Origin of the sequence: Blastopirellula retiformator, assembly GCF_007859755.1 — a bacterium.
GTDB lineage: Bacteria > Planctomycetota > Planctomycetia > Pirellulales > Pirellulaceae > Blastopirellula > Blastopirellula retiformator.
Window position 1 is genome coordinate 230,686 of sequence record NZ_SJPF01000006.1, and the last position, 197,908, is coordinate 428,593.

The window sequence follows — 197,908 nt, forward strand, 5'->3', positions numbered from 1 at the left end:
CTTTCGACTGCATCGTCGGCGTGCAGAGGATTTCGTTCTCGCTGATGCGGACGGTAATGTTACCGTCGTTGGCGGCGGCGAATCCTTTGTTGTAGATCCGGCGGCCGATTTCACAAATGTCTTGCTTGATACGGTGAACGTTGGTCATCGCTTCTCTGCTCGCTTGGTGATGGAGACAGGTTCGCTAGTCGATTGCGGGGCGACTAGCCCGTTATTGGTCACGTAAATGGACGGTGTCGAGGATCGCCGCGTTGTAGGCGTCGACCGGCTTAAACTCGGGATAAAACGGCTGGGCCGCTTCTCCCCCTTCGCTGAGCGCGATCTGCTCGCCGACGCCCGTCGAAGATGGGTCAAAAACCACCAGGAACTCATCATCGAGCGGATCCTTCTCGCCGCGCAAATGCGAAAGCAGAAGCGGAACGGCCAGTTTGAGCTGGGCGCCCTGCAAGCTGGGGTGGACGCGGGAGAGCGTCACCTTGCCGACGATTTCTGCGATACGCATGAGTTCTAAAATCCCAAGCGGTTACTTAACTGCCTGTTGAAAAATGCCCTCGTGGCATTTTCCAACCTCGCCAGGCTCAGAGCATAGCTCTTCGCGGCTCCCAAAATAACGACTTACGTCGCTATTTTGGGATCGCATCCCTGCGATCCAGCAGCCCGTTGAGAAAATCAATGGACTGCTAAGGCTTCAGGGCCGCCGGTGCGGCGACGGTCTGATGCCGATGAATCGTTTCTAAAAACAGGGCGATCTGGTCGCGAGCAATCTTACCCGGATCCACCGCGATCACGTTGGCCGCCGTTTGCGGCAGCACGCGATCCAAAGCGTCGATTGAATCAACCGACGCCGCCCGCATCGTTGCATCGCGATTCGCCGCACAACAAGCCGCCTCGGGCGACTCGGTCAGCAGAATCACAATCTTGTCTTGTTTCACCGCCAAGGCGGCTTGCTTGACCGTTGACGTCAAATCGATAAAGACGCCCACAGGCCCTCGCTCGCGCCACGACATCACGCCGCTGGCGTTAAAAGCCAACACTTCGACCGGCTTCTTGGCCCGCTTGGCCGCTTCGCTGTCGCGAAGCAGTCGCACGCCCTTCTCTCGCAGCTGATCGCGAGCCGCCGGAGTCACGATCGCTTTGGGGGAAACGACCAGCGACTTGGCGCCGCCGATCTTTCCTTCCAGCGTCTCTACCGTGACCACTTTGTCGGCCAGCGCCACTTCGCTGCCGTCGCTCGAAATCTCGACGCTCGGAGCAAGCTGCACGCTGGTCGCTGCCGGACTCTTCTCGAGCGCACGTACCTGCTGGACGACCAGCCGCACAATGCGATCAACTTGTTCCGGGCTCAGTTGCATGTTGGTCTCTAAACGTCTCGTCTATTCGTCTGCGATTCCGATCACCGTCCAGCGAACCGGCGTCTTCGGGAAACCCAACAGCTCGCGGGTCGCCTGACCGTCGCTGGTGATCATGACGGTTTCGCCTGGCCCGGCGCCGACCGCATCAACCGCCAACAGCGGATACCCATCGGGCGTTTCGCCATCGGCCATTTGCGGTTGCACGACAAGTAGCTTCCAGCCTTGCATCGAAGGATGCTTGACTGTGCTGGTCGCCGTGCCGACTACCTTCGCCAGATTCATCGTTGTTAGCTCTTGCCCGGGTGACCGAGGATGCACAAATCGTCAATCAGCGAGCAACGGCGTTCACGCGTAAACGTGAGCGGCGTCGTCACCCCTTCGCCGGTCGGCGTGGCGATCGAGAACGAGACGTAACCCTCGCCTCCCAAGCCCAGCGACGCCATGCAGGGTCCATTTTTGACGAACAGCGTCGTATCCATCGCCCGGCCCATGCGGGTCATGTTGCGAACGTCGTTGGAGTGAATGATCGCCGTGTGCCGGAAGCCATGTTCATAGTATTTCGCCTTGTCGATCGCTTCTTCCACATCGTGGCAGCGAACGAACGGGACGAACGGCATCATCTGCTCGACCGGCACGAACGGGTTGTGCTCGTCCGTTTCGCCGTAGACCAGCTCGACGCCGGGGTTGATGCTTTTGCCGGCCGCTTTAGCCAAGACGGCGGCGTCCTTACCGATAAAGTCTTTGGCGGCGACCATCTTCTTCTTGCCGTTCACTTCGACTTCCGAGATCGCCACCTTGGTCAGGCGATCAATTTCAGCGGAGTTCAAACGGACGGCGCCGGCTCGATCCATCGCCTTCATCAGGTCGTCGAAGACCGAGTTGACGACGAAGACTTCTTTCTCGGCGATGCAGAGCAGATTGTTGTCGTAGGCGGCGCCTTGAATAATGCAGCGAGCGGCGCGATCGAGGTCGGCGGTTTCGTCCACGACGACCGGCGGATTGCCCGGCCCGGCGACGACCGCCTTTTTGCCGCTATTGAGCGCCGCCTTGGCGACCGCAGGACCGCCGGTGACGCAGATCATCGCCACGTCGCGGTGATGGAAGATGATATCGGCCGATTCCAGGGTCGGCTCGGCGATCACGCAGATCAGGTTATCGATGCCGAGAGCGCGGAAGATCGCTTCGTTGTAGCGACGCACTCCTTCGACCGCGACCTTCTTGCCGCCGGGATGCGGGTTGACGACCAGCGTGTTGCCGCCGGCGATCATGTTGATCGCGTTGCCGGTGATCGTCGGCAGCGAGTGGGTCACCGGCGTGATGGCGCCAATCACGCCAAACGGTGCATGCTCGATAATCGCCAGGCCATGATCGCCGCTGTAGACTTTGCTTTCGAGGAACTCGACGCCGGGAGTCATCTTGCCGAGCGTTTCGAGCTTCTCGATCTTGTGCGGCAAGCGACCGATCTGCGTTTCGTTCATCTCCATCGTGCCGAGTTCGACCTTCTGGTCCATCGCAATCTGGCGGATGATGTCGATGACTTGCTTGCGATCGGCGATCGTCCGTTCCGACAGACGCTCGAACGCTTCGCGAGCGGCGCTGACCGCTTCGTTGGCACATTCAAAAATGCCGCGGCGTCCGGTGAAGCCGCTGGTAGCGGCCGGCGCCTGACCGACTTCGGCCAGCACCTGCGCGACGACGTTGCGGATCAAGGATTCGTCGATTTGCATGGCGAAAACTTTCGTTATCGTGGTGCGCGGCCAAGCCGCGCGGGGTGTCGCTGTGTGGGGGAAAACTACTCGTCCGAGTCGGCCTCGGGTTCGGCCTCCGGCTCCGATTCAGGCTCCGGCTGTGGCGGAGGTTCCGGCTTGGGCGCCGGTTTGGCCGCCGCTTTCGGCTTCGGCTTTTTCGCTTCGACCGGCGGCGTTTCTTCCGCCGGCATCTCTTCTCGCGAATAGACGCAGGCCGCATCGATGTGAGCCTGGTCGACAATGCCAACCACCACGCAATCGATCGGCAGGCTCTTCGTCTCCGGCGTCAGCCGGGCGCTGGAGCCTTGCGTGATCAGCACGAAGTCGCCGACCCCCGATCCGAGCATGTCGACCGCAATGAAGGTTCGTCCGGTCGTAACCAGCTTTTTGCGTTCGCTTGGCTCTAAGCGGTACGGTTCGACGACCAGCAACTTATTGCCGACCATCGAGTCCACTTTTTGCGTGGCGATGACCGAGCCGGTCACTTTCGCGATGAACATCGATCAGCTCTCCAACAGTTGCTTGGTTTGCCGGGCCACGATCAACTCTTCGTTGGTCGGGATAACCCAGATCTGCGTTTTGCTGTCATCGGCGTGAATGGCCGACTCGCCTTTGGCCGCGTCGTTTTTCGCCGCGTCCAGTTCGATTCCAAGTTCGCTCAGGTTCGCACAAACGTCAGCCCGCACTTGCTTGCCGTTCTCCCCGATTCCGCCGGTGAACACGATCGCGTCGACTCCGCCCAGCTCGACCAGCATGCCGCCCAAATAGCGGCGGATCTCGCTGATATAGACGTCGATCGCCAACTTGGCGTCGGCGCTGCCTTCGGCGGCCGCGTTCTCTAGGTCCCGCATGTCGCCGCTGATCCCGCCGCTGATCCCAAGCAGACCGCCATGGCCGCCAAGATAAGCGAGCAGTTCTTCCAGCGACTTGCCGGTCTTGTCCATCAGCATCGGTAGGAAGTAGGCGTCAAAGTCGCCGACCCGATTGTTTTGCGGCAGCCCCGTTTGCGGGCTCATGCCCATCGTCGTTGCGGCGCTTTGCTTGTTGCGGATCGCACACAAGCTGCTGCTGCCGCCGAGATGGCATGAGATCACGCGGAGGTCGTCGCGTCCCAATAGCTCGGCCGAGCGAACGCCGATGTAACGGTGGCTCGCTCCATGAAAACCCCAGCGTTTGATTTGGTACTGGTCCGACCACTCTTTCGGAATCGCGTAATAGCGAAGCCGATCGGGAATGGTTTGATGAAAACCGGTTTCAAACGCCGCTACCAATGGAATCTCGGGAAGCTTCTCTCCCAACAAACGCATTGCGTTGATGTAAGGAGGATTGTGCGCAGGGGCGACGGGGCTCATCTCCGCCATCGCTTCCAGCACGTCCCGCGTCACTCGTTGTACGCCCGACACGCGTCCGCCGTGGACCGCCTTGAATCCGATCGCGGCGACTTCGTCCGCCGATTTCAGACAACCATGCTCGGCATCGGTCAGCTGCGACAGGCATTGCTGCACCGCCACTGCGTGGTCCGGGACATGCGCGGTTCGATCTTCCTTCCAGTCGCCGATCTCGACCGAGCACGAGCTTTCGCTGCCGCCGATGCGGTCGATACCGCCGCGGGCCAGCTGGGTCTCGCTCTCCATGTCGTATAGGCGGTACTTGAAGCTGGTCGAACCGAGGTTGGCTACCAAAATCTTCATGGCGTAAAGGCTCCTTCCTGTGCGTACCGGGTAAAAAAACGAGCGTCGTACCTTGTTGCGACTTAGCTGAAGTAAGCGTCGACCAGACCGTCAGCCGGACGCGGAATCACGTGGCTGCCGACCAACTCGCCAACTTGCTGAGCCGCCGAGGCGCCCGCTTCGACCGCCGCGCGAACGCTACCGACGTCGCCGGTGACGACCGCGGTGATATAGGCGCCGCCGATGTTGACGCGCTTCGTAATCGTGACATTGGCGGCCTTCGCCATCGCGTCGGTCGCTTCGACCAGGCCGACCAATCCCTTGGTTTCAATCAGACCAATTGCAGTTTGCATCGTTTTCAATTCCTGTGGGGAATGTTCGTGAGTGGGTGGGGAGAGACTAGCCAGCCGAACCGCCGTAGGTCACCGAGGGGGGCAACACGACCGTCAGATCGTCATGCGGACGCGGAATCACCTGCACGGCGACCACTTCGCCCACGCGACCAGCCGCCGCAACGCCAGCGTCAGTGGCGGCTTTGACCGCAGCGACGTCGCCCGTCACAAAGACCGAAACCAAACCGCTGCCAATTTTGTCCCAGCCGACGAACTTCACGTTCGCAGCTTTCATCATCGCGTCGGTCGCCTCAACGAGGGTGATAAAACCCTTCGTTTCGATCATGCCCAACGCTTCCATTGCCTTCGCCATGGGGTGTCTCTCCCGATACAAAAAACAGGAAACGAAATTTCAACTCGCCGCGTCTGCTGTCGCTTGGCGGCGTCACATTCAACTTGTTCTAAAAAAAGGTCCGCGACCGACCAAGCTTCGTCATGGTGCAGTCTCAATTTGGCCGGTGCGGACGTAATTCGCTTTGCCGGATCAAAGCCTTGCGCTTAGTGCTTTTTGCACCCGCACGGCTCTTGCTTCACCAGCTTGATTTCAGTCGCTGCGTCCAAGTTGCAGGCGTTCCCCTCATCGGTATCGAGGTGAACTTCCAGCTTGCTGACGTCATCGGCCCGCACTAGCAGGTCTTCAAACGTCGTCGTGCAGCCGTTGGAGACGATCCGCAGGTTGACGCGATCGCCATTGGCGACGCCATAAGCCTGCGCATCGCGGTTGTTCATGTGGACGTGGCGTTCGGCCCGGATGACTCCTTCCCGCAGTTCGACCACGCCTTTCGGACCAACCAACACGCAACCAGGCGTACCGGCGATCTTGCCGCTGGCGCGGACCGGCACGTCGATCCCCAGCGAGATCGCGTCGGTAAAGGCCAATTCGACTTGGCTATAGTCGCGGGTCGGCCCCAAGATGCGAACCTTCTCCAACATGCGGCGACGCGGACCGACGACCATCACGGTCTCTTCGGCGGCGTAAAAGCCGTCCTGGTACAGGTCCTTCATCGGGGTCAGCGTGTGGCCGGGGCCAAACAGCGTTTCAACGTCGGCGTCGGTCAGATGAACGTGCCGCGCCGAGATGCTGACGACCAACTTGGACGGCTCACCCGCAGCCGGAGCGGCGGCGGCCGGCACTGCGTTGCCAGCGACAATCTGGCGAACGATTCGTTCGATCGTCGTGCGATCGAGAGTCGGAGCTTGCGTCATGGGAGGGCGCTTTAAAATCGACGGGGGTTACGGTGGGTTTAGCGTACGGCCTCGGGCGGCGTCGAGCTGTCGGCGACGATCGTATCGATCCCCGCCGTCTGCAAAACTTCGAGCCAATCCGGCGTGATTTGGTCATCGACCACCAGGCGGTCGATCTCATCCAGCGGACATTGGTGAGCCAGGCTCTGCCGTCCAAACTTCGTACTATCGGCGACGATGATCACTTCGCCGGCGGCGCGGACCATCGCTTGTTCGGTTTCGACCAACAACAGGTTGCTGTTGTAAAGTCCTTGCTCGGTGATGCCGGCCGTGCTGAGGACCGCCCGCCGAGCGTTTAGTTTGGCGATCATCTCGGTGGCGTACGGTCCGACCGAAACGCCGGTTCGGTTGTGGACGTAGCCGCCGACAAAAATCAAATCGGTCGTGCTGCTGGCCATAAACAGGTTGGCGACCGGCAGCGAGTTGGTGACCACTTGCAGCGTTCGTCCGACCAGCAGCTGAGCCAGCTCGTAGGTCGTGCTTCCGCCGTCTAAAAGGACCGTGTCGCCATCTTCGATCAACGTGCTCGCCGCGCGGGCGATCTGCCGCTTTTTCTCCCACTGCATTTCTTGCCGGAGCTCAAAATGCGGGAGATTGGGGGCCGGGCCGGTGTAAAAGACGCCGCCATGCGTCCGCTTGGCCGAACCGAGGTCCTCTAACGAATCTAGGTCACGCCGGACCGTCGATTCCGAGACTTCCAGCTCGCTGGCCAAATCTGGTAGCGAGGCGAAGCCGCGCGACCGGACCAGCTCTAACAGTCGTGCTCTCCGCACTTCCGCTTGCATCGTCTGGAGGTCCTCAAGGGTAGCAGTTTATCGTCTTTCTTTACTCGACCTAGATTATGCATTCTCTTCTGACGAAAAACAATCAGTACGTGAAAGAATTCTCTCAAACACAGAAACTTAGCGTTCACGAAACGCTCATATTGGCGCAATCCCAAGTGCTAGCAACACTTACAGAATTAAAAATGGGAACTTCAGTCAAAGAATAACGCCGACATGACCGCTGGGAACGCCAGAATGGCCAAGATCCGCCAAATCCGCCTGGCGGTTTTCTTTCACGGGTTATGCCGAATTAGCCGGCGGCGACGGCCGATAGAGCCTGTTGTTGGTTCGCCGCCAGCAACTCTTCCACGAGCGCAAAAAGGTTCTCGCGCCAAAGTAAACGCCGAAGCAGATCGCCGCGCCAACGCGTTGCGACAATGCCCGCGCCGCCAGGTAATTCATTCCGCCATTCAGCGCGCCAGCGATAGCTGGGAAGATGACGTCGACGAAGTAGCCAGCTAGATAGATGGCGAGTACGACGAATCGAAGTATCGCGGCCAACAAGATCGCCAATAGCGTCCAAGACGCGAATGCCGCACCACTTGGTCGATAGGCGGGTCGCATGATAAACCTGACAACGATCTTGCGGCGATGAGGATTTTCGACAGACTCGCCGACAGTCTCCCCGGATTCCCCGAGATTTGCACTTCCCATGTCTTTGCCAGTCGACTTGACGAAGCGATTGTCAGCACGGCCTAAGCCAACACGCGATGGCAAACATTCTGTCATTACCTTTGCAGACCGCCCCAGCATCGAAGATTGGCTCCGCCTCCATAGCGAGAGCTTCCTTGGTGGACGTGCCCCATGGCCTGAGACGAGGTTCCGCCGCGAACTACTCGATCGCCTCTGGTTCTCGCCCGAGCACATGTGGTGGGCGATCTCCAACGACGGCGACCGACCGATCGGGACGATCACGCTGGAAGTTGACGGCGACGCGGGGCAGATCCACTGGCTGATGGTTGATCCGGCGGCGCGTCGATCGGGCGTCGCCTCGGCGCTGCTGCAGGCGCTCGAAAATGCGGCTTGGGACGCTGGCGTACGACAGCTTTCGGCCGAAACGCTCTCGACCTGGGCCCCGGCGGTCGCTTTTTATCGTCGGCATGGCTATCAAGCCCCGCCGATTGCCGATCGGGCGAAGTCGCGTTAGAGTACGTTTTTCCTGACACTTGTTTGATTCCAGCTGAGAGCCCTATGTCCGAACGTAAGCACATCGCTCACAACGTTTTCTTTACCCTCAAAGACCAGTCGGTCGAAGCGAAGGAAAAGCTGGTCGCCGAGTGCCACAAATACCTGACCGGGCACCCAGGCTGCTTGTACTACTCGGCCGGTTTGCTAACGCCGGAACTCGATCGCCCGGTCAACGACCGCGACTTTGACGTCGCGCTGCACGTGATTTTCGATTCGCTCGAATCGCAAAACGCCTACCAGACGGCGGAACGCCATCTGGAGTTCATCGCCAACAACAAGGAGACCTGGGAAAAGGTTCGCGTCTTCGACTCGACTGTCGGCAACGGTTAGTCGCCGTGCCGCGCACGATCGAAGAACTGAAAGCCCGAAAGCCGGCCCGTCGCGGTAGCGAAGTGCCGGCCGACGTCTTGAGGGCGATGAACGCCGGGCAGATCGAATCGCGCAACCTAGTCGAATGGCTGATCATCGACCAGGCGAAGCTGCTCAAAGCGATCTTGCCGCAAATCGGCCTGACCGACGCGGCCGCACAAAAGTCGCTGCTTAAAGAGGCGCGGGCGCTCAGCGAATCTGGCATCATGCAGCGCTGTAGCGGCATCGGCGCCGCGTTTCATCAGACGCTCGGGGGCGCAAGAGAATCGGATGCGATCTTCGCAGCCATGACGCAGCACGCCAGCGACACGGTGCGCATCTGGGCCGCATTCGCCGACACGGCCAATCCCAAGCTCACCTTCCCGCAGCGACTGAAACGGGTACGCAAGTTCGCGATTGATCCGAACGCCGGGGTGCGCGAAATCGCCTGGATGGCGGTACGCGCGCCAGCGTCTGACGCGCTGATCGACGAGGTCCATCGCCTGCAACCGTGGGCCGAGAACAAGGATCCGTTCGTTCGCCGGTTTGCGATCGAAGCGACACGTCCCTGCGGCGTCTGGTGCGCGCATCTCAAACGGCTGAAGGAAGACCCGACGCCGATGACGGAATTGCTGGACGCGTGCCACAGTGACGACGCGAAGTACGTGCAAGACTCGGTCGCCAACTGGCTGAACGACGCCAGCAAGTCGCAGCCTGACTGGGTGATCAAGACGTGCGATCGCTGGACGGCCGAATCGAAGACGCCGCAGACGAAAAGAATTGTCCATCGGGCGCTACGGACGTTGCGGAAGAAGAAATAGAGAAAGATCGCCTAGATACCGTATGCACTGCTAGACAAGCCAGCAGTGGCACACGTTGAAAGACATGCTCATCCAAAAAAACTCGGCAAGCAGCGTACCATGGCGCGACCAACTCATGACAAGCCGATCTCGCCAGACGAACGACAACTTGCCGAGCGGCTAGGTTTCGTCACGGGCAAATGGTATTGGATTCGGCGGAGCGACGGCAGTTTGTCTCCCCACCTGTTTCATCGCATCGAAGTCGACGCCCAGGGAAACTACGTCGGGCAGTTTTTCGTCGGTAGTTTCTTGCGCAGATTCCCGCTAAGCGCGGCGGTCGGCGAGGCGACCATGCCGCGCAAGCGGTGAATCTTACGTGCCGCTGCTCTAATCGCGCATCGCTCGCAGGATCGAATCGTCCGAGATGCTGCGCTGCGCCGTGCGGCCCAGATCGTCCAGCGAGCGGCGCTGGCCGACATTGTTCCACGCGTTGACTTCGTTCAGCTCGGGCATAATGTCGTTGAGCTGATCGACCAACGTTTCGGCCATGATGCGAACGCTCGATTCTTTGGAGCGTTCGAGGATCGCCTTGGCGGTCTTCATCACGCGAACCAGTTTCGCCCGTTGCCGAATTGGAGCCGAGAGATCGCACTCCGGCTCTTCCAATAGATCTTGCACGGGGACGTCCAAGGCCTGGCTCCAGCGATAGAGCTGGGTCAGGAGCAAATCAGACGTCTCTTCCTCTTCGTCGCGCACTTGCGAAGAGGTGATGCCAAGCCGTCGAGCTGCCGTGCGGAGCGATACGCCTTGTTCTTTGCGCACCTCCCGGATTCGATGCAGCGGCCTCTCAGGCTGCGTCCGAATGCGCGGAGATACAAAGGCCAACGAACCGCGAGTCAGTTCGAAAGGAACCGTTGCCATAATCTGTCCTCCCTAAGTTCCGGTGACGCCGAAAGGGAGAACGAAAGCAAAGATACAAGTTTCCGACCGCGCAGCAACATCGTTCCGAACAAGTCGGAATGGAAAAAAATTGCCCGATCGATTGGAAATTGAACTCTGTTCCGCTAACCCGCCGCTACGCCAATCAACTGTCCTGAGTCGTTTTGACCGCGTATTCGACGTCTAGTTTTTATCGGGAGCCGCTTTTTGATGAGCCTCGACCTGCGGCAGACGATTCTACAGCAAGTACTGTACGACCCCCGAAGTGATGGGACGCCTGAGTAACCCTCCAGGCACGAAATAAATCCGAAAGTGCCTCTTTTAGGAAGAATGGACCTGGAAGTCCTCTTTGGCGATTCTAGATTCTACCGGAGATGGCGGATCAATTCAAGAAATACTTATCCGCTATTTTCAAATCGATGCCACAAGCCGACGCCTAGCGCAGGCAATTCGGATGTTAGTTTTTTCCCAGATTTATTCGCCTAGAGCGAAATTGCCGATCTTCCGCAGGAAGTTGGGGCGCGGCATCAGGTCGGGCGAATGCGCCGGGCGTTCTTTCTTGACGTCCGAGCCCCACTGCATCAGCCGCTCGAGCAGGTTCTGGTCGATCCCCAGACCGGGGCTGCTCGGAACTTGCGGCGCCGCCGCGACCGGAATGGCGGCGTTCTCTTGGTGCATCTGCCACATCCCCACCAGGTCGGCTTCGCTGACCGGCTTGCGGGCATCATGAATCAGCACCACTTCTCCCACCGCCTGCTGACTGCCGGTATCGACCGCCGAGGCGATTCCACGGCAGCGGGCGTGGCGAAGTACTTTCACCTGCGGATACAGGTATCCGAGGTCTTTGGCCACTTCTTCGGTGTGGTCGGTCGATCCGTCGTCGACGATGACCAGCTCAAAATGGTCGGTCAGTTCCGGCAATACGTCGAGCAGACGTTCGACGTCGCGCGCCAGCCACTGCTGCGCGTTATGAACCGGCATGATTAGGCTCAGCGACTTGTCCAACGTCTCACCTCTCTTCACTCGAGTCGACTTCGTGACGACACTTCTAACCGGGATTCGTTCCACAGCGGGGCGCATTGTCAGGCCATAGCGGCGTGATAGCACCCACATTGGGAAAGATCGGCGGAAGCGCGGGGCTTTTTCAATCTCCCCGTTTCGCGCTTGCTTAGCCGGTTCGTGCCGTAAAGTTGGGTTGTGACGTTTGCAAAGGGGTAAACCGCGAGTCTGCCGCCCGTAGACTAGTCGGGGCCACGCAACAATTGAGCGACCCTGTTGACCCGACATCGATTCCTGTCGAAAACTGAATCGAGTAGCACTTATTTATCTGGAAAGCCCGCGATGTCCATTTCCCTGCCCCGAGAACCTGATTTCGCCAAAGCGGGCGGACTGGTCCCCGCGATCGCCCAAGACGCCGACAATGGCGAGGTCTTGATGATGGCCTGGATGAACCCCGAGGCGTTTGCCGAAACGCTCGCTACAGGGCGAGCCGTCTACTTCAGCCGCAGTCGCGGCAAACTGTGGCGCAAAGGAGAAGAAAGCGGGCACGTTCAGACGGTCGTCAGCATCTTCGTCGACTGCGACGCCGATTGCCTGTTACTGAAAGTGCGGCAAGAAGGCGCCGCCTGTCACGAAGGATATCGAACCTGCTTCTTCCGCCAGATCGGCCAGGACGAAACGATGATTCTAGGAGAGCGGCTAGTCGATCCGGCCCAAGCATACGGCAAGAAACCGTAATCAAAGCCTGGATTCCCTAGTTCCTCAAACGTAACCGTCCGGCCAACCGCACTATCAACGACAGATTTCTTTACGCAGAAACGGCATTTCTGGAATTACTTGCCGTTTTTTTCTAGCTCCTCACAACTTCCGCCCGATATATTGGGCGGCAGTTGCAGGACAATCTCTAACTCGAGGAACACAGCGATGTTAATGATCTTGGTAATTCTTCTCGCTATCGTTGCACTGGTGCTCGGAATTCTCCAGTTGATCTACTTCATTCAAGTATTGATGCGGATGTTTAGCAACGATGAGTCGACGCTCGGCATTATCTGCATCGTGCTGACGCTTTGCAGCGGCTTCGGACCGCTGCTGACCTACATCATGGGCTGGGTCAAAATGGACAAGCTCCAGACGCAAGCGATCATGCCGAAATGGACGACCTACTTGGTCGCCCAACTCGTGATCACCGTGCTGCTCATGATTCTGTTGGCGCTCCTCGGTCCGGCGAACTAGTCGCTAAGCGAACTACAACGATAAAAGGACCGCCAAGCTTGGCGGTCCTTTTTCATTTCTTGCCTCTTGCAGGGCAGGCCCCCGCAGAGCTACGTCCCGGCGATCGGCAACCAGCGGCCATCGTTCAAGTGCCACGATTGTCCGTCATCTTCGTCAAACAAGATCGCCGCATAGCGGCCCGGCTGCGTTTGCATCAGCTTGACTTGATAGGCGCCGGTTCGATCTTTCAAATCGCGGGAAGGCTCGATCTTCACCCAGGCGCCTTCCTGCATCTCGACCGATTCGCCGGTTACCTGGTTGTAACGAATCGCAACCCAGCGGCCGTTGCTAAGCGAAACCATCTCGACGTCAAACGTCCCTTGCGGACGGGGCTTTTGCTTTTTGTCATTCTTGGCGACGGCGACCGTTACGGCGCCGATGCAGCAGACAAGCACGAGCGGCAGAATCAGTTTTCGCATGATGGGGCCTCACTATGGGACAAATAGTAACCACATAAAGGGGTAGTTTGTTTGTTATCAATTATCTTGAGATTCTCCGCAACCTAATATTGCCGCGGCCCCTGGCTTGACGACGCTCCCCTACCTCCGCCAGGCGAGCGTCCCCCACACTGACTAACAAAACTCAACACCCTTACACACCGCTATTAACGCTTTACCGGCAAAGATCTCTCCATTCGCCACCTGCCCCATCGGGCATGCCCGTCGCCGATGTACGAATCCTTATTTCTCTGTTTTGCGCACAAGACTCTCCGATCCGCCGCACATCGAACCCCCATATCTACAATATACATACTAAGTTTTATTAGGTTTCAATGAATAACCGGCACTCCGCGGGAAGAGCGATTGTTTCGCCTCGCTCAACTTTTTCTACTGACCCGAATCAAGTCGGAAGCGGTCGCGTGCTCGCTTCGCCATCGTGTTAATCGAAACACTTTCCTCCTATTTCTAAAGAGTTGATGAAATGAGCCTCGGTACTTCTTCAGGTCTCAAATCTCGCCGTCGCGGCTTCACCCTGGTCGAACTGCTGGTCGTAATCGCGATCATCGGCGTCTTGATCGGGCTGCTGCTACCCGCCGTCCAACAGGCCCGCGAAGCGGCTCGCCGGATGCACTGCCAAAACAATCTGAAGCAGATCGGGCTGGCGCTGCACAACTACCACGACACTTACAATTCACTCTCGGCCGGCAATCAAGGTTCGCCGTCCGCGACCTCCTACAGCGGCCATGGCTGGACCTGGCACTCCAACATTCTCTCTTTTCTCGAACAGAACACGTTGTTCGACGCGATCCAGGGCTCCGACGGTTGGGGCAACGAATCGGGCAGCCAAAGCTCGGGCAAACCGCTGATCGTGCAGGCGACCGTCGTCAAGGCCTTCTGGTGCCCTTCCCAAGAAGACGTCACGAATGGCCCACAAAAAAATGGCTACCAGCCGTCCAACTACAACGGCAATATGGGAACCCGGATCGGCAGCAGCGGTGACAATTGCAAATCATCCGACATCCAAGATCTCGACGACATGCGTTCCGAGGATTGGGGCTGCATGAACGGAAATGGCATTTTTTACGTCGATAGCAAGACTCGCTTCGCGGACGTGCGAGACGGTTTGTCCAACACGATCTTTGTCAGCGAAGTCGTCGACACGGGGGGCGATACCATCGGGTATTGGAGCAATGGCGCCGATCGTCGCGCCATTTTCTCGTCCGGGGCCGACGGCAATCCCCCCTCCGAAATGACCGAGTATCTGATCGCCGCCGAAGGGAACGATCCGATCAACGGCGGCTCGGAAGAAGCGGCCGGCAGCTGGCATCCCGGCGGCGCCAACTTCTGCATGGGAGACGGCAGCATCCGCTTCCTGTCGGAAAACATGAACATGGCGACCTATCAAGGCCTTAGCACTCGCCGCGAAGGCGAAGTTCTGGGCGCCTACTAAGCCGTCATTTGCCAACCGAAAAGGCCGCGCCGTCAATCCCACAGCGGCGGCGGCCAAGCGGAAATCTCAATTTCCTTCAACCCACAAAAGAGTTGTCCTGTGAAATCGAAACAAGCTGGTCGCCTGGCGGTGGCCCTGTCGGTGATATTGCTGGGCCTGCCAGGCTGCGGCGGTCCTAGTGATCAACCTGACTTGGGCCGGGTGCATGGCACCATCACCATCGACGGCACTCCCCTGAGTGGCGTCGTTGTCGTCTTTCAACCCGAAAGCGGTCGTCCAGCCCATGGCCGCACCGACGCCAACGGCCAGTACGAACTGACCTACATTCGGGACACGCGCGGAACGAAAGTCGGCCGCAATCGCGTAGAGATTGCCCCGAGCGAAGAAGAGGATGAACCTGCCCAGGACGAATCCGACACCGAAGAGGTCCAGCGCAGCCGGCCGACCAAGTCCGGCAAACCCCGAATCCCCGCTCGCTACAACATCAAGAGCGAACTCGAAGCCGACGTTCAGCCTGGCGACAACACGTTCGATTTTGAACTAACGTCGAAGACGGGCCGATCACGCCGGTAGGTTTTCGGCTTTATCAATCATCAAGCAAGGCGTTGCCGACCGGCAGCGCCTTTTTTGCTGCGCTGCTCGCGGCGAAGTAGGCGGGTTCTTTTTTTCCCAAGTCCCGCAATCTCGATCCCGGCCGCTTTCGGAGATTTCTCCGCTGAAAGCAGCCCCGATGCGAAAGATCCGTTCGGACGGGCCCGCGTTTCCGTCTATACTGCCGGAATCACCCGCAACGAAATCTCCGATCCCCTCGCGACTTGCCATGCCTGCTCCCCTCCTCTCTCGCTGCGTCACCTTGCTACTGTTGTCTCTGTGGGTCGCTGCCGCCCATGCCGGCGATCGCCCCAATGTCGTGCTGATGATGGTCGACGATCTTGGCTATTCCGACTTTGGTTGCTACGGCAGCGAGATCGAAACGCCCCATATCGACGCCCTCGCCGACGGCGGTCTGCGGTTCCGCAACTTTTGCAATACCGCCAAATGCCATTCCTCGCGGGTGTCGCTATTGACCGGGCTCTACTGCGATCAAGCTGGCGCACAGTCGTTAAGCCGCGGCGTCACGATCGCCGAGGTGCTTGGCGCCGCTGGATATCACACGGCGATGGTCGGCAAGTGGCATCTGGGCGCCGAGCCGACCGATCGCGGCTTTCAAAAGTACTTCGGCCACCTCTCCGGCGCGACCAACTTCTTCGTCGGCGACGACACGTTCCGTCTCAATGGCAAAAAATGGAACGACTTCGACGAAGACTTTTATACCACCGACGCCAATATCGCTTGGGCCGAGAAGTTCCTGACCCAGGCCATGGAAGAAGATCCCGACAAACCGTTCTTCCTGTATGTCGCCCACAACGCGCCCCACTATCCGCTGCAGGCCCGCGAAGAAGATTTCCGCAAGTACGAACATCGTTACGAAGAAGGCTGGGACAAACTGCGGGCCGCCCGGTACCAGCGGCAGTTGGAGATGGGCCTGATCCCGAAGGCCTGGGCCCTATCACCCCGGCCAGAGCATGTGCCGGCGTGGGACGAACTATCGGAAGAGCAGCGCGACTGGGAGCGCCGCCGGATGGCCGCGTTCGCCGGCATGGTCGACCGCGTTGATCAAACGACCGGCCAACTGGTGAAGTTCCTGAAAGAGAAAGGGGTCTACGACAACACGCTGATCCTGATCTGCAGCGACAACGGCGCTTGTCCGTTTGATCGGACCAAGGGAAAAGAGTTCGATCCGTGGGATTCTCGCTCGTACTGGTGTTACGACACCAGCTGGTCGCACGTCGGCAACACGCCGTTTCGCCTGCACAAGCAAAACCAGCATGAAGGTGGGATCTCGTCGCCGCTGATCGCCCATTGGCCGGCCGGGCTAAAAACCAAGCCGGGCGAGATCACCGACCAACGGGCTCACTTGATCGACGTGATGGCGACCTGCATCGAACTGGGCGAAACCGAGTATCCTGCCCAGTGGTCTGGCCGCAACCTAGAGCCGCTCCAAGGCAAGTCGCTGCTGCCGATTTTGGCCGGCAAGACTCGCCAAGGCCATGACTTCCTCTACTACCACTTCGCCACCAACCGCGCCATCCAAAAAGGGAAATGGAAGCTAGTCACCCATCGGGCGTCGCAGTGGGAGCTGTACGATATCGAGAACGATGGAACCGAACTGCACAACGTAGCTGACCAACATCCCGAAGTGGTCGCCGAGCTTTCCGCTCTCTGGCAAAAAACGGCGACCGAGACCGATCACCTGAAGCCGACCCAAACGCGTCCTGTCTCGGGAAAAACCCCGCCGCTACTCAACAAAAACGGCACGCCCGCCAAACGCTAGAAGGTAGGGTAGGCCGTGCCTGCCGAGATGGATACGGCTGCATATCTGCCGACGCGGCCTGCCCCAAAACAGTGCGTTTATGCGCGAAAAGAAAACATCTTCCTGACAGTCCTTCGTTGAGAACTGACGCCGTTTCTCCCGTGTATAATTGACCGCCAAACGCGAGTCGATCAAAGTGCGCGGCGTCAACATTTCCCCAGGACAGTCCATGTCAGCAAAGCTCCTATCAACGTTCTGCCTGCTTAGCTTCGCCCTCATCGGTTGTGGTTCGCCCAGCGGTTACGACGCAGCGGAGACCGCCTACATCAATGGCGAGTACGAGAAGGCGATTGAACTATTTACGGAAGTTGCCAAGACCTCCGACAACCCGGCAGTTTATTGCAACCGCGGCAACTGCTATTCGGTCCTAGGGAATATCGATGCAGCGTTGGCGGACTATGAAACCGCAATCGATTTGATGAACAAAGTGACGGACGATCCCAACGATCCAAATCTCGCTTACTTCTACTACAACCGCGGCTTCGCCTGCGATATGGCAGGCAAGTATGGGCAAGCGATCAAGGACTACGAACGAACGATCGCCGTCAACGCGACCTACCCCGACGTCAAGAACCACCTTGGCTGGGTGTTGGCGACCTGTCCCGAAAAGAAGTATCGCAACCCGAAGCGAGCCGTGGAAGTCGCGACCCTGGCCTGCGAAGAAAGCCAATGGCAAGACGGTTCGGTGATCGATACGCTCGCCGCCGCGCATGCCGCCGCCGGCGACTTTGCGCAGGCGGTCCAGCGCCAGGAACAAGCGATCGCACTGATCGAAGAGGATGAGGGCAGACCAGAGTTAACGGAACGGCTAGAGCTATATCGCAATAAGAAGCCGTTCGTCGACGCTCCGCCGGTGAAGTAGCGTGTAACACGTGAAGGTGTTAGGGTATGCATTTGCTTATTCCGAATTCGACCGCTCGTTCAACCCAAGAAATGCTGGACGAAAAAGTGTGAGCGCATGATGCCCGATGGCCCGAAGTCGCCGTCACGACCGACGGTAAAGCGCCTATTTGCGTTGTCGAGCAATCGATGCGCATACCCAGATTGCTCAACTCAATTGGTTGACCCAGCGACTGGATCGATCGTAGGCGAAGTCTGTCACATCAAAGGTGAAAAACCAGGAGCCCCACGTTACGACAGCGAGCAGGATAACCAGTCTCGCCATAGTTTTGAGAACTTGATTCTTCTTTGCAATTCTTCTTTGCAACGTCCATCACAAAATCGTTGACGATGATGAAGAGCTGTTTTCGGTCGAACGTTTACTCCAAATGAAGTCAAGTCATGAGACCCTAACTGCCTGTTGAAAAATGCCCTCGTGGCATTTTCCAACCTCGCCAGGCTCAGAGCATAGCTCTTCGCGGCTCGCAAAATAACGACTTACGTCGCTATTTTGGGATCGCATCCATGCGATCACGCAGTCCGTCGAGAAAATCAACGGCCTGCTCGAGGTTCAGTCCAGGGAACTATGCCTTGGGAATGGGACGGGGCAAACAATCCGTTGGCGAGGATGCGTGGAAGGCGCAACCACACGGAAAGGTTGGAAAATCGCTCGCCGTTGCGATCGAGTTCGGCGTGGTCAATGGTCGGGGCCAAATTTTGAAATGGCCGTTCGATCGACGACAAATCCCCTCCCCTGCCCTTCTGTCAGATTGGCAGCCCTGCCCTGGCTCGCTCGCCTCGCCCAAGTGACCATTTCAGAAAAACGTTTCCCAGTCAGGACTTACGACGCAAGACATTTTGTTGGCACACCGGTTGCTCTTATGGGGCTCCATCTTGAAATTCCGCAAGATTGGCAGCCGGTGCGCTTCCTAGGCGCCTGGCATCCTCATATCCCCATGTTCCTCAAACTTGGATCATTCTCGGAGGAAATCGACGAATGGCGACCGCGACCAAAAAGAAAACCGCTTCCAAGCCCCGTTTGCAGCCCCTTGGCGACCGTGTTGTCGTTAAGCGTGACGAAAGCGAAGAAATGACCGCCGGCGGCATCGTTCTGCCGGGCGCCGCTCAAGACAAGCCTTCGCGCGGCATCGTCGTCAGCGTCGGCAATGGTCGTCTGTTGGACGACGGCACCCGCGCTCCGCTGCAAGTCGCTGAAGGCGATCGCGTCATCTTCAGTCGTTACGCCGGCAACGACACCTTCCAGATCGGCGACGACGAAGTCATCTTGATCCGCGAAGACGACATTCAAGCCGTCCTGACCGACTAGGTTTTCGCCCCGACAGGGCTAAGAACCAACCACCGAACAAGCAAATCCTCATAGGAGTTATCTTTCATGGCGAAAATGATTGCGTTTGACCAGGAAGCCCGCGAAGCGATTCGCCGCGGCGTCTCGAAACTGGCCAAAGCGGTAAAGACGACCTTGGGTCCGAAGGGACGCAACGTCATTCTGCAGAAGAGCTTCGGCAGCCCGACCGTCACCAAGGACGGCGTCACCGTCGCCAAAGAAATCGATCTGGAAGACGTCTATGAAAACATGGGCGCCCAGATGGTTCGCGAAGTCGCCAGCAAGACCAGCGACGTCGCCGGCGACGGCACCACCACCGCCACACTGATGGCCGAAGCGATCTTCAACGAAGGTCTGCGTGCGGTCGTCTCGGGCGTGAACCCGATTCACATGAAGTCGGGCATCGAAAAGGCGGTCGCCGACATCACCGAAAAGCTGAACGGAATGGCGATTCCGATCAAGAAGAAAGAAGAAATGGCCAACGTCGGCTGCATCGCCGCCAACAACGATCGCGAAATCGGCGATCTGCTGGCTGACGCGATGGAAAAGGTCGGCAAAGACGGCGTCATCACCGTCGACGAAGGCAAGAGCCTGGCGACCGAAGTCGAATGGGTCGAAGGGATGCAGTTCGATCGCGGTTACCTGTCGCCGTACTTCGTCAGCGACACCACCATGATGCAGTGCGTGCTGGAAGATTGCTACGTCCTGGTCTTTGAGAAGAAGATCACCAACATCAAGGACCTGGTCCCGGTGCTGGAAGCGGTCGTGCAGCAAAGCAAGCCGCTGTTGATCATCGCCGAAGACATCGAAGGCGAAGCCCTGGCCACGTTGGTCATCAACCGCATCCGCGGCACCTTCAAGTGCTGTGCGGTGAAGGCCCCGGGTTACGGTGATCGTCGCAAGGCCATGATGGAAGATATCGCCATCCTGACCGGCGGCACCGCGATCTTCGAAAGCCTCGGCATCAAGCTCGAAAGCTTGGGTCTGGCCGAACTGGGTCGCGCCAAGAAGGTCATCGTCGACAAAGACAACACGACGATCATCGAAGGCGCCGGTCAAACCCAGCACATCAAGGATCGCATCACGCAGATCCGTCGCGAAATCGAGAAGTCGACCAGCGACTACGATAAAGAAAAGCTGGAAGAACGTCTGGCCAAGCTGGCCGGCGGCGTCGCCAAGGTCAACGTTGGCGCCGCGACCGAAAGCGAAATGAAAGAGAAGAAGGCTCGCGTCGAAGACGCCCTGCACGCCACCCGCGCTGCCGCGGCCGAAGGCATCCTGCCGGGCGGCGGCGTCGCCCTGCTTCGCGCGTCGTCGGAAGTGAAGCCGAAGGATCTGACCCACGACGAAGAGATCGGCTACAACATCGTGATCCGCGCTTGCCGCGCCCCGATCACGACGATCTCGAACAACGCCGGCAAAGACGGCAGCATCGTCTGCGAAAAGGTTTTGGAAGGGAAAGGCAACAGCGGCTACAACGCGTTGACCGACACCTACGAAGACCTGGTCAAGGCGGGCGTCATCGATCCGGCTCGCGTCACCAAGACCGCCCTGGCCAACTCGGCCAGCGTCGCGACCTTGCTGCTGACCAGCGACGCGCTGATCGCCGAAAAGCCGAAAGACGCCAAGGGCGGACACGGCGGCGATCACGACATGTATTAATCGACGCCCGGCGACGCCGAGCCGTCGCCGAGAAGTCTACGATGCGAAGAAGGGCCGTACTCCCAGCGAGTACGGCCCTTTCTTTTTTGCGCCTGCCGGTCAACGCCGAATGCCCAAGGGTTAAGCAGCCGCTACCAAGCTACGCGCAATACCCGCCACCAATGGCGATATGCCATGCGCACGACTGAGCGTCTAGCGCAATGAATTGGGCGCGCCAATCGGTACGTCGATTGCCTAAGGATTTCTACTCCACTTTGATTCCTTACCCTCTTGTTTTGGTGCTGGGATTTCTCGGATGAATGTTTCGCTGCGTCGCAAGGCGTTTACGTTGGTTGAATTGTTGGTGGCCATCGCGATCATCGGAGTCTTGATCGCCCTGCTGCTACCGGCGGTGCAACAAGCTCGGGAAGCGGCGCGGCGGATGTCCAGCTCGAACAACGTCAAGCAGCTTGGCCTGGCGATGCATAACTATCACGACACGCTCGGAACATTCCCGTTTGGCTATATTGCCGACGATCCCGACACGGGCGTTCATCGAACAGAACGCTTTCGCCGACCTCCTGAAAGCCGACACGACGGAGTACCTGATGCACGTCTCCTCCGACATTCAAGGAGTCGAGATCGATGGTCTGCTCTGTCCGTCCGAAGCGAACGGCGACGCCACCGGCGGCAAAAACGAATATCGAAGGAGACTCGACGAAGTTCGTCGAGGCGATTCCAGTTCGTTACAACCAGAAATCGAATCTGCAACTGAAAGTCGACGCGGACCGACAGCAGCAAGACTTTGAGCTAACGAGCAAGTCGTAGCGGCAACGAACAGCACAGCGTTTTCAGTCGTCACCCGCCGTGGGTGACGACTTTCTTTATTCGCCTCTGCAAAGCGGGGACTGATTCCCCCCGCAGTAACGAGTAGCAACTCGACATTGCATTCCTTCTCTGCCTAACAATGCGGCAGAAAAGTCGCGAGCCACGCCCCAGTTTACCGCAACGGCTGGTAACGCGCACACAACCGCCTCCAATGCGCAACTTATGGTGGGCACGAAAAGGTACGTGTGTTGCTATTATTCAGGAATCCTTCAATCTCTTCCATTTTTCTTTCTTGCAGAGGTTTGCCATGACGAACTTTTCTCGCAGACGCGCGTTTACCCTGGTCGAGCTACTGGTGGTAATTGCGATCATCGGCGTTTTGATCGCCTTGTTGCTGCCAGCGGTGCAACAAGCGCGAGAAGCGGCTCGCCGAATGTCCTGCTCCAATAACCTGAAGCAGATCGGACTCGGACTGCACAACTATCACGACACCTTCGGTTCGCTGCCGCCGATGATCGTCAAATCGGGCGAGTCGCCTGACGATGTTCGTCCGGCGTGGGCCTGGAGCGCCCTACTGCTGCCGATGCTGGAACTGGGCAACCAACACGATGCGCTGCAAGTCGGCACGCTGTCGCTCACCGATTCGGCGGCCACGGCCGAGGGCGCCGCCGTACTGGGAACCGCCCTGCCTGCGTTTCTGTGCCCGTCCGAAGCGGGAGCTTCCGACGTCACCGCCCGCGCCGTCTCGGGAGTTAACCTGGGCCGCTCCAGCTACCCTGGCGTCAACGGCCATGGACCGCGGGTCTATTACTACGACCAAGGCCCGACGGCGAGCGCTTCCGGCATCTTCTCAGACCGCGTCAAGGGCTTCCTCTTCCGGGACGTCATCGACGGTACGTCGAACACGATGGCAGTTGGCGAGCGGACGCAAACGCTTCCCCGTACGACCGAGCAAACCAGCACGCAGTGGGCAGGCGCCTCGCATGGCGAAGAAGACGACAGCGGCTATCGCGGCTCGCTGGAAGTCGCTGGTTGCACTGGTTATCCGCTCAACGAGCCGTACGTCGACGGCGTTACCAACTGGCAGTACAAGCATTGGTTCCGCAGCTTTCATCCGGGCGGCGCACAGTTCGCCTTTGTCGACGGCAGCGTCCACTTTATCGCCGATACGATCGACATGACGACCTACCGCAACCTGTCGAATCGTCACGACGGCGCCGTACTGGGCCAGTACTAATCATCTCCTTCCACCATCCGCAAGCGATTCAACAAGGAGACCGATCGTATGAAGATGCGACTGTTGCCGCTGCTGGCGGTCGTCGGACTTGTCGGCTGCTTCAGCAACAAGCCCGACCTGGAGTTTGGCGAGGTCCATGGGACGATCACGCTCAACGGCGAGCCGCTGAAGAACGCCAAGGTGCGATTCCAACCCCCAGCCGGACGCCCCTCGTTTGGCGCGACCGATGCTGCGGGGGAGTATTCCCTTTACTTTCAGGGAGAACCGTGGGGAGCACTGGTTGGCGTGAACAACGTCGCCATCACGACCGAGGACATGTTTGAAGACGAGGTCACCGGCGAGCGAAAATTCGTTCGTGAGCTCCTTCCCAAAAAGTACCATGTCGAATCAACGCTGACCGCCGACGTACAACCTGGCGATAACCATTTCGACTTCAATCTGGTCGACGAAAAAAAGCGGAAGTAAACCGAAACGCTTCCTTGAAAACGCCGTCGACCTGACGGCGTTTTTTTTATGCGCGCTACACGAAGTCACTCGACCTACCGGCGTCGAGCCAAAGATGTCACGATTTTCCGCTTCTCTCCTTTGACTAGCGTTAACGCGCGCAAAGCTGACGCGCATTGCCTTGCGAATAGGCGCCATGCCTGGCGGATCCCGGCCAGGACCAGCCAATTTGTACGTATCCGACGCGAACTGGGCTTTTCGTCGCGCGCGGCCATTTCGGCGCGATGCTTGCACTTACGGCACCTCAGTTCCGCTTGTCTGGGCTCCTGCCTTTCGGCCTTAGAAGATCCCCGGGACTGCCCCACCCAAATCAACGGCTTTTCGCGGCTCCTTCCTCCCACCACCTGACGCTTCGAGACAACTTATCGACCCCGCGGCCGTCGTAGCCTACCTGCGACGGCCGCCTTATTTCTTGCCCGCGTTCCCCCATTTCTCCGGGATATTCGCTACGACATGATCAAGCGGAACGTCCTTTCCACATTGGTGATGCGCTTGTCCGCGTGCTAGGAAACGCCCCCTTAGTTACGTCCTACCTTCTGCATAGCGGCGAATCCTAATGGTGGAGTTACGCTACCGCCGGAAAGAACATCGCCCAACTGGCAGACCGCTGCAGCCCCGACACACCAGCGGCAACGTTTTTCGACTCGATCAAACTGACTGGCAAATGGACTCGATAATTTCCGAACTTGACACTTCCTCTTCGGTGGGATTGCCCCCCTCGATGCAACGCCCAAGCGAAGCGTCCCAGGCGGAATCCGACTCGCCCAGCGCGCTGGAGTTCAATGATCGAGAAATGCGGCAGAAGCGCATTATCGCCATTGATGACGAGCCGGTGAACCTTGCGCTCGCCGAGGCCTACCTTCGCCACGACGGTTTTGAACGTCTTGAGTTTTACTCCGACCCGCAAACGGCGCTGGAAGTCGTTCGCAACGATCCGCCCGATCTGATCCTGCTCGACTTGATGATGCCCAAGCTAGATGGCCTCAACTTTCTGAAGGCGATCGAAACGACGCACAATCAATTGTTAGCGCCGGTGATCCTGTTGACCGCTTCGTCCGATACCGAGCATCGTCGCGAAGCGCTGGAACTGGGCGGCGCCGACTTCCTGCAAAAACCGATTCTCGCCGAAGAGTTGATCCCGCGAATTCGCAACGTGCTCAGCGCCCAGCACTTCAAGACCTGGCTCCGCGATCAAAACCAACGTCTGGAGCAGCTCGTTCAGCATCGGACAAAGGAGTTGGAGCGGGCGCAAGGTTTGATCATTGCGTGCCTGGCCCGTGCCGCCGAATTTCGCGATGAGCTGACCGGGCACCACAATATGCGGGTGGCGAGATACGCCGGGTTGATCGCCCGCAACGTCGGCTTGCCGGGCGAATTGGTCCGCACGATTCAAGCCGCCGCCCCGCTGCACGACATCGGCAAAGTGGCGGTGCCCGATTCGATCTTGCACAAACCGGGACGTTTGACGCCGGAAGAACGATCGCTGATGGAGCGTCATACCGACTGGGGACGCTCCATCGTCGAACCCGAAAAGAAATGGGGATTCATAATCACTGATCTCACCTCCGGCGATGCCGGTCAGGCAAACGCCGATCTGCTCCGCGTCGCTTCGCGAATCGCCATGAGCCACCACGAACGTTGGGACGGCGCAGGGTATCCGCAAGGCCTGGCCGGAACCGACATCCCGGTCGAAGCTCGGGTCGTCTCGGTCGCCGACGTGTTTGACGCCTTGTCGTGCAAACGCCCGTACAAGGACGCATTTCCGCCGGAAAAATGCCTGGCGATGATTCGTGAGCAGCGGGGGAAACAGTTTGACCCCGATATGGTCGACGCATTTGAGGAAGCGATTCCAGAGGTTCTCTGGATCCAAGAAATCTTACGAGATGAGGCGCAATGAACGTCCCCGCTACATCATCTCGCTGGAAGTGTCCCCTAACCACGCTGCTCACCGGATGGATCGTCGCGATCTGCCTGGTCTGGTGGAACATGACCGCTTATTCGTTTCAGATCGACGCCGAACCGACGCCGATTGAAGTCTGGCCGGCGGTCGCGGATATTCCGCTAGCCGCTGACCGGCCGACGGTGCTGTTGTTTCTGCATCCCCGCTGTCCCTGTTCGGTCGCCTCGCTGGCGGAACTGGAGCAGGCGATCGCGGCGACGCCTTCCGATCTTCGCCCCAACGTTCAGGTCGTGGCGACGGTCCCGCAGGAATATGACGCCTCGTGGACCGACACCAAGACCATGGCCCGCAGCGAGAACCTACCCGGCGCGAGCGTCTTTGTCGACGTCGGAGGCCATGAATCGCAAAAGTTTGGCGCCGCGTCCAGCGGTCACGTCATGGCGTTCGCACCGAGCGGCGAGCTGCTCTATTCCGGCGGCGTGACCCACTCACGCGGACACGAAGGAGACAACGTCGGCCGGGCGTCGCTCGTACGCGTCTTGTCAGACGCCAGCGATCAGTCCCACGTTGCGGCCGAGCTGCCGGCGTTCGGCTGTCGGCTGTTCCTGCCGGATTCCACTTGCGCAATTGTTCACCCGGGGCAAACGCCTCCGGCGCCCGCCAACCAAGAATCGACACGATAGGGGCTTCGGTGCCTGCTTCAGGCCTCCGCAATTCGGTAAACGCGTCCGTCTTTGCAGCGTCGGTCGAACGTCGATATCAGATGCAAACGGAGAATATCTACCGCAACACCGACCGTTTGTTCGCCGTGTTGATGCCGTTTCAATGGATTTGCGGAATCATCGCAACGGCCTGCGCCTCTCCTTGGGCGTGGTCGGGACAGTCAAGCTATACCCACCCGCACGTATGGCTGGCGATGCTTGGTGGCGGTCTCTGCTGTCTACTCCCTTGCTATCTGGCGATATTTCGGCCCGGCCGACTCAGCACTCGCATGGTCATTGGGTGCAGCCAGATGGTATTCGTATCGATACTGATTCACGTAACCGGCGGCCGCATTGAAACTCATTTCTACGTTTTCGGCTCGCTCGCGTTTCTGGCCGCATATCGGGACATCCGCGTCCTAGTTCCGGCCACGCTAATTGTCGCAGCGGACCATTTTGTACGCGGCATCTTTTGGCCCGAAAGCATTTTTGGCATCGCTACCGCCAGTCCTTGGCGATGGGTCGAGCATACCGGCTGGGTGCTGTTTGAAGATGTCTTCCTGATCCTTTCGATCCGGCAGAGCCTGGCTGAGGTACGGGAGCTGGCCCGTCAGACGACCGATACCGAGATCGCCATGGAGCGTCTGGCGATCGCCAAGCGTTTCGCCGAGCACAACGAAGCCCGGTTCCGCGCGACGTTTGACCACGCGGCGGTCGGCGTCGCCCATATCGGCTTTGACGGTTACTGTTTGCGGGCCAACAAACACATCTGCGAGATGCTGGAATACACCGAACAAGAGCTGCAGCACCTGCGATTCCAGGACGTCACCTACCCCGAAGACCGACAACTGGACGCGACTCGACTGCAAGGTTTTCTCGATGGCACATTTGAAGAAACGGCGTTTGAGAAGCGTTACGTCAGCCGCTCGGGCGAAGCCATCTGGGTACGTCTGACCGTTTCGATCGTCCGTGACGAGGAGTTCTTCATCTGCGTGGTCGAAGACATTCGCGAAGAACGTCGCGCCCGCGAAGCGCTCGAGAAATCGCATCTTGAGAACCACAAACTCTCGCTGGTCGCCGCCAAGGCGCGGCAGTCGGTCATCATTGCGGACGCCTTTTGCCGGATCGAATGGGTCAACTCGGCGTTCACGCAACTGACCGGATTTACCCAGGAAGAAGTCGAGGGTCGCAAGCCGTGGGATCTGCTTCAGGGCCCTGAAACCGATCCCCAAACCATCGCTCTGGTGGGTGAAAAAATACGGGCGAAAGAGAGCGTCAGCGTCGAGATCGTCAACTACTCGAAAACCGGCGAGAAGTACTGGATCGCCCTCGAAATCGAGCCCGTGTTCGACGACCAGCAGCGTCTGACGCAGTTTATCGCCACGCAAAACAACGTGACCGAGCGCAAACGGTATGAAGAGGACTTGCGCAGCGCCAAAGATGCCGCCGAAGCGGCCAGCGCCGCCAAAAGCGAATTCTTGGCCAACATGAGCCATGAGATTCGCACCCCGCTCAACGGCTTGCTCGGCTTCACCGATCTGTTGATTCGGGGCGCCGCAAATGACCCGGCCAAACGGGACGAGTACCTACAGATTATCCGCACCAGCGGCCGCAGCCTACTCGACGTGATCAACGATTTGCTCGATCTGTCCAAGATCGAAGCCGGCAAGCTGGAAACCGAACTGCTTCCCTGCGATCCGGCGGCGATCTTGTCCGAAGTCGCGTCGATCCTGAAAGTCAAAGCGGACGAAAAAGGGCTAAAGCTAGAACACGAGTGGATTTCGGATACGCCCAACCAGATCGTCACCGATGCGGTTCGGTTGCGGCAGTTGCTAACCAACTTGATTGGCAACGCGATCAAGTTCACCGAGTTTGGCGGCGTCTCGGTCTCGGCCAGTTGGAGCGCCAAACGCCAGCAACTGATGTTCGAAGTCCGGGATTCCGGCATCGGCATTCCGGAAGATCAACTCGAGGCAATCTTTGAACCGTTCTCGCAAGCCGATACCACCACAACGCGGCGTTTCGGTGGTACCGGCTTGGGCCTGGCGATTTGCCGACGTATCGCAGACCTGTTGGGCGGCGACGTCACCGTGCAAAGTCAGGTTGGCGCAGGGACGACCTTCCTGGTGAACATCGCCGCGCCGGCGCCCGACGAATCGTCCCAGGCCGTGGCGGAAAAAGTTACCGAAGCGGTTGGCGATCCCGCCTCGGCTCGCTCTGGCGAACAATTTCAGGGCGTCCGGGCGCTAGTTGCGGAAGATGGCCCGGTGAATCGCTTGCTGGTCGAAAAGATGCTGACTCCGTGCGGGTTCCAGCTGACCTTCGTCGAAAATGGTCAGCTGGCGCTGGAAGCGTATAATCCGGAGCGGTTTGATCTGATCTTGATGGACATGCAAATGCCGGTGCTGGACGGCTATGCGGCGACCGAACGTCTTCGCGCAACCGGCTGCGTGGCGCCGATCATCGCCATGACGGCGCATGCGATGGCGTCGGATCGCCAAGACTGTTTGTCAGCCGGATGCAGCGACTACGTCAGCAAACCGGTGACGCTGGAACAACTGCTGACGACGATCGAGCGGAATTTGCCTTCCTCGCACGCCCCAACCTCCACCGGCGATTCATCCGCCGAAACGGCGGCTGCGCCCCAAGACGCTCCGTTGGCCAGCGAGATTCTCCCCGGTATGGAGATGCTCGCCCCGGCGATCGACCTGTTCGTTAACGGCCTGCCTGAGTTGTTGGCCGACATGTTGGCGGCGGCGGAAGACGCCGATTGGGAAAAGGTCGAGCTATTAGCCCATCGCCTGCGCGGCTCTTGCGGAGGGTGCGGCTTCCCCGTGATGTACGACGTCGCAACCGCGCTGGAAGAGTCCGCTCGGACACAAAAGGACGCTCCCAGCGAAAAAACCAACAATGAGATTTTGGCGACGCATGAGCAACTGATGAAAATGTTGCCGCGGATCGAAGATTCGACCGGTCGTCGTCCTTATGCCGCGAACCCCGGCCTCTAAAGCTGGGTCTTGCGCTTTGCGGCGGAATTTCCGTACCTGCTAGCGGCGAAAAACGCTCGGCAGGCGGCCTGCGATGGCGACTCGCTCTAGGAGGGGGCGCTTTCGGTCTCTATACTGCTGCACTGCGGCGCCATCGGCATTCAGACGTCCTTTGTTTCGACGCCGGCCGACGACGCTCTCACGCGCGTATTGGAAGAATTGCAGATCCCATGCTTGAGGTTCATCTCCCTGACGGCAACGTAAAATCTTACGACATCGAAGTCACCCCTATGGATGTCGCCGCCGACATCGGCGCTGGCCTGGCCAAAGCGACCCTGGCGGCTCAGGTCGACGGCCAGACCGTCGGCTTCGACACCAAGCTGCCGACCGAAGGCTCGGTCAACTTGCGGCTGTTGACCAACAAAAATGAAGAAGCCCTGGGCGTGATGCGGCATAGCTGCGCACACATCATGGCCCGCGCCATCATGCGTCTATTCGACGGCGTGCAGCTGGCGTTTGGTCCGACCATCGAAGGGGGCTTCTACTACGACTTTGATCTGGAGCACAAGCTGACCGCCGAAGACTTCCCGGCGATCGAAGCCGAGATGAAGAAGATCATCAAAGAAAACGAGCCGTTCGAGCGGATCGAAGAGTCGCGCGAAGGGGCGTTGGCCGTCGTCAAGGACATCGACCAGAAGTACAAGATCGAGCACATCGAAACCGGCCTGGGCGATCACGGCGCCTTGTCGTTCTACCGCCAGGGCGAGTTCATCGATCTCTGCCGCGGCCCTCACGTTCCCAAACCGAAAGCGATCGGCGCCTTCAAGCTATTGTCGGTCGCCGGCGCCTATTGGAAAGGGAGCTCCGACAACAAGCAGTTGCAGCGAGTTTACGCAACTGCGTTCTTCAACAAGGAAGCCCTTGCCGCGCATCTGGAGAAGCTCGAAGAAGCCAAACGCCGCGACCATCGCGTGCTGGGCAAACAGCTTGAGCTCTTCTCGATCAATCCAATGGTCGGGCAAGGTTTGATTTTGTGGATGCCCAAAGGCGCGGTCATTCGCCAGCAGCTGACCGACTTCGTATCGGAACAGCTGAAGAAGCACGAATACGAATCGGTCTTCACCCCCAACATCGGCAAGGTCGAGCTTTACAAGACCTCGGGACACTATCCGTATTACAAGGATAGCCAGTTCCCGCCGATCCACGTGGCGGATGACGAAGAGTACTTGCTGAAGCCGATGAACTGTCCGCACCACATCATGATCTACAAGAGTCGGCCACGCAGTTATCGCGAGCTGCCGATTCGCTTGTCGGAATTCGGCACCGTCTATCGCTACGAGCAATCGGGCGAATTGAACGGCATGACTCGCGTCCGCGGCTTCTGCCAGGACGACGCCCACATCTTCTGCATGGAAGAGCAGGTCGAAGAAGAATTCCGTAAGTGCATCGAGATGACTCAGTACGTACTGAACAGTCTCGGCCTGACCGACTATCGCGTCCGGCTTGGCTTCCGTGATCCTGACAGCACCAAGTATGTCGGCGACTCGAAGGTCTGGGATCGGGCCGAACAGTCGCTCGTTTCGGTCTGCAAGAACATGGGGATCGACGCCGTCGCCGAAGCAGGCGAAGCCGCCTTCTACGGACCGAAAGCGGACTTCGTGGTCAACGACTGCCTAGGCCGCGAATGGCAACTTGGCACCGTGCAGCTCGACTACAACCTGCCGAGCGCCGAACGCTTCGCCCTGGAGTACATCGGCGCCGACAACCAACCGCATCGCCCGGTGATGATTCACCGCGCTCCGTTCGGCTCGCTCGAACGGTTCATGGGCGTGTTGATCGAGCACTTCGCCGGCGCCTTCCCGCTCTGGCTCGCTCCAGAGCAGGTCCGCGTCTTGGTCGTCAGCCAGAAGTTTGAAGAGTACGCCCGCAAGGTCGAGGCCGAACTCAAACAGGCGGGCTTCCGCGTCACCGGCGATTACCGTCCCGAAAAGATCGGCGCCAAGATCCGCGATGCGCAGCTAGAGTTGATCCCCTACATGCTGATCATCGGCGGACGCGAGATGGAGACCGAATCGGTCGCCGTTCGCGATCGGATCGACGGGGATCTCGGATCGATGAAAGTCGCCGAAGCGATCGACAAGCTGAAGCAGGAAGTCGCCGAGCGTAAGGTTCGCCAGGTCTACGCCGGCTCGTCCGGACTCGGAACTGCCGCAACCGGCGCCGTCGAAGAATACTAAACGCGAAAGACGCGACAATCGAAACTCGAAAACGCCGGCAACCCTGCCGGCGTTTTTTTAGTCGAAGTCGCCGCGGTTCACTTTGCCGGTCGCGACCGCTGCGGCTGGCTCTTCGAGCGGCATCATGTCCAGGTCGACCCGCGTCGCGCTGTTTAGACTCGCATCCGTCGAGCCCTGGCTCCAATCGATTTCCATCTCTTGGGCAAATCGCTCTTCATCGGTCGGATCACCTTTCATCCATCCCAGCATGCCTGCAAAGTCGAGGATCGCCGAGCTGATGAATCGTCCTGGCCCCAGCAGAATTCTCCACGTCCGCAGACTGCGGTTGTAGTTGTCCGAATACTTCCAGGGGTTGTTGACCAGACCGCCAAGGAATCCCACGTTGTTGTAATTGGGACGGGGGACAAACAAGAAGGCGATCGCCACATACATCATTTCGACGCCGACAATGATCGCCAGCTTTGAGAACGCGCCGGACGGCAACAGGAGCTGGGTGATTTGCCAGTGAAACGCCCAATAGCCCATGCCCCCAAGCATCGCCAGCGACGTGATCGACTTGAACAGAACGACAGCGACGCTCGTTTGGCGTACGTAGGTCGTGTTTACCTCGATCGTTCCGCAGTCGCTGGGCCCATTGCGGGTGGTCCAGCCATAGGTCGGACTGGAAATGGTATCGAAGATCCACATAGGACGTTCCTGGGGTTCGACTAGAGTCGTCGCGGGAAAAGAGTACTTAGCTGCCTGTTGAAAAATGCCCTCGTGGCATTTTCCAACCTCGCCAGGCTCAGAGCATAGCTCTTCGCGGCTGGCAAAATAACACTTACGTCGCTATTTTGGGATCGCATCCCTGCGATCACGCAGTCCGTCGAGAAAATCAACGGACTGTTAGAAAGGTAGCTTTTTTCCCTTGGGGATGACGAACGTGCGCCGTAACGCCCGTCGGCGGCTGACAATTCCGACCGCGCGACCTAACGGTTGTAACGATTAGTCTTGCGACGATTCCCCAGGATTTCGGATCCCCTGCCATTGGGAATTTCCTATACTTAATTAGAGAGGGTCTCCAAATCTCTTTCATTTAGGAGCCAAGCGATGTATGCCAAGACACGAATCCAACGGACGCAGGAAGCGGTGAAATGGGCCGTCTTGCTGGCTACGGCCGGCATGATGATGGTGATCGCCTGGCAAGCGGTCGGCGGTGCCTGGTAGCCAGCTGACAAACGCAGGCTGGGAGCAAACCCAGCCGACGGATGCGGCGGAAAAAATGTTCGCCGACGGGCACTCCACATTTCCTGGGGAGTCGTTAGAGTTGCGGTAGAGCACCTCTCCGCAACCCACGATACTGCCATGACGAGCCCCATCGCATTTCACACCGGCCGCTGGATCCCCCAGGCCGAACTTTCCATCCCGATCGACGACGTCGGCTTCGTCATGGGAACGACGGTCGTCGAGCAACTCCGCACCTTTGGCGGCAAGATCTTTCGGCTAGAGCAGCATCTCGCTCGGCTCCGCGACAGTCTGGCGATTATGGGCCTGCAGATTCCCTTCAGCGACGCCGACCTGTCGCAGGCCGTTCAAGAGATCATCGCCCACAACCACCCACTGCTGACGCCTGGTGACGATCTGGGAGTCGCCATCTTCATCACCCCCGGCAGCATGGAGCATCCGGGCCAACAACCGCTGGTCTGCATCCATACCCGCCCGGTCGCATTTAATGCCTTCGCCGGCAAATTTACGTCGTGTCAGGCGCTGGTCGTTCCGCCGACGCGTCAAACCCCAGTCGAGTGCTGGCCGCGACAACTAAAGGTCCGCTCCCGGGTGCACTATTACCTGGCCGATCTGGAAGCCCGCAAGATCGAGCCGAATGCCCGGGCCGTCTTGCTTGACCTGGATGGCCACGTGATGGAAGCGACAACCGCCAACCTGGTCGCTCACTTCGCTGGGGAAGGATTGGTCGCCCCGCCGCGTGAGTTAGTCTTGCCCGGAATCAGCATCGCCGCTCTGGAAGATCTCGCCAAACGTCTGGCGATTCCGTTTCAGCATCGACTGATGACGCCCGACGATGTCGCCCAGGCGGACGAGATCCTGCTGACCAGCACGTCGCCGTGCGTTTTGCCGTGCCACCGCTGGAATGGCCAACAGGTCGGCTCCGGCGGTCCGGGGCCCATTTTCGAGCGGCTGATCACCGCGTGGAGCGAATCGGTCGGGCTCGATATCCGCGACCAAGCGGCTAAATTTGCGGTTCGTGACGGCGCTGCGGTTTAAGACCGGTCCTCGTCCTGGCCGCAGCGGCCCTCGTCCTGTCCACAGCGGCAAGGTACAATGCGATGCTTGAAACATCCCTGCTGTTGTCCCTAAGGGCGAACCGAAACGATGGACCGCGATACGATCGACCGTGCCGAAACGATACGTCAGCGTTTGACGCAGCTTCAGGACAGTCTTTGACTACGCCGCCAAGAAAGCGGAGCTTGAAGCCGCCGAAGCGAAAATGGCGGCGCCCGGCTTCTGGGACAATCAGGAAAAAGCGCAGGCGGTTGTCGGTCAGCTCAAATCGCTGAAATCGATTCTGGAACCGCTCGACGATTGCGTCACCGCCGTCGGCGATCTCGAAACGATGTTCGAAATGGCCGAAGAGGACGACTCGTTCGCCGCCGAAGCGAAGTCCGAAGTCGAGCGGATCGAGAAGGTGCTGGACGAGCTGGAGCTGAGGGCGCTGCTCAGCGGTCCTCATGACGACTGCGGCGCTCTGATCTCGATCCATGCCCGCGACGGCGGCACTGACGCCAACGACTGGGCCGAGATGCTGCTGCGGATGTACTCGCAGTGGGCGGCCCAGAACGACTACAGCGTTGAGCTAATCGATCGTTCCGACAACGAAGAGGCGGGCATCAACAGCGCCACCTTCGCGATTCGCGGCACGATGGCGTACGGCTACCTGAAAGGGGAAACCGGCATGCACCGCCTGGTGCGGATCAGCCCGTTCAACTCGGAAGGAAAGCGCCAGACCAGCTTTGCGGCGGTCGACGTCTCGCCGGAGATTTCCGACAGCGAGGAAGTCGAGATCGACGAAGAGGACGTGCGCGTCGACACCTTCCGGGCCAGTGGCGCCGGCGGACAACACGTCAACAAGACCGATAGCGCCATTCGTCTGACCCACATTCCGACGGGCGTGGTCGTGCAGTGCCAAAACGAACGGAGCCAACACAAGAACCGGGCCCAGGCCTGGAAGTTGCTCCGTTCGCGCATGGCGCGACTCGAAGAGGAAAAGCGGGAAGCGGAAGAGGCGGCCCGTTACAAGACGCAGGCCAAGGTCGGCTTCGGCTCGCAAATCCGCAACTACTTCCTCCATCCCGATCAACGCGTCAAAGACGCACGCACCGGCCACTACGTCGGCAGCTTTCATGCGGTGATGGACGGTGATATTCAGGGCTTTCTCGACGCCTACCTGCGTTGGCGCGTCGGTCAAGGCGAAGCAGAAGGGAACTAACTTCGATTATGTCCAGCGACAGTGACAACGACATCCAATTCGTCGACGCCATCGATTCCGACGGGCGCGGGCTTTTCGTCAGCTTCCCGGGTCGAGGCGATCGCTTTGGCCACGTCGTCTCGATCGTGTGCGGCGAAGAAATCGTTCCTTGCATGGTTTCGCTGGAAGGGGACGATGCGGAAGAATGGCCCGACAGCCCGCCGATTCAGCAGTTGAGCGTCGAACAGCGCAAGACCGGCGCCGTCGGTCTCGGCGTCGGCCAGGCAGGCAAGAGCCACTGGTCGGTCACCGTCGAAACGTTCGCCGAAGAGCGGCGCATCGATTTTCACGTCGCCTGTCGGCTGAAAATGCATCCGGCGCAGATCAGCAGCCGCTATGCAAGTCTGCTGGGCGAAGGGATCGAGCCGACTTCGGTCGATCCCTACACATGGAGTTGGACCGCTGGCGACAAGACGCTGTTGGTTCGCGAGTCGGTCTTTGATCACTATCCGGCGCCGGAGTTTCCGGCCACCGCCTCGGGGTTCGAAATCAACGCGGCGGTTGATCAGATGCCGTTTCCCAAGACGATCGAGTGGCGCTATTCGTTTCAGCTGGCGTAAAGCGAATAGTAGCCGTGCGACACGGTAATATGTCCGTGCAGATCGGGGCCCGCCAGTTCCTGTTCTAACAGCTGAAAATTCTTGATCTCTTGCGTGCGGGCGATCAATTCGTCCTTGCGGATCGGCTTGGCGAGATAATCATTGGCGCCGGCTCGCAGCGCTTGCTCGACGGCGAGGTTGGTGCGATGTGCCGATACCATCAAAATAAAGGGGCGACGAATGTTCTGGACGTAGCGTACATGACGCACCAGATCGATACCGGCCGCATCAGGCAATTCCCAATCGCAAATGATTAGTTCGGCGGGAAATTCGTCAAAAAGCGTCAACGCTTGTTTGCAGCTTCCAGCCGTACGTACTTCAAATCCAGCGGCGTTGAGCAAATCAGTCAACAAGCAACGCATCAAACGGTCGTCGTCAACCACAATCGTCGGAATCGGCAGTTTCGTTGTATCCACGTCTGAGTATCTCACGTTAGATGTTCGTTCCAGCGTTTCCGTCGCCAAGACACTGCCCTATCTCGGCCGACTCATGATTCATAGCCTAGTCGGCAACGGCGACTCTCCGCATCTGGGGGGCAAGGTCTGGCTTTTGCGCACAATCGCAGTGGGTCGCGCTAGCCTTTAACGATTGCGCCAGTAAAGCGAGTTCAGCCAACCTTGGCGTTGACGCGACTTCAATCTCCAGTTCGTCTAGCGCGTTGTAACGAGTATTCGGCCTATGCCAGCGGTGCTGGAAACGGACGTTCCGATCCGGCCGGTTTCAGTGAATGCACGTCCCAAATCGAGACGATCCTAACGACCGCGGGATCATCGCGTCGGCGGAGTACGACGCGCCCCCGGCATCTCCTGAACGGAATCACGATGGATCGTAAACACCCAATTTGGATGGGACCGACGGCGTTTGCCGCCGCCACGCTCGCGGCGCTGACCGGCTGCAGCGATGCGCCGACGTCTCCTTCCGCCCGAGTTTCGAAAGCTGGTTCGCTCGACGCCCCTGGTCGGTTTCACGCGCCGGCCGACGTCCGCCCGGTGGCGCTGGAGATCACCGAAGGCGCCGCCGATCAGACGATCGAGAACCCTTATCTGCAGTCGCAGTTGCCGACTCCCTTCGCATCGTCGGTGATTGGCCTGCCGCCGCTGCCGGAAGCGGCGGCAGAAAACGCGCAACCAGCGCCAGCTCCCGTCCAACCGACTCCCACAACGCAGCGCTACATGCCGCTGATCGAAGCCCAGCCGCAGCTAGAAGCGCCGATTACCGTTCCTGAGCCTCGCTTGGACGAGCCTGATTCGACCTTCTCACTGCAGGCCCCGCAGAACAGCGCGCCCCAACCCGCGAAGCCCGACATGGGACCGTCGAAGCTCGAAGGTTCTCGCTGGAGCAACAATCCGGCTCCGGCGCCGCGAAAGACGTCGGAACCGATGCCTGCGGCTTCGCCGCAATCGCCGGAAGTGTCGCTCGATCAGTTGGAGCTGTTTCCGCTGCAGCCAGGAGCGCCCAGCAAACCGGCCCCACGACACGAGATGCGCTCGCTGCCCGAATTGCCGCCGCCCCCGGAACTCTCGCAACAGCCGCCCGCTTTCATGCCGCGGATCGAAGCGGAAGTGGCCCCGCAGCCCGAGCCGCAACGTACTCCGGTCGCCCCCGCCGCGCCGCTGGTTCAGAGTCCTCCGGCCCAGTTGTCGCCGGTGGCGATTCCTCCGCAAGCGTTCGCCGCGGCGCCCAGCAATCCCGCGCATCAGCGACTTGACCTGCATGCGATGGCGGCGGTCCGCGGACGCGCCCAATCGTTGATCGAACACAGCTTCTTGTTGGCCCAGCGCGGCGCGTTCTTCTCGGCTCGCGCCGAGTTGATTCAGGCGTTGCGGCTGTTGACGCAAACGCTGGACACCGAGCGTCAAACGCACCAGTACAGCGAAGCGCTGGCCGAGGGCCTGCTCGCCTTGGAAGAAGCGAGCGACTTTGTGCCGGAGGGATCCCGCCTGGAAGCGGACATCAACCTGGAGCGACTGATCCAGTCGCACCGTACGCAGATTTTGAAGAAGGTCGATGCGTCGCAACTGACGCCGCTGGTCGCCGCCCAGCAATACTTCTCGCATGCCCAAGATCGCCTGGCGATTGCGTGCGGCGGAGTGCCGGAGTCGTCGGCGGCGCTGTACGGCTTGGCCAAGCTGCAGCCTTACCTGAAGTCGGGAAGCGGCGGCGACAAGGCGTTGATCGGCCCCCGTTCGATCGCACTGCATCAGTCGGCGTTCCTGGCCGATCCGAACAATATCCTGGCCGCCAACGAACTGGGCGTATTGCTCGCCCGGTATGGACAGCTGAGTGACGCCAAGCAGGTTTTCGTCAAAGGTCTTCGCAGCCATTCGCTGGCCGATACCTGGAACAACCTGGCGAAGGTCCATGAGATGCTTGGGGAAAACGAAATGGCGAGCCTGGCTCGCGAAGAAGCGAAGTACGCCACCGCGCAAGGGGGCGTCGCCCCCAAGGGCAACTTCGTCCGCTGGGTTTCTCCGGAAGCGTTCGCCCAGCAACAGCGTCGCGAAGAGACGGCGATCGGTCTGCAAAATCCCGACGTCAGCCGCCAACCGCAACATTTTCAGCAACGTTGAGTCGCAAGATGATTAGTCGCAATTTCGTGCCGAATTCGCTCCGCGCCAGCCGCTCGCTGGTCGTCGTCGCTGGTCTGCTGTTGGCAACCGGTGGAATCGGCTTGGCGTTGACTCCGGCCATGCCGGAAGTCGCCGCAAGTAGGCCATCCTCCGTCGAAGCTGCCGCTCCCCGTCCCGCGGTGGTGACGCCGGCCGCCTACGAAGCGACGACCGAGCCGGCGAATATCCAGTTGTGCGCCGGCCCGACGCCCTGCGTCCCCTGCCCGACTCCGGCCGAAGTGGTCACCAACCCGATCATGACCGGCGTCGACTCGAACACGCCGACCTGCAAGGGGGAGTTGCACTGGGACTCGCGCCGCCCGATTCCTTGGCAGATCTTCGCGCAAGGCGAATACGTCGGCCCGGCTCGCTTGCAGCATGTGCCCGAGTATCGGATTCGCGTCGACGATCAGCTGGAGTTCGTCTACCGCTTGACCCGTAACGAGATGACGACTCCCTACCGGCTGAACGTCGGCGACGAGATTCGTCTTGAGTCGCTTACCGACCCCAACCTGAACCGCGACCTGGTGATTCAGCCCGATGGTTCGATCACGGTGCTGTTGCTTGGCCAGGTGCATGCCGCTCGCAAGACGGTCGTCGAACTGACGGACCTACTCGACAAAGCGTACAAGCGGTACTACAAAGTCCCCGCCATCACCGTAACGCCGCTGCGGGTCAACACCAAGCTGGAAGACTTGCGAGCGACGGTCGACAGTCGCGCCGGTCGCGGCGGTCAGTCGCAGTCGGTCCGGGTCACCCCGGAAGGCACGATTCAGCTGCCGGCGATCGAGTCGGTTCCGGCCCAAGGTTTGACCCTCGACGAATTGAAGCGGGAAGTCGACGAACGCTACGCCCAGGTGGTCAACGGGATCGGCGTCACCCCAATTCTGACCGAGCGGGCGCCGCGTTACCTGTACGTGCTGGGCGAAGTCCGCACGCCGGGCCGGTTTGAGCTGGTCGGACCGACCACCGTCATGCAAGCAATCGCCTTGGCGGGCGGTTGGAACGTCGGCGGTAATCTGCGGGAAGTGGTCATTTTCCGCCGTGCCGAAGATTGGCGCCTGGTCGCGACCAAAGTCGACATCCAAGGCGCCTTATACGGCAAACGTCCGATTCCTTCGGACGAACTGTGGCTACGCGACTCTGACATCCTGGTTGTGCCGAAGCAGCCGATCCTGTGGGCCGATGAGTTTATCGAGCTCGTCTTCACCCGCGGCATCTATGGCGTCGTCCCGTTCAACGGGATCAGCATCTCCTACAACGACGTCACGGCGTTGTAAGGATCGAGAACTTCGCCGGGGGGGCAAGAATCTGCTCCCCCGGTGAAACCGATTGACACCAGGCAGGGTTTTAATGTACGACGGGCGAAGGTAACCTCGCTGACCGACCTGTACATTCATTCCCCTTCTCTGCCCGGACTCGACTCGATGAACCGCTCTTCGCTTCTTTCGCTTGCGCTGCTGGCGTTTACGGTGACCAGCCCGCTGTTGGCCCGCGATTCGGTCGCCGAGAAAACGCCGATCGGGGCGACGATCCCCGATATGCAGTTGAAGGACTACCGCGGCAAAGATTACTCGCTGGGCGATTATGGCGATCAAAAGGTGATCGTTTTGGCGTTCCTGGGAACCGAGTGCCCGCTCGCCAAACTGTATGGCGGCCGCCTGCAGCAGATGGCCGACGAGTACGCCGACAAGCAAGTTGCGATCATCGGCGTGATGTCGAACGAGCACGACGCGGTCACCGAGATCGCCGCCTATGCCCGCAAGCACAATATTTCGTTCCCCTTGCTCAAGGATGTCGGCAATCGTCTGGCCGACGCCGCGGGAGCCGAACGTACGCCGGAAGCGATCGTCCTGACTGCCGACCGCAAGATTCGCTATCGCGGCCGAATCGACGACCAGTACCAGATTGGGGTGGTCCGTGATAAAGCGGAAGAGCACGAACTGCGCGACGCGATTGAAGACCTGCTGGCGAGCAAACAAGTCGCCGTCCCATCCACCGATGCGATTGGTTGCCATATCGGCCGCGTCCGCCAACCCCAAACCGATAGCAAAGTCACTTACTACAACCAAGTCGCTCGGATCTTGCAAAAGCGGTGCGTTGAGTGCCATCGCGAAGGGGAAATCGCCCCGTTCGCCCTGACCGACTACGACGAAGTCGCTGGCTGGGGCGAGATGATCGCCGAGGTGGTTGAAGACAAACGGATGCCTCCGTGGCATGCCGATCCGGCGCACGGCGTCTTTAAGAACGCCCGCCCCATCCCGGCCGAGGAAAAAGAACTGTTGCTGAAGTGGGTCGCCGCCGGAGCGCCGGCAGGCGATCCGGCGCAAGCGCCGAAACCAGTCGAGTATTCCAACACCGGCTGGACGCTGGCGACCGAACCCGACCAGGTGATCAAGGTTACCAAAGATCCTTTCAAGGTCGCCGCGACCGGCGAAGTGAAGTATCAATACTTCATTCACGATCCCGGCTTCACCGAGGACAAATGGCTGCAAGCGGCCGAAATTCGCCCCGGCAACCGGATGGTCGTCCATCACATCCTCGCATTCGCCGTCGCGCCGGGCGAGCGCAATCTGCGCGATGGTGGGGCCCGCGGTTTTCTGGTCGGCTATGTTCCAGGCATGCGCGCCGAGCCGTTTCCGCCAGGCATGGCGAAGCGAATTCCGGCCGGTTCGCGGCTCGTCTTTCAAGTTCACTACACGCCGATCGGTAGCGAGCAGTTCGATCAGAGCGAACTGGGGCTAGTCTTCGCCGATCCAAAAGAGATCAAGTACGAAGTCAAAACGACCAGCGCCCTGAATCGCGCGTTCAAAATCCCGGCCGGCGACGGCAACTATCGGGTCGAAGCGAATTCGCTGCGTCTGCCGACCGAAGGCGCCTATCTGTTGGCGATGATGCCCCACATGCACCTCCGCGGCAAGGCGTTTCGCTATGAGCTGAAGCAGGAAGGGGAAAACGAAGTCCTGCTCGACATTCCGGCTTATGACTTCAACTGGCAAACCGCCTATCGTCTGCAAGATCCGCTACCGCTAACCGCCGACAGCGTTATCCACTGCGTCGCCCACTTCGACAACTCGAAATGGAACAACGCGAACCCCGATCCGTCCAAAGTGGTGAAATGGGGAGATCAGACCTGGGAAGAAATGATGATCGGCTATTTTGACGTCGCGCTGCCCTACAAGCCCGGCGATGCGAGCGAAGAAGCGAAAGTCGACAAAACGCTGGCCGCCGCCCGTAAGGTGATGGATCGCTACGACGCCGACCAGGACGGCATCGTCCTCCGCAACGAAGTCCCCGATAAAGGGCAACGTTACTTCGACCTGATCGACAGGAACAAAGACGACAAGGTCGAAGAAGAAGAGATCATCACGACGCTCAAGCAAATGCCGATCTTGCTGCAGTTGATCCGCTAGTTGCCACAACACTAGCCCGCAGCGCGAGCGAGGGAATGCGTTAGGGTGAATGACTAATGTCTAAATCCTAGTGTCTAATGACAGAGGGAGAGGACGCCAAGTCTTTCTTTGTTAGACATTGGTTATTTGCTTGCGAGCGCATTCCCGCGTTTGCGGACTAGAGAAGAGTAGCGATTCTTCGAGGCGGTCGCTTACTTAGCCGTCGCGGCGGAGATCAACCGTCGGCGGGGCCTGGCGGTTGGCGTTCCAGTGTTTCCACTGGGCTTCGTCATAGCCGAAATTGGCGTTCAGTTCGGCCGCTTGCAGCGTTTCCATCAGCGCCCGCAGCACCGCTTCGTTGCGTAGATCGCGGGTAATGATCTGCGGCTTTGAAGAACCAAACGAGAATCCGCCGGTACTGCCGCTGCCGAACGCGGCGGAAGTTTCTCCCGGCTTGCTCCCCTTCGTCACCTTGTACTGATGCGACGTTACCAGAGAGTCGATCAACGCGTCGATGGCGGCCGGGTGTTTCAGACGGGCCAGCACCAACGCGGCGCGATTGACGACCGTGTTGTCTTTGCTGTGGAGCAACTGCATCAGGTGCGCGACTGCCCGATCGTTGGGGCGACGCTCGAGCAGGATCGTTGCGCGATCGCGGAGCGAGGCCGAAGGATCCTCGAGCGCCACGTTCGTCAGGGCGGTCGTCGAAGGCCCGTTGACTAGGTTGCCCAATGCGTCGACCAACGTCTCACGCATTCCCTGGTACTTGCCGTCCTTCAAGAGTTCAATCAGCGGTTCGGTCGCCATCGGATCTTGGATGGCGGCGATTTCGGCCTGCACGCTTGCCGCTTTTTCGCCGCCACGGCGCATCTGCAACAGGTACGATCGCAACTTGACGCGCCAGTCCTTCGTAGCGTCTTTGTATTTTTGGGAGCGTTCTTCCATCGCCACATCTTGCGGATACATCCACTTTCCCTTGTGGCGAATCATCCCTTGGTCTTTGAACCACTGTTCGGTAATGATCCATTCGCCGCGTCGACGAATATAGCCAAGCGCTCTTCGCGCTTGCTCGTGATTGGGATCCATCGTCAGGATCTGCTGCAGGTGATGATCGCGCTGCTCCGGCAGATCATGTTTGCCGCACCAGTCGGCCATCTGCCAGTTGCCGTCTACATCGGGAGGCATCTGCGGCAAGATCGCTTCGTAGTTCCGCAGTTCCGGAGACTTTTCGATCACCTCGGCCACAATATCGGCCGGCAAGACCATATCGCCCCCGGCGGTGCGCACATGCAGCTCTTGCGGCGTGTCGGCCGCGGGGCTCAGCAACTCCCCGTCGATTCGACCGCCGGAGGTCAGCACAAAGACGTCCGCCACCGCCGGCGTCGCGATACCAGTCGCGGCCAAAAGCAGGGCGGTGCGGAAGCGGCGGATCAACTTCACGTCGAGGAGTTTGCCGAAAGGGAGAAAGGGTTCCGGTGCAGTGTACGACGCTCAGAATGCCGGCGCCCTGCAAACTTCAACACCGGCGCACGGCGAAGGAGCCGTTTTTAGTATAGGCGAGCGGCGCAGGCCAAGCCATTCGGAAGTAAACAAACCGCCGCCAGAGGGGGAATTCGGTCGGTTCGTACCGCTTATACCGACGCTTCGTCTTGCCGGAAGAGCTGGAAGGCGTTCAGAATCTCGTCGGGAATCCGCCGCGGGGTCCGTTTGGCCATGTCGATCAAGACCCACTTCGTTTCGGCCTTGGCCAGGGTCCGCCCATCGCTGACGCGGCAGATTTCGTACTGCCGCAAGACCGATGCGGTGAAGTATTCGGAAAGCCAGGTCTTGATGACCACTTCTTCCCCTTCAAAGGCCGGCGACAAATATTCGATCGAATGGGCCCGCACGACCCATCCGCAGCCGAGCTCTTCGTAGCGGCGCTTGCCCCAGTTTTCGGCCACCGAATGGGCGACCGCCGCGTCCTGCATCCAGCGCAAGTAAACCAGGTTGTTTACATGCCCCTGCATGTCGATGTCGGCCGACGCGACCGAGACCGCATGTTCGTAGATTGCCGCCACGTTAGACCTCACGAAACGGTAATTCGCCGCGGAGTGAAGAAGTTACGCACATCAACCACTTCCATGCCGGCGCGACGCGCCGCTTCGACGCCCAGATCGGCGTCTTCATAGACGCGGCAATGCTCCGGCTCGACATTCAGCTGCTTCGCCGCTTCCAGAAAGACGTCGGGATACGGCTTGTGCCGCGCGGTGTCTTCCGACGTCACGCAGGCGTCAAAGTGGTTCGACAAGCCGATATGCCCCAAGATCAGGTCAGCGACGTAACGCATGGCGCCGGTGGCGACCGCCATTGGAATGCGACCGCGATACTCGTAGACCAGCTCGACCGTCGCTTCGATCGGGGCGACATTGCTGATTTCCAGCAGAAACGCCTCTTCTTTCTCGATTGCGACCGTGTGAGGATCGAGCGCGATCCCCTGCTCTCCGGCGAGCAATTCGACGATCTTATCGCTCGGTTTTCCGCCCAGGGCGTAAAACCGGTCCTCATCGAAGGTAATACCGTACTTTTCCATGGTCGATCGCCAAGCGACATAGTGCGCCGGCATCGTATCGGCCAGGGTTCCGTCCAAATCAAAAATCAGTGCGTCAAAAGGCATTGGCAATAAAATCCTTAGGACAATCGTTGTTCGCCCATTCTAATTCGAAACGGCCGGTTTTCGTAGGCCGCGGAAGTTAGGCGAAATTCGTTGACCCGGGTGTGGGAAGACGCATAATGGATCTTCCCCCCTTAACCCTCACTCGACGGAGTCGATTTATGTCCCGCCTGCCTGCCCTCCTTTTGGTTTTCCTGTTCTTTTCCGCCACGAAAGCAGCGGACAACTGGCCGGAATTCCGAGGACCGCACGGCGATGGCGTCGCCCAGAGCGAAAATCTACCGGTCGATTTTAGCGATCCCCAAGCCCTGAAGTGGAAAACCGCAATCCATGATCGCGGCTGGTCGTCACCGGTCATCTGGGGCGATCGCATCTGGGTCACCACCTCGACCGAAGACGGTACCAAACAGTCGGTCCTGGCGCTCGACCGCCACACCGGTGAGATTTTGCTCGACCGGGTCGTCTTCACCACCGACGATCCGCAAGAGAAAGAAGTCTCGAACAGCTACGCTTCGTGCACGCCAGCGATTGAAGAGGGCCGCATTTACGTTCACTACGGCAGTCTGGGAACGGCCTGTCTCGACAGTCAAACCGGCGAAACGATCTGGGAGCGACGCGATCTCCGCTGCGATCACTGGCGCGGCCCCGGTTCTTCCCCCATCTTGGACGACAAAAATTTGTACGTCGCCTACGACGGCTACGATTTTCAATACGCCGTGGCCCTCGACAAGAATTCGGGCAAAACGGTCTGGAAGCGTGATCGCAACATCGACTACGGCACCGACAACGGCGACCGCAAGAAAGCGTACAGCACCGCCTGCCTGTTTGAGCATGAAGGCCAGCGGCAGTTGGTGATGCCGAGCGCCTCGGACACCATTTGCTACGATCCGGCCACCGGCGACGAGCTGTGGCGGGTCAAACATGGCGGCATGAACGCGGCGCCGCGTCCGCTCTACAAACATGGTCTGGTTTACATCACCGGCGGCGACCGCGATCGCAAGCTGTTCGCGATGGATCCTTCGGTTCGCGGCCAAGTCCCCGATGATGCGATTGCCTGGGGATTGTCGAAAGGCGCCCCTTATCGCCCCTCGCAAATCATTCTCGGCGACCGGATGTACATGATCGAAGACAAGGGAATCGCCACCTGCGTCGACGCCAAGTCAGGCGAAAAAATCTGGCAAAAGCGAATCGGCGGCAACTATCGCGCCTCGCTGTTGGCGGCCGGCGGCAATCTTTACTGCTTTGACGAAAGCGGCAAGATCACCGTCTTCAAGGCGAGCGACGAGTTTGAGCTGGTCGCCGAGAGTTCGCTCCCTGACGGCTTTCAGGCTTCGCCGGCCGTCGCTGGCGATTCGCTCTATCTGCGGACGACCAAAGACCTCTACTGCTTCGAGAAATAACGCTTAGCTGCCTGTTGAAAAATGCCATCGTGGCATTTTTCAACCTCGCCAGGCTCAGAGCGTAGCTCTTCGCGGCTCGCAAAATAACGACTTACGTCGCTATTTTGGGATCGCATCCGTGCGATCACGCAGTCCGTCGAGAAAATCAACGGACTGTTAGCAGGTTTCCGGCATAAAGGTCGGCATCACGATCCCCTCGATAATCGGCGGGCGATCGTAGGCCTGGGCCAGGTGCAACTCGCAGTTGCGTCCTCCCAAGGCGTACATGATGGCGACCAGCTTGGGGTTATCGCTGGGGATTAGCGCGACCGGCGTCTGGCCGGGGTATTGATTCAGTTCGGCGACGATCAGCGCCGCGATTTCGATGGAACTGGTTCCGACCCCGGGACCGATCATGTTGCTGGCTGGATGCCCGATCGAAGCCATCGCCCCGGTGATCTCTCCGTTCCGTTCGATCACCGAACAGTGCCAATAGCCCCGCTGGTTGGCGATCATGTACCGCCAGTCCCCTTCCCGCGACGTCCGCCACACTTCCTGTTCCAGCCGATCGATCGCTTTGACGTCGTCCAATGTGGCCGGACGGACTCGCTCAAGCGGAAGGTCCATCAAGTGCAAGCCGCCGCCAGACGGAACGCGGAAGAACATATCCTGGTAGACCGCGTACGGATGAAAAAAGCGTCGACTGTAGAGCGAAAACGAATCGAGGTTCATCGCGCTCGAAACGAGCCGCAGCGGCAACTCGCGCTCATCGGCGATGCCGATAATGTCGTCCAACAACGCGCTGGCGATTCCGCCGCCGGCAAACTCGCTAGAAGCGTTCATGATCCCGAGCGAGATGTGCGTCTGGCGGGGATGATAAAAACAGGATCCGATGATCCGGCCATTCGCTGCGCTCTGCGCCACCAGGCAGCACCCCGGGTCGAGATCTTCGTACACTTCCGGAAACAGCCCGCACGCTTCCGGCGGGCAAAGAAAGATCTTGTCGCGACCATGCGATAGATACCACGCATTGGTCGAGGCGTGAATCAACTCGGCGATCTCGGCCGCATCCTTGGCCTCGGCAGGATGGATTTTAAACATAGACGCTCCCAGAAGTTACTGCTTACATCTCTAGTTTCCATTGGCCCCCCTCAGAAAGTCAACTCGGCCGCGGCCAGCCGGCATTCGGCACGTACTTTCCAAGATTGAAGGAACGGCGAGCGCCATTATCGCATCTGAATATTTGCTGCAATTGCGTTGAAACAGGCCATCAGAAGAATTAGGCTATTTAGGCGCTTACTTCGTCGAAATCTGAGGGCAAGGTCATGAATTCAGGCAGGACTCAAGCAGGCAGGCCCTGCGGCTTCACGCTCGTAGAATTGCTGGTTGCAATTGCAATCATTAGCGTTTTGATCGGTCTGTTGATTCCCGCCGTTCAGCAATCGCGGGAAGCGGCGCGACGCGCTCATTGTCAAAACAATCTCCGCCAAGTTGGTATCGCGGCGCACCTGTTCCATGACGTCAACAAGCGACTCCCCCCCGGTTGGATCGGGGCCACCCTCGCTGGCAAGCATGAGGTGTTTGGCCTGACCGGTTGGGGCTGGAGCGCCCATCTGCTGCCGCACTTGGAACAGAAAGGGATCAGCGATCGGCTGGCGTTTGAATATCCAATGTTGTCGGAAATAAACCAGGTCAGTCGCGAACAAGAGGTTTCCCTGTTTCATTGTCCGAGCGATCCGTCGACGGCGCCGCTGACCATCTCCTTCCTCAATCAGACGAGTCTGACGCTGCCGCGATCCAACTACGTCGCCAACTTTGGCGCAGCGCCGCTCATCGCCGCAGGCGGCTTCCAAGGGACAGGTCTCAAGTTTTCCGGCGCCCCGTTCAAAGGCCCTTTCTCGCACAATAGCGGCACGCAGTTGCGTGACTTCTTGCGCGGCGCCAGCAACACGATCCTTGTCGGAGAACGCCGCTCGAACCCGACCGACGAGTCAACCCGAGCAACCTGGACCGGCTTCGCCTTCGGACATGCCCGCTTTTTGGCAAACGTCGTCGGGACCTCGAACAAGCCGATCAACGATCCAGACGATACCGCATTCTCAAGCAGCCACCCAGGCGGCGCTTTATTCTTGTACGCCGATGGACATGTCCAATTCTGGTCCGACACAAGCGATCACTTGCAATTCGCCCAGGCGTCTCTTTTGGATGAAAACAATGCAGGCCTGGTCACCTTGCTGGCGGGGGGAGACGCGGTCTATTATCCCGATGAACCGGATGAGGAAGAAGATGAAGCGGACGATCCTGACGACGAATACGTTCCGCCGGTCAGCGTTCCGCCTGGTTATTTCTACGGACCCGGCGGCGATGGCGAGGCCCTTTGCCCGATCTGCCTAGAGCCGAGCTTAGAGCCGTGGCCGCATAAGCCTGGCGAAGATGATCACTTGCCGATTCTGCGGCCGATCCTGCGGCCGATTCGATTCCGTTAGCAGTCCGTTGATTTTCTCAACGGGCTGCTGGATCGCAGGGATGCGATCCAAAAATAGCGACGTAAGTCGTTATTTTGCGAGCCGCGAAGAGCTATGCTCTGAGCCTGGCGAGGTTGGAAAATGCCACGAGGGCATTTTTCAACAGGCAGTTAGGTCTCGCGCGACGCCACCCCCCAATCATCCACCTTTCTCGCTAGAATCAAAGCAAGTTCCCTGGTAACGAACCGGACCATCGGTGCATCCAAACAAATTGACCGTTGGTTCCTTTGATTCTTGCGAAAGGACGTCATGCCGCTGTTTCGATATGCCCTGCTGCTGCCGCTCATCGTTCCTACCTTGACCTTCGCCCAAGATTCCGGAATTGAGCCTGCGGCGCTCGACGGCCGCGACGGACGCAACTTGGCGCTCGATCAGTTTTTTCCGCAGCCGCAACTGAAGGTTGCCGAGACGAAGCTGGAGCAAGCGAAGTTTCCGGTGATCGACGCCCACACTCACTTTCGCTATCGACTCCGCAGTTCGCCGGAACAGCTGGATGACTTTGTCGCCGTGATGGACAAGCAAAACATCGCGATCTGCGTCAGCCTGGATGGACGACTGGGGGACGAATTTGACGCCCACGCCAAGTACCTGTGGACCAAGTACCCCAACCGCTTTCTGATTTACGCCAACATCGACTGGCAAGGCGCCGGCGACCCCGACAAACCGGAGACCTGGGATTGCCAACGTCCCGACTTTGGCCGCCGCATGGCGATGGCCCTGGCCGACGCCAAAGAAAAAGGCGCCAGCGGGCTGAAGCTGTTCAAGCAGTTTGGGCTCGGGCACAAGGACGCCGACGGATCGCTACTAAAAATCGACGATCCCCGCTGGGACCCGATCTGGAAAGCCTGTGGCGAGCTCGGTCTGCCGGTGATCATTCATACCGCCGATCCAGCCGCCTTCTTCGATCCAATCGATGAGACGAATGAACGCTGGGAAGAACTGCATCGCCATCCCGATTGGCACTTTCCGCCCGACAAGTTCCCGACGCGCCAATCGCTGTTGGAGGCCCGAAACCGGGTGATCGCGAGACATCCCGAGACCACTTTCATCGGCGCCCACTTCGCCAATAACTCGGAAGATCTGGCGACCGTCGCGAAGTGGCTGCATACCTATCCCAACCTGGTGATCGAACCGGCGTCACGCATTAGCGAACTGGGGCGTCAGCCTTACACGTCGCGAAAATTCTTTCTGAAGTACGCCGATCGAATCTTGTTTGGGACCGACGGACCGTGGCCCGAACTTCGTTTGACCTACTACTGGCGGTTCCTGGAAACATACAACGAGTACTTTCCTTATTCGGAAAAGCCATTTCCGCCGCAAGGTTTTTGGCGGATCTATGGCATCGGCCTGCCGGACGACGTACTGAAGAAGGTCTACTCGGAGAACGCCTGTCGCATCATTCCGCACGCCCAGGAAAAGCTCGACGCGTGGCGCAAAGAACAAGCCGCCGCATCAAAGTAAGTGGCGGGCTTTGATCTCAAGGTACTGATTGACCAGGTTGGCGGTCAGGTCTTCCGGAAAGACGTCCATCGCCATTACGCCGCGATGGGCCAGGTCGGTTAGCACCTGGTGGCGCCAGGTGAGAATCTCAGCCGCAGCCGCCGCTTCAAACAGATCGCGGCCATACAGCTTCTCATTGTCGGCCGCATCAAACAGGCGATGATCGCGGAGCAAAATCCCGAGCGGCAAATGCCGTCCGACGATCGTCCCCAGGTACTGCTCCACCTGGTGGGCGTTCACCTCGTCAATGACGTTGGAAATCATCACCACCAGCGAGCGCTTCTGACAGTGGGCCCGCAGGTACATGAAGGCCGAGTCATACCGCGATTCGACCAACTGCGGGAAGCGGTCGTACGACGCGTGCAGCAGATGGTTCATTTGGTTCGCGCCGCTACGCGGCGGAACGTACGACAGCACCTCGTTGGAGAAGCAGATCGCCCCGACCGAGTCGCCTTGCCGTAGCGCCACGTAGCTCATCATCAACATCGCGTTGAGCGAGTGATCGAGCAGGCTGATGCCGTCCGCCTCGTTGGTCATCATGCGGCCGCAGTCAATCATAAAAATGATTCGCTGCGATTGGCTGCTTTGAAACTCACGGACGGTTAGCTTGCGGCGGCGGGCAGTCGAGCGCCAGTCGATATGCTTGTAGTTATCGTCAAGCGTGTAATCGCGGAGCCGCTCAAAATCGTGATCCTGACCCACCTTGCGAGTGCGTCGCACGCCCATCAAGCTCAAGCGGTTGGTCCGGGCGAGGATCGCGTACTCCGACAGTTGTTTCATGTCGGGGTAGACTTTGATCTCGGTCTCGACCGGAATGCGGACAAATTTCCGCCACAGCCGGAAAAAGCTGGTCACCTGGACGTAGACATACTCCATCTGAAACGAGCCGCGGGAGTTCGGTTCAAACTCGTAATGAACCGTCGCTCGACTGCTAGGATTGAGATCCATCTGGAACTCTTCCGGCAGCGCCGCAAACAGTTGCGGCACATCGTCGCGGATCGCCGTCGCAATACGGTAGGGACTGCGATTTTCGATCAGTAGCGTAACCCGATGCTTTTTTTGCAGCGAAGCGATCCGCAGCGTCTCGCGCTCGGCTTTCAGGTGTCTGGCCAGCGGCAACGTCAAGAGATCGGCAAAACCCACCAGCAAGATCAAACCGTCCAGCGCTAGTGCGATGAGCAGCACCAGCGGGCTGACCAACACGCCCACCGAGGCGATCAGCGGCGCAGCGAACAATACCGCCATCCACCGCGTGGGATAAACCCGCCCAAATCGCGCAAACAGCAGCAGCGGCAAAGCGAACGCGACGAACATCATGATCGGCGTCGCCGGCGACGCTTTCAACGCCGACTCGATGTACTGAACAATCAAATTCACAGCCGCGGGACCTCCACGGTCCGGATCAATTCGGTCAGCAAGTCGTCGACGTCATGTCCTTCCACTTCCGCTTCGGCCGACAGAATCACGCGATGGCGGAGCGTCGGAATCGCGATCTGCACCACGTCGTCCGGCACCGCATAGTTGCGACCGCTAAAGGCGGCCAACGTACGGGCGCCCTGCATCAAGGTAATGCCGGCACGCGGCGAAGCGCCCATGTGGAACTGCGGCCACTCGCGGGTCAAACGGACGATCTTGTTGATGTAGTCGATCAGTTTGTCGTCGACAATCACGTCGCTGTTCGACTGCGTGATCTCCAAGATCTCTTGCGGCGAGGTGACCACCTCCAGCTCTTCTTCGAGCCGGCGATTAATGTCCTCCTGGCGGCTGTGCATCTTCAAGATTTCGGCTTCTTCTTCGACCGCCGGATAGTTCAAATTCAGCTTGAACATGAAACGGTCGAGCTGCGCTTCCGGCAGATTGTAGGTTCCTTCCGACTCGATCGGATTTTGCGTCGCCAGCACCAAAAACGGCCGGTCAATGTTGTGGCTGGTCCCGTCAATCGTGACGCGAAACTCTTGCATGATTTCCAAGAGCGCCGCGTGCGTCTTGGCGGGCGAACGGTTGATTTCGTCCGCCAACAGCAACTGCGTGAAGATCGGTCCCGGGCGAAAACGGAACTCGTTGGTCTTCATGTCAAAGATCGGCGCCCCGGTAATGTCGGACGGCATCAAGTCGGCCGTAAACTGCACGCGGCCAAATTGGCAACCGAGCACCCGACCCAAGGTTCGCACAAACAAAGTCTTGCCGAGCCCCGGCGCACTTTCGATCAACACGTGCCCGCTGGAGAAGAGTGCGGTCAGCGTTCCCAGCACCAACTCATCCTGACCAACATAGATCTTGCTAATCTCGCGCGTGATTTTCTTGAAGAGCTGACGCGTCCGGGTATCGCTTCCTTCTTCGGCGTGATGCCCCTGAATCGTCGTCTGAAACGCCCCGGTCTGCGGCGGCGCCGCGGCGGGCGGATTGGGCGTCGGCATCGCAGGCGATGCCGGAGATGCCGACGCGACCGGATCGGGAGCGGCGAGACCTGGACCGGCGGCCGCTGCTGCGCCATCCGGAATCACTTGCACCGAACCGCAATCAGGGCACTTCGCCTTCTTACCGGCTGCAGAGCTAGGAACGCGCAGCGATTTACTGCAGGCGGAACAAGCGAACTCGATCGTATCGGAAGTTGGCGAACTCATCGTTGCGAATCAAAGCTCCCAGAGGGAATAATTGGCTAGATCTAAGGTTTCACGCGGGCGCGACCGACGCGTCGATAGACGGTCTCGCCGCGGGCGATCTGTTGATATTGGCGCACCCGCAGTTGAGCGTAGTCGTAGTCGTCGGTCGCTTCCAGCAATTCGCCCAAAGCGCCGATATGTTTTTGAAAATCGGTAGAACGAACTTCCGGCAAGCGTTTCGGCCGTCCAAAAATCGGGAACGCCGCGAAACAAAAGACGATCAACAACAATGCGATATGCAGCCCCAGCGGACTAAGGGGCCAAACGGTCAGCCACTCCCAACCCGATCGCCCCGCCGAAACGTCGCTGGCGGTGATGATCTCGACCCCATCGTCGCCCGACTCGAGAAACGTCACGGTCTGTCCGTATCCGCATTCTTCGATCAGGCTGGCCGCCAGCTTGCGATGCTCATGATTGACCAGCGGCTGGTTCAGCAAAAACGAGCCGTTGCTGACGACGATCAGCTGAATACCAACGTCGTAATCGTCCCAATAAAGAATGGCGATCGGATCTTTGCCGTCGGCGGTCGCCAACACGACTTCGCTGTTAGGCATCATCTCCGACAGGCTGCCGTACTCATCCTTGTCCCAGTTCTCGGAATAGCCGATCCGCGACCGCAGGACGAGATCGGTCTTACCGGCGTCGACTCCGTCGGCCCAGCGTCCGGTGAGTCGTCGCGGTCGACGCGTCGGCAAATCCCGCTCGACCGCATACCACTCGCAATCGAACTTGTTCGCGGCGCCAGCCGAGATCTGGTCGAAATCGTGCTGCGCAATCCCCTTCTCCCGCTGTGCGGTCAACAATTGCTCAGCAGAAGCGGTCTCGGTCATCGTGTTCCAATATTCAATCGCCGCATCAAAATCGCGGTCGATGTAGATAAGCGTGCGATCGGGCGCCGCTTGCAGCCAGGTTTCCAGATAGTCGCGCACCTCCTGCGTCGGGGGCGAAAACGAATTGGGCGCCCATACGATGACGTCGCTTTGCTCGATCCGGGGCGAGAGCCGTTCGACCGTGCGCACCGTATAGCCAGCGCGGCGAAATAGCTCGCCCAGGACGTGCGTGCCGTTGACGCTCGAGGTCTGCTGATATCCGCTGCGGACGCCATACGAGGTCGGTACCGTCACTTCTTTCGAATCGCAACCGGCGAACACGCCCAGCAACGCGATCGTCAGCGTCAGCCCGAGGTTGGTTAACTTCCACTTCATGACGCCGCTCCGCTCAATTGCTTACGAAACGGCTCCAACTGGCCCCAACAGCGCTCAAAGCCGTCGCGAGACAGCGTCCGTTGCCCGAAGAAGACGTCCTCGAAGGCCCGCATCGTCACTTCCAGGATATCCTCGATCGCGTGGTTCTTGCGGAGTTCGCGGAGGTACTGTCCGTTGGTCTTTCCCTTGGCCAGTCGAATCAAATGCCGTTTGTCGAGCTCGACCAGTTCATAGCTAAACAGGTAGACGATCGCCTCGTTGAAATCTCCCCGGTCGTAGCAGCGGCGGGCTTCGGCCAGCAGATCGGAGTCAGGTCGTTTGACCTGAAACGGCAGACTCTCGAGCCGATCGACTTGCGTCGTCGTATCCATATCCTCTGGACGTTGGCGATTGGAACCGCCGGACGATATCGGCTCTTCGCTCTCTAAATAGCGATAGATCAAATACGCGACCAGTCCCAACACGACCAGAATCACGGTGTACAACATGATGGCGCCCAACGAAAACAGACCGCCGCTAAACAGCGTGCCCAGCCACGAAAGATCGGGCCACCAGTTCCACGAAGTGCGGGTCGTCACCGCCTTCGGATTCGCCGGGGCGGGACGAAAATCGTTCGACTTGGGCGGGGTCACGTCAACCCGCTGCAGCGCATCTTTGTCGGCGTCGTACCACGCGGCCGACGGCAACCGCGTAAGTTCGTCCTTCGTCGTCGCGACCGGCTCATCGACCTTACCTGTGGTCGGCTGCTCCTCCCACCAATCTTGTCCGCGGGCGGTCGACGCCAGGCAGAGCAGCAGGAGGATCGGCATGATCTTGTTGGGAATGCGGAGCGCGCTCATACCGTCGCCCCCTTCCAGCGATTCGCTTCGGCGCGGACCACCAACTCCACTTCCCAACCTTCGCGGCGAATCCGCAGATCGAGATAGCTGAGGAACCGCGTCACCGCCATGTACGCCGCCACCATCCACAGCGAGGTGGGAAGCAGCAAATCGAGCATCACCCAATCCCAGGCCCACTGGCCGAACAAATAGCCGCGGAGCGCCCAGATATTGATGCAAATGGCGCACGCCAGCGGAACCGAAAACGTGGAGGCCATCGCCCGAATGACCATATCTCCAAAGTTTGGATTGTGGAGTGCGGCGCTACGGCGGCCGACAGTCATGGTGTTGGCGTCATTGGCGTAAAACGGGTTCCGCTCTAGCAGGATGATCTCTCCCAAGAATGGCCGGACGCCGCGTAAGACCATCGCGTAGGCGACCAACAGAAAGAGAAGGAAGCCCCACGCTTCGCCATCGTCGAGGGTGCACAAGAACACCATCCCCATCCCCGGCACGACGCCCCGCAACAGCGCGACCAGCCAGAACATCCGCGGGATCAGCGAGAAGGGCGCCGACAGCATCCGTCGCCAGCTAGGCTCGTCATGAAACATGACGTCCCCCAGCATCAACGTCACCAGCGAAGTGGCGAGCGGCGCTTCGAGGAAAATCAAGATCACCATCAACATCCCGTACTGGGCCGAGGTGACCTCGGTCGGTAGATCGGGACGCAGATTGGAAAGGATCGCGATGTTGATCAGCGTAAACGGAATCGCCATGGCGGCGGTCGTAATCACGATCCGCCCCATGTACCGTTTGATCACCAATAGCGACAGGTCGAATAGTTCGAGCAAGCCGCGCTCGCGAATTGCGATTTGGGTCTTATCGAGTTGCACTTTCCCCTCCTCGCGGAAATCCGAGCACGATGAAGTAGATCATCAGCAGGAAACTGCAAAAAATCATCACGATGATTTTCACGGCGATCGGCAGCGCCGACGGCGAAATCCAAGCTTCAATCATCGCCGCCAGGCAAAACATCGTCGCTGACGCCCCCATGATTGGCAAGCTGCGCCAGGCGGCGATCTTCAGCGAGTCGATCCGATCGAAAGCCAGCAACCGCGACTTCGACAGCATGTTCTCGTCCGGCTGCGGATCTTCGCCAGGCTGTAGTTCGCTCTTGTAATGCCGCGGCGAAATCAGCGCCATCCCTAGTCGCAATCCGGCGCCGGCCGCCAAGACGATCGCCGTCAGTTCAAACGGTCCATGCGCCATGACAAACTCAAAAAAGTTGTCGCGGACATCATCCGGAACCGACGGACTCGACATGTGCCCGAACATCGACCCCAGCGCCGTCGCGTTGTACATCAACGTGCCGATTCCGCCAACCACGGTGATCCCCAGGGCGAAGCACTGCAGGCCAATCGACGTATTGTGCTGCACGTAAAAGGTGGCTCCCGACGGCGAGACGCCGGTGTTGCCGACCGAGTTACGATGCATCTCGACCATCGCTTCCAACTGTTCGCGGCCGACCATCTCTTCGGCGAAGCCAGGATAGAACGACGGATTGGCGCCCAACACCCAAGACAGGATGAAGAAGCCGAAAAACAGGAAGAAGCAAAGCTGGACGCAACGATCGGCAAAGATATGCCGCGGCGTTGTGACAAACAGCGTGTAGACCAGCCCGGTCCAGTCGATCGACCGGCTGCGGTAAAGTTGATTGTGGGCCCGACCGACCAGTTGGTGCAGGTACTCCACGATATTGGGCGGCAACTGATACGAGTCGGCCAAAGCCAAGTCGGCGCACGCGGCCCGGTAGAGCGCGGCGAACCGGGAGATCGCCCGAGCCCCCATCTTTTTCTTGCGGCGCATTTCCATCGACGTGCAGAGCGCTTCCAGCTCTTGCCAATTGCGGCGACGCTTTTCGATGAGTTCGGCGACCTTCACGCGGGCTGCCCTTCTATTGGTTGACCATCAAAGACCGAGCGGACGACGGCGCGCCGCTGGAAGTCGCGCTCGGAGGCCCGCCCGCGTAGACCGACGACTCGGACGCAGTGCCGTCGGCCGAGCGGTCTGACAGGAACGTGCGATAGTAGAGCGCGCACAACATCAAATCGTAGCTGGTATCGGCCGGCAGGTTAAATTGTCGCAACATCGGTTCGGCCAGGTGACGGGCGATCTCGCGACGGCGGGCGGTGGTAAAAAACCGGCGACGCTCGACATACGTGGCGACCGCTTTGCAGAGGCTCGGCCCGGCGACAAAATTCGGCGGAATGTAGTCGGCCAACTGTCGCGCTCGATCATCTTCAATCTTGGCGATTTTCATCAGCCAGCTGCGGTCCTCAATCACGACCATCGTCGAGACGAGCAGATCGCCCAGCCGTTGGAATCGTTTGTTAAAAGCGGGCACGATCAAGCCGATCAAAAAGGTGGGGAGGATCGGTCCTGCAAAGCCAACCCCTTCGCGCAGCCATTCAAACGGTAGCGGCGCCAGCGGCATCATGTCGGCGTAACGAAACAGATTTCGGCCAAAAGCCTGTAGCGCGTTGATCGGCTCACCATCGACCGTGACGCTCCGAATCGACAAGGCCCGTTTCCCCGGCGTCTGTCCATTCCAATAGGTTTCAAACAGCGCGCCGTAAAACCAGTCGAGCACGAAGAACGACAGAAAACGAATCGCGGTCCCCAGTTCGGCCAGCGGTCCAACCGCATCCATCAAGCCGCTACAGGCGACCGCGATCAAAATCAGCACGTAGACCGCCACGCGAATGGCGAAATCGATCAGAAACGCGGTCAGACGACGGAAGGGACCGGCCGCCTGATAATAGAAGGCGATATTCTCCGGAGTCACGATCTTCAATCGCGAATCGATCGGATCGATGGTGCTCGCCATGCAGAAATCGTCGTCCGGAAGAAGAATAGTCGAATCGCCCCGGAGTTCGCATCCACGGCATACGTCTAGTTTAGTCCGCCGGGGCGCCCTCTCTCCAGAGGTAAGTTCCTTGGATTGGGCCGAAGGTTCTCAAATTCGCTTCATTTCGCTATATTTTTGGCGCGTGCGCCTAGAATTTTCTCCCCAATTTTGCGTAGGACGATCGGATGCGTCAGACCTATCCTCTCCTTTTCGCCGGTAAGCCGCTTGAGCCGAATCTTGACCTGGAAGTTTGTGACAAATTTTCGGGCGAAGTCGCCGCGCGGGTCCCGCTCGCCTCGGCCGAGTTGATCGATCAGGCGATCGCCGCCGCCGCCAAGGCCGCCCCTGCGATGGCCAAGCTGAAAGCGTACCAACGGCAAGATATCTTGCAGTACTGCGTCAAACAGTTCGAGTCGCGGCAAGAGGAACTGGCCGAGTCCCTTTGCATCGAAGCGGGCAAACCGATTCGCGATAGCCAAGGAGAAGTCGCCCGCTTGATCGATACCTTTCGGATCGCGGCGGAAGAGGCGGTTCGCATCACCGGCGAGATCATGCCGCTCGACATTTCGGCGCGGGCGGCCAACTATCGCGGCATGTGGCGTCGGGCGCCGATCGGCCCCTGCTCCTTTATCTCTCCCTTCAACTTTCCGCTCAACCTGACCGCCCACAAGATCGCCCCGGCGATCGCGGCCGGTTGTCCGTTCGTATTGAAACCGGCCAGCTTAACGCCGATCGGCGCACTGATCATCGGCGAAGTCCTGGCCGAAACCGATCTGCCGGAGGGCGCCTTTTCGATTCTTCCCTGTCACCGCGATGGGGCGAGTCTGTTCACTACCGATCCCCGCTTGAAACTGCTCAGCTTCACCGGCTCCGACGAAGTTGGCTGGAAGCTGAAGTCGCAAGCTGGCGCCAAAAAGGTGGTGCTCGAACTGGGCGGCAATGCGGCCTGTATTGTCGACGCCGACGCCGATCTGGAAGACGCCGTAAAACGGATTATCGTCGGCGCCTTCTATCAGTCAGGCCAAAGCTGCATCAGCGTCCAGCGGATCATCGCCCATCGCGACATCTACGACGACCTGAAGGCTCGCCTGGTGGCGGCGACCGCCAAGCTGAAGTCGGGCGATCCCAAGTCAGAAGACACGTTCATCGGTCCGATGATTACCGAAGGAGAAGCGGAGCGGGTCGAGACCTGGGTCGCCGACGCCGTCAAGGCGGGCGCAAAATTGCTCGTCGGCGGTCAGCGCAAGGGTGCGATGGTCGAAGCGGCGCTGCTCGAAAACGTGCCGACCAACCTGCCGCTCTCTTGCGACGAAGTCTTCGGCCCGGTCGCCACGCTTGCATCGTTCGATAGTTTCGATCAGGCGATCGCCATGGCCAATGACAGCGAGTATGGCCTGCAGGTGGGCGTCTTTACCCGCGACGTCTACAAGGTTTTAACCGCATGGGACGAGATGGAAGTAGGTGGCGTGATCATCGGCGACGTCCCTTCGTGGCGCGTCGATCACATGCCGTATGGCGGCGTCAAAAATAGCGGTCTCGGGCGCGAAGGAATTCGTTTCGCTATCGAGGACATGACCGAGATTCGCAACCTGGTGATTCGCGAAATCGACGGTTAGAGCGTTTTTCTGATCGCTGTAGCGTTTCTGGCGCCGGTGAGGCAAGCTGGTCCAGGCGACCGAAGCAGGCGAATCCTCAAGATTTGTCGATGCAGGTCAACGCCGACCAGCGCGGCCGCAACCAGCCAGAACGATACAGATGGAGGAAAACCGCTCTAGCGGAAAGAAAAACGGATCGCCCCGCGAGAGGGCGATCCGTTGAATCTTGTGGTTGGTCGGCGTTTGCCGTTAGCCATGAATCCGGCGGTGAATCACTTCCGGATCGATCGGAATCACCTTGGTGGTGGCCGAGTAGTCGGCGGTCAGCACGCTGCGATTCTTCTTTTGCTTCTTCAGTTCGTACTGCACGATGTAGGCGCCGATCTGCACGCCGCCGGTGGTGTAAACCGGGGGCCACAGTTCTTCGGGACGGCTCGACAAGGTCTTGGCGAGCAAACGCGTGCCGCGGCCCGAGTAACCGCCCAGCGACATTTCCAAACGGCCTTGCGACTCGTGATAGGCGTACAACACGTAAGCCGGTTCGTAGGTCGTTTCGTCCCACTTGGCGCACTTCCACGAACCGTCGGCCGTTTCGTAGTAGAAGCCCGGCGTCTCCGGCGTTTCGGTCTTCGACAGCCGCTTGCCGCCGCTGCACGATTCGGGATGCTCGACGTTCTTTTCGCGATGACGCAGGTAGATCGGCACGGCGCGATCGCTCGGCTTTTCGACTTCGTCCTGGCTGATGTATGGCTCGCAGTTGAAAATGCTGGCCATCGAGATTTCGACGACCGGGTTGCTGCGGATACTGCCAAGACAAATCAGCGCCTTGTCACCCTGAGCGGCGTGGAAGTTTTGATAAACTTCGGCAGCCCGGGCATGCACTTCTTCGTTGTCAGCTTGGCCCGGCGCCCAGACGAGCGTTTGGAACAAGTCTTCCGGCTGCGGAATCGGGGCGTCATAGATCTGTTCGCCCATTTCGTTCAGCATCACCGGCTCTGGCGCCGGATGATGATTGCGCTGGTACTTGGCGGTCCCGCCTAAAGTCGAAATGCCGGTCAGCAACTCGCCCTGCAGGATCGTATCGGAAGCGACCACCCAGGCGCCTTCTGGCCAGTTTTCGTCCGCCCGTACGCCCAAGCACATTTCGATGCGGCGTCGGCGAGCGAGCAGTTCCCAAAAGTTCTCAGGCTCAACCGAGAAGAGGGCGCCCGGCAGTTGGCCTGCGTCGGCGTAGCCATGTTTGATCAAGAAGTCGCACAACTGCGACAACGCGGTCAGCGGGATATATTTCGCTTCGTTCTTCAACAGCGACGAGACCTGATGCCGGTCCAGTCCTGTGTAATCGCAGATCGCTTTGATCGTTCCCGGCCGTTTTTTCGGATCGGGAGAGTGGTTCAGAAGTTCCGCGAGACGAAAGGAGAATTTCATCGACAAGCTCCTGCAGCAATAAGGGCGAACCGTCTATTCGCCGTAAGCGAGCCCAAACTTCAAATAGACACAAGGCTCACATACACAATGTGCATTACTCCGCCATTGAAATCAACGGTGGAAACACCGCCTTTGAGCTAAAGTGCAAAAAATTCACACCAAGCCTCCGCACAATCGTTTCCTCGCCCCAGCCGATAATAAACATAAACCTTTTATGCAAAACACCTTAGGTCGATTTCCGTCGATTCCCGGCTAATATGCGGAAAGTCGCTAATGAGCAAAGGCTGCGGCGAGGCAATTCACGCAAGCTGCGCAATGCCGGCATATCCTCCATCGGGCGATCTTCGCCACTGGGTACAAAAAAACTGCCGCCCCAAACGGGACGGCAGTCAATTCGCGTTGACTGAGGTTCGCCTAGCGGCGAACTATTCGATCCGCCGCTTCAACAGCAAGGCGTCTTCCACATTGTGGTCCTCGCCCGGCTCATAACCAACCGGAATCGAACGATCGATCAGGTAGAACGACCGGTTCCGGGTGACCTCTCCGGTATCGCTCCCCAGTTCCTGGCCCAACTGCCATCCGTCCGGATGCACCGAACTAATCGCCGTCGGCTCAACCTCAAAGTAACCGAGGGTAATCCAGACGGCGTAGACGTTGGACTGAGTCGTGGTGAGGTTATCCAACCGGCGAATGCCTTGATAACGGTTGGCCGGGCTGATCGTGGCGTCGTTGTACCGAGTTTCCAACGAATTCGCCGCGACGGACGCCGGGTTGGGCGTCGTAAAGGCGAATAGCGGTTGATCCTCGGTATTCGTTCCAATCGTGGGCCGACCACCGCTGGAATTGGCCAACAGCTTCTTGGAACGCAACACCGTCGCGTCGGTCTCCGAAACGCGCAGTGCGTTGTTGTAGTCCGAGCCGGTACCGCCGGTCGGATCGATCGGCGGCATCATATTGCTCGAGCCAGCGGTGCGGAACGGATTGGCGAACCACGACGGATAATCGCGGGCCGCGGCGCCGAACCGATTGCCGCCGGTGCTGCCGGCCCGACTTTGTTGGAACTCGGTCCAGTCCGGGAAACCAACGTTCGAGTCCTGGAAATACTCAGGCTGGAAGATGGCGTTGTAAACGTATTGGCTCGCCATCGTGTTGAGGTTCACCTTGCCCGGATCGCGCTGCTCGCTCCGTTTGTTGAACGGGAAGCGGAACAGATCGCGGGCATCGTTGATGCCCATCGCCTGGTCAGTAAGCGACGCTGCATCATAGTCAGCAGGGCGATAGTAGCGCTGCGTACCGACAAACCGCGACGGCACCGTCACATAATCCAACAGGCGATTCATGTGAGTTCGATGCTGATACTGGGTTCCGGTCGAGCCCGATCCCAATGCATGATTCTGTCGCGAATTGAAGAAGTTGATCAGACCGCCAAAGCGACCGCGGTAGTCGCGGGCCTGTTCCAGGTCGTCGGCGGCGTCGTTGTCTCCGTATTGCTCGATGGCGTTGTTCGAGTTGAACAGCGAATACTCCAACGTCAACCGTTGCGGAGAACAGGTCGGCACCAACATCAAGTCATGCGCCGAGACGAACGGGCTGTCGGGCCAGTACAGGAAGTTGTACGGAACCGGATCGACCGGGGCGACCGAATTGACCGGCGCTCCGACGTATTCGCCGGCCTGACCGTTGCCTTGGGGTAGCGGCAGCCCCAAACTCTTGTTCACGTAGCCAATCGAGTGCTTTAGCGCCCGGGCGAAGTGCTCTTGCTGCCCACCCACCGTGAACGACGCGTCACGCGGCGTCGGAGACGTACCGCTGACGTAGCCTTCGGTCGAGGTCTTGGAGATCGTGCGGTTGGCGCGAGTCACCAAATCGCCGGCGCTGGCGACCCAGCCCAGCACGTTCCCATCGGGACGGCCGGTGATCGGGTCAGAATCGCGAAGGCCTCGCTGGAGCGAACCAAACTGGATCGCGTCGGCGTCGGTCGCATCGGGATCGTCCGGATCGTCCGCAGCGGGATTCGACCCGTTGTGATCCTCGCCGTTGAAGACCTGCAGGTCGAGCGACGCCCAGTCAATCGTGATATACGGATTGTAGGCGGGATCATACGCACGGGTCGGATCGGCCAGGCGTTGCAGCAACAAGCCTTTGAAATCCTTATAGGTGCCGGTCGCCAGGGCGCCAGCCGATTCCAGCGGCGTTCCCGCTTGGCTATCGAACGGATCGTTGGGAACCATCGTCGTCGGCATCGCCAAATCGTCAAACGGATTCGCTTCCGAATAGTGCCCCAATCGCTCGACCTCACCAGCGGGATCAATCGGCTCTTGGTAGTAGCTACCACTCGCGGGAAGCGGTTCCGAGATATTCATGCCAACGTCGGGCGACGGGGAAGTCAGTTCGTCGGGATCGACCGTCGGCGCCGCCGTCGTCCAATCTGCCGGAACCGGCGCGGTGAAGATTCCGTAGTTAACGCCTTGGATCACCGTACCGGCCGGGTAGGCGTCCGCCGCAACCGCCGTGTTGTAGCCAACGTTTGACGCGGGATTCGCCAACGCCGGATTGGCCCACGACACCGGTCCCAACTGCAGATAGTGATTGCCGTTGGCGTTGATGGCGGTCAAGTCCGATGACGCGTCATCAGGCACTGAGCCGAAATAGGTGATCGGACGGGGCCCCGCCACAAAGTAGCGATTTGGCGCCACTTCCAGACCCCCACCGCCACGATAACTGAATGAGACGTCTTCGAGGTGAGACAATGACCCCGGCAACGTCCCTGGTATCCTCACGTCGGTGAACCAGAAGACGCGATCAATGTCCAAGTCGGGGTCGGAGATGGTTCCAGAGCTGAGCACATTGAACATCGCCGGGTCGCCGGTTGCACCGCCAGCGATCGAGGCTTCGTCGGGCTGGAACATGATCGAATTCACACGATCGCTGGCGTCGTTGATCTGTCCCAGCAGCTTCTCGTCGGCCGCCGTCTTGTGAGCAGTCACCACCATTCGCCACACCGGGGCGCCGCTTGGGGCAAGCTTGCCCAACTGCAGATTGCCAGTCGACAAGTTGTACAGTTCGGCCGGCAACTTGCGACCGCTGCTAATCGCGCTGTGGGACAGGTTACGGGCCGTGTAGAGTTCGATGAAGCTCGATCCTTGCGGGATGCGATACTGGTCCATCGTCATATCGGCGCTCATGCCGCCCATCTTTTCCTGGCTGCTGTCGTCGAAGTCGGTATCCTTCACCCGACGATCGTGCGTATTGAGCGTCTCGGTAATCAGCAAGTCGGGCTGTTCCAAGCCCCACACAACGCGACGATCGGTATAGGTCGCTGACGTTTCGTCGGTCGTCAAGTCGCCATCGACGCCCCAGCCGTCCCACGGATTCACGTCGTACTCAAACGGCGTCATGATCGCGTCGTTATCGCGGAAGTCGACGACGTTGATCGCCCACTGCGCGATGCGGCGAACCGTCAACTCGCGCCGCTGATCCGCCGTGAACGTTTCGGCCGTCTCAAGGATCGGCAGTTCGTATCCCGAGTCATGCAACAACAGCGCCAGACAGAACAGGTGCCGGGCATACAGTTGCTTCGCCAACAGCGGCTGAAACTGCGTATCGGTCGCCCGCAGCGCTCGGTTAAAGCGAATATCGCCTGGGTAGGCGACCGCGCTCTCAAAAAAGTCGTGTCCGAAGTCGTTCACATACTGCGGCGTGTATGTACCTAGATTGGGTAGCGCGACCCCTTCGTTGTATTCGTCGGTCGTCGAATCGCTATCGTCATCGGCGCCGTTGATCGGACTGCGGAAGAGGCGATTCAAATCCATCGGCTCGCCGAGGCTCACCTCAAACGGCAGCGTCGAAGCGACCACCAGGTCGACTTTCGCCGGCGTCACCGTTTGTGAATTGGCTTGCATCGTTTCGTGCAGGCCGCGGCGAACCCGTTCACGCGCCAGTTCGTAGATCGTCGGCGTTGATCCGGTCCAGGCGGCCGAGTTCAATTGGGCGCGACCGGTACCATAGCCTCTGATTTGGTTCTTGGCCAGCTGCGCAGCTGGCATCACCGTACCATCGACCGTAAATCCGCCCCGCAAATCGAGCGGAATCGGCGGCGCCGGCAACGAGGGAGCGCTGAAGCTTTGGGTCGTCACCGCCGCGCGGCGGCCGACATCGGCCAGCATGACCGGCGCTTCGGACCGTAAACGGACCGACAGGTAGTTGCCGTCGTAGTCGTTCCAGCGAAGCATCGCTTCGAGATCGGCCGCCGAGAAGGGAGCGTCGGTCCCTTGCGGCTGAACCAGGTTCAATTCGTACGGATCGTCGATCGAGTTGGTGATCGTATGCCCGGTGAAGTTGATCGGACTGGTGGCGGTACGCACGCGTCCCGTGTAGTCCAGGTACGACATTCCCCGATCGGCGATCAAGGGATAGGTGCCGTAGTCCTCGCCAATGCCGCTGGTTCCCCAAGCGACCGGCAAACCGATTTCGCCATACGTGGCCAGACGTTCGTTACCGGTGGCGCGGCTGCCGTCGGTACCCGGCAGAACCGAGCTGACGCTGTTGTCGACGCCATACCGACTGGCGAAGACGTTATACATCTCGCGGGGACCAGAGGCGCCGGCGGCGTTGAATAACGCTCGCAGATCAAGGTCGGGGGGACCATAGCCAGCGCCCAACAGACGCTGCATCGGATTGGCCCCATTGGCCGAGTTCGCTTGATCGGTAAGCTGAGTCGCCGGATCAAGCATCGTGTACGTGCCGTTGCCGGTATCGACCGTGTCAAACTGCGTGTAAAAACCAGCCGCATTCAGATTCAAACGGCCGTCCTGGTCCTTCACCAGAATCGCCGCCAGCTTCTTGTAGCGTCGGCCATCCTTGCCGGTCACGACCGGCAAACCGGGATCGATCCAGATGCTGTCCGCGATACCGTCTTTGTCGTTGTCGACGTCCCATTGCAGTCCCACGTCCAGGCTCGGCGTGCTGGTAATTCCCGCCATGCGGGTCGCCCGATAGTCGAGATTGCTGCCGGTAAAGCTGGGGTTGTCCTCACGGAGTGGGCGGAACGAGATCCGACGCTTCAGCATCACCAACGCATCGCGATGCTCTATTGGAAACGTGGCGTAGTCAACGACCGACTCGTCATCGGCTGATCCACGGACAAAGTCGGCGCCATAGGGACGCAACCACATTTCGGCCCGCTGCGAATCGGTAATATCGTGAAAGCCGTCGCCATCGCCACCACTTTCGTCCCATTCTTTCGACAGGCGGTTGTACCAATAGGCGATCAAGTCAGGACGATGATACGACGGCAGCACGTCGTCCGACGACGTGGGCGCTCCGTTGTTGAAGTAATACGAGAGCGCCATGTTCTGGTAGTCGGGCGCGTCCCATGGTTCGTCGGCGCCGCCGTGATCGACGTAACGCTGGGCGTTCCCTTGGAACGGATCGGTCACGATGCCGTCAGCGACATAGGCCGAGAAGTTCGGCAACAGCGCCACCGGCAGTTGCATATCGGTACCGGCGGCGATATTCATCTCACCGATGCTGGTCTGCAAGCTGAGCGAAGCGCCGCCGGTGTACGATCGACTGGCGTCGCTATAGCCAAAGCCCGTACCGCTAAAGGCGCGCCCATTGACCAGCACCTGGTCGTTGACGCCCGGGATTGAGACGTCGTTTCCCGCGGCGTTCAGGCGAGCATTTTGCGTCGGCGCTTCGACCGTAAAATTGAAAGTATCGAAGTTGCCGTCATCGTTGGTGTCATCCGCATTGCTACGCAGAATGCGGACGCTACATCCCTTGGCGTTGCCGTCCAGGAAGGTCATCACACAGCCGTTGTAGTAGTTCCTGGTCGGCACGAAACTGACGCCGGCGTCCGGCGCAATGGTCAACCGCAGCATGTCTTCCGGGACAGGCGAACTTGCTACCGGAGTCGTCGCACCCTGAATGCTGCCAATCGTCCCCCGCCGCGATTCGCGACCATACATGTCGCGCAATAGTTCGCCACCCAAAAGGACGCTCGGGCGGCCAAGCTTCGGTCCGCGCATGACATCCAGGATCACGGAGTCCGTGTCTTTTTGCGCTTCGTCGGCCCGCACCGGGTTTAACCGTCCGACGTCGGCCGCACGCTTGTACCCGGCGGCGGTCACGACAAACGTGACCCCGACCAGGGCGAACAGCACCAGGACGCTGAGGACGACGAGCAAGATAGCCCCGCGACGGGGCGTTTGCTTCCGATTCATGGGTAATACCTTTGCTTTCGCAAGTAGCGACGCCAGCCCCCGCAAAGCGTCGCCATTATTTCGATCAAGCCGCTGTCAATCAGCATGCTTGATTTGCTGGTTTGAATAGTAGCTGGGAAAAGGGAAAGGTCGAGGTTAAGGAGTCCAAGGAGAGCCCGTCTCCAGTCGGACTTTGCGTTCGTAGACGCCCACGACCCCTTCCATGTAAATGGCTTGGTCTGGCGCTTGGGCCACATTCCAATCGGGCCCGCTGATCGTCAATCGACGAAAGGGAGTGCCGGTGGCGTCAATTTCATCCATGGCGAGAATGCGATACCACTTGAATACGTCGCCCCAGTAGTACGTGTTGCCGCCGGACGTCGTCTCGAGACGCGCCGACAAGCAGATCCAATCGCCGGTCTGCATTTCAAGTTCATTAACGGTCCCTTGGACGACGACTTCGCCGGCGGTCGATCCGCCGCTGATAAACCCGCTGCCGACGGCCAACACGCGTTCGTTAAGCGAAGCGGCGATCTCGGTGGTCAACGGAATCTTCCCCTGACGGTCTTGGAAGATGATCGTCGACATGTTGTAAATGTCGGTCGCCGGCTGAGACGCATCGGCCGCTAGAGCGAACGGAGGTCGATTGCCGCCCGACGTCACGTTGACGGGCGTCGAAGAAGGCTCTGGGGTTAACATGATCGCCCAGCTGTAGGTACCGGCCGATTGTCGGCGGATATTGTCCGCGGCGGTCTGATTTCCGTCGCCATCCAGGTCTCGGCGAAAGAAGAGCGCTTCGAGCGGAAACTCGCGATCGTCAGGGCGGACATAGCCAATGGCGTCGGCGACCCCAAAATCGTCGTCGGAAACAAAGGCCCGCTCTGCCCGACTAGCGACGAAGTCGTAATCGGTGTTGTACGCGCCGAGCGACAACCGACGCATCTGCGGCGTGCCGCCGACGTACGGAAACGCCTGCCGCTGCGTGGCGTTATCGACAAAGAACATAGGGTCGATCAAGTACGACTGACGGACCGGCAACGGGTTGGCGCCGGCGCGGAGCCGCGTTTGATCGACGGGAGCGGTTTTGCCGAGATCCAACCAGGTATCGGGATTCAAGATGCCGCGGATGACCGCATCGCGATAGACGCGGCGGCCAATGCTGGCGACGCGATCGCTGCGGGTGCCCCGTTCGGCCAGATGACTGCCGAGCGGAATCAGCGAGATCAGGCCGAGGATCCCGAGCATCACCACCATCGTCGACATCAACACTTCGACCAGCGTGATGCCGCCGCGGCGAGTTCGAGTTGGCTGTTTCGTATTCATCATTACGCTATTACGTTCGTATTAGGCGGTTATCGACCCGAGATGCTTTGCGTCTGCTTGGCGAAACGGCGAGCCGAAGCCAGCAGCGCATCGTCCGAAGTAAAGCTGGCCGGATCGCTGACCATCGCGTTGTTGGAGGTCGCCACATTGCCGGTAATGCGGTTGATCGAGACCCAAAACGCTTCGGGATCGGCAATGTTGCTGCCATCTTCCGGAGGCGCAGTGAAAATCGAATAAATGCCGCCGGTTGACGATCCAGCCGACAATACGCTGACGCCTGCCTCGCGGACCGCGACCACCTTTTCGTAGCGGCCAATCAACAGGTTGATGTTGCCGGTCGGCAGGCCGCGGTACGTGACGACTCCCGCAGCGCTCGAGCTGCCCAAATCTTGAGCGTAAACGGCGTCGATCGTCCCGTTCGGGCTGAACATGATCTTCGCGTATTCTTCCGAGGGAACGGACGCTTCGAGGTCGAACGAGGCGAGTTGCTGCCCCGTGGTTCCCATGCCGGAGAAAGCCAGATCAATGCAAGCGCCGGTCGGAATCTGCAGCGGCGTCACGCTGTTACGCTGCGGTTGGCGATACACCTTGAACGGCAACCCCGGATAGATCGGTCCCGTCGGCGCACTGGTGATCCAGGGGAAAGGAGCGGGCTGATCGATCTGCCAGGTAATGTTCACGAGCCGATAACCGGACGAAAGCGCCGCCGGCACGGAACTGACCAGATAGGGCTGATTGTTGTAGCCCAAAAAGACCGCATCGCCTGCGCGGATAAAGTTGGGATCGGTCATCAACGTGGCGTCAGGCGAATGGTACGGCAGATTGGTCGAATTGCTGACGTTAAACGCCAATTGCGCCGTGTACGATCCGATCGTACGCAGCTCGACAAACGCACTGGTGAGATCGCCCGCATACGGAGGTGGCGTTTCGACCATGTACAGGGTCGTGCCGGCCTGCGGTTCGTTGGGTCGATTGTTGACGATCTCGATGCCGACCGATCGGTCCAGTTCGACCGCTCGGGTGCGGGCGCCGGCGATAAACGCGTTGATCTGACGCGCCGCTTCGCGCTGTTTCTTGCCGCGGGTACCGTTTCGCGCCGCCGTCGCCGCGATGCCGAGCAAAATCGACAGCAGCGTGACGACGACCAGCAGTTCGACCAGGGTAACGCCACGGCGATGTTGATCAGCTTTACATTTCAGACCAATCATGGTGAGTTACCTCCGACAATCAGGTAGTGATTGCTGATGTTGTCGAGCGAATTGTCGTAGCCGTCGCCGTTGACGTCGGTAATCGCCCCAACGCCCACCGACAAATTGTCGCCGGCGATCGTAGTGGCGAACGCATAGGGATTCGCCTTTGGAGTGGTCGACAGATAGTCCACCGCACTCGATCCATTGGCGTAGGTAATGCCATGAGTCGTATCGGTCGTCCCCGTCGAGGTGTCTCCAACGATGTCGAAAATCCCATCCTTACCGGCCGAAACGACCAGCGGCACCAGATTGAAGTGTGCGAATCCGGTCGCCACTGGCGTACTGTTGCTCATTTCGTAAACGTCGGGCGCGCCGACCGTCCCGGCCGATCGTCCTCGCACGCGTAACGGATCGAAGGCGTCGTAAACGGTGATGTCCTGCAGGCCAAATCCTTGTTCCGACTTGTCGGGGTTCACGTAACCCTGCGGCCAGCGAATGAACGCGATCGGGTTCCCCCAGCCATCGAGCACTTCCGGCACGCCGTCGCCGTCGGTGTCGCCGACTTCGCTGTCGTGCAAAAACTCGAGAGCGCTCGTCTCACCATCGTTGATCGACGCCAAGATGAGATAAAGGCACTCGGCGTGCTGGTTTTCGGCCGTCCAGGCGGCATAGGCGGCAGTCCAGTTTCCCTCGTTGTTGGTGAAGGCCTCCACCGCGCGCTGATGGCGAGCGTAGGTCGCCGAGTACTTGCCCGACGTAAGCCCACGATGGTCCACAAACAGGTCGGTCTTACGATCCGGCATTTCTTGCAACATCACGGCGCGGATCTGATCGACGCGTGCCCGAGCTTGAATGATCGCATTGCCAGTGGCGGGCCGCGGCGTGCGCCGCGTCCGGTAGCTCTCGTAACGGTTCATCAGGAACTCGTTGAGCTTTTGGATCTGCGAGCGAGTGCGGGCTTCGCGAGCCGTTTCGGCGGCGCCGGCCAAGGCGACCAGGACCATGCCGGACAACAGGCCCAGGATCGTCACCACGACCAGCATTTCGACCAGCGTAAAGCCGCGGCGTGTTGTTCGCGCGTCGTTACGCAACATTATTCAGGCTCCTTGTTTCGCAACGGCCCCTGAGCGAAGTTGGTGATGTTGTCGCGATCATCGACGGTGTAGGGAGTCGCGGTCAGCGGCGTAATGGTGGCGCTGCCGAAACCGGTCGGATAGACCTTCGCGAACAGCGGATTGGGATTCGCGCTGTAGTCGTCGGAGTAGTCGCCGAAGTGACCGTCGAGCCCGGCGCAAATAATTTGGAACGAATCGGGATTCACGAAGCCAGACGTCGCCCCAACCTGTTGAAAGTAGGGACGGGCTTGCCCGATATCAACGGAGTAAGTGGACGGATCGAGTGGAAAGCGAGCCACCACGGACGAACCATCCCAGTAGCTGCGCGAGTTGAAATAAACGTACGGCGCTTGGCTGGAAGGCGGGTAGTACTCGTACCAGTAGTCGCCGTCCTGGTCTCCTAAACGCTCGATCGCAAATTCGAAATACTTCTTACGATCCCCTGCCCCGGTCAAGGGATGCTCCACGTCGGAGCTATATCCCATCAGCGCCAAGACAAAGGCTTCGGTTGGACCGATCGTGGCGAGGTCGACGTCGTTGCCCGACGCATCCGGCGAAATCACTCCGGCGGCGATCATATTGTTGATCGCCTGCTGATCGTCCGCGTCACTCCACTCCAACAGCCCGTTGCTCGACGGCTTATCCAAGTTCGACAAGCGGGGAAAAATCTTCCGCAAGTGAGAAGTCATCTCCGCCAGGCGAAGCGTGCCGGTGCCGTACACCGCCGCGTTCAAATCGGGCGGGTAGGCCCCGTGGTCCGACTTGTACAGCTTGACGGCCGCTTCCAATTGGGCCAGCTCGGCGGTAATCGCCCCTTCCCGCACCGTACCGACCGCTCGTGGGATCGCCACCAGCGCCAAGCCGGCCAGGATGCCGATGATCGTGATGACGACCAGCAGTTCGACGAGCGTGAAGCCGGGCTTCTGGAATCGTCGCTGTTGTGCAAATGCCCGAGTTTTCATGGCGAACCTTTCCTGGTAAACGCGTCGGCTTCGATGCCGCGGTTCCGTTCGATGGTGTATGGGTAGATTGTTTTTGGGAGTCGAGAGAGGACGGCTGGCGAGCGTCCTCTCTCGGTTTTTACAAGGATTTACGACAGGTTCTGAATCAAGCTAACCAGCGGCAGGAAGAGCGAGACGACGATAAAGCCGACCGACACGCCGAGGAACACGATCAAGATCGGCTCCAACAGCTTGGTCAGCGACTCGGTCATCACTTTCACGTCTTCGTCATAGGTGTCGGCCACCTTGAAAAGCATGGTATCGAGTTCACCGGTCTCTTCACCCACGTCGATCATGTTCGTCACGAACAATTCGACGATGCGGCGTTTCATTCGCATGAAGTACCACAGGGCGCCGCAGACCGCACAGACGGCGATCGTTTGCGGAGCGTACTGCGCCACGTCGCCCGGCACGACCATCAGGCCGAATGCCGGAAGCGCCGGAAACAGCATCCACAGGAAGAGCGCGACCGGATGAAACGGCGCCCGGGCGTTTTCTTCCATCGGTTTGAAGATCGATTCGCCTTCTTTAATCGACTCGGCGACGTTGTGATACATCTTTTCAAACATCGCGTGTCCCGACGTATCGCGGGCGATGTTCAAGCATTCCAAAATCGGCACGCCGGACGCGATCAGCGTTCCGAGGGTTCGCGTCGTCCGGGCCAGGATGTTCTTTTCCTGCAACCGTCCAGCGATTGGGATGTTCAGGAAGAACAAGTCCCAGCCCATGCGGCCATGCTTAAACTTCCGCAGCAGTTTAATGAACAGCACGATCGCCATCGGGATCAGCGGGATCACATACCAGTAGTTGACGATCGCCGTCGACATGGTGATCAGCAACTGCGTCGGTGGCGGCAGCTCCAGCTCGAAGTCGTCGAAGATCGTCTTAAACACCGGCACGATCTTGATCATGATGAAGGTCAAGATGCCGACCGCCACGGTGATCACGACCGCCGGGTAAATCATGGCGCCTTTGACCTGACGTTTCAGGTCTTCGTCACGTTCCATGAAGTCGGCCAGACGCAGCAGAATGATTTCCAAGGCGCCGCCCGCCTCACCGGCTTTGATCATGTTGACGTACAAGCGGTTGAAGCACTTGGGGCACTTGGCCATCGCTTCGGAGAGCCCGGCGCCCGACTCGATGTCTTCGCAGACGTCCATCAGCGAGTTCTTCAAGCGGCCCGGCTTCGATTGTTTCTCGAGAATCTTCAGGCTCCGCAAGATCGGCAGACCGGCGTTTTGCAGAATCGCCAACTGACGCGTAAACGTGGTCAGCTGACGGCTGCTGACGCCGCCGATCGCAAAGGTGCGGCCTGATTTAGCGCCCCGCTTACCGCCGGCCGCCGCCCGCTGTTTCTTTTCAGAAATGCGGGTAATGAAGTAGCCCATCTGGCGTATAGTGGCCACCGCTTCATCTTCGGTCGGCGCATCAATCACATCGCGGATCTCCTGACCCTCGGTGTCCATCGCTTCGAATTGATAGGTAGGCATGATCGTTTCCCGCGTTGCAGCCTGGGTTTGTCGAGCGGCGCGGCTGGTCGCAATGCTCGAAGGGTATTTGGCGTCTGGCGATTATTTCGCACCGTCGCTCAGTTCTTGTGAATTCAACGTGTAGGTTTCTTCAATTTCTCGCGATGGCGTCCGATTGACGCGAGAGCGAGACGTTTCGCAGCGGTTACGCTTCAAGCACCGTTTCGCGAACGACCTCTTCAATCGTCGTCAAACCGTCGTACGCCAAGTTCATGCCGGCGTCGCGAAGCGTCGTCATTCCAAACCCGCGAGCCACCTCGCGAATTTCGTCGGTCGACGAGTTCCGCATGATCATGTCGCGGATGTCGTCGTTCATCAGCAGTAGTTCGTACAGGCCGATGCGTCCTTTGTAGCCGGTGTTGTTGCAGTTTTCGCAACCGACTCCTTTGAAGAACTTGCGGCCGGCCAGCTCTTCGGGCTTCATCTGCAGTTCGTACAGCATATCTTTGCTGGGGATCGTCTCTTCGCGGCATTGGCTGCAAATGCGACGGACCAAACGCTGCGCCAAGATCGCTTCGACCGTAGCGGTGATCATGAACGTCGGGATCCCCATGTCCTTTAGACGAGTCACCGTCGAAGGCGCGTCGTTGGTGTGCAGCGTGCTGAACACCATATGCCCGGTCAGCGACGCTTGAATCGCAATCTCGGCCGTCTCGCGATCGCGGATCTCACCAACCAGAATCGTGTCGGGATCTTGCCGCAAAATCGCCCGCAGACAGTTGGCGAAGGAATTGCCAATGTCGGCGTCGATCGGAATCTGCACGATCCCGTCGATGTCGTACTCGACCGGCTCTTCGGTCGTAATGATCTTGTCCGAGACTTCGTTCATTTCGCTGAGGGCCGAATACAACGTGGTCGTCTTGCCGGAGCCGGTCGGGCCGGTCACCAACACGATGCCGTTGGGACGCTCCATCACCTTGCGAAACTCTTTGAGCGTCACCGGATGCATGCCGACCTTTTCCAGATCGAGCGACACGACGCTGCGGTCCAAGAGTCGCATCACGACGCTTTCGCCAAACATCGTCGGCAAGACCGAAACCCGCAGGTCGACCGGGTGGCCGCCGACGGTCAATTCGATACGTCCGTCCTGCGGCATGCGGCGTTCGGCGATGTCCAGATTCGCCATCACCTTGATGCGGGTCGTAATCGCAAACGCCAAGTGGCGCGGCGGCGGAACCATTTCAAACAACACGCCGTCCGCTTTCACGCGAATGCGGAACTCTTCTTCAAACGGCTCGAAGTGAATATCGCTGGCGTGATCCTTGATCGCCATCAGCAACACCATATTCAGCAGCTTGCGAACCGGCGCGCTGTCGGCCAACGCCTCGGCGTCGGTAATGTCGATCGGGCCATCCCCCATCAGCGCTTCCGCCGCTTGGGCCAGGTTGGCGTCGGTCTCCAGATCGTGCACCAGGCTCTCGAAGCTTTCGGTATCTTCCGAGTAGTAGCGATCGAGCGTCTTCTGGATGTCCCGCTCGGTGGCGACGACGATCCGGATCGAGTGCCCCAGGAACTGACGCAGTTCGTCCTGCGTCGACAGGTTCTGCGGTTCGCAGGTGGCGACCGTCAGCTCGTTCATGTCTTCGTCAAACGCGACCGGAATCACCTTGTACAGCTGCGCCATCGGCTCGGTCACGCGAGCCAACAAATCGCCGGCGATCGAGACGTCGTCCAGACTGACGACCTGCATCCCCAGCTGTTCGGCCAAGGCCTGCACCAACTGATCGTCGGTGATCAGATTCATGTCTTCAGCGATCTTGCCGATCGGCTGATGTTCGGCCTGTTGCTCCTGCTCTTCCAGCAACAGCACCAGTTGTTCATCGCTGATGAACCCTAAGTCGACCAGAATCTGTCCCAGGCGTCGAATCGCCATAGATAAGTCCTTGCTGCTGCTGTTTGGCTAAAGCTGGTTGGTGATAAGTCTCTGTCGTCTTACGCCGTTAGTGAGCCGACGATTCGGCCGGCTCGTCAAATTCCATGCCGCGACGGGCGTCGGCGATGCGCTTGGCCAGCGAGGTCGGATCGTGCGCCTTGCCCAGCGCTTCCTCCTGCGACACCTTTTCCGCTTTCCACAAGTTGTAAAGCGAGTCGTCCATCAGGATCATCCCGTGCTTGGCGCCGGTCTGAATCATCGACGGAATACGGAACACCTTGTTTTCGCGGATCAGGTTCTTGATGCCGGAGGTGCAGTTGAGCAACTCGTAGGCCGCACAACGACCGCCGCCGATCTTGGGGCAGAGCGATTGCGACAACACGCCGATCAAACCTTCGCCCAACTGCGTGCGGATCTGATCCTGCTGATTGGTCGGAAACACGTCGATAATACGGTTGATCGTACCGGCGGCGCTGTTGGTATGGAGCGTGCCGAACACGACGTGCCCCGTTTCCGCCGCGGTAATCGCCGCTTCGATCGTTTCCAAGTCGCGCATTTCGCCCACCAGGATCACGTCCGGGTCCTGACGCAACGCACGACGAATCGCTTCGGCGAAGGACGGGACGTCGACGCCGACTTCCCGCTGGTTGACCGTCGATTTCTTGTGGTAGTGATAAAATTCGATCGGGTCTTCGATCGTGATGATGTGATGGTCGACCGTCTCGTTGATGTTGTTGATCACGCTGGCCAGCGTCGTACTCTTACCGGAACCGGTCGGCCCGGTCACCAAAAAGAGACCACGGGGCCGCTTACACAGCTCGATCACCTTTTCAGGCAAGCCAAGCTGCTCCGGCGTCAGCATCGAGTTCGGAATCTGACGCAACACCATCGAGATGTTGCCCCGTTGGCGAAACACCGACACGCGGAAACGGGCCAGGTCGCTAAAGGCGAAACCAAAGTCGGCGCTGCCTGACTCTTGCAATTCTCGCTGGCACCGTTCCGGCGAGATGCTTTTCATCAGCGAAACGGTGTCTTCCGGAGTGAGCGATTTCGTATCGAGTTGTCGCATTCTGCCGTGCAAGCGAAACACCGGCGGCTGTCCGACGGTTATATGAATATCGCTCGCGCCTTGCTTCACGGCGGCTTGCAACAACTTGTCGATCAGAATCGTGGCCATACGAATCCTTAATTACATTCAACAAGAGGGCGCATCACCCCTCGGCAGGAATGACGCCAAAACGAAATCGACTCGCGTGAACGAATCTCGTCTGCGAGATGCGTCAGGAGCCGGTTTGGGTTGTTAATAGGAATGAATCACGGTCGAGCTATCCAGCGTACGAAGCGTCGCCTTGCTTGTGGCGCTTCAAGACAACTGCGATTCCAGACGAGGGATATAGGGATTGTCTGGACGCCGTTATCAGGATCTTGCTGGCTCCGACCTGATCAGGCCGGAAGTCGTCGTGCGATCCGTTCTGCTGCGTGGATGAGGATAGGGGAAAAGGAATAGGAAAGCTGGCGGATCGTTGTCATTGTCACCGCGCGGCCGATGAAATCCAGGAAATGGTCGGAATCGCGGCGCATTTCGTAAAAACGGATTCCCCCGGCCATGCGACGTAATCTACACCCGCTGCGAAAAGTGGGCGGGTTGCGCCGATCCTAGGAGTGCGATTACTTCTCCACCTGCTTGGCGACGCGAAAGACCTCCTCCAGGGTGGTCAGTCCTTTCATCGCCTTGGCGATGCCATCGTCATACAAGGTCGCCATCCCCAGCCCCACGGCGGCGCGTCGAATCTCCTGAGTCGACGCTCCCTCGAACGCTAGCTCCCGGATTTTGGCGGACATCGGCATCAATTCAAAGATACCGCGGCGTCCCTTATATCCGCTTCGCTGGCAGTTGCCGCACCCTCGTCCCTTCATGAACGTGGCGTTGGCCGCGTCCTCGGGCGAAATGCCGGCTTCTTCCAAAACCGCGTCGCTGGGGGTAAATGGCGACTTGCATTTGTCGCAGATGATCCGCACCAAACGCTGTGCAAGCACCCCAATGATTGTACTCGCAACGAGATAAGGGGGAACCCCCATGTCAACGAGACGTGTAATGGAACCGGGCGCATCGTTCGTATGCAGAGTACTGAAAACCAAGTGTCCAGTTAAAGAAGCTTGGATTCCCATCGAAGCCGTCTCTTGATCGCGCATTTCCCCCACAAGGATGATGTTCGGCGCCTGACGCAACATCGCCCGAATGATCCGGGCAAAGTCGAGCCCAATGTCGTGGCGGACCTGCGTCTGGTTGATCCCCGGCAGGTAGTACTCAACCGGATCCTCGGCGGTGATGATCTTGCTGTCGGGACGGTTCAGCTCGTTGAGCGCGGCGTAGAGCGTGGTCGTTTTTCCGGAACCGGTCGGTCCGGTAACCAGAATGATGCCGTTGGGCCGCTTGATGAGACTTTGAAACTTCTGGAACGAGGCTTCCGACAGACCCAACTGCCGAACCCCCACTTTAATACTATCTTTATCCAGAATACGCATGACGATCGACTGACCATGGTTGGTCGGTATCACATTGACACGCAGGTCGATCTCTTTGGTACCAATGTCCGCCTTGATACGGCCGTCCTGACAACGGCGGCGTTCGGCGATGTCAATTCCGGCCAGAATCTTGATCCGCGAAATCAGGGCGCCCAACATCCGCCGGGGGGGGCTATCTCGCTCGACCAGCACGCCGTCGATCCGGTAGCGAATCCGGACGCGGTCTTCAAACGGCTCGACATGAATGTCGGAAGCCCGCAGCTGAACCGCCTCGTTGATCATCAGCTGCACCAGGCGGACGACCGGGGCCGAGTTATCGTCGACCGCCGAGGTTTCGGCGTAGGTCTGCGTATCCTCCTGCATCGTGTCGGTGAAGTCGATCGCCGTATCGGTGAATTCCTGGAGCATCGTATCGGCCGATTCGCCTTCCTGCTGGCCGTAATAGCGGTTGATCGACTCCAGGATGTTTTCGCGGGGGGCGAGTGCGATCTCAACCTTACGGTTCAAGATAAACCGCAGCTTATCGAACGCCTCGAGGTCGAACGGATTGCTCACGATCACCCGCAGCGCCCCATCTTCTTCCGACATCGGCATGATGACGTTTTCGCGGGCGACCGATTCCGGCACCAGTTCGACCGCTGACGGATTGATCAACACCGAGTCGAGGTCGATATATTCCAGCCCGTGCTCCTGGGCGAGCGCCTTCATCACGTCGGCGCCGGTCGCATATCCGAGTTGGACGAGCGCATCGTGGACCTGGAGTTTCTTCTTGTCTGCTAGTTGCTCCGCTTCGGCCAACTGATCGGGGCCAACGATGCCACGACGAATCAGATTTTCCGCGAAGTCTCCGAGTGTTCCAGCCAAGGCGCAATCCTCCCGAACGCGATAGGTCGCTGCGAGCGCAGTTATTGACGAAAAGTCAGAATATAAGGAATCACACGACATCAGAATAGCTTTGGACGTCGCGCATCATCCCCGAGGACGAGTTCCCTCATCATGTATCATGCTTCGGAAACCGTAGTCGCGTCAACCGATTGGTAAGTCGAAGAAGCGCCGAATTTTACGGTTCTTTCCGCCCAGCCGGCCAAATCTTCAAAACCACGCTCGGGTGATCGTTGCCGGGGTTCTCGTATTCGACCTCTTTCCGCAGTTGCAGATCCCCCAACAGGCCGAAATGCCGCGCTTCGTTGCGTTCTTCGATCCACTTCCCCCCCTTGATGGCCAGAAGCTGATCAAACGAGGCCCAATGGGGGGCCAGCCAGGTGAGCAGCTTTTTCAGCGGGGCGACGGCGCGGCAAACGATCGCGTTGTACCGGAAATCTTCGAGCAAATCTTCCGCCCGGGCATGATAAACCGGAATCGAAAGCCCCAATTGGCCGACGATCTCTTCGAGCGCCTTCGCTTTTTTCGTCACCGAATCGCACAAAGAAACCTGCACGTCAGGACGTAGAATGGCGATGATGACGCCGGGGACGCCGCCGCCGGAACCGAGATCAAGGATCTCATCCCCCGGCTTCAGCTGCCCCGCCAGGGCGAGACTATCCAGAACGTCTCGCGCCACGAAGCGGTCGTAGTCGGTATGACGCGTGAGATTCAGCTTTTGATTCATTTCCCACACCACCTGCACGTAACGGTCGAGCTCGGCGGCGATCGCCGGGTCAAGCGGAGCGCCATGCGCGGTAAGCGCTTCTTGGAGCGTGTCGAATTTCGGGGCAGGCGGGGGAACTTCGTTCAAAGCGATTCTCTTCAAGTAAGCGACCAAAACCAATCTACTAGATTCGGCCCTGCGGCCCTTGGCGACAAGAGGGGGACCGCCGCGTGAGCAACCGTATTTCCCGTCGAAGTTTGCTGCTGAGCGCCTCTGCCGCCGCGATCGCCCCCCATTTGCCGCAGCAAGCCCAGGCAAGATCCCCCAACGAGCGACTCCGGCTCGGCTTTATTGGCGTCGGCAACCAAGGCTTCAGCAACCTGGCCCTTTGCCAGGACGAAGAAGTCGCCGCCCTGTGCGACGTCGACGCGCGGTACCTGAACGAAGCCAGCGCGCGATTCCCCGCGGCGGCCGGCTTTCGCGACTTTCGCGAGATGCTGACCTCGGCCAATCTCGACGCCGTCGTCATCAGTTCGCCCGACCATACGCACGCCCTGGCCAGCTTGCTGGCGATGCAACAGGGGCTGCACGTCTATTGCGAAAAGCCGCTTTCCAACAACTACGACGATTGTCAGGTGATGGCGGCCGCCGCGAAAGACTCCCAGGTCGTCACCCAGTTCGGCGTACAGCATCACGCCAAACGGGGCTATCGGCGGCTGCGGCAGATCTTGCAGGCAGGCGAACTCGGCCAGATCAAAGCGATCCATGCCTGGTCAACCGCTCCCTTCTGGCCACAAGGCGTTTCGCGACCTACCGGCGACTATCCGGTCCCCGAATATCTCGACTGGAATCTCTGGATCAGCGGCGCCCCGATGCGTCCTTATGCGCCCGGCTATCATCCGCTGCAGTGGCGCGGACACTGGGCTTTTGGTAGCGGCGCGCTGGGAGACAACGGCTGCCATTTGCTCGATCCAATCGTCAGCGGTCTGCCGATCACGGCGCCAACGACGATCGAGGTCAAAACCTCCGGCGACGGTTCGAACGAATCGCCGCCGAGCTGGAGCGTGGTGAAATACCAGGTCGCCTGCACCGGTGCGCCCGCGATTCCGCTGACCTGGTACGACGGCGGCCAAAAACCGTCGGCCGAAGTGGTTGGCGTCCGCCGCGTTCCGGACGACGGCATTTTGATCGTCGCCGAGCGATCCAAGGTTTACGCCGGCAAGTTTGGCGGGATGCCCCAGATTGTGCCCGGGACTGCGCAAGACGGCTTTCAACTTTCGCCCCTGACGATGGAAGACCCCAGCAACCACCATCAACAGTGGCTGGCTGCGATTCGTAGCGGCGGACCAACCGACTGTCCTTTCTCTTATGGGGCGCGGCTGACGTCTCTCTGCCTGCTTGGCAATGTCGCCGTTCGGCTCAACCAGCGCGTTACTTGGAACGATGCCGCCCAGCGGTTTGAAGACGCACCCGCCGCCGATGCGCTACTGAAGACGACCCAACGCCAAGGGTGGAAATTCCCCCAAATGCATTGATTTTCACCAAATCCATAGACAAACAAAATCTGACCGTGATTCTTGTCGCGAAAGTAGACGCCCTTTTTCCGCAATTTTGAGCACCTAACAGAAAAGTCGTTATTGCACGCCAGCTGAATATCTATCGCAAAACTAACCATTTGTTTTCGTTATTGGCGTACTCTCCCCCTCAAACAACCTCGCAGGGATGGGCTCGCAAAATAGCGACGTAAGTCGCTATTTTGCGAGCCGCGAAGAGCTACGGTCTGAGCCTGGCGAGCTCGAGTCGTACATTCTGTTCGGCTGAGCATCGGCGCCGGGCGAGCGAATTTTGCCCAGGGGTAAAAACGGCCACTGCCGCAGGGTAAGATAAAAACACCCGTCCGCCGGCAAAATGGGCCGACGACCTGCCCCCGCACAATTCTCACAAGGCCTCGATCGCATGAGAATCCTCGCCTCTTTCCTGATCTTCTGCGCGCTGACCAGCTCGCTGCTGGCCCAAGACGCGGCTACCAAGTCCGCCAAGCGTCCCAACGTGCTGTTCATCCTGACCGATGATCAGCGGTACGACGCCCTCAGTTGCATGGGGCATCCCCATCTGAAGACGCCGCATGTTGACCGACTGGCCAATGAAGGGTTGCTCTTCAAGAACCACTTCTGCACCACTTCGCTTTGTTCCCCCAGCCGCGCTTCGATCCTTAGTGGCCTCTACGCGCATGCCCATGGCGTGGTCAACAACTTTACCGACTACCCGTCCGACTTCGTCAGCTTCCCGATGCGGCTGCAGCAGGAAGGTTACGAAACCGCCTATCTCGGCAAGTGGCACATGGGCGAAGAGAACGACGAGCCCCGCCCCGGCTTCGATTACTTCGTCACTCACAAGGGACAAGGGAAGTACTTCGATACCGAGTTCAACTTTAATGGCCAGGGCCGCAAGGTCGTGCCGGGCTACTACACCACCGTCGTCACCGACATGGCCGAAGATTGGCTCCGCAAGCGCGACGGCGACAAGCCATGGTGTCTGATGGTCGGGCACAAGGCGCCCCACAGCTTTTACCTGCCCGAGGAAAAGTACGAACAGACCTTCGACCAGGTCGACATCCAATACCCCGAGACCGCCTTCCATCTCGAAGACAAACCGGCCTGGTTCAAGAAGCGACTCGATACCTGGCACGGCATCTATGGCCCGCTCTTCGACTGGCGCAAGAAGTTCCCCGACGACAGTCCCGAGGCGGTCGCCGACTTTGCCCGCATGGTCCGCGCCTATTGGGGCACGATCCTCTCGGTCGACGACAGCGTTGGCCGGCTGTATGACTATCTCGACAAGACCGGCCAGCTCGACAACACGCTGATCGTCTTCACCTCCGATAATGGTCTGCTCGAAGGGGAACATGGCATGGTCGACAAACGGACCGGCCACGAGCCGTCGATCCGCATTCCGCTGGTCGTCCGCTATCCCGGGCTCACGCCGGCCGACCAGCCGAAGGTGATCGACAACATCTCGGCCACCATCGACTTCGCCCCGTCGATCCTCGACATCTGCGGCGCCCGGCCGCTCGACAACATCCATGGCAAAAGCTGGAAACGCCTAGCCCAAGGCGACGACGCCAGCTGGCGCGACAGTTTCTACTACGAGTACAACTACGAACAGCAGTTCCCCTACACCCCCAACGTCCGGGCTCTGCGGACCGACCAGTACAAATACATCCGCTACCCACACGGCGACGGCTCGCCCGACCGACATATGGCCGAACTCTACGACCTGCAGGCCGATCCGCAGGAAGACAAGAACCTGATCAACGATCCCGCCTACGCCGCCAAAGTGAAACAGCTCCGCAAAGAACTCGACCGCCTGATCGCAGTCCACGGCAACGGCAAACCCGACGAAATGCCCATCGACCAAGGCATCCAATCCGGCCTGCCGGATGAGAAGATCCGGTAGGGCAGGCCGCGGCGGCCGAAGTCTAAAGTAGGGTGCGTCCAGACGCACCAAGCCCCGCTAACCAACGCCAGATTCCACTTCGCGTGGCAACGCAGACGTTACTTCTGTGCGTTGCCACGCAAGGCAAAGGCAGTCCGCACGCGCAATCTCTGGTGCGTCCAGACGCACCCTACCCGGACTTATCTCTTAGTTTGAACAGTTGCGGATTGGTCTCAAGCAGGAATCAGATACACTCCAACCGCGACCGCAAACGTAAAAATGGTGTTGCGGATTGGTCTCAAGCAGGAATCAGATACACTCCAGACCAACGCAAGCTTGATAATTGGCTAGTTGCGGATTGGTCTCAAGCAGGAATCAGATACACTCGAAACCGCCAGCTTTGCCATTCCGTCGTGGTTGCGGATTGGTCTCAAGCAGGAATCAGATACACTCTAGAATCTTGCGGCTGACGAGCACCAACGGTTGCGGATTGGTCTCAAGCAGGAATCAGATACACTGCGCTTCGCGTGTTGGATCGTATCCGTAGTTGCGGATTGGTCTCAAGCAGGAATCAGATACACTACGATGGGTCAAACGGCCTATTCGTACATAGTTGCGGATTGGTCTCAAGCAGGAATCAGATACACTCGCAGGACCTGTGAATGCGTCAGGACCTGTGTTGCGGATTGGTCTCAAGCAGGAATCAGATACACTCGCAGGACCTGTGAATGCGTCAGGACCTGTGTTGCGGATTGGTCTCAAGCAGGAATCAGATACACTCCGACGACGCGAGCAACCACCAAACGAGGCGTTGCGGATTGGTCTCAAGCAGGAATCAGATACACTGCCTTGATCGCTGACGACTTTTCGCGCAATGTTGCGGATTGGTCTCAAGCAGGAATCAGATACACTCGTCCCGATAGTCATTGATTGCGGAAGTCAGTTGCGGATTGGTCTCAAGCAGGAATCAGATACACTCTGCAGCTGCGGCAATTCTCGGAGATCGGGTTGCGGATTGGTCTCAAGCAGGAATCAGATACACTTAATAGTACCGGAGCGATGCGACATTGGTAGTTGCGGATTGGTCTCAAGCAGGAATCAGATACACTGTAGTCCGCCGCCGCCCGTAGCTTCTCTTCGTTGCGGATTGGTCTCAAGCAGGAATCAGATACACTACGATATGGGAGGTGGTCGCCTTCGTTTTTGTTGCGGATTGGTCTCAAGCAGGAATCAGATACACTCAGCGCAGCTTTCAATTTTGGATCCATTGCGTTGCGGATTGGTCTCAAGCAGGAATCAGATACACTGGCGATACATTATCATGTTCGCCAGGAAGCGTTGCGGATTGGTCTCAAGCAGGAATCAGATACACTACCTGCCTGCTAAACGACTGTGACAACACGACTTGCGTGCGAGATTCGCTAAAAAAGTTCGAGCTGATTGGGCATTCCTGGGCGACATTCACGTAGTTTTCCCAGCATAAATTCCATTCGTTCGTATTGTTTGTCGGTAATGGAAAGGACCGCGACCTCTCCCTCCGGCGGCAGAAATGCGCGGAGTCTCCGCAAATGGACTTCGGCATTTTCTTTCGAGGCACAAGGCCTAAGATAGATCGAGTATTGCATTCGATAGAAGCCATCTTCAAGCAGTTTCTTACGAAATAAGGCATATTCCTTTCGCGCCTGCTTGGTATCGGTCGGCAAGTCGAACATCGCCATGATCCACATCGCTCGGTACCCGCTTATTCGCATGGAACGGGAATCTCCAGCGCCGTCTGTTCCTTCCTCAAACAGCGCACCAAAGAGCCAAGCATCCGGTGCAACTGAACCATCCATGGCCCCTTCTCACCTCCCAAGGTGGTCTGCTGGGTGAGCAGTTTCAGCAACTCTCCCTTGCATTCCTGTGAAAGCGAATCGTAGCCTTGACGATGAAGTTCGCGAACCCGCTCATCCACCATCGGACGAAACGGCTCGATTAGATCGTCCGCCAAACAGAAAGGGTTGGCGCGATTGCGATGATGCAGGCCAATCGCTGGCGTTAGCCCTGCCGAAACGATCGCCCGGGCGATTGCTGCGCGCAAGACGGCATAACCATAGTTCAGTTGTGCGTTGAGCCCGCCTCGATCCGGGTCGCGCCGAAACTCAACCTCCGGATACCAGTATTGCCAATAGATTTTGGCGGCACGCGCTTCCACATTGGACGTATCGCCTGACTTCACGTGCGAAATCAAAGCCTTGAGACGCTGCCGCCCGCCACAACTATCAGGTAGGACGGCGGCTTGAGCGTCAATCTTCGCACAGACGATTTGTCGCCACAGTCGCTTACAAACCGGTTTCGGCGCAGCGATCTGCTCCTGCAATCGCCAAACGACCTCACTATGATCGGCGATCGGAAGCAAGATGGCCGCGGGCAAATGATTGACGCCGCAAATCACGACCGCCGCATTGGACTCGGCCAGATGACGAAGCGCTGCATGCGTGTAGGTCGTTCCAGGATGGTCGACCACCACCATCCCGATTTCTTCACAGGGAATCGAGTGAACGATCTCCCCATCGCGTTTGAAAGTGAGTTGCTTGTGCCGCAGCCCTAAATGCACCGCCTCGCGAGAAATCTCGACCGTTCGTTTGATCATAAGAACCCAAACTTCGATTCAACGAAAGTGAAGTTGGGTCATCCTTGACGCAATAAACGCTTGGTTGGCATTGTAGTTGGGCAAAAATGCGATTCAACGCGTTTAATCGTTCGCGTCCCGAATTTGTCCCAGCGGCGTGGCGGTCACCTTGCGCGCCTCACGTTGCTGCAAATTCTTGGGGGTCAAATAAAGATTGTCTTTGTTGATTTCCGCCACGGGCCGCGCATCGGTATGTCGTTTGTAGTAAACGCGTTTACTACGCTGATCGATCTTGCGAACAACGCACAAGATAATCTCGCCGTCGTCCTGCGTCATTTCAAACATCTCGCCGATCGACAACGACATCACAAATCGCCCCTCGGCGCCATCATCGCGAGCCACCATGTTACCGCAAGCTTCGGCGTCTTTCGCGCGGCGGGCGGCGTCCCACATCACCGTCACGCTTCCTTTCCAAACCTCTTCCCCTTTTTCTTCGACCGCAAAGTAAGAAATATGATGGTTGCTGCCGGGCTTGGTCAATTGCAAGCGGTCTCCTTCGCGCAGCGGCCTGAACGTTTGCCCTTCCTCAACCATTCGTACTTTCTTGATCGGCGTTCCGGACGGCATTTGGGGAGCGTTCTCGCCGCTAAACGCGTCCTTGGGAATGGCTCCTGGTTTTGTAGGATCGATCTGCCGCTGGCGCAAATGATCTTGCAGGATGCGGCGAATCGTCACGTCCCGAACCTTCTCCAAGTGTTTCGTGTTCGTCAGATCGGTCACCGCCTTACGACGCACGACGACTTGTGGATCTTCGACCCACCCCTTCGCCCACGGGCGGTCCGCTTGCGGCCTCGGCGTCTCCGCTTTCTGGGTAGCGCCGTAAATCGTCGCCTCGTGTAACGCGCCTTGAATCCGGCGTCGAACTCGATGCGAGACCTTCAGTCTCCCTAAAGCGTCCGCGACATCGCTGCGAAACTTCGGCCATGGGAATTCCATGTCCCTGCCGCGCGCCTTGGCCAGCGCATGCAGCCGTTTCGCGTCAGTCAACCCGACGACCACCGCGTCAATTGCGTGATGTCGATGGTCCGCGCGATTCTTCCGCTGCGATCCATCCGCGTTCAACAACGCATTGAGTCCCCATTGATGACGTAGTTCCGCCGTCATCGGCCCTTTCACCGTCGTGATCGGAACGCCAAGTCCTTTCAGATATTGGACCACCAAGCGACTAATATAGGTCGTATCGCGAAGTTGACGCTCAACGAATTCCGAAAGTTCGACATGCTCTTGCACAAAACGCTGACGCTTTCCATAAGAAAGCCGTTGTGCCCTCAATAGCAGTTCGTCGAAACGACTCTTGTCGTGCCCCAGCCATTCCCACGGCGTCTTGTCTCCCTTTTCGTTATTTGCCGTGCGATGCGCAATTACCTTGTTCGCCATGGAGTCGTCCAGGCTGCGCCACCGAGGCAAGATGTGGTCGACGTCAACCTCGCCGGAGTCGAAAAGTTGCGCCTGACTGATCGCCTTTCCGGTGTAAATGCAAACGCCTCCCTGCTCCTGCCAAAGCAGATAGCGTTGGATATTGCGACGGGTTGAACGAACCGGCGGCTTCAACTCTTGCAGCGTCTTCGCGATCGCGGCATTCTCGCGTTCTCGTTTCGCATTGGCGATTCGGATCTGCGTTCGTTCTTCGGCCGACTTTTTCGCTTCCCGGGCCAATTCAACCCGGATCGTTCCCAGCCGACCGTGTACTCGAATCAACGCGTTCACTACCTTGCGAACCTCATACAACGCTTGCCGCACCAGCGGATTGGGCACTTCGGGCGGCTCCGGAAGTTTTTCGTATTGACGAACCTCGCGTTCATCCGGACGGAGATATCCCGCAGCGTGCAGCGCCGAGTCAGACGCGTCATTGCCCATCAGCGGCATGCCGGCTTCCAGATGAGGCAACAAGTTGCGGATCGCGACTCGGGAATAGTTCGAATATCCCGCGGGGAGGTGAAGGGCGATTGCGATAGCCGCTTCGTCGCTGGTGAGACCGCACTGGTTGGTCAGTTTTTCGATCGCAACATCTTCCCGATCTTCTTCCAGAACAATTCGAATGATCTCATCTTTTACGTCGTCGGCGATATTATTCCATCGCTTCTTACCCAATCCGTTCTTGCCGTTGAACAGCGCGTCGGTTTCGTGTCCCTTCAGCTTCGAACGCTCACCTCGTTCGTAGTTAAACGCCACTGATTCCGGCAGCCCGAACTTTTTTCGAATTTGCGGAAAGGTGCGCTCCTTCGCTTCGCTAAGATAAGCGACGAGCTTCTTGTCAGCGTCGGCCCCAACCAGTTCGACGAAGGAATATTCCTTGCGATCGGCGGGCGAAAAGAGCCGCAAATTATTGACCTCTTGCAGAATGCGGAAACGTTGCGCCAGGCGGTCCGCTTTCGCGCAGCGTTTCTCTTTCGGCTCTAGATCGCAACGCCCGATCATGCTTTTCGGCCAATACATTTTCCGTTGAAAGAAGATGAGCCCGTGCAAACCGAATCGCTTAAGCAAGGTTTCTTCCTTGCGCCGCGCCTCGGGAATGAGCGGATAACTTTTTTTTCCTTCTGAGCCATACCGAAGCGCTTCGGTCAGAAGCTCCGCATGAAAGGAAGACTGTCTTTCCCAGATCTTGTCGAACTCGTCTTCGTACATTGCCCGCAACGTATGGCGACCGCGCAAGCGCGGCAGTGCGTCCTCGTCGCTGACGCCAAGTTGATGAAGATATTGTCCTAAGGTTTCGCAGCCCCGTTCGGCAATCTCTGCCTGCAACTGGGTCATCGCGGCCAGGATCCCCTTCAGTTCGCTTCCGCCGCCGCGATCGGTGGTGCGATTGGAAAGGAAACCGCGCCGCTTGGCGAGATGCAATAAGACTCGCCCGATCTCGTGCGGCGTCAGTTCCTCCAGCAGCGCCTTGGCCCGCAATTCGTAGGGATCGGTCGCTAGAATTTCGGTCTGCGCCTCTAGATCGGCAGGAAAAAGCCCTGCTTTGATCAATGCGTCCTTCAACTGTCGCATTCTTTGCGCTCTCCGGCGGACCTGACGTCGAATTCCCCGGGCAACGCGGCGACTTTGGGACTTCGATTTCTCGCCCCCTTGCTGATCACGATCGACCCCTTCGGGGAAGATGCGGACGCCGCAGTCGATGAGAGTGTCTTTGGAAAAAAGAGCCCAGCCCAAAGACGTTGGGCCAATGTCGAGACCTAGGACCAAATCTGACATAGTCCCCTCGGTGTTTGCTGTGGAAAAGTAAAACGAGTACACTAGCCCTCGTGCTGCGTCACACGACAGATCTCGGCAATCCATCCGGGAGAGATGCACCCCTCCCTTCGAGCCAGCGTACTCTCACATATCAGCCTAGGACCAGGAACTGTTTCGCAAATACAGTCGGCCGAGCCAGTTCTCAATGCGTTTCAAGATTGGCGACCGTCACAGAGGTGCAACTCTGTGACGTTTCCTTTCTTTTGGCCTGATAGAGATAAATGTATCGAAAAGTCCGGCCATGTCAACCAGTATCTTGAAAGCCACCGATGGTTAATTATAATACAACTAGCCCCGATGACACTGGGGAGAATGAAAGTTCCGGTAGTTACTACAACAATGACCACGGTGGCTTTCAGTTGCGAATTGGTCCAAGGAGCGAGATTTTCAGCTTAGGGCACGTCAGCCCCTAAAATTTGGAGGGTTGACGACCCACCGTTGGGCAGGTACGCTGAACAGCAGTGTATCTGATTTCTGCTTGCGACTCTTTTCGTAACAAGAATGAAAAATTCGCAGGCACTGCTCTACGGAGCAACCAGCCGTCATGTCACGTACAGGGCGGCTTTTTTCGTTTCTTGCCGGTCGCTCTGGCGGCATCTTCACCCTCCCAAATCGGTTTGCTCAATTGCTCGATATTTGGGAAAATCTGGGGTTCCGATTTTTCTCACTGAGGTCGAGTTGCCGCGGGCGAAATGGCTGGGCGGTTGCGATCTCGGTGTGCGCTTGTCTTGGGCATGTTGGCAGGAGGGTCGGGCTGGGAAAAAAATGACGCGATTGAGTCCACTCGACTTTCGAAAAAGGGGAAACGGTCCGGTCCGGCGGTCCGCTTGCTGATGGCGAGCAGCGATCGCCGCTGCAGCCGAGGAAGACACTGGCTATGGCCAGTGGCACCCAGGAGGAGACGCTTGCCGTTCGAAAAAAAGCGAAACGGTCCGGTCCAGTTGATCGGTGGTCGTGGATGGGTGAAGGCGGGAAAAAAAGGAGTCGGGTGAGTCCACTTGGTGTGCGAAAAAAAGGGAATCGTCCGGTCCGGTCGCGCCCGGTTTGGCGGAAGGTGATGTGCAGGCTCGGGTTAGGTCGCCCCGGTGGCGCTGAAGAAAAAAAGCTGCGGCCGAGTCCACTCGGCGTGAAAAAACGAAATGGTCCGGTCCGGTGGTCCAGGTTGTTAACGGAGGGCGAAGACATGCTTCAATCGCGCGTGCGACGCGATAAGAGCATGGCGCCAGGTTAAGAAAAAGTTGGAACATGGTCCGGTCCGGTCCGCTTTCCGCTTTTAATCATTCGCTCATTCGGGTTTGATTCGTCATTCTGGTTTCGGCATTCGTCATTTACATTGCGGCCGCATTCCCTCGGCTTGCGCACTCGGGTTCGTGTTTTTGGGAATTTCAATATTGGGTTCGAAATCAAGACAGCCGCCGGGACTTTCGTCGCCGACGGCTGGGAGAGGTTGATTGGGCTGGCAGCCGTGGGGGCTACTTGGTTTCGGTCGGGGCTTCTTCTTTGACCGTCGTTTCGTTGGTCAGGACGGCGGGGGTTTCCTGCTTTTCCTCTTCCGGCTGGTCGTCGGCCGGGGCGGCGGGCGACTTTTCGGTGAGGGCGGTCATCAGCGAGGCCTTGAGTTTCGGCTCGAGCTTCGCTTCGACCTGGCCGGCGATTTTGTCGGTCTGCGTCTTGATTTGGTTGGCGACGTCATCCAGCTTGGCGTTGGCCTGCTTTTTGAGGTCGGCGACGGCGACGTCGAACTGTTTGTTCAGCTTGTCGGACTGGGCGGCGATTTTGGCTTCGGCGTCGGTGCGCAGCTTGGCGATTTCGGCGACCGTTTCCTGCTGCAGCTTTTTCGCTTCGGCGGCGAGCATCGCTTTGGCCGACTTGCGCATGTCGGCGACGGCCGCTTGCAGTTCGGCCTTCAGCGCGGCGGCTTCGGCCTGGATCTGCTCGCTCGATTCGGCAGACAGCTGAGCGGCGTTTTCGGCCTTGGCGGCGGCGACTTGTTGTTCGATTTGACCATTCATTTCCCAGCGGAGCTGCGCGGCGACTTCGGCTTTGATCCGCTCGCGGCGACGGCCGAAGATGCCTGCCTGAACGTCGGCGACGATCACGACCGAAAGAGCGACGACCAGCGGCAGAACGATTCGTTTGGCGTTCATAAGATTTTCCTTAGGTGGGATTTTTTTGATGTGAGGTCTGCGGCTTGGCTCGGATCGCCACACCTTCGCGGCAGGCAAACCGAGCGGCCGATCAACCTCGACTAGGGGAGAAACGGTGGATCAGTTGGGTAAACGGCGACCTCAATCGGGTTGCCGTCGGGATCGTGAAAAAACGTCTGGTGGATGTTGCCGGCGTTGACCCGCTGGATGTAAGGAATGCCGTGGCCTTCCAAAATTGTGGTGATTGCGGCGGGGTCTTCGACCTCAAACGCCAGGTGGCTGGCCCGGGTGTCGATGTCGCCGATCGACGTCTTGAGCGGCGTGGTCCGCTCGATCACGTGGATCTGGATTCCGTACCCGCACAACCAGGCGCCACGAAAATCAAACGGCGGGCGTTCGACTTCACGAAAGCCGAGCACGTCGCGATAAAAGTCGCGGCTTTGGACGGCGTCAGCGGCGGCGACCGCAATGTGCTGCAGCCGGCGGATCGGCAAGGGAGGCGTCATAAGGCGGGAAGGTTTAGAATCGTACTTACTGGCAACATCCGATTTGGCAGGATAAATAGTATAACTGGGCGAGCAAGGCAATTAACAGGGTCAAACTCTGAGATTTGCCATCTCGTGACGAATAGTGGGTAAATTGGGCGTTTGTTTACCTTTGTGCAGGGGGGAAACCATGAAATCGGCGCTGGTCTCGCTGCTGGTTCTGATCGCATTGCCGACGTTTGCGATCGGCGCCGAGGAGGTTGTGCCGGCCGCTGAACAATCGCCGGCGGTGGAGAAGCATGACGAGATCTACTCCTCGCCGACGCATGTTCTTTCGCAATACTTTGGGCGGCGACGATCGGGTCTGCTGACCAGCGGCATGGAGAATGTCGTCGGCGTGACGGCGACCGGGCTGTCGCCGCTGATGGTGTTGTCGGTGACGGGGCCGGTCGTTTACTTCATGACCGAGTCGGACCAGCGGGGCGAGCTGTTCTTCTTTTACCAGCCGTGGTTTTGGATCATCACCGGCATCTGCAGTTTGATCGTGTTGTTCAAGGACACGATCCTGACGTTCGCCAGTTATTTGAAGACGCCGCTGAACATCTTGGGGGCGGTCTTCAATTTCGTCGGCTTTTTGTTTGGGCTGCGGCTGATCATCTATTTGTTGGGCGCCGACTTGGGGACCGATCCGACGCTGACGGAGAAGCTGCTGACGTACCTGACGATTGTGGTGATGCTGGGGTTTTATGCGGCGATCTGGATCTTCGGCAACCTGGTCGAAGTGATCATTTTGCTGTCGCCGTTTCCGCTGGTCGATACGGCGCTGCGGTGCTTGCGAATTGGCGTGGTGCTGGTGATGTACCTCTTGTGCTGGATTCACCCGGCGCTGGGCCTGATGTTTGCGTTGCCGATTTTGATCATCGCCGCGCTGACGATGAACCGTTCGCTGCAAGCGCTGAAGCTGAGCGTGCGGATCATGTGGGACCTGGTGGCGTGGCGCCGCTATCCGCTGACTCTGGAAACGACGAGGCTGTCGGCGTTCACCATGATCAGCTTGCCGCGGACGCCGTGGTTTACGCTGGGGCAGTTGATCAAGAAAGAGAATGGCTGGCACTTTTGCTATCGGCGGTTTTTGCTTGGGCCGCGGGTCGACACGCTGGTCGAGCTGGGCGACTTGCAGATTGCCAAAGGAACGCTGGCGTCTTTGGCGGCGCGGAAGACCGAAAGCGGCTCGCAGGTGATTTTGCGGTTCCCGCCGGGGTATCGCGGCCAGGAGGAGACGCTCGCGGAGATTTTGGGAGGGGAGACGGTCGATTGGTCGGCGCTGACGAAAATTCGGGATATGTGGAAGAATCGGCGCTGGCCGTTTTTTGGCCGCGCGGTAAAGGCAAAAGTTGAGAATTGCGATGAACCGCAACCGAGTTCCTGACGATAAATAGCGTTATGATTTCAACACAAAAGAAGGGGTTCGCCCTTTCTTTAGGGCCGTCGCGTTCCTGCCCCACGCGACGGCCTTTTTCTATTTCTTGGCCTAGAAAACGGCCGCCAGCTGCTAGCCCCGGCCGGGTGGAAAACTTTGCCGGTTATGCGGATTTTCTCGATTAGCGGAAGAGTAACGCCGATAGAGAGGGTTAACGGACGTTACTCCGTGGGCCTGTGCCTGCTCCCCCGCCGTCAGCCAAGAGGAATTTCGCCGATGCGACTTTCAGCCATCCTCGCCGTCATCACGATGGCGATCATCCTAGGTTCCGCCCAAACCGGCGCCGCCCAGCACTACCATCAGGCGCCCTGCAGCGACTGCGGTTCGAGCTGCGGAAGCCCCTGTGCGCCAACTTGCGGCAAGGCCAACTGCTCGCCGTTCAAGCTTTGCCTGCCGATCATTCCGCCGAAGGTGATCTTGAGCTACCTGCGTAAGAAAGCGACCTGCGGCTCGGGCTGCAGTGATGAAACCTACTGGGGCGAATGGTGGAGCGATCCGCCGAAGTGCGACCCGTGCGACTGCCACGGCAACTACATCGGCCCGAACCCGCACAAGATCTGCCATCCCGGCATCCTGGGCGTCCGCTACGGCAACCGCTGTTGCGAGTGCGGCCAGGCTTCGTGCGGCTGCGGCTCGAGCTGCGGCGGCGATTGCGGCCCGGATTGCGGCTGTGGGAATGCTCATGGCGCCCACATCAGCCATGGCGTTCCGACTTACGCCGGCCCGCAAGAAGGGGACATTATCTATGAAGGGTCGCAGACGACGATGAGCAGCCAAGGCGGCGGTCACGTCTACACGCAGCCGAGCAGCCGTTCGGTGCGGACCTATGCCGAGCCGACCTACACGACGCAGAGCTACCCGACCTCGATGTCGAACTCAACGTCGACCCGCAGCGCCACGCCGACCCGCAGCCCCCGCAACCTGGGACGCGGCTCGTACTAGTCGCCCCTCGCTCGCGGCCAATCAGCCAAGTCAAAGCGTCGATCGCCCAGCGATCGACGCTTTTTCCGTTTCCCGCCGCGGATCGGTTCGCCCAGCTTCGGCAGCACCGCTTACCGGTGGGGCGTTTTCGGGTAAAATCAACGGCTTGGCGCAACAATCACACTCCCTCAGATAGAAGTCAGTTAGCTATGGAAGCTGGAATCGTCGGTCTCCCCAATGTCGGCAAATCGACGCTGTTCAACGCCTTGACCGCGGCAGGCATCGCCAGTGAGAACTACCCGTTCTGCACGATCGAGCCGAACGTCGGCATCGTTCCGGTGCCTGACCCCCGCCTGGAGACGATCCAGCAGTTCATCAAGACGCAAAAGGTGATTCCGGCGGTGCTGCAGCTGGTCGACATCGCCGGCATCGTTAAGGGGGCGTCCGAAGGGGAAGGCCTGGGTAACAAGTTCCTGTCGCACATCCGCGAGGTCGACGCAATCGTGCATGTGGTTCGCTGCTTTGACGATGGCGACGTCATCCATGTCGACGGCTCGGTCGATCCGATTCGGGACATCGAAACGATCGACACCGAGCTGATGCTGGCCGACCTGCAAACGGTCGAATCGTCGAAAGAACGCGCCGCCAAGGGCGCCCGGTCGGGCGACAAAGAAGCCAAGGCCCGGATCGAGCTGTTGTCGGAATGCTACGAAGTTCTGGCGGCCGGCAAACCGATTCGCTCGATGTCGATCACTGATCCGGAAGTCGCCAAGCGAATTCGCGGACTCGGTTTGATCACCGCCAAGAAGGTGTTGTACCTCGCCAACGTCGACGAAGACAACCTAGCAGGCGAAGGGGATCTGGTCGCCAAAGTGCGGGCTCGCGCTGAAGAAGAAGGGGGCGAAGTCGTCCCAGTTTGTGCCCGGCTCGAAGCGGAATTGTCTGAACTGGACGAAGCCGACCGCAATGAGATGCTGGAAAGCGTTGGCCTGACCGAACCGGCTCTGCACGCGTTCGCCCGGGCGGCGTACAAGCTGCTGGGCCTGCAAAGCTACTTTACCGCCGGCGAGAAGGAAGTGCGGGCCTGGACGATTCCGATTGGCGCCACCGCCCCGCAAGCGGCCGGAGTGATTCACACGGACTTCGAACGCGGCTTCATCCGCTGCGAAACCTACTCGGTCGCCGACCTGGAGCAGTGCCACTCCGAGAAAGCGATTCGCGACGCCGGCAAATTACGCGTCGAAGGCAAGGCGTACATCATGCAGGATGGGGACGTTTGCCACTTCTTGTTTAACGTGTAGCTCGCAACTGGAAGCGTCATGCCGATTCCCGAGCGATTTCGCCTTCCGAAGCCGACGCCGCAACAGCTGGCGGAATTGGGTGAGCTTTGCGACCAGATCGAAGATGCATTGGAATCAGGGGATGACGCCTCTTCGCTACTTGCGCGTTGGCACGCGCGGACAAGTCGAAAATGCGAAACGCATGAGTTCACCAACTATTGGAAGACAACCGACAAGGAACAGTTTGTCCTTAGCGCTTGGGTTCCAGAACCGCTGCTAGTGGAAGACCTGACCTATCGCGAAGCGGCTGACGTCATCGAAGTCTTAACGACCACCGGATTTGACGAAGAACATCAATCTGAATATTACGTGTCGTGGCTCGAGACGCAGTTTCCCAACGCTAATATCTGCGACTTGGTCTTCTGGCCCGACATCTGGTTTGGCGACGCTTCCCTATTTCGCGACGAGAATGGCGCCTTCAAGCCGGACTTGCAACTATCGTGCGACCAAATCTTGGCCTACGCCATGGAAAAATCAGGGCGTAAGCTTGAGGATCGTCCGCGCGACGTGTCGCTGCCGTTGCCCCACCCCACGTAATGCGAATGCGCTGGTTCGGTTAGAACCGTGGGGCTCGATCAATCTGATCAAGCTCCGTCTGCAAGATCAGCATCCGCTCGTCGATCCCGGCCAGCGCCTCTTCGCTGAGCATAGCGCCGCCGAAGCGGACGCGGTAGTACGTTTCGACGATGGGCGCGATGGCGTCCATGGCGACCGGCGTCAGACGCTCGCGGAGGGAGTCGACGAACTCATGCGGCGTTTGCCCTGGCTTGCGTCGCATGCCTCGCTTCGCTAGGCGGCGTTCCAACTGTAAGTAGAACGTGACGCCATGCCGATTGAAGTGCAACTGCCGGCGAACCCAACGCCAGAATGGGACGCCAAACCGCCGCACGAGGAAGCGGCCTAAATGGTAGATGCCGAAACCGGCGATCGTGCAGAAGATCGTCAGCAGGCTCATGTACCAACTAAACCATTCCCCTTCGATATCGACGCCGATCTTGGCCGCCTGGTCTTTCACCCACTGTCGCCACTCTTCGTAGTTGAACCAACCGCCCAGCGGCCGCCAAATGCGATCGGTAAACGGCTTGTAGATCGCGTTCTCTTGGCGTTCCGAATTCATCTCGACCACGTAATCGCGCCACATCAGTTCGAGATAATCGAACCAATCGAGCGTCTTGCTAAGCAGGCCATCGTCTTCTTCGTAGACCGCGTCGGTCTCGCCGCTGGGCGTCGGATCGAGTCGCAACCACGCGCCGACCGGATAGTTATCGCGAAGCGACTCCGGCAGATCTTCGTGTTTGATGTAGGCCTCGACCCACGCGTGTGCGTGCATTTGCTTGACGGCGAAGTAGCCGCCGACCGAGTTGTACTCGCCCCCTTTGTATCCCACGACGATCCGCGAAGGGATCTGTTGGTACCGCAGCATCAGCGCTAAGGCGCCGGCGTAATACTCGCAATGTCCTGAGCGGTGATTGACGACGAAGTCCTCCAAGGGATCAAGATTCGGATCGCGGACGCGCGGATCGATTTCGAGCGTGTAGCTAAACTCCCCCTCGTCGGTAAAAAATCGCTCCAACGTCTCGGCGATCTCAAGATCATTTTTGGGATCAATCTTGGCGTCGGCGATCACCTGACGAGTCGTCTGCTGCAACTGTCCGAAGGCGAAGACCTCGATGTCGTCCAGCGTGTTCAAGTACTCTCGAGTGCGGTAATCGAGCTTGTTCTTGTCCTTCCCGCGACTTACGACCGCCAGCAAGCGATTCTCCATTTCCGCGGGTCGCCAGGGAATCAGCACGTTGTATTGCGACGGTTTGGCGCCCAGAACGTCGGGCGTGGCGTACGACAGGAACCCGGCCATCCGGTCGTCGATGATTTCGCTGGAAGTCAGCCGATCGCGATAAGCCGGATAGACGCTGAACAACAGATGCCCATGCGCCGTTTGCACCAACCGCGTCCGCGGATTCAAGACGACGACTTGCCGCACCATCTCTTGTCCCGGAGGAGGAGTCGGCAACTCGATGGCCCCCTCGTCATCGGGCGAATAGGTCGTAATCCAGCTCGAGGTCTGGATTTGATATCGATTGAGAACCGTTCCGCGGAAATAGGGCTCAATCGGCGACTCGCGCGGTGCGTCGGTCACGGGACTGCGAAACGCGACCCGCATCACCATTTCGTCGCTCTGCATGATGCGGCCCATGCGATCGAACGAAATCTGATCTTTAAAACCGGTCTCACGCAGGCCGCCCGCAAATCGGCCGCCCCACTGGTCGCGACTGGGCCGCGGAAACGCGTAAAAGACGACGACGGTCGCGATCAACGTAACGAATCCCAAGCGGCAGACCTGCACGAACATCTGCCAACTCGAAAAGACGGTCGCCAGGTTCTTCGGCAACCGCGATTGCAGCACGACCGCTTCGCCCCCTTCTTCACCATTGTCGACCAACTCGTCTCGCCCGCCAAACAAGGCAAAGACCGGGCGATTGTCGATCGCATCGTGCTCGGCTTTCAAAACGGGATCGACGCGGACCGTTTCGCGATAGATGAAGAACAAACTGAGCGTCGTCAGCGCGGCGAACATATACGCGACCAGCATAAAGCCAAACGAGACGTTCAGATTTAGCGCCGCGGCGACCACCACCTGCAGAAGGCTCAAAACGCACAGATGCCAATAGACCCGCGTCGACTTCCGCTGGAACAGCAGCACAATCTGCAGATAGATCAGCAACTTGGCGATTGCCTGCAGTTTTTGGGTACTGTCGCCGGGCCAGAAGTCGGAGATCGAGAACGCGACCGCCAACAAGGCGGCGATGTTGGCGAGATTGCGGTTCAAGCTGAACCATCGCTGAATGTCGGTCACGTAAACCGAAATGAACGCCGCCGCCACCGCCGCAATCGGCAATGCAGCGTCATCCGTCTCACCCCCGCCCAGCAACATCGCACCCAGCGCCGCCAAAACCGCAACGCTGATCTGCAGTAGCCGTTCGACCTTCATGACGACTCCTTCTCAGCGTTAATTTGGGCGCCGTCGATGAATAGGTTTTCTAACTCACCCCGAGCGTCCGATAGGTACATAACCCGTCCGATCTCGGACCGCACCGTGTGGTCGTTCCAGACCTGCTGGAACGTGTTGGTGTCGGAAAGCTCCAGCTTGCGTGAGCTGAGGATCACCACCTTGCCGGTTCGCCCGACGCGCAGCGCTTCCAGCAGCGCCCGATCAATGGCGTCATGCGTCGCCGGCGTCACTTCGGCCAGCATGGTCATCGCTTCGTGCACGAACGCCTGCGAAACCGAACCATGGAGATTTTTTGATTTGGCGCCGGCGCAGGCCAAGTACATTTGACAGCCTCCGACCGCCGAGAGATCGGCGACGACCGAAGCGGCCATGCTGACGATTCGCTCGACGCTCGCTTCTTCTGCCGCCGTCGAGCGGGGCGATACCCAGGCGTCAACAATGATCGTCACATCCTGTTCGCTCTGCTTTTCAAACTGACGCACCACCAGCTGATTGCGTTTGGCCGTCGTGCGCCAGTGGATCCATTGTTTGGGATCGCCGGTTCGCCATTCTCGCAAACCGTAGAAGTCTCCTTCATGCATGCCGTGCGTGCGGCGACTGGCGGCATAGCCGGAGCGATCGTCTTGGATCATTCGCCGCCAGATTGGGGTCAAACGACCGATTCGCGGGTAGACGACCAGATCATCGGTATCGCCCAACCGCAACGTGTTGCGAATCAGCCCAAGCGGAAAGGCGGTCGATACTTCCAGCGGGCCCAAGCGATATCGCCCACGATGTTGAACGCGGGCCCGATAGGTCGACGTTTCCGGCGTACTGTTCCGGACGCGGGCGAAGAAAACCTCCACATCGCGGGTTTCGCCAATCTTGGGACCATCGACCGCTTCGATGACGTCGCAAGCGACGACGGCATAGACCGAACCGCGTCCCGAATTTTCGACGCACAGCTCAATCAATAACGGATCGCCGGCGCAAACCGAATGAGAAAGTTTGCGAGAGAACTTCAGTCGACGTAGCGACCCCTGGACGACGCGCCAGTTGTACAACAAAGGGCCGACCATCATGCAGGCCAGGACCATCAACAACTGAAAGTTGCGGATCATGGCGCCGATCACGATGAACGTCATCACGAGGAGATAGTAGGTCCCCTCGCGAGTAATCATGGAGCCCTGTCTGCTCCAGAACGACATCCGGATCTCCTTTAGCGCCTGAACAACGGCTGGGGAAAATGAACGTCCGACGGATCGATCGTCCGCTTAGGTCGGCACGGCGACTTCATCCACGATCCGACCGACGATCGTCTCAACCGCTTCTCGCTGTCCGGCGTGAAGATAACCTTTGGGAATCACCCGGTGCGCCAAAACCGAAACGGCCAGTTGCTTGACGTCGTCAGGCACGACGAAGTCGCGGCCTTCGATCATCGCAAAACTTTGAGCCGCGCGATACAAGCTGATCGCGGCCCGAGTACTGGCGCCCACTTGCAAGTCGTCAGTATCTCGCGTCGCTTCAATAATGTCGAGCAAATATTCATGAACCGAGTCGTTCATGTCGATTTCGCGAACGGCATCCTGCAATTGCTTGATCTGTTCGCAGAGGAGCACCGGGGAAAGTTCGGCCACCGGTTCGCCGCGACGGTGCGTTTCCAGAATCTGACGCTCGGCCGTTCGATCGGGGTAGCCCATCGAGATCCGCATCAGAAATCGGTCGAGTTGGCTTTCCGGCAGCGGGTAGGTCCCCTCAAACTCAAACGGGTTTTGCGTCGCGATCACCATAAATGGGGTCGGCAGATCGTGCGTCACGCCGTCGACCGAGACCTGGTTGTCGCTCATCGCTTCCAGCAAGGCGCTCTGCGTACGGGGCGACGTTCGGTTGATTTCGTCGGCGATCACAATGTTGGCGAAGATCGGACCGCGATGGAAAACGAATTCGTGCGTCTTGTTGTTGAATACGTTCGACCCAACGATATCGCTCGGCAGCAGGTCAGGCGTAAACTGCAACCGGCAGAATTCGCCATCCAAACTGCGAGCCAACGCTTTTCCGACCAACGTTTTTCCGACGCCCGGCACATCTTCCAGCAGCAGATGTTCGCCCGCCAGCAACGTGATTAAACACTTTCGAACAACTTCTGACTTTCCCAGAACAACGCGAGAGATGCTTGTTTCTAGTTCCGCGACGAGACTCGTTAACTCCGCCGGCATTCAGGGCTCCTTCTCGGGCCGTGGTGATCGTCAATGCAAATCAAGTTGGGGGTATGACCGCAGTCTTGGTTGCATTATATCCAGATTTACTTTGTGCGCAACGATCCGGCTACGGTAAAACCATAGGGTGTCGCGGGTTGCCGCTTCACCTACCGGACGGGTGGACAATTGAACCTTACTCCCCCAATTCGTGGATGTGACACTTTCGCCGGCTGCGAAGGCGTCCGTGACCGGGTGGCGTTCGGACAACGCATCACGGAACGTTGTTTCGTTTTTACGACACGAAATCGAGCCCGCGGCGCCGCTGAAAATTGACGTAATGTCTCTCCGCAGGCCAAGTTTGAGAGATTCCCTCCGTAAGTCTTCGCTCCCCTGGCCCAGAAATTGCCTTCTACCAAGAGGAATGCTCCACCCTCCATCTCCTTACTCAACACCCTAACCATGACCGATGTTATCGAAGTCAACGATATTAGCGAACTTGTCGCCTACTCGGCGGTATGGAAGACGCTATTTAACCGCATGCCGCGGGCAACGTTCTTCCAGACGCTGCCGTGGCTGCTCGCTTATTGGAAGAATTTCGGGGGCCAGCAACGTCTGCGCGTGCTGATCACCTACGCCAGCGGCGAACCGATCGGCATTTTGCCCCTGATCGTGCGGGACGAGCGAACCCGTCTCGGCTCTTTTCGAGTTTTGACCTATCCACTGGCCGACTGGGGTTCGTTTTACGGGCCGATCGGGCCTGACGGAGCTGCGACGTTGGCAATTGGCCTGCGATATATCGCCCAAAGCCCGCGCGACTGGGACTTGCTCGATCTGCGCTGGATCGAAATGGACGCGGTCGACCGAGGCCGGACCGCCAACGCTTTTCGGCTGGCCGGCATGACGCCGCTGATTACGCCGTGGAAAGAAGTATCTATGGTCGATCTCCCCGACTCTTGGGAAGACTATCTGAAGACGCGCAAAACAAAATTTCGTCAGAACGTACGAAGATTGATGCGGCGCGGCGAACTCTCCGGCATTACCTTCCATCGCTACCGCCCTGCCCCTTCGCCCGCTGGCTCGATGGACGAAAGCTGGGCTTTGCTGGATGAATGCATCGATCTTGCCGCCCGCAGTTGGCAGGGCGCCTCTCAAACCGGCACGACCCTTTCTCACCAAGGAGTCCGCGACTATTTCCATGACTCGCACGAAGCGGCGACGCGGTTGGGAATGTTGGATATCGGCTATCTAAGGCAGGCCGACCGCATGGTCGCCTTTGGCTACAAGTACCATCATCAAGGAGAAGTCCAGGCGATGCGCGTGGGCCACGATCCAGAACTTCAAACCGAAGGCCTGGGGACGCTGCAATATGCTCATGGCCTTCGCGACAGTATCGAAGTTGGCGACCGCCGTTTTGATTTCGGCCCCAACCATCTCGAGGTGAAGGCGAACTGGCGCACCAGTTTGGCGACCAGTTATCGCGTCTGCTACCACTCCCAATGGATGTTGCGGGCCCAGGCGCTGCGTTGGCATCGCTGGTTGAAATTTCGCCGCAATCCGACGCCGGAGTCGATCGCGTAGCGGATATTTGCTACGGCAGGTCTTCGTCGATCGGCACAATGCCGGTGTCGATCAACATCATATCGGCCCAGAAGAACGGATGACTCGCTTTCGCGGGCGGCTTCAACTCTCCTAGAACTCGCACGCGCGGTTCGTGAGCGATATCTAGCGGCGAGTCGCGGATCTCGGCGATCGCCTCTTGCCAGGCCTGACTCGCCGGCATCCCTTCGATTCGGGCGCCAATACCAGCGGTCATCCGAATCGCCGCATCGCCAGCGCTATGCCAACGGCTGAGCGCCAACGTCTGCGTTCCGCCAGAGAAAGTCCCCATCACGGCGGAGAAGATTTCGTCGCCGTTTCCGCCCCGCTTCAGGCTCTCTTCGGCAGCGGTGTGAAAACCGGGCAGATAAACCGCTTGCGGCGTCGCCAGCGGCAGTGGGAACCAACTCCCCAACTCACTGCCTGGCTTTCCTTTGTCGATCTGGGCCAGCGACCAGCCATAGGGCAGGTTCTCAATGTCTTCCATATCGTCCATCACCACCAGGTTGTCCCACGTCTTGCCGAGCAAGCTAGTCGGGCCGGGCGTTTTCTTATCGAGCCGGGCCGAGTTTGCAAACGCCGGCGACAACTGCTGGTAGTAATAGTCGGTCGTTTCCGGCTCGTCGCGAACGTAGAGCCGCCCGGAAACGATCGCCGACAACAACGGGCGGCGTCGCTGGTTGACTTCCGGAACCGAGAGCGACGCCAACGGAGCGTAGCGAATTCGGATCTTCTCGGTCAGCGCGATTGATCCGCCAGCTCCATCTTCCATGTGCAACATTTCAAACGGCACATACCACAGCGGTCCGTCCGGCACGATCACCAGTTCTTCGTAGTCGTCGAAGAACGTCGGTTTGAGCGTCGGCATCAACGTGGTTAACAACTTGGCCGAGTTCGCCTTCCAAGCGTCGTCTTCCAGCGTATCGACATCGATCGGGCCATCCTTCTTCAGCAGCCCCAGCGAGCGAAACAACTCGACCGTCTCTTTTTTCAAGGCGGCGGGATTCTCAACTTTCCAGTAGACGTAATCTTGCTTGGTGAACAAGAAGGCGAAGACGCCCCCGGACGAATTGAAGAAAGCGAGCACGACCTGCTTCTCGGGCAGACGCTCACGCAGTTCTTTGGTCGTCATCAGCGGCGGGAAGAGGAACGAGCTGCGATCGCGGCGCAGGGCGACTTCTCCTAGCTTGGTCTCCATCACCGAGGTCGTTTGGGCCAACTCTTGCAGCAGCTTCTCTTGATCGAAGAACTGATCTTTATCGACCGCCTGCGCCGGCAACTGCTTTAGCGCTTTCTGAATCTCCGCCGCGCGATCGAGCGAAGTCTTGAGGATCGGATACTTGGTCAGCAAGTCTTGTCGCTGCAGTCGAGCGTCCGTCGACAAGCTGGTCTCGGGCGAGTTGAGAATCCACCGCAGCGCCATTTCTCGGCCCCCCAGCGGCAACGTCGCGAAATAGCGTATGCGGCGAATGCGATCGGCGATCTCCAGCGCCAGCTCCGGCTGTTTGCGCTCCAGCGCCGAATAGAACCAACGCTCCAGGGCGACTCCGTTGGGATTGAGCTGGTAGGTGATCGTATCGAGCGGATCGGTCGCCCAGTCCGAGTCGGTCGGTTCCCGCAGCAGATTGTCGTACAACAGCTGGGCGCTGCGTTCGGTCAGGGCGCCGGCGGCGAACCATTCGTTGGTCAGAATCGTTTGAAAGATTCGGGGCGACGCGTTCCGCTGAATCGCGACCGCATCACGCAGCGCAGCACTGCCGGCGATCAAGTTACCCCGCTGATATTCCATCAGGGCGAGCTGATAAGCGTACCGGGCGCCGAGGCGGCCTTTGCTGATGTCGTTGCGGGTCATCGCGCGACGCGCTTCGTTGAGGGCCGCACCCGCTTTAACCACATCGCCATTGGACGAATAATGTTCGGCTAGTGCGATCATGACCGACGCCTTGAGGACGTCATACTTGCCGAAGTTTCGCCAAGCGGCCGCGGTGACCAATTGCTTGGAAATGAACTTCGGCTTGCTGACCAACTGCACGCTCCCCAGTTCGACGAACGCCTCGGCGGCGACGTCGTATTGGTCAAAGGCGATCGCGGGAAAGGTCGCCTCGGTGAAGTAGGTCTCGGCCGCTTCCAGATTCTTTTGCTCGAGCGCCAGACGGCCCAGCTCGATCAGCCCGATCGCCGTCAGCGGGTGGTCATACTGTCCGCCGATCGTCAAATTCCGCTGAATGGCTGGAATCGCTTCCTGAAGTTTCCCGGCGGTCGCGTAAGCCAAGCCCAACTGCATCTCGACAAAGACGCCAAGCCAGTGATTCGGCGGGGCGGATCGCCGCTGTAGCGCCGTGATCAGGTTCTTATTCAGCGGATCGCTTTCGCCCATCGGCCCCAACAGTTGTCGCCGGCGACTGATCGCTAGCGCCAGACAGCGGGCGATCTCGGTCACCCGGACCGGATGGTATTGCTGCGCCATCAAGGTCCCCCCTTGATTGACGACCCGTTTATTCTCCGCGGCGCTATTCCCTTGCAGCGAGAGCATCGTGTCCGGGAACTTGCCGATCGCCGTCGTTCGCGCGGACGGTCCCCAGGTGATCGACGCGCGGCGATCGTTCGTCACCGGGCCGATCGCCAAGACCGTGTCGGTGCTGATCCGCATCAGCCAGTCAGAGTGTTGAATGTAAAGCAGAACCGCGGCGTTGTATTGTTCTAGCGCCTTGGCGTTGGCGCCCATCTGGTAATAGCACTCTCCCTTCATCGTCGCATAGCAGATTGAGTCGACCCACCGACCATTGGCCGTTACCAGCGCCGTCGACGCCCCCCGGTCATAGAACTCCAGCGCTTGCGAATACTCGCCGGCATAGAGAGGACCGAGACCAAGGAAGAATGAGTTGTTTGGTTTCGAAGCGTCTCCGCGCTGTGCGCAGAGGGCGCCAGCTGGCGTCATGACAGCAAGAAATAAAACGAAAGCGGTCAGCCAACCGGATGCGTGCCGTGATGTCATGAAGAGAATTCCCGGTAGCTAGCATGAAGGGAGGAGCGTGCGCAAGTCATTGCATTATAAACGATTACCTATGCGCGACCCACAAAAATGCGGTAATTGAGGCCGAGCCGCCCTCAAATCTAGGGCGTGCCAGAGGGACAGCTGGGAAATTGGACCGGTTTTTCGGGTTAATCGGTTTAAGTATCCCCTCCCGTTCGGACGATACGGATAGTGGCGATTCTACCGAGAAGTCAGTGTGGACCCGCCTTCGAATGATTCACTACCGGGGTCACGACGATCCTGTTTCAACGGACCGCAATTCCAGCGGAGTATTCCCACAATGGTCAAACGACAAGCCTGGATGAAAGCCGCCTTGGTTGGCGGGATTGCGGTCATGGCCGCGGCCTCTACCGGTTGCCAGATCGACGTCGGCGGTCAAACCCTTCCGAGCCCGTACTACATGACGGACGACGTCCAATACTATCCGAAGGGTCCGGAATTTATCCTGCAGCGTGAATCGGATCAGATGAAGAAGACGCTGGCCGAACAAGCCGAACTGCAGGGCCAAGGCTACTAGTAGCCCGAGCAACCAAGTCGAACAACCGACGCCGCGCTGGAAAAATCCGAGCGCGGCGTTTTGCTGCGCGCTTGCGATCCGCAGCAAGTCATAACTACGCCTGGGTCGCTTCCGCGGATCCTTTGGCCGGCGCCAGTTCGACGTTGGTCGCCTCGTCGTCAGACTTCGATTCTTCCGGCGACTCATCATTGACGTCCGCGTCGCTTTTCGCCACTTCGGCGTTCGCTGGATCGGCCTCTTCAGCGACAGGCTCCGTTACAACCGGTTCGGTCGCCGGCATCAGAATCTCTTCAAACCGCAGGACCTCTCGCGATTGGTCCATGATGCAGCGGTTGCACGCATACAGGTTCCAATCATGCTCTCGGCCCATGATGCAGGAAACGTTGTACTGTGTCGTCTTCGCCCAACCTTCGCTCGACAAGCCGCCGGCGCCGGTGTAGCCCATCGCTTTGACGCCCCGCCCTTCGAGCATCCAGAACCGCTTTAGCGCCGGGTCGGAACTGTTGTAGTAGTTGACGAATCGCTCGACCCGCGACATCGCATCTCCGCCATAGCAGTAGGGAGAGAACGATCCGGTAGGCGTGGCCCCCGCGAAAAAGACGACGCGACAGTTTCTGGGCGCAACCTCCTCCAGCGATCGACCAACCACCACGCCGCCAGCTTGGAGCCGCAGTGCGCCGGTAACGACGCTCGCCCCTAGGCTGAACGCCGACAGGCTCACCTTTTCCTCGGCAGGCAATTGCGAGAGGAACCAACCGAGATAATACGCCTCGGCGTCGGCCCGGGCATTGTTGCGGCGGATGCTGGCCAGCGACTTCGAGTTGGGCGTCGTCGGCCACGACCAGATGATGTAGCGAATATGACGATCGGGCGTCCAGTCGCGGGTCACCTCGTGATACATCGCCCAACCGCGACGCTTGGCCCAACCACGATCCATCCAGTTGCCATGCACGAAGATCGACGTGCAATCGACCGGAGCGTCGGCGGTCGCCTCTTCGATCGACGATTGCAACCAACCGGCTTCGCCGTCATAGCGCATCACCGACATCTGCTCGACCGGCAGTTGATAGCCGCAGCCGCCAGGCAGGCAGCGAGTCGACACCAGGTAGATCTCGTCGCCAGGACGAATCGCCTGGTGATAATTGGGACAACAGTAACCGCCGCCACTATCGCGATAGTCCGCCAATGCAGGCAGCGTGAAGGCGCCCGTCGTCAACAACAGGACGAGGAAGAATATCGCTTGTGACGATCGACGCGGTAGGAGGGATCGTAGGGGGGGCATCGCGGTCCAACATACGTTGCGTGACTGTGAAAGTAATCCGACTAAGTTCCCTTTGTCGGCTAGCCGGCGGGTTGTCGTAAAGTCGCAACTTGAATGTTGCGATTTTTTCGCGTGTTGCGTTTGCACATCATGGTTCCTGATGTAGTGTTGCGTACCCACAGTTTCGAATATGTATTTCCCGCCTCGCCAACATTCCATTTGCGGAGGATTTCTGCAATGAAACGTTCCATGCTGTTGCTTGCCAGTGCGATGCTGGTTGTGGCGGTCGTTGGTTGCCGCAGCGGTATGGGCTGGCGCCCGTCCGAACCGGCCTGCTGCGGTGGCGCCGAGTTTTCCGGCCCCGCGATTTCGTCCTACCCGTCCTACGATGGCGACGCCGTCCTGGTACAACCGTCCAGCCCGACCACGCAAATCCTGCCCTCGCCTCGCTAACTGCCTGTTGAAAAATGCCCTCGTGGCATTTTCCAACCTCGCCAGGCTCAGAGCATAGCTCTTCGCGGCTCGCAAAATAACGACTTACGTCGCTATTTTGGGATCGCATCCCTGCGATCCAGCAGCCCGTTGAGAAAATCAACGGACTGCTAACGGCGAGACGCGACCCACCAAGCCTCTCCCCCGCGCACGTCGCCTTCGCGAACCATATTTCGATGTGGATCGCGAAGGCGCTTTTCATTTCGAATCGGGGCCAAGGCCGCTCGCTGGGGCCGTTTCTACCGCGCATTCTGCACGATCGCTATTAGCGCGCTAGGTTTTCTGCGAAAGACCTTGGCCGATTGCGGCGATTTTTTGGGCCTTTCGGTTCTCTGAATTACAATCGAATAGACCCCGGCTGTCTGATCGTATGCGCTTCCCCGTTCTGATTTCTCACCCCAAGAGGTGTACTGGTGCGACAAGTCCCCCCCTTCGCCGTCGTCGCTCTGTTGCTGCTTACCAATTCGCAACTGCTGGCCCAATTCGAAGCGGTTCAGCCCTCCGAATCGAAAAACGCTCCGATCTTGGGCGAGGCTCGCACCAGCAAATACCAAGTCGGCATGACGATCGAAGCGGTCGGCGGCGATTGCGTCGGCCTGTATGGCACGATCCCGGTTCCGGCCGACTGGCCCGAGCAAACCGTTCGTCTGATCGACGAAGAGGTCTCCAACGAAGCCCGCATCGGCTATCGCATGCTTGAGAACTCGGTCAAACAAATGATGGTCAGCATCCCGGCGCTCCGCCGCGGTTCGACCGGCGGCGCAGTAATCACCCTAGAAGTCGAAACTCGTTCGGCGCAACCGCCGGTCGACCTGACCGGCGTCAAGATTCCGAAACGTCCCCCATCCGACATTCGTCGCTATCTCGGTTCGAGCCCCAGCATCGAATCGCGTCATAGTTCGATTCGCAAGCAGGCCCGCAAGATTGTCGCCGATGTCGATGGCGACTGGCGGAAGGTCGAGGCGATTTACGACTGGGTTCGCGAAAACATTTCGTACGAAAGCCAACGGCCGACGACCGCCGTCACGGCGCTCCGCAAAGGTACCGGCGACTTTGAAGATTTGACCGGCCTGTTTATCGCCCTCTGCCGCGCCGCCGATATTCCGGCGCGTACCGTCTGGGTGCCGGGCAGCAGTTACGCCGAGTTCTACCTGGAAGACGCCAACGAAGAAGGTCACTGGTACCCGGCTCAAGTCGCTGGCCCCCGGGCTTTCGGCTACATGCCCGATCCACGTCCGATCTTGCAGAAGGGAGACAACTTCCGCGTGCCTGAGAAAACGGAACCGGTTCGCTTTGTCGCCGAATACCTGACCGGCAAGAAGAGTCCCAATGGCGGCCGCCCCCAGGTGACGTTCATTCGCGAAGAGCCAGGGAACTAAGATCGATGCGTACGTCGTTAATCGGACTGCTCGCGTGGATCGCGCTCTCGACCACCGCCGCCGCTCAATTTGAACAGGCCGGCGGTCAGCGGAAGATGCTGACCGGCGACGATGTGACCCTGCAGCGCATCGAGGTCGGCTTCAAGCTACAGGTCTCGGGACTGGCGCAAGGGATCGTGGCGACCTTCCCCGTTCCGACCGACTGGCCGGAACAGACGGTTCGCCTGGTCGAGAAAAAACTGGTCAATGTCAAAGAGTCGGATATCAAATTCAACATGCTGGGCGAAACGAAGCAGGCCCAGATCTTGATCCGGGCCCTCTCGCCGCACGAACAAGCCGAGGCGATTCTCGTTTACGAAGTTGCTCGGCGAAATGTGATCAAGCCGTCCGAGCCGGAAAAGCTAACGGCGCCGGCGGTTCGCGACATTGATCGCAGTATGCGGGTTTATCTCAATCCTGGGCCGGCGATCGAAAGCAACCACTCGAAGATCACGAAGCTGTCGGCCGAACTAACGCCCCCTGGCGGAACCGACTGGGACAAGCTGGACGCCTTCTATGACTACATTCACGAGCATGTCCAATACGAGAACGGACCGCTCAAAGGCGCCGTCGCAGCCCTGGAAGAAGGTCGCGGCGATTGCGAAGAGATGACCGCGTTGTTTGTCGCCCTTTGCCGCGCCGCCAAGATCCCGGCGCGAACCGTCTGGGTGCCGGGACATTGTTATCCCGAGGTTTACCTGCAGCCGGAGATCGGCGATCCGCGCTGGGTCATCGCCGAGATGACCAATCAGTTTCCGCTGGGCGAATCGCCCGAGACCCGCCCCATCTTGCAGAAAGGGGACAACTTCCGCGTGCAAGGAAGTCGCCGGCCGGAACACTACGTCAAGCCGACGATGTCGATCAAGAACTACAACGGAAGCACGCCCCCGGTCGTCCAGTGGTTCCCACCGCCTGGCGTCGAACCAACCGCACCAACGAATTAATTCCGGGCGCCGTTGCACTTTGGGCGTTTACTTCAGCGCTGACAAAATCTTGTTCGCCAGCGGGCGATCCGGTTTCGTCCCCGGCAAGACCTGCGAGATCTTTCCTTCGGCGTCGATCACGTAGGTGGTGAACCCTTCCTGGCTGTACGGCTTGGTTTCGACCGCCGTCAGGTCCAGTCCCAGCGGGAACTCGGCTCCGGTAGTCTTCTTCACTTCTTCCAAACCCTTTTCGCCATCTTCCTCTTCTCGGAAGATCACCAGCACCTCGGCGCCTGCTTCTTTGATTTTGCCGTAGTTGGCTTGAATGTCTTTGATCTGCTTCATGCAGTAAGGGCACCAATGAGCGCGATTGAAGGCGAGCACCAGCTTCTTGCCGCGGAAGTCGTCGAGCTTGATCATGCCCTCGTTGACCGTTTCAACTTCAAAACTGGGCGCGACGGCGCCTACCTTCAACTCTTCGGCTGCGAGACCGCTGGTCATGATAGCGGCGAAGGCCAAAGTTGTGAGCGACATTATCGTTTTCATGATCGTTCCCCAAATCAGGTGAGACGTGGTTGGTTGTGAGCCACAATTCTACGGATCGCCCCTGCCCGTCCATTGTAGGAGAACATACCTCGCTGGTTCGAAAAAAGAAAAACGGAGCCGAAATGGCCCCGTTTTACAGTTAGAAAGTTCGATAGCTCACGCTCTTTTAACGCAGCGGCTGGCCACCGGCGTTGGCCGCAGCAGCGGCCGCGCCTCCGCCCGCCGGAGCTTGCTGCGAAAAGATACTTTCCAGCACTTCGCCCAAGCGTTCGCCGCGGGGATTGATTTCGATCACTTTTCCTTCCGGATCGACCAGCACCAAAAACGGAATGCCGTCGACGCCGCAGTGGACCGCGTTGACGTTCTCAAACCCAACCTTGGTCGGATCGTTGCTGATCACCGTGGTCCAGGGAAGTTGTCGCTTGGTGAAGAACGCTTCGAGCGCCTTGGGGTCTTCATCCAGATTGACGCCGACCACCTCAAAGCCCCGTTCGCGATACTTCACGAAGTTCTCCTGGATATTCGGAATCTCGGCCAGGCACGGACCGCACCAGGTCGCCCAGAAGTCGATCAACACGTAGCGACCACGATACTGCGACCAATCGAACGGCGATCCATCGAGGTTCGCCCCGACCAGCGGCAGCGGATTGCCGATCAAAGCCAAACGCTTGTTGGCGCTGGTCGCACTTTCGCGAATCGCGGCGGCGACTTGCTTGTTCGGGTGATTGCTGTAGTTCGCCAACAGCAGGTCGTTGACCGCCTTGGCCAGCTCCATCCGGTTAAACTCTTCCATCTTCTGTTCGATCGCCTGGATCGTGGAGACCGGCTCGAGCGACTCTTTGCCGAACGAGTCGACCAGTTGCTGCATCAGCTGCAACATTTCTTGGCCGCGAACGTCGTCGCCATTGGCAGCGTCCATCATCGCGCCGAAGATCTTCCACTGCAGGATATGATCGTCCAGACCAGCCGAGGCGTCGGCCAGCTCCTTGTCCTGGCTTCTGGCGAACGTCTGGCGAGCGTTGGTCAAGATCTCGACCGCGACGTCGGAGTGGCCCATCTGGCCAAAGACGTTGGCGGCGTTCATCGCCACTTGCAGGTGCTGCGTCGAGGCGGCCGGATCGCCGATGATCGCCAGGGCGTCTTCTTTGACCATGCTGCCCAGCTCTTGCTTGCCCGAGGCGAAGTCCTGCAGCATGTATTCAAACATGTACAGCATGCCAAAGGTGCGGATCATGCGATCCGGATCTTGCGTCAGCTTTTGGGCCAGCGCGGTCCGATCGGCGATCAGCTTTTCGGCCTGATCGGGATTGATCTTCGCCAACACTTCGTACGAATGGAACTTGAACTGCAGCGCGTCGCGGCGTTGCTCGGAGGTGGCGTTAGGCAGAGCCAACAGACGATCGGCCGCCTCCATAGTGTTGGTGTAAACCTTGTTGGCGAAGCCGTGCAGCTCCTCCTGCGAGGCGGTGTTCGGGAAGCTCGTTTCGCCAACCGCCTTCATGTATCTGAGCAGTTCAACCGGGTCGTTCTGCGGCACCTTGTTGATGTCGACCTGGGCGTCCAGTTCGGCGGCCGAGATCGGGGCCGGCATCACAGGAGCCGCGCCGTCACCGGGCTGCTTCATCGCCAGCTGATTGGTTCCGCCGGCCTTGGGATTTTGCGTCGCGGCCGGATTGCCGGTCGCCGGGGCCGAGACTTGAGCCGGACGAACCGGATTGGCGGCCTGCGTTGCCGCAGGCGGAGTTGAATTGTCGGCGGCGCTGTTGGCGGCCGGGGCGGGAACGTTGGCGGCAGGCGCGTCGCCACCTCCGCCACAACCGGCGAAACTCAAGACGGCGCAAGCGGCGCTGCTAACGGCCATGTAGGGAAGCCAAGGTAGGAAATGGAACTTTCGCATCGAACATGCCTTCATGTAGTCGCGGCGGGAATCGTATCCGCATCCGTTGGAGAAGTGCGACCGTCGGGTCGTACCTTTGCAAACTAAGCGTGCGGAATTCTAGGAAAATGACGCCATGAAAGCAGCGCCGATTTCCGCCGATTTCACCCCAATTTTTGGGTGAAATAGCTAACTGCTAGCACCAAAATCACTGTTCGCAAAGATCGTGCGGCCCCCATCGACCGGAAGGCAAACTCCGGTCACGAAAGGGTTTTCGATCAGAAACAACGCCGCATGCGCCACATAGTCGGGCTTTCCTTGGCGTTTTACCAGGGTCCGCTCGATATCGCGGTCGATTTGCTCCTGCGGCGTTCCCTCGGGCTGCATTACCTGGCCCGGTAAGATGGCGTTAACCCGAATGCTGGGGTTTCGCGTCCCCAAATCGACCGCCAGGCTGCGCGTGAGCGTCGGCAGCGCTCCCTTCGACGCGAAGTAGGGAGCATGGTCCGGATAAGGTCGCACCACCGACCAATCGCCGATGTTGACGATCGCCCCGCCGTGCGGCTGATCAATCATCCGCCGTCCCGACGCCTGGCAGCAGAGAAACGTGCCGACCGCGTTCACTTCAAACTGCTGGCGAAAATCGGCGGCGGTGACTTCCTCAAACGGATGCGAATCCCAGATCGCCGCCGTGTTAACCAGCACGTCGATCCGGCCGAAATAGAAGTGAATGCTCTCGAACAGGGCGTGAATTTCCGCTTCGTCCGACAGATCGGCGGCGAACGCTTTCGACTCGATTCCTTGGTCCACCAACTCGGCCGCAGTCGCTTCCGCCTCGTCGATCGAACCATTGGCGTGCAGCGCGATCTGGTACCCTTGTTCGGCCAGCGTCAGCGCTACAGTCTTGCCAACGCGATCGGCGCCACTGCCGGTAACCACGGCGACAGGGGCGGCGTTGCCGAACAGCGACTTCAGTTTCTCTTGCTTGGTAGTCATTCGGCCTTTTCGCACGGAGTGGGATGATTATGAAACTTGGCGATGATGTCCCAGGCCTGGGAGGGAGAATCGGCGAAGCTGATCAGATCCAAGTGCGAATCCCGAATCACTCCTTCGTCAGCCAAATACTGAAAGTTGACGACGTTGTTCCAGTATTCCGATCCGTACAAGATGATCGGGATATCTTGCATGCAACCGGTCTGCCGCAGCGTCAGGGCGTCAAACAGTTCGTCCAGCGTCCCAAATCCGCCTGGGAAGACGACCAGCGCCTTGGCCCGCACCAGGAAGTGCATCTTACGCATGGCGAAATAATGGAACAAGAAACAAAGATCCGGCGTGATGTACGGGTTGGGATGCTGTTCATCAGGTAACGTGATGTTGAGCCCGACCGAAGGCGCCTCGGACTCGAACGCGCCTCGATTGGCGGCTTCCATCACGCCTGGGCCGCCGCCGGTGACGACGACATAGTCGCAATGACCGTCGATGTGACAGTTGGTCGAACAGATGTGCGAGAACAGGCGGGCCTCTTCGTAATAGTGCGACTTGGCCAAGATCCGTTCGGCGCGGGCAACGTCGCGCATCCTCTGTGGATCGGTCGGCGCGGCGTCCAGCAGCATCTTCGCTTTCTCCAGGCGTTCTTCCGCCACGTGCTGTTCGACGATCTGCGTACCGCCAAACACGATCACCGTCGAACGAATATTGAGCCGACGGAACGCGAGTTCCGGCTTCAAGTACTCCAGCTCCATTCGGACGGCCCGCAGCTCGTCGCTTTGCAGGAAGTCAGTATCCAGCTCCGCCATCTTGTAGGTAGGAGACTTCAAAATCATCGACAGGTTTTCGTGCACCCGTTTTCCATCCACGGCTCTACTCTCCTAGCTCGAACGACTCGCCCAACTGTGGGATCACCGTTTCAAATTGATATTGATCGCGTAATGCGGCGGCGAACGATTCTGCGCTGTCAGGCTCGCCATGCGTGATGAACGTCTTTTTGGGCTTGGGCAGATCCTTTAGCCACCGCAAGAGCTCGCTACGGCCAGCGTGACCGCTCAGTCCCGAGACGCTATCGATCGCCGCACGGACCGGCACATCCCAGCCATGAATGCGGATCGTCGGCCGCCCCCGCTGCAAATCGCGTCCGCGGGTACCAGCCGCCATGTAGCCCCCCAGTAAGATCGTGTTTTTTGGATCGGGAAGCCGCCGCTTCAAGTGAAACAAGATTCGCCCGCCGGTCATCATGCCGGACGAGGAGATGATCACCGCCGGTCCCTTGACGTTGTTCAGCTGTTTCGAGCGGTTGTGCTCGCGGACCAGTTCGACATTCGGCCCGTCGAGCACGCTATTGGGCGGCGCCAGCTCTCCTTCGCTCAGATCGTGATCCTTCGAGAAAGTGCGGAAGATCCTAGTCGCGTCGACCGCCATTGGGCTGTCGAGGAAGATCGGAATTTTTGGAATCCGCCCCTCGTGCATCAAGACTTGCAGCAGGTAAATCAACTGCTGACTGCGCCCCACGGCGAACGCGGCGAACAGCATGACGCCGCCGCGGGCATACGCCTGATTGACCTTCTCGGCCAGGATCTCCAGCACATCCTCGTCCGGATGATCGCGATCGCCATAGGTGCTTTCGCAAATCAAGTAATCGCACGGCGGCGGCGGTGAGGGATCAAAGTAAAGGGGCGCGTCGTAGCGTCCAACGTCGCCGGAGAACAACAGCCGCAGCGGCGGATCACGATCACGGATTTCCATCTCGATCATGTTTGAGCCGAGCAAGTGCCCGGCGTCATGAAACCGCACCCAGATCGGATCGCTCAGCTCATGCCACTCTCCCCGCGCAACCGCCTTTAATCGGTGAAGCGCTCGCCGGGCATCTTTCACATCGTACAGCGGCAGCGCCGGCGAGTGCTTGGTGAGATGCTTGCGATTCAGATAGGCGGCGTCTCGCTTTTGGTTCTTCGCCGAATCGAGCAACAGCAGCTTGGCCAGTTCTTTGGTCGCCGGCGTACAAACCACCTTGCGGCGAAACCCATCGCGGACAAACCGCGGCAAGAATCCGATGTGGTCGATGTGGGCATGCGTCAAAACGACGGCGTCGACCGAACTGGCCGCAAACGGCAATTGCTTCCAATTGAGCAACCGCAGTTGCTTCATCCCTTGGAACAAACCGCAGTCGACCAGCACTTTGGCCTGGCCCGCTTCGATCAGGTACTTCGAACCGGTAACCGTTCCGGCGGCGCCGTGAAAAGTGATTTTCGCCATGCGACTCGCTTTGATCCTTCGCCCGACTCATGTTGCGTTACCGAGGTGGCCCAATTGTAGAGCCTGGCCGGGGGCGGGACCAGTCGCGTCAATATTCGACGTCGCTGGTTGGCTTCAGCTTGAAGAGATAGAAGAGCAGCGCCAGGCTGGGCACCAAAATCACCGCGCCAACCAGCACCGCGCCGATCATCGCCCACAACACCGAGTCAGGCGACTTCGCCTCGGCGAGCGTCAGATAGGGGGGAGCGATCACCGGATACTGGGCGATCCCCCAACCCCAAATGATGTTGCCTGCCGCCAGCATCGTACATGCGGCCGCCGGCGTGTACTTCTTCAGAAACAAGAGGACCAACGACGCGGTTCCGCAAATTGCCGAGAGCGCGACCAGCGGCCAGGCCCGAGTGACGAACCCTTGGGCCAGTTCAGGCGTTTCCAGCGCGACAAACACCAGCCCGACCGCCGCCAGGGCGCCCATCCAAATGCCGTTCGCCAGCGAACGTTGCCGCCAGACGAGCGTCAGCTCTTCGTCCCCTTCCTGATTCGCCTCGCGAGTCAAAAAAACAGCGGCCAGGTAGGAGCAGAGGCCAACCGTAAAAAACGCTGTGAACAGTCCCATCGGCGTGATCCAGTCGGTCAGGTAGTTCCCCTCGTAGACGCCTTCGGCGTTGATCTTCGAGTCGCCTGAGGCGAGCGTTCCGGCGATCGCGCCCAAAAAGAAGGGCGCTGCCGCCGAGGCGCCCGCGAACATCACCCGCCAGATCCGCTGATGCGAACCGGAGTCAATCGAATAAGCCCGAAACACATACCCGGCGCCCCGAAACACAATGCCGGCCAAGACCAGAAACGCGGGGATAATGAAAGCCGAGCAGAGCGCCTGAAACGCTAGCGGAAACGCAGCGAACAGCACCACCAGCACAAAGATCAGCCAGATATGGTTCGCTTCCCAGACCGGACCGATCGCATGGTACAGCAGTTTCCGCTCGCGCTCGTTCGATTGGAACGCGGTGTTGATTTCCCAGATTCCTGCGCCAAAGTCGGCGCCACCCAGCACGAGGTACAAGGTCGTCGCCGCTCCCAACACGATTCCGACAATTAACTCAGGCGGCATCAGTCAACTCCGGCATGGGGCGTTTCGCCAAGATTCGTAGCACCAGGATGCAACCGGTCGTCAGCACCAGGTAGATCAACATCGTCACACAAAATATTGTCCAGACGCCCGGCGACTTGGTGACCGCATCGGCCGTTCGCAAGTAGCCATGCACAATCCACGGCTGGCGTCCCACCTCGGTCACGGTCCAGCCCGCCTCCATCGCCAACACGGTCGCCGGACCGCTGACAAACAGCGTCCAGAGCCACAGCTTCCGCGTGCTCCAGTCCGACGTTCCCCATTTCAGCAGATAGCCTGACCAGAGTCCGATCGCGATCAGCAGCGTGCCGATCCCGACCATGATCTGGAAGGCAATATGGACGATCAACACCGGCGGGTGCTCATCTTCCGGAAAGGCATTCAGCCCTTTCACCTCGGCCGCCGGATTCTCATACGCCAACACGCTGAGCATCGCCGGGATTTCGATCGAATAGGGAGTCGTTTTCGTCTCGGGATCAGGAATGCCGCCGATTCGCAGCGGGGCGTACGTTTCGCTCTCCCACTGCCCTTCCATGGCGGCCAGCTTGATGGGCTGCGTCACCGCTACAGCATGTCCCGCCCAGTGGCCGACCGGCCCTTGCACCAGCGCAAAGACCCCACCCATCAAAACGCCCAGCGTCAGCGCGCGGCGTTGGTAGAGCGTGTTCCTGCCGCGCAGGATCTCCCAGGCATAAAACGCCGCCACCAAGAAACCGGTCACCATATAGGCGGCGACAATCATATGCGTCGTCTGCGCGCCGGTCGCTGGATTCAGCATCGCCGTCCAGGGCTGCACGTTCAGCAGCTTGCCGTCAGCGTCCAGCTCAAACCCTTGCGGGCAATTCATAAAAGAGTTAGTCGTCACCACAAACCAAGCCGATGCGGTACCCGCGATGGCGATCGGAATGCCGCAAAGCCAGTGATGAAACGCCGATAACCGATTCCAGCCGTAGAGATAGATGCCGACGAAGATCCCCTCGGTAAAGAAGGCAAATCCCTCCAGGGTAAACGGCAAACCGACGACCGGCCCAAACGTCCCCATAAAGTCGGGCCACAGCAGACCCAACTCAAACGATAAGACGGTGCCCGAGACCGCCCCGACGGCGAACAGCACGGCGAATCCCTTGCTCCACCGCTGCGCGATCAATCGCCAGACCGGGTCCTTCTTTTTCAGCGAGAGCCATTCCGCAACCACGATCAGGATCGGCAGGCCCATCCCGATGCAGGCGAAGATAATATGAAAGCCGAGCGTGAAGGCCATTTGCAGGCGGGCCGGCAACAGATTCGCGCTGTCCGCTAGTAGCAACATCAGGCGGTCCAAGGTTCGAGCGAGCTGGCAGCAAGTTAGCCTCTCAGTGTGCCCGATACGTCGAAATATCGCAATGCGACAATTTGTCGCAATCAGCCACGCAGTTAATCGCTATTAGTATTATAAGTATTTGGCGATCGCGCCGCCGCGCGCCGCCAGCGCGTCCACCTTGGCCGTTACTACTGGATCTTCGACGAGCGGCGGCGCGTTCCACGGCTTCAGCCGGGCGTCAATCACCAGCGCACCGCGGCAGCCCCAATGCTTGTCTTTCGTGAACGACTCGATGCCATGCACATCGGCCGCCGGGTTGCTGCGGGTAAACAGCGTCCAGGCAAAATTGTTCTCGCTCGCCGCCGCAAACGGACTGTCATCGGCGATCACAATCAGCGGAAACTGGTTGATCGGCGCCGAGGCGTCAAACGCCGCACAAAACCGCTCGATCTCACTACCGTCGCCATACTTCGGCCCCTGCACCACCATCACGCCCGGCTGCGCAACCTGCGGCGCCGTGAAGCCATCGGGCAATGAAAGATTGGTCGGCAGCTCGGCCGGCAACTCGCGAATCGGTTTACCAACCGCCGCCATCACCAGCTTCGAGCCATGATTGAACTGCCCGCTGCTGTAGTCGAGCGTGTCGATCGTCGTTTCGGTTTGAAAATGAAGATCACGCCGCCAGTCGATCCGCTGCAACAAGTGCGCAAGGAACCGATCGAGGTGATGCAGATCGAGACTCGGGTCATCTTCTTCGGCGACGATCATCAAATACTTCGCCAGCGACATCTGCCCTTGCCCCAGAATCGCATTGGCTTGCGTCAACAACTCCTTCGGCCGCGTCCGTTCGTCATACGGCACGTACCGTTCGCTGCCGATCGCCAACATCAGCGGATGAACGCCGGCCGCGTCGACCGCATGCACCGCTTTGACGCCTGGCAAGACGGTCGGAATGATCGGCCCGGTGATTTCATGGATCAAGGCGCCAAACGTCGTATCCTCTTGCGGCGGTCGTCCCACCACGGTGAAGGGCCAGATCGCATCGTCGCGATGGTAGACGCGCTCCACCTTCAGCACCGGGAACGGATGCGTCAGACTATAGTAGCCCAAGTGATCGCCAAACGGGCCCTCGGGCTTCGTCTGCGATTGAATCGTCCCGGCGATGCAGAAGTCAGCCTCGGCATACAGCGGCAAAGAGGTCGCGCCGTAGGCGAGTGGAATCCGATGCCCCGCCAAGGCGCCGGCAAACTGCAATTCGCTCAATCCTTCTGGCAACGGCATCACCGCCGAAAGGGTCATCGCCGGCGTTCCCCCGACAAAAATATTCGCCGCAAATGGTTTGCCGGCCGCCAGCGCCGCGGCATGATGCACGCCGATGCCGCGATGGATCTGATAATGCAGACCGATCTCTTCGTTGGGCAGATAGTCGTTGCCGCTCAGTTGCACACGATACATCCCCAGGTTCGATTTCATCGCCCCCGGGTGATTCACATCCTCGGTATAAACCTGCGGCAGCGTCACATAGGCGCCGCCATCATCGGGCCACGAGACCAACCGCGGCAGCTCGCCAATCTTGGTCTGATTTTTTAACACCGACCCGCTACGACGCTTAGACGGCAACATCTTCATCGCCCACAGCGGCGCCCCCGCATAGCGCAACGGGCGTTTCCACAACTCGTTCGGATCGATCTTCAGTTCGATCAGCCGTTTGACCTGATCGATGGTATCGCGAAACAGGAAGCGGGCCTGGTCGAGCGAGCCGAACAGGTTCGACACCATCGAAAAACGACAGTCCTTCACATTGGCGAAGTAGATGGCTGGGCCGCCGCTGGCGTAAACCCGCCGCTGAATCTCCGCCGCTTCGAGCCGGGCATCGATGCAATCGTCGATCTGGATTAGGCGGCCATGCTTGCGGAGGTCCTCGACGCACTGCCGGAGATTTCGATAGCCCATATTCGCCAAAGAGAAAAAAATAAGGGTGAAAGGGAGATTTTCAGCTATCCGCGCAGCGCCGCGGCGATATTACTTATTCGACCGGAAACGCGCCACTAGCGACAACCGCCCAAAATCGTACCCCGTAATCGCCGACATAACAGCCGGGGGCTCCTGTAAAGCCCCCCGCTATCCCATTAAACTGGTCGAAGGAAAACCGCTTCCCGCACCGCTACTTCGCTCAGAAAGACGCCGACATGATGATTCAACCCACGAAACAACCGGTTCAAGAGTTCGACGGAGACGCCATCATCGTCGGCGCATATTCCGACGGATTGTCGCCCACCGCCGAACAACTCGACCCGGCGATAAGCGGCGCGATCGATCGTTTGAAAGCGGCCGGCGAAATCACCGGCAAGAAGTACGAAACGACCCGCATTCTCGCTCCGGCCGGCGTGCCGACCATCGAAGTGGTCGTGATCGGCCTGGGCGCCAAAGCCGATTTGTGCGCCGAAACGGTCTATGGCGCCGCCGCCACCGCCGCCAAGTTGGTTGCCAGCAAGAAGCGAAAGAAGGTTGGCTTCTTCCTCGACGACTTCTGGCCGAAAGACCTGTCCGAACAAGCGATCGCCGGGCTCTGCGTCGGCATCCAGGGACAAGATCTCTATCGCAAAGAAAAAGCGCTCACCACGCCCGACGAAATCTTCTGGTACGGCGTCGATGAAGAAACGATCGAAAAAGGCGCCGCTTACGGCAACGCGATCAACCTGACCCGCAGCCTGGTCAATCGCCACGCCTCCGACATCTACCCCGCCACGTTTGCCGAGGAAGCGTCGGTCGTCGCCGAAGACTACAACCTGTCGATCGAAGTCTGGGACAAGAAGAAGCTGGAAGAAGAACGGTGCGGTTCGCTGCTGGCCGTCTCGCAAGCTTCAACCCGCGAACCGCGTCTGGTCATCATTCGCTACAGCGGCGGCAAGCTGGGCGAATCGCCGTTGGCCTTGGTCGGCAAAGGGGTGACTTTTGACTCAGGCGGCCTCTCGCTAAAGCCGAGCGACGGCATGAAGGCGATGAAATGCGACATGGCTGGCGCCGCCACCGTTCTGGGCGCCGTAAAAGCGATCGCCGCGCTAAAGCTGCCGCTCAACGTCGTTGGCCTGGTCGGTCTGGTCGAGAACATGGTCTCCGGCGACAGCTACAAACTGGGTGACGTGCTGACCGCCCGCAGCGGTAAGACGATCGAAGTGCTCAACACCGACGCCGAAGGTCGCCTGGTATTGGCCGACGTGCTGAACGTCGCCCTCGACGAAAAGCCGACTCGCATCATCGACCTGGCGACGTTGACCGGCGCCTGCGTCGTAGCGTTGGGACTGGACACGGCCGGCCTGATGACCAACGACGAAGCGATGCAAGACATGATCTTCGATTGCTCGAAGCGGATGGGCGAACCGATGTGGCCGCTGCCGATGTTCCCCGAATTCAGCGAGCAGATCAAAAGCCAGGTCGCCGACATCAAGAACATTGGCGAAGGTCGCTGGGGCGGCGCGATCACCGCGGCGAAGTTCCTGGAAGAGTTCGTCGAAGGGACCGCTTGGACCCACATCGACATCGCCGGTCCCGCCTTCCTCGAGAAAGGCAAACCGTGGATGGACGGCGGCGCCTCCGGCTTCGGCGTCCGTACATTGGTCGAAGTCGCCAAGACTTTGTGCAAATAAGCCCATTGCGGTTAGCCCAGGAAGGTCTCCCTTCCTGGGCGGCGCAACCGCAGGAAGCATCACTCCGTGGTAAGTTGCGAATCGGTAGACGGCCCCAGGAATCGCTATGATCCTATTAGCCTTGGATGGCATCGCCGAAGCGATCGGACAGCTTCTTCGATTCGCACTGATGATTGTCTGGCAGGTCATCAAATGGCCGCTTCACCTTTTGCTCGAATGTCTGTTTGGCCTCTTCGATATTGGTCTACGTCGGCTCACCGACGAGCCGGTACAGGAGATCGAACGAAATCACGAACATGACCAGCCACGTGGTCCCTCGTTTCCGTCTCCCGAGCAGCGCAAGCCGAATACGTAAGTGGTGACCCCCATTGGCGCCACGCGTTTTGAAGTAGCTCGCTCCGCAATCCTTCCTTTCTCGGCCTGATGCTTCCTGCCGACTTCGTCGGCCCAGGAAGGAGGACCTTCCTGTGCTAACCAATGGGCGGGGGGGCCCGCTTCGGCGGAATCTTCGGCATTTCCCGTCTGTTTGGTTTGACAACCTGGGCCCAGAATCCCAAGATACGGGGGGTTGGCGGCGGGACGGAATTCCCGCAATATTTGGCCCGCCGTGGCGAATACCAGGTGACCATACAGGCATCGCGGAATTCGTTCCGATTGAAAGGGGCGGTAAATGAGCACCATGTTTCTAATTTGCGCCGTTTTGGGCGGTTCGGTTTTCGTCATCCAGTTTCTGCTGACCTTGCTCGGCATTGGGGGCGAAGCGCTCGACTTTGAAGCCGACATCCCGGACGATCTCGATCTGCCGGACGATACCGACTTTTCGGCCACGGCCCATCATTCGACCTGGCTGTTCGGCGTTCTGTCGTTCAAGACGGTCGTCGCGGCGATCGCCTTTTTCGGCATTGCCGGCTTGGCGGCCGAATCGGCAAACATCGGCAGCGCCCTTTCGCTGGTGGTGGCGGTCATCTTTGGCATCGCCGCGATGTACGTCGTCCACTGGCTGTTGCTGTTCATCTACCGGCTTGGCGTCGACGGTACGACAAGAATCAGCGATGCCGTCGGCCAGCCGGCCAAGGTCTATGTGCCGATCCCTGGCGAGAACGGGGGCCAAGGCAAGGTTCAGATGCAACTGAATAACCAGATCGTCGAATACGCGGCGATGACCTCCGAAAGCGAAAAGCTGGCGACCGGCACGTCGGTAAAAGTCGTTCGCGTTATCGACGATGCGACGCTGGAAGTCGCCCGCTTGTCGGCATAGTCGGCGTCTCTCGAATAACCCGCGCAAACCAACCCTTTGCGTCCCTAAATCCTTTGCGGTCGCGATACGCGCCCGCTTAGCACAACGTACATCTAGTAAGGCACGAAGTTCACCCCCAAAGAACCGGATCGACCATCATGCTAACTCACTTTCCACTGGTACTCGGCCAAATGCTCGGCAGCACGATGATTTGGACGCTTGTCGGCGTCGGCATCTTCGTCATGTTCCTCTTCTCGATGATGATCTTCATCGCGAAACAGTACAAACGCTGCCCGTCGAACCGCGTGCTGGTCATCTACGGTCGCACCGGCAAAGGGAGCGCTGCAAAAACCATTCACGGCGGCGCCTCGCTGGTCGTGCCGCTGATCCAAGACTACGCCTATCTCAGCCTCGAGCCGATCCAGATCGACATCCCGCTCCGCGGCGCCCTGTCGTCCGAAAACATCCGCGTCAACGTTCCCAGCTGCTTCACCGTCGCCATCGGCACGTCGCCCGGCGTGATGGACAACGCGGCGGTTCGCTTGCTCGGCTTGACCGTCGGCGAAATTCGTAAGCAGGCGGAAGAATTGATCTTCGGTCAGCTTCGCCAGGTGATCGCGTCGATGCGGATTGAAGAAATCAACCGCGACCGCGACAAGCTGCTCGAACACATCCAGTCGTCGCTCGAACCGGAACTGAACAAGATCGGCCTGATCCTGATCAACGTGAACATCACCGACATCACCGACGAGTCGGGCTACATCGACGCCATCGGCCAGAAGGCGGCCTCGCTGGCGATTCAAAATGCCCGCGGTGACGTCGCCGAAAACTTGAAGATGGGTGAAATCCGCGTCGCCGAAGCCGACAAACAAAAGTTGATCTCGGTCGCCCTGGCTAACAAAGAGCAAGTGATCGGTACCCGCGAAGCGGAACGCGACCAAGCGATCCGCGTCGCCGACATGCAGAAAGAACAAACGATCGGCGAACGAGCCGCCGAGTACGAACGGGAAGCGAAGGTCAAAGACGCCGAGCGCGAAAAACGCGTTCGCATCGCGGAGGCGGACGCGACCGCGATCGAAGGCGAAAACTTGTCGAGCGCCAAAATCGCCGCGTCGCAAGCCGCCCTGGCGGTGAAGCGCGCCGAAGCCTACCAAACCGGCCGGCGAAACCCGCAAGAAAGAGGCGGAAGCGGCGGTGCTGGAAGCCCAAAACCGCGCGATGGCCAAAGCGGCGATCGCCGAAGCGGAACGGGTCGAAGCCGAGAAGCGGGCCTTGCTCGAAGCTCCGGCAAAGGCCGAAAAGGCGAAGATGGAAGTCGACGCGTCGGCCGAAGCGGCCAAACGCCGCATCCTGGCTCAGGCCGAAGCCGACGCGATCTACGCCAAGCTCGAAGCGGAAGCCCGCGGTGAATACGAGAAGCTGGCCAAGAAGGGTGAAGGTCTCAAGCAGATCGTCGCTGCGTGCGGCAGCTCGAAAGAAGCGTTCCAGATGTTGCTCTTGGAACACCTCGACAACCTGGCCGAATCGTCCGCCAAGGCGATCTCGAACATCAAGTTCGACAAGGTGGTTGTCTGGGAAGGTGGCGGCAATGGCAAAGATGGCCGCAGCAGCACCGCCGACTGGCTCTCGGGCATGTCGAAAACCTTGCCCCCGATGATGCAAGTCCTGAAAGACATCGGCGGCGTCGAACTGCCCGAAGCCTTGATCCGCTACAGCGAAGAAGGCCCCGAAAGCCTAGCCAAGACCGAGTCGAACGGCTCGGTCGCTACGGCCGAAAAGCCGGACGACGACGAGGAAGAGGCGTAATCGCCAACAGAAATCAAAAACGCCGCCGCGAGTCAATTCGCCGCGGCGTTTTTTTGTGCGCATTGGCCAAACATTAGCCCGCAGCGCGAACGAGGGAATGCGGTGGCAAGCGATCTCGCAGGATAATATCACTCCCCAGAGTCCGCCGAACTCTCACTCGTTTCCTCCGCCGTAGTCTCGTCGCCGATCGTCGCTATCCGGCGGCACCAACCAATCACCACCAGCCAACCGATGGCGTTTTCGACCAAACCTGCTTGCCACGTCTCGACGCCGAAATCGATTACAAACACGAAGAACGCGAGACACATCGCCAGCATGACGACGCAAAGCGCGATTCTCGCGGATTGAGACGCCACCTTGGGCTGCTCGACCAGTACGTATTGCGCAACCGCCAGATAGACATAGGCGGCGGTCAGCGCAATCCCAAAGATCGAGCCATCGCCGGCTGCGATTCCCCAAGCCGCGACGCTCCAGATTCCTAGCAGCGCCAAACCAAGCAGCCGTAGAGGTACCCTTTTCCAGCGTGGGTACTGCGTCATCAGCGACTGTGTCGGAAACAACGCACAGGTAAGCGGGATAATCACAACGTCCGAAATGAGGTACGTTGGCACGAGCGGGGCGATGCTGAGGGTCCACGCAACCCAATCCATCTCTCTCCAGCAGAAATAGGCGATGCAATACGCGATGAGTAGCCAAGACATCAGCACGTAGGTGGTTGTCTGCGTCAGGAGCCACTTCAGGCCGTTCACATACAGGCGGACGCTGACGGCCCACCATTCAAACGGCGAGGCGTTTCTCGGCAGACTGACCTCGTCTAATTTCGCCAGTTTCTCCTGGGCATCCGAATCGACGGGGCAAATCCGCAGCGTTTCTAGGTACCGTGCTCGCGCATGTTCCCGCAGTCCCAGGGACGAATAACAAACGCCCATAAAGTAATGGGCGTCCGACTCTTCCGCGTTGTACCGAAGCGCCTCTCGCAGTACGCCAAGCGCCTCCTGGTACTTGCCCAGCGATATGAGCGTGCGTCCCTTCAGTAACAAGGCGCCGCTGGCGGTAGGCTGCAGCTCTAGCGCCTTGTCGGCATGCCGACTCGCCGGCTCCGGCTTTTTTAGTCGCAGATACGTCCGCGCCATCCGGTCGTGGGCGACGTACGATTCGGGCGAGAATTGCAGCGCTGTCTGAAGCGATTCGTGGGCCGATTCATACTGCTCCGCATTGAAAAAGCAGATCCCGAGATTGAGATGAAAGTCGCATCGATCCGGCTGCAACGCGACCGCTATTCGGCCGTGCTCAATCGCCTCGTCGTACCTATCCATTCGCGAGAAGCAATACCCCAGCTTGGCGTGTGCCCGGGGATTTTCTGGTTCGATCGCGATCCACCTGAGCAGCTCTTGGAGAGCTTCTGCGTATCGTCCCATATCCAAGAGCAACTGGCTGCGTTGCGCGAACCGATCGGACGGATTCCGCGGCGGTCGTTTCTCGGGCAAATCGTTCACAAAGCAAGCAGGCCCCGGCCGGACTAGGTAACGCGATCGGCTGCCGCCAAACGTCTCAGAATGCCTATTCAACCATTCTAGCCGCCGCGCGGAGGACTAGTAGAGATGGGGATCCGAAAAAAAATTTCTAGACCGGGACCAATCGTGTCACAGGCCTGGGCGATGATCTCTCCTGTCGCGACGAGGCGACCGCAAGAAGTGCAACCCAAGCCCCTCGGCGAAAAGGAAATTTCCCATGATCAAGCACGAAGCTCTCCTCTCCCCTGCTCCGCTGTACGATGACGTCCTTTCGGCCCCGGCCGCGCCGTTTGACGATAGCTGCTTGGACGACCTGTTCGAGGGGGCCTTGGTCGATCCTCGTCCTTATCAGCTGCGGATCGCCTCGAAGGCGATTTCGGCCTTTGAGCAACATCGGGCCGATCCATTCGCCGAACTCTCCGCTTCGGCCGCGTCGGTGTTGGTCGAAAGTCCGACCGGCAGCGGCAAGACGGTCATGGGGCTTGGAATCGCCCAGTGGATGCAAAAGCACTATGGGCTGAGCATCGGCTGGGTCGCCATGCGGCGGAATCTGCTGCAGCAAGCCCAGGAAGAGAACCTGCGGCGGGGCTTTGACGTCAAGCTAGAACTGATCTCGATGTTCGACAAGAATCCTCCCAAGGTCGACATGCTGATCGTCGACGAAGCCCAGCACGACGCCGCTAGCAGCATGGCGAATCTCCACTGCTCGGTTCGCCCGCAGTACATCCTAGGACTGACCGCCACGCCGTTTCGCAGCGATCGGGTCAAGCTGTGCTTTGACACGGTGATCAAAGACGCCGGCATTCACCAGCTGATTCAAGACGACTACCTGAGTCGCTTCCATCACTTCACCATTCCGGAATACACGCCGGAAGCGGTCGCAGAGCACTATGCTCGTAGCCCGCAGCACTGGGGCAAGTCGATCATGTTTTTCCATCGCCGCCAGCAATGCGACGCCGCCCAGCTCGCTTTGGCCGGATATGGCATCCGCAGCGAAGTGGTCACCGCCACCAGCGATCGCGAGCGGCAGTTGGCCGACTTCATCGCCGGGCGTACCCAGGTGCTGATCAATATGTCGATCTTGACCGAAGGTTTCGACTGCCCGGATCTGCAAACCGTTTTCTGCCGTCCTTCGAGCCGGGCCTGCACAATTCAAATGTGCGGCCGCGTCTTCCGCAAACATGCGGCCCATCCCTTCAAGCAAGTGGTGCAGTGCCGCAACACGCCGCATCCGATTTTGAAAACGGCGTCAGCCGCCGAGCAATACGTCTGGAACGGCGAAGGCTGGCGAAGTCTGAAGATGAACCGCGAGATCAACAAGATCAGCAGCCGCACCCGGCAACTAATCGCCGGCGCCGAAGTGAAACTGCCCAAAGTGGTCGCCGCCGCCCGCACGTCGAAACCGTTCTGGCAACAGGTTCGCGAACGGTTTTAGGTAGAAACCATGGCGCCATGCTCTTACGACGTCTTCGGCGGAAGAGCATGCCTTGGTCCTGCTGTTGTGTCTCGAAGACATGCTCTTCTCGCGAAGACGCGACAAGAACATGCCACCAAAAAATCAATCAACGCGTTCAAATCCTTTCACCCATGCATGGGAGACGACACGATGAAATGGAACTTCGAATACGGATATGCCCGAATCAAAGATTTTCAGGTCGCCGCCGAGCGTGACATGCGCAGCGGCAAGGTCCATGTGAAGTCGATCGACTTGCATGGCGAACAGCTGACGCCGACGCCGCGGTTTTGGCGGTCGATGTTTCAGCGGTTCGGGTTCTCGGAAAGCGTGTTTCGCTACTTCGATCATGGCGAAGTTTTTCAGCGGATCGCGGCCCGCACGCCGAGCGATGCGATCCGCTTCTGCGTCGAGCGTTCGCCGCAAGGGAAAAGCCGCCTGCTGTCGGTCAGCAATCCGAAACGTCCCGTCATCTCGCATGACGAAGTGATGGACCTGGTCGATCGTTACGAAGGGGGCGACGTTGGCTACGCCGACGGTCTGATCACCAGCACGCATCGTCCTCGCAGCGGCGACTGCACGTTTGAGATCGGCGGCGATCATTTCAAACATCGCTTTGTGATGGAGACGCCGATCGACGGCTTCAGCCAACCCCGGATCTTCCTCTCATTCTTGCGGATGGTTTGCTCCAATGGCGCCATCGGCTACAGCCGTGCCTTTCGCAGCGATGTCAGCCTGGGAAAGGATATCGGGCATTGCATCAGCCGGGCGCTCGACAGCTACGACAATGGCGAAGGGTACGCGGCGCTACGGCAGCGATTTGAAAGCGCGCAGACTTCGTGGGCATCGCTGCACGAATGCAATTCGCTGTATAAGATCTTGTGCAAGTTTGAGCGAGGCAAGTCGATCTCGGCCGAGAACGTGATGCCCGACTTCCACAAAATGACCGGACGCCTGCACGAGTTGTACGGGATGGCGAATCTCGATGCCCTCAGCGAAAAACGCCAGCGAATTTTGCCGGCCCGCTGCCGCATTTACGACCTGGTCAATTTCGCCAGCGAAGTCGCCACGCATCATGCCGAAGCGGACGCCAGTCGTAGCCTGCAGGCCTACATCGGCAGTCTGATCTCGGACGAGTACGACATGGAAGGAACGGCGGTCGATTCGACCGAATTCGCCGATTTGCTCCTCTCCGAATCGAGCGCCGCGCTGAATTAGTCGTGCGACCGTTGCCGAGCGGGGTGGCGGCGGGTTACACTGCCAATCGAGCGGCGATCTTCGCCGCAGACGCGCGGTGCGATTCTCCCCCTTCGTTCACGGAAGAACCTGATCCGGTGGCACGCAACGAACAGCTGATTCGACAGCACAAAATCTTGCAGATTCTCGAACCCTCGCGGTACGGCTATCTGCTGGAGGAAATCCGCGACGATCTGGTTACCCAGTTGGGCCTGACGTCGCTGCATGTGCGAACCGTCCGCCGCGATCTGGAAGCTTTGCAAGCGGCCGGCGTCGACGTCGACAGTCACGAATCGCCCCGCGGTCGCGTCTGGAAGATGGGCTCTGGCGCCCGAGGGATGCACAAGATCAACGCCTCGGCGACCGAACTGATCGCCTTGTCGCTGGGTCGCGATCTAATGTTGCCGCTGGCCGGCACTCCCTTCTGGATCGGCATCGAATCGTTCTGGAACAAGATTCAGGAAGAGCTGCCTGGGTCGATCTGGGATCACTACCACAAGTACCGTCAGGTGCTGCACGTTAGCGGCATCACCCCCAAGTCGTACAAGGAGCAAGAAGGCGTTCTGAAAACGATCAACCGGGCGATCCAGCAACATCGCGTCGTGCAGATCTCGTATCAAACGCTCGGCCAGCCAATGCCCAAGCAGCGTGAGATCGAACCATACGGCGTGGTGCTGTATCAATCGAGCATCTACATTGTCGCGGCGGCCCGCGAAGTCGAAGATCCGGAAAGCCGGGTACGCCACTGGAAGCTTGACCGCTTCAAAAAGGCGGAGGCGCTTGACGACTACTTCAAACCACCGAAAGACTTCGACCTCGAACAGCACTTGGCCCAGTCGATCGGCATCTTCGCCTCGGAAAAGCCGCAGAACTTTAAGATCCGGATCAGCAGCTTCGCCGCCGCCTGGGTTCGCGAAGATCCATGGCATCCGGAACAGAAAATCGAACCGCAAGAAGATGGCAGCGTGATCCTGACCGTCAAAGCGGCCAACGACCTGGAAATCATCCCGCGGGTCTTGGCGCTAGGACCTGAAGCGGAAGTGTTGTCCCCCGCCTCGTGCCGCAAAGCGGTCGCTGAGCGAGTCAAACGCTTGGCCGAGATCTACAAGATCGACTGAAATCTTCCGCCGGCCGGCTTCCAGTTCACAATGCCTTGCTCATCGGGCAAGATCCGCATCTCTTCGGTCAACGGATCGGTCTGAGCGCAAATGTACGCGGTGGCGGAAATCGCCTGGCCGTCGAACGTCTCGCAGTCGAACGGTTCTCGCAGATAAAGCCGCGGGTAGTCTTCAACCTCGTCCAGCACCTCAAGCACCCGCTGAATGTCGCGATGCTTGAAGATCCAAAGCTCTCCCTGCACGCGATCTTCGCCGCGTACCAGACCAGGATATTCTCCGAGTTCGTAGAGCCGGCCTTGGGTGAACGCGGTCACCACGGTCAACGGGCGAGCGGGCCACAATTTTTCCCGTTCTTCGCCACGTTTGAGCGTGCCGTAGGCGAACATCGCTGCGATTTCGTTAGCCATCAGTTGAACAGCGTGGGGGTTTGCGATTTTTTGCGTTTACGATTTTTGGGGGCCGGCGGCGACGTGGCGATTGGCGCGTCGCCAAGCGACAAGACGGGGATTGAGCTGGAGATGCCTTGCGCCTTTTCGACCATCGTCTGGTGGCAGGTCAGAAACAAGATCTGCACCCGGGGGTCAAAGTCGTGCAGCACCGCCAAGGTGCGGCGCTGTCGCTCGTCATCGAAGTTGACCAGAATGTCGTCCATCACCACCGGCAACGGTTCGCTGCCGCTGGCGTAGCTTTCGATATAGGCGAGCCGAATCGAGAGATAGAGTTGCTCCCGCGTGCCGGTGCTCAGTTCTTCGGCGGTCTTCGGTTTCCCTTCGCGGGGAATCACCATCAAGGTGCCGACCTCGTCCAATTGTCGCTCGATCCCTTGGTACTGCCCAGCGGTCATCTCGCGGAAGATCCGCCCGACCGCGTCGAGCATGTCTCCCTGCGTCTTCGCCCGATGTTTGGCGACTGCTCGGTCGACCAGCGCCCGGGCCAACACCAGCGGAGCGTATTGGTCGACCTTCTCTTGCAGCTCTCCCTTTAAGCTTTCCAGTTCCGACGCAATCGCGATCGACTTGTCGGAACCTTCCAGCGACTCTTGCTGCTGGCGGGTGCGGCCGAGCGACTCCTTCACCTCGTCCAGTTGCTCATGCAGGCGAGCCGATTCCGCTTCGCTCTCTTGCCGCTCTAGCAACACCTGATCGAGATCCGCTGCGGCGAGCGCTTCCTCAAATGCGGACACTTCTTCCGATTGCCGAATGCCAGTCAGCTGCGCTTGCAGCGTCCGGCGTTCGGTTTCCAAGTCGGCCAGCCGGCGGGCCCTGTGGGTCGCTTCTTCCAGACCGTCGTCATCGGCGACGCCAGAAGCTTCTCGCCAGGCGGCCAACTGCGTTTGGATCGTCTCTTGCTGCGCCGCACACTCGGCGATCTGTTGCCGCAACCGCGATAATTGCTTTTCGGCGTGCGACTTCTGCTGCCGAGCCGCTACGACATCCTTCAACCGCCGATCAAGCTCGATCGCCTGGTTCTCGGCCGACAGATCGCTGGGCGGTAGTCCAGCCGCTTCCCAACAGGCGGCGACCTCCGCTTCAAACGCGGCGATCCCTTGCTGCATGTCGGTAACGCGGGTCTGCAAACTGGCGGCGGAATCGCGCATGCCGCGGACCGAGTCGATCCGCGACAGCAGATCGATGATAATCTGGGCGTCAGAGGAACCCAAATCAGGCGCCGCGGCCAACAGCGTGCGAATCGTCTCCATCGCCGCCAACTGACGCTGTTTCAATTGGCCGCACGCGTCGATCGCCGTGTCACGATCAGCAGCCAACTTCTTCGCTTCGGCGGTGGCCTGGGCGTGTTGGTTTCGTTGCTGTTCGTCCGCGGCAGCCGCTTTCTGCAGCGCGTCGACGGCCGCGGCGATGTCGGCGTCCACAGCGATCTCAGGCAGCGCCGCCGCGATCTGCGCCGCCAACGATTGGTTGGCGGTCGTCATGTCGGCCAGGGACGTTTCGAGCTCGGCGATCCGATCTTCCATTTCCCGCCATCGCCGGAACTTGTCGCACCAAGCGAGCATCTCCTTCGGCGACAGCGGCGCGACTTGTAGTTCGCTCCAAAGTGCGATCCACTCCTCGCGCAGCGTCTGTTGCTGCCGCTCGGCCGTTTGCGCCGCGGCGCCAGCGCGTTCGATCCGGCGCTGCGTCAAATCGCGGTCATCCGACAGCTTGTCCCGGCTCGCTAGCAGCTCCGCTTGTTTCTGGCGCCGATCAGCCAACGCATCCGGCGCTTTCAATAGCTGCTCAAACTCGGCCAGCTTTTCGGCGTCGGGTTTCTGGGCGCCCAGGGAATTTCGAAGTTCGTCCCAGGCGGCGTCGCGAGCCTGGCGGGCCTGTTGCAACTGCTCGGGCGAAACCAGCGCATGTCGCTGATCAAGCAACTCAATCTTCGCCTCTAGATCCGCGAGCGACTCCAGTTCGCTGGCGAGCCGCGCGGCCGCTTCGCCTTGCTTTCGTTCCGCCTGTTGCAGCTCGTCGGCAAAGCGTTCGATCTCCCCATCGGCTGGCAGCAGCGAAACAGTGACGTCGTCATAGCCCGGGATCGTGGCGACGCTATTCTTCAGCGGTTTCGCCGACATCAGCTGCTGCTGAAAATCGCGGCGGAGGTCGGCTTCTCGTTCGGTTCGTCGACTCCAGGTCGTCGCTTCTCGCAATAGCGGAGCGAAATCAACTTTGCTCGGCGGCGGCAGTTCGCTCAGGCGCTGTTCGGCTCGCTCGCACTGCCCAGCCAGCCGCTGCACGTCTTGCTCGTAGACCTTCAGCTGACTACGCAGATCGCTTTCGACAGCGGCGGCTTGTTCGACTTCCTTCCGCTGCGGATGCGACAGGGCGAACTGCGACAACGTGGCGACGCTCCACTCGGGATGCAGCTCGCGCATCGCCTGATCGGCATCGGCCAATGCGGCCGCTTGCTCTTGTTGCCGTAGCGGAATGTGGCTGCGAAAGTTTTGAATTTCGGAGACGGTACGGACCAGCCGCTGGATCGTCTCCTCTTGCAGCAGCAGTTCTTTGCTGATCGCGGCGGCGCTTTCGGCCTGCTCTTTGGTCAGCAGTTCCAATTGCGAACGATACCGCGACAACTCTTCCTCCAGCGACTGTAGACGCGTCCGCTGGTACTCGAACTTTTCGATTGCTTCCCGCGGCGGCTGCTTATCGCCGGTCAGCGCGGCGATCTGCTCGCTCAACTGCGAGAGCTCACGCCAAACGGGATACGCTTTTTCGATTCGCTCCAGGTGCCGCAGACGCAGAAACGCCGCTTCGTGCCGCTTGTAGAGTTGATCCCGACGCTCAATCAACTGATCAATCTGGCGTAGCTTCTCATCGTATTGCGCCGGTCGCAGCGGAGCGCTACGCAACCGCGTCCGGGCCTCCCGCAATTGCGACAATAGCTCGTTGATTCGCGGTTTGCGACCAGTCGGCAAAAAGAGGGCGCTGCTTTCGGTCTCCAGCGTTTTCTTGAGCGTCTGCAATTGGCCAAGTCCGCCCAGACTGCCGCCGTACAGCGCTTCGTCCAAACTGGCCGCCTTCAGGCCCGCTTCGCCCGAAGCGAGTTCGGAAAGCGAAAAACCAAACAGTTGCTCGTAGGCAGGCTGCTCGATGCCGCCTAGCAGACTTGTCCAGGTTGTTTCGTCAAACGTCTCTTCGCTGCCGCTGAACAGCCCGGTCAGCGCCGACTTGGTCGACTTGGTTCGGCGAAACTGCAACTGGCGACCGTCGGACAGCGAAGCGCCCACTTCGACCGCCATCTTGCCGCCATCGACAAAGGCGTACGGATTGCGCACCTTGAAGCCGAAGATCGCCTCGCGGATCAGCTGCAGCAGCGTCGACTTGCCTGCTTCGTTGGGGCCATAGATGATCTGCAACCGGTCGCCAAAGTCGAAGCGGCGATCGGCAAAGACTCCAAAATTCTCAGCTTGAATCGCTTGAATCTTCACGCGGCGCCCTCCAGTCCGGTCAGCACAATTTGCTCGGCGGCGGAAAGCCACTCGTCCATCCGTTCGCTCGTTTCCCGCTGGTCGCTAAGATCGGCCTGGGCGGCGCCCAGCTTTTCAAACAACGATTTCAGCTCGGACGATAGTGCGGCCAGGCTCTCCGGATCTTGCCGCAACAGCTCCACCTCGCGGGCTAGCTCGCCCAGCAAATCAGCCTCGCCGCGCGAGAGCGGCGCCCGCTCGGCGGTGGTGCGGATCTTGACCTTTTCGATGCACAGGTCATCGCTGATCGCCGCCGCGGCGTCGCGGATCCGGCCGATCCAATTGCCTTGCTTCAGCGGATCGTTCAGCTCGGCGTGAAGTTGACAGCTGCCGGTCAACCGAACCCGGGCGACCGTAAACCGCCCGTCGTTGCTCTCGTGCGCCGACGAAAGCGCATCTCGAATTTGTTCGTCCAACTGCTGAGCGTCGGCCTCGGTCGGTACCGCGATTTCGACTTCGCTGAACCGCAGCACGTCGGTCGGTTCAAAACGAACTTCTGCGAGCTGTCCATCGGTCACCGTACCGACCAGGCAGCCTTTGGCGCCTTGTTCGCGAATGTGGCGACCTTGCGTGTTGCCGCTGTAGGCGACGTAAGGATGTTCGCACAGCGGCGCCGCTTCGCGCAGATGAATATGTCCCAGCGCCCAGTAGTCATAACCTTTGCTCCGAAGGGTGTCGATCGTCGTCGGGGCGTACGGGTCGTGCTCGTCATAGCCTTGCAAACTGGTATGCAACATGCCGACATTGAAATAGCCGGAGAGCGCCGCCGGATATCCAGCCGCCAAATCCTCGAGCACATCGGGCCGGGCGAAACCACGGCCGTGGATCGCCGCCTGAATATCATCGAGCTGGATCGTCTCCGCCTTCTTCGCCGACAGTTCGCTAACATTGTCGGGCCAGCGAATCGACTTCTGCAGCTTGCTCTCGGCATCGTGGTTTCCACGAATGTAGAAGACGCGAATTCCCTGCGTCTCTAACCGGCGAAACTGGGCGATCGTCCACTGTCCGGTCCGCATGTCTTGCCACTGGCCATCGAACAAGTCGCCGGCGATCAAGACGAACGCCACCTCTTCGCGGATCGCCAGTTCCACGACATTTTCAAACGCGGTGCGAGTCGCCAACCGGACTCGCTGCATCATCGCCGGGTCGATCTTGCCCAACCCTTGCAGCGGGCTATCGATATGCAAATCGGCCGCATGAATAAATCGAAAGCTCATGATTTGACCTCCACAACAGCGTCGACCGAGGCGAAGTAGAGATGCCCCGACACCGCTTTGTCCGGCAGTTTCCACATTTGCTGCACCGCACGGCGATATGCGTTGACCTGGGGACGATAGAAGGCCGCTTTGTCAGCCAGGGCTTCGGTTTCTTCCGCCGCCAGACGATCGGTCTTAAAGTCGATCACGTCAGCCGCCACCACTTCGTCTCCTTCTTTCCACAGCACGAGTCGGTCGATGGAACCATTCTGGATTCCCCCTTCGACCGCAATCGCAAAGGTTTGCTCCTGACGAACCTCCGCCGTCGCCGCTGCCGATACGCCTGCCGGACGCCGCGTCGTCTGCTGACCGAGCAGTTGCTGCAGATTCGGCTGATCGATAATCTTGCGAAACCGCGACAACAAGTGGTCAACGTTCAGCGCGTCGCCAACAATTGCGCGAGCGACCGTGCCGAAACCTTGCTCATCCAGTTCAAAATTGTCGAGCCACTCGATTCGCTCCAGCCAGGCATGCGTCACCGAGCCGACCAAACGTCCAGTCGAATCGGACGTTTGCAGCAGGTTGGCGACTTTCAATCGCGGCCCCCCTTCTAGCTTCGACGGCGGCAACGCTTCGCCCCGCTGCCGTTTGACGGGCGCCATGGCGATTGGCAAGCGACGGGCGATTGTCTGCGTACGATGCGCGCTCGGCATGTCGGCCGACGCCAAATGGGCGTTCCACTCGGCGTCTCCCATTTGGTAGACCACTTCGTTGGCTTGCGGTTGGCGGTTCACTTCGAGCGCTTCGGTCAGTAACCCAGCCATCGTTCGCGGCGGGTTTTTCTCTTTGGCGGTTGGCGGTTTGATCACAATGTGCATCGCATGCACCGCGCGGGTGATCGCCACGTATAGCACGCATAACTCTTCGACCGCTTGCTGCGAGCTAGAGCTAGTGAACATGCGCTGAAGTCGCGGCGGCAACACCTTTTGAACGTCTTTGTTGGCGTACCGCACAATGCCGGTCACCGGGGCGAGCGGCGCCGAGCGTTCGATCACAAAACTGGGCGGATGCCCCGGAAACTTCTGATCCAAATCCAGCAGCACCACGACGTCAAACTGCAACCCTTTCGCCTGGTGAATGGTCATCACCCGCACGGCCGAAGCCTGGGGATCGGCGACTCGCTGCGTTTCGACGAACTCGATAAAGTCGCTGGTTCGCAGCGTCGATTTGCGTTGGTAGCCGTGCGCCAGGCGAACCAGTTGTTCGATCCGTCGCCGTTCGCGCGAATTGCCAATCTCGGCCAACGTGCGAGACCAACGCCGCAACGTCGCCCCGTATCCGTCGACCAGAATCTCGCCACGTAGCTGCTGCGCCAGTTGCGACGCACGCTGCGAGCCCATGTGCGGCTTCAGGCCGATCACCTCGGCCAGCGGACTGTTTCGCACATGGAACCGGGCGACCGTATCGGCCGGATGATCGATCCACTGCAAGAGAGACATCATCAGCTGGACCGACGCGGAGTCAGTCAGCGTGCCCCCTCCTTCTTCGCTCGCAGTGACGCCTCGCTGACGCAGCTCGAAAATCATCTTCCGCACGGCCGAGTTGGTGCGGACCAACACGCCAACTTCACTGCCGGGCGAGTTCTCCAAACTGCGGCAGACTCGTTCGGCGGCGGCGATGAAGAGCGTCTCGTTGCTCGGATCGCCATCTTTGTCATACGGCGCCGTTTCCACGCTGACGTAGCCAGGCAAGTTTGTCTTGGCGGTCGAGTGATCCGCGAAGAGCGTCTGCCAACGTTTAACGCCCGCTTCGTACCGATCGAGCCCCGGGTGGCGATGCAGGTTGCGGGCCACCAGATTCACAAAGTCGATCACTACCGGCGACGAGCGAAAGCTGACCTTCAGTTCCGCTTCGTCCAGTTCCCCCAGTTCGGAAACGACTTCTTCAAAGATCTCGGCCACGCCGCCGCGCCAACCGTAGATCGCTTGCTTTACGTCGCCCACGCAAAAAAAGCTCCCTTGCGGCTGCGTCGTGACGCGACGCGCAACCGGCCGCAAGACGCTCCACTGGGCCGGCGACGTATCTTGAAACTCATCCAGCAGCAGGTGATTGATGTGCCCGTCTAGACGATAGGCGACGCGGGTCGGCGTGTCGGCGTTGGCCTGACGCGACAGAAAGCGAGTGACGTCGTCGAAGCGGTAGGCCTGCGATTGAAACTTCAAGCGGCGATAAATCGCATCGAACCGCTCGAGCAATTGAAACGCCCCTTCGGTCTGCCGCACCAGCAGGTTGTAAGGTTCGCAGGCCGCGGCGTCGATCAACGTTTGATAGGCGCAAGCGACATCGGCCGGGATCTCGGCCCGGTAATACATCAGGTCAGCTTCAATGACCTTCTTCGCCAGGCCTTTTTCAAGGAAACCGCCGAAGTCTCCCTCGTCAAACCGACTGAGATCTTCGTTACGGGCCTTGGTCATTCGCTTGTCGAGCGGCGCCTCGAGCAGCAGTTTTTTTGCCGCGTCAATCTCTTGCCGCTTCGGCGGCTGGCGGGTCTTGAGCGCCGTCCAAACTTCCCCAGGGGTTTCCTGAAACAGCCCATACAACTGGCTAGCCGCGTCCAGCATCAGTTGGCTAACGCCGCGGGTCGTTTCCCCTTTGCTCATCAGGTGCACGATCTCGAGCACCAGCTTCGCTTCGTGCTCGCGGAGCAGTTCTTCGATCGCGTTGACGCGCAGTTCCGAGTCGTCGACTTCGTCGGCAATCGACCATCCAGGCGGAAAGCCCATCTCAAAGCTGAAGCACTGCGCGACCTGGATGAAGAAACTATCGAGCGTCTGTACCCGCAGGCGATGCAGTTGCCGCGTCAACTCGCGCAGCGTGGCGATGCAGGCATCCTGAGTGACCGGCGCCGCCTCGATAAAGTTGTTCAGCTCGGCCAGCTTGTGGGGATCGCGAGCCGCTTCGGCCAGGCGAATCATGATCCGGTCGAGGATTTCGCCCGCCGCTTTGCGGGTAAAGGTGGTCGCCAAGATCTCGGCCGGCGCGTCACCGGTCGCCAATACGCCCAAAAAGCGATTCGACAGCTGGAACGTTTTCCCGGAACCGGCCGAAGCCCGGATCAGGCGATGTTGGAACGTTCTCATTGAGCCACCTCCTCTTCGGTCGCCAGGGGAACCCAGCGTCCCAACACGCCATCCTGACAGATCCGCGAGAACTCGTCGTTGTTCTGTCCCACATCGGACGGGGGCCAAAACTCGCCATTGCGAATGCGACGGACCACCTCGGCGATCACTCCTTCGGCCTGATCAAAATCGGCATCTTCCCAGGCGGCGGCACGATAGCGGGTATCTTCGCGCTTGGCCGGCAAGGTAAAGTAGCCGACTTCCACGTGCGGACCGATCCCCAATTCGCGAGCAATCAAGCGATAGAAGGGTAGCTGCACGTTGAACCAATCGCGCTCCTCAAACTTCCCTTTGTGATGATCGGTCTCCGGCTTCTTGGCGGTGTCGCCGGTCTTGTAGTCGACCACGGCCCAGCGATTGGTATCGGGATGGTGATCGATCCGGTCGATCCGCCCTTTCAGCCGAACCGGCACATCGTCGACCATTAAGATTGGCTCATGCTCGGCGTTTTCGGTTTCGGTCCGCACAATTTTCCAGCCTTCTTCGGCGCGACGGGCCTGCGCGGTCGCAAACCATTGCAAGCGAAGTCGCAACTGCTCGACCTGGATCCGAACCGCCGGCAGCACGCGAGCGCCAAACCTCTCTTTCACCAGGGTACTTAGGGCTTGCTCTAAAAAGTCGCGGATCGCCTTCTCATCGATCGAGTTCCGCAGCTCGCTGCGGCCAAACGCCTCGAGACTGTCATGCGCCAAGTTGCCGAACTGGGCGGCGTCGAGCTCTCGGGCACTGTCGGAATACGACCGCAGCCGCAAGATTTTTTCGAGGTAGTAGCGATACGGACAGTAAAGATAGCGGCGAATATCGCTGGCTGTGATCTTCTCGACCTGGTACGGCCCGGGCTCTGGCAGCGGGATCTCGATCGCCTGACCGAAGAGTTCGGCTTCTCCTTCCAGGAACGAGACCGCCGAGTTCTTGATCGGTTCGGGATCGCCGAACATTCGCTCCACCGCCGCCGGCAACGCCGCGTCGTCGCACCCAAACAACAACCGACTGGGCGCCAGCGGATCTCCGGCCGAGGTTCGTTTCGCGACGATCACGTCCAGATCTTGGCGACTGTTCAGTAGCAATTCAAAGGCATAGGCGTCACGCGCAAGCCGACGTGCGTTGTCTTCAATGCCCAAACGTTCTCGCAGCGAGTTCGGCAGAAACAAGTCGGCGTTCGCCGAGCTTGGCGTAAGTCCGTCATTGAAACTGGTCAGGATCAACGCCGGAGCGTCTTGCAACGGAAGTTCGAGCCAACCGAGCAGTTCGATCACGCCGTCACGCGGCTCTTCCGGCACCAGGTCGCCGCGAAGCAGTCGCAACAAGATGTCGATCGCTTCGCTGGCCGACAGCAGCGGTTGCAGCGTGTCGGGGATTTCTTCCCAGGTCGCCATCGCGTTCTCGATCGACTCAATCGGCAAGTAGATCGCGCGGTAGTCGACGCTGCTCGGCGTCAGCTGACGATCGCCATAGATCGATTGCAGCAGTTGACTGATCGGTTGCCGCCATTGCAACAGCGGACAAACAGGCTGCGAAAGCGGCATCGCCAGCTGATCCATCTGGGCCATTAAGTCGGCAATCGTTTCGCCTTCCAGTTCACTCGCTTCGAGCGCATCGCGCAGGTGTTCGCCAAAGAAGAGATCGAGCGTTTCGAGCGGATCACGTTCCGACTCCATCATCCGCCAAACGTCAGGATGCCGCAGCGCCTCGGCCAGCGACGCAAAGCTGCGGCGGCGGAGATAGTCGGAAAAGGTGCGCAGCGCGCGGCAAGGCAGGGTTTCTACCACCGGGGATCCAGGACCAAAGCGACTATCAAGCTCGTGCGCGGCCAGCCGTTGTTTCAGTTCCGGCACTAGCGCTTCGTCCGGCACGCCGATTACGACGTCTTCCGGAGCGTAACGTCCGCCGTAGTTGGCCAGACAGGCAACCGCTTGTTCCGATTGATCGGCGGGCCCTTCGACCAGGTAAACGCGCTTCGTATCGACGGCGGGGCGACGATCCGACCAGGCGTCCGGCTTTATGCAACCATGCCCATCAAACGCACCTGCTAGTTCTTCCGGCGCGGCGATCAAAGCCGAGACTACAGCGCCATGGGCAACCGCCTGATCAAGCATCGACCGCAACGTCTGGTTCAAGTCGACCGTCCCGATCAACACCAGATGCCGATCGCAGCGGCATTCGTCGTATTGCAGAGCAAACAGCCGGGCAGTCTCTTTATCCCAGACGCCGACCCGATCGAGCCGGTTGAGATAATCTTGCTGCAATTGGGCGAGCGTCCGCCACCGCTCGACTTCGGCGAACTCCGGCATCTCCATCGCCCGCTTGGCGACGGCGGCGAAGTCAAGCTTCTCGCTCGCCAACTCGCGGTGGGTCTTGCGAATGATTTCGCCATACTCGCGCCACTGCGACAGATCGTCGGACGATGGCGGATGCGGAATCAGGTGCTTTCGCTGCTGCGAATTGAAGAGCCGCAACGTCTCGGCCCAGGCCAATTGCTGCGTCAACTGACTGGCGAACGGCCGCTTTTGCTCGTACAGCAGTTCCGGCGTTTGCCCGACGCCGCACAACATGGGGGGAACCAGCGAGAGCCCTTCGCTCTCGGCTCGCTCGACCAACAGATCGCGCAGTCGACGCCCTGCTTGGGCGCCCGGCAGAATCAGTGCGTATTCGCTTAGATCGATTAGCGGTCCGTCGCGACGAGCCAGCCCGGCCAGGTGATCCGCGGCAGTTACGAGCGCAGGGCGATCCCAGCCCAGAAAAAATCGCGCTAAGTCGTTTGGTCGTCCTGACATGGCTCGCCTTTGCTCGGGAAAAGCTCAACATACCCGCCGAAGCCGGCAGGGAAAAGCCGCAGGAGCTTTTCCCGAGGGTCGAGTGTAGAGACCGCGTGTGACACGTTGGGTCACGCGCAGCGAGCAAATCGCGAGAGAATGGCGGATTTTAGCCGAGCAGTTCGTCGTAGACGGCGGCAGTTCCGCTGGCCATGCTCCGGTCCGAGAAAGCTTCCCGCTGCCGCAGAAGAGCCGCCTGACGCAGTGAGAGCCAATCGACCTGGCCCGACACAACCGACGAAATTTTCTGCGTCAAATCGTCGGCATCGGCGGGAATGGCCAGCAAACCGTCGACGCCTGACTGGATCGCCTCGCAGGCGCCTTCGACGTCGGAGGCGATTACCGGTACGCCGGCCGCCATCGCTTCCAACACCACCATCGGCAATCCCTCGCCAAACAGACTGGGCAAGACAAACAAGTCCATCTGAAACAGTTCGGCGTTCACATCCTGGGTGAAGCCGACCCAGTCGATCGCCGCTTGCAAGTCCAGCTTGGCGACCAAGGCCATGATCTCACGCTCGTACTCCGGCGTCTCGAATGGCCCGACCGCTCGCAGGCGGACATCGTGACCGGCGCTGCGCAAGTTGGCGAGCGCCTGCAGCAAGACTTCGATACCTTTCCGCGGACGAAACAGAGCGACGCAGCCAACCGTCCAAGTCCCTTGAGACGCTTCGCGCGCCGGGACCTCTTCCAGGGGCGGCACGCCATTGTGCACAACGCGAACTTTCTCGGCCGGCACATGCAGCGACGCCAAGTGACGACTCAGGCTATTGGAAACGGTGATCAAGCGAGCCGCTTGGAACATCGCCCACGACTCGACCTGTTGATTCACCCAATTGGTAAACCGCCGCGTCGAGTCGCGCGAGGTCGGGCTGTGAACATGATAGACGAACTGCGCATCGCAAGATCGCGCCGCCAACATCGCCAGCAGCGCGGTCCGCGGCGTGTGTGCGTGAATGATTTTGTAGCCATGCTCTTGCACCAAGCGCACGACGTCGCGCGAACGCCACAGATCGAACCGATGCCGCATCGCCAGTTCAAATACCTGGCAATCTTGTGCACGGCGCGACGTGGCGAACTTCCCCGGTTTGACGCAGGCAAAGTCGGCATGATAACCGAACTCCGGCAGACGCAGCCCCAGCAGATCTTGCACGCGCTCGGCGCCCGAATAGTGCTCGCCATTGATCAGGTGCAACACCTTTTTCAGGCCAGTTTCGGTTTGCGGCGCAGCAGCCGACTTCGATACGGGGGGAACATATGCGCTCGACGAAATGTCAGTGGAATGCGAACCTGTATGGCCGTCCATTGCGAATCTTTCGGGGGAGAAAATAAGCGTCCACCGAAATATAGAATCCCGGCAGCGCGGCGCAGGAGGATTCTCGCGAATGTCCGGTTGTAGCGATTAACAGTCCGTTGATTTTCTCGACGGACTGCGTGATCGCACGGATGCGCTCGCAAAATAACGACGTAAGTCGTTATTTTGCGAGCCGCGAAGAGCTATGTTCTGAGCCTGGCGAGGTTGGAAAATGCCACGATGGCATTATTCAACAGGCAGTTAAGCAGGCTATTGCCACAAGCTGGCGATGTTGTTGATCAGCTCCGGCGTCTTGGCGTAGGCCAAGTACCCGCCGGCGACCAGCATTCCCAAGGCCGACAGCCAGAGACAAACGTCCCACGCCAGCCCCGGGGCGATCCGTTTGTCACAGTGGTAATAGCGGAAGTAGAGCGCCGCCGCCGAGAGCATCGGCAACATGATCGCCTGCATCATGCCGCTGAAGATGACCAGGATCGTTGGATGGGGATAGACGATGTAGATCACCACGCAAAGTAGCGGAAAGAACCCACACAAGAACTTCACGCCCGATCGATAGGTCGCATCCCCCTGCCCGAGCATGCCAAAGATCTGCAAACCGTCGGCATTCACCCGAGCATGACAGGCGTTCGCCACAAAGAACGTGGAATACAGAACCGCAACGGCGCCAAACAAAAAGATCGGCGGCGCGTAGGCGCCGAATACCGGCTCATACATCACGCTGAGCGAACGGATCATCTCGGAGCTTTCCGGAATCAAATGAATCCGCCCCAAAATCGCCGCTCCCAGCAAGTAGAAGGCGAGCGTCGCAAAGGTGTAAACGATCATCGAACACCACGCGTCGCACCGCATCACTTTCATCCAGCCGGCGGCTCGCTCGCCCCAGCCGACCGAATCATCACGCGGACCGGTAAACCGGGCGTACCCTTTCTCCAGGCACCAATAGGGATAGGCGATCAACTCCGTCGCGCCGACGCCAATAATGCCGAAGGTCGCCAGCGCCGTCATCAATGGCGAAACGCCAATCGCCTCCGACGCTGGAGTAAACCGGAAGCTGAGCCCCCGCATGAATTCCTGAGGCGTCACCGCCCAGTCGGGATTCAGTTGCAGCGCCAGCAGATTGCCAACCGTCACCAGCGTGAACGAGGCGACCAAGGTGGTCGAAATCGATTCGATGAACTTGTAGTGCCCAACCAGCAACAAGATGGCGGTCACGATCCCTAAGACGGCGGCCCAGATCTCATCGTCAATCGGCTCGATATTTTTCTGGATCGCTTTCCGCTGGTCCTTCATCTCCGCAAGTCCGTTGCGCAGGACACCCGCTTCCTCGGCAGTGAGATCAGGGGAAGCCAACTGCGTGTTCGCCTGGTGAATTCCCAGCCGCAGCGCGAGATAGCGGTCGCCTTGTTCGTCCAAGTCGTCTTGCAACGAGGCGAGCGCCGCTTGCTGAGCCGCTTCTTCTTCGGCATTGCCGCGTTCGGCCGCTCGCGTGATCAAGGTTTCGGTCACGCGGATCCGCGTTTGCAGATCGCCAAACTCGTTGTAGTAGCGGCCTTTCTCGGTCAGCGGCAGCCCCATCTGCATTGCCTGACCAACTCCGCCGACGATACCACCCAGCTGCGCGATACTGGCGGCGGTCATGATGAACCAATAGATCATCAGCCAATTAACCCGCGCCGGCGTTACCAGGCGGTAAGAGATGGCCGGGCCGGGAACTTCGTTCATCCCATGCAGCGCCGTCTTGCCGCTATAGATGGTGTAGCGGCCGAACTCGACCTGGACGAAGACCTTGATTACGCAGCCGATCAAAATCAGCCACAGCAGCCAGAAGCCTGCTTCGGCGCCTGCCTTGGTGGTGGCGATTAATTCGCCCGAGCCCACGATCGAACCAGCGACGATCAAGCCCGGCCCAATGCGGCGCAAGATTTCGCCAAGCGACGTGGGGGGCGTTTCGATCCGGAGCAGATCCTCTTCCAACTCGGAAGAAGTTTCAGGGAGTGAGGTACTCAAGCGGGGGCTGACTGATGGAGGGCGTGGTTCCAGAGGCGATCACCGCAGGCACAGAACTGCCGCGGGTGGGAACCTACGAGACTAACGCATCAACCCCGCGTTGGGAAGAATAAAATGCCGCACCTACACATTAAGGATGCGAACTTCCCACTTCATAGTATTCTTCGTCGTAATACGGCTCGGATTCGACCGTTTCCAGCACCGTCTGGCTCGTATCTTCGCTGCTGTACGAAACCGGGCTGAACGCCGAGCCGGCACGATGACCGTACGCGTGGGCTTCGTCGTAGACAGCGTAGCAATAGTCGTTGGGATGAGAGCACATCGTGCAACCGAGACCGGCGCTGATGGTCATCGAGGCCAACAAGAGTGCGAGCAATTTCTTCATTGCGTTAACTTCCACGAATCGAAACTAGCGAATCGAAGCGCATTCCAATGCGCCCGTACCCTCTCGATCGGCAAATTCCGATTGTGGAAATTAGAGAACTTATTCCGGTTGTACCGATTTTTTGGAAGATTCGGCGCCAGCATGCTGTTACGCCGACTGCCGATTGCCCCGTAGCGCCGCCCACGAGATCAAATCGGCCCAGGTCGGCAAAGACTCGCTGGCCGCCGCCGGCACTTTGCGGCCGATCGCTAGCGTCAGCCAGCCCGTTTTCGCAGCCGCCGCCAAACAGCGGGCGTCAGCACTTTGCAGCACGCAGACCGAATCGCCAATCTGCCCTCGCAGCCGCTGATAGGCGGCAATGGCGCCGGCGTCGCAGCCCAGCTCTCGCGTGGTGATGACCTGGTCAAACGCCTTCGCCCAGGCGTGTTCGCATGAATGCGGGGCGACAGTCTGCACGGTTTCCCACAGGGCGATCAATTGCACGTCGTAGCTGCTGATCCGCTCGAGAATGTGCAACACGTCGGGCGAGTATTTGCCGCCATACTCCAACTCGGGGAACTTGGGGGACGCGGCTCGCCACAATTCGTCGACGTGCCCGCCGCTTAGTCCCTTGCTGCAGAGATACTCTTTCATCGCATCCCAATAGGGACGCTCGCCGCGCCAGATCGCAGGGGCGAAATCGGCCGACCAAACGGCAAAGAACTCGGAAAAGTCGGCCTCGGGCCGGTCAGCGCCGATCAATTGAAATAGCCAACGCTGCCCGACGGTTGCGTCGAACAGGGTGTTTTTCGGGTCAACGACGATCGTTAAACGGCTTGCGAGCCCAGCGCCGGTCGAGACGATCCACTCGTCGGCGTACCCTTCTCCGTCTTCCATCGCGAGCGACTCCATTCGCCCCGTTGTGACAAAGTCGCCGGCCTTACTCAGCCTAGCGAAACTTTCAGGCTACTTCGCGGGACCCGCTTGGTGTGGGCGCCGAGAATTGTTATCCGATTTGATTCATCGTCTCCATTCGCTGACGCAGATGAGGCGTTTCGCGAATGAAGCGGACGACGTCTTGCCAATCGAGATCATAACAACGCATCGCATCCACGATCGCCAGCGAGTTCTCCCAGTCTTCTTCGCCGCTTACCGACAAGCGAACGTCGGCGCCTTCTAGCTGGGTGGGAACCGGCAGCAAATGTTGCGGAAACCAATCGGGGCGAGCCAAGATCGCGCGGCTGATATCATTTCGCTCCACCGCGTCTTCGACCACTTCATCCGCCTTGAGCACCGCTTTGGCGCGATACCATTCGGCGAACAGTCCCAGCGGCGAGTCGACCGCGGCGGCGCCATTTTTATAGCGATAGCCGACAATGTCGCACTTTTCAAACGTCGCGGCGGTGGTCAGCATGCGATCGATCAGCGCGGGATCGACAAACGGATGTTCGACCGGAATCCGCACGACGCCGCGGGGTTGATACTCTCGCAGCACGTCCGCCAAACGTCCGAGCGAATCTTGCTTGCGGCTGAAGTGTACCGGCGTATCGCTGGGGATCAGCGGCAACAGCGTCTTGGTATCGGCCTCTTCCGGCAAGACGACCATCACACCGTCGACGTGCGATTCTCCCACACGGCGAATCAGCCATTCGACAAGCGGCTTGCCGCCGATCATCCGTTGGGCCAGGCGAACAGGGGCGATGCGGTTGCGTCCGGTCGCTTGATCCTGATCCACGGAGTCGATTTGCAGAATGGCGAGATTGTTCAGCATTGCGACGTCCTTAAAACTCTTTGCCGGCGAATTGGAGAGAAAGCGTCATTCGTTCGACTAATGTAACACCCCCTGGAAAAATGGGTCAAGAGAAACTGAACGCCTAGATTTCTCGTGGTATTCCTAGGGCTTCATAAATTCGCGGATCCTCCAGCGTGTCGGCGACGAACCGCGCGCCGGAGAAATCATGATGGCGACTATGATCCCCGGGCGTCGCCACCACATACGCGCCGGCGGCGATCGCCGCGCGACTGCCGGTATGACTATCCTCAAGCACCAACATGCGGTCTGGCGCAACTCCCATTTTCTCGGCAGCTAGCAGATAGATCTCCGGATTTGGTTTTCCGTTTTCCACATCCGTGCCACACAGCAAGAATTTCAGGCGGGGCAAGATGTCATACGTCCCCAAGATCTTCTCGGCCATCGGACGTCCCGAGCTGGTCGCAACGCCTTTCGGCAATTCCGCCGCTTCCAAGGCGGCCAGCAGCGTCATCAGGCCCGGCATCGGGGCAAGCTGCTCGTCGAGGATTTTCTCAAAGATCTGATCTGACTCTTCCGCCAGATTATCAGGCGTATCCTCCAGATGATGCCACTCGATCATGATGCGAAAGGCGTCGCGAGCCGGCCGCCCCATCATCGAATTGGTGAGTTCTTGCGTCAGTTCGTGCCCGCGCCTTTGCAGCAATTCGTACGATACTTGGGGGTATAAGAGTTCGGTGTTAAACATGAGGCCGTCCATGTCGAATACGACGGCATCAATGCTATTTTTTTCCCGTAGACCCATGTTCTTTTCCTGACGCCCATTCTAGAAGGATGCTTGGTAGCGACGGTCCGAAGTCGTCCATTGTCGAGATTATCCCTTTCAAACCTAGGGGAGCCTTCCCGCAGGCCGGAGTTGTGCCCAGGCGCGAGAATGCTAGAATTCAAAGCTTCCCTAGCGGCGAACGCCGTCGTTAGAGGATGGGGATGTGGCGAAATTGGCAGACGCGCTAGATTTAGGTTCTAGTTCCTCACGGAGTGCAGGTTCGATTCCTGTCATCCCCACTCAACGAATCCCTCTACATTCCGGCTGGCGACCGCTCAACAGCCCTCTTTTTTCGCCAAAAGAGGGGGCCGCGATCTCGGGCGTCGCTGACACCTATCGTTAAAACTACATCTTTTGAAGTGATCGATAGGCGCCTAGCGGCCCACATCTATCTGAGGGGTCGTCGCTATCTACCGAGGGGCGGTAGATAGCTGCATGCATATGCTTCATAATATGTGCTGTTAGAACGATACGTATAAGGCCGCTAGCCGCTCTTCGCTCACATCTCGCTTAGACCCCGGGCCAACTTATCTTCTCCTTCCTGACTTAAACATCAATCTGGAGCTTCCTTACTTATGGCCAAAAAAGCCGCCGCCAAAGTCAACAAAGCGAATGCCATTCGCAAATATAAGGCGGAGAATCCGTCGGCTGGTCCTTCCGCAGTTTCCGATGCGCTTAAGAAGCAACTGCCCGGCGTCACGCCGCAGTACGTCAGCACGATCCTGTCGATGGACAAGCGCAAAAACGGCGCGACCAAGACTGGCGCACTGACGGTCGACGACCTGATGAAAGCCAAAGAGTTCGTCGAGCATATCGGCGGCGTCTCCCGCGCGAAAGAAGCGCTCGAGAAGCTGGTTAAGCTGACGTAGTCAAAGCCGCCAGCCTATTGGCAAAGCCTAGCAGTCCGTTGATTTTCTCAACGGGCTGCTGGATCGCAGGGATGCGATCCCAAAATAGCGACGTAAGTCGTTATTTTGCTAGCCGCGAAGAGCTATGCTCTGAGCCTGGCGAGGTTGGAAAATGCCACGTGGGCATTTTTCAACAGGCGGATAGAAACTCTCAACGCGGCGCGTCATTGGATGCGCCGCGTTCGCTTACGTGCAACTGCATCAGCAGTTTCTGGGCTGCGATGCGCACGTCAGCGTCGATGTCATGCGATAACTCGACCAGCCACAACCGTCGATCGAAATCGGTCTCTACGGCCAGCCGCTTCGCCAATCGCAGCCGCTCTTGCACGCTGGGACTGGTCAGCTTTCGCGCTAGTTCCAACTCAAACGGCTGAAAGCGACGCCGCAGCAACTCTAGCTCGGCCGCCTTAATGACTTCCGGACGCGAATCTTGCAACCAATGCATCACATCGATATCGGCTAGTTTTGATAGGTCTTTCGGCATGCGAGGTCGGGCCGACTCCGGCAGCACGCCCGGTGCGATCCCAATACTTCCCGCCGTTCCAAACGCCTGACGATCGCTCCCTGGCGGCGATATCGGCTTGCTGGTGATCGCCGCCGCGGACGGGAACCCGCCCGGCTCATGCGGTGGATTGACGACCGTATCCCGGGCGCCCTCTGGCGCAACCGGCAGATAACCTCCCGGCGCCTGGGCGATCTGCGCCGGGCTCGAATATTCATCACGAGTCGCCCCTGGCGGTTGTGGAGGCAACATCGTCATCGCGGAGATCAAAGGTCGCGTCTCACCGGCCGAATCCATCGACGCCGATCGCCGCATGATCTTATCGATTGCCTCGTTAAACTGCCGGGCCTCTTCTGGCGCCAGGCCCAGGTTCCAGGTGACGACGTCTGCGGCCAAGTCGGCGGCCGCTTGGCGCGCCGTTGGCGACAGTTCTTCCCAACGTCTCGACATGAGAACGGCAATTTCGATCGCTTCGTCGCGATAGCGGATCGCGGCCTGATTGCGCCACTCTTCTCTTTTCCGCTTCAAGACGTTCGTCGCGGCGATCGCCAGCGGCGCCCGCTCGCTGGTCAGCGCGTTTAGTAAGTCGCGTTCGGGACGCGCCGAGATTTGCAACTGACGGCGCAGATAGAATTCAATGTCATCATCAGGAGCTTGCGCTAGCTGGGCGTCGGCATATGACTGCAAGTACGATGCGCAAAGGTAGGGCACGACGCCGATGATGATAGTCACGGCGACCAGCAGCAAGGCCCAGCCTCGGCGAGTCAATAACAGTCGATTCATATCTCTTGGCCCTAAGATGGCGCATGCGAGCCGCGATGATATCGTGCCGACCGCCTGCGACAAGGTCGATTCATCGCTGGCGCCGCTAGCACTTAGCAAGGAATCGAGAGCGGCGGCGAGTTTGACTGAGGAACACCCCCTTGCGGAGCCGAATTACCATCAGGATCGAAATAGATTAACAGTCGGCCTGATCGACCTGCTTCCGGGGGACGTATGACGCGCAGAGTCCGAGATGCCTTTCGCATCGCGAACCACAGAAATCTACGTGCAGGGCGTTGGCTTGCGGCAATTGCCGTGATGATCGGCTTCGCTAGCAGTGCGCAAGCTCAAGAAGCGACCGTCTATCCCAACGAAACGGTCGCCTTCAATCGCAGCGAGCGCGAGGCGGCGATTCGCGAAATCCCCTTCGATAAACTGACCAAGCAGGCCGGCGACGACATCCGCCATGTCGTCAGCAGCCCGAGCATCTTCCGCCGTTTGCCGGTGCAAGTGATCGACTGCGATCCCGATCTCTACTTGCTGCTGGTCCGCTATCCCGAAATCATCGTCAACATTTGGCGTCTGATGGGAATCACCAACGTGGCGATTCAACGCACCGGACAGTTCTCGTTTCACGCCAAAGATGGCGCTGGAACGGTCAGCGACGTCGAATTGGTTTACGGGAACCGCGACACGCATGTCCTGGTCGCCAACGGCTATTACGAAGGACCGCTGGCGCCAGGCAAAGTCGACGCCAAGTGCGTTCTGGTTTTGAAAACGGGTTACGCCCCAGCCGAAATGAACAAGACGTTCGTCTCGAATCAGCTGGACGTGTTCGTCAAGTTTGAACACAAAGGCGCCGACCTGTTGGCCCGCACGCTGCATCCGCTGATCGGCAAGACGGCCGACGCCAACTTCGCCGAAACGACGGCGTTTCTCGGCAAGATCTCGAAGAGCTCCGAAGAGAACTACGCCGGCATACAGAACCTGTCGCAGAAGCTGACCCAAATCGATCCCGCCCTGCGTGATCAATTCGTCCAAGCGACTCATCGCATCTATCAGCGGAGCCAAACCGCCCAGCAGAACCTGGGCGCCCAGGCCACGCAGATGGATACTACGTCGATCGCCGCCGAAGAACGTTCGCCAAGACCGTTCGATTCTCAGCAAGCCGAAGGAATCCGCCCTCTGTCGGCAGAAGAGCCGGGAGACGTGATCGTCGTGCCGATCGAAGTCGCCGGCCCCTTCCCCCGCAAACGCACCGCCACCTTCCGCCGCTAATCCATGTTAGGGCAGATCAAGAGCGCTGCCCTTGGACCGGGCGCCGTCGCCACGTCCGCGTGGCAATGAATGCGTGTTGCAATCACGCTTCGCTTGCGGCTGCTGAAGAGCGCGCCTACTTCGGCAGAATCTTAGAAGCGGGGCGGTGCGATACGTCTATTTCATGCACATTCATTGCCATGCAGACGTGGCAACGGCGCCCAACATATATCTACGAGTTGGCGTGCGCCGCGGCTTCGGCCAGCGCCAACTGCTTGATCGCCTGCAGGTCAAATTTCCCGCTGCCCAGCAGCGGGAGTTCCGGCACCGGATAAAACGCATCTTGCGCCGGGATGAAGATATTGGGCAAGCCCCGCGCCACCAGCGCTTCGCGCAGCTCCTGCGGCGTCTTATCGATATTGGTGTAGAGCACGATCAGCCGTTCGCCCTTCTTCGCACACGGGGCCGCCGAGACGACCAGCCGCGGCTTCTCTTCTTCGCTCGGCCCTAACAGCGCGGCGAGCGCTTCCTCAATTTGGATATGCGGCACCATTTCGCCGGCGATCTTCGAGAAGCGACTGATCCGCCCCGTGATGCGAATGAAGCCGTCTTCGTCGATCACCGCCATGTCGCCGGTGGTGTACCAGTGGTCGTGGATCACCTCGGCGGTCTTCTCCGGCAGGTGCAAGTAGCCAAGCATGACGTTCGGCCCCAATATCTGCAGCATCCCCTGCTGACCGACGTCTAGCTCTTCGCCGGTATCGAGATCGACGATCCGGGCGGAAACGTTTGGAATCGGGCGGCCAACCGTTCCTTCTTTGCGATCGGTCTGAAAGTTATCAAACGACCGGCTCGGCGGGATGTTGACCGAGACCAGCGGCGCGCATTCGGTAGCGCCGTAGCCTTCGACCGGACGGACGCCGAACCGCTGTTCAAACTCGTCGCACAAGTCGATCGGCAGCTTCTCGGCGCCGGCGATCACCACTTCCAACGTTTTGAATTGATCCGGATCGACGCGGCGGAGGAAGCCGCGCAAGAACGTCGGCGTCGAGAACATCAACGTGCCCGAGTACTTCTTGGTCAGCTGACCAATCTGCTTCGGTTCGAGCGGACTGAAGTGGAACGCCCCCGCGATGTCGAGCGACAAGACCGGCCACATCGTCAGCGTGTAGCCAAACGAATGGAAGAATGGCAGGATGCCGATCATCACATCGGTGTGCTGCAGGTGCCCCATCTGATCGACCGCCTGCACGTTCGATGCGATGTTGGCCTGGGTCAGCATCACTCCCTTCGGTTCGCCTGTGGAGCCGGAGGTGAAGATGATCGTGACCAGGTCCTCAGGCTCAAGCTGGTCCAGTCCGAACTGCCACCCCAAAATAGCGCTGGGAGTCAAGAACGCCGCGGCGCCGCAGGCGACTTTATCCATCGTCGTCGGCTTGGTCTTCAGGTCTTCGAGCAAGACGACTTCGGCGTCGAGCTTGTAGTCGAACTTCTCCATGAACTTGCGGCTAGTCAGCACATGCTTGACGCCCGCTTGGCGAATGCAGGAGTTGAGCACGTCATTGCCGACGGTGTAGTTCAAGTTGACCGTCGTGCGACGGTCAAGCGCCAAGGCCGCGTTGACGATGACGCCAGCGCCGGTTGGCGGCAACAGGACGCCCACCATCGGCTCGGCCTGGCGATTTTCCAGCACGTGCCGGTTGAGCAATCGCCGCATGATCATCGTGGCGGCCAACAGCTTGCCGCCGGTCAGGTCAACGCCGGTTGAGTCGGCGACCTTGCGCGAGAAGAGGCGTTTGCGGCAAGCCTTGATAAATCCGTGTACTGGCGGTTCCACGCGATCATGTCGCGCTGCAAACGCCTGCGAGCCGAGTCGTTGCACTGCCTGGCGAACCTTAAATACGTCGTACGGCGCCTCGATCGGCTTGCCGAAGTGAATTGAAATCGGAGTCCGCCAACCTTGCGGATACTTCCAGAAAAACTTGCCGCCCGAGAAGCTGAAAATGCTGCCCCACAATTCGTCCAAATAAACCGGCACCACCGGAGCGTCCGATCCTTCGACCAGCTTCATTAGGCCCCGCTTGAAACCTTGCACCTGGCCGCTGCGGGTAATGCCCCCTTCGGCGAAGATGCAGACCAACTCGCCGTTCTTGATCGCCTCCTTGCCGACGCGCAGCGCCTTCAAAATCCCCTTCGGCCCGTTGTCGATCATGATCGCGCCGTGCCATTCGGCGAACTCCCGGAACCACTTGCTTTGAAAGTTCCCCGCCCAGACGAAAATCCGCACCGGCCGGCTGCTGGTCAGCAGCAGCAAGATGCCGTCGAGCCAAGTGACGTGATTGGAGACCAGCAGCGCCCCGCCGTTGACCGGCAGATTCTCGCGACCGTAGACCCGAATGCGATAACACGTTTCGCTCGCCAGCCAAACGAAGAACCGAATCGCCGGCTGCGGGATCAGACGCAAGATGTACCATAACACCGGCACGGTGGCGATTCCGCAAAACAGGAAAATGACGCGGGACGAAAACAGCGGCACGCCCGAGGCCTGTTGAAACACGCCGGCCGCCAATTGTTTGTCTTCCGGAAAACGATCGAGCACGTCGCTACGATCGACCGATTCCCCCAGTTTAAACCGCCGCGACAGTTCAACCCACAGCAACTCGGCGGTCGCCTTGCGGCGTTCGTCGTCCCCTGCGGCGAACTCGCTGATCTGCTCCGGAGTGATCTCAGGTTGCTCCCCTTCGCGCCACGCTTTCTTATGCACCGCCAATGCATGGGCCAGTTGCGATTCAAACTCGGGACTCCCTTCGTACTGCGCGGCGGCGATGTTGCTGACCGATCCTTCCCAAATCTGCCACCGCATTCCCATAAAGAGAATCGCCACCAGCATGCAGCCGCCAAACGTCAAGAAGTTGCTCGCCGCCAAAATAACCCCACGATGACGCGGATCGCTACGATGCTGCATAAACGCCGCTAAGGGAACTTCAAACAGCCCGGCGAACACCCCCAAGAAAAAGAGGAGCACACAGGCGATCCCATACGCCAGGTTGAGCGTTTCGTCCGGATTGATAATCGCCCCATGCACAAACGACAGCGCCAGCGAACTAAGCGCCATGCCGGCGGCGCCCAAAGGCAAAAGGCCGAGTTCGACGTGCCCTTGCGACCAATACCCGGCCAAGACGCAACCGACCGCCGTGCCGGCGACCAGCGCAATCAACAACGGCCCGACTTGCTGCTGCGTCGTCGTTCCACCTTCGGCGGCGAACTGGTCGATATTCATTTGCGCTAGACTCGCCAACGACCAGAAGAACGCCGTTCCCAGCGCCACCCGCAAGATCGCCCGATCGCTCGCCAGCACCCGCAGATTGTTGACGGTCTCTTTGAACGCTTCGACCGGGCTCCAGGGGAACTTCAGGTCGCTATTGGCGACCGGCAGCGCGTGAATCATCAAACTGGCGCAGACGCCGGCCAGCGCCGTACCAATCAAGATCGCCGCCGCCAGACCGATGTTGGTCGCCCCTTGATCGGTCCAGTCGCTCAGCGAATTCCCGACGAACGTACCAATCGCCACGGCGATCACCGTTCCCAGCCCTAGGATGCCGTTGGCCGACGAGATGTGCTTCATCTTCAGCATCTCCGGCACCGCGCCCAGTTTGGCCGGTCCATACAGCGCGCTTTGCGCCCCCATCAAAAAGACGGTCGCCAGCAGCCACCAGAAACTGTCGGTAAAGACGAAGAGGATCCCCAGCGCCATAATCGCCACTTCGGCCCATTTGCACCACACGATCACCGTTCGTTTGCTGTAGCGATCGGCCAGATAACCGGCGTGCGCGGCGAAGAGAATATAGGGGAGCACAAAGCAGGCGGTGCCCGCCATTAGCACCGTACCGATGTTGGTCGCCGCTTGTTCTTTGCCGATGCCGATGACGAACCAACGAAAGATATTGTCGTTGACCGCGCCCAACATCTGCGTCACGACCAACCCGAGAAAGCTGGCGGACCAGAGATTGTCGCGATTGGCGTCGCTCTCCGCTTCGCTCTGAATCAAGGCTTCGGCGTTCGAATTCATAGGGGCTGGCTTCAGATGGATTCCGCGAATTAATCCGGTAAGTTAGCCGATTCCCGCTAATCCACCTAGTGTGGGTAGCGCAGAACGCGGCTTCTCTTAACAACGCGAATTTTGCATCCTCTCTAGACAACGGAGCCTTAAGTCAGGCTGCGGGGTAGGTGGATCCCCGCAGTTGGGGCCGTTTCGCCAGCAATATGCCTGCGATCGCTACCCGTCATACAACCGTGTCGCTGGCAGATCGGCTGAAATCCCCCAACAGCTAGCTCGATACTTATAGACACAGTTGGTCACGTGCCTGACTTCTGAGAGCCCACTCCAATGGAACTGAATCGCAACCAATATTTCATGATCGGCCTGATCGTGCTTGCGCTCGGGATCCAATTTCGCGTCGTTGAGTCGGTCACCCTCACCGAAGAGGCGAGCTCCTTCATCGCCAAGCGAATTGTGAAGCAACAAGCCGCATCCGGCGAGATTCCCCCCGCATTCGTGCCGGCCGCTGAGTCGCAGGCCACCTCGACAAAGCGAACCATCAACCCGCCAGAATGGCTTGGTTGGGCCCTGATTTCGGTCGGCGGGGTCTTAATTCTGCATAGCCTGGCGATGCAGAAGCCTGGTTAGAAGGCGGGCTTAGCGGCGGTAATACGGCAGCGCCGGGCTTTGATTCAGCTCGGAATAGTCCCGATAGGGCGACCAGGTTCGAATCCGCAGCCAGTCGACCTTCCGCTCGAACACCCCCTGCCCTGGCACAATCACCCGAACCTTCAGCAGCCCGTTTGGCGCCAGCGTATCGTCCAATTCCGGGTTTTGCCCCTGATATCGCAGGCGAATTGGTTCGGCGCCCGCTTGGCTATCGAGCCTACCGCCCCAGTGCCCAATCCGAGTCGATGCGGCGCCCCGCTGTGATGGTACGCTCACAAAATCGTATCGCTTGAAGGCGTACAGCTCTGCCTGATACTGACCGTGCAAATCGAATTTCCGCCCAAACTGATCCCGGGCGTCAATCGTCAGCTGCAGACCATCCGCCACGATGTCGTAGTCCCAATTCTCGAGACTTGCATAGACGTCGAGCGACGCCAGCCGAGGCGCGATCTCCACTTCCTCCTGGTAACTGGCCTGACGAACCGGGCGAGCGATGATCTCGCTCTGCAGGCGAACCTCCGGTTCGACCAGATCAAACCGCTGCTGACGCAATTGGTCGACCGAGATCTTCTGGCCGTCGATCGTTGCCGAGACGATCCGGTCCCAGTCGATTGGGCGCACGACCTTGATCCCCCCGTTTCCGGAGTTCACCCAGAGCCGCTCGCCGTCGGTTTTGACCGACACCGCCCCAGTGACGGTTCGGCCGCTTTGCAGCGTGACCGAAACCTCGGCGGCGCAAGTCGCCGCGGTAAGCAGGCTTCCGACAATTAATAGTGAGGTGAAATGGAGAAACATGGTGCAGCTCGGCGAATTTTGGCGAATGGGCGGTCTTCCTTGCCAAAATGCAACCTGGGCGCCAAAGCGTCTCCTGCCGCTGGGCCAACGAACGTAACTCGTTGCTGGCATTTATTTTATGCACAAACCTAGGCCCTCGCCAAGCCAAATGGGTGTGGCGAAGTCGCAACGCGTGTGAAAAAACGCCACGCCGGCGCGCCCCAAACCATGTCCTAAAATTGCTACGTAGCCCTCTAGTTCCCGCCAGTCCCTACCCCAGGCGTCTCTGATGTTACGAATGATCGGCCTCTTTACTGTGTTGGCCCTTGCAGCGATTCCGTTTGTCGCCAAAGCGCAGCAACAAAACGGGACGCCTCCCCCGGTTTCGGCCCCCGATATCGACGTGGTGACCGACCGCGCCAGCGCCCAAGCCGACGAAAAGCGGCGGCGAAACCGCGTTCGGGAAGGGACGCGAATCACCGACAGCATCGGGCAGTTCGATTGGGTGGGAGACCGCCTGAGATTTGTCAGCGACGACGGCTCGCAAGACTTCCGCGTGCTTGAGAACCTGGCGATGGAGCGGGTCGCCCAGTCGATGGAGCAGTCGGCCAGCAAAATCACCTGGACCGTCTCTGGCGTGGTGACCGAGTATCGCGGATCCAACTACTTGTTGGTCGAGCATGTGACGCTGAAAAGCCGCCGCCAGTAAAACCGGACCAACCGGCTCTCGATTTCTGACGAAGATGCCCCCTGCTAGCAGCTGGAGGCGTTGACAGCACCGTTTGCACGAATATCATTTGAAATAACGGGTTACGTCAAATGGCCGTTCAGCTTTTGGGCGAGGGAACGGCTACACGCTCATTGCCAGCGAGGTGGATACATGGCCGATAATCGGCGTCTTGGGGTTTCCGAAGTCAGCGGAGTGACGGTCATTCAGTTCAATGATCGCAAGATACTAGACGATTCCCAAATCCAAGAGATCGGCCAGGAGTTTACTGCACTGGTCGAGCAAGAACAGAAGAAGAACATCCTGCTCAACTTCTCGCACGTTGAGTTCCTGTCGAGTTCCGCGCTCGGCAAACTAATCAACCTCGAGAAGCAGGTCAAAGCGCACAGCGGCAAACTCCGCATGAGCAATATTCGTCCCGAGATCATGGAAGTTTTCGCGATTACCAAGTTGAACAAATTATTCGACATCCGTGATGACGTTCCTGACGCTTTGGCCGCGTTCAACTCGTAACCGCACATCGCGGACAGGCGAGACTCGCCGGCCGACGTCCTGATTCTTATCTTCATTCCCCAGCGGCTCATCCCGCGACTTAACCAAGTCGCACTCCCGTTACTCCCGAAACCCCCAAGAAATCATGGGAGCAAACAACAACTGGCTTTGGACTTGTTCGGAAACGATTCCGAGCGACACGCAAGAAGGTCAGCGCCTCGTAAAGCAGCTCCTCTCGAAACTGGAAGAGTACGCTTGGGGCATGTCTGACGTCTTCGGCATCCATCTGGCGGCGGAAGAAGCGATCGTCAACGCAATTAAGCATGGCAACGCTTACCACCCCGACAAAAATGTTCAGATTGAGATGAACGTTGGCGCCGATCGCGTGTCTCTTCGAGTAACCGACGAAGGTCCCGGCTTCGACCCTCAGGAAGTCCCCGATCCAACCGAGGACGAAAACCTGGAGAACGAATCAGGCCGCGGCGTGATGCTGATCAAAGCCTACATGACCGACGTACGGTACAACGATCGCGGCAATTCGGTCTTCATGGAAAAAGTTCGGACGCAGTAAGCCGGCCGTTTCCCTGGCGATCCGCGCTCCGCAGCGACGCGAACCCGCACCGACGCGAACATCGTCACGTGACCAGCGGTCAACGATCGCTAGCAAGCCCGCCCCGATCGATCCCAGATCGTCCCAAGTTCGACCCCACTTCGGGTCGTGCGGAAAATACCGAGCGAAAAAGTCGCCAGCGACGCCCCAACTTCGGCCCAAGGGGTGTTGCGTTTAAAAGCGGCGAAGCTAAATTATACCTTTTCACTGATCCCCTGTAGCTCAGTTGGTAGAGCGAGCGGCTGTTAACCGCTATGTCGTAGGTTCGAGTCCTACCGGGGGAGCTGATTTAGTCTGCGGAATATCCGCCGACAATCTAGTTAACGCACAACGCCGAGAGTGAAAGCTCCCGGCGTTCGTCGTTTCTTGGCTTTCTGGCAAGGGTTTACGGCGATATGGCGTTGGGAGAGCGTTCTTCGCGGATCGCACGCAGGCGGCTGCTATTCGCGTTCTGCCACGCTCCCGTGAGAGGCTCTCTTGCTCTCAGACACAACGGCCAATTTGGGTTAACAACCCGAATTCGTTCGGGACTTCATTCGGTGGTTTTCCGAGCGTATATCCAACCGCCGATCATACATTTCTTTTTTCCAAAAATCGGGCACCCAATCGAGCGTGTCCCGCTGGTGTTTTTCCGTAAATTTAGGCCCTAAAGGACTTTCACATCATCATCGAGCCCGAGTTCTTTGAGCCCAGCTTTCATTTCGTCAGCTTTTGACTCCGAATGTTCGTGGTCTACGGGAACTTCAAAAGACACCGTCAGCGTTAGCTCTGGATCAGTCGCGAGTTTGCTTAGTACCTTCGTGTAGAAGTTCATCCACTTCTGCGGAGGAACCTTGCCTGACCATCTAATCGATTTCTTCCCGGATGGCGGCGGTGGTGGCGTCAGATTTTCTTTTTGAACGCTAACGTCAGCAGTGGCTTCCACTTCTCCAGACTTCGCGGTGACCAGGAACTGGCCAGTATGGTCGCCGGCAGTGAAGAGGCCGTCAGATGTGACGGTGCCGCCGGTTGCTGACCACTCGGTGCTGTCCGTCTCAATGATTTGACTGTATTGATCGAATCCGTCGACCTTGAATGCTGCCTGATCCCCAATTTTTAATGTAACGTTGGTTCGATTGAGGCGAAGTTCCTTCAGTACCGGTGGTTCGCGAAGCTTCTTGGCGTCTTCTTCCTTCAAAATGAAAACATCGTCGGAAATCTCCACGGAGTCGTCGAACAAATTCTCGTTCGGCTTGCGAAGTATCAGCCGTCCAGATGCGTCCTTTACAGCATAGTCAATGATGCCGCTACTAACTCCGTCCGCAATGGCTCGCTTGACGGCATCGGGATTGATCAACCTTGGAAGCAATGGCGAGGAATAGAACGCGTCTCGAACCGCCTTGGTTGACCATTCTGTTTTGGACGATGGCCAGAAACTCGGGAGTTTTCGAGCTGGAATCGATGTCGAAAGTATGTCCTTACCCTCTTTTACCCCGAGTCGGGTAAGGTAAATCTCCACGATGCTGCCAGCAGAGCTGGACGTGATATTCCCAAGAGGAATGTGAGCCAACTGGTTGTTTCTGTCCAGCAGGTAAACATGGTTATACGCCCGAAAGATTGCCTCATCGAGTTGTCGTTGAGCATCTTTTAGATTGCGTTCCAGCAACCGCAATTGCCCCTCATCGATGCGTTTTTTGGTATCGTCGTCTTCATCAACATCTTCCCACGCCAGTGCTTCGCGAGCCTTGTCAAAGACGTTTTCGGCTGGATCTGGCGCCGCGAAAATCAGTGCCGACTTCAAAGTTCGTCCGCTCGAACCGCAGTCACGGACAATACTTTCCATGATTTTCATGGTGGCTCTGTCATTGGCGACCTCGTCGATCCCTAAGATCACCAGTGTTAGCTTCGGGATTTCGCGGACGTCGCCTGTCTTCTGAGGAAAGAACTCACGTTCGATCATTTTGCAATCCGGCGACGAGCTCTTGCCGAAAACCTTTTTCGTTCGTTCGCGAATTCGTTCTTCGATGGCGGGATCTTTGACGTTGCCACGGCGAGAAACCAGAACCTGATTCAGGTTTGGTGACAGACCAAAGCGATACCGATCTCGGTCCCATTGAAGGTAGAAGCATGTGCTGGCGAGGCCTTCCAGCACTGTTTCGATGTCGGCGGTGTGCATGTCAGGGCCGCAAACGTCCGTGCGGATTTCTGAGATTGTGGCTTCCGCCTTCTCGGAACTCATTCCGCCAGTCGATTCAAAGAAAATCGTCGCCGCTACCTTGCGATGCAACTGAGCCTTCTTGATGGCATCCGAAGCTTCTTTATCGAGCTGAGCGCTGTGAGTGACGCCGTCGCGTCGCCAAATGTCGGTTGTAATCGGGACATTCAGCCGGTCGTTTCCCATCTGTGCGAAGAGTGCTGAGCGAAACCACTGATTGTCGAACGGTGCAAGGCCGAGCGTAATGAGCGGTTCTTCCGTGTACTTGTAATTCTCAGGCTGGCAATTGTGTGCAACCCATTGTGCCAGCAACCGCAATGCACCGCGTGTTCGCTGAAACTTCGGGATGCTCTGCCACTTTCCTTCAAACAGCCTGAGTACCGAAGGATGGAATGGATAAGTCGATTTAAATAGCTGGTAAACAGTATCCCGATCGATGCCGGACAGTTCGTTAGAGTGTTCGCCGGCCCAATCAGCGTATGATTTGATTGTCCGTAGCGCTTCATTATTCAGCCCATCCCACTCAAACAATCGTCGTCGAATAATATCCGCCATTTCCTGATCGGCCGACATAACGATGGCTTTGCCAAGTCGGTCCAGCATTTTCTGGAAACGAGATTCATCAGCTTCGTCATCCGACGTGTATTCCAGTTCGGATGCTGGGATCGAAACAACGATGACGATGTTTGATTCGCCGCGAGCGACCTCTGCAAAGCAATCGAGGAAGTTGTACAGCTTGTTGCCGTATCCCTTGTTGCGGTAAGTGCTGACGTAACTGATGACTTCGTCGAAAAGGACCAGAACCGGCCTGTCCTTCGGCAGCATGGCTCGAATTGCGTCGCCTTTAGGTTCAATGAACTCGGCTTCGTGTTCAGCGAGGACGCCCAGAGACGCTTGCCCGCCAAGTTGCCATGCAATGTCGGCCCACGGCGTCTTACGATTGGGTTCGCCTGCATTGCCCCGGCCCGTCAGTGAATCAAAGTCTTTGCCGTTGAAGACGGCAACGGCGGCCTCCGGAATGTCTTTGACTTCCGCGGCCGTCATCAATGATTGAATGCCGTCCCAAGACGCTGCTTTCGATCCGCCGCTGGCTATGTGAAAGAGGGCCGTCAGCGAGTGCGTTTTACCGCCGCCAAAGTTGGTGGCCATGTTGAACACGGCGGACGTTTCTTGAGTCAGGCCGTTCAGTCGTCGTAAAACCTGAGTGCCAAGTTCCTTCAGACTGCCGGTCAGCAGCGTGCGTTCGAAGAACTGCACCGGATCGGAATAGACTTCCGGAACTTCTTCACGTTTGTCGTGTATATGTCCGAGGTTGACGGCGAATTCGGACGCTTCCAAAGACCGGTTCTTCCGCAGGTCTTCGCGCGGAGTGACGACTTGATACCAAGGTTTGAGTTTTGCCATTGTTGGTGCTCTATGTTTGGCCGTTAAGCTTTGTTGAATTTCCTGAGTTCTCTGTCCAGCAGGTAACACTTGAAGAATCCGTCGGGAAAGTGCTCCCCTTCGCCTCTGTTCCCGAAAATGATCGCCGTGTCGCCTCGCAAGTCGTGAAGTTGTTGCTCTGACAGGCTGCCGATGATGTCCTTGCCGATCGCAGCAACCGAGCTGCGGCCGGAGTCCCAATCAGGACGAAACGCAAACACAACTCTCAACTGTGCTTTCACGCAGAGCACCTTCCAGAGTGAGTAAGCGACGCGATCGTCCGTACGATCGTTTTCCAATTCAAACACCGCAATTGGCAGTGGCCAGCGACCATTCATGGAGTCAGGGGCGAAGCCCATTACATCTATGCTGAGATATTCTTCTCCAGCCTTCGGCAACAGATCGAGTTTGTGCCTGAGCCCCGCAGCTTTCCACTGCATGCTTTCGCACGAACGAACTACTGCTTTCGTCAGGCTGGCGGTCCATGCTTTGAGGTCCGCGGCCTGCGAGGCTTCGCGCAGTGGCTCCCCGATCGACGAAGCCCGAATGACTTCGACGAATGCAGCTTGCCACGATGCGAATAAGTCTCCTCGCATAATCAACTCACAGCCCAAGGCCTTTCTTGCGTGCCAATAGTCCTTCTACCCAGCGGCGTTCTTCCGTCCCCGTGGGATACAACTTGTTCAAGTTGTCGGCGAGCTTCCAGAATCGCTCATCCTTACCGACTCCGTCTTCCACCAAGAATCGCTTCAGCAACTCGCCACGGTTTGCAGCGAACAGAATCATGGCTTGATGCACGCGGTCAAGCGTCGTACTTCCCGGTGGTGGTCCCTTGATCGAGGTCCAGCCAGACTCCTCAGCTTCAACCTCGTCAAGTTCGTCAAAGAGCGTTCGCTGCTTGACAGTTTTAGCCTTCTGGCGACTCGTAGACGTAGCCTCTTTTCCGAATAAGTGCCGAGTTCTAGCAGCAACGGGAAGAAGCGTTGCATTGTCACCCTTTACCACAACGAGTGTCGCACTCTGCTCAAGATGGACACCAAGTCCTTGGGCGATCTTCCGCGCGGCGTCGAATTCCAAAGTGAATCCTTCGGACGCCTTGATCTTACTCTCGTCGTCGCTCGACTCTGTGTTTGCGTTGCCGTTTCCTCCTCCACCAATTGTCCAGAGCCACATTGCCGTAAGCCGTGCGTCGGGTTCTAACCCAGCAGCGTCGGCATCTTTAAAGATCAATGAGAGCGCTTCTGTTGAAACGGCGCCCCATACGAATTCAAGGTACTCACGTAGCGTCGCGAGTTCGCCATTGGACTTTTCGACTCGGCTGTACCGACTATAGATTTCGAGCGCGGGACCTAGACAGGCAAAAATTGCGTCGGCTCCAACGACGCCTTCTGCCGCAAGACGAGGCATCCACTCGTGAATTCGATTTGGAAGTTCGGATAAGACATCGCGCCACTCACCGTGAACTTCGACCAACTCACCATTGGTGCTTTCGCGAGGCCTACACACAAGGTGGACAGATGAAGCTAACGCGGCAGAATCCATTGCACGCAAACGCGCGCCACGCTCTGTGTCGATTGGCCAAGACCCAGTGACGGTCCAACCCGCCAAGATCATCGATTGTAATTGGCTCTCCCAACCCGCAGTTGACTTGTGCGCGAATACAATGACTCCAATTCCGTTGGGGGCAACCACCCTTCGAGAGTCGGCAAGTGCTGCCGTCATTGTTTCCTCAAAGAACTCGTCGTCCTTTCCTTTAGCGTCGTCAACAATGCACTCCCCGTCTTTTGGCGAAAGCTCGGCAAGGAGATCGTTGAATCTGTCGCCAAGACTGCGCTTCAACCAGACGACAAAGAAATCAGAGAGGTCGGCATATGGAACTGCGTCGTAGTATGGGGGATCAGTGAAGAGGCACGCCGCTGAATCGGATGGCAACAACTGTTGAGTCGCGTTTGCTTGTTCGGCCGTTCCGGGCTGCAAATTCGCGAGAGCAGTTCCCTCCGTATACTTGGCGACCCAACCGACAGCCTCGTGCCACGCACAGTGAAAATCAGCAATTGGTACTGCTTCTGCGAAATCCCAAATGATCTGGATCGCCTGACGATGAAACGCATGACCAACGGTTCCCCTAGGCATCCAACCCGAGATCGAATTCCAATAGTCTGCTCCCTTATTCAATGCAAAAGCGAGTAGCGATTGGACAGCGGTCGCAAGGCCCTTGTCGCCAGTCTCCGCCTCTAATGCTGTTCCCGCTTCACGAATGAGTTGCGAATACGTCATCAAAGCAAGTAGCTGGCGTGGAGTGAAAAGATCACGAAACCGGTCAATTCCATAGTTGCGTTGCGAGAACGCACGTCCGGCTCCTCGTCCACCGCCAAGCGGGGTGCTTTCGCTTGGAACAGAACAGAATCCGACTTCTTCGCCAAAATGTGAACTCAACTCTGACTGGCTCGTCACAACGGCTTCGTAGTCTTCCTCAGTAGCCTCACGAAATGAAAAGCTACCGGTAGACACACACTTACATACTACGGCAAAGATTCGTCCGTCCGCTGCTCCACCGTTTCTGTTCTTCAGTTGGCTTCGAACACTTGTGACCGGTGTCGTGAATCCTGTTACAGGACAAGTCGCCGACCCACGAGCCACTGTGCCCGACGGAAGGTCATTCGCGTTCTTTGGTGTGAAGAATTCAATTCTCGGTCGGCGAACTGTCCGTGTGCCGTCAAAATATGCAACCTTGACTTCATCACATACAACGCGATTCCCTTCTTTCGCCCATCGCAGGGCGAGCCGCTGTTTGCCTCGTTGACTTAACCACATCGACCTGATTAACGGAACTTCAACAGGTGGACCATCCTGTCCGGGGGCTTCTGAAAGGATTGTTCGTGCCCATAGGTAGCATACTGGTGGCGCCTCATCTTCATTATGTGGGTAGTACGGTGCCAGTATCTTGTCGGCTGTGCACTTGATCCATTCACCCCATTTCAATAGTTCACCGGTGAGGGATTCCCCGTACTTCGGTATGAACTCCAATGACATCTTGTTCAAGAGCACAGGTATCGGGTTTAGGTCACTACCAAACGCGTCGGCTCCAACTCTGAGTGCCTCAAGAGGTATTGAGCCACCACCAGCGAATGGGTCGATCACGAGTGGACGAGTACCCGGCACACCTCCCAACGATTCGTGGGCTGACTGTGTTAATGCTCGGCTCGTATCAAGAAACGCCGGTACTGTGCTATTGTCCCAGCTTGCAAAGTCTGCGATGAAGTCCAGCAGACACAGTCGCAGAATTGGCATATCTGCCGACTCACTCGCTGAGAGTGTCAGTGTCTCATTGGCGATCGCCTCCCAGCGAGCACGACTCTCAGGGGAACAATGTTTTTCGCTCGACAGCGTGCGTCCTTCGTCAGTAATACGCTTCGGGAAGACTCGCCGAGCAAACGCCTTGATCTGCTCAACCGCCGCGTCACGAAATGCCTGCGGGCACAATTCATCCGCCGGATCTGGCCAAAGTGAAGCGCAAATCACGGCACGACACGCTGCAAGCGGACGACGCGCCCACCAGATATGCAGTGTCGAAATGTGTCCATGCCGAATCGATTTTTCTCTCCGGGCATGAGCCGAGATGCGCGCAATCGGCAAATCGACTTCGATCAATCGTTTGGGATACGGAGTGCCTTGGTTCGATTTCTCTGTTTCCTTCGTTTTCGGCATGGGGATCGTGTTGTCCTGAACTTGGATTGCGTCGTTAACAATTGGCTGAATAGTTTCAGCGGGCTTCACGGATACTTGCTCCTGAGCCAGCCCAATCACTTCCAGCACTCGCTTTAAATTGGGCTTACCGGTTCTGTCACCGCGGAGGGGCATTGCTCCTCGTTCAATGAAATGGCTGTTGCCGGATGCCGCATCGGATGGGGCAGCAAACTCCACGACAAACAGTGGCAATCCTAGCTTGAGGGTCGAATCTGCGGCGGCGAATGTGCCACCTGTCATGCCAGATTCAACGCAAACGACAGCGTCCGAAAGACCAATGATTGTCTTGTTTCGTTGCATGGCGCTGCGGCCAGCCCACGGCAATCGTGGTGGGAACTCCGATACAACCAGATGATTCTCGTCGTTCAGGAACGATTTCACTTCCCGCTTCGCACGGTAATGCAGAATTCCCTCTGCAAGCACGATTGTTGTGACACCATTGCCATTCAGTGATCCAACATGTGCTGCCAGATCCACGCCTTTCGCGTAGCCGCTGACGACATTGACATCGTGTCCCGCAAGCTGGCCGGCTGCGTCGCCAGCAATGCGAATCCCTTTCTCCGACGCCTTACGAGAGCCGCAAAACCCGACTGCGTGTTTCGACAGAATTGATGTATTGCCGCAAACAAAAAGTATCGGCGGGGCGTTGTCGCCCAGAACATCGCAAAGGTGACTGGGATATGGATCAACTCCGCGAATGAGGATCTCAATCCCTTCGCGTGCCAATTCCTCGGCGGTGTCGATTGCCACTTTCTCAGCCGAATGAATTGCATCCACGATACTTCGACGGAGACCAAAGCGTTCAACCAGCTCTGTGTCTGACAAATTCAGCATTTCAGCTGGAGAAAGATCACTTTGTACAAGCTGATCCACAATCTGGCCGAGCGTTTTTGCACCGAGCCCTTTTGCGAAGAACAAACTGAGTATTGGTGTGGCTTCAATAATCATTGGTTATCGGAATCCCTGAGAGATTTGACACACGGCAAGCCAAAAACCGCATGGGCACCTTGCTTCTTTAGGTATTTGGCATACGACCACATGGTCACACCGGACTGATATAGATCGTCAACGACATACACAAGCTTTCCATTTACGTCCTGTTTCAACTCGACAGCATCTGCCTCGACGATCTCCTGCCAGATCTCAACCTTTGCTTCCAGAGACGCATTCTTTAGCGACTCCTTATCAATGGTTAGAGTCGCATCCACGACATCCTCTTTGAAGAAAGGATTGCTGATTTGAGATCGCATTTCATGCGCGAGGTCCCGTGGAAGATGAAAGTCCTTGTCTTCAGTTGGCGGAATGTATGTGATGCATCTCGTGACCGTTGAATGAGCACGAAATGGAATCTCGAATGCGGCTCGTGCCAGCATCTTAGCGAGGCTTTCGGACGCTTCATCATTGCCCTGATACTTTGCCTCGTACTCAAGTTGGCCAGTTTCGGTTCGTGTTCCAGGCGTTGAGTGGCCATAGTCGAGTGCCATACAGGAGTCCAATTCCTCACCGAAGTACTTTTCAATATTCGAATTCAAATCGATTATGACTCTCTGCTGGTACGTTTGAATGAAGCGTTCGATCTCAGAGACTTCACCGTAGTCGAGGTTCTTGAAGTATGCGTATTTGGCTTTGCCACTTTGGCCAGAACGCATTCCTGTATTGGACTTCTGCATCAAGAATGTGTTGTCATACTCAAATAAGTCCGCGTAGTAGTTTGGCAGCGATAGGAAGTGACTGCCGGCGCCCTTGTCTTCAAAGGTGTTCCATTTGAGCTGATTTCAGCTGCTTGGTGGTCGTTGAATCACGTGCTCGCCTCTATGATCGTGCTAGGGTTCAGTTGATAGTGCTCGACCGCGAGAATTGGTTGCCATCCAAGTCGTGCAGGATCGTGAACAACGTGCAGTTCCGGCGATGAAGCACAGTTGAAGACTGCGTACAGCCAATAGTCTGCACGCAATCGCTCCGCTGTTCGGTATTCGTTCTCACTGAGTGCAACGACGCCAACGCCTGCTCGACCTTTGACTTCGATGAAGCGAACTTCAAGGAATGTCTTGGGATCTTCCGGATGCGGTCGTCGCGAAATCAGATCGAAGCCGCGATTCTCGGACTCGACACTTTCCACGACCCACCCTCGGGCTTCCTCGTATCGGATTGCCTCCTGTACGGCGATTCGTTCGATCTCGTCATCACGCACCATGGGAGCAAACTGTGGGGTGGCTCGGTCCGGGTGCGGGGCGACCCAAACGCGGCCAAGATGTGAGATGTCGGAAACTGACGTGTGGCGTTCCAGTTCCAATTCTTTGCGGCGACTCTCCAAGCGGTTTGTCAGTTCATCAAGATGCTGTTCTGCCTGAGCAATAAGACCGTCAAGACCGGTCACCGTTTCGCCCTCGATCTGACGGCTGATGTACTCCGCCTGCTGCAATTGGGCACGGTTGATTAAAGCATTGAGGCTGATCTCGACGTGTCGCCGAATTCGCTCAACGGCGTCACGCTGTTCGTCAGCATTTCGATCGATCCACGGGGCGAGTGCGTTTTCATACAGATATTGTTCAACGGACTGTCGCGTTGGCAACGTGATCGATTCTGCAGGGCCTGCGGCCCCTTCAGGTGCCGCTGCAATGTCCAGCAGCACTGTCGGTTCATGCAGCTTCATCTCACCTGACAACGCCGTTTCTACGGCGAATAGACGCCTGTGAAGCGTGCGTCCGCGACCATCTTTGATCGATGCCACAAATACGTCGATCAATGAGGGATCATTGCGATTAAGATCGTAGAACACTGCACCGCGTCGAAGATGGTCAACAGTTCTGGCGAGAATGTCTGTTCTGACCGTTTCAAACAACGGATGCCCCGGCGTCACCCATTCAAGCGTTGGGTCATCCCGCAGGTATAGCTTATCGAAGGCCACCTGCTTGTATTCACGTCCCAGTCGACCGAAGCGATCTTCCTGCCGATCGCCGATGGGTAGCAGGTTTCGAGGAACTTTGCCGATCCGAAACACGCGGCTTCCCTTGGCCGTTTCCTTGGGACTCATGCCGCATTCTGGCGATGCATCCACAAAGAACTGCTCAATGACTTCGGGAACAAGTCGTCGCTCTTTGGCTTCGGCGTTCTTCCCGATCATGTTCGACAGGTTGAGCTCTTTTTTTGCCAAACCTTCGAGCGTTGATTCGGTAATCGCTCGAAACCGCTCTGGGCTGACGTCCCGGACAATGCGATCTTCGATTTGGCTGACGTCTGTCTGCCGGGCGTACATGTCTCGAAGCATTCGCTCCAACTGGTTCGCTGGAAAGACCTCACCGACAACGTCAAACACCTGATCCGAACCAAGGTCCGCCCTGATTTCAGCAAGCCGATCGAGCAGTTTGCGAAGCACCCGGCCTTCGCGTGTGTTCTGAGCGACGAAGTTGAAAATCAGGCAGTCCTTCTCCTGACCGTAGCGGTGGATTCGACCAACGCGTTGTTCCAATCGCACTGGGTTCCATGGAATGTCAAAGTTGATCATCAACCAGCAGAACTGAAGGTTGATACCTTCACCGGCGGCCTCGGTCGCGACCATGATCTGGCACTCTTCCTTGAATGCTCGCTCTGCGTAGATTCGAGTTCCGGGCGTGTCGCGGTCACCAATCTTCATTCCGCCGTGAATCTGAGTGACTGACAGTCCCCATTCGATCAGCTTGCCAAGGGGACGACCGTCCTTTCCGTCCGCAGCGAGGAAATCGAGCGTGTCCTTATGCTCCGTAAAGATGAGTAATTTGTTCTTCTTGCTGTCGAAGATGCCCTCTTCATTGAGAACGGATCGCAGCTTGATGATCTTTGTCTGGATGTCTCGTTCTTCAAGCTGCACGGCCTGTTGAACCAGACGCGTGAGCTGTGCGATTTCTTCGCGGAGTGCTGCCGGGTCGACCGACAGAACTTCGTTTTCGAGATCATCGATAATCTGTTGTTGTTCTTCGGTGTCCAGATCGTCGAAGTCATCCGGAACACGTCGTTGGATTTGTTCCTGTCGATAGGCTTCAGGATCGGCAAGGATCTTTTCGCGACGGGTTCGCATTCGCTCCAAGCTGCGGCGGACTGCATATATTGATGATGCCATGCGTCGCTGAAGCATGGCCATCGTAAAGCCGACAGCACGGCCACGAGCGCTGCCATCTGCGGCCGCCATCATCGATTGATCTTCGACGTACCGAGTTAATTCGTCATAGAATTCGAGCTCTTCGCCATCAAGGTCGAAGGCAACACTCCGCACTTCTCGTTTGGTGAACAGCTTACGTACTTCGCCCGTGTCGGCATCAGGGAATGTGACGAGGGCTTCTTTCGTGCGGCGAAGATAGAACGGTGCCTCATGGTCTTTCATCGCTTGTTCAAGGCTCTGAATGCTGCCGTAAACATCAGCATCCAGTAACGCGAGGAAGCGTCGAAAATGTTCCGGATCGCCCTTGTGCGGCGTTGCCGTCATAAGGAGATAGTGATCCGTCATCTTCGACAGATTCTCGCCGAGCCGATAAGCGTACGTTTTGTGGTCCTCTGACCGGGCGCTCATTTTGTGGGCTTCGTCGACGATGACGAGATCCCACCGTGATCGAAGCAGACTTTCTCGGGCATCTTCAACGATTGACACCCACGAAACCGACGTCACAACCTGATCGCGTTCCTGCCAAGGGTTCTGACCATAGTTGGCTCGAAGGACATCCCCGCGAATAACCTCGAACTTTTCCCGAAACTTGTCCGCCATTTCGCGTTGCCACTGAAAAGTCAGACTTGCCGGGGCGACAATTAGAACACGCCTGACAAGGCCGCGAGCCTTCAGCTCCTTCAGCAGCAAACCCGCCATAATCGTTTTGCCGGCACCGGGATCGTCGGCCAACAGGAATCGAATCCGCGGCAACTTCATGAAATAGCTGTAAACTGCTTCCAGCTGATGCGGAAGCGGATCGACGCGGGCGATTGATAGCGAAAAGAATGGATCGTACTCGTATGCGAGACCGAGCCGATTTGCTTCGATCCCTAGCCGGAACATTCGGGCATTGCCATCGAACGGTTCGCGATCTGCAGAAACACGCACGTCGGCCAACTGTGCACGGGAAAGCACGGGATCGTGGGTGAGTCCAGTCGTGCAGCCGCGACCGATTACCTTGAGCGAATCGCCCATTGGCACGGTAGCCAGAACCTCGATCGGTTCGGGGAGCGTCGGGCTGCTCAAGATGCAGCCCTGTCGAATTGCGCTGGGATCGACACTCATGTTGATTTTTCAACTAACGTGGTTTTGTGCCGTATTTTGCTGTAACGGGTTGTCCAGTCGCATTGAGGATTTCATCCAGATCTGATTTCCTGAATAGTCGATATCCGTTGATCGGATTTCGATGCATCGGAATTTTCTGATCTCGTCCCCAATTCCGCAAAGTATTCTGTGAGACCCCGAGATACTCAGCTGCTTCTTTGATTGTGAGGTATTGGCTCAGTTTAGGCATGTTCGATCCTCCTACAAGGGGGGTTTCATTGGTAGTCAAACCTTACCAAAGTCAACTTCGATCGAACAGCAGGCCCGAGTATTGGCGGACGGCCATTGGAAATAGCGAGTGATTCGTTACTTTAATTTCGGTGGTCGCGACTCCAAGTTTCCAAATATGTTGCTTGTTCTGACGCCAGCCGGTAACCCCCTCAGCGACACGGGACCTTTAACAGAACCCAAGCATTTCGTTGTTGCTTCCAGCAGCTACCTGCCGCAATCGGCCGCAAATCCCGCTCCGTAACAATATCCCGCCCCCGCTCCGTCACCGGCAAGAACAAAATCGCCTCCTGAATATCTGGCGCCAACTGCAGCAGATTCATGATCTGGGTCAGCCGAGCCCGCGTCACGTGCCCAAGTCGCGCCAATTCCGCCTGGTCGGCGACCTCCCCGTCCCGAATCATCTGGTCGAGCCGAATCGCCAGCGCCATCAACCGCGAAACCCGTGGCACACGGCCTACAGAGGCATTCTCCTCCTGCACCTTCCGACTCCGCCGCGCCGTCTGAAACTCCACCTTCCGCTGAACCGTAATCATGCCGCCACCTCTTCCTTTGTGTTCGCCAATTCGCCGACCAGCGTTCTAATCCCGCTAGGCCGGAATGTTATCGAGATATTCCCCCCGTCGCCGTCGTATTCGACCCGTTCGACGAGTAGCCCAATGACGCGTTCTTGTTCTCGCGGTGCCAGACACGCCCACACGGCGTCAAATTCGGCCAATGCGGCGGCTACCTCGGTCCGATCGAGGGTATCACCGCCAAGTGCGGCTAACTCGTCTTCAATCTCCGTCGAACGCCGTTCCGCTTCCTGTATCCGATCATGGGCGTCGGCCAGCCTAGAATCGCCAGGACCGACCGTAGCCGCTAATTGTCCAAGTTCCGCATGTGCATCGCGTAGCTCCTGATGCAGCTCTAGTCGTTCCGCCTGGAGTCGCTCGGTTTGTTGGGCGGTCTGCACCCGCACCTGTTCGAGCGTCGCGCTGATCACCTGCGGATCGCGCCCAATCGCCTTGATCTCGTTCACGATGAACTGTTCGATCTCCCCCGCGGGGATCGAAGGCGCCGGGCACGAATCCCATCCGCGTTTCTGAGCCTTTTGGCAGACGTAGTAGCGATAGAGCCGGTTTCCCTTCTTTTTGGAATAGCTGTGGCTCATTCCGCATTGGCAGGCGGAACAATGCAGGAGGCCTCGCAGCAAAGCGTGGTGCTTGTTCCTGACCGCCTTCCCGCCGCTACTCCCGTTCTGTTGCAAGAGCGTCTGAACCTTCTCAAACGTCTCCGGATCGATGATCGGCTCATGCTCGCCCTCGTGCACTTCCGCCTTGTACCGGACCTTGCCGACGTAAACGACGTTCGTGAGCAAAGCGTAGAGCGAGCCCTTGTCGAACCGTCGACCGCCACGTTCGGTATCCTTCTTTGTTGTCCATCGCTTGGTTCGCCAGCAGCGAGCATCAAGTTCGTTGGCGACATCGAGTATCGATTGACGTTCCAGGTACATCTCGAATATCTCTCGCACCCGTCGTGCTTCCGTGTCATCAAGAACCAGCTTGGTCTGTTCGACGTTGTAGCCCAGCACCGGCAAACCGCCCGACCATTTTCCTTTGCGGCGCGCGGCGGCGATCTTGTCCCGGGTTCGTTCGCTAATCATCTCTCGTTCAAATTGGGCGAAAGACAAGAGCACGTTCAGAACCAACCGCCCCATCGACGAAGCCGTATTGAAGGCCTGCGTCACGCTGACGAACGAAACCTTGTTCCTGTCAAACGTTTCGATGATTCTCGTAAAGTCGAGTAAGCTGCGGCTGAGACGATCGACTTTATAGACGACCACGCAGTTTACTTTTCCCGATTCGATGTCGGCCAGCAGTCGCCGCAGCGCCGGGCGGTCCATATTGGCGCCGGTGAAACCACCATCGTCGTAGCGGTCCGGCAAGCAGACCCAATTCTCGTGGCGCTGACTCTGGATATACGCCTCGCCCGCTTCTCGTTGGGCATCGAGTGTGTTGAACTCCTGCTCTAATCCTTCTTCGGTCGATTTGCGGGTGTAGATCGCGCATCGAATCGAGTCGGGCTCGGCGGGAGGTTTGGCACGTTTGTTCATTTCGCGACTCCATTCTTACGCAGACCAAAAAAGTGAAATCCATTCCAATGCTTGCCGGTGATCGCCTTCGCAACCGCCGTCAGCGATTTGTAGCGTTCGCCTTGGTACTCAAACCGGTCGTCCAGCACTTTCACGTGGATCGTTTGCCCCTTGTACACACGCTTTAGTGACATGCCTGGAAGGAGGTGTGTACTTTGCGGCGACTTGGTGGCAACGGCGATGATTCGTGACTCGGCATCGGCGGATGTTTTTTGCGTTCGCGGGATGGTCATCCTCAGATCGGAGTCGTTGGCAAGTTCCCTCGCTCGCCGCCGTGCCCGTTCGGACAAACCTCCTTCGGCGTTGGCCTGCATCCGCCACGCGATCCGTTTGATCAGCCATTGCTTATGCCTGCCGTTGGTAGGTTCGCCAAAGACCTCGGCATACTTTTCCCGCAATTGGTTGACCGTCATCCGCTCCATCGCGGCGACCTCTTTGTCGATGTTCATCGTTCAAAAACTCCTGTGGTGAGAGTGGTTGCGTCAACAGGAGTGTCCAGAGAGCGGTATCTCGGCGCCGAACTCAAGGCGTCGTGCGAGAAAGTGTTGGATGAGGTGACCGAAGGTGTCACGGGCGAGTGACAGCATTGTCGTGCTCGAATGCGACGGACAATCGCTCGAGCCAAAATGGTCGCCACTTCGTAGAGCGGATCAGGCTCATCAAATCCGCGATGCGAACGTTGCGTCATTCCTAATCACCTCATCCTTGCAAAGTGCGGGCTGTTAACCGGTTCGCACTTCCAATACGCCCTTTAGTTTCTGTGCGCTCGGAATCCGCACGGATCGCATTTTTTTCTTTTGGAGAGCAATATGAACGAAGAAGAACTCGATGAGTTGTTGGCCGATGGAGAAGCCAAGGAGCAGCAGCGCCGGGATCGGGAGGCCGTGCGAGCCTACGAAATCAAACGCGAACGCAGGCTGGAGGAAGCCTTCCATGAATTGAATGTCTTACCGGACAAGTTCCATCGTGAGACCGGCGAATATCCGGAATACGACAACTGGCCGTTTTGCGACCCACCTCCGGCAAACTATTGGCGCTGGTATGCCAAACGCATGATTAATGTCGCCGATGTGATCGATGTGGATGGGTGGAAGGCCAACCTGGATGAGCTCGAAATCGTGGAGACGAATGGAAGGATAGCCCTTGGCTTGCTGCATCACGCGATGAATGGAGATGTGGATTCTCTGGCCAAGAAGATTGAGAAGGCCATCATGCGTGTTGAGGATGGCCCTGAGGCGAAGGCTTGGCTGGTCGTCAGGATTGTCCGGATGCTAACAAATCCACCAAAAACGAGTGAAAACGAAACCGAGCCGTCTCCGGTTCCTAGCGAAGTCGTCTCTCGTGAGAATCCAAACGAAGCGTCCGCGGTTCCAAAGATGTCGACGGAAGAAGTCATAGAGCGTCTGCTCTGCAGAATGGATGCGGGTGATAAGTTTTCAAGCAGACGCCAACTCGCCAAGGATATTGATTCCTCGTATTACAGGGTCGACGTGGCCTTCAAGTCTACGCCCCGTCTTCAGGCGTGGGAAAGAACAAGAGCTTGGAAACGCCGAACCCATGCTTTGACCGACAAGAGTCAAGCACGTCACCAGAAGGTTAATGATCAAGACGATCCCTTGGACAAGCTCATAGCGCAAGAAGAAGCTGAAATTCGCCTTCGAAAATTGATCGAAAGAGCAACAGATGCGCGTAAAGCGGAGTACCTAGCGATCCAGTCCGAATGCAATGGAAATGCTTCAGTTACGCTCCTCCGCATCAAGCAAAAAAGCGACGACAACTATAATCGAGTGGTGGATCGTAGATAAACCATGTATTTCGAGCGCGCGCCAGCGCATGGCCGCGCTCGAAATTACTTTTCCCCGAGTTTTATAGGGTCTCGGGAAAAAATTTCGAACGTTTCGCATTAAGTCAGAAATGGTCTTTGTTACCTCCTGACAGAAAGCGAGACGATTCATGACTGCCGTCCCCCAACTTCGGACCACTGGCGTCATAGCGAAAATGCTAGACGCCCCTCTCCATCGCGTGGTGCACATTCTGGCCACGCGGCCCCACATCAAGCCCGCCGCTCGAGCAGGCATTCTGCGACTGTTTGACTCCGAGGCGATCGAAAAGATCCGCCACGAGCTCGAAGTCATCGACGCCATTCGCCAATTCTCCAACACGGGAGAATCGGCATGATCCAGAAACATTCCCCACGGCCCGACGCCGCCACGGCGATCAAGCAATCCAGTTTCTTACTCGACGCAGCATCCAACCGCCTAGCTGTAAGACTTCGCGATCCCTCAGGCGTCGACGACTACCGACAGGAGTTGGCTCTCCACGTTCTGAAGCGATGGAACCGCTTCGATCCGGCTCGTGGCTCCGCTGGCAGCTTCATCAACGAACTCGTCAGAGACCGCGAACGCGACATCATTCGATCGTATTGGCGAAAGTGCCGCGGTCATGGCCAGACAATCCAATGGCCTGTCTCACCGCATGACGGCGCACTGCTCGACGTCATCGATCACCGGACCGTCCCCGGGGAAGATTGGCGCGAGATGGACGCCGCGATCGAGGGCCTGATCGCACCTGAGCAGACCATCTGCCAGTTGTACCGGAGCGGACACTCCATTTCTGACATTGCAAAACGATTGCAACTATCACGAGGAGCCATTTACAGGTCGCTGAATTTCATCGGTGAGTACTTCGAGGATCAAGGACTTCGAGAATATATCGATTTTCCGAGCGCACGTGACATAGACGGCGTAACTGATGATTCGACCTTAACCTAACCCGGCTCGGAGTACCAACATGACAGCGACCAAGATTGTTTATCGATTCACTTTCGCGAGAAGCGTCGAACAGGAGGATGTCCAGGCGGCAATCGTCCTGGCCCTGTTCGGCGTGGAGTCTCTCCATGGTCGGGCTCGCATTCGGCTCGACGCGGCCCACCACTTTGATTTTGCCCACAGAGCCTGTGTGATCGACGCCAGCAATGAGGTTGGCGTCGATCTGAGTCGTCTGTTCACCGGTTTTCTCCTGCGGGAGATCGGTGACGACGGCTTTCAGGTCGAGCGGATTGAAAAGGATGCGGTGAAGAAGACCGCACCGTCGCACTCAGGCCTCAACGGCTTTGCGAAGCCAGGAGGTAAGGCATGATTGTCCGAACTGAAGCAACCACGGATGGAGTTGCGGCTGCGGACGAGATGCATGCGAATGCTGAAATCGCAGTTCAGTTCCTGACGGCGCTATTCGATGAAGACGACCTGATTCTATTTCGGCCGATCGAAACTTGGACGGAAGGAGGGCGAAAGAAGAGCCGCGTGGATTATCGAAACACGCAATATCGCAGGGCCCAGCGAGAAACCTTAAAGGGAACGGTTGCGAGCCTATTGCGGAAGGCGGAAAGGAATCCACTGAACCTATTTTTTGGCTCGTGCCCTCGGTACGGCGGAAATGGTGAATTTGACTTAGCCTGGCAAATTCGCAATGTTCGCGCGTTGTGGACGGATATTGATCACGTTTCCCTCGACGAAGTTCGTGAGCGAATCGCGAAATCGAATCTACCCGAACCATCCATCATCGTTAACTCGGGAAACGGCTGTCACCTTTACTGGATACTCGACAAGCCGTTTTTCATCGATGACGTTGTAGACCCGCCTGCGATCCTCACTGAATGGGTCGAGAAGGATGGCGGTGGTAAGAAGGCTCGCAAGTACTTCCTGCAGGGCGAGGATCGCGTCTACCTCGACAAACGTCAGAATATTCCCACGCTAAGCCCCAAAGCTCAGCATATCCAAGACATCCTGGCTGGAATCGCGGATCTGGTTGGCGGGGACCACACGACCGACTTGTCGCGACTCTTACGGCTACCGGGAACCTTCAATCGCAAGGATCAACGCAACGGCCGTGATCCAGTGCCTACGGAGTTAGTCGAGTGCGAGCCATCCCGACGGTACTCGCTCGCCATATTTGAGCCTTTGAAAAAGCCATCGCCGGAAGCGGAACGTGCGAAACAGATCGCCTGTATCCCGCTACCTCGTCCCCGCACGACCTCTGCGTCGAAGTCCGATCGGCTCGATGAACTTATCACCGTCAGCGCCACGACAGAGCCTGGTCGACGCTCTGAGGCGGATTTCGCGGTGTGCTGCTATGCGGTGCGATACGGGATCGACAAGGAAGATGTCTGGCGACGGGTCGAACCGATTGGAAAATTCGCGGACCAGGGTCGCACCTACTTCGACCATACCTGGGAAAACGCGGAGGACAGGGTGCGTGTGCAAACTTTTGAAAGGCTAGAGCAACGTGCTAACCCGACGAATTCCGTTGCCGCGGACGAACCTCGCGACGCCGGCGATCATTTGCATGACTCTCCCGGCACCAAAAAAAGGCGTGTAATTCAAATCGACCCGTCGAAAGACCCGGTCGGCGACACGATGCATCAGATTACGAATACGCTGCTCAAGTCCAGTGGTTGCTTTAGCCGCGCCGAGCAATTGGTGAACATGCGGGAAGATGTCGTCACGCCAGTTCTTACTTCTGCAGAGTTGGCCGGTCTTCTCAATTCCTACGTCGAGTTCGGCTTCGTCGAAGGGAGCCGATTTCAATACAAGCCGCTTCCTGCCAATTACGGCAACACGTGGCTCAACCATCCTGGCGAACGGGGACGCTTGCCGGTGATCGAATTGTTCACCCGCAACCCAGTTTATTCGGAGGATTGGCGACTGGTGGCGCCAGGATACGATCCGCACTCGAAAATCTATTATGCAGGTCCGCAGGTGTCTCCACGCCAGGGGACATTCCATCTTGAGAAGATGTTGCACGACTTCTGCTTCAAGACCCCGGGAGATCGCACGAACTACCTCGGGATACTCCTGACGACCGTGTTGATCCCGCACTTCATCGGTTCAAAGCCCGCCGCCTTGTTCAATGGCAACCAGCCCGGACTGGGCAAGACGGTCCTGGGCCAGATCACTTCGATCCTGCGTGACGCCAAAACGGTCGAGACGGCGAGCTACAATCCGAACGACGAGGAGTTCGAGAAACGGCTAGGTGCGATCGTACGGCGTGGAGCCAGCACGATCATTATCGATAATGCCAAAGGCCGCGGTCGTAATCCAAGGATCGAATCCGCTTGTCTGGAACGCTCGATCACCGACCCGATACTCTCCTATCGCCTTCTGGGTAGCTCTGAGTCGATCCGGGCCGAGAACTCGCACATCTTCTGCATCACCGCCAACTCGCCCGATGTGAGTCGCGACCTGGTGACCCGGAGCGTGGTCATTAATCTCTTTTACGAAGGCAATCCGGAAAGACGCAAGTTTTCCATTGCGGATCCTGAAGGTTATGCCTTGGAACATCGGTTGGAAATCCTCGGTGAATTGATCGGCATGGTCGAACGCTGGAAGGCGTCTGGGATGCCGCTGGCCAGTACGGACTCACGATTCAATAAACGCAACTGGGGCGACATCGTGGGCGGCGTTCTCCAGACGTGTGGTGAACCCGACTTCCTGGTCAACAGCGAGGAGGCGGCGACTCAGCTCGATGACACGCGGCGTGAGTTCAACGATTTGGTGCTGTCCATGGCGGACCATCCTCGGGGAATGTGGACATCGAAAGAGTTGGCGGAACATTGCGACAAGCATGGACTGCTCCAAGATGAGCTGGGTGACGGCACACTGCGGTCGAGGTCCACACGACTTGGACTGCTCGCTGGGCGGTTCGTGTCAGAGCGATTCGACATAGAGGATGGACGCACAGCGACGTTCCTTCGTTCGGAAGATCGCAACGGGAAGGTCTATCGGGTCGGAATCACGGGCGAAGTGCGGAACGTTTGAGCCAAATGCGGAACGTTTGCGGAACGTTGAAAACCCCAACGTTCCGCACCTTAAGTCATGAAAGGATAAGGAGATGCGACAACAGTGCGGAACGTGCGGAACGTTACAGGTAACTCCATGTACGTGCGCGCATGTGCGCGTGAGGCTGGGTACCGTCAAACGTTCCGCACGTTCCGCAAATCGTCATAAGTCTCGAAATGGAAATGGCTTATGTGCCAAGCAACGTTCCGCACAACGTTCCGCAAACGTTCCGCAAGGTTCCGCACCCGAATGTCACCTCGAAATGGAGGACTAGCCGCATGGGAGTTTGCAACAACCACCTACTTCGCGTCGCGTTGACCCTAGAGCACTTGCTTGCCCACTTCGACGCGTTCACCATCTTCCTCGCGCTCCTGCTGGCGGGCACGTGGATGCAACGTCTTTTCAATTGAGGATCGAGTGAGGCCGAAGTGTAGCGCCCAAGTCATTGATGAAAACTACACAGCCCATCAGGGCATGCCCCGGCAACGTGTGTACTTGGACGTTTTCTGATCAAACCAGGACAAGGAGTAACTCATGAAACGAACGAATTCCCAAACGCCAGTCGCCCAATCGATTGACTGGTATTCCCAAGGTGATTCTCAAATGGTGGAGATCAATGGCGTGCGCATTGTCGTACGACTCGTTGGTCGAAAAGGACGTCGCGCACGCATCGCGATCTCAGCGCCTTCAACAGCAAAATTTTCAGCAGCTTCTAACGAATCGGACACGTTTCCAATAGTGACTCGTTAGCGTAATCGGTTAGAATGAAGACATCTTCAGTGGCAGGAGATTTCTGGTTCTCTTGCCCGCCGCTCGCATTGAGCCGCACTCCGCATCTCGGAGCTACCAGCACGAACCCTCGTGTAGTGGTGAGCTCTGTCTCATGAAGATCGAACAGTGGAAGATTTCGGATGTCACACCGTATCCCAACAACCCCCGTGTCAACGATGGCGCCGTCGAGGCAGTTGCAAAGAGTTTGCAGGAGTTTGGCTTTCGTCAGCCGATCGTGGTTGATGAGCAAGGCATCGTCATCGTCGGTCACACCAGATTAAAAGCGGCACAGAAGCTGGGTATGGAAACGGTCCCGATCCATGTCGCTACGGATATGACGCCGGAGCAGATCAAGGCCTATCGCATCGCGGACAACCAAACGGCGACCATTGCCGAGTGGGACCAGATTCTACTTCCCCTGGAATTGGCAGATTTGCAATCGTTTGGCTACGACCTCGGTCTGCTCGGATTCAGCGAGGACGAACTAGCTAAGATGCTCCATCCCGATGGTAAAGAGGGCCTTACCGATCCGGATGATGTTCCCGAGCAACCGGATCAAGCCGTAACGCAGCCTGGCGACTTATGGATCTTGGGCGACCATCGATTGCTTTGCGGAGATAGCACGAAGCCCGAAGACGTCGATCGGTTGCTGGACGGCGCAGTGATTCATTGCGTGAATAGCGATCCGCCTTACAACGTGAAGGTCGAGCCGAGATCGAAAGCAGCCATCGCGGCCGGTAACAGCAGCTTTACCGATCCGAGCAAACACAAGTCGGACGGGAAATCGAAAAAGTTACGTGCCAAGGATCGACCGCTGGAGAACGACTTCGTTACCGACGATGAGTTCGATCGCTTGCTCGACGCTTGGTTCGGCAACATGGCTCGCGTCCTCGCACCGGGTCGGGCGTTCTACATCTGGGGCGGATATGCCAACTGTGCGAACTACCCGCCATTCCTGAAGAAGCACGGACTCTATTTCAGCCAAGCGATCATCTGGGATAAACAGCACCCGGTTCTCACGCGTAAAGACTTCATGGGAGCGCATGAATGGAGTTTCTACGGCTGGCGTGAAGGTGCGGCGCATCGCTTCTACGGACCGAAGAATGTGCCCGACTTGTGGCACGTGAAGAAGATCCCGCCGCAGCAAATGGAACATTTAACGGCCAAGCCTGCCGAGCTTGCTGTGCGTGCGCTGCAGTACTCCACGGTCGCGGGCGAGAACGTCCTGGATCTCTTCGGCGGCAGCGGCTCGACCATGATTGGTGCGGAGCAGACCGGACGCAACGCCTACTTGATGGAACTCGACACGCTGTACTGTGACACTATCGCCGACCGCTTCCAAAGGTTCACGGGCAAGCAAGCGATCTTGGAACGAACCGGTGACTCGCCGATTCCGATGAAGGCTCGCGAGGAGGCGATGCAATGAGAGTTTACCCGGAAGCGCACGGCTATGTCACGAAGTACGGCTAGAGGCCAAACGCAAACGGCGGGAACGTAAGCATCCGCAGGAGAAATCATTGTGAGTGCCCGACAGAATTCGCCCCAGCAAGCTATTCTTCATGGCCTCGATCGCTTCGCAGACAATCAGGTGCTCTTCGATGAGCGCATGATCATTCGCCTCGCCAATCGGGATATCGGCGATCTCGAGTGTTTCCGCCAGGGTTCGAAGGCCTTCGATGGCTTTGTAGTACGATGCCCGAATTTCTTGGGCTTGGTGCGCGTCCATGTTGCGGAAGGCCTCTCGAAGCTTGGTTTCGTGGGCGTTGGTCATTCTCGTGGCTCCGTGGTTGGTGGGGTTTCGTATGTAACACATGAGCCATGGAATCTTGCGAACATCAAGCGCCGTCGCGATGAATTTAGCAGCTTTCTGTCGGTGGGCGACGTTGGCCCGTGTTGCGAACGAAGCCGGATCTGGCCCAGCAATGCCAGTCACGAGAAAACGCCCACACGATTTGAACGTGGGGCGTTGTGTCGGATGCTGTCCGAGAACCTAGCCGTTAGCGGCGAACTTCCCCCGCTCGGTCTTCTTGAATCTGGCGCCCTGCCCTTTCGTGTTGATCTCCCGCAGGATGGCGCTGTAGAGCGTGGCATGGGGAGTCTTCCCGCCGGGGCTCGACCAATACCCTTTCGCCGCCATCGCCTCGACCATCTGCTTGGCATTGAGCGGTTCTTTCGATTCAGCCAGAACCTTCGCCGCCGCGTTGATCGCCGACATCCGTTTGGGCTCATCAGCCTTCGCGGGCTTGGGATCGGGTTTCGGATCCGGTTTCGGTTCGCTCGCTGGTGGCGTGGTCTTCGTTGCTTTTGCCGTTCGTGCTTTGGTGGCGCCCTTGGTGCTGGTCGTCTTGGCGGCTGCGGGCTTACGAGTCGAGGTGGTTTTCTTCGTGGCCATGGGTTTGCTCCGGTTCGTTGGAATTCGTTCGTCGCGATCCGCGTCGCGTTAACACACATGAGCCATGCATTCGGAAACACATCAAGCGCTGTTGGCGGCAATTCAGAAGAATCTTTATCAAGGGGGACAACGCCATGCCCAAGCGTATGAAGCGACGAAGCGAAACGGTAAAGCGTGTTGGTCGAAGCAACATCGAAGTACGTCGTCCCTCACCAAGATCGCTGGGTTACGACGCCGACTGGGAACGAGTCGCCAAGCATCGCCGTGAGCTGGATCGATACCTCTGCCAAACGTGTTTAGAGCAAGGCCTGCTTACTTCGGCGACCGACGTCGATCACATCATCCCGCTGCACGTTCGCATCGAATGGCGACTTGAGTTGGGCAATACGCAGGTGCTCTGTCGAACGCATCACCGGCGCAAGACGGAACAAGATAAACAGCTGTTCGGGTCAAGCACCGCGAGTTCGCTAACTGCAGAACAACAAACCCGCAGAGATACCCTTAGGAGGCTCCAGGAGCCGCCGAGAGGGACCGGGGGGGAGTCATTCATACCGGGATACGCCGCTTGTACCGTCGCGTTCCCCGCGCGCGCTTTTCCGCGAAATTGGGTACCGGGGGGGCGTCGACCATGAAGGGACGTAAACCCAAACCGACGGTCCTGAAGATTCGCGAGGGAAACCCTGGCAAACGGGCTATCAACAAGGCGGAGCCAAACGCGCCAGATGACGTTCCTTCGTGCCCAGACTTCCTCGATGAAGTTGCGCAGGAGGAATGGCATCGCATCGCCAGAATCCTTTCTGACATGGGATTACTCAGCACCGCCGACCGCGCCGCACTCGCCGCCTATTGCACCGTCTACAGTCGCTGGGTCCATGCCGAGGAGCAAGTGAGGAAGTTTGGCACGATCGTCAAATCGCCCGACAAAGGTTTTCCGATGAAATCGCCCTACCTCACAGTGGCGGACCAGGCGATGGAGACGATGAGAAAGTTTCTGGTCGAGTTTGGCCTCACGCCATCCAGTCGCAGCCGCATCCGTGTCGACCGCAAAACCGCCGCCGATGATCAGTTCGATCTCTTTGTAGGAGCCGGGTAGTGACAATTCCTGTCCCGCAAGAATGGATTCGTAGTTCCAACGATGAGCGCGCCGTCGACAATGGCTGCTGGTTCGATGAGAGCTCGGCCGAACGCGTACGTGAATTCTTTCTACGCTTCCTGAAACACTCGAAAGGCCAATGGGCTGGTAAATCGTTTGAGCTGCTGGAGTGGCAATGGCAGGATGTCGTGGCTCCACTGTTCGGCTGGAAACGAGCCGATGGCACTCGTCGGTTTCGCCGCGGTTATATCGAAGTGCCGAAGAAGAATGGCAAGAGTACGCTCTTCGCGGGCCTGAGTCTTTACCTTCTGACCTGCGATGGCGAACCGGGCGCCGAGATCTACAGCGCCGCAGCCGATCGAGACCAGGCTTCGATCGTCTTCAACGAAGCGGCCAACATGGTCGATTACTCGCCCCACCTCGCCTCCCGACTAAAAGTGGTCCGCTCCACCAAACGGATCGTCGACCATCGCAGCCGCTCCGTCTATCGCGCCTTATCGGCCGAAGTGCCCACCAAAGAAGGTCTCAACGCTCACGCTGTTCTCATGGACGAACTGCACGCCCAGAAATCGCGGGAACTATGGGACACGCTCCGTTACGCTGGCGCCTCTCGAAGGCAACCGCTCATGCTGGCGATCACCACCGCCGGGTACGACCGATTAAGCATCTGTTGGGAGCAGCACGAATACGCCCGGCAGGTGCTGGAGGGAACTGTCGAGGACACCGCGTTCTTCCCCTACGTCTCCGCAGCTGAAATGGAAGACGACTGGACGAAGCCTGAGGTTTGGTCGCGTGCCAATCCAAGTTTTGGAATCACGATCGACGCAGAACAGTTCGCGGAAGACTGCCGTGAGGCCCAAGAGTCGCCCGCCAAGGAAAACTCGTTTCGTCGCTATCGGCTTAACCAGTGGACGCAGCAGGAATCGCGGTGGTTGAATTTGGAGAAGTGGGATGCCTGCGGTGACGCGCTCGCGGAGTTGGAAGGACAGCTTTGCTTTGCCGGGCTAGATCTTTCGTCCACGACGGATATTTCAGCATTGGTGCTCGTGTTCCCTGGCAACGAACAGTATGACGTTCTGCCGTTTTTCTGGGTGCCCGAGGATGGTGCTCGGCGACGTGAGAAACGAGATCATGCACCGTATATTCCCTGGATTCAGCAGAGGTACATCGATGCCTCTCCCGGCGAAGTGATTGATTACGAGCGGATTCGCGCTCGGATCAACGAACTCGGCCAACGATTCAAAATCGAGCAAATCGCCATCGACCGCTGGAACGCAACGCAGTTGGCCACGCAACTCGACGACGACGGGTTCGAGATCATCTCCTTTGGCCAGGGCTATGCCAGCATGTCGGCGCCAACCAAGAAGCTCGAGGAACTGGTACTGGCCCGAAAGCTACGACACGCGGGCAATCCGGTGCTTCGCTGGATGGCCGGAAATGTCGCAATCGAGCAAGACGCCGCGGACAACTGGAAGCCGTCGAAGAAGAAGAGCCAGGAACGGATTGACGGGATCGTGGCCTTGGTGATGGCGACGGATTTGGCGACTCGGCATATTGAACGGTATTGCATTTATGATGAGCCGGGTGGGTTGTTTTTGTAGATAAGTCACGCCTTGCGAAAACCTCGGCTTAGTTGGCAGACCAATCCCATGCCATGAATATTGAACGCCGAGAAAAAGATAAGTTACCGGCGTCGCCGGAGTGAAGCTTGGCAAGAGCTGTGCCGAAAAAAGGTAGCGCAGTCTTTCCACCACCTTCCCTCAGGAGACAGTCCTCGTAGGCACGCCGATTGATCCAAGTGGCCGGCGATTGTGAAATTTCCAAACATCATTCGCGAAGTATCAGCCACGAAATCCCAGGAGACTCGGCTTCCGCTTGCCCGCTTCATCTTCGTGCATGATTCCAATGCTGCGTTCTTGAAACCCTATTTTCCCATCGTGTCCCGGTCCACTCGCGAAAAAGATCGCAGGAACGGCGAAGGACAGAGCCACTTTCGACAGCTTGGGAAGTGGAATTGCGACTGATTGCGTGTCGGCTTGTTGAACACGCGTGCTTACGAAACCGACTAATCGGGGCTTCTCGCGCACACTGAAAACTCGTGCAAATAGATCTTTCCTTTTTGCGCGTTTCTGCGGTTTACAGTGCAGTTTCCACTCCCGTAGACTGCCTCTTGCTGACTGGTCGCGTCCCCTATCAAGGGTTGTGATGGTCGATTCTTGTTGCCTCCCCGATCTCCCCAGGATGATTCTATGTGGTTTGAAAATCTTTCTGCCTTCTCGTCAAGTCTTGGGAAAAAAACAAACCGCCGCAACCGAAACAGAAAACGGAATCAACAAACGGTAGTTGTCCACGAAACACTGGAGTCGCGGGAATTGCTTGCGACGATGCGTTTTGCCGGCCTATTCGAATTTGAACAAACCGAAGGCGATTCGCTGTATGGATCCAGTCCATCTTATGTCACCAAGATAAATGGCTACACCAACGGACAGTACCTCTATTTTTCGCTCGGTGGAGACGCGTCTCCCGACGATATTGAGGCGATATACAGTTATAACACTTCACCGACCGATGATTACGAAGGAGGATACGACGAAGGATTAGGACTATTCTATGTATTCTCGGCCTTTTCGAGGGAAGACTGGGTCATGGATATCCGAATCGACTTTGCAGACGATTCGATTCTTGAAGGGACGGAAACGCTAGAACTGACGATCGTACAAGATCCCAATGACGCCAGTTCCTACTCAGTAGGCTCGAATGACACGATCACAGTCACCCTCTTTGACAACGAATACGTCGCATCGGAATCCAATACGACGGATGCGTATCAAGTTGGATTTTCGGAAGACGTACCGATCGGAGGATGTAGTTGTCAGTACACGGCAACCATCTATCAAAGCGGCAAGATCGTTCTGTCTTTCGAGGTAGAAATTAATTCCGTAATGAATGGCAACGACACGTTGACCATTGATGGCGAGTTTGCAGGGAAATCGTTTACCGGAAGTAACTATTTTTCGAGAAAGCCGGACGATACGGAACCAGATACCCTTTTCTATTCTTTCGAATTTAGCCGGAGCGAATTGGGAGAGGATGATTTTGGGTTATTTGAAGCAACGCTAACTAGCTCCGGCGACCATATGGACGGGGGACCGAAGACGCTTTCAGGTTTCGTCTTTTTTGGGCCAGCAAATAGCGTCTCGGTTAGCCCAATCCCAAAACTAGAAGAAGGGGACGATGGCATCACGCTGGCCGCCGGCGAAACCGGCGACTACTACGCGGATGATGGCATCGGCGGCTACGAAACTGCCGCCGGCACCTTTTCTAGCCTGGCCGCTGTTTCCGGCGGTTACGAGATGACGACTAAGGACGGAGCCGTCTATACGTTCGATTCCGACGGTTACGCGCTGACCAAGACCGACACCAAGGGACGCGTCACTACCTATTCGTACATCACCTACGGCGACAAGAAGCTAATCTCGTCGATCGTTGAGCCGACAATTACATTTACTTTTTCTTATTCCGACGACAAGCTAACCAGCGCGTCAACATCCCTGGGTGATTGGGTTAGCTTGGCCTATTCTGGTGACCTGCTTTCCACAGTCACGCGTAGCGATCCCGACGGCGCAGGACCGCTGTCGGCTCCTGTCACCACCTATTCGTACGATGGCAACGACCGCCTCACCTCGAAGACGGCCAACGGCCTCACGACCACTTACACCTATGACTCGACGGGGCGGCTCGCCTCGGTTCAAACGCCAGATGGGGCTGACACGGGCTACGTATCTCCGCAGCAAGCGGCTGTCTCAGGCGGGTCAGCGATCGAAACGGTGACGGGCAACGACGGGATTTCGGTTCAACGCGCCTACGACAGTCGTCGAAACGTTACGCGAGAAATCGACGCCCTGGGGAATGCCACGATCTTTGAGCGAGACGCGAATGGCCTCTTGCTGAAGAAGATCCTGCCTGATCCCGATGGCGCCGGGCCGCTGGCCGCTCCGGTCTACGAATACACCTACGACAGCCGCGGCAACAAGCTAACCGAAACGCTGCCGGACAAGTCGGTCCGCACCTGGATTTATCATTCCACCTGGAATCAGCCGATTCAGTACACCGACGCCAACGGCAACATCACACTCTATGAATACGACACGACTTACGAACTTCTCCTCTCGAAAACTTCGGTCATCGGCGAGATTGACGATTTGATCAATCAGGAAACGGACGATCTGACGACCAGCTACACCTACACTCCGGCGCCTACGCTTTCAACCGATGCGCCGATCAGCTTGATTGCGTCGATGACGGCGCCTGATGGCATGCTGACGGAATACGAATACGACGAGGACGGCAACCGCACCAAGACGACCTACGCCGTCGGCACGGCGGACGAAGCCTACACGAGCGCCACATACGACTCCAATGGCAGCATACTGACCGAGACTGACGAACTGGGCAACACGACGACCTACACCTACGACGATCTCAAACGTCGGCTATCGATCACGACCGCCGATCCCGATGGCGCGGGCCCCCTATCGGTGACCGTCACCAGTTACACCTACAATGCAGCTGGGCTGATGGCGACGCAAAGCGTCAATGGTCGCACCACGACCTACGAGTACGATTCCAAAGGGCGACTCGAGACCGTCACCGAAGAAGACCCAGACGATACCGGCCCGCTCACTGCCCCAGAAACCTCCTACACCTACGATTCCGACGGCCGTGTTCTCACCACCACCGATCCCCTCGGCAACGTCACCACCAACGCCTACACCGACGACCTCCTGACTTCCGTCACGGGCCCCGACCCCGACGATGCCGGGCCTCTTTTGGCGCCAGTTACGTCGTACACCTATGACGACAACGGTCAGATTCTCACGATCACCGATCCCCTGAATCGCGTCACCACCTACGAGTACGACGACCTTGGCCGCCAAATCTCGGTCACTTATCCCGATCCCGATGGCGTCGGTACGCTGGTGTCGCTAACCGAAACGACGGAGTACGACCTCTTCGGCCGCGTATCCAGTCGAACGGATACCGCTGGCGTCACCACCAGCTACACCTACGATCACGAAGGAAACATGCTGACCGAGACGACCCCGCTCGGTACGACGACCTACGCCTATGACGAGCTAAACCGTCAGATCGAAGTTGAAACGGCCGATCCGGATGACGCCGGACCGCTAGGCACGCTCGTCACGGTATATGCTTACAACGCCGCCGGCATGCTTGCTTCGGTGACCACTCCCAAGGGAACTACGAATTACGGCTACGACAATCGTCGCCGCCGCACCAGCGTCACCCAGGCCGATCCTGATGGTACGGGGCCGCTCACCGCCCCGGTCAGCTCGACAACCTACGACGACGCCGGCAATGTTTTGACCGAAACCGACGCCCTGGGGAACGTTACCAGCTACCAGTACGACGCCCTGAACCGGGTGATTGAAATCACCTCGCCTGATCCGGATGGCGCCGGCGCACTGATGTCGCCAGTGACCAGCTACGAATACGACGAGTTCGGTCAACTCGTCAGCATGACTGATCCGAACGGCGGCGTGACGACTTATGTCTACGACGACCTCGGCCGCAAAATCACAGAAATCTCGCCTGATCCGGACGACGCCGGCGCCCTCACTTCCCCCGAGGTTTCGTACGCCTACGACGCCAACGGTCAGTTGGTCAGCATGACTGATGAACTGGGGAACGTCACCACTTACGAATACGACAACCTCGGGCGACAGATCACCGTCACCCTGCCTGACCCAGATGGCGTCGGCTCGGCGACCGCGCCCGTTACAACTTACAAATATGACGCCGCCGGGCAATTGTCCAGCGTAACCGATCCGCTCGGCCGCAAGACAAGCTACACCTACGATGCTATGGGACGCACTCTGCTCGAAACGCTCCCCGATCCTGATGAAGGTGGGCCGCTCGTCGTGCCGTTCACGTCGTACACCTATGGCAGCGACGGTCGCCTGGCCAGCGTTACCGACACCGAGGGGCAGACCGTCAGCTACACCTATACTTCGTCAGGCCAGGTCGCCACGATGACCGACCCACGCGGCACAACCTTTTACTCCTACGACGCCATCGGTCGCCAACTGACCGTCACCGAACCCGACCCAGACGGCGCCGGACCGCTTTCGGCGCCTTCTACGACCTACATCTACGACAATGTCGGGAATATGGTTGGCGAGCAAACGCTGGACGGGACCACCCGCTACGAATACGACAACCTCGGCCGCGTCACCAAAGTCACTCAGCCCAACCCCGATGGCCCAGATCCCGAAAGTATCGTGGCGCCAGCGATCGAGGTGTATGAGTACTCGACCGACGAGGAAATTGAGAACGACGCCAGCACGTTCGACTTCGGCACGACGCCCGAAACGCGCACTCGCGTTCATTCCTTTGTCGTGGAAAACAGTGGCACTAGCCCGCTGGAACTGAGCTCCTTAAGCGTACCCTCCGGCTACACCTTGTTGCAAGATTTTCAGTCCACCACCTTGCAGCCTGGCGAACGGACAATCTTCAGTGTGCGTCTCGATTCGACATCCGCGGGAACCTTCTCGGGCGACATCACGTTTTCGACCAACGTCAACGGCAGTTCGACCTTCGAAATTCCAGTTACCGGAACCGTTGTCGCGATTAGCAACGTCATCGTCGTCAATTCGACCCGCGATCTCGATGACAGCAATACCTCCGATGGAGTCGCTTGGACTGGCTATACGAACTCGGAAGGAGAGAATGAAGTTACGCTTCGCGCCGCACTGGCTCAAGCGTACGCATCGCCAGGAATTGATCAAATTTTGTTCGACATTCCGACGACCGAGACAGGCTGGAATGGCGATTGGTTTGTGATCGAAGTTGCTCAGGGGTTGACGCAGCTTGGCAGTGCACTGCTCTTGTCTGGCAGTGATGGGACCTTAATCCGGGCTGATTCTCAGCCAGGCTATGCTGGTAGCCCGCTTATCGAGCTGCGCGCGACCAATTCCGGTTATCATGGCATCCACGTCGGGGCAAGTGGAGGATACAGCGAGATTCGCGGTCTGTCGATTACTGGCTTTAGTGGCGCCGGAATAAATGTCGGAGTCTCAAATACCCACATCGCTGGCAACTACATCGGAGTTCGTCCTGATGGTACTGCGGCTGGCGACCAAGAGTATGGCATTTTCGTCGCCGATGCATCCTATTCCACCATCGGCGTTGATGGAGACGGGATCAACGACGATATTGAACGAAATGTGATTGTCAGCAGTAAATACGATGGCATTCGTTTGGAAGGTGTCTACGGAACAGCCAACCACCATGTCATTGCCGGAAACTATATTGGCATTGATCCGACTGGCGCGTCAGCCATGGCGAACAATTATGGTATTGAAATCGTCAACGCGTCGACGTTTAACCTGATTGGCACCAATGGGGATGGCATCAACGATGTTCTGGAGCGAAACGTCATTTCCGGGAACACCAAGTCAGGAATCCGCGCCTACAATAATTGGGGAGACGGCGGCCTGAACCAGATCTCTGGGAACTATATCGGCACCGATGCGACTGGCATGACGGCGGTTGCCAATCAGGAGGGCGGTATCCTTCAGTCAAATGGCTCGACGCATCCGATCATCCTGGGCACGGATGGCGATCAAATTGGTGACGACGTAGAGGGCAACCTCATCTCCGGCAACCTGCAATCAGGCGTCACCATCGGGAATATCCCCAACAATATCGTTAGCGGCAACCTAGTCGGCCTCGCCTCCGACGGGGTAACGGCGTTGGGAAATCAGTCCCATGGAATTTACGTACTCGCCGCCTCCAACGGCAATCAGATTGGCTCGAACGGTGATGGCTGGTCGGACGAATACGAAGGCAATATCGTCGCCCACAATGGCGGTATTGGCATTAATATCAGCCAGCAAAGTAACTACAGCTACGAGAACTCGGTTCGCAGGAATTTAGCCTACGACAACACAGGCCTCAACATCGGCGTGCATTCGTGGGCTGGCCAATATTCGAACGACGCTGGCGATGGCGATGGCGGCACGAATTACATGCAAAACTACCCGGTTATTACGCTTGCGACCGAGACCGCCGTTTCTGGAACGCTGAACAGTAATCCCAACGAAACGTTCACCATCGATTTCTATGGCAGCAGCGACCGGGACGCCAACGACCTGGCAGTCGCCCGGACCTATCTGGGCACGATCACGGTGACCACCGACGCCAATGGCGACGCTTCCTTCGCCGATGTGCCGCTGCTTGAATCGGCCACCTATGTGTCCGCCATCGCAACCGACGTCGACGGCAATTCCTCGATGCTCTCGCTTCCCACGCTAACGACAACCGCTGGCGGAGGCAGTGCCCCCGAGATCACGGTTGAGGAAGGGACTTCCGGAGGAGCAGAGTTGTTCCATGGGACCTCCACCGTCAGCTTTGGTACCGTGAAAGTCGGGGACTCCGTTTCCAAGACGTTCACCATCACCAACGACGGGACCACCAATCTGACCATTGGGGCCATTACGTTACCTTCCGATTTTGTCGTGACCCAATCGCCAGATGCGACCGTCACGCCAGGAAGCTACACGACGTTTACCGTCGAATTCACGCCTTCGTCCGCCGCCAATTACGCAGGCGACATCACAATCGCCACGAACGACGCCAACGAGAGTTCTTTCAAATTTTATGTGACGGCAGTGAGCGAAGTCGGGGCATTAGCTCCCTGGATGGTCTACGAATATGACGCCCTGGGCCGTACCATCAGCGAGACCGATCACCTAGGCCACGAGACGAGCTACGACTACGACAACCTCGGCCGCCTCATCAAAAAGACCGACGCCGAAGGTGGCGAAACCGAGTACACCTACGACGCCAACGGCAATCGACTGACGCTGACCGATCCGGAAGAGAATACGACCACCTGGACGTACGATCTATTAAATCGGATGCTCACCAACACGAATGAGCTGAACGACACGCGTTATTACGAGTACGACGCCGCGGGCAACCTGGTCGAATACACCGACCGCAACGGCCGCGTGATCGAGTACGAGTACGACGACCTGCATCGCCGCATCGCCGAAAACTGGATGGATGGCATAACGACGGTTCACACGATCACCTACAGCTATGACGCCGCGTCGCAACTGACTGAAGCGAGCGACACGGCCGCTACCTACACGTTCACCTACGACCGACTTGGCCGCAACACCAGCACCGAGCACGACCTGGCCGCACTCGGTTTTGACGTGGTGATCGACGAAGCGTACGACGCCCTCGGTCGCCGCACCAGTCTCACTGCGGAAATTGACGGTACCGACGACCTGGAAAACATCTACGCCTACGACTACTTGAACCGGATGACGCAAGTTACGCAAGGTTCGCAGTCAGGCGGCAACGCCGTCGCCGAAAAGCGGGTCGACTTTACCTACGACGCCGAAGACAAGTACCAATTCACGTCGATCACCCGCTTCGCCGACCTGGCCGGAACCGAAACGGTCGCCACCACCACCTATGGCTACGACTACGCCGACCAGCTGACAAGCCTCACGCATGCCGACGGAAGCAGCAGCACGCTCGCCGGCTACACCTACAGCTATGACGCAGCCAACCGCCTGACCGCCTTCACGGTCTACGGTCACTCCGCCGAAGACGCCACCTACAGCTACGACGACACCGATCAACTGACCGGCGCCGATCGTAGCGGCACAACGAGTGATGAATCCTACACCTACGACGACAACGGCAACCGCACCGGCGGCGGCCACTCGACCGGCGACAACAACCAGATCCTCTCCGACGGAACGTACAACTATACCTACGACGACGAAGGGAATCGGCTCACCAAGACCAACATCTCCACCGACGAGTATGAGGTGTTCGAATACGACTACCGCAATCGCCTGGTCAGCGTCACTAATTATGACGACTCCGATATCAAGCTCTGGAAAGTCAGTTACGGGTACGACTCCATTAATCAACTGGTCAGCCGCGAAGTTGATACCAACGGCAACGGCACGGTCGACGAGTCAGGCTATTTCATCATCGATAACGGCCAAATCGTCCTAGTGCTGGACAATGCAGGAGATGTCGAGCACCGCATGCTCTGGGGCCCGCAAGTCGATCAACTGCTGGCCGACGAAAACGCGGCTGGCGACGTCCTCTGGACGCTGACCGACCCGCAAAACACTGTCCGCGACTACGCTGAGTACGACGACTTGCTCGACGAAACGTCGATCGTCAACCACATCGCTTACGACGCCGTCGGCAAAGTCGCCAGCGAAACGAGCGGTGCGCTCGACGCTTTCCGCGTTCGCTACACCGGTAAATACGTCGACCCGCTAACCGACTTGCAATACAACCTCCACCGCTGGTACGACCCCGTGACAGCACGCTGGATAAGCCAGGACCCTATTGGGTTTAACGCGGGGGATGCGAATCTCTATCGATATGTGGGGAATGAGTATGTGAACGCCTTCGATTCTTCGGGGCTTTTTGCGATAAGCTTAACATTTGGGGCTTTTATTCCTATAGAAAAGGGTGAGGAAATTCTTGAGAATCCAGTACCTGGAATTCGGTGGGGGCTTGAGCCATCGCCCTGGAATATCAGTCCGATCAAACGGGAGTTCTGGATGTTCGGCACTGACAATCGAGAACGAGCGGGCGAAGACGGTTCTTACAGAATGCGATCCGAAACGGCAGCCCCATTTGATTCCACAGAAATTGGGCACTTAGAGCAGAAGGTGGACATCGATACAATGGCCGGCGCTAGTCACAGGCTGCTCGCTAGATACGACGATAGCACTAAGAAATACAAGGCCATTTCGGAAGTGCAAGAAAAAACTGCAGTTGCCACACAAAAAGTGGTCATAAGAGACGTGAATGCGTGCACCAGTACGATAGAGGTAGGCGCTGCGGCTCCTTATCCATTTATGCCAAGTCCGGATATTAGTTACTCGGTAACATGGACTCTATCGAAGAATTCAGATGGAACTGAAGTTTTAGTAACGGTTACAGGAAGGCATGATTGGTTTCCTGCCTATGAAGGCCTGGTAAATAATCACGTTGTCTATTCCGACTATCCTGAAGCTAGTGGCCCAGGCGCGAATCTCGTCACATTTCCGGGCGGTGCCGATCAAAAGCATTTCAAGCGAATTGCAAAAATATCCGAATAGCCATGAGAACATCGACAATTACAGTTTTCATAGTTGTAACGTCATTTATTGCAATTTTGTTGCTCTTGTCTTACTTTTACTATATTCAAAATCATTCACGCAAGCATGTGAAATTGATTGTCCCTGCTGGGTTTCGAGGGCAGATAGTCTTGCGAGAATCGGCGACAGGCAGTCCTTTCTCAAAGGCTCTCCTTCCTGATGGAGAAGAAGCAGCCGTTTACATTGTTCCTTCGGATGGAATTCTCAACACCCTTGATCTTGGGCCGCTAGAAAGCTGGCACATACTTTCGGCCGAATTTTCAGACGGTGTTTTTTTGCCGACATACCTTCAAATCGCAAGCTCAGGATCAAGGCTGAAAAGCGTGCACTTGCGTTCAACCGTATCCGTAGTTCGTGGAAGCGGTGAACGTGAGATTCACTATTTTGTCGGCACGCTCGACGAGTTTGAGCAATGGAAGAACAAATAGAGTGAGAGAATTCTTTAATTAAGCAGCGGGGTGGCCGTGGCGAATCCTTTCATTATTTTGGGTGGCCTTCGTAACCGTTCACCCCCCGTCCAAAAATCGCTCTTCCCTAAAACCCAGAAATCGGCGACGTTTTCCGTATGTCGCTCCAAATATCTGAAGAACTGATCGCTCGTCAAACGCCTGAGGCGCAGGCGATTATTCGTTTGTTGTTGGCGAGGATCGCGGAGCAAGACCAACGCATCGCCGAGCAAGATCAGCGGATCGCCAAGTTGGAGGCGGAGCTCAAATCGCTGCGGAAGACGCCGCAGAATTCTTCCTTGCCACCGAGCACCCAGCACCCGCACGCCAAGCCGGTCCGTCAAAAGCGCAAGAAAGCGAAACGCAAACGGGGCGGGCAGCCAGGCGTCCTGTGCAAAAAGTAAGTGCGGCCGATTGGACCGATTTGAAATCTCCGGTTATCGCAATTCCATGACGGCCCGAGTCCCGTGTCCCTCGGATTTGTCTCGTCCTGTGCAAAAAGTAAATTCGCGATATTTGATCGACTTGAGTAGTCCAAGAACCAGCGATGCAACGGCCGACGAATCGATGTCCCTGCGAGGGTTTTCGGTCGTGCTCCAGTATTTCGATCATTTGTTGGAGCATGAGCGCAGAAGAGCGATTACCGTTGGAAGATTGACGGTCGAAGAAGAAGAGAATGTCGCGAACAACTTCATGCCGCTTGACGATGATAGTGTTTCAGCGCACCGCCCAGTCGTTCATGACAGGTGATAGAACCGATCGATAGCACATCGGGCTGCGGCTCGTCGTTCGACGTCAGCAGTTCATTTTCCTTTCCCTGATGCGGCCGTTCCGCGTGATAGAAGTCGACGAACTCATTCACCAGATGGTCCATATGCTGCTCGCCAAACACCACAAAATGATCCAGGCATTCGCGCTGCAGCGTCTGGATGAACCGCTCGACGAACGCGTTGGTGTTGGGTGATCGGTAGGCTGATTTCACGACCCGAATGTCCGCGGCCTGGAACGTGGCGTCAACCTTGGCCGTGAACTTCTTGTCCCGATCATGCATCAAGGTTTCGATGGGTAGGTCAACTGACTTCACGTGCTCCAGGAACGCTTCAGCTTGCTGCATGGCCCATTCTTCATTGGGATGAAACGTTGACGGCGCGATGTAGACCTGGCGGGATTCGACATGCAGGAAAATCAGCAAATACAGATCCCGCCAGCCCTTCAGCGTCAGCACCTTCTTCGAATAGAAGTCGCATTGCCAGAGCGTCGCCGCATGCATCTTGAGGAACTCGTCCCACGTTCCTTCCCCGCGATTGGGACCTGGCTCGAGCCCATTCTCTTTCAAAATGTTTTTGACCGTGTTGCGTGACGGCGGCTTGATGCCGAGCTTCTTCAGTTCACCCATGATCCGCGTGTACCCCCAGTCGTTTTCACGGGCGAAACGGAGAATGAGTTCGCGGATTTCCTCNTTGGTTCGGGGGCGTCCTTTTCGAACTTGCTTGACGCCGCCCGGCTTCTTCGATTCGCGAATCCAACGGAGAATTGTACTTGGCCCCACAATGGTGACGATCTCGTGAACCGCCTGCCCCAGCTTCGCTCCAAACTTGACCAGCCGGTTCTTCTCTTGAGCGGTGACCGAGATCCGTCTCGGCAATTTGGACCGCAGCACCTCATTCTCGACCTTGAGATATCGGATCTGAGCAGCCAGCTCTTTTTGGGTCGATCCGGCGATCAGGAGCAGCAATTGGTGGTAAATGTTCTTCATCGTGCTAAGATGCCGAAGTCGTTGATGATACTGGAGATATCTTCTTTTCTGCACCCCGCAGCACGCTCGGCACTGCTCAAAATTCCCGTACGATTCATTTCATTGTGATTCGATCGCTGGTCGTAACGCCTAGTCGGGTCATGGCAAAAGTTCTCTGTTCGTAAAGGGTTCGGTTCGCTCCGAAGGGACCGAAAAGGACTCGGAATTCGTAACCTATTGCAACCGTTCGCTTTCCGTCATTTGGGCAGTAGAGAACTTTTCACGAAGAGGGTTTTGCACGGGGAGGGTTTCGTATGTAACACATGAGCCATGGAATCTTGCGAACATCAAGCGCCGTCGCGATGAATTCAGCAGCTTTCTGTCGGTGGGCGACGTTGGCCCGTGTTGCGAGCGAGATCGGAATTTGCCTAACCACGCCGCAAACGAAAAAACGCCCCAACATGTCGAACGTGGGGCGTCGTGTCGGAAGCTATCCGAGAACCTAGCCGTTAGCGGCGAACTTCCCCCGCTCGGTCTTCTTGAATCTGGCGCCCTGCCCTTTCGTGTTGATCTCCCGCAGGATGGCGCTGTAGAGCGTGGCATGGGGCGTCTTGCCGCCGGGGCTCGACCAATACCCTTTCGCCGCCATCGCCTCGACCATCTGCTTGGCATTGAGCGGTTCTTTCGATTCAGCCAGAACCTTCGCCGCCGCGTTGATCGCCGACATCCGTTTGGGCTCTTCAGTCTTCGCGGGCTTGGGATCCGGTTTCGGTTCGCTCGCTGGTGGCGTGGTCTTCGTTGCTTTTGCCGTTCGTGCTGTGGTGGCGCCCTTGCTGCTGGTCGTCTTGGTGGCGGCGGGCTTACGAGTCGAGGTGGTTTTCTTCGTGGCCATGGGTTTGCTCCGGTTCGTTGGAATTCGTTCGTCGCGATCCGCGTCGCGTTAACACACATGAGCCATGCATTCGGAAACACATCAAGCGCTGTTGGCGGCAATTCAGAAGAATCTTTATCAAGGGNGACAACGCCATGCCNAAGCGTATGAAGNGACGAAGCGANACGGTNAANCGTGTTGGNCGNAGCAACATCGAAGTNCGTCGTCCNTCACCNAGATCGNTGGGNTACGACGCCGACTGGGAACGAGTCGCNNAGCANCGNNGNNAGNTGGATCGNTACCTCTGCCAAACGTGTTTAGAGCAAGGCCTGCTTACTTCGGCGACCGACGTCGATCACATCATCCCGCTGCACGTTCGCATCGAATGGCGACTTGAGTTGGGCAATACGCAGGTGCTCTGTCGAACGCATCACCGGCGCAAGACGGAACAAGATAAACAGCTGTTCGGGTCAAGCACCGCGAGTTCGCTAACTGCAGAACAACAAACCCGCAGAGATACCCTNAGGAGGCTCCAGGAGCCGCCGAGAGGGACCGGGGNGGNGTCATTCATACCNGGATACGCCGCTTGTACCGTCGCGTTCCCCGCGCGCGCTTTTCCGCGAAATTGGGTACCGGGGGNGNNTNGNNCATGAAGGGACGTAAACCCAAACCGACGGTCCTGAAGATTCGCGAGGGAAACCCTGGCAAACGGGCTATCAACAAGGCGGAGCCAAACGCGCCAGATGACGTTCCTTCGTGCCCAGACTTCCTCGATGAAGTTGCNCANGAGGANTGGCATCGCATCGCNNNNATCCTNNCNGANATGGGATTACTCAGCACCGCCGACCGCGCCGCACTCGCCGCCTATTGCACCGTCTACAGTCGCTGGGTCCATGCCGAGGAGCAAGTGAGGAAGTTTGGCACGATCGTCAAATCGCCCGACAAAGGTTTTCCGATGAAATCGCCCTACCTCACAGTCGCGGACCAAGCGATGGAAACAATGCGAAAATTCCTAGTGGAGTTCGGGCTCACGCCGTCTAGCCGCAGCCGGATCCGCGTCGATCGTAAAACCGCCGCTGACGATGAATTCGATCTCTTTGTAGGAGCCGGATAGTGACCGTCCCGGACGAATGGATTCGGAGCTCCAATGACGAGCAGGCCGTTAGCCAAGGTTGTTGGTTCGACGAGAAAGCGGCGGAACGGGTGCGGGAGTTCTTTCTACGGTTCCTCAAGCACTCAAAGGGTCAATGGGCTGGCAAGCCATTTGAACTGCTGGATTGGCAATGGCACGATGTCGTCGGACCGCTGTTCGGCTGGAAACGAGCTGACGGATCTCGCCGTTTTCGCCGCGGCTACATCGAAGTGCCGAAGAAAAACGGCAAAAGCACGCTCTTCGCAGGACTAAGCCTCTACCTTCTAACCTGCGACGGCGAACCGGGCGCCGAGATCTATAGCGCTGCCGCCGATCGAGACCAGGCTTCGATCGTCTTCAACGAAGCGGCCAACATGGTCGATTACTCGCCCCACCTCGCCTCCCGGCTAAAAGTGGTCCGCTCCACCAAACGGATCGTCGACCATCGCAGCCGCTCCGTCTATCGCGCCTTATCGGCCGAAGTGCCCACCAAAGAAGGTCTCAACGCTCACGCTGTTCTCATGGACGAACTGC

154 protein-coding genes, 2 tRNA genes, 3 pseudogenes and 1 CRISPR repeat array (1 of these 160 cut by a window edge) are annotated in these 197,908 nt (G+C 58.2%); of the genes and pseudogenes, 75 read left to right on the top strand and 84 right to left on the bottom strand.

Going from position 1 to position 197,908, the window contains the following annotated elements; all coding sequences use genetic code 11:
- The 11 genes from Enr8_RS22845 to Enr8_RS22895 form a co-directional block, all read right to left on the bottom strand.
- Nucleotides 1-148: the 5' portion of a class II aldolase/adducin family protein gene (locus Enr8_RS22845; protein ID WP_146436196.1), read on the bottom strand. The gene continues 719 nt to the left of window position 1, outside the view; only the first 148 of its 867 coding nucleotides appear in the window; it begins with the start codon at nt 146-148; its stop codon lies beyond the left edge, outside the window.
- 63 nt (nt 149-211) lie between these two features.
- Entirely contained in the window at nt 212-502 is a 291-nt protein-coding gene (locus Enr8_RS22850) for a EutN/CcmL family microcompartment protein (protein WP_146436198.1), read from the bottom strand.
- A gap of 178 nt (nt 503-680) precedes the next feature.
- Nucleotides 681-1,352, bottom strand: coding sequence for a hypothetical protein (locus Enr8_RS22855; protein WP_146436200.1), 672 nt, complete (start codon nt 1,350-1,352; stop codon nt 681-683).
- 21 nt (nt 1,353-1,373) lie between these two features.
- The gene (locus tag Enr8_RS22860) at nt 1,374-1,634 is read right to left on the bottom strand and encodes a EutN/CcmL family microcompartment protein (RefSeq protein ID WP_146436202.1); all 261 of its coding nucleotides are present in this window, start codon (nt 1,632-1,634) and stop codon (nt 1,374-1,376) included.
- Nucleotides 1,635-1,639: 5 nt separating this feature from the next.
- Nucleotides 1,640-3,079, bottom strand: coding sequence for an aldehyde dehydrogenase family protein (locus Enr8_RS22865; RefSeq protein WP_146436205.1), 1,440 nt, complete (start codon nt 3,077-3,079; stop codon nt 1,640-1,642).
- A gap of 65 nt (nt 3,080-3,144) precedes the next feature.
- Nucleotides 3,145-3,600 carry a EutN/CcmL family microcompartment protein gene (locus Enr8_RS22870; RefSeq protein ID WP_146436207.1) on the bottom strand — a complete coding sequence of 152 codons (456 nt, stop codon included), beginning with the start codon at nt 3,598-3,600 and terminating at the stop codon, nt 3,145-3,147.
- A 3-nt stretch (nt 3,601-3,603) separates the two neighbouring features.
- Nucleotides 3,604-4,791: an acetate/propionate family kinase gene (locus Enr8_RS22875; protein ID WP_146436210.1), complete on the bottom strand. Its 1,188-nt coding sequence runs from the start codon at nt 4,789-4,791 to the stop codon at nt 3,604-3,606.
- A gap of 62 nt (nt 4,792-4,853) precedes the next feature.
- Nucleotides 4,854-5,123, bottom strand: coding sequence for a BMC domain-containing protein (locus Enr8_RS22880; RefSeq protein WP_146436212.1), 270 nt, complete (start codon nt 5,121-5,123; stop codon nt 4,854-4,856).
- 46 nt (nt 5,124-5,169) lie between these two features.
- Nucleotides 5,170-5,475 (bottom strand): BMC domain-containing protein, encoded by a 306-nt coding sequence (locus Enr8_RS22885; RefSeq protein WP_146436215.1) that lies wholly within the window; start codon nt 5,473-5,475, stop codon nt 5,170-5,172.
- 185 nt (nt 5,476-5,660) lie between these two features.
- Entirely contained in the window at nt 5,661-6,368 is a 708-nt protein-coding gene (pduL, locus tag Enr8_RS22890; protein WP_146436217.1) for a phosphate propanoyltransferase, read from the bottom strand.
- Nucleotides 6,369-6,406: 38 nt separating this feature from the next.
- Nucleotides 6,407-7,192, bottom strand: a complete 786-nt coding sequence (locus tag Enr8_RS22895) for a DeoR/GlpR family DNA-binding transcription regulator (protein ID WP_146436219.1) — start codon at nt 7,190-7,192, stop codon at nt 6,407-6,409.
- Nucleotides 7,193-7,426: 234 nt separating this feature from the next.
- On the opposite strand from Enr8_RS22895, the gene Enr8_RS22900 reads away from it, so the two are divergent.
- The 5 genes from Enr8_RS22900 to Enr8_RS22920 all read left to right on the top strand — a co-directional run bounded on the left by Enr8_RS22900 (nt 7,427) and on the right by Enr8_RS22920 (nt 9,936).
- A complete protein-coding gene (locus tag Enr8_RS22900; protein ID WP_146436221.1) occupies nt 7,427-7,693 on the top strand; it encodes a hypothetical protein in 267 nt (88 codons plus the stop codon).
- 190 nt (nt 7,694-7,883) lie between these two features.
- Nucleotides 7,884-8,378, top strand: coding sequence for a GNAT family N-acetyltransferase (locus Enr8_RS22905; protein ID WP_146436223.1), 495 nt, complete (start codon nt 7,884-7,886; stop codon nt 8,376-8,378).
- Nucleotides 8,379-8,422: 44 nt separating this feature from the next.
- Entirely contained in the window at nt 8,423-8,749 is a 327-nt protein-coding gene (locus Enr8_RS22910) for a Dabb family protein (RefSeq protein ID WP_146436225.1), read from the top strand.
- A 5-nt stretch (nt 8,750-8,754) separates the two neighbouring features.
- Nucleotides 8,755-9,588, top strand: a complete 834-nt coding sequence (locus Enr8_RS22915) for a DNA alkylation repair protein (RefSeq protein ID WP_146436227.1) — start codon at nt 8,755-8,757, stop codon at nt 9,586-9,588.
- A gap of 99 nt (nt 9,589-9,687) precedes the next feature.
- On the top strand, nt 9,688-9,936 hold the full coding sequence (locus Enr8_RS22920) for a hypothetical protein (RefSeq protein ID WP_146436230.1): 249 nt from the start codon (nt 9,688-9,690) through the stop codon (nt 9,934-9,936).
- A gap of 18 nt (nt 9,937-9,954) precedes the next feature.
- Here Enr8_RS22920 and Enr8_RS22925 read toward each other — a convergent pair whose 3' ends face one another.
- On the bottom strand, nt 9,955-10,389 hold the full coding sequence (locus tag Enr8_RS22925; RefSeq protein ID WP_186767819.1) for a helix-turn-helix domain-containing protein: 435 nt from the start codon (nt 10,387-10,389) through the stop codon (nt 9,955-9,957).
- Nucleotides 10,390-10,980: 591 nt separating this feature from the next.
- On the bottom strand, nt 10,981-11,511 hold the full coding sequence (locus Enr8_RS25615; RefSeq protein WP_222434928.1) for a glycosyltransferase family 2 protein: 531 nt from the start codon (nt 11,509-11,511) through the stop codon (nt 10,981-10,983).
- Nucleotides 11,512-11,847: 336 nt separating this feature from the next.
- Here Enr8_RS25615 and hisI point away from each other — a divergent pair, with 336 nt between their 5' ends.
- Together hisI and Enr8_RS22940 are read left to right on the top strand one after the other, a co-directional pair.
- A complete protein-coding gene (gene hisI / locus Enr8_RS22935; RefSeq protein ID WP_146436236.1) occupies nt 11,848-12,243 on the top strand; it encodes a phosphoribosyl-AMP cyclohydrolase in 396 nt (131 codons plus the stop codon).
- A gap of 186 nt (nt 12,244-12,429) precedes the next feature.
- Nucleotides 12,430-12,738: a hypothetical protein gene (locus tag Enr8_RS22940; RefSeq protein WP_222434929.1), complete on the top strand. Its 309-nt coding sequence runs from the start codon at nt 12,430-12,432 to the stop codon at nt 12,736-12,738.
- An 89-nt stretch (nt 12,739-12,827) separates the two neighbouring features.
- Here the strand turns inward: Enr8_RS22940 and Enr8_RS22945 are convergent, their stop codons facing one another.
- Nucleotides 12,828-13,196 carry a hypothetical protein gene (locus Enr8_RS22945; protein ID WP_146436240.1) on the bottom strand — a complete coding sequence of 123 codons (369 nt, stop codon included), beginning with the start codon at nt 13,194-13,196 and terminating at the stop codon, nt 12,828-12,830.
- Between the two features lie 502 nt (nt 13,197-13,698).
- Between Enr8_RS22945 and Enr8_RS22950 the strand changes: the two genes are divergently transcribed.
- The 14 genes and pseudogenes from Enr8_RS22950 (at nt 13,699) to thrS (ending at nt 31,339) form a co-directional block, all read left to right on the top strand.
- Nucleotides 13,699-14,667, top strand: a complete 969-nt coding sequence (locus Enr8_RS22950) for a DUF1559 domain-containing protein (protein ID WP_146436242.1) — start codon at nt 13,699-13,701, stop codon at nt 14,665-14,667.
- Between the two features lie 99 nt (nt 14,668-14,766).
- A complete protein-coding gene (locus Enr8_RS22955; protein ID WP_146436244.1) occupies nt 14,767-15,240 on the top strand; it encodes a transthyretin-like family protein in 474 nt (157 codons plus the stop codon).
- A gap of 247 nt (nt 15,241-15,487) precedes the next feature.
- A complete protein-coding gene (locus tag Enr8_RS22960; protein ID WP_186767821.1) occupies nt 15,488-17,041 on the top strand; it encodes an arylsulfatase in 1,554 nt (517 codons plus the stop codon).
- A gap of 208 nt (nt 17,042-17,249) precedes the next feature.
- Nucleotides 17,250-17,942, top strand: coding sequence for a tetratricopeptide repeat protein (locus Enr8_RS22965; RefSeq protein WP_146436248.1), 693 nt, complete (start codon nt 17,250-17,252; stop codon nt 17,940-17,942).
- A gap of 1,014 nt (nt 17,943-18,956) precedes the next feature.
- Complete coding sequence (locus Enr8_RS22970; protein ID WP_146436250.1) at nt 18,957-19,286, top strand: co-chaperone GroES; 330 nt, start codon at nt 18,957-18,959, stop codon at nt 19,284-19,286.
- A gap of 66 nt (nt 19,287-19,352) precedes the next feature.
- Complete coding sequence (groL, locus tag Enr8_RS22975; protein WP_146436252.1) at nt 19,353-20,966, top strand: chaperonin GroEL; 1,614 nt, start codon at nt 19,353-19,355, stop codon at nt 20,964-20,966.
- Between the two features lie 295 nt (nt 20,967-21,261).
- Nucleotides 21,262-21,474 (top strand): annotated as a pseudogene (locus Enr8_RS22980) (type II secretion system protein); the annotation flags it as partial.
- A gap of 116 nt (nt 21,475-21,590) precedes the next feature.
- The gene (locus tag Enr8_RS25620) at nt 21,591-21,773 is read left to right on the top strand and encodes a hypothetical protein (RefSeq protein ID WP_186767838.1); all 183 of its coding nucleotides are present in this window, start codon (nt 21,591-21,593) and stop codon (nt 21,771-21,773) included.
- A gap of 307 nt (nt 21,774-22,080) precedes the next feature.
- Nucleotides 22,081-23,010, top strand: coding sequence for a DUF1559 domain-containing protein (locus Enr8_RS25625; protein ID WP_186767822.1), 930 nt, complete (start codon nt 22,081-22,083; stop codon nt 23,008-23,010).
- A gap of 48 nt (nt 23,011-23,058) precedes the next feature.
- Nucleotides 23,059-23,475: a peptidase associated/transthyretin-like domain-containing protein gene (locus tag Enr8_RS22990; protein WP_146436254.1), complete on the top strand. Its 417-nt coding sequence runs from the start codon at nt 23,059-23,061 to the stop codon at nt 23,473-23,475.
- Between the two features lie 760 nt (nt 23,476-24,235).
- Entirely contained in the window at nt 24,236-25,411 is a 1,176-nt protein-coding gene (locus Enr8_RS22995) for an HD-GYP domain-containing protein (protein ID WP_186767823.1), read from the top strand.
- Nucleotides 25,408-26,097, top strand: coding sequence for a thioredoxin domain-containing protein (locus Enr8_RS23000; RefSeq protein ID WP_146436258.1), 690 nt, complete (start codon nt 25,408-25,410; stop codon nt 26,095-26,097). Before Enr8_RS22995 ends, Enr8_RS23000 begins: the two co-directional genes overlap by 4 nt.
- A gap of 80 nt (nt 26,098-26,177) precedes the next feature.
- Nucleotides 26,178-29,123 (top strand): PAS domain S-box protein, encoded by a 2,946-nt coding sequence (locus Enr8_RS23005; RefSeq protein ID WP_146436260.1) that lies wholly within the window; start codon nt 26,178-26,180, stop codon nt 29,121-29,123.
- Between the two features lie 209 nt (nt 29,124-29,332).
- Nucleotides 29,333-31,339, top strand: a complete 2,007-nt coding sequence (gene thrS / locus Enr8_RS23010; RefSeq protein ID WP_146436263.1) for a threonine--tRNA ligase — start codon at nt 29,333-29,335, stop codon at nt 31,337-31,339.
- A gap of 57 nt (nt 31,340-31,396) precedes the next feature.
- Here the strand turns inward: thrS and Enr8_RS23015 are convergent, their stop codons facing one another.
- Nucleotides 31,397-32,026: a hypothetical protein gene (locus tag Enr8_RS23015; protein ID WP_146436265.1), complete on the bottom strand. Its 630-nt coding sequence runs from the start codon at nt 32,024-32,026 to the stop codon at nt 31,397-31,399.
- A 657-nt stretch (nt 32,027-32,683) separates the two neighbouring features.
- Between Enr8_RS23015 and Enr8_RS23020 the strand changes: the two genes are divergently transcribed.
- The 3 genes from Enr8_RS23020 to Enr8_RS23030 all read left to right on the top strand — a co-directional run bounded on the left by Enr8_RS23020 (nt 32,684) and on the right by Enr8_RS23030 (nt 35,422).
- Complete coding sequence (locus tag Enr8_RS23020; RefSeq protein ID WP_146436267.1) at nt 32,684-33,601, top strand: aminotransferase class IV; 918 nt, start codon at nt 32,684-32,686, stop codon at nt 33,599-33,601.
- A 108-nt stretch (nt 33,602-33,709) separates the two neighbouring features.
- Nucleotides 33,710-34,823 (top strand): peptide chain release factor 2 gene (prfB, locus tag Enr8_RS23025; protein ID WP_390620207.1). Its coding sequence is split into 2 segments (ribosomal slippage): nt 33,710-33,778 and nt 33,780-34,823, totalling 1,113 coding nucleotides; the frame shifts between segments, so codons are not numbered across the junction.
- A gap of 8 nt (nt 34,824-34,831) precedes the next feature.
- Nucleotides 34,832-35,422, top strand: coding sequence for a hypothetical protein (locus Enr8_RS23030; RefSeq protein WP_146436269.1), 591 nt, complete (start codon nt 34,832-34,834; stop codon nt 35,420-35,422).
- Here Enr8_RS23030 and Enr8_RS23035 read toward each other — a convergent pair.
- The gene (locus tag Enr8_RS23035) at nt 35,410-35,877 is read right to left on the bottom strand and encodes a response regulator (protein WP_186767824.1); all 468 of its coding nucleotides are present in this window, start codon (nt 35,875-35,877) and stop codon (nt 35,410-35,412) included. The two genes, Enr8_RS23030 and Enr8_RS23035, sit on opposite strands and share 13 nt — an antisense overlap.
- 405 nt (nt 35,878-36,282) lie before the next feature.
- On the opposite strand from Enr8_RS23035, the gene Enr8_RS23040 reads away from it, so the two are divergent.
- From Enr8_RS23040 to Enr8_RS23050, 3 genes are all read left to right on the top strand, one after another.
- Nucleotides 36,283-38,031, top strand: coding sequence for a hypothetical protein (locus tag Enr8_RS23040; protein ID WP_146436273.1), 1,749 nt, complete (start codon nt 36,283-36,285; stop codon nt 38,029-38,031).
- An 8-nt stretch (nt 38,032-38,039) separates the two neighbouring features.
- Entirely contained in the window at nt 38,040-39,350 is a 1,311-nt protein-coding gene (locus tag Enr8_RS23045; protein WP_246120218.1) for a polysaccharide biosynthesis/export family protein, read from the top strand.
- Nucleotides 39,351-39,497: 147 nt separating this feature from the next.
- Nucleotides 39,498-41,483: a redoxin domain-containing protein gene (locus tag Enr8_RS23050; protein WP_146436276.1), complete on the top strand. Its 1,986-nt coding sequence runs from the start codon at nt 39,498-39,500 to the stop codon at nt 41,481-41,483.
- A 195-nt stretch (nt 41,484-41,678) separates the two neighbouring features.
- On the opposite strand, the gene Enr8_RS23055 is transcribed toward Enr8_RS23050, so the two are convergent.
- From Enr8_RS23055 to Enr8_RS23065, 3 genes are all read right to left on the bottom strand, one after another.
- Nucleotides 41,679-42,902: a HEAT repeat domain-containing protein gene (locus Enr8_RS23055; RefSeq protein WP_146436278.1), complete on the bottom strand. Its 1,224-nt coding sequence runs from the start codon at nt 42,900-42,902 to the stop codon at nt 41,679-41,681.
- Between the two features lie 191 nt (nt 42,903-43,093).
- On the bottom strand, nt 43,094-43,522 hold the full coding sequence (locus tag Enr8_RS23060; protein ID WP_146436281.1) for an acyl-CoA thioesterase: 429 nt from the start codon (nt 43,520-43,522) through the stop codon (nt 43,094-43,096).
- Between the two features lie 8 nt (nt 43,523-43,530).
- On the bottom strand, nt 43,531-44,118 hold the full coding sequence (locus tag Enr8_RS23065; protein ID WP_146436283.1) for an HAD family hydrolase: 588 nt from the start codon (nt 44,116-44,118) through the stop codon (nt 43,531-43,533).
- A gap of 158 nt (nt 44,119-44,276) precedes the next feature.
- Between Enr8_RS23065 and Enr8_RS23070 the strand changes: the two genes are divergently transcribed.
- Complete coding sequence (locus tag Enr8_RS23070) at nt 44,277-45,515, top strand: outer membrane protein assembly factor BamB family protein (protein ID WP_146436285.1); 1,239 nt, start codon at nt 44,277-44,279, stop codon at nt 45,513-45,515.
- Nucleotides 45,516-45,671: 156 nt separating this feature from the next.
- On the opposite strand, the gene Enr8_RS23075 is transcribed toward Enr8_RS23070, so the two are convergent.
- Nucleotides 45,672-46,595: a GNAT family N-acetyltransferase gene (locus tag Enr8_RS23075; protein WP_146436287.1), complete on the bottom strand. Its 924-nt coding sequence runs from the start codon at nt 46,593-46,595 to the stop codon at nt 45,672-45,674.
- Nucleotides 46,596-46,819: 224 nt separating this feature from the next.
- Here Enr8_RS23075 and Enr8_RS26655 point away from each other — a divergent pair.
- The 3 genes and pseudogenes from Enr8_RS26655 to Enr8_RS23085 all read left to right on the top strand — a co-directional run.
- Nucleotides 46,820-46,888, top strand: a pseudogene (locus tag Enr8_RS26655) (prepilin-type N-terminal cleavage/methylation domain-containing protein); the annotation flags it as partial.
- 27 nt (nt 46,889-46,915) lie between these two features.
- On the top strand, nt 46,916-47,980 hold the full coding sequence (locus Enr8_RS23080; RefSeq protein WP_222434937.1) for a DUF1559 domain-containing protein: 1,065 nt from the start codon (nt 46,916-46,918) through the stop codon (nt 47,978-47,980).
- A 288-nt stretch (nt 47,981-48,268) separates the two neighbouring features.
- Nucleotides 48,269-49,480, top strand: a complete 1,212-nt coding sequence (locus Enr8_RS23085) for an amidohydrolase family protein (RefSeq protein WP_146436289.1) — start codon at nt 48,269-48,271, stop codon at nt 49,478-49,480.
- On the opposite strand, the gene Enr8_RS23090 is transcribed toward Enr8_RS23085, so the two are convergent.
- From Enr8_RS23090 to Enr8_RS23120, 7 genes are all read right to left on the bottom strand, one after another.
- Nucleotides 49,472-50,896: a DUF58 domain-containing protein gene (locus tag Enr8_RS23090; RefSeq protein ID WP_246120219.1), complete on the bottom strand. Its 1,425-nt coding sequence runs from the start codon at nt 50,894-50,896 to the stop codon at nt 49,472-49,474. The genes Enr8_RS23085 and Enr8_RS23090 overlap by 9 nt on opposite strands.
- A complete protein-coding gene (locus Enr8_RS23095) occupies nt 50,893-51,936 on the bottom strand; it encodes an AAA family ATPase (RefSeq protein WP_246120233.1) in 1,044 nt (347 codons plus the stop codon). The genes Enr8_RS23090 and Enr8_RS23095 overlap by 4 nt, the downstream gene beginning before the upstream one ends.
- A gap of 248 nt (nt 51,937-52,184) precedes the next feature.
- Nucleotides 52,185-53,387 (bottom strand): DUF4350 domain-containing protein, encoded by a 1,203-nt coding sequence (locus tag Enr8_RS23100; protein WP_146436293.1) that lies wholly within the window; start codon nt 53,385-53,387, stop codon nt 52,185-52,187.
- Nucleotides 53,384-54,226: a DUF4129 domain-containing protein gene (locus Enr8_RS23105; RefSeq protein ID WP_146436295.1), complete on the bottom strand. Its 843-nt coding sequence runs from the start codon at nt 54,224-54,226 to the stop codon at nt 53,384-53,386. The genes Enr8_RS23100 and Enr8_RS23105 overlap by 4 nt, the downstream gene beginning before the upstream one ends.
- Nucleotides 54,223-55,098 carry a hypothetical protein gene (locus Enr8_RS23110; RefSeq protein ID WP_146436297.1) on the bottom strand — a complete coding sequence of 292 codons (876 nt, stop codon included), beginning with the start codon at nt 55,096-55,098 and terminating at the stop codon, nt 54,223-54,225. Before Enr8_RS23110 ends, Enr8_RS23105 begins: the two co-directional genes overlap by 4 nt.
- Entirely contained in the window at nt 55,085-56,146 is a 1,062-nt protein-coding gene (locus Enr8_RS23115) for a stage II sporulation protein M (RefSeq protein WP_146436299.1), read from the bottom strand. Before Enr8_RS23115 ends, Enr8_RS23110 begins: the two co-directional genes overlap by 14 nt.
- Before the next feature lie 13 nt (nt 56,147-56,159).
- Nucleotides 56,160-57,092 carry an RDD family protein gene (locus Enr8_RS23120; RefSeq protein WP_146436302.1) on the bottom strand — a complete coding sequence of 311 codons (933 nt, stop codon included), beginning with the start codon at nt 57,090-57,092 and terminating at the stop codon, nt 56,160-56,162.
- A gap of 206 nt (nt 57,093-57,298) precedes the next feature.
- On the opposite strand from Enr8_RS23120, the gene Enr8_RS23125 reads away from it, so the two are divergent.
- The gene (locus Enr8_RS23125; protein ID WP_146436304.1) at nt 57,299-58,729 is read left to right on the top strand and encodes an aldehyde dehydrogenase family protein; all 1,431 of its coding nucleotides are present in this window, start codon (nt 57,299-57,301) and stop codon (nt 58,727-58,729) included.
- A 228-nt stretch (nt 58,730-58,957) separates the two neighbouring features.
- Here the strand turns inward: Enr8_RS23125 and Enr8_RS23130 are convergent, their stop codons facing one another.
- The 11 genes from Enr8_RS23130 to rsmG all read right to left on the bottom strand — a co-directional run bounded on the left by Enr8_RS23130 (nt 58,958) and on the right by rsmG (nt 78,631).
- Nucleotides 58,958-60,136 (bottom strand): helix-turn-helix domain-containing protein, encoded by a 1,179-nt coding sequence (locus Enr8_RS23130; protein WP_146436306.1) that lies wholly within the window; start codon nt 60,134-60,136, stop codon nt 58,958-58,960.
- Nucleotides 60,137-60,561: 425 nt separating this feature from the next.
- Entirely contained in the window at nt 60,562-66,360 is a 5,799-nt protein-coding gene (locus tag Enr8_RS23135) for a hypothetical protein (RefSeq protein WP_146436308.1), read from the bottom strand.
- 135 nt (nt 66,361-66,495) lie between these two features.
- Nucleotides 66,496-67,662, bottom strand: coding sequence for a type IV pilus modification PilV family protein (locus tag Enr8_RS23140; protein WP_146436310.1), 1,167 nt, complete (start codon nt 67,660-67,662; stop codon nt 66,496-66,498).
- A 29-nt stretch (nt 67,663-67,691) separates the two neighbouring features.
- The gene (locus tag Enr8_RS23145) at nt 67,692-68,870 is read right to left on the bottom strand and encodes a prepilin-type N-terminal cleavage/methylation domain-containing protein (protein ID WP_146436313.1); all 1,179 of its coding nucleotides are present in this window, start codon (nt 68,868-68,870) and stop codon (nt 67,692-67,694) included.
- Nucleotides 68,867-69,946, bottom strand: a complete 1,080-nt coding sequence (locus Enr8_RS23150; RefSeq protein WP_146436315.1) for a type II secretion system protein — start codon at nt 69,944-69,946, stop codon at nt 68,867-68,869. The genes Enr8_RS23145 and Enr8_RS23150 overlap by 4 nt, the downstream gene beginning before the upstream one ends.
- Nucleotides 69,946-70,929, bottom strand: coding sequence for a type II secretion system protein (locus Enr8_RS23155; protein WP_146436317.1), 984 nt, complete (start codon nt 70,927-70,929; stop codon nt 69,946-69,948). Before Enr8_RS23155 ends, Enr8_RS23150 begins: the two co-directional genes overlap by 1 nt.
- A gap of 128 nt (nt 70,930-71,057) precedes the next feature.
- Nucleotides 71,058-72,458, bottom strand: a complete 1,401-nt coding sequence (locus Enr8_RS23160; RefSeq protein WP_146436319.1) for a type II secretion system F family protein — start codon at nt 72,456-72,458, stop codon at nt 71,058-71,060.
- Between the two features lie 184 nt (nt 72,459-72,642).
- Nucleotides 72,643-74,370, bottom strand: coding sequence for a GspE/PulE family protein (locus Enr8_RS23165; RefSeq protein WP_146436321.1), 1,728 nt, complete (start codon nt 74,368-74,370; stop codon nt 72,643-72,645).
- 67 nt (nt 74,371-74,437) lie between these two features.
- Nucleotides 74,438-75,547 carry a type IV pilus twitching motility protein PilT gene (locus Enr8_RS23170; RefSeq protein WP_146436323.1) on the bottom strand — a complete coding sequence of 370 codons (1,110 nt, stop codon included), beginning with the start codon at nt 75,545-75,547 and terminating at the stop codon, nt 74,438-74,440.
- A 491-nt stretch (nt 75,548-76,038) separates the two neighbouring features.
- Nucleotides 76,039-77,760 (bottom strand): GspE/PulE family protein, encoded by a 1,722-nt coding sequence (locus Enr8_RS23175; protein WP_146436325.1) that lies wholly within the window; start codon nt 77,758-77,760, stop codon nt 76,039-76,041.
- A gap of 196 nt (nt 77,761-77,956) precedes the next feature.
- A complete protein-coding gene (gene rsmG, locus Enr8_RS23180) occupies nt 77,957-78,631 on the bottom strand; it encodes a 16S rRNA (guanine(527)-N(7))-methyltransferase RsmG (RefSeq protein WP_146436327.1) in 675 nt (224 codons plus the stop codon).
- A gap of 83 nt (nt 78,632-78,714) precedes the next feature.
- Here rsmG and Enr8_RS23185 point away from each other — a divergent pair, with 83 nt between their 5' ends.
- Nucleotides 78,715-80,019 carry a Gfo/Idh/MocA family protein gene (locus Enr8_RS23185; RefSeq protein WP_186767825.1) on the top strand — a complete coding sequence of 435 codons (1,305 nt, stop codon included), beginning with the start codon at nt 78,715-78,717 and terminating at the stop codon, nt 80,017-80,019.
- Between the two features lie 421 nt (nt 80,020-80,440).
- Nucleotides 80,441-81,940 (top strand): sulfatase family protein, encoded by a 1,500-nt coding sequence (locus Enr8_RS23190; RefSeq protein ID WP_146436331.1) that lies wholly within the window; start codon nt 80,441-80,443, stop codon nt 81,938-81,940.
- 198 nt (nt 81,941-82,138) lie between these two features.
- Nucleotides 82,139-83,292: a CRISPR direct-repeat array (repeat unit 36 nt; unit sequence GTTGCGGATTGGTCTCAAGCAGGAATCAGATACACT).
- Between the two features lie 48 nt (nt 83,293-83,340).
- Here Enr8_RS23190 and cas2 read toward each other — a convergent pair.
- The 5 genes from cas2 to Enr8_RS23215 all read right to left on the bottom strand — a co-directional run bounded on the left by cas2 (nt 83,341) and on the right by Enr8_RS23215 (nt 90,474).
- Nucleotides 83,341-83,637 (bottom strand): CRISPR-associated endonuclease Cas2, encoded by a 297-nt coding sequence (gene cas2 / locus Enr8_RS23195; RefSeq protein ID WP_246120220.1) that lies wholly within the window; start codon nt 83,635-83,637, stop codon nt 83,341-83,343.
- 23 nt (nt 83,638-83,660) lie between these two features.
- A complete protein-coding gene (gene cas1 / locus Enr8_RS23200) occupies nt 83,661-84,551 on the bottom strand; it encodes a type II CRISPR-associated endonuclease Cas1 (RefSeq protein WP_146436332.1) in 891 nt (296 codons plus the stop codon).
- A gap of 102 nt (nt 84,552-84,653) precedes the next feature.
- Nucleotides 84,654-87,866, bottom strand: a complete 3,213-nt coding sequence (gene cas9 / locus Enr8_RS23205) for a type II CRISPR RNA-guided endonuclease Cas9 (RefSeq protein ID WP_146436334.1) — start codon at nt 87,864-87,866, stop codon at nt 84,654-84,656.
- Nucleotides 87,867-89,293: 1,427 nt separating this feature from the next.
- The gene (locus Enr8_RS23210) at nt 89,294-89,968 is read right to left on the bottom strand and encodes a hypothetical protein (RefSeq protein WP_146436336.1); all 675 of its coding nucleotides are present in this window, start codon (nt 89,966-89,968) and stop codon (nt 89,294-89,296) included.
- Between the two features lie 101 nt (nt 89,969-90,069).
- Nucleotides 90,070-90,474, bottom strand: coding sequence for a VOC family protein (locus tag Enr8_RS23215; RefSeq protein WP_146436338.1), 405 nt, complete (start codon nt 90,472-90,474; stop codon nt 90,070-90,072).
- A gap of 169 nt (nt 90,475-90,643) precedes the next feature.
- Here Enr8_RS23215 and Enr8_RS23220 point away from each other — a divergent pair, with 169 nt between their 5' ends.
- From Enr8_RS23220 to Enr8_RS23235, 4 genes are all read left to right on the top strand, one after another.
- Nucleotides 90,644-91,882: a hypothetical protein gene (locus Enr8_RS23220; protein WP_146436340.1), complete on the top strand. Its 1,239-nt coding sequence runs from the start codon at nt 90,644-90,646 to the stop codon at nt 91,880-91,882.
- A gap of 267 nt (nt 91,883-92,149) precedes the next feature.
- Entirely contained in the window at nt 92,150-92,875 is a 726-nt protein-coding gene (locus tag Enr8_RS23225; RefSeq protein ID WP_146436342.1) for a hypothetical protein, read from the top strand.
- A gap of 188 nt (nt 92,876-93,063) precedes the next feature.
- Entirely contained in the window at nt 93,064-94,155 is a 1,092-nt protein-coding gene (gene ychF, locus Enr8_RS23230) for a redox-regulated ATPase YchF (protein WP_146436344.1), read from the top strand.
- 18 nt (nt 94,156-94,173) lie between these two features.
- Nucleotides 94,174-94,731 carry a hypothetical protein gene (locus Enr8_RS23235; RefSeq protein ID WP_146436346.1) on the top strand — a complete coding sequence of 186 codons (558 nt, stop codon included), beginning with the start codon at nt 94,174-94,176 and terminating at the stop codon, nt 94,729-94,731.
- 19 nt (nt 94,732-94,750) lie between these two features.
- Here the strand turns inward: Enr8_RS23235 and Enr8_RS23240 are convergent, their stop codons facing one another.
- The 3 genes from Enr8_RS23240 to Enr8_RS23250 form a co-directional block, all read right to left on the bottom strand.
- Nucleotides 94,751-97,183 carry a transglutaminase TgpA family protein gene (locus tag Enr8_RS23240; RefSeq protein ID WP_146436348.1) on the bottom strand — a complete coding sequence of 811 codons (2,433 nt, stop codon included), beginning with the start codon at nt 97,181-97,183 and terminating at the stop codon, nt 94,751-94,753.
- Nucleotides 97,180-98,364 carry a DUF58 domain-containing protein gene (locus Enr8_RS23245; protein ID WP_186767827.1) on the bottom strand — a complete coding sequence of 395 codons (1,185 nt, stop codon included), beginning with the start codon at nt 98,362-98,364 and terminating at the stop codon, nt 97,180-97,182. Before Enr8_RS23245 ends, Enr8_RS23240 begins: the two co-directional genes overlap by 4 nt.
- Before the next feature lie 93 nt (nt 98,365-98,457).
- On the bottom strand, nt 98,458-99,399 hold the full coding sequence (locus Enr8_RS23250; protein WP_146436352.1) for an AAA family ATPase: 942 nt from the start codon (nt 99,397-99,399) through the stop codon (nt 98,458-98,460).
- 441 nt (nt 99,400-99,840) lie between these two features.
- On the opposite strand from Enr8_RS23250, the gene Enr8_RS23255 reads away from it, so the two are divergent.
- Nucleotides 99,841-100,959, top strand: coding sequence for a GNAT family N-acetyltransferase (locus tag Enr8_RS23255; RefSeq protein WP_146436354.1), 1,119 nt, complete (start codon nt 99,841-99,843; stop codon nt 100,957-100,959).
- 10 nt (nt 100,960-100,969) lie between these two features.
- On the opposite strand, the gene Enr8_RS23260 is transcribed toward Enr8_RS23255, so the two are convergent.
- Complete coding sequence (locus tag Enr8_RS23260) at nt 100,970-103,915, bottom strand: tetratricopeptide repeat protein (RefSeq protein ID WP_186767828.1); 2,946 nt, start codon at nt 103,913-103,915, stop codon at nt 100,970-100,972.
- A gap of 376 nt (nt 103,916-104,291) precedes the next feature.
- Between Enr8_RS23260 and Enr8_RS23265 the strand changes: the two genes are divergently transcribed.
- Nucleotides 104,292-104,528 (top strand): hypothetical protein, encoded by a 237-nt coding sequence (locus Enr8_RS23265; RefSeq protein WP_146436359.1) that lies wholly within the window; start codon nt 104,292-104,294, stop codon nt 104,526-104,528.
- Nucleotides 104,529-104,622: 94 nt separating this feature from the next.
- On the opposite strand, the gene Enr8_RS23270 is transcribed toward Enr8_RS23265, so the two are convergent.
- Nucleotides 104,623-105,747, bottom strand: coding sequence for a hypothetical protein (locus tag Enr8_RS23270; RefSeq protein WP_146436361.1), 1,125 nt, complete (start codon nt 105,745-105,747; stop codon nt 104,623-104,625).
- Nucleotides 105,748-106,026: 279 nt separating this feature from the next.
- Between Enr8_RS23270 and Enr8_RS23275 the strand changes: the two genes are divergently transcribed.
- The 3 genes from Enr8_RS23275 to Enr8_RS23285 all read left to right on the top strand — a co-directional run bounded on the left by Enr8_RS23275 (nt 106,027) and on the right by Enr8_RS23285 (nt 108,643).
- Nucleotides 106,027-106,242: a hypothetical protein gene (locus tag Enr8_RS23275; RefSeq protein WP_146436363.1), complete on the top strand. Its 216-nt coding sequence runs from the start codon at nt 106,027-106,029 to the stop codon at nt 106,240-106,242.
- A gap of 452 nt (nt 106,243-106,694) precedes the next feature.
- The gene (locus Enr8_RS23280) at nt 106,695-107,660 is read left to right on the top strand and encodes a transglutaminase-like domain-containing protein (RefSeq protein WP_146436365.1); all 966 of its coding nucleotides are present in this window, start codon (nt 106,695-106,697) and stop codon (nt 107,658-107,660) included.
- A 5-nt stretch (nt 107,661-107,665) separates the two neighbouring features.
- Nucleotides 107,666-108,643, top strand: a complete 978-nt coding sequence (locus tag Enr8_RS23285; RefSeq protein ID WP_146436367.1) for a transglutaminase-like domain-containing protein — start codon at nt 107,666-107,668, stop codon at nt 108,641-108,643.
- A gap of 27 nt (nt 108,644-108,670) precedes the next feature.
- Here Enr8_RS23285 and Enr8_RS23290 read toward each other — a convergent pair whose 3' ends face one another.
- The 8 genes from Enr8_RS23290 to Enr8_RS23325 form a co-directional block, all read right to left on the bottom strand.
- On the bottom strand, nt 108,671-109,156 hold the full coding sequence (locus Enr8_RS23290) for a peroxiredoxin family protein (RefSeq protein ID WP_186767829.1): 486 nt from the start codon (nt 109,154-109,156) through the stop codon (nt 108,671-108,673).
- Between the two features lie 178 nt (nt 109,157-109,334).
- Complete coding sequence (locus tag Enr8_RS23295; RefSeq protein ID WP_186767830.1) at nt 109,335-111,065, bottom strand: TlpA family protein disulfide reductase; 1,731 nt, start codon at nt 111,063-111,065, stop codon at nt 109,335-109,337.
- A gap of 168 nt (nt 111,066-111,233) precedes the next feature.
- Nucleotides 111,234-112,040, bottom strand: coding sequence for an SDR family NAD(P)-dependent oxidoreductase (locus Enr8_RS23300; protein WP_146436374.1), 807 nt, complete (start codon nt 112,038-112,040; stop codon nt 111,234-111,236).
- Complete coding sequence (locus Enr8_RS23305) at nt 112,037-112,900, bottom strand: LOG family protein (protein WP_246120221.1); 864 nt, start codon at nt 112,898-112,900, stop codon at nt 112,037-112,039. Before Enr8_RS23305 ends, Enr8_RS23300 begins: the two co-directional genes overlap by 4 nt.
- A gap of 4 nt (nt 112,901-112,904) precedes the next feature.
- The gene (locus Enr8_RS23310; RefSeq protein ID WP_146436376.1) at nt 112,905-114,293 is read right to left on the bottom strand and encodes an MBL fold metallo-hydrolase RNA specificity domain-containing protein; all 1,389 of its coding nucleotides are present in this window, start codon (nt 114,291-114,293) and stop codon (nt 112,905-112,907) included.
- Between the two features lie 88 nt (nt 114,294-114,381).
- The gene (locus Enr8_RS23315; protein ID WP_146436378.1) at nt 114,382-115,401 is read right to left on the bottom strand and encodes a cytochrome d ubiquinol oxidase subunit II; all 1,020 of its coding nucleotides are present in this window, start codon (nt 115,399-115,401) and stop codon (nt 114,382-114,384) included.
- Nucleotides 115,391-116,728 (bottom strand): cytochrome ubiquinol oxidase subunit I, encoded by a 1,338-nt coding sequence (locus Enr8_RS23320; protein ID WP_146436380.1) that lies wholly within the window; start codon nt 116,726-116,728, stop codon nt 115,391-115,393. Before Enr8_RS23320 ends, Enr8_RS23315 begins: the two co-directional genes overlap by 11 nt.
- Nucleotides 116,729-116,848: 120 nt before the next feature.
- The gene (locus Enr8_RS23325; RefSeq protein WP_146436382.1) at nt 116,849-118,672 is read right to left on the bottom strand and encodes a UbiD family decarboxylase; all 1,824 of its coding nucleotides are present in this window, start codon (nt 118,670-118,672) and stop codon (nt 116,849-116,851) included.
- Nucleotides 118,673-118,908: 236 nt separating this feature from the next.
- On the opposite strand from Enr8_RS23325, the gene Enr8_RS23330 reads away from it, so the two are divergent.
- The 5 genes from Enr8_RS23330 to Enr8_RS26330 all read left to right on the top strand — a co-directional run bounded on the left by Enr8_RS23330 (nt 118,909) and on the right by Enr8_RS26330 (nt 123,409).
- Nucleotides 118,909-120,366 (top strand): leucyl aminopeptidase, encoded by a 1,458-nt coding sequence (locus Enr8_RS23330; protein WP_146436384.1) that lies wholly within the window; start codon nt 118,909-118,911, stop codon nt 120,364-120,366.
- A 106-nt stretch (nt 120,367-120,472) separates the two neighbouring features.
- On the top strand, nt 120,473-120,721 hold the full coding sequence (locus Enr8_RS23335) for a hypothetical protein (RefSeq protein WP_146436386.1): 249 nt from the start codon (nt 120,473-120,475) through the stop codon (nt 120,719-120,721).
- A 324-nt stretch (nt 120,722-121,045) separates the two neighbouring features.
- Nucleotides 121,046-121,624, top strand: coding sequence for a hypothetical protein (locus Enr8_RS23340; protein ID WP_146436388.1), 579 nt, complete (start codon nt 121,046-121,048; stop codon nt 121,622-121,624).
- Nucleotides 121,625-121,761: 137 nt separating this feature from the next.
- Complete coding sequence (locus Enr8_RS23345; RefSeq protein WP_246120222.1) at nt 121,762-123,012, top strand: flotillin family protein; 1,251 nt, start codon at nt 121,762-121,764, stop codon at nt 123,010-123,012.
- On the top strand, nt 122,912-123,409 hold the full coding sequence (locus Enr8_RS26330; protein ID WP_246120223.1) for a flotillin family protein: 498 nt from the start codon (nt 122,912-122,914) through the stop codon (nt 123,407-123,409). The genes Enr8_RS23345 and Enr8_RS26330 overlap by 101 nt, the downstream gene beginning before the upstream one ends.
- A 128-nt stretch (nt 123,410-123,537) precedes the next feature.
- Here Enr8_RS26330 and Enr8_RS23350 read toward each other — a convergent pair whose 3' ends face one another.
- Entirely contained in the window at nt 123,538-124,905 is a 1,368-nt protein-coding gene (locus tag Enr8_RS23350) for a tetratricopeptide repeat protein (RefSeq protein WP_261342484.1), read from the bottom strand.
- Nucleotides 124,906-125,140: 235 nt separating this feature from the next.
- Between Enr8_RS23350 and Enr8_RS23355 the strand changes: the two genes are divergently transcribed.
- From Enr8_RS23355 to Enr8_RS23365, 3 genes are all read left to right on the top strand, one after another.
- Nucleotides 125,141-126,358, top strand: coding sequence for a DEAD/DEAH box helicase (locus tag Enr8_RS23355; RefSeq protein WP_246120224.1), 1,218 nt, complete (start codon nt 125,141-125,143; stop codon nt 126,356-126,358).
- A 171-nt stretch (nt 126,359-126,529) separates the two neighbouring features.
- A complete protein-coding gene (locus tag Enr8_RS23360; protein WP_146436392.1) occupies nt 126,530-127,594 on the top strand; it encodes a DUF932 domain-containing protein in 1,065 nt (354 codons plus the stop codon).
- Between the two features lie 116 nt (nt 127,595-127,710).
- The gene (locus tag Enr8_RS23365; RefSeq protein ID WP_146436394.1) at nt 127,711-128,730 is read left to right on the top strand and encodes a helix-turn-helix transcriptional regulator; all 1,020 of its coding nucleotides are present in this window, start codon (nt 127,711-127,713) and stop codon (nt 128,728-128,730) included.
- On the opposite strand, the gene Enr8_RS23370 is transcribed toward Enr8_RS23365, so the two are convergent.
- The 11 genes from Enr8_RS23370 to Enr8_RS23420 all read right to left on the bottom strand — a co-directional run bounded on the left by Enr8_RS23370 (nt 128,715) and on the right by Enr8_RS23420 (nt 146,123).
- Nucleotides 128,715-129,137 (bottom strand): gamma-glutamylcyclotransferase family protein, encoded by a 423-nt coding sequence (locus Enr8_RS23370; protein ID WP_146436396.1) that lies wholly within the window; start codon nt 129,135-129,137, stop codon nt 128,715-128,717. The genes Enr8_RS23365 and Enr8_RS23370 overlap by 16 nt on opposite strands.
- Entirely contained in the window at nt 129,137-132,655 is a 3,519-nt protein-coding gene (locus tag Enr8_RS23375; protein ID WP_186767832.1) for an AAA family ATPase, read from the bottom strand. Before Enr8_RS23375 ends, Enr8_RS23370 begins: the two co-directional genes overlap by 1 nt.
- The gene (locus Enr8_RS23380) at nt 132,652-133,911 is read right to left on the bottom strand and encodes a metallophosphoesterase family protein (protein ID WP_146436400.1); all 1,260 of its coding nucleotides are present in this window, start codon (nt 133,909-133,911) and stop codon (nt 132,652-132,654) included. The genes Enr8_RS23375 and Enr8_RS23380 overlap by 4 nt, the downstream gene beginning before the upstream one ends.
- The gene (locus tag Enr8_RS23385; protein ID WP_146436402.1) at nt 133,908-137,030 is read right to left on the bottom strand and encodes a UvrD-helicase domain-containing protein; all 3,123 of its coding nucleotides are present in this window, start codon (nt 137,028-137,030) and stop codon (nt 133,908-133,910) included. The genes Enr8_RS23380 and Enr8_RS23385 overlap by 4 nt, the downstream gene beginning before the upstream one ends.
- Complete coding sequence (locus Enr8_RS23390; RefSeq protein WP_146436404.1) at nt 137,027-139,843, bottom strand: PD-(D/E)XK nuclease family protein; 2,817 nt, start codon at nt 139,841-139,843, stop codon at nt 137,027-137,029. Before Enr8_RS23390 ends, Enr8_RS23385 begins: the two co-directional genes overlap by 4 nt.
- Nucleotides 139,844-139,991: 148 nt before the next feature.
- Entirely contained in the window at nt 139,992-141,188 is a 1,197-nt protein-coding gene (locus Enr8_RS23395) for a glycosyltransferase (protein ID WP_146436406.1), read from the bottom strand.
- Between the two features lie 258 nt (nt 141,189-141,446).
- Nucleotides 141,447-143,204: an Nramp family divalent metal transporter gene (locus Enr8_RS23400; RefSeq protein WP_246120225.1), complete on the bottom strand. Its 1,758-nt coding sequence runs from the start codon at nt 143,202-143,204 to the stop codon at nt 141,447-141,449.
- A gap of 130 nt (nt 143,205-143,334) precedes the next feature.
- Nucleotides 143,335-143,589 (bottom strand): hypothetical protein, encoded by a 255-nt coding sequence (locus Enr8_RS23405; RefSeq protein ID WP_146436409.1) that lies wholly within the window; start codon nt 143,587-143,589, stop codon nt 143,335-143,337.
- A gap of 147 nt (nt 143,590-143,736) precedes the next feature.
- Nucleotides 143,737-144,465 carry a hypothetical protein gene (locus Enr8_RS23410; RefSeq protein ID WP_146436411.1) on the bottom strand — a complete coding sequence of 243 codons (729 nt, stop codon included), beginning with the start codon at nt 144,463-144,465 and terminating at the stop codon, nt 143,737-143,739.
- Between the two features lie 109 nt (nt 144,466-144,574).
- Nucleotides 144,575-145,339 carry an NTP transferase domain-containing protein gene (locus Enr8_RS23415; protein ID WP_146436413.1) on the bottom strand — a complete coding sequence of 255 codons (765 nt, stop codon included), beginning with the start codon at nt 145,337-145,339 and terminating at the stop codon, nt 144,575-144,577.
- A gap of 103 nt (nt 145,340-145,442) precedes the next feature.
- Nucleotides 145,443-146,123, bottom strand: coding sequence for an HAD family hydrolase (locus tag Enr8_RS23420; protein WP_146436415.1), 681 nt, complete (start codon nt 146,121-146,123; stop codon nt 145,443-145,445).
- 178 nt (nt 146,124-146,301) lie between these two features.
- Between Enr8_RS23420 and Enr8_RS23425 the strand changes: the two genes are divergently transcribed.
- A tRNA-Leu gene (locus Enr8_RS23425) sits at nt 146,302-146,383 on the top strand.
- Between the two features lie 336 nt (nt 146,384-146,719).
- Nucleotides 146,720-147,013: a hypothetical protein gene (locus Enr8_RS23430; RefSeq protein WP_146436417.1), complete on the top strand. Its 294-nt coding sequence runs from the start codon at nt 146,720-146,722 to the stop codon at nt 147,011-147,013.
- Nucleotides 147,014-147,203: 190 nt separating this feature from the next.
- Here Enr8_RS23430 and Enr8_RS23435 read toward each other — a convergent pair whose 3' ends face one another.
- Nucleotides 147,204-148,337: a hypothetical protein gene (locus Enr8_RS23435; protein ID WP_146436419.1), complete on the bottom strand. Its 1,134-nt coding sequence runs from the start codon at nt 148,335-148,337 to the stop codon at nt 147,204-147,206.
- 297 nt (nt 148,338-148,634) lie between these two features.
- On the opposite strand from Enr8_RS23435, the gene Enr8_RS23440 reads away from it, so the two are divergent.
- Nucleotides 148,635-149,594: a hypothetical protein gene (locus tag Enr8_RS23440; protein ID WP_146436421.1), complete on the top strand. Its 960-nt coding sequence runs from the start codon at nt 148,635-148,637 to the stop codon at nt 149,592-149,594.
- 211 nt (nt 149,595-149,805) lie between these two features.
- On the opposite strand, the gene Enr8_RS23445 is transcribed toward Enr8_RS23440, so the two are convergent.
- The gene (locus Enr8_RS23445) at nt 149,806-153,642 is read right to left on the bottom strand and encodes an MFS transporter (RefSeq protein ID WP_146436423.1); all 3,837 of its coding nucleotides are present in this window, start codon (nt 153,640-153,642) and stop codon (nt 149,806-149,808) included.
- Nucleotides 153,643-153,960: 318 nt separating this feature from the next.
- Between Enr8_RS23445 and Enr8_RS23450 the strand changes: the two genes are divergently transcribed.
- The gene (locus Enr8_RS23450; protein ID WP_146436425.1) at nt 153,961-154,260 is read left to right on the top strand and encodes a hypothetical protein; all 300 of its coding nucleotides are present in this window, start codon (nt 153,961-153,963) and stop codon (nt 154,258-154,260) included.
- Between the two features lie 9 nt (nt 154,261-154,269).
- On the opposite strand, the gene Enr8_RS23455 is transcribed toward Enr8_RS23450, so the two are convergent.
- Nucleotides 154,270-155,076: a hypothetical protein gene (locus Enr8_RS23455; RefSeq protein ID WP_146436427.1), complete on the bottom strand. Its 807-nt coding sequence runs from the start codon at nt 155,074-155,076 to the stop codon at nt 154,270-154,272.
- A gap of 268 nt (nt 155,077-155,344) precedes the next feature.
- On the opposite strand from Enr8_RS23455, the gene Enr8_RS23460 reads away from it, so the two are divergent.
- The 4 genes from Enr8_RS23460 to Enr8_RS23475 all read left to right on the top strand — a co-directional run bounded on the left by Enr8_RS23460 (nt 155,345) and on the right by Enr8_RS23475 (nt 157,168).
- Nucleotides 155,345-155,764, top strand: coding sequence for a hypothetical protein (locus Enr8_RS23460; protein WP_146436429.1), 420 nt, complete (start codon nt 155,345-155,347; stop codon nt 155,762-155,764).
- A 171-nt stretch (nt 155,765-155,935) separates the two neighbouring features.
- A complete protein-coding gene (locus Enr8_RS23465) occupies nt 155,936-156,295 on the top strand; it encodes an STAS domain-containing protein (RefSeq protein ID WP_186767833.1) in 360 nt (119 codons plus the stop codon).
- A 124-nt stretch (nt 156,296-156,419) separates the two neighbouring features.
- On the top strand, nt 156,420-156,845 hold the full coding sequence (locus Enr8_RS23470) for an ATP-binding protein (RefSeq protein ID WP_146436431.1): 426 nt from the start codon (nt 156,420-156,422) through the stop codon (nt 156,843-156,845).
- Between the two features lie 250 nt (nt 156,846-157,095).
- Nucleotides 157,096-157,168: transfer RNA gene (locus Enr8_RS23475), tRNA-Asn, on the top strand.
- 362 nt (nt 157,169-157,530) lie between these two features.
- Here Enr8_RS23475 and Enr8_RS23480 read toward each other — a convergent pair.
- From Enr8_RS23480 to Enr8_RS23520, 9 genes are all read right to left on the bottom strand, one after another.
- Nucleotides 157,531-160,482 (bottom strand): ATP-binding protein, encoded by a 2,952-nt coding sequence (locus tag Enr8_RS23480; RefSeq protein WP_146436433.1) that lies wholly within the window; start codon nt 160,480-160,482, stop codon nt 157,531-157,533.
- Nucleotides 160,483-160,505: 23 nt separating this feature from the next.
- Entirely contained in the window at nt 160,506-161,096 is a 591-nt protein-coding gene (locus Enr8_RS23485) for a hypothetical protein (RefSeq protein ID WP_146436435.1), read from the bottom strand.
- A gap of 7 nt (nt 161,097-161,103) precedes the next feature.
- Complete coding sequence (locus Enr8_RS23490) at nt 161,104-165,195, bottom strand: DNA-processing protein DprA (RefSeq protein ID WP_146436437.1); 4,092 nt, start codon at nt 165,193-165,195, stop codon at nt 161,104-161,106.
- Nucleotides 165,192-165,917: a hypothetical protein gene (locus Enr8_RS23495; RefSeq protein ID WP_146436439.1), complete on the bottom strand. Its 726-nt coding sequence runs from the start codon at nt 165,915-165,917 to the stop codon at nt 165,192-165,194. The genes Enr8_RS23490 and Enr8_RS23495 overlap by 4 nt, the downstream gene beginning before the upstream one ends.
- Before the next feature lie 128 nt (nt 165,918-166,045).
- Nucleotides 166,046-169,489, bottom strand: coding sequence for a helicase-related protein (locus Enr8_RS23500; protein WP_146436441.1), 3,444 nt, complete (start codon nt 169,487-169,489; stop codon nt 166,046-166,048).
- Nucleotides 169,490-169,502: 13 nt separating this feature from the next.
- On the bottom strand, nt 169,503-169,718 hold the full coding sequence (locus Enr8_RS23505) for a MerR family transcriptional regulator (protein WP_146436443.1): 216 nt from the start codon (nt 169,716-169,718) through the stop codon (nt 169,503-169,505).
- 190 nt (nt 169,719-169,908) lie between these two features.
- Nucleotides 169,909-170,292 carry a hypothetical protein gene (locus Enr8_RS23510; RefSeq protein WP_146436445.1) on the bottom strand — a complete coding sequence of 128 codons (384 nt, stop codon included), beginning with the start codon at nt 170,290-170,292 and terminating at the stop codon, nt 169,909-169,911.
- Entirely contained in the window at nt 170,289-171,851 is a 1,563-nt protein-coding gene (locus Enr8_RS23515; RefSeq protein WP_146436447.1) for a recombinase family protein, read from the bottom strand. Before Enr8_RS23515 ends, Enr8_RS23510 begins: the two co-directional genes overlap by 4 nt.
- Nucleotides 171,848-172,339 carry a DUF2924 domain-containing protein gene (locus tag Enr8_RS23520; RefSeq protein ID WP_146436449.1) on the bottom strand — a complete coding sequence of 164 codons (492 nt, stop codon included), beginning with the start codon at nt 172,337-172,339 and terminating at the stop codon, nt 171,848-171,850. Before Enr8_RS23520 ends, Enr8_RS23515 begins: the two co-directional genes overlap by 4 nt.
- Before the next feature lie 360 nt (nt 172,340-172,699).
- Between Enr8_RS23520 and Enr8_RS23525 the strand changes: the two genes are divergently transcribed.
- From Enr8_RS23525 to Enr8_RS23555, 7 genes are all read left to right on the top strand, one after another.
- Complete coding sequence (locus tag Enr8_RS23525) at nt 172,700-173,695, top strand: hypothetical protein (RefSeq protein WP_146436451.1); 996 nt, start codon at nt 172,700-172,702, stop codon at nt 173,693-173,695.
- 148 nt (nt 173,696-173,843) lie between these two features.
- The gene (locus Enr8_RS23530; protein WP_146436453.1) at nt 173,844-174,068 is read left to right on the top strand and encodes a hypothetical protein; all 225 of its coding nucleotides are present in this window, start codon (nt 173,844-173,846) and stop codon (nt 174,066-174,068) included.
- Nucleotides 174,065-174,661: a helix-turn-helix domain-containing protein gene (locus Enr8_RS23535; protein WP_146436455.1), complete on the top strand. Its 597-nt coding sequence runs from the start codon at nt 174,065-174,067 to the stop codon at nt 174,659-174,661. The genes Enr8_RS23530 and Enr8_RS23535 overlap by 4 nt, the downstream gene beginning before the upstream one ends.
- Before the next feature lie 19 nt (nt 174,662-174,680).
- Entirely contained in the window at nt 174,681-175,028 is a 348-nt protein-coding gene (locus Enr8_RS23540; RefSeq protein ID WP_146436457.1) for a hypothetical protein, read from the top strand.
- Nucleotides 175,025-177,706: a hypothetical protein gene (locus Enr8_RS23545; RefSeq protein WP_146436459.1), complete on the top strand. Its 2,682-nt coding sequence runs from the start codon at nt 175,025-175,027 to the stop codon at nt 177,704-177,706. The genes Enr8_RS23540 and Enr8_RS23545 overlap by 4 nt, the downstream gene beginning before the upstream one ends.
- 555 nt (nt 177,707-178,261) lie before the next feature.
- Nucleotides 178,262-178,477: a hypothetical protein gene (locus Enr8_RS23550; RefSeq protein ID WP_146436461.1), complete on the top strand. Its 216-nt coding sequence runs from the start codon at nt 178,262-178,264 to the stop codon at nt 178,475-178,477.
- Nucleotides 178,478-178,610: 133 nt separating this feature from the next.
- Nucleotides 178,611-179,924, top strand: coding sequence for a DNA modification methylase (locus tag Enr8_RS23555; protein ID WP_146436464.1), 1,314 nt, complete (start codon nt 178,611-178,613; stop codon nt 179,922-179,924).
- Between the two features lie 27 nt (nt 179,925-179,951).
- Here Enr8_RS23555 and Enr8_RS23560 read toward each other — a convergent pair whose 3' ends face one another.
- A complete protein-coding gene (locus Enr8_RS23560) occupies nt 179,952-180,269 on the bottom strand; it encodes a hypothetical protein (protein ID WP_146436466.1) in 318 nt (105 codons plus the stop codon).
- Nucleotides 180,270-180,488: 219 nt separating this feature from the next.
- On the bottom strand, nt 180,489-180,890 hold the full coding sequence (locus tag Enr8_RS23565) for a winged helix-turn-helix domain-containing protein (RefSeq protein ID WP_146436468.1): 402 nt from the start codon (nt 180,888-180,890) through the stop codon (nt 180,489-180,491).
- A gap of 146 nt (nt 180,891-181,036) precedes the next feature.
- Here Enr8_RS23565 and Enr8_RS26660 point away from each other — a divergent pair, with 146 nt between their 5' ends.
- The 6 genes from Enr8_RS26660 to Enr8_RS23595 all read left to right on the top strand — a co-directional run bounded on the left by Enr8_RS26660 (nt 181,037) and on the right by Enr8_RS23595 (nt 194,040).
- Complete coding sequence (locus tag Enr8_RS26660) at nt 181,037-181,522, top strand: HNH endonuclease (RefSeq protein WP_390620213.1); 486 nt, start codon at nt 181,037-181,039, stop codon at nt 181,520-181,522.
- Complete coding sequence (locus Enr8_RS23575; RefSeq protein ID WP_222434930.1) at nt 181,456-181,983, top strand: phage terminase small subunit P27 family; 528 nt, start codon at nt 181,456-181,458, stop codon at nt 181,981-181,983. The genes Enr8_RS26660 and Enr8_RS23575 overlap by 67 nt, the downstream gene beginning before the upstream one ends.
- Entirely contained in the window at nt 181,983-183,584 is a 1,602-nt protein-coding gene (locus Enr8_RS23580; protein ID WP_222434931.1) for a terminase large subunit, read from the top strand. The genes Enr8_RS23575 and Enr8_RS23580 overlap by 1 nt, the downstream gene beginning before the upstream one ends.
- A 1,044-nt stretch (nt 183,585-184,628) precedes the next feature.
- Nucleotides 184,629-193,151 (top strand): choice-of-anchor D domain-containing protein, encoded by an 8,523-nt coding sequence (locus Enr8_RS23585; protein ID WP_186767835.1) that lies wholly within the window; start codon nt 184,629-184,631, stop codon nt 193,149-193,151.
- 65 nt (nt 193,152-193,216) lie between these two features.
- On the top strand, nt 193,217-193,618 hold the full coding sequence (locus tag Enr8_RS23590; protein ID WP_222434932.1) for a hypothetical protein: 402 nt from the start codon (nt 193,217-193,219) through the stop codon (nt 193,616-193,618).
- A gap of 137 nt (nt 193,619-193,755) precedes the next feature.
- Nucleotides 193,756-194,040 (top strand): DUF6444 domain-containing protein, encoded by a 285-nt coding sequence (locus tag Enr8_RS23595; RefSeq protein WP_146436477.1) that lies wholly within the window; start codon nt 193,756-193,758, stop codon nt 194,038-194,040.
- Nucleotides 194,041-194,327: 287 nt separating this feature from the next.
- Here Enr8_RS23595 and Enr8_RS23600 read toward each other — a convergent pair whose 3' ends face one another.
- A complete protein-coding gene (locus Enr8_RS23600; protein WP_146436479.1) occupies nt 194,328-195,392 on the bottom strand; it encodes an integrase core domain-containing protein in 1,065 nt (354 codons plus the stop codon).
- Nucleotides 195,393-195,873: 481 nt separating this feature from the next.
- On the bottom strand, nt 195,874-196,263 hold the full coding sequence (locus tag Enr8_RS23605; protein ID WP_146436482.1) for a winged helix-turn-helix domain-containing protein: 390 nt from the start codon (nt 196,261-196,263) through the stop codon (nt 195,874-195,876).
- 146 nt (nt 196,264-196,409) lie between these two features.
- Between Enr8_RS23605 and Enr8_RS26665 the strand changes: the two are divergent.
- The 3 genes and pseudogenes from Enr8_RS26665 to Enr8_RS23620 all read left to right on the top strand — a co-directional run.
- Nucleotides 196,410-196,895: pseudogene (locus Enr8_RS26665) on the top strand (HNH endonuclease).
- Nucleotides 196,892-197,356, top strand: a complete 465-nt coding sequence (locus Enr8_RS26670) for a phage terminase small subunit P27 family (protein WP_146436485.1) — start codon at nt 196,892-196,894, stop codon at nt 197,354-197,356. Before Enr8_RS26665 ends, Enr8_RS26670 begins: the two are co-directional and overlap by 4 nt.
- Nucleotides 197,356-197,908: terminase large subunit domain-containing protein (locus Enr8_RS23620; RefSeq protein ID WP_246120228.1), on the top strand; the 553-nt coding region annotated here is incomplete at its 3' end. The genes Enr8_RS26670 and Enr8_RS23620, both read left to right, overlap by 1 nt.

Bases quoted from the DNA above. Each gene is read 5' to 3' on its own strand.
- Enr8_RS22850 (WP_146436198.1), bottom strand. From the start codon at position 502: ATGCGTATCGCAGAAATCGTCGGCAAGGTGACGCTCTCCCGCGTCCAC.
- Enr8_RS22855 (WP_146436200.1), bottom strand. From the start codon at position 1,352: ATGCAACTGAGCCCGGAACAAGTTGATCGCATTGTGCGGCTGGTCGTC.
- Enr8_RS22860 (WP_146436202.1), bottom strand. From the start codon at position 1,634: ATGAATCTGGCGAAGGTAGTCGGCACGGCGACCAGCACAGTCAAGCAT.
- Enr8_RS22865 (WP_146436205.1), bottom strand. From the start codon at position 3,079: ATGCAAATCGACGAATCCTTGATCCGCAACGTCGTCGCGCAGGTGCTG.
- Enr8_RS22870 (WP_146436207.1), bottom strand. From the start codon at position 3,600: ATGTTCATCGCGAAAGTGACCGGCTCGGTCATCGCCACGCAAAAAGTG.
- Enr8_RS22875 (WP_146436210.1), bottom strand. From the start codon at position 4,791: ATGAAGATTTTGGTAGCCAACCTCGGTTCGACCAGCTTCAAGTACCGC.
- Enr8_RS22880 (WP_146436212.1), bottom strand. From the start codon at position 5,123: ATGCAAACTGCAATTGGTCTGATTGAAACCAAGGGATTGGTCGGCCTG.
- Enr8_RS22885 (WP_146436215.1), bottom strand. From the start codon at position 5,475: ATGGCGAAGGCAATGGAAGCGTTGGGCATGATCGAAACGAAGGGTTTT.
- pduL (WP_146436217.1), bottom strand. From the start codon at position 6,368: ATGACGCAAGCTCCGACTCTCGATCGCACGACGATCGAACGAATCGTT.
- Enr8_RS22895 (WP_146436219.1), bottom strand. From the start codon at position 7,192: ATGCAAGCGGAAGTGCGGAGAGCACGACTGTTAGAGCTGGTCCGGTCG.
- Enr8_RS22900 (WP_146436221.1), top strand. From the start codon at position 7,427: ATGGCCAAGATCCGCCAAATCCGCCTGGCGGTTTTCTTTCACGGGTTA.
- Enr8_RS22905 (WP_146436223.1), top strand. From the start codon at position 7,884: ATGTCTTTGCCAGTCGACTTGACGAAGCGATTGTCAGCACGGCCTAAG.
- Enr8_RS22910 (WP_146436225.1), top strand. From the start codon at position 8,423: ATGTCCGAACGTAAGCACATCGCTCACAACGTTTTCTTTACCCTCAAA.
- Enr8_RS22920 (WP_146436230.1), top strand. From the start codon at position 9,688: ATGGCGCGACCAACTCATGACAAGCCGATCTCGCCAGACGAACGACAA.
- hisI (WP_146436236.1), top strand. From the start codon at position 11,848: ATGTCCATTTCCCTGCCCCGAGAACCTGATTTCGCCAAAGCGGGCGGA.
- Enr8_RS22940 (WP_222434929.1), top strand. From the start codon at position 12,430: ATGTTAATGATCTTGGTAATTCTTCTCGCTATCGTTGCACTGGTGCTC.
- Enr8_RS22945 (WP_146436240.1), bottom strand. From the start codon at position 13,196: ATGCGAAAACTGATTCTGCCGCTCGTGCTTGTCTGCTGCATCGGCGCC.
- Enr8_RS22950 (WP_146436242.1), top strand. From the start codon at position 13,699: ATGAGCCTCGGTACTTCTTCAGGTCTCAAATCTCGCCGTCGCGGCTTC.
- Enr8_RS22960 (WP_186767821.1), top strand. From the start codon at position 15,488: ATGCCTGCTCCCCTCCTCTCTCGCTGCGTCACCTTGCTACTGTTGTCT.
- Enr8_RS22965 (WP_146436248.1), top strand. From the start codon at position 17,250: ATGTCAGCAAAGCTCCTATCAACGTTCTGCCTGCTTAGCTTCGCCCTC.
- Enr8_RS22970 (WP_146436250.1), top strand. From the start codon at position 18,957: ATGGCGACCGCGACCAAAAAGAAAACCGCTTCCAAGCCCCGTTTGCAG.
- groL (WP_146436252.1), top strand. From the start codon at position 19,353: ATGGCGAAAATGATTGCGTTTGACCAGGAAGCCCGCGAAGCGATTCGC.
- Enr8_RS25620 (WP_186767838.1), top strand. From the start codon at position 21,591: ATGGTCTGCTCTGTCCGTCCGAAGCGAACGGCGACGCCACCGGCGGCA.
- Enr8_RS25625 (WP_186767822.1), top strand. From the start codon at position 22,081: ATGACGAACTTTTCTCGCAGACGCGCGTTTACCCTGGTCGAGCTACTG.
- Enr8_RS22990 (WP_146436254.1), top strand. From the start codon at position 23,059: ATGAAGATGCGACTGTTGCCGCTGCTGGCGGTCGTCGGACTTGTCGGC.
- Enr8_RS22995 (WP_186767823.1), top strand. From the start codon at position 24,236: ATGCAACGCCCAAGCGAAGCGTCCCAGGCGGAATCCGACTCGCCCAGC.
- Enr8_RS23000 (WP_146436258.1), top strand. From the start codon at position 25,408: ATGAACGTCCCCGCTACATCATCTCGCTGGAAGTGTCCCCTAACCACG.
- Enr8_RS23005 (WP_146436260.1), top strand. From the start codon at position 26,178: ATGCAAACGGAGAATATCTACCGCAACACCGACCGTTTGTTCGCCGTG.
- thrS (WP_146436263.1), top strand. From the start codon at position 29,333: ATGCTTGAGGTTCATCTCCCTGACGGCAACGTAAAATCTTACGACATC.
- Enr8_RS23015 (WP_146436265.1), bottom strand. From the start codon at position 32,026: ATGTGGATCTTCGATACCATTTCCAGTCCGACCTATGGCTGGACCACC.
- Enr8_RS23020 (WP_146436267.1), top strand. From the start codon at position 32,684: ATGACGAGCCCCATCGCATTTCACACCGGCCGCTGGATCCCCCAGGCC.
- Enr8_RS23030 (WP_146436269.1), top strand. From the start codon at position 34,832: ATGTCCAGCGACAGTGACAACGACATCCAATTCGTCGACGCCATCGAT.
- Enr8_RS23040 (WP_146436273.1), top strand. From the start codon at position 36,283: ATGGATCGTAAACACCCAATTTGGATGGGACCGACGGCGTTTGCCGCC.
- Enr8_RS23045 (WP_246120218.1), top strand. From the start codon at position 38,040: ATGATTAGTCGCAATTTCGTGCCGAATTCGCTCCGCGCCAGCCGCTCG.
- Enr8_RS23050 (WP_146436276.1), top strand. From the start codon at position 39,498: ATGAACCGCTCTTCGCTTCTTTCGCTTGCGCTGCTGGCGTTTACGGTG.
- Enr8_RS23065 (WP_146436283.1), bottom strand. From the start codon at position 44,118: ATGCCTTTTGACGCACTGATTTTTGATTTGGACGGAACCCTGGCCGAT.
- Enr8_RS23070 (WP_146436285.1), top strand. From the start codon at position 44,277: ATGTCCCGCCTGCCTGCCCTCCTTTTGGTTTTCCTGTTCTTTTCCGCC.
- Enr8_RS23075 (WP_146436287.1), bottom strand. From the start codon at position 46,595: ATGTTTAAAATCCATCCTGCCGAGGCCAAGGATGCGGCCGAGATCGCC.
- Enr8_RS23085 (WP_146436289.1), top strand. From the start codon at position 48,269: ATGCCGCTGTTTCGATATGCCCTGCTGCTGCCGCTCATCGTTCCTACC.
- Enr8_RS23095 (WP_246120233.1), bottom strand. From the start codon at position 51,936: ATGCCGACGCCCAATCCGCCCGCCGCGGCGCCGCCGCAGACCGGGGCG.
- Enr8_RS23100 (WP_146436293.1), bottom strand. From the start codon at position 53,387: ATGAAGTGGAAGTTAACCAACCTCGGGCTGACGCTGACGATCGCGTTG.
- Enr8_RS23105 (WP_146436295.1), bottom strand. From the start codon at position 54,226: ATGAGCGCGCTCCGCATTCCCAACAAGATCATGCCGATCCTCCTGCTG.
- Enr8_RS23120 (WP_146436302.1), bottom strand. From the start codon at position 57,092: ATGGCGAGCACCATCGATCCGATCGATTCGCGATTGAAGATCGTGACT.
- Enr8_RS23125 (WP_146436304.1), top strand. From the start codon at position 57,299: ATGCGTCAGACCTATCCTCTCCTTTTCGCCGGTAAGCCGCTTGAGCCG.
- Enr8_RS23130 (WP_146436306.1), bottom strand. From the start codon at position 60,136: ATGAAATTCTCCTTTCGTCTCGCGGAACTTCTGAACCACTCTCCCGAT.
- Enr8_RS23135 (WP_146436308.1), bottom strand. From the start codon at position 66,360: ATGAATCGGAAGCAAACGCCCCGTCGCGGGGCTATCTTGCTCGTCGTC.
- Enr8_RS23140 (WP_146436310.1), bottom strand. From the start codon at position 67,662: ATGAATACGAAACAGCCAACTCGAACTCGCCGCGGCGGCATCACGCTG.
- Enr8_RS23145 (WP_146436313.1), bottom strand. From the start codon at position 68,870: ATGATTGGTCTGAAATGTAAAGCTGATCAACATCGCCGTGGCGTTACC.
- Enr8_RS23150 (WP_146436315.1), bottom strand. From the start codon at position 69,946: ATGTTGCGTAACGACGCGCGAACAACACGCCGCGGCTTTACGCTGGTC.
- Enr8_RS23155 (WP_146436317.1), bottom strand. From the start codon at position 70,929: ATGAAAACTCGGGCATTTGCACAACAGCGACGATTCCAGAAGCCCGGC.
- Enr8_RS23160 (WP_146436319.1), bottom strand. From the start codon at position 72,458: ATGCCTACCTATCAATTCGAAGCGATGGACACCGAGGGTCAGGAGATC.
- Enr8_RS23165 (WP_146436321.1), bottom strand. From the start codon at position 74,370: ATGGCGATTCGACGCCTGGGACAGATTCTGGTCGACTTAGGGTTCATC.
- Enr8_RS23170 (WP_146436323.1), bottom strand. From the start codon at position 75,547: ATGGCCACGATTCTGATCGACAAGTTGTTGCAAGCCGCCGTGAAGCAA.
- Enr8_RS23190 (WP_146436331.1), top strand. From the start codon at position 80,441: ATGAGAATCCTCGCCTCTTTCCTGATCTTCTGCGCGCTGACCAGCTCG.
- cas2 (WP_246120220.1), bottom strand. From the start codon at position 83,637: ATGGCGATGTTCGACTTGCCGACCGATACCAAGCAGGCGCGAAAGGAA.
- cas1 (WP_146436332.1), bottom strand. From the start codon at position 84,551: ATGATCAAACGAACGGTCGAGATTTCTCGCGAGGCGGTGCATTTAGGG.
- cas9 (WP_146436334.1), bottom strand. From the start codon at position 87,866: ATGGATTGCCGAGATCTGTCGTGTGACGCAGCACGAGGGCTAGTGTAC.
- Enr8_RS23210 (WP_146436336.1), bottom strand. From the start codon at position 89,968: ATGAACGCCAAACGAATCGTTCTGCCGCTGGTCGTCGCTCTTTCGGTC.
- Enr8_RS23215 (WP_146436338.1), bottom strand. From the start codon at position 90,474: ATGACGCCTCCCTTGCCGATCCGCCGGCTGCAGCACATTGCGGTCGCC.
- Enr8_RS23220 (WP_146436340.1), top strand. From the start codon at position 90,644: ATGAAATCGGCGCTGGTCTCGCTGCTGGTTCTGATCGCATTGCCGACG.
- Enr8_RS23225 (WP_146436342.1), top strand. From the start codon at position 92,150: ATGCGACTTTCAGCCATCCTCGCCGTCATCACGATGGCGATCATCCTA.
- ychF (WP_146436344.1), top strand. From the start codon at position 93,064: ATGGAAGCTGGAATCGTCGGTCTCCCCAATGTCGGCAAATCGACGCTG.
- Enr8_RS23235 (WP_146436346.1), top strand. From the start codon at position 94,174: ATGCCGATTCCCGAGCGATTTCGCCTTCCGAAGCCGACGCCGCAACAG.
- Enr8_RS23240 (WP_146436348.1), bottom strand. From the start codon at position 97,183: ATGAAGGTCGAACGGCTACTGCAGATCAGCGTTGCGGTTTTGGCGGCG.
- Enr8_RS23245 (WP_186767827.1), bottom strand. From the start codon at position 98,364: ATGATTACTCGCGAGGGGACCTACTATCTCCTCGTGATGACGTTCATC.
- Enr8_RS23250 (WP_146436352.1), bottom strand. From the start codon at position 99,399: ATGCCGGCGGAGTTAACGAGTCTCGTCGCGGAACTAGAAACAAGCATC.
- Enr8_RS23255 (WP_146436354.1), top strand. From the start codon at position 99,841: ATGACCGATGTTATCGAAGTCAACGATATTAGCGAACTTGTCGCCTAC.
- Enr8_RS23260 (WP_186767828.1), bottom strand. From the start codon at position 103,915: ATGACGCCAGCTGGCGCCCTCTGCGCACAGCGCGGAGACGCTTCGAAA.
- Enr8_RS23265 (WP_146436359.1), top strand. From the start codon at position 104,292: ATGGTCAAACGACAAGCCTGGATGAAAGCCGCCTTGGTTGGCGGGATT.
- Enr8_RS23275 (WP_146436363.1), top strand. From the start codon at position 106,027: ATGAAACGTTCCATGCTGTTGCTTGCCAGTGCGATGCTGGTTGTGGCG.
- Enr8_RS23285 (WP_146436367.1), top strand. From the start codon at position 107,666: ATGCGTACGTCGTTAATCGGACTGCTCGCGTGGATCGCGCTCTCGACC.
- Enr8_RS23290 (WP_186767829.1), bottom strand. From the start codon at position 109,156: ATGTCGCTCACAACTTTGGCCTTCGCCGCTATCATGACCAGCGGTCTC.
- Enr8_RS23295 (WP_186767830.1), bottom strand. From the start codon at position 111,065: ATGCGAAAGTTCCATTTCCTACCTTGGCTTCCCTACATGGCCGTTAGC.
- Enr8_RS23300 (WP_146436374.1), bottom strand. From the start codon at position 112,040: ATGACTACCAAGCAAGAGAAACTGAAGTCGCTGTTCGGCAACGCCGCC.
- Enr8_RS23310 (WP_146436376.1), bottom strand. From the start codon at position 114,293: ATGGCGAAAATCACTTTTCACGGCGCCGCCGGAACGGTTACCGGTTCG.
- Enr8_RS23315 (WP_146436378.1), bottom strand. From the start codon at position 115,401: ATGCCGCCTGAGTTAATTGTCGGAATCGTGTTGGGAGCGGCGACGACC.
- Enr8_RS23320 (WP_146436380.1), bottom strand. From the start codon at position 116,728: ATGTTGCTACTAGCGGACAGCGCGAATCTGTTGCCGGCCCGCCTGCAA.
- Enr8_RS23325 (WP_146436382.1), bottom strand. From the start codon at position 118,672: ATGGGCTATCGAAATCTCCGGCAGTGCGTCGAGGACCTCCGCAAGCAT.
- Enr8_RS23330 (WP_146436384.1), top strand. From the start codon at position 118,909: ATGATGATTCAACCCACGAAACAACCGGTTCAAGAGTTCGACGGAGAC.
- Enr8_RS23335 (WP_146436386.1), top strand. From the start codon at position 120,473: ATGATCCTATTAGCCTTGGATGGCATCGCCGAAGCGATCGGACAGCTT.
- Enr8_RS23340 (WP_146436388.1), top strand. From the start codon at position 121,046: ATGTTTCTAATTTGCGCCGTTTTGGGCGGTTCGGTTTTCGTCATCCAG.
- Enr8_RS23345 (WP_246120222.1), top strand. From the start codon at position 121,762: ATGCTAACTCACTTTCCACTGGTACTCGGCCAAATGCTCGGCAGCACG.
- Enr8_RS26330 (WP_246120223.1), top strand. From the start codon at position 122,912: ATGGAAGTCGACGCGTCGGCCGAAGCGGCCAAACGCCGCATCCTGGCT.
- Enr8_RS23355 (WP_246120224.1), top strand. From the start codon at position 125,141: ATGATCAAGCACGAAGCTCTCCTCTCCCCTGCTCCGCTGTACGATGAC.
- Enr8_RS23360 (WP_146436392.1), top strand. From the start codon at position 126,530: ATGAAATGGAACTTCGAATACGGATATGCCCGAATCAAAGATTTTCAG.
- Enr8_RS23370 (WP_146436396.1), bottom strand. From the start codon at position 129,137: ATGGCTAACGAAATCGCAGCGATGTTCGCCTACGGCACGCTCAAACGT.
- Enr8_RS23380 (WP_146436400.1), bottom strand. From the start codon at position 133,911: ATGAGCTTTCGATTTATTCATGCGGCCGATTTGCATATCGATAGCCCG.
- Enr8_RS23385 (WP_146436402.1), bottom strand. From the start codon at position 137,030: ATGAGAACGTTCCAACATCGCCTGATCCGGGCTTCGGCCGGTTCCGGG.
- Enr8_RS23390 (WP_146436404.1), bottom strand. From the start codon at position 139,843: ATGTCAGGACGACCAAACGACTTAGCGCGATTTTTTCTGGGCTGGGAT.
- Enr8_RS23395 (WP_146436406.1), bottom strand. From the start codon at position 141,188: ATGGACGGCCATACAGGTTCGCATTCCACTGACATTTCGTCGAGCGCA.
- Enr8_RS23405 (WP_146436409.1), bottom strand. From the start codon at position 143,589: ATGAAGAAATTGCTCGCACTCTTGTTGGCCTCGATGACCATCAGCGCC.
- Enr8_RS23410 (WP_146436411.1), bottom strand. From the start codon at position 144,465: ATGGAAGACGGAGAAGGGTACGCCGACGAGTGGATCGTCTCGACCGGC.
- Enr8_RS23415 (WP_146436413.1), bottom strand. From the start codon at position 145,339: ATGCTGAACAATCTCGCCATTCTGCAAATCGACTCCGTGGATCAGGAT.
- Enr8_RS23420 (WP_146436415.1), bottom strand. From the start codon at position 146,123: ATGGGTCTACGGGAAAAAAATAGCATTGATGCCGTCGTATTCGACATG.
- Enr8_RS23430 (WP_146436417.1), top strand. From the start codon at position 146,720: ATGGCCAAAAAAGCCGCCGCCAAAGTCAACAAAGCGAATGCCATTCGC.
- Enr8_RS23435 (WP_146436419.1), bottom strand. From the start codon at position 148,337: ATGAATCGACTGTTATTGACTCGCCGAGGCTGGGCCTTGCTGCTGGTC.
- Enr8_RS23440 (WP_146436421.1), top strand. From the start codon at position 148,635: ATGATCGGCTTCGCTAGCAGTGCGCAAGCTCAAGAAGCGACCGTCTAT.
- Enr8_RS23445 (WP_146436423.1), bottom strand. From the start codon at position 153,642: ATGAATTCGAACGCCGAAGCCTTGATTCAGAGCGAAGCGGAGAGCGAC.
- Enr8_RS23450 (WP_146436425.1), top strand. From the start codon at position 153,961: ATGGAACTGAATCGCAACCAATATTTCATGATCGGCCTGATCGTGCTT.
- Enr8_RS23455 (WP_146436427.1), bottom strand. From the start codon at position 155,076: ATGTTTCTCCATTTCACCTCACTATTAATTGTCGGAAGCCTGCTTACC.
- Enr8_RS23460 (WP_146436429.1), top strand. From the start codon at position 155,345: ATGTTACGAATGATCGGCCTCTTTACTGTGTTGGCCCTTGCAGCGATT.
- Enr8_RS23465 (WP_186767833.1), top strand. From the start codon at position 155,936: ATGGCCGATAATCGGCGTCTTGGGGTTTCCGAAGTCAGCGGAGTGACG.
- Enr8_RS23470 (WP_146436431.1), top strand. From the start codon at position 156,420: ATGGGAGCAAACAACAACTGGCTTTGGACTTGTTCGGAAACGATTCCG.
- Enr8_RS23480 (WP_146436433.1), bottom strand. From the start codon at position 160,482: ATGGCAAAACTCAAACCTTGGTATCAAGTCGTCACTCCGCGCGAAGAC.
- Enr8_RS23485 (WP_146436435.1), bottom strand. From the start codon at position 161,096: ATGCGAGGAGACTTATTCGCATCGTGGCAAGCTGCATTCGTCGAAGTC.
- Enr8_RS23490 (WP_146436437.1), bottom strand. From the start codon at position 165,195: ATGATTATTGAAGCCACACCAATACTCAGTTTGTTCTTCGCAAAAGGG.
- Enr8_RS23495 (WP_146436439.1), bottom strand. From the start codon at position 165,917: ATGCAGAAGTCCAATACAGGAATGCGTTCTGGCCAAAGTGGCAAAGCC.
- Enr8_RS23500 (WP_146436441.1), bottom strand. From the start codon at position 169,489: ATGAGTGTCGATCCCAGCGCAATTCGACAGGGCTGCATCTTGAGCAGC.
- Enr8_RS23505 (WP_146436443.1), bottom strand. From the start codon at position 169,718: ATGCCTAAACTGAGCCAATACCTCACAATCAAAGAAGCAGCTGAGTAT.
- Enr8_RS23510 (WP_146436445.1), bottom strand. From the start codon at position 170,292: ATGATTACGGTTCAGCGGAAGGTGGAGTTTCAGACGGCGCGGCGGAGT.
- Enr8_RS23515 (WP_146436447.1), bottom strand. From the start codon at position 171,851: ATGAACAAACGTGCCAAACCTCCCGCCGAGCCCGACTCGATTCGATGC.
- Enr8_RS23520 (WP_146436449.1), bottom strand. From the start codon at position 172,339: ATGAACATCGACAAAGAGGTCGCCGCGATGGAGCGGATGACGGTCAAC.
- Enr8_RS23525 (WP_146436451.1), top strand. From the start codon at position 172,700: ATGAACGAAGAAGAACTCGATGAGTTGTTGGCCGATGGAGAAGCCAAG.
- Enr8_RS23530 (WP_146436453.1), top strand. From the start codon at position 173,844: ATGACTGCCGTCCCCCAACTTCGGACCACTGGCGTCATAGCGAAAATG.
- Enr8_RS23535 (WP_146436455.1), top strand. From the start codon at position 174,065: ATGATCCAGAAACATTCCCCACGGCCCGACGCCGCCACGGCGATCAAG.
- Enr8_RS23540 (WP_146436457.1), top strand. From the start codon at position 174,681: ATGACAGCGACCAAGATTGTTTATCGATTCACTTTCGCGAGAAGCGTC.
- Enr8_RS23545 (WP_146436459.1), top strand. From the start codon at position 175,025: ATGATTGTCCGAACTGAAGCAACCACGGATGGAGTTGCGGCTGCGGAC.
- Enr8_RS23550 (WP_146436461.1), top strand. From the start codon at position 178,262: ATGAAACGAACGAATTCCCAAACGCCAGTCGCCCAATCGATTGACTGG.
- Enr8_RS23555 (WP_146436464.1), top strand. From the start codon at position 178,611: ATGAAGATCGAACAGTGGAAGATTTCGGATGTCACACCGTATCCCAAC.
- Enr8_RS23560 (WP_146436466.1), bottom strand. From the start codon at position 180,269: ATGACCAACGCCCACGAAACCAAGCTTCGAGAGGCCTTCCGCAACATG.
- Enr8_RS23565 (WP_146436468.1), bottom strand. From the start codon at position 180,890: ATGGCCACGAAGAAAACCACCTCGACTCGTAAGCCCGCAGCCGCCAAG.
- Enr8_RS26660 (WP_390620213.1), top strand. From the start codon at position 181,037: ATGAAGCGACGAAGCGAAACGGTAAAGCGTGTTGGTCGAAGCAACATC.
- Enr8_RS23585 (WP_186767835.1), top strand. From the start codon at position 184,629: ATGGATATCCGAATCGACTTTGCAGACGATTCGATTCTTGAAGGGACG.
- Enr8_RS23595 (WP_146436477.1), top strand. From the start codon at position 193,756: ATGTCGCTCCAAATATCTGAAGAACTGATCGCTCGTCAAACGCCTGAG.
- Enr8_RS23605 (WP_146436482.1), bottom strand. From the start codon at position 196,263: ATGGCCACGAAGAAAACCACCTCGACTCGTAAGCCCGCCGCCACCAAG.